General features: G+C 49.8%; 188 protein-coding genes, 22 tRNA genes, 9 rRNA genes, 3 pseudogenes, 1 CRISPR repeat array and 1 riboswitch (1 of these 224 cut by a window edge). Of the genes and pseudogenes, 83 read left to right on the plus strand and 139 right to left on the minus strand.

Annotated elements, in window-relative coordinates:
• Positions 1-10: 10 nt before the first annotated feature.
• The 8 genes from I3X05_RS15280 to nsrR form a co-directional block, all read right to left on the minus strand.
• On the minus strand, positions 11-3,202 hold the full coding sequence (locus I3X05_RS15280; protein WP_045569687.1) for an ExeM/NucH family extracellular endonuclease: 3,192 nt from the start codon (positions 3,200-3,202) through the stop codon (positions 11-13).
• Positions 3,203-3,225: 23 nt separating this feature from the next.
• Positions 3,226-4,314, minus strand: a complete 1,089-nt coding sequence (locus I3X05_RS15285; protein WP_045569686.1) for a hypothetical protein — start codon at positions 4,312-4,314, stop codon at positions 3,226-3,228.
• A gap of 450 nt (positions 4,315-4,764) precedes the next feature.
• Complete coding sequence (ltrA, locus tag I3X05_RS15290; protein WP_193158283.1) at positions 4,765-6,057, minus strand: group II intron reverse transcriptase/maturase; 1,293 nt, start codon at positions 6,055-6,057, stop codon at positions 4,765-4,767.
• Between the two features lie 620 nt (positions 6,058-6,677).
• On the minus strand, positions 6,678-7,694 hold the full coding sequence (gene trpS / locus I3X05_RS15295; RefSeq protein WP_193167230.1) for a tryptophan--tRNA ligase: 1,017 nt from the start codon (positions 7,692-7,694) through the stop codon (positions 6,678-6,680).
• A gap of 135 nt (positions 7,695-7,829) precedes the next feature.
• Positions 7,830-8,516 carry a phosphoglycolate phosphatase gene (locus I3X05_RS15300; RefSeq protein WP_158134668.1) on the minus strand — a complete coding sequence of 229 codons (687 nt, stop codon included), beginning with the start codon at positions 8,514-8,516 and terminating at the stop codon, positions 7,830-7,832.
• Between the two features lie 81 nt (positions 8,517-8,597).
• A complete protein-coding gene (gene rlmB / locus I3X05_RS15305) occupies positions 8,598-9,341 on the minus strand; it encodes a 23S rRNA (guanosine(2251)-2'-O)-methyltransferase RlmB (protein WP_045569683.1) in 744 nt (247 codons plus the stop codon).
• Between the two features lie 39 nt (positions 9,342-9,380).
• On the minus strand, positions 9,381-11,840 hold the full coding sequence (rnr, locus tag I3X05_RS15310; protein WP_193186045.1) for a ribonuclease R: 2,460 nt from the start codon (positions 11,838-11,840) through the stop codon (positions 9,381-9,383).
• Positions 11,841-11,925: 85 nt separating this feature from the next.
• The gene (nsrR, locus tag I3X05_RS15315; protein ID WP_045569681.1) at positions 11,926-12,351 is read right to left on the minus strand and encodes a nitric oxide-sensing transcriptional repressor NsrR; all 426 of its coding nucleotides are present in this window, start codon (positions 12,349-12,351) and stop codon (positions 11,926-11,928) included.
• 146 nt (positions 12,352-12,497) lie between these two features.
• On the opposite strand from nsrR, the gene hmpA reads away from it, so the two are divergent.
• Positions 12,498-13,682, plus strand: coding sequence for an NO-inducible flavohemoprotein (hmpA, locus tag I3X05_RS15320; protein ID WP_337970845.1), 1,185 nt, complete (start codon positions 12,498-12,500; stop codon positions 13,680-13,682).
• 66 nt (positions 13,683-13,748) lie between these two features.
• Here hmpA and ltrA (I3X05_RS15325) read toward each other — a convergent pair whose 3' ends face one another.
• From ltrA (I3X05_RS15325) to I3X05_RS15335, 3 genes are all read right to left on the minus strand, one after another.
• Positions 13,749-15,041: a group II intron reverse transcriptase/maturase gene (gene ltrA, locus I3X05_RS15325; RefSeq protein ID WP_193158283.1), complete on the minus strand. Its 1,293-nt coding sequence runs from the start codon at positions 15,039-15,041 to the stop codon at positions 13,749-13,751.
• Between the two features lie 620 nt (positions 15,042-15,661).
• The gene (gene motX / locus I3X05_RS15330) at positions 15,662-16,297 is read right to left on the minus strand and encodes a flagellar protein MotX (protein WP_045569679.1); all 636 of its coding nucleotides are present in this window, start codon (positions 16,295-16,297) and stop codon (positions 15,662-15,664) included.
• A 235-nt stretch (positions 16,298-16,532) separates the two neighbouring features.
• Positions 16,533-17,831 (minus strand): adenylosuccinate synthase, encoded by a 1,299-nt coding sequence (locus I3X05_RS15335; protein ID WP_045569678.1) that lies wholly within the window; start codon positions 17,829-17,831, stop codon positions 16,533-16,535.
• Positions 17,832-18,006: 175 nt separating this feature from the next.
• Here I3X05_RS15335 and I3X05_RS15340 point away from each other — a divergent pair, with 175 nt between their 5' ends.
• Entirely contained in the window at positions 18,007-18,198 is a 192-nt protein-coding gene (locus I3X05_RS15340; RefSeq protein ID WP_045569677.1) for a DUF2065 domain-containing protein, read from the plus strand.
• 47 nt (positions 18,199-18,245) lie between these two features.
• Here I3X05_RS15340 and hflC read toward each other — a convergent pair whose 3' ends face one another.
• From hflC to tsaE, 8 genes are all read right to left on the minus strand, one after another.
• Positions 18,246-19,226, minus strand: coding sequence for a protease modulator HflC (gene hflC, locus I3X05_RS15345; RefSeq protein ID WP_045569676.1), 981 nt, complete (start codon positions 19,224-19,226; stop codon positions 18,246-18,248).
• A 2-nt stretch (positions 19,227-19,228) separates the two neighbouring features.
• Entirely contained in the window at positions 19,229-20,428 is a 1,200-nt protein-coding gene (gene hflK, locus I3X05_RS15350) for an FtsH protease activity modulator HflK (protein WP_045569675.1), read from the minus strand.
• Between the two features lie 45 nt (positions 20,429-20,473).
• Entirely contained in the window at positions 20,474-21,763 is a 1,290-nt protein-coding gene (gene hflX, locus I3X05_RS15355; RefSeq protein ID WP_045569674.1) for a ribosome rescue GTPase HflX, read from the minus strand.
• Positions 21,764-21,804: 41 nt separating this feature from the next.
• On the minus strand, positions 21,805-22,068 hold the full coding sequence (gene hfq / locus I3X05_RS15360) for an RNA chaperone Hfq (protein WP_039431220.1): 264 nt from the start codon (positions 22,066-22,068) through the stop codon (positions 21,805-21,807).
• Positions 22,069-22,259: 191 nt separating this feature from the next.
• Positions 22,260-23,192 (minus strand): tRNA (adenosine(37)-N6)-dimethylallyltransferase MiaA, encoded by a 933-nt coding sequence (gene miaA, locus I3X05_RS15365; protein ID WP_045569673.1) that lies wholly within the window; start codon positions 23,190-23,192, stop codon positions 22,260-22,262.
• A complete protein-coding gene (gene mutL, locus I3X05_RS15370) occupies positions 23,189-25,168 on the minus strand; it encodes a DNA mismatch repair endonuclease MutL (protein ID WP_045569672.1) in 1,980 nt (659 codons plus the stop codon). The genes miaA and mutL overlap by 4 nt, the downstream gene beginning before the upstream one ends.
• Positions 25,169-25,176: 8 nt before the next feature.
• Positions 25,177-26,868: an N-acetylmuramoyl-L-alanine amidase gene (locus I3X05_RS15375; RefSeq protein ID WP_319024121.1), complete on the minus strand. Its 1,692-nt coding sequence runs from the start codon at positions 26,866-26,868 to the stop codon at positions 25,177-25,179.
• Positions 26,869-26,879: 11 nt separating this feature from the next.
• Positions 26,880-27,344: a tRNA (adenosine(37)-N6)-threonylcarbamoyltransferase complex ATPase subunit type 1 TsaE gene (gene tsaE / locus I3X05_RS15380; protein WP_039436869.1), complete on the minus strand. Its 465-nt coding sequence runs from the start codon at positions 27,342-27,344 to the stop codon at positions 26,880-26,882.
• Between the two features lie 192 nt (positions 27,345-27,536).
• On the opposite strand from tsaE, the gene queG reads away from it, so the two are divergent.
• Positions 27,537-28,658 (plus strand): tRNA epoxyqueuosine(34) reductase QueG, encoded by a 1,122-nt coding sequence (gene queG / locus I3X05_RS15385; protein ID WP_045569670.1) that lies wholly within the window; start codon positions 27,537-27,539, stop codon positions 28,656-28,658.
• A gap of 522 nt (positions 28,659-29,180) precedes the next feature.
• Here the strand turns inward: queG and I3X05_RS15390 are convergent.
• The 10 genes from I3X05_RS15390 to orn form a co-directional block, all read right to left on the minus strand.
• Positions 29,181-29,257, minus strand: a tRNA-Met gene (locus I3X05_RS15390).
• A 42-nt stretch (positions 29,258-29,299) separates the two neighbouring features.
• Positions 29,300-29,395 (minus strand) — tRNA-OTHER (locus I3X05_RS15395).
• A 115-nt stretch (positions 29,396-29,510) separates the two neighbouring features.
• Positions 29,511-29,587, minus strand: a tRNA-Met gene (locus I3X05_RS15400).
• Between the two features lie 176 nt (positions 29,588-29,763).
• Positions 29,764-29,839: transfer RNA gene (locus tag I3X05_RS15405), tRNA-Gly, on the minus strand.
• Positions 29,840-30,078: 239 nt separating this feature from the next.
• Positions 30,079-30,139 (minus strand) — tRNA-OTHER (locus tag I3X05_RS15410).
• A 34-nt stretch (positions 30,140-30,173) separates the two neighbouring features.
• Positions 30,174-30,250 (minus strand) — tRNA-Met (locus I3X05_RS15415).
• A gap of 176 nt (positions 30,251-30,426) precedes the next feature.
• Positions 30,427-30,502 (minus strand) — tRNA-Gly (locus I3X05_RS15420).
• 33 nt (positions 30,503-30,535) lie between these two features.
• Positions 30,536-30,627 (minus strand) — tRNA-Val (locus tag I3X05_RS15425).
• A 35-nt stretch (positions 30,628-30,662) separates the two neighbouring features.
• Positions 30,663-30,738, minus strand: a tRNA-Gly gene (locus I3X05_RS15430).
• Between the two features lie 158 nt (positions 30,739-30,896).
• Entirely contained in the window at positions 30,897-31,442 is a 546-nt protein-coding gene (gene orn / locus I3X05_RS15435) for an oligoribonuclease (RefSeq protein ID WP_045569281.1), read from the minus strand.
• 132 nt (positions 31,443-31,574) lie between these two features.
• Here orn and rsgA point away from each other — a divergent pair, with 132 nt between their 5' ends.
• The 4 genes from rsgA to I3X05_RS15455 all read left to right on the plus strand — a co-directional run bounded on the left by rsgA (position 31,575) and on the right by I3X05_RS15455 (position 36,156).
• Positions 31,575-32,633 (plus strand): small ribosomal subunit biogenesis GTPase RsgA, encoded by a 1,059-nt coding sequence (gene rsgA / locus I3X05_RS15440; RefSeq protein WP_045569282.1) that lies wholly within the window; start codon positions 31,575-31,577, stop codon positions 32,631-32,633.
• A gap of 99 nt (positions 32,634-32,732) precedes the next feature.
• Positions 32,733-33,590 carry an archaetidylserine decarboxylase gene (gene asd, locus I3X05_RS15445; RefSeq protein WP_045569283.1) on the plus strand — a complete coding sequence of 286 codons (858 nt, stop codon included), beginning with the start codon at positions 32,733-32,735 and terminating at the stop codon, positions 33,588-33,590.
• A 181-nt stretch (positions 33,591-33,771) separates the two neighbouring features.
• Positions 33,772-35,187 (plus strand): SLC13 family permease, encoded by a 1,416-nt coding sequence (locus tag I3X05_RS15450; RefSeq protein WP_193157665.1) that lies wholly within the window; start codon positions 33,772-33,774, stop codon positions 35,185-35,187.
• An 81-nt stretch (positions 35,188-35,268) separates the two neighbouring features.
• A complete protein-coding gene (locus I3X05_RS15455) occupies positions 35,269-36,156 on the plus strand; it encodes a DMT family transporter (RefSeq protein WP_045569285.1) in 888 nt (295 codons plus the stop codon).
• A 102-nt stretch (positions 36,157-36,258) separates the two neighbouring features.
• On the opposite strand, the gene gpmM is transcribed toward I3X05_RS15455, so the two are convergent.
• Positions 36,259-37,791 carry a 2,3-bisphosphoglycerate-independent phosphoglycerate mutase gene (gpmM, locus tag I3X05_RS15460; protein WP_045569286.1) on the minus strand — a complete coding sequence of 511 codons (1,533 nt, stop codon included), beginning with the start codon at positions 37,789-37,791 and terminating at the stop codon, positions 36,259-36,261.
• Between the two features lie 430 nt (positions 37,792-38,221).
• Here gpmM and I3X05_RS15465 point away from each other — a divergent pair, with 430 nt between their 5' ends.
• The 5 genes from I3X05_RS15465 to I3X05_RS15485 all read left to right on the plus strand — a co-directional run bounded on the left by I3X05_RS15465 (position 38,222) and on the right by I3X05_RS15485 (position 42,612).
• A complete protein-coding gene (locus tag I3X05_RS15465) occupies positions 38,222-38,656 on the plus strand; it encodes a rhodanese-like domain-containing protein (RefSeq protein ID WP_039431244.1) in 435 nt (144 codons plus the stop codon).
• Between the two features lie 180 nt (positions 38,657-38,836).
• Positions 38,837-39,304, plus strand: coding sequence for a protein-export chaperone SecB (secB, locus tag I3X05_RS15470; protein ID WP_039431246.1), 468 nt, complete (start codon positions 38,837-38,839; stop codon positions 39,302-39,304).
• Positions 39,305-39,524: 220 nt separating this feature from the next.
• A complete protein-coding gene (gene gpsA / locus I3X05_RS15475) occupies positions 39,525-40,562 on the plus strand; it encodes an NAD(P)H-dependent glycerol-3-phosphate dehydrogenase (RefSeq protein ID WP_193157664.1) in 1,038 nt (345 codons plus the stop codon).
• 38 nt (positions 40,563-40,600) lie between these two features.
• The gene (cysE, locus tag I3X05_RS15480; protein ID WP_039431251.1) at positions 40,601-41,422 is read left to right on the plus strand and encodes a serine O-acetyltransferase; all 822 of its coding nucleotides are present in this window, start codon (positions 40,601-40,603) and stop codon (positions 41,420-41,422) included.
• Between the two features lie 62 nt (positions 41,423-41,484).
• Positions 41,485-42,612: a murein hydrolase activator EnvC family protein gene (locus I3X05_RS15485; protein WP_193157663.1), complete on the plus strand. Its 1,128-nt coding sequence runs from the start codon at positions 41,485-41,487 to the stop codon at positions 42,610-42,612.
• A 30-nt stretch (positions 42,613-42,642) separates the two neighbouring features.
• Here I3X05_RS15485 and I3X05_RS15490 read toward each other — a convergent pair whose 3' ends face one another.
• The 4 genes from I3X05_RS15490 to epmA all read right to left on the minus strand — a co-directional run bounded on the left by I3X05_RS15490 (position 42,643) and on the right by epmA (position 45,825).
• A complete protein-coding gene (locus I3X05_RS15490) occupies positions 42,643-43,602 on the minus strand; it encodes an acetyltransferase (RefSeq protein ID WP_045569289.1) in 960 nt (319 codons plus the stop codon).
• 135 nt (positions 43,603-43,737) lie between these two features.
• A complete protein-coding gene (locus I3X05_RS15495) occupies positions 43,738-44,373 on the minus strand; it encodes a TetR/AcrR family transcriptional regulator (RefSeq protein ID WP_039431258.1) in 636 nt (211 codons plus the stop codon).
• Positions 44,374-44,472: 99 nt separating this feature from the next.
• Positions 44,473-44,844: a VanZ family protein gene (locus I3X05_RS15500; RefSeq protein ID WP_045569291.1), complete on the minus strand. Its 372-nt coding sequence runs from the start codon at positions 44,842-44,844 to the stop codon at positions 44,473-44,475.
• Positions 44,845-44,853: 9 nt separating this feature from the next.
• A complete protein-coding gene (gene epmA / locus I3X05_RS15505) occupies positions 44,854-45,825 on the minus strand; it encodes an elongation factor P--(R)-beta-lysine ligase (RefSeq protein WP_045569292.1) in 972 nt (323 codons plus the stop codon).
• Positions 45,826-46,232: 407 nt separating this feature from the next.
• On the opposite strand from epmA, the gene frdA reads away from it, so the two are divergent.
• Genes frdA through frdD form a run of 4 tightly spaced genes read left to right on the plus strand, consistent with a single transcriptional unit; the run spans position 46,233 to position 49,583 of the window.
• Positions 46,233-48,050, plus strand: a complete 1,818-nt coding sequence (frdA, locus tag I3X05_RS15510) for a fumarate reductase (quinol) flavoprotein subunit (RefSeq protein ID WP_045569293.1) — start codon at positions 46,233-46,235, stop codon at positions 48,048-48,050.
• Positions 48,050-48,808 carry a succinate dehydrogenase/fumarate reductase iron-sulfur subunit gene (locus I3X05_RS15515; RefSeq protein ID WP_045569294.1) on the plus strand — a complete coding sequence of 253 codons (759 nt, stop codon included), beginning with the start codon at positions 48,050-48,052 and terminating at the stop codon, positions 48,806-48,808. The genes frdA and I3X05_RS15515 overlap by 1 nt, the downstream gene beginning before the upstream one ends.
• A gap of 1 nt (position 48,809) precedes the next feature.
• Positions 48,810-49,193 carry a fumarate reductase subunit FrdC gene (gene frdC, locus I3X05_RS15520; RefSeq protein WP_045569295.1) on the plus strand — a complete coding sequence of 128 codons (384 nt, stop codon included), beginning with the start codon at positions 48,810-48,812 and terminating at the stop codon, positions 49,191-49,193.
• Positions 49,194-49,205: 12 nt separating this feature from the next.
• Positions 49,206-49,583, plus strand: coding sequence for a fumarate reductase subunit FrdD (gene frdD, locus I3X05_RS15525; RefSeq protein WP_045569296.1), 378 nt, complete (start codon positions 49,206-49,208; stop codon positions 49,581-49,583).
• A gap of 127 nt (positions 49,584-49,710) precedes the next feature.
• Here frdD and efp read toward each other — a convergent pair whose 3' ends face one another.
• On the minus strand, positions 49,711-50,277 hold the full coding sequence (efp, locus tag I3X05_RS15530) for an elongation factor P (RefSeq protein WP_039431277.1): 567 nt from the start codon (positions 50,275-50,277) through the stop codon (positions 49,711-49,713).
• Positions 50,278-50,309: 32 nt separating this feature from the next.
• Between efp and epmB the strand changes: the two genes are divergently transcribed.
• Positions 50,310-51,332 (plus strand): EF-P beta-lysylation protein EpmB, encoded by a 1,023-nt coding sequence (epmB, locus tag I3X05_RS15535; protein WP_337970846.1) that lies wholly within the window; start codon positions 50,310-50,312, stop codon positions 51,330-51,332.
• 77 nt (positions 51,333-51,409) lie between these two features.
• Positions 51,410-51,907, plus strand: a complete 498-nt coding sequence (locus I3X05_RS15540) for an MgtC/SapB family protein (protein ID WP_039431282.1) — start codon at positions 51,410-51,412, stop codon at positions 51,905-51,907.
• Between the two features lie 129 nt (positions 51,908-52,036).
• On the opposite strand, the gene I3X05_RS15545 is transcribed toward I3X05_RS15540, so the two are convergent.
• From I3X05_RS15545 to I3X05_RS15555, 3 genes are all read right to left on the minus strand, one after another.
• Positions 52,037-52,591 (minus strand): VC2662 family protein, encoded by a 555-nt coding sequence (locus tag I3X05_RS15545; RefSeq protein WP_045569298.1) that lies wholly within the window; start codon positions 52,589-52,591, stop codon positions 52,037-52,039.
• A gap of 309 nt (positions 52,592-52,900) precedes the next feature.
• Positions 52,901-54,541 carry a chaperonin GroEL gene (gene groL, locus I3X05_RS15550; RefSeq protein WP_337970847.1) on the minus strand — a complete coding sequence of 547 codons (1,641 nt, stop codon included), beginning with the start codon at positions 54,539-54,541 and terminating at the stop codon, positions 52,901-52,903.
• A gap of 52 nt (positions 54,542-54,593) precedes the next feature.
• Positions 54,594-54,884: a co-chaperone GroES gene (locus I3X05_RS15555; protein WP_039431291.1), complete on the minus strand. Its 291-nt coding sequence runs from the start codon at positions 54,882-54,884 to the stop codon at positions 54,594-54,596.
• A gap of 237 nt (positions 54,885-55,121) precedes the next feature.
• Between I3X05_RS15555 and I3X05_RS15560 the strand changes: the two genes are divergently transcribed.
• Positions 55,122-56,474 (plus strand): MATE family efflux transporter, encoded by a 1,353-nt coding sequence (locus I3X05_RS15560; protein WP_193167241.1) that lies wholly within the window; start codon positions 55,122-55,124, stop codon positions 56,472-56,474.
• Positions 56,475-56,521: 47 nt separating this feature from the next.
• On the opposite strand, the gene pfkA is transcribed toward I3X05_RS15560, so the two are convergent.
• From pfkA to I3X05_RS15575, 3 genes are all read right to left on the minus strand, one after another.
• On the minus strand, positions 56,522-57,484 hold the full coding sequence (pfkA, locus tag I3X05_RS15565; RefSeq protein WP_045569300.1) for a 6-phosphofructokinase: 963 nt from the start codon (positions 57,482-57,484) through the stop codon (positions 56,522-56,524).
• Positions 57,485-57,766: 282 nt separating this feature from the next.
• Positions 57,767-58,678, minus strand: coding sequence for a CDF family cation-efflux transporter FieF (gene fieF, locus I3X05_RS15570; protein WP_045569341.1), 912 nt, complete (start codon positions 58,676-58,678; stop codon positions 57,767-57,769).
• A 97-nt stretch (positions 58,679-58,775) separates the two neighbouring features.
• Complete coding sequence (locus tag I3X05_RS15575) at positions 58,776-59,294, minus strand: CpxP family protein (protein ID WP_193167242.1); 519 nt, start codon at positions 59,292-59,294, stop codon at positions 58,776-58,778.
• Between the two features lie 187 nt (positions 59,295-59,481).
• Between I3X05_RS15575 and I3X05_RS15580 the strand changes: the two genes are divergently transcribed.
• The 3 genes from I3X05_RS15580 (at position 59,482) to trmL (ending at position 62,102) form a co-directional block, all read left to right on the plus strand.
• The gene (locus tag I3X05_RS15580; RefSeq protein WP_045569302.1) at positions 59,482-60,168 is read left to right on the plus strand and encodes a response regulator; all 687 of its coding nucleotides are present in this window, start codon (positions 59,482-59,484) and stop codon (positions 60,166-60,168) included.
• Positions 60,169-60,170: 2 nt separating this feature from the next.
• Positions 60,171-61,559 carry an envelope stress sensor histidine kinase CpxA gene (gene cpxA / locus I3X05_RS15585; protein WP_045569303.1) on the plus strand — a complete coding sequence of 463 codons (1,389 nt, stop codon included), beginning with the start codon at positions 60,171-60,173 and terminating at the stop codon, positions 61,557-61,559.
• A 69-nt stretch (positions 61,560-61,628) separates the two neighbouring features.
• Positions 61,629-62,102 (plus strand): tRNA (uridine(34)/cytosine(34)/5-carboxymethylaminomethyluridine(34)-2'-O)-methyltransferase TrmL, encoded by a 474-nt coding sequence (gene trmL / locus I3X05_RS15590; RefSeq protein WP_045569304.1) that lies wholly within the window; start codon positions 61,629-61,631, stop codon positions 62,100-62,102.
• A gap of 62 nt (positions 62,103-62,164) precedes the next feature.
• On the opposite strand, the gene I3X05_RS15595 is transcribed toward trmL, so the two are convergent.
• Complete coding sequence (locus tag I3X05_RS15595; protein WP_045569305.1) at positions 62,165-62,656, minus strand: FxsA family protein; 492 nt, start codon at positions 62,654-62,656, stop codon at positions 62,165-62,167.
• 303 nt (positions 62,657-62,959) lie between these two features.
• Here I3X05_RS15595 and aspA point away from each other — a divergent pair, with 303 nt between their 5' ends.
• The 4 genes from aspA (at position 62,960) to I3X05_RS15615 (ending at position 68,629) form a co-directional block, all read left to right on the plus strand.
• A complete protein-coding gene (aspA, locus tag I3X05_RS15600; protein WP_045569306.1) occupies positions 62,960-64,411 on the plus strand; it encodes an aspartate ammonia-lyase in 1,452 nt (483 codons plus the stop codon).
• Between the two features lie 144 nt (positions 64,412-64,555).
• A complete protein-coding gene (locus I3X05_RS15605; RefSeq protein WP_045569307.1) occupies positions 64,556-65,869 on the plus strand; it encodes an anaerobic C4-dicarboxylate transporter family protein in 1,314 nt (437 codons plus the stop codon).
• Positions 65,870-66,050: 181 nt separating this feature from the next.
• Entirely contained in the window at positions 66,051-67,811 is a 1,761-nt protein-coding gene (locus I3X05_RS15610) for a protein-disulfide reductase DsbD (RefSeq protein ID WP_413470572.1), read from the plus strand.
• 188 nt (positions 67,812-67,999) lie between these two features.
• On the plus strand, positions 68,000-68,629 hold the full coding sequence (locus I3X05_RS15615) for a response regulator transcription factor (protein ID WP_039431314.1): 630 nt from the start codon (positions 68,000-68,002) through the stop codon (positions 68,627-68,629).
• Between the two features lies 1 nt (position 68,630).
• On the opposite strand, the gene I3X05_RS15620 is transcribed toward I3X05_RS15615, so the two are convergent.
• Positions 68,631-70,376, minus strand: coding sequence for a potassium/proton antiporter (locus tag I3X05_RS15620; RefSeq protein ID WP_193277891.1), 1,746 nt, complete (start codon positions 70,374-70,376; stop codon positions 68,631-68,633).
• Between the two features lie 419 nt (positions 70,377-70,795).
• On the opposite strand from I3X05_RS15620, the gene I3X05_RS15625 reads away from it, so the two are divergent.
• Both I3X05_RS15625 and I3X05_RS15630 read left to right on the plus strand, forming a co-directional pair.
• Complete coding sequence (locus I3X05_RS15625) at positions 70,796-71,062, plus strand: DUF4212 domain-containing protein (RefSeq protein ID WP_039431317.1); 267 nt, start codon at positions 70,796-70,798, stop codon at positions 71,060-71,062.
• 12 nt (positions 71,063-71,074) lie between these two features.
• Positions 71,075-72,778, plus strand: a complete 1,704-nt coding sequence (locus I3X05_RS15630) for a sodium:solute symporter family protein (protein ID WP_045569310.1) — start codon at positions 71,075-71,077, stop codon at positions 72,776-72,778.
• A 107-nt stretch (positions 72,779-72,885) separates the two neighbouring features.
• Here I3X05_RS15630 and I3X05_RS15635 read toward each other — a convergent pair whose 3' ends face one another.
• Together I3X05_RS15635 and I3X05_RS15640 are read right to left on the minus strand one after the other, a co-directional pair.
• Complete coding sequence (locus I3X05_RS15635) at positions 72,886-76,317, minus strand: hybrid sensor histidine kinase/response regulator (RefSeq protein ID WP_045569311.1); 3,432 nt, start codon at positions 76,315-76,317, stop codon at positions 72,886-72,888.
• Between the two features lie 86 nt (positions 76,318-76,403).
• A complete protein-coding gene (locus tag I3X05_RS15640) occupies positions 76,404-77,594 on the minus strand; it encodes a 3-phenylpropionate MFS transporter (RefSeq protein WP_045569312.1) in 1,191 nt (396 codons plus the stop codon).
• A 193-nt stretch (positions 77,595-77,787) separates the two neighbouring features.
• Here I3X05_RS15640 and I3X05_RS15645 point away from each other — a divergent pair, with 193 nt between their 5' ends.
• From I3X05_RS15645 to acs, 3 genes are all read left to right on the plus strand, one after another.
• Entirely contained in the window at positions 77,788-79,614 is a 1,827-nt protein-coding gene (locus tag I3X05_RS15645) for a DUF294 nucleotidyltransferase-like domain-containing protein (protein ID WP_337970848.1), read from the plus strand.
• Positions 79,615-79,653: 39 nt separating this feature from the next.
• Entirely contained in the window at positions 79,654-80,289 is a 636-nt protein-coding gene (locus I3X05_RS15650; RefSeq protein ID WP_193157655.1) for a 3'-5' exonuclease, read from the plus strand.
• A 203-nt stretch (positions 80,290-80,492) separates the two neighbouring features.
• Positions 80,493-82,445 (plus strand): acetate--CoA ligase, encoded by a 1,953-nt coding sequence (gene acs / locus I3X05_RS15655; protein WP_337970849.1) that lies wholly within the window; start codon positions 80,493-80,495, stop codon positions 82,443-82,445.
• A 126-nt stretch (positions 82,446-82,571) separates the two neighbouring features.
• On the opposite strand, the gene I3X05_RS15660 is transcribed toward acs, so the two are convergent.
• The gene (locus I3X05_RS15660; protein ID WP_193157653.1) at positions 82,572-83,615 is read right to left on the minus strand and encodes an alkene reductase; all 1,044 of its coding nucleotides are present in this window, start codon (positions 83,613-83,615) and stop codon (positions 82,572-82,574) included.
• Positions 83,616-83,764: 149 nt separating this feature from the next.
• Between I3X05_RS15660 and I3X05_RS15665 the strand changes: the two genes are divergently transcribed.
• The 7 genes from I3X05_RS15665 (at position 83,765) to fis (ending at position 89,582) form a co-directional block, all read left to right on the plus strand.
• The gene (locus tag I3X05_RS15665; protein ID WP_171816695.1) at positions 83,765-84,343 is read left to right on the plus strand and encodes a TetR/AcrR family transcriptional regulator; all 579 of its coding nucleotides are present in this window, start codon (positions 83,765-83,767) and stop codon (positions 84,341-84,343) included.
• A 382-nt stretch (positions 84,344-84,725) separates the two neighbouring features.
• Positions 84,726-85,175, plus strand: coding sequence for a type II 3-dehydroquinate dehydratase (gene aroQ, locus I3X05_RS15670; RefSeq protein WP_045569317.1), 450 nt, complete (start codon positions 84,726-84,728; stop codon positions 85,173-85,175).
• A 60-nt stretch (positions 85,176-85,235) separates the two neighbouring features.
• The gene (gene accB / locus I3X05_RS15675) at positions 85,236-85,679 is read left to right on the plus strand and encodes an acetyl-CoA carboxylase biotin carboxyl carrier protein (RefSeq protein ID WP_337970850.1); all 444 of its coding nucleotides are present in this window, start codon (positions 85,236-85,238) and stop codon (positions 85,677-85,679) included.
• Positions 85,680-85,691: 12 nt separating this feature from the next.
• Positions 85,692-87,038 (plus strand): acetyl-CoA carboxylase biotin carboxylase subunit, encoded by a 1,347-nt coding sequence (gene accC / locus I3X05_RS15680; RefSeq protein WP_045569319.1) that lies wholly within the window; start codon positions 85,692-85,694, stop codon positions 87,036-87,038.
• A 102-nt stretch (positions 87,039-87,140) separates the two neighbouring features.
• Positions 87,141-88,028 (plus strand): 50S ribosomal protein L11 methyltransferase, encoded by an 888-nt coding sequence (prmA, locus tag I3X05_RS15685; RefSeq protein ID WP_045569343.1) that lies wholly within the window; start codon positions 87,141-87,143, stop codon positions 88,026-88,028.
• Positions 88,029-88,167: 139 nt separating this feature from the next.
• On the plus strand, positions 88,168-89,130 hold the full coding sequence (gene dusB / locus I3X05_RS15690; protein WP_337970851.1) for a tRNA dihydrouridine synthase DusB: 963 nt from the start codon (positions 88,168-88,170) through the stop codon (positions 89,128-89,130).
• A gap of 155 nt (positions 89,131-89,285) precedes the next feature.
• Complete coding sequence (fis, locus tag I3X05_RS15695; RefSeq protein WP_000462885.1) at positions 89,286-89,582, plus strand: DNA-binding transcriptional regulator Fis; 297 nt, start codon at positions 89,286-89,288, stop codon at positions 89,580-89,582.
• A 221-nt stretch (positions 89,583-89,803) separates the two neighbouring features.
• Here fis and I3X05_RS15700 read toward each other — a convergent pair whose 3' ends face one another.
• On the minus strand, positions 89,804-90,490 hold the full coding sequence (locus I3X05_RS15700) for a hypothetical protein (RefSeq protein WP_045569321.1): 687 nt from the start codon (positions 90,488-90,490) through the stop codon (positions 89,804-89,806).
• A gap of 236 nt (positions 90,491-90,726) precedes the next feature.
• Here I3X05_RS15700 and I3X05_RS15705 point away from each other — a divergent pair, with 236 nt between their 5' ends.
• A complete protein-coding gene (locus I3X05_RS15705; protein WP_226971232.1) occupies positions 90,727-91,014 on the plus strand; it encodes a hypothetical protein in 288 nt (95 codons plus the stop codon).
• A gap of 63 nt (positions 91,015-91,077) precedes the next feature.
• Here the strand turns inward: I3X05_RS15705 and I3X05_RS15710 are convergent.
• The 3 genes and pseudogenes from I3X05_RS15710 to I3X05_RS15715 form a co-directional block, all read right to left on the minus strand.
• Positions 91,078-91,422, minus strand: a pseudogene (locus tag I3X05_RS15710) (Fic family protein); the annotation flags it as partial.
• 234 nt (positions 91,423-91,656) lie between these two features.
• Positions 91,657-91,779, minus strand: a complete 123-nt coding sequence (locus tag I3X05_RS23825) for a hypothetical protein (RefSeq protein WP_413470302.1) — start codon at positions 91,777-91,779, stop codon at positions 91,657-91,659.
• On the minus strand, positions 91,772-91,969 hold the full coding sequence (locus I3X05_RS15715; protein WP_226971234.1) for a hypothetical protein: 198 nt from the start codon (positions 91,967-91,969) through the stop codon (positions 91,772-91,774). The genes I3X05_RS23825 and I3X05_RS15715 overlap by 8 nt, the downstream gene beginning before the upstream one ends.
• A 56-nt stretch (positions 91,970-92,025) precedes the next feature.
• Here I3X05_RS15715 and I3X05_RS15720 point away from each other — a divergent pair, with 56 nt between their 5' ends.
• Positions 92,026-93,003, plus strand: a complete 978-nt coding sequence (locus I3X05_RS15720) for a hypothetical protein (RefSeq protein WP_193167252.1) — start codon at positions 92,026-92,028, stop codon at positions 93,001-93,003.
• A 200-nt stretch (positions 93,004-93,203) separates the two neighbouring features.
• The gene (locus tag I3X05_RS15725) at positions 93,204-94,844 is read left to right on the plus strand and encodes a methyl-accepting chemotaxis protein (protein ID WP_045569323.1); all 1,641 of its coding nucleotides are present in this window, start codon (positions 93,204-93,206) and stop codon (positions 94,842-94,844) included.
• 32 nt (positions 94,845-94,876) lie between these two features.
• Here the strand turns inward: I3X05_RS15725 and zntR are convergent, their stop codons facing one another.
• Together zntR and I3X05_RS15735 are read right to left on the minus strand one after the other, a co-directional pair.
• Entirely contained in the window at positions 94,877-95,275 is a 399-nt protein-coding gene (zntR, locus tag I3X05_RS15730) for a Zn(2+)-responsive transcriptional regulator (RefSeq protein ID WP_045569324.1), read from the minus strand.
• A 57-nt stretch (positions 95,276-95,332) separates the two neighbouring features.
• The gene (locus I3X05_RS15735) at positions 95,333-95,560 is read right to left on the minus strand and encodes a hypothetical protein (RefSeq protein ID WP_171816696.1); all 228 of its coding nucleotides are present in this window, start codon (positions 95,558-95,560) and stop codon (positions 95,333-95,335) included.
• Here I3X05_RS15735 and purH point away from each other — a divergent pair.
• Both purH and purD read left to right on the plus strand, forming a co-directional pair.
• A complete protein-coding gene (gene purH, locus I3X05_RS15740) occupies positions 95,559-97,151 on the plus strand; it encodes a bifunctional phosphoribosylaminoimidazolecarboxamide formyltransferase/IMP cyclohydrolase (protein WP_193167254.1) in 1,593 nt (530 codons plus the stop codon). The genes I3X05_RS15735 and purH overlap by 2 nt on opposite strands.
• A gap of 57 nt (positions 97,152-97,208) precedes the next feature.
• The gene (gene purD / locus I3X05_RS15745) at positions 97,209-98,495 is read left to right on the plus strand and encodes a phosphoribosylamine--glycine ligase (RefSeq protein WP_045569326.1); all 1,287 of its coding nucleotides are present in this window, start codon (positions 97,209-97,211) and stop codon (positions 98,493-98,495) included.
• Between the two features lie 48 nt (positions 98,496-98,543).
• On the opposite strand, the gene I3X05_RS15750 is transcribed toward purD, so the two are convergent.
• Together I3X05_RS15750 and I3X05_RS15755 are read right to left on the minus strand one after the other, a co-directional pair.
• Positions 98,544-99,245 carry a DUF1481 domain-containing protein gene (locus tag I3X05_RS15750; RefSeq protein WP_045569327.1) on the minus strand — a complete coding sequence of 234 codons (702 nt, stop codon included), beginning with the start codon at positions 99,243-99,245 and terminating at the stop codon, positions 98,544-98,546.
• Between the two features lie 49 nt (positions 99,246-99,294).
• On the minus strand, positions 99,295-99,567 hold the full coding sequence (locus tag I3X05_RS15755) for an HU family DNA-binding protein (RefSeq protein ID WP_039431495.1): 273 nt from the start codon (positions 99,565-99,567) through the stop codon (positions 99,295-99,297).
• A gap of 263 nt (positions 99,568-99,830) precedes the next feature.
• Between I3X05_RS15755 and I3X05_RS15760 the strand changes: the two genes are divergently transcribed.
• Positions 99,831-100,922 (plus strand): CNNM domain-containing protein, encoded by a 1,092-nt coding sequence (locus I3X05_RS15760; RefSeq protein WP_045569329.1) that lies wholly within the window; start codon positions 99,831-99,833, stop codon positions 100,920-100,922.
• A 45-nt stretch (positions 100,923-100,967) separates the two neighbouring features.
• On the opposite strand, the gene I3X05_RS15765 is transcribed toward I3X05_RS15760, so the two are convergent.
• Positions 100,968-101,555, minus strand: coding sequence for a YjaG family protein (locus I3X05_RS15765; protein WP_045569330.1), 588 nt, complete (start codon positions 101,553-101,555; stop codon positions 100,968-100,970).
• Between the two features lie 65 nt (positions 101,556-101,620).
• Between I3X05_RS15765 and I3X05_RS15770 the strand changes: the two genes are divergently transcribed.
• Positions 101,621-102,547 (plus strand): D-2-hydroxyacid dehydrogenase, encoded by a 927-nt coding sequence (locus I3X05_RS15770; protein ID WP_045569331.1) that lies wholly within the window; start codon positions 101,621-101,623, stop codon positions 102,545-102,547.
• Between the two features lie 3 nt (positions 102,548-102,550).
• Positions 102,551-103,123, plus strand: a complete 573-nt coding sequence (locus I3X05_RS15775) for a uracil-DNA glycosylase family protein (RefSeq protein WP_045569332.1) — start codon at positions 102,551-102,553, stop codon at positions 103,121-103,123.
• A 111-nt stretch (positions 103,124-103,234) separates the two neighbouring features.
• Here the strand turns inward: I3X05_RS15775 and hemE are convergent, their stop codons facing one another.
• Together hemE and nudC are read right to left on the minus strand one after the other, a co-directional pair.
• A complete protein-coding gene (gene hemE / locus I3X05_RS15780; protein ID WP_039431507.1) occupies positions 103,235-104,302 on the minus strand; it encodes a uroporphyrinogen decarboxylase in 1,068 nt (355 codons plus the stop codon).
• A gap of 417 nt (positions 104,303-104,719) precedes the next feature.
• Positions 104,720-105,505, minus strand: coding sequence for an NAD(+) diphosphatase (gene nudC / locus I3X05_RS15785; RefSeq protein ID WP_045569333.1), 786 nt, complete (start codon positions 105,503-105,505; stop codon positions 104,720-104,722).
• Between the two features lie 193 nt (positions 105,506-105,698).
• Between nudC and I3X05_RS15790 the strand changes: the two genes are divergently transcribed.
• Complete coding sequence (locus I3X05_RS15790; protein WP_045569334.1) at positions 105,699-106,193, plus strand: Rsd/AlgQ family anti-sigma factor; 495 nt, start codon at positions 105,699-105,701, stop codon at positions 106,191-106,193.
• An 87-nt stretch (positions 106,194-106,280) separates the two neighbouring features.
• Here the strand turns inward: I3X05_RS15790 and rpoC are convergent, their stop codons facing one another.
• From rpoC to I3X05_RS15855, 13 genes are all read right to left on the minus strand, one after another.
• The gene (rpoC, locus tag I3X05_RS15795; protein ID WP_045569335.1) at positions 106,281-110,483 is read right to left on the minus strand and encodes a DNA-directed RNA polymerase subunit beta'; all 4,203 of its coding nucleotides are present in this window, start codon (positions 110,481-110,483) and stop codon (positions 106,281-106,283) included.
• Positions 110,484-110,556: 73 nt separating this feature from the next.
• Positions 110,557-114,585, minus strand: coding sequence for a DNA-directed RNA polymerase subunit beta (rpoB, locus tag I3X05_RS15800; protein ID WP_045569336.1), 4,029 nt, complete (start codon positions 114,583-114,585; stop codon positions 110,557-110,559).
• A 250-nt stretch (positions 114,586-114,835) separates the two neighbouring features.
• Positions 114,836-115,201, minus strand: coding sequence for a 50S ribosomal protein L7/L12 (gene rplL, locus I3X05_RS15805; protein WP_045569337.1), 366 nt, complete (start codon positions 115,199-115,201; stop codon positions 114,836-114,838).
• 60 nt (positions 115,202-115,261) lie between these two features.
• Positions 115,262-115,750 carry a 50S ribosomal protein L10 gene (rplJ, locus tag I3X05_RS15810; RefSeq protein ID WP_039431520.1) on the minus strand — a complete coding sequence of 163 codons (489 nt, stop codon included), beginning with the start codon at positions 115,748-115,750 and terminating at the stop codon, positions 115,262-115,264.
• Positions 115,751-116,041: 291 nt separating this feature from the next.
• Complete coding sequence (gene rplA / locus I3X05_RS15815) at positions 116,042-116,743, minus strand: 50S ribosomal protein L1 (protein ID WP_045569338.1); 702 nt, start codon at positions 116,741-116,743, stop codon at positions 116,042-116,044.
• Between the two features lie 4 nt (positions 116,744-116,747).
• The gene (gene rplK, locus I3X05_RS15820; protein ID WP_011079197.1) at positions 116,748-117,176 is read right to left on the minus strand and encodes a 50S ribosomal protein L11; all 429 of its coding nucleotides are present in this window, start codon (positions 117,174-117,176) and stop codon (positions 116,748-116,750) included.
• Between the two features lie 145 nt (positions 117,177-117,321).
• The gene (nusG, locus tag I3X05_RS15825; RefSeq protein WP_337970852.1) at positions 117,322-117,870 is read right to left on the minus strand and encodes a transcription termination/antitermination protein NusG; all 549 of its coding nucleotides are present in this window, start codon (positions 117,868-117,870) and stop codon (positions 117,322-117,324) included.
• A gap of 13 nt (positions 117,871-117,883) precedes the next feature.
• Positions 117,884-118,264, minus strand: a complete 381-nt coding sequence (secE, locus tag I3X05_RS15830; protein ID WP_039431528.1) for a preprotein translocase subunit SecE — start codon at positions 118,262-118,264, stop codon at positions 117,884-117,886.
• Between the two features lie 226 nt (positions 118,265-118,490).
• Entirely contained in the window at positions 118,491-119,675 is a 1,185-nt protein-coding gene (tuf, locus tag I3X05_RS15835; RefSeq protein ID WP_337970853.1) for an elongation factor Tu, read from the minus strand.
• A gap of 92 nt (positions 119,676-119,767) precedes the next feature.
• A tRNA-Thr gene (locus I3X05_RS15840) sits at positions 119,768-119,843 on the minus strand.
• Positions 119,844-119,856: 13 nt separating this feature from the next.
• A tRNA-Gly gene (locus tag I3X05_RS15845) sits at positions 119,857-119,931 on the minus strand.
• Positions 119,932-119,966: 35 nt separating this feature from the next.
• A tRNA-Tyr gene (locus I3X05_RS15850) sits at positions 119,967-120,051 on the minus strand.
• A gap of 46 nt (positions 120,052-120,097) precedes the next feature.
• Positions 120,098-120,173, minus strand: a tRNA-Thr gene (locus I3X05_RS15855).
• Between the two features lie 212 nt (positions 120,174-120,385).
• Here I3X05_RS15855 and coaA point away from each other — a divergent pair.
• Positions 120,386-121,309: a type I pantothenate kinase gene (gene coaA, locus I3X05_RS15860; RefSeq protein WP_045570852.1), complete on the plus strand. Its 924-nt coding sequence runs from the start codon at positions 120,386-120,388 to the stop codon at positions 121,307-121,309.
• A gap of 11 nt (positions 121,310-121,320) precedes the next feature.
• On the opposite strand, the gene birA is transcribed toward coaA, so the two are convergent.
• Positions 121,321-122,289: a bifunctional biotin--[acetyl-CoA-carboxylase] ligase/biotin operon repressor BirA gene (gene birA, locus I3X05_RS15865; protein ID WP_045570851.1), complete on the minus strand. Its 969-nt coding sequence runs from the start codon at positions 122,287-122,289 to the stop codon at positions 121,321-121,323.
• Positions 122,286-123,323, minus strand: coding sequence for a UDP-N-acetylmuramate dehydrogenase (murB, locus tag I3X05_RS15870; protein WP_337970854.1), 1,038 nt, complete (start codon positions 123,321-123,323; stop codon positions 122,286-122,288). The genes birA and murB overlap by 4 nt, the downstream gene beginning before the upstream one ends.
• A gap of 37 nt (positions 123,324-123,360) precedes the next feature.
• Here murB and I3X05_RS15875 point away from each other — a divergent pair, with 37 nt between their 5' ends.
• The 5 genes and pseudogenes from I3X05_RS15875 to I3X05_RS15895 all read left to right on the plus strand — a co-directional run bounded on the left by I3X05_RS15875 (position 123,361) and on the right by I3X05_RS15895 (position 127,398).
• Positions 123,361-123,819, plus strand: coding sequence for a GNAT family N-acetyltransferase (locus I3X05_RS15875; RefSeq protein ID WP_226971503.1), 459 nt, complete (start codon positions 123,361-123,363; stop codon positions 123,817-123,819).
• A 96-nt stretch (positions 123,820-123,915) separates the two neighbouring features.
• On the plus strand, positions 123,916-125,256 hold the full coding sequence (gene pssA, locus I3X05_RS15880; protein ID WP_045570849.1) for a CDP-diacylglycerol--serine O-phosphatidyltransferase: 1,341 nt from the start codon (positions 123,916-123,918) through the stop codon (positions 125,254-125,256).
• Between the two features lie 214 nt (positions 125,257-125,470).
• Positions 125,471-125,950: an IS630 family transposase gene (locus I3X05_RS15885; protein WP_193158231.1), complete on the plus strand. Its 480-nt coding sequence runs from the start codon at positions 125,471-125,473 to the stop codon at positions 125,948-125,950.
• Between the two features lie 46 nt (positions 125,951-125,996).
• Complete coding sequence (locus I3X05_RS15890) at positions 125,997-126,311, plus strand: transposase (protein WP_337971199.1); 315 nt, start codon at positions 125,997-125,999, stop codon at positions 126,309-126,311.
• Between the two features lie 49 nt (positions 126,312-126,360).
• Positions 126,361-127,398 (plus strand): annotated as a pseudogene (locus I3X05_RS15895) (IS630 family transposase).
• A gap of 145 nt (positions 127,399-127,543) precedes the next feature.
• Here the strand turns inward: I3X05_RS15895 and I3X05_RS15900 are convergent.
• From I3X05_RS15900 to I3X05_RS15965, 14 genes are all read right to left on the minus strand, one after another.
• Positions 127,544-127,620: transfer RNA gene (locus I3X05_RS15900), tRNA-Trp, on the minus strand.
• 45 nt (positions 127,621-127,665) lie between these two features.
• Positions 127,666-127,742: transfer RNA gene (locus I3X05_RS15905), tRNA-Asp, on the minus strand.
• Positions 127,743-127,817: 75 nt separating this feature from the next.
• Positions 127,818-127,933 (minus strand): 5S ribosomal RNA (gene rrf, locus I3X05_RS15910).
• Between the two features lie 110 nt (positions 127,934-128,043).
• A 23S ribosomal RNA gene (locus I3X05_RS15915) occupies positions 128,044-130,919 on the minus strand.
• 338 nt (positions 130,920-131,257) lie between these two features.
• A tRNA-Val gene (locus tag I3X05_RS15920) sits at positions 131,258-131,333 on the minus strand.
• Positions 131,334-131,396: 63 nt separating this feature from the next.
• Positions 131,397-131,472 (minus strand) — tRNA-Lys (locus tag I3X05_RS15925).
• 1 nt (position 131,473) lies between these two features.
• A tRNA-Glu gene (locus I3X05_RS15930) sits at positions 131,474-131,549 on the minus strand.
• A 103-nt stretch (positions 131,550-131,652) separates the two neighbouring features.
• Positions 131,653-133,207 (minus strand): 16S ribosomal RNA (locus I3X05_RS15935).
• A 332-nt stretch (positions 133,208-133,539) separates the two neighbouring features.
• Positions 133,540-133,655: ribosomal RNA gene (rrf, locus tag I3X05_RS15940) — 5S ribosomal RNA — on the minus strand.
• Between the two features lie 110 nt (positions 133,656-133,765).
• Positions 133,766-136,647 (minus strand): 23S ribosomal RNA (locus tag I3X05_RS15945).
• A gap of 347 nt (positions 136,648-136,994) precedes the next feature.
• Positions 136,995-137,070: transfer RNA gene (locus I3X05_RS15950), tRNA-Val, on the minus strand.
• Between the two features lie 63 nt (positions 137,071-137,133).
• Positions 137,134-137,209, minus strand: a tRNA-Lys gene (locus I3X05_RS15955).
• Between the two features lies 1 nt (position 137,210).
• Positions 137,211-137,286 (minus strand) — tRNA-Glu (locus I3X05_RS15960).
• A 104-nt stretch (positions 137,287-137,390) separates the two neighbouring features.
• A 16S ribosomal RNA gene (locus I3X05_RS15965) occupies positions 137,391-138,944 on the minus strand.
• Together the 16S, 23S and 5S rRNA genes with 8 tRNA genes alongside form the textbook arrangement of a ribosomal RNA operon.
• A gap of 562 nt (positions 138,945-139,506) precedes the next feature.
• Between I3X05_RS15965 and I3X05_RS15970 the strand changes: the two genes are divergently transcribed.
• Positions 139,507-139,959: an RNA recognition motif domain-containing protein gene (locus I3X05_RS15970; protein ID WP_045571802.1), complete on the plus strand. Its 453-nt coding sequence runs from the start codon at positions 139,507-139,509 to the stop codon at positions 139,957-139,959.
• On the opposite strand, the gene murI is transcribed toward I3X05_RS15970, so the two are convergent.
• The 3 genes from murI to I3X05_RS15985 are packed head-to-tail and all read right to left on the minus strand — an operon-like array spanning position 139,913 to position 143,330.
• Positions 139,913-140,770, minus strand: a complete 858-nt coding sequence (gene murI, locus I3X05_RS15975) for a glutamate racemase (RefSeq protein WP_045571803.1) — start codon at positions 140,768-140,770, stop codon at positions 139,913-139,915. The genes I3X05_RS15970 and murI overlap by 47 nt on opposite strands.
• Before the next feature lie 10 nt (positions 140,771-140,780).
• Positions 140,781-141,443: an ATPase gene (locus tag I3X05_RS15980; RefSeq protein WP_045571801.1), complete on the minus strand. Its 663-nt coding sequence runs from the start codon at positions 141,441-141,443 to the stop codon at positions 140,781-140,783.
• A gap of 45 nt (positions 141,444-141,488) precedes the next feature.
• Positions 141,489-143,330: a TonB-dependent receptor domain-containing protein gene (locus I3X05_RS15985; protein ID WP_193167940.1), complete on the minus strand. Its 1,842-nt coding sequence runs from the start codon at positions 143,328-143,330 to the stop codon at positions 141,489-141,491.
• Positions 143,331-143,371: 41 nt separating this feature from the next.
• Positions 143,372-143,568, minus strand: a riboswitch (cobalamin riboswitch).
• 151 nt (positions 143,569-143,719) lie between these two features.
• On the opposite strand from I3X05_RS15985, the gene trmA reads away from it, so the two are divergent.
• Positions 143,720-144,829: a tRNA (uridine(54)-C5)-methyltransferase TrmA gene (gene trmA / locus I3X05_RS15990; protein WP_193167941.1), complete on the plus strand. Its 1,110-nt coding sequence runs from the start codon at positions 143,720-143,722 to the stop codon at positions 144,827-144,829.
• Positions 144,830-144,966: 137 nt separating this feature from the next.
• Positions 144,967-148,117: direct repeats of the CRISPR family, unit length 28 nt; unit sequence TTTCTAAGCTGCCTGTGCGGCAGTGAAC.
• A 155-nt stretch (positions 148,118-148,272) separates the two neighbouring features.
• Here trmA and cas6f read toward each other — a convergent pair.
• The 7 genes from cas6f to I3X05_RS16025 form a co-directional block, all read right to left on the minus strand.
• Positions 148,273-148,911, minus strand: a complete 639-nt coding sequence (cas6f, locus tag I3X05_RS15995; RefSeq protein ID WP_337970855.1) for a type I-F CRISPR-associated endoribonuclease Cas6/Csy4 — start codon at positions 148,909-148,911, stop codon at positions 148,273-148,275.
• 9 nt (positions 148,912-148,920) lie between these two features.
• Positions 148,921-149,964, minus strand: a complete 1,044-nt coding sequence (gene csy3, locus I3X05_RS16000; protein ID WP_337970856.1) for a type I-F CRISPR-associated protein Csy3 — start codon at positions 149,962-149,964, stop codon at positions 148,921-148,923.
• A gap of 11 nt (positions 149,965-149,975) precedes the next feature.
• Positions 149,976-150,863 (minus strand): type I-F CRISPR-associated protein Csy2, encoded by an 888-nt coding sequence (csy2, locus tag I3X05_RS16005; protein ID WP_193158000.1) that lies wholly within the window; start codon positions 150,861-150,863, stop codon positions 149,976-149,978.
• On the minus strand, positions 150,860-152,122 hold the full coding sequence (gene csy1, locus I3X05_RS16010) for a type I-F CRISPR-associated protein Csy1 (RefSeq protein ID WP_193277920.1): 1,263 nt from the start codon (positions 152,120-152,122) through the stop codon (positions 150,860-150,862). The genes csy2 and csy1 overlap by 4 nt, the downstream gene beginning before the upstream one ends.
• 13 nt (positions 152,123-152,135) lie before the next feature.
• Entirely contained in the window at positions 152,136-155,519 is a 3,384-nt protein-coding gene (gene cas3f / locus I3X05_RS16015; RefSeq protein ID WP_193277921.1) for a type I-F CRISPR-associated helicase Cas3f, read from the minus strand.
• Positions 155,516-156,505: a type I-F CRISPR-associated endonuclease Cas1f gene (gene cas1f / locus I3X05_RS16020; RefSeq protein WP_193277922.1), complete on the minus strand. Its 990-nt coding sequence runs from the start codon at positions 156,503-156,505 to the stop codon at positions 155,516-155,518. The genes cas3f and cas1f overlap by 4 nt, the downstream gene beginning before the upstream one ends.
• Positions 156,506-156,619: 114 nt before the next feature.
• Positions 156,620-157,414, minus strand: coding sequence for a WYL domain-containing protein (locus I3X05_RS16025; protein ID WP_193277923.1), 795 nt, complete (start codon positions 157,412-157,414; stop codon positions 156,620-156,622).
• 290 nt (positions 157,415-157,704) lie between these two features.
• On the opposite strand from I3X05_RS16025, the gene I3X05_RS16030 reads away from it, so the two are divergent.
• Entirely contained in the window at positions 157,705-158,508 is an 804-nt protein-coding gene (locus I3X05_RS16030) for a MetQ/NlpA family ABC transporter substrate-binding protein (RefSeq protein WP_045569665.1), read from the plus strand.
• 89 nt (positions 158,509-158,597) lie between these two features.
• Here I3X05_RS16030 and I3X05_RS16035 read toward each other — a convergent pair whose 3' ends face one another.
• Together I3X05_RS16035 and fabR are read right to left on the minus strand one after the other, a co-directional pair.
• Positions 158,598-158,969 carry a YijD family membrane protein gene (locus I3X05_RS16035; RefSeq protein ID WP_193158005.1) on the minus strand — a complete coding sequence of 124 codons (372 nt, stop codon included), beginning with the start codon at positions 158,967-158,969 and terminating at the stop codon, positions 158,598-158,600.
• The gene (gene fabR, locus I3X05_RS16040) at positions 158,969-159,610 is read right to left on the minus strand and encodes an HTH-type transcriptional repressor FabR (protein WP_045569654.1); all 642 of its coding nucleotides are present in this window, start codon (positions 159,608-159,610) and stop codon (positions 158,969-158,971) included. Before fabR ends, I3X05_RS16035 begins: the two co-directional genes overlap by 1 nt.
• A gap of 284 nt (positions 159,611-159,894) precedes the next feature.
• On the opposite strand from fabR, the gene sthA reads away from it, so the two are divergent.
• Entirely contained in the window at positions 159,895-161,295 is a 1,401-nt protein-coding gene (gene sthA / locus I3X05_RS16045) for a Si-specific NAD(P)(+) transhydrogenase (RefSeq protein ID WP_045569653.1), read from the plus strand.
• A 68-nt stretch (positions 161,296-161,363) separates the two neighbouring features.
• Here sthA and I3X05_RS16050 read toward each other — a convergent pair whose 3' ends face one another.
• Positions 161,364-162,176 (minus strand): class I SAM-dependent methyltransferase, encoded by an 813-nt coding sequence (locus I3X05_RS16050; RefSeq protein ID WP_045569652.1) that lies wholly within the window; start codon positions 162,174-162,176, stop codon positions 161,364-161,366.
• Positions 162,177-162,366: 190 nt separating this feature from the next.
• Positions 162,367-162,990 (minus strand): transcriptional repressor LexA, encoded by a 624-nt coding sequence (gene lexA, locus I3X05_RS16055; protein WP_045569651.1) that lies wholly within the window; start codon positions 162,988-162,990, stop codon positions 162,367-162,369.
• A 338-nt stretch (positions 162,991-163,328) separates the two neighbouring features.
• Here lexA and plsB point away from each other — a divergent pair, with 338 nt between their 5' ends.
• On the plus strand, positions 163,329-165,758 hold the full coding sequence (gene plsB, locus I3X05_RS16060) for a glycerol-3-phosphate 1-O-acyltransferase PlsB (RefSeq protein ID WP_193167950.1): 2,430 nt from the start codon (positions 163,329-163,331) through the stop codon (positions 165,756-165,758).
• 57 nt (positions 165,759-165,815) lie between these two features.
• Here the strand turns inward: plsB and ubiA are convergent, their stop codons facing one another.
• Entirely contained in the window at positions 165,816-166,670 is an 855-nt protein-coding gene (ubiA, locus tag I3X05_RS16065) for a 4-hydroxybenzoate octaprenyltransferase (protein WP_045569649.1), read from the minus strand.
• Entirely contained in the window at positions 166,671-167,210 is a 540-nt protein-coding gene (locus tag I3X05_RS16070) for a chorismate lyase (RefSeq protein ID WP_139046279.1), read from the minus strand. It abuts the gene before it with no gap.
• A 161-nt stretch (positions 167,211-167,371) separates the two neighbouring features.
• Here I3X05_RS16070 and I3X05_RS16075 point away from each other — a divergent pair, with 161 nt between their 5' ends.
• Positions 167,372-167,782, plus strand: a complete 411-nt coding sequence (locus I3X05_RS16075) for a flagellar basal body-associated protein FliL (RefSeq protein ID WP_045569647.1) — start codon at positions 167,372-167,374, stop codon at positions 167,780-167,782.
• 33 nt (positions 167,783-167,815) lie between these two features.
• On the opposite strand, the gene glpG is transcribed toward I3X05_RS16075, so the two are convergent.
• The 6 genes from glpG to ftsY all read right to left on the minus strand — a co-directional run bounded on the left by glpG (position 167,816) and on the right by ftsY (position 173,305).
• A complete protein-coding gene (glpG, locus tag I3X05_RS16080; RefSeq protein ID WP_045569646.1) occupies positions 167,816-168,658 on the minus strand; it encodes a rhomboid family intramembrane serine protease GlpG in 843 nt (280 codons plus the stop codon).
• Positions 168,659-168,690: 32 nt separating this feature from the next.
• Positions 168,691-169,011, minus strand: coding sequence for a thiosulfate sulfurtransferase GlpE (gene glpE, locus I3X05_RS16085; protein ID WP_039462054.1), 321 nt, complete (start codon positions 169,009-169,011; stop codon positions 168,691-168,693).
• Positions 169,012-169,412: 401 nt separating this feature from the next.
• The gene (rpoH, locus tag I3X05_RS16090; protein WP_039422105.1) at positions 169,413-170,270 is read right to left on the minus strand and encodes an RNA polymerase sigma factor RpoH; all 858 of its coding nucleotides are present in this window, start codon (positions 170,268-170,270) and stop codon (positions 169,413-169,415) included.
• A gap of 176 nt (positions 170,271-170,446) precedes the next feature.
• The gene (gene ftsX, locus I3X05_RS16095; protein WP_045569645.1) at positions 170,447-171,415 is read right to left on the minus strand and encodes a permease-like cell division protein FtsX; all 969 of its coding nucleotides are present in this window, start codon (positions 171,413-171,415) and stop codon (positions 170,447-170,449) included.
• Positions 171,402-172,079 (minus strand): cell division ATP-binding protein FtsE, encoded by a 678-nt coding sequence (gene ftsE, locus I3X05_RS16100; protein ID WP_045569664.1) that lies wholly within the window; start codon positions 172,077-172,079, stop codon positions 171,402-171,404. Before ftsE ends, ftsX begins: the two co-directional genes overlap by 14 nt.
• 20 nt (positions 172,080-172,099) lie before the next feature.
• Positions 172,100-173,305 carry a signal recognition particle-docking protein FtsY gene (gene ftsY, locus I3X05_RS16105; RefSeq protein WP_045569644.1) on the minus strand — a complete coding sequence of 402 codons (1,206 nt, stop codon included), beginning with the start codon at positions 173,303-173,305 and terminating at the stop codon, positions 172,100-172,102.
• A gap of 210 nt (positions 173,306-173,515) precedes the next feature.
• Here ftsY and rsmD point away from each other — a divergent pair, with 210 nt between their 5' ends.
• Complete coding sequence (rsmD, locus tag I3X05_RS16110) at positions 173,516-174,115, plus strand: 16S rRNA (guanine(966)-N(2))-methyltransferase RsmD (protein WP_039422112.1); 600 nt, start codon at positions 173,516-173,518, stop codon at positions 174,113-174,115.
• Between the two features lie 12 nt (positions 174,116-174,127).
• Positions 174,128-174,394: a DUF1145 domain-containing protein gene (locus I3X05_RS16115; RefSeq protein WP_039422115.1), complete on the plus strand. Its 267-nt coding sequence runs from the start codon at positions 174,128-174,130 to the stop codon at positions 174,392-174,394.
• A gap of 39 nt (positions 174,395-174,433) precedes the next feature.
• Here I3X05_RS16115 and I3X05_RS16120 read toward each other — a convergent pair whose 3' ends face one another.
• From I3X05_RS16120 to I3X05_RS16130, 3 genes are all read right to left on the minus strand, one after another.
• Positions 174,434-175,021 (minus strand): YhgN family NAAT transporter, encoded by a 588-nt coding sequence (locus I3X05_RS16120; RefSeq protein ID WP_039422117.1) that lies wholly within the window; start codon positions 175,019-175,021, stop codon positions 174,434-174,436.
• Between the two features lie 81 nt (positions 175,022-175,102).
• Positions 175,103-175,723 carry a lysoplasmalogenase gene (locus I3X05_RS16125; protein WP_193167965.1) on the minus strand — a complete coding sequence of 207 codons (621 nt, stop codon included), beginning with the start codon at positions 175,721-175,723 and terminating at the stop codon, positions 175,103-175,105.
• A 938-nt stretch (positions 175,724-176,661) separates the two neighbouring features.
• On the minus strand, positions 176,662-177,030 hold the full coding sequence (locus I3X05_RS16130) for a DUF4145 domain-containing protein (RefSeq protein ID WP_193167953.1): 369 nt from the start codon (positions 177,028-177,030) through the stop codon (positions 176,662-176,664).
• Positions 177,031-177,263: 233 nt separating this feature from the next.
• Between I3X05_RS16130 and I3X05_RS16135 the strand changes: the two genes are divergently transcribed.
• On the plus strand, positions 177,264-177,602 hold the full coding sequence (locus tag I3X05_RS16135; RefSeq protein ID WP_193167954.1) for a DUF2500 domain-containing protein: 339 nt from the start codon (positions 177,264-177,266) through the stop codon (positions 177,600-177,602).
• Here the strand turns inward: I3X05_RS16135 and I3X05_RS16140 are convergent.
• From I3X05_RS16140 to rhtB, 3 genes are all read right to left on the minus strand, one after another.
• Complete coding sequence (locus I3X05_RS16140; protein WP_193167955.1) at positions 177,599-178,612, minus strand: acyltransferase; 1,014 nt, start codon at positions 178,610-178,612, stop codon at positions 177,599-177,601. The two genes, I3X05_RS16135 and I3X05_RS16140, sit on opposite strands and share 4 nt — an antisense overlap.
• A 104-nt stretch (positions 178,613-178,716) precedes the next feature.
• Complete coding sequence (locus tag I3X05_RS16145; RefSeq protein ID WP_045569640.1) at positions 178,717-179,940, minus strand: EAL and HDOD domain-containing protein; 1,224 nt, start codon at positions 179,938-179,940, stop codon at positions 178,717-178,719.
• 39 nt (positions 179,941-179,979) lie between these two features.
• Positions 179,980-180,597, minus strand: coding sequence for a homoserine/homoserine lactone efflux protein (rhtB, locus tag I3X05_RS16150; protein ID WP_045569639.1), 618 nt, complete (start codon positions 180,595-180,597; stop codon positions 179,980-179,982).
• Between the two features lie 64 nt (positions 180,598-180,661).
• Between rhtB and I3X05_RS16155 the strand changes: the two genes are divergently transcribed.
• Together I3X05_RS16155 and I3X05_RS16160 are read left to right on the plus strand one after the other, a co-directional pair.
• Positions 180,662-181,639 carry an alpha/beta fold hydrolase gene (locus I3X05_RS16155; RefSeq protein WP_045569638.1) on the plus strand — a complete coding sequence of 326 codons (978 nt, stop codon included), beginning with the start codon at positions 180,662-180,664 and terminating at the stop codon, positions 181,637-181,639.
• Positions 181,640-181,867: 228 nt separating this feature from the next.
• Complete coding sequence (locus tag I3X05_RS16160) at positions 181,868-182,698, plus strand: Cof-type HAD-IIB family hydrolase (RefSeq protein WP_193158007.1); 831 nt, start codon at positions 181,868-181,870, stop codon at positions 182,696-182,698.
• Between the two features lie 32 nt (positions 182,699-182,730).
• On the opposite strand, the pseudogene I3X05_RS16165 reads toward I3X05_RS16160, so the two are convergent.
• Positions 182,731-182,862: pseudogene (locus tag I3X05_RS16165) on the minus strand (EVE domain-containing protein); the annotation flags it as partial.
• Between the two features lie 41 nt (positions 182,863-182,903).
• On the opposite strand from I3X05_RS16165, the gene I3X05_RS16170 reads away from it, so the two are divergent.
• Both I3X05_RS16170 and I3X05_RS16175 read left to right on the plus strand, forming a co-directional pair.
• Positions 182,904-184,451 carry a COG3650 family protein gene (locus tag I3X05_RS16170; protein WP_045569636.1) on the plus strand — a complete coding sequence of 516 codons (1,548 nt, stop codon included), beginning with the start codon at positions 182,904-182,906 and terminating at the stop codon, positions 184,449-184,451.
• Positions 184,451-185,044: a tRNA-uridine aminocarboxypropyltransferase gene (locus I3X05_RS16175; RefSeq protein ID WP_045569635.1), complete on the plus strand. Its 594-nt coding sequence runs from the start codon at positions 184,451-184,453 to the stop codon at positions 185,042-185,044. Before I3X05_RS16170 ends, I3X05_RS16175 begins: the two co-directional genes overlap by 1 nt.
• Before the next feature lie 49 nt (positions 185,045-185,093).
• On the opposite strand, the gene I3X05_RS16180 is transcribed toward I3X05_RS16175, so the two are convergent.
• The 7 genes from I3X05_RS16180 to lptM form a co-directional block, all read right to left on the minus strand.
• Positions 185,094-187,586 (minus strand): bifunctional diguanylate cyclase/phosphodiesterase, encoded by a 2,493-nt coding sequence (locus tag I3X05_RS16180; RefSeq protein ID WP_045569634.1) that lies wholly within the window; start codon positions 187,584-187,586, stop codon positions 185,094-185,096.
• 118 nt (positions 187,587-187,704) lie between these two features.
• The gene (yigB, locus tag I3X05_RS16185) at positions 187,705-188,439 is read right to left on the minus strand and encodes a 5-amino-6-(5-phospho-D-ribitylamino)uracil phosphatase YigB (protein ID WP_045569633.1); all 735 of its coding nucleotides are present in this window, start codon (positions 188,437-188,439) and stop codon (positions 187,705-187,707) included.
• The gene (gene xerC, locus I3X05_RS16190; protein ID WP_045569632.1) at positions 188,436-189,386 is read right to left on the minus strand and encodes a tyrosine recombinase XerC; all 951 of its coding nucleotides are present in this window, start codon (positions 189,384-189,386) and stop codon (positions 188,436-188,438) included. Before xerC ends, yigB begins: the two co-directional genes overlap by 4 nt.
• Entirely contained in the window at positions 189,352-190,056 is a 705-nt protein-coding gene (locus I3X05_RS16195) for a DUF484 family protein (protein WP_045569631.1), read from the minus strand. Before I3X05_RS16195 ends, xerC begins: the two co-directional genes overlap by 35 nt.
• Before the next feature lie 19 nt (positions 190,057-190,075).
• Positions 190,076-190,906 carry a diaminopimelate epimerase gene (gene dapF, locus I3X05_RS16200; RefSeq protein ID WP_045569630.1) on the minus strand — a complete coding sequence of 277 codons (831 nt, stop codon included), beginning with the start codon at positions 190,904-190,906 and terminating at the stop codon, positions 190,076-190,078.
• A gap of 9 nt (positions 190,907-190,915) precedes the next feature.
• Positions 190,916-192,169, minus strand: coding sequence for a diaminopimelate decarboxylase (gene lysA / locus I3X05_RS16205; RefSeq protein ID WP_045569629.1), 1,254 nt, complete (start codon positions 192,167-192,169; stop codon positions 190,916-190,918).
• Between the two features lie 47 nt (positions 192,170-192,216).
• A complete protein-coding gene (lptM, locus tag I3X05_RS23830) occupies positions 192,217-192,333 on the minus strand; it encodes an LPS translocon maturation chaperone LptM (RefSeq protein WP_407701081.1) in 117 nt (38 codons plus the stop codon).
• A gap of 75 nt (positions 192,334-192,408) precedes the next feature.
• On the opposite strand from lptM, the gene cyaY reads away from it, so the two are divergent.
• Complete coding sequence (gene cyaY / locus I3X05_RS16215; protein WP_039437826.1) at positions 192,409-192,726, plus strand: iron donor protein CyaY; 318 nt, start codon at positions 192,409-192,411, stop codon at positions 192,724-192,726.
• A gap of 74 nt (positions 192,727-192,800) precedes the next feature.
• Here the strand turns inward: cyaY and I3X05_RS16220 are convergent, their stop codons facing one another.
• Positions 192,801-195,335, minus strand: a complete 2,535-nt coding sequence (locus tag I3X05_RS16220; protein ID WP_045569628.1) for a class I adenylate cyclase — start codon at positions 195,333-195,335, stop codon at positions 192,801-192,803.
• A gap of 346 nt (positions 195,336-195,681) precedes the next feature.
• On the opposite strand from I3X05_RS16220, the gene hemC reads away from it, so the two are divergent.
• From hemC to I3X05_RS16245, 5 genes are all read left to right on the plus strand, one after another.
• On the plus strand, positions 195,682-196,620 hold the full coding sequence (gene hemC, locus I3X05_RS16225; protein ID WP_045569627.1) for a hydroxymethylbilane synthase: 939 nt from the start codon (positions 195,682-195,684) through the stop codon (positions 196,618-196,620).
• Between the two features lies 1 nt (position 196,621).
• Positions 196,622-197,353, plus strand: coding sequence for a uroporphyrinogen-III synthase (locus I3X05_RS16230; RefSeq protein WP_045569626.1), 732 nt, complete (start codon positions 196,622-196,624; stop codon positions 197,351-197,353).
• A 14-nt stretch (positions 197,354-197,367) separates the two neighbouring features.
• Positions 197,368-198,573 (plus strand): uroporphyrinogen-III C-methyltransferase, encoded by a 1,206-nt coding sequence (locus I3X05_RS16235; RefSeq protein ID WP_045569625.1) that lies wholly within the window; start codon positions 197,368-197,370, stop codon positions 198,571-198,573.
• Positions 198,570-199,751: a heme biosynthesis protein HemY gene (locus I3X05_RS16240; protein WP_045569624.1), complete on the plus strand. Its 1,182-nt coding sequence runs from the start codon at positions 198,570-198,572 to the stop codon at positions 199,749-199,751. The genes I3X05_RS16235 and I3X05_RS16240 overlap by 4 nt, the downstream gene beginning before the upstream one ends.
• A gap of 84 nt (positions 199,752-199,835) precedes the next feature.
• Positions 199,836-200,812, plus strand: a protein-coding gene (locus I3X05_RS16245; protein ID WP_425304488.1) for an IS630 family transposase whose coding sequence is annotated in 2 segments (ribosomal slippage) — positions 199,836-200,241 and positions 200,241-200,812 — 978 coding nt in all. Because the reading frame shifts where the segments join, the coding sequence is not laid out codon by codon here.
• Between the two features lie 82 nt (positions 200,813-200,894).
• Here the strand turns inward: I3X05_RS16245 and I3X05_RS16250 are convergent.
• The 10 genes from I3X05_RS16250 to trxA form a co-directional block, all read right to left on the minus strand.
• Positions 200,895-200,971 (minus strand) — tRNA-Asp (locus I3X05_RS16250).
• A 75-nt stretch (positions 200,972-201,046) separates the two neighbouring features.
• Positions 201,047-201,162 (minus strand): 5S ribosomal RNA (gene rrf, locus I3X05_RS16255).
• Positions 201,163-201,272: 110 nt separating this feature from the next.
• Positions 201,273-204,162: ribosomal RNA gene (locus tag I3X05_RS16260) — 23S ribosomal RNA — on the minus strand.
• Between the two features lie 337 nt (positions 204,163-204,499).
• Positions 204,500-206,057, minus strand: a 16S ribosomal RNA gene (locus tag I3X05_RS16265).
• Between the two features lie 493 nt (positions 206,058-206,550).
• A complete protein-coding gene (gene fre / locus I3X05_RS16270) occupies positions 206,551-207,264 on the minus strand; it encodes an NAD(P)H-flavin reductase (RefSeq protein WP_045569254.1) in 714 nt (237 codons plus the stop codon).
• Between the two features lie 14 nt (positions 207,265-207,278).
• Positions 207,279-207,548: a 2Fe-2S iron-sulfur cluster-binding protein gene (locus tag I3X05_RS16275; RefSeq protein ID WP_045569255.1), complete on the minus strand. Its 270-nt coding sequence runs from the start codon at positions 207,546-207,548 to the stop codon at positions 207,279-207,281.
• On the minus strand, positions 207,545-209,392 hold the full coding sequence (ubiD, locus tag I3X05_RS16280) for a 4-hydroxy-3-polyprenylbenzoate decarboxylase (protein WP_045569256.1): 1,848 nt from the start codon (positions 209,390-209,392) through the stop codon (positions 207,545-207,547). Before ubiD ends, I3X05_RS16275 begins: the two co-directional genes overlap by 4 nt.
• A gap of 88 nt (positions 209,393-209,480) precedes the next feature.
• Positions 209,481-210,473 (minus strand): hypothetical protein, encoded by a 993-nt coding sequence (locus I3X05_RS16285; RefSeq protein WP_045569257.1) that lies wholly within the window; start codon positions 210,471-210,473, stop codon positions 209,481-209,483.
• 100 nt (positions 210,474-210,573) lie between these two features.
• Positions 210,574-211,833 (minus strand): transcription termination factor Rho, encoded by a 1,260-nt coding sequence (gene rho / locus I3X05_RS16290; protein WP_045569258.1) that lies wholly within the window; start codon positions 211,831-211,833, stop codon positions 210,574-210,576.
• Between the two features lie 199 nt (positions 211,834-212,032).
• A complete protein-coding gene (trxA, locus tag I3X05_RS16295) occupies positions 212,033-212,359 on the minus strand; it encodes a thioredoxin TrxA (protein WP_045569259.1) in 327 nt (108 codons plus the stop codon).
• Between the two features lie 112 nt (positions 212,360-212,471).
• Here trxA and rhlB point away from each other — a divergent pair, with 112 nt between their 5' ends.
• Entirely contained in the window at positions 212,472-213,779 is a 1,308-nt protein-coding gene (rhlB, locus tag I3X05_RS16300; protein WP_045569260.1) for an ATP-dependent RNA helicase RhlB, read from the plus strand.
• A 7-nt stretch (positions 213,780-213,786) separates the two neighbouring features.
• Positions 213,787-215,280 carry a guanosine-5'-triphosphate,3'-diphosphate diphosphatase gene (gppA, locus tag I3X05_RS16305; RefSeq protein WP_039439413.1) on the plus strand — a complete coding sequence of 498 codons (1,494 nt, stop codon included), beginning with the start codon at positions 213,787-213,789 and terminating at the stop codon, positions 215,278-215,280.
• A gap of 78 nt (positions 215,281-215,358) precedes the next feature.
• On the opposite strand, the gene I3X05_RS16310 is transcribed toward gppA, so the two are convergent.
• The 3 genes from I3X05_RS16310 to recQ form a co-directional block, all read right to left on the minus strand.
• On the minus strand, positions 215,359-216,030 hold the full coding sequence (locus tag I3X05_RS16310; RefSeq protein WP_039437597.1) for a 7-cyano-7-deazaguanine/7-aminomethyl-7-deazaguanine transporter: 672 nt from the start codon (positions 216,028-216,030) through the stop codon (positions 215,359-215,361).
• A 292-nt stretch (positions 216,031-216,322) separates the two neighbouring features.
• Positions 216,323-216,637 carry a DUF3630 family protein gene (locus tag I3X05_RS16315; RefSeq protein ID WP_039422217.1) on the minus strand — a complete coding sequence of 105 codons (315 nt, stop codon included), beginning with the start codon at positions 216,635-216,637 and terminating at the stop codon, positions 216,323-216,325.
• The gene (gene recQ / locus I3X05_RS16320) at positions 216,630-218,465 is read right to left on the minus strand and encodes an ATP-dependent DNA helicase RecQ (protein ID WP_045569261.1); all 1,836 of its coding nucleotides are present in this window, start codon (positions 218,463-218,465) and stop codon (positions 216,630-216,632) included. The genes I3X05_RS16315 and recQ overlap by 8 nt, the downstream gene beginning before the upstream one ends.
• A gap of 173 nt (positions 218,466-218,638) precedes the next feature.
• Here recQ and rarD point away from each other — a divergent pair, with 173 nt between their 5' ends.
• The 3 genes from rarD (at position 218,639) to I3X05_RS16335 (ending at position 221,173) form a co-directional block, all read left to right on the plus strand.
• Positions 218,639-219,553, plus strand: coding sequence for an EamA family transporter RarD (rarD, locus tag I3X05_RS16325; RefSeq protein WP_193158085.1), 915 nt, complete (start codon positions 218,639-218,641; stop codon positions 219,551-219,553).
• 74 nt (positions 219,554-219,627) lie between these two features.
• Positions 219,628-220,425: a helix-turn-helix transcriptional regulator gene (locus I3X05_RS16330; protein WP_193158084.1), complete on the plus strand. Its 798-nt coding sequence runs from the start codon at positions 219,628-219,630 to the stop codon at positions 220,423-220,425.
• 76 nt (positions 220,426-220,501) lie between these two features.
• Positions 220,502-221,173, plus strand: coding sequence for a LysE family translocator (locus I3X05_RS16335; protein ID WP_045569264.1), 672 nt, complete (start codon positions 220,502-220,504; stop codon positions 221,171-221,173).
• A 690-nt stretch (positions 221,174-221,863) separates the two neighbouring features.
• Here the strand turns inward: I3X05_RS16335 and uvrD are convergent.
• Positions 221,864-224,038 (minus strand): DNA helicase II, encoded by a 2,175-nt coding sequence (gene uvrD / locus I3X05_RS16340; protein ID WP_193168088.1) that lies wholly within the window; start codon positions 224,036-224,038, stop codon positions 221,864-221,866.
• A gap of 260 nt (positions 224,039-224,298) precedes the next feature.
• On the opposite strand from uvrD, the gene I3X05_RS16345 reads away from it, so the two are divergent.
• From I3X05_RS16345 to I3X05_RS16360, 4 genes are all read left to right on the plus strand, one after another.
• A complete protein-coding gene (locus tag I3X05_RS16345) occupies positions 224,299-224,559 on the plus strand; it encodes a DUF2282 domain-containing protein (protein WP_045569266.1) in 261 nt (86 codons plus the stop codon).
• Between the two features lie 79 nt (positions 224,560-224,638).
• The gene (locus I3X05_RS16350) at positions 224,639-225,490 is read left to right on the plus strand and encodes a DUF692 domain-containing protein (protein WP_045569267.1); all 852 of its coding nucleotides are present in this window, start codon (positions 224,639-224,641) and stop codon (positions 225,488-225,490) included.
• Positions 225,487-226,236, plus strand: a complete 750-nt coding sequence (locus tag I3X05_RS16355; protein WP_337970858.1) for a DNA-binding domain-containing protein — start codon at positions 225,487-225,489, stop codon at positions 226,234-226,236. The genes I3X05_RS16350 and I3X05_RS16355 overlap by 4 nt, the downstream gene beginning before the upstream one ends.
• Positions 226,237-226,252: 16 nt before the next feature.
• Complete coding sequence (locus tag I3X05_RS16360; RefSeq protein ID WP_045569269.1) at positions 226,253-226,708, plus strand: DoxX family protein; 456 nt, start codon at positions 226,253-226,255, stop codon at positions 226,706-226,708.
• 52 nt (positions 226,709-226,760) lie between these two features.
• Here I3X05_RS16360 and I3X05_RS16365 read toward each other — a convergent pair whose 3' ends face one another.
• Positions 226,761-227,051 (minus strand): hypothetical protein, encoded by a 291-nt coding sequence (locus I3X05_RS16365; RefSeq protein ID WP_337970859.1) that lies wholly within the window; start codon positions 227,049-227,051, stop codon positions 226,761-226,763.
• Positions 227,052-227,143: 92 nt separating this feature from the next.
• A complete protein-coding gene (locus I3X05_RS16370) occupies positions 227,144-228,310 on the minus strand; it encodes a multidrug effflux MFS transporter (RefSeq protein WP_337971200.1) in 1,167 nt (388 codons plus the stop codon).
• Positions 228,311-228,444: 134 nt separating this feature from the next.
• Between I3X05_RS16370 and I3X05_RS16375 the strand changes: the two genes are divergently transcribed.
• Both I3X05_RS16375 and I3X05_RS16380 read left to right on the plus strand, forming a co-directional pair.
• Positions 228,445-229,386 (plus strand): LysR family transcriptional regulator, encoded by a 942-nt coding sequence (locus tag I3X05_RS16375; protein ID WP_039440471.1) that lies wholly within the window; start codon positions 228,445-228,447, stop codon positions 229,384-229,386.
• A 155-nt stretch (positions 229,387-229,541) separates the two neighbouring features.
• Positions 229,542-230,686, plus strand: the 5' portion of a protein-coding gene (locus I3X05_RS16380) for an aminopeptidase P family protein (RefSeq protein WP_045569271.1). 646 nt of this gene lie beyond the right edge of the window; 1,145 of the gene's 1,791 nt are visible here — the first part of the coding sequence; its start codon is at positions 229,542-229,544; its stop codon lies beyond the right edge, outside the window.

Below are 230,686 nucleotides of genomic sequence, written 5' to 3' on the forward strand. Positions count from 1 at the left end.
TCAGAGCCGATCAACGACGACGGCGTAGCAGGCCTAAGCCAAGGAGTGACAGCAGGGCACCAAAGCCAAAACTACCACCAGAACCGTCGTTCTCTGGATACACTGGCTTCACATTGCTTGAGTCACGTTTAACCACCGACATTTCCAGCGCTTTGCTTTCAACGGTCTCTTGCGCTGCGCTCTTCTCAACCGCATCACGTTTGAGTGTCATGGTGAAGGTGTACTCGCCCGCATTCAGGCCAACCACGTCAAACATCACCGTTTGCGCACCATCATTGCTCAAAGTTACTTTCGGTAGCGCGACGCCTGCAGGGCGAGGCGAGATAGCGATCTCGGCTACATCACCTTTTTTCGCTTTGGCTGACACTGGGAAAGCAATGTCCGCTCGGCCACTTTTCACCGCGACAGTGACTGGGTTCTCACCCGCTTCACCATATTTATAACCAATCACCAGTAGCGCTGGGTCATGGTCTGATGAACGGAACGGCGTTTGAGCATAGAATGGATTGCTCTGTTCACTCGGTTCTTTCTTGTAGTTACCATAATCGTAGAGGTTCGATTCTGGCGCGTTGATGTGCCAATCTTTCGCATCCACTAAGCGATCTTTCATTGATGGCGAAACCAAGAGATGGTCAAGCGAACCAATTTCATTGTTAAACGAGTAACTCCATGAGGTTTCGCCTTGCGCAGTAAACAGATCGACTGCATTCAGGTAGCCATACGTCTTGGTGATGCGAGCACCTTCAGGACCATACTGTGGCTGGCCATCGATGTAGGTATAACCTGCAGCGTACAGCGCTTTGCCCGTTGGGTTACTGGTCAGAACCAACATAGGATCTTCGTGCGCGTAGGAGTTCATATCGCCCAGCAGCACTTTATCACCCGATAGCTTGGCCATCTCTTCGCCCAGATGCACCGCGGCCGCAACACGGACGTTCTCACACGCACCTTGGTAGTCGTCATCGCGAACATCGTCGGTCACTGGGTTGAAATTCGCCCAGTTCTGCCATCCTGCCCAATCTTCATAACAGGTTGAGCCTTTTGATTTCAAATGGTTGATGGCAACGGTCAGTTTCTTACCAGTATTGAGCACGCCAAAGGTCGCAGCAATGGTATTGCGCTGGAAGTTGGCGCCGCTTTCACGGATCTCACCATCTTCACCAACAATCGCGCCCCCTTCAGGGTATTCAATCATCGGTGCATGCTGCTCAGGCATCGAGATAACTTTGCCAAACTGTAGTGACACTTTTGAAGGGCGATAGATAACGCCTGTGGTGATCGCATCACTGCCGATGGTGTCGAGATCATCCAACACTTGGTCGCCATTTTTATCAAAGCCAACAAAGACATAGCGATTATGAATAGAGCGAGCATGATTGCGATCGCCATAATTTTCATAGTCATATTTAGCATTGATGGCTGCTAACAAGGTTTTGATTGCGCCAAAGTCACCAAAACCATTATTTTCCACTTCCATCAGACCGACGATGTCGGCATTCAAGCCATAGATAGCCTCAACAATTTTTGCCTGCTGACGTTCAAATTCCAGCGAGGATTTGGCACCACGGTTATCACCAAACGTGTTATCTGACCCACCGAATGGCGAGTTGAAATAGTTGAGTACGTTTTGCGTTGCCACTTTAATCACAAAGCCGTCAGAACCATTATCGGTATTGATACTTGGCGCAGTCGTACGTGGCGTATTGTGTACAATGTCACTAGTGCTCAACTGATTACTTGGCACTAAACGATACTCGTCGTAACTGTAGGTCATGACACCTTCAAGGTTTTTGACCGTATCGTTAATGCGAATATAGTTTTTCTGTGGGTCGCTATTAAACGCTGGATAATAAGGGATCTCACCGTTCTTTGGCGCAACCGCACTGTCGACAAACAGAGTACGATCTCTGTTTTGATTTAGCTGCATTAGAGATTCGAAACTGCCTGCCACGTGATCTTGGTTCGGGTGGAAGTTCGGACGTTCGTACGCAAGCACCATGTTGTTTCGGTACTGCTTTTTGTCTAGAAGCTCGAAGTCGAAGTTAAAGGCACGTGCGACATGCATGCTTTGATTGCCCTCTTTGGCATCATCCATGTCTTCAACCAGCTTAACCAGCATGCCCTCGTAACGCTCCAGCGTTTTAGCAAAAGATGCACCATCGGACTCAAGACGTTTCATTTCCGCAGGCGCAATCGTAACTTTATTGCTGTCGGTAACGACCCATTCGCCATCCGTTTCCAGTTTAAACTGCGTTTGGCCGAAGTATTCACGTACCTTACCGGTCACCGTGATCTCTTGGCCCACCATATCTGCATTGGCTTTGTTCGAGTAAACAAAAAGACCGTTGGAGGTGGCTGGATTGTTGTCTTCATCGTAGAGGAAGAAACCTTTCGAGATGCCGTTGTTGGCACTGATCAACACATGGCTAACACGTGCGGTCAACTTATAGTTTTCTTCGGTTTCGTAGAACTTATCTTCCTTAAGATCGCTGCCATGTTCTTTCTCAATCAATGGCGAGAACATCCCCGAACCTTGCACTTCAGCAAGAGTGACTTCAGTCGGAGGTGTTGGCGGCGCAGGTGGCTCAACAAACGTTGGCTTACCCAGATCAGCGAAAGTGTCCACCGCTTCAGCAGCCCAGTTCGCTTCCACAAATGCCGCATTCTGCGTCATCGCGGTATTAACGCGTTTGTAGGTAACGTCCGCGCCCCAGTTGTTGCTGTTTTCACCGATGATATCAAGCGGCGCATCTTTGCTACCGATCCAAACCGCTTCACCACCATTGAAGTTCAATGAGTCATATTTGTCTGTCGTCCAGTTACCTGTTTTCAGCAAAATGCCGCCATTTTGCTCGACATAATCCGTGAGTTCCGCAGTTGCATCGCCATTGACAATCACCAGACTCTTACCAGCAGGAATAGTCTTACCGGTCAAAATCGACGTTCCGTTGCCTTTGCCTTGACCATCACCAGAACCCGCTACCAATACCTGGTTCTTATAAGAGCTATAGAAAAGGCCGACAGTGTCGTCAAAGGTGTAATCTGTGCTACCTGTATTGGTCAGCTCAACGGCTGTGTTTTTAGCATAACTACCTGAACCATCGACATATTCCGAAATTAAAATGTGGTTAATATCCGCTAGCGCCGCGCCACTTAATACGCTACTAATCGCACCAGCAAGTAAAGTCATTTTTCTATTCATTTTTCTCATTCCCTCTGACACGATTAGAAGTAAACGCGCGCATACGCATAGGCATCTTGTGCGGCTTCACCTGCGTTTAACTCAAGCGCAATCACACTGGATTTGGTTGGTTTGTAGTTCACGCCAACGGTGCCCCACGTGCGGCTATCACCCCAGCTATACTGGTTCGCATTTAACTTCTGATTGTTTTTTCCCCACTTCTCATACTCTTCAAAGTTATAGGAAGCAGTGAACTCCAAGTTCTTGCTGAAAATGTATTTTGCAGAAGCAAGGTAGCCCTTGTTTTCTTCTGTTTCATATTCATTGTGAATGTAGGTTTTCTTCCCTGTAGTAGTATCTACAGACTGTAAGTCTTTGTTCTGTGCAATATCTTCTTTCTCGAAGAAACCATTGATACCAAGATGGATGGTATCGGTGACAGCAAATCGAGCGCCCAGACCAACTAGGCGTTGCTCGCCGTATTTTGTTGCACCGTCTGAACCACCACGGCCTTCTAGGCCAAGCACGACAGAGAAGCTGTCGTGGAAGAAACCAATATAGCCGTTAACAATATCGCCTAACTCGTCACCAGAAGAAGATTTACCACCATAGGTATAAGAGACACCCGTTTTGAGGTAGGTGAAGAATTGCCCTTCGTACTTGGCCGTGATGTCTTGGTCGCCTGCTTCGCCAGTTTCCACCGTGGTATCAAAGGTCAGGTCACCCCAGTTGTCGTAGTCATCAAACGCCGTATCGGTCAGGCCCACTTCAACGTATTGGCTAAATCGCTGACTTTGAACCACGTCATAGCCGATAAAAAGTTTGTCGATACTCAGCACTAAATCGCCCGAACCACCTGCCCAGTTTTCACGTTCGTAATCGAGCTCTAAACGGTAGTGCATGCGATCGTTTTTGCCGCGAACGCCCATGGTAGCGAATGAGTCGTCGATGAAGCTTTGGTCTTTGAAAAACTCGCCGTATTCAAAATTTGCCCCGATATGACCGCCAACGCCGACTTCACCATATAATTTCAGGTAATCACCATTATCATCCTGATAAATAGTGGCAGCATTCACTGCGGTCGCCATACATAGCGAAGATATCGCTATTGCCACTGCATTTCGTTTTAACATTGCTATTTCCTTGTATCTTAAAATCCAACTTGGAATGATGTTCTGTATGGTAAACAGGGCTCTGTTATTTCATTGATTGGCCAACAGGATATTTATCGGTCAAATTTTAGGCACACAAAGCCGTGCTCGCTTCTTTCGCTGCGAGGAGAGGTTCCGTTTAACCAGATCTTATCTAAACTGGACTAATGTCTCTCTTTTATGCAAAAAGAAAAGAGATAAGCATATTAAATGCGAAATGTTTCACAATTATAAAAGTATTAATACGAAGGGTTTTATACTTTCAACAAATATCGTTGTTAATATAATCAACAATAACTCAACATTTTCAAAGTTAGAGCAAACGCTCAGTTTTGAATTTTCAAATATGATAAAGAGGCGGGATATATTAGCGATAGGTATATTAGTGCGAGCAAGAATCGAGTAGGAGGAGGCCTCACGGCCTCCGTCCTCTCACACCACCGTACAAGCGTGGGTCGCATACGGCGGTTCCGAATACACTTTTAGTGACTCATACCCATCTCTCAATGAGTAAAGCCCCCTCTCCTCGAACCATTTGATTGGCATTGCGTGATTCAACTGGGGCGAGAGTGCTAAGCGCCACCACCCTTTATCTGACATCGCCAGCTTCCACGCATTTCGCTCTGTTACACCTTGTCGTTGTAACCATGTCGCTATGCTGTATCTGCGTTTGCGCTGTTTCAGGCGGTAGCATCTCAACCGACGCCGTATCCATTCGTCTAAGCGCTGCATCGCACTTTGACCTATGGCGAGCTTGAAGTAGTGCTGCCAACCTCGTAGGTATTGGGTTAACTCGGTGAGGATTACCGACAACTCTCGACCTCGATTTCGCTTCGTTATTTTCCGCACTCGCTTCTTCATTTGAGCTTGTGCCGATTTTGATATCTGGAGGGTTCCGTCTATCTTGAAGCTATGGCTTAGGTAAGCTCGCTCCGTCACTCTTGTTGCTGCACTTTTCTCACGATTTACCGTGAGCTTTAGCTTCTGCTCCAAGAACTCCGTTATCGACTCTTTGACTCGATGGGCGGCTTCCTCACTAAGAACGTAGATTTGGCAGTCATCTGCATATCGACAGAACTTATGCCCTCTTCGCTCTAACTCTTTGTCCAGTTCATCTAATACAATATTGGAAAGTAACGGAGATAATGGCCCACCCTGTGGTGTTCCTCGTTGTCTTCGCTCTACTAACCCATCTCGCATTAAGCCTGCCTGTAGATAGGACCTGATGAGCTTTAATACTCGTTTATCACTAATGTCCTTAGATAATCTGTGCATCAGCCTATCATGGTTCACCGTGTCGAAGTATTTGGCTAGATCGATATCCACTACATAACCCCGCCCTTCTCTGATATAGCGGCTTGCTGCCGCAAGCGCATGATGCGCACTGCGGTTCGGCCTGAACCCGTAGCTGCTGTTGGAGAACGTCGGCTCATAGAGCTCTGACAGTACTGATGTGATCGCCTGTTGGACTATCCTATCCAGTACCGTAGGGATACCTAATTGCCTGACGCCACCATTCGGCTTGGGGATTTCTACACCCAGAACTGGTTGAGGTTGGTAGCTTCCGTCCAGAAGACTCTGGCGGAGCGCTTGCCCATTTGAAGCTTGTCGAAGTTTAGAGATGGTCGCTGTGATGTCGAGTCTGTCGACACCTGCGCACCCCTTGTTCTTCTTCACGCGTCGAAGGGCATGGTTCAAATTCGCTGAGGAGCTGATTTGTTCCATCAGCGGAGTGGGGGTCACCAAGACTCGTCCTCCTTTCTACGCCGATCATGCTTGTCATTCTTCGTGACCATGAGCTTTACTTGCGGTATTGCCTATTGGGACGTAGAGATGTTTTCCATCTTGCTATGACTCCACATCATTGAGTAAATAGTGACTGCTTCTTGATATATTCAGTTCTGGCCTTCCTTTGAGTTGTACTTCCTCAAAGTACTATGCCTTCTGCTGACTTCTCATTGCCCATCACACAACATCACTGCTGTGTTGGTCTCATCTGAGACAGGCAATGAGCTCTCCCGAGGTAAGACGTTGCTCTTTCCCTTGGTCATGCCTGATTTACCTATACACACTTCCCGTCGAGGCATTGGGCTATTCTATCTATTGCTAGGTTACCCAAGTTGTACAGGCCTACTATCAGGTTTCTGTTCGTCACAACCAAGTTTTGCCGTTTGCTTCCTTCAGGTTTCACCTCACGGTGAACACCCTTGCATAGGCTAACGGTTCTCGCTCGACTGAGCCCGTAGAGGACTTTCACCTCCTAGATCAACGCCATGCTCGGCGCACAATAATAAAAAAGGCCGCACTGATTGGCGACCTTTTATTATTTGCAAAATATTTCTGATTTATGGACGCGTCACAAAACCCACGGCTTGATAAACTTGTTTCAATGTTTGTGCGGCGCGTGCCGACGCTTTTTCTGCACCTTGACGCATCACTTCATTCATATAAGTGCGATCTTGGCGAATGCGATGGTACTCGGCTTGAATCGGCTCAAGCATCGCCACCAGTGCTTCACCAACGTCTTTCTTAAATGGACCATACATTTCCACGCCTTGGTACTTGGCTTCGATCTCTGCAAAGCTCATCCCTGTGGCTGCTGAGTACAACCCCATCAGATTCGAGATGCCCGCTTTGTTATCCCAATCATGGGCGATGCGTGGCGGCGTTTCGGTATCCGTTTGCGCTTTGTTGATCTTCTTGAGGATCGATTTTGGATCTTCCAGCAGAGTGATCACGTTTTTGCGGTTGTCATCCGATTTCGACATCTTCTTCGTCGCATCCTGCAAGCTCATCACGCGTGCGTTCACGGTTGGAATGTATGGCTCAGGAATAGTGAAAATCGGGTTTTCTGGTGCGTAGATGTTGTTGAAACGAGTGGCAATATCGCGTGCCAGTTCTAGATGTTGCTTCTGATCGCTGCCCACGGGTACTTGGTGCGCACCGTAAAGGAGGATATCTGCCGCCATCAATACTGGGTAGCCAAATAAGCCGACGTTCACATCGTTGGCATAACGGGCAGATTTGTCTTTAAACTGAGTCATGCGGCTCAATTCGCCCATTTGTGTGTAGCAGTTAAGAAGCCAACCAAGCTGAGCATGCTCTGGTACATGGGACTGAACAAATAGCGTGCTCTTCTTCGGATCAACACCAACAGCGAGACAGATAGCCAGAGCGTCCAGAGTCGCCTCATGCAATGCTTTCGGATCTTGTCGAACCGTGATGGCATGAAGATCAACCACGCAATATTGGCAATCATAGTCGTCTTGCATCTGCTGCCATTGACGTAGAGCACCCAAGTAGTTACCGATACTTAGTTCACCTGACGGTTGAACACCACTCAATACAATGGGTTTGCTCATGAAATGCTTCCTTTGACTTCTTAATCTTAAATAAATGAAAAACCGTGCAGACTCGGCGCACGGTTTCCTCAGTGTACTCATTGATGAGTATTTTTCTAGTGGTTTTCACTGCATTGGGCCGAGACGAATCGCACTTCAAGCAGAAACGAGCACCACATCAAGCAGTTGGGCTAAAGAATCCGCGACATAATCAGGGTTGGAGTTGGCTATTGGCTCTCCGTGATTATAGCCATACGTCAAACCAAACGAGGCACAACCAGCATTTTTCGCCGCAAGAATGTCGTTTTTCGAGTCGCCGACCATCAGCATTTGCGCAGCATCCAATTGATGCTTTTCCAGCAGCCAGTTGAGCGCCATCGGGTTGGGCTTGCGCTCAGCAAAAGTATCTCCACCGATCACATCCACAAAATAGTCGGCGATACCGTGTTGCACTAAAACATCAGGAACAAATTTGCTCGGTTTATTGGTAACCAGCGCCATTTTTATGCCCGCACGATGCAGCTCTTGCAGCGTCTCTTTGACCGTCGGGTACAAATGACTCAAGCGATGCCCTGTCTGCTGATAGAAATCGTCAAACAGCTCGCGCGCTTTGCCACGTAGCTCATCACTCAAACTCGGATCAATGGTCAAGTTTTGACTCAGCGCACGACCAATCAAGATATCAGCCCCGTTGCCAACGTAATCGCGCACCTGCACTTCACTCACACTAGGAAAGCCCAAGGCTTGCACCGCTTGATCCGCGGCGACCGCCAGATCAGGCACGCTGTCAAGCAATGTGCCATCAAGATCGAAAGCGATCAGTTGAATGTCTTGTTGAAACATAAAATGGAAACTCTCTAAAAAACGAAGGATGGGCATGCCCATCCTTTCTATATGACCGTTACGGCTACTATACCTGCCTGCTTACTGTGACGCCAGTCTCTGACGCACCGCTTCAAAAAGGCAAATACCTGACGCCACCGATACATTGAGGCTAGAGACACTGCCCGCCATCGGAATTTTGATTAAGTCATCGCACGTTTCCCGGGTCAAGCGGCGCATGCCGTCACCTTCAGCGCCCATGACTATCGCCAACGGGCCAGTCAATTTAGCTTGATAAATATCGTGCGTCGCCTCACCGGCCGTGCCAACAAACCAGATGCCTTTTTCCTGCAGATGACGCATGGTGCGCGCTAAGTTGGTCACGCGAATAAGCGGCACCGTTTCGGCTGCGCCGCACGCCACTTTGCTCACCGTCGCGGTCATTGGCGCTGATTTGTCTTTCGGCACAATCACCGCAGCCACACCAGCCGCGTCCGCATTACGTAGACACGCGCCTAAGTTATGCGGATCGGTCACCCCATCCAACACCAGCAATAGTGGCGTCGTATGCTGAGCTAAAATGTCATCCAGATCGTTTTCGTTCAACTGCTTAGCGGGTTTCACTTTGGCGATAATGCCCTGATGGTTCGCGCCATGCGCTTTGTCATCTAAGGTTTTGCGTGCCATTTGCTGAATGGAAACACCCACCATTTGCAGCTCGCTTAAAATCGGCATCAGGCGATCGTCCTGACGGCCTTTCAGCACATAGGCTTCAATAAAACGTTCTGGCTCACGCGCTAAAACCGCTTTTACCGCGTGAATACCGTAAATAAATTCATTACTCATTGCTTAACCTGTTTACTCGTGTAGAAGACCACTGCCTGCTCACTCAGCCGCTTTTGCGTTGTGCTTGGTTTTCTTTGGCTTACTGTGTGGTTTTTTCTTACGCGCTTTTTTTACTTTCTGCTTTTTGTCTGCCCCTTCAACGGGGGCAGGACGTTTGGTCGGCTCGATCACTGGCTCATGGTGCATGGCTTTGCCAGAGGCCTTAGCGATGCCTTTTTTCTTCGCTTTGGCCTTTTCTTTCGCTTCAGCAACACGTTTTTTCGCGGTTTTCCCTTCGCCGCGTAGCTTACGGCTGGTTTCAACCAATTCAAAGTCAATTTGTCTAGCGTCCAGATTGACCGACAGCACCTTCACTTTCACGGCATCGCCGAGACGATAGATGTGCCCGAAGCTTTCTCCGATCAATCGCTGGCCAATCGGATCAAACTGATAGTAGTCGTTCGCTAACGTCGAAATGTGCACTAAGCCATCGATGTGCAGCTCGGTTAAGCGCACAAAGAAACCAAAACTGGTGACATTGGCAATCACACCGTCGAGTTCATCGCCAACGTGATCTTGCATGTACTCACACTTAAGCCAATCAGCCACCTCGCGAGTCGCATCATCAGCACGGCGTTCAGTCATCGAGCACTGCTCACCGTAGAAATCCATGTCATCGAAAGAGTAGTGATAACCGCCCGTCGGCGTCCAACGGTCCTGATTACGCCCCTCTTCTTTGGCAATCAGGTATTTGATTGCACGATGCAGCAAGAGATCCGGATAGCGGCGGATAGGCGAGGTAAAGTGCGCGTAACGCTTCAGCGCCAAGCCAAAGTGACCCGCGTTGTCGGCATTGTATACCGCCTGCTTCATCGAGCGCAGCAGCATGGTTTGGATCAACTCTTTATCGGCTCGCTCACCGATCTGTTTGACCAGATCAGCGTAATCGGTCGGCGAGGGTTCTAAGCCACCTTTCAGATCAAGCCCTAGCTCGCTGAGAAAGTCGCGGAAACCTTGCAAACGCAGCTCTCCAGGAGATTCGTGAACGCGGTACAGAGCGGGCTCTTTGGCTTTTTCCACCAAAGAGGCCGAAGCGATGTTCGCCATGATCATACACTCTTCGATGATCTTGTGTGCGTCATTGCGAATCACAGGTTCAATGCTTTCTATCTTGCGCTCAGGGTTGAAAATGAACTTGGTTTCCACCGTTTCAAACTCAATCGCACCGCGCTGATCACGAGCCGCTTTGAGCACTTTGTACATCGCATGCAGCTCTTCCAGATGCGGTACTAACGCTGCGTAGCGTTCACGTAACTCCTCATCGCCCTCAAGAATGTCGCTCACCTTGGTGTAGGTCAAACGGGCGTGCGAATTCATCACGGCTTCGTAATGTTTGTACCCTGAGAGTTTGCCGGTGTCGGAAATGGTCATTTCGCACACCATGCAGAGGCGATCGACTTGGGGGTTCAAAGAACACAAGCCATTTGACAGTACTTCCGGCAACATCGGAACAACCTGAGACGGGAAGTAGACGGAGTTACCGCGGTTAATGGCTTCTTTGTCGAGCGCCGTATCTGGACGCACGTAGTAACTCACATCGGCAATCGCTACCCACAAGCGCCAGCCACCGCCTTTTTTCTTCTCGCAGTAAACGGCATCGTCGAAGTCGCGTGCATCTTCACCATCAATGGTAACGAGTGGCAGTTGGCGCAGATCCACGCGCCCAACTTTGGCCTCTTCAGGCACTTCTTCGCCTAAGTTGGCGATTTGCTTTTCCACTTCCTGCGGCCATTCGTGTGGGATCTGGTGGGTGCGAATCGCAATCTGCGTCTCCATGCCCGGCGCCATGTTCTCGCCTAAGACTTCCACTACTTTGCCCATCATGCCACGAGAGCGGGCACCACGGTCGGTGATCTCAATAACGACCACGTTGCCCATACGCGCACCCGCTTTCAGTTCATTCGGGATCAGAATATCTTGGCTAATGCGCGAGTCATCTGGCACCACATAAGAGTAGCCATACTCAAGGAAGAAACGGCCGACGATTTGCGATTGACGCTCTTCAAGAATGCGTACAAGACGACCTTCACGACGCCCTCGCTTGCTGTTGTCGGTCGGTTGCACCAAAACATAATCGCCGTGGATCACGCTACGCATCTGGTGGTGTGGCAGCAAGATGTCATCATCTTTGTTGGTGCTGCCATCCGGCCTTACCCAGCCGTGCCCGTCTTTGTGTCCAATCACGTAACCTTTGATCATTTCCAGCTTTTCAGGCAAGGCATAGCACTGACGACGCGTAAACACCAATTGCCCGTCGCGCTCCATGGCACGCAAGCGGCGTCTTAGCCCTTCGTACTGTTCTTCATCTTTGAGATGCAGCGCTTCAAACAAATCGTTGCGATTCATCGGAACGCCAGCCTGCGCGAGGAATTCAAGAATGAACTCCCTGCTCGGAATGGGATTTTCGTAGTTTTCTGATTCACGATCAGCAAAAGGATCGTTTTGAATTACGTCTGACATAGGCACGCCTATTTAGCAAGGAAGGTATAGCGTTAGTATATCCGAGTCTCTCGATAAGCTACAGAATTGCTTTGAAAAAGAATGGCTACGCTCTAGCAAGAAGAATCATCAGTTCTGCATTATCACTCAATAAATCGTCAATCGTGCATTGATCCAGTTCCGCTAAAAACGCTTGTTTTGCACGCGCCAATCGCTCTTTTAAACGGCATGCAGGGGTGATGTGACAAAACTCGGCTGAACAGTTCACCAGTACCAAAGGTTCTAAGTCTCTCACTACCTCCCCGACCGAGATCGTGCTAGCCGGACGATTGAGACAAATACCGCCGTTTTTTCCTCGCACGGTTTGGATGTAGCCGAGTTGACCAAGACGATTAATCACCTTCACTAGATGGTTTCGAGAAACTGAAAATAGATCAGTTACTTCGGTAATATTAGTCAATTGATTTTCTGGTAAGGAAGCAAGATAAATCAGGGTACGTAAACCGTAATCGGTAAAACTGGTCAGTTGCATTTTGCTCTCCTGTGTTGTTTTGAAAGTCTAAAACTTTTCTTGCGTGAAAGATACATTTGAGATACAACTTTAAACATGCATTGATAATGCAACTTAAAACTTATTACTAATAAAAAACTGCTCACTCTCTTCAAAGGAAGTCCGCTATGCTCAGCGAAAACACCATCCAGATTGTTAAATCCACCGCGCCACTTCTGGCAAAAACGGGTCCTCAATTGACCGCGCATTTCTACCAACGCATGTTTACCCATCACCCCGAGCTCAAAGAAATTTTTAACATGAGTAATCAGCGTAACGGCGATCAGCGAGAAGCTTTGTTTAATGCAATTTGCGCGTATGCCAACAACATCCACAACCTTCCTGCCCTACTAGGATCGGTCGAAAAAATCGCCCACAAGCATTCCAGCTTTCTCATCTCTGCCGAGCAATACCAGATTGTTGGCAGCCACTTGCTTGCCACCATTGATGAACTTTTTTCGCCAGGAGAAGCGGTGCTCGATGCATGGGCCGAAGCATATGGCGTGCTAGCCAATGTCTTTATTGCCCGAGAAGAGCAGATTTATCAGCATAATGAAGCGCAAGAAGGCGGATGGCGTGGAGTACGCGAATTTGAATTGATCGATAAACACTATGAAAGCAGCACCATTTGCAGCTTCGTTTTCAAACCCACCGATGGCTTAAATGTTGCTCGCTATAAACCGGGGCAATACATTGGCATTCATATCCAGCACCCAAGCCTTGAGCATCAAGAGATCCGTCAATACAGTTTATCAAGTGCGCCACAAGAGGGGGTCTATCGTATTTCTGTGAAACGTGAGCCCAGCGGTTTGGTATCCAACTATCTGCACGATACACTGCAAGTAGGCGAAACAGTCAAGCTCACCGCACCTGCGGGGGATTTTTACCTCGACATCACGCCCCAAACTCCAGTCGTGCTTATCTCTGCAGGTGTCGGTCTAACTCCAATGCTTGCTATGCTGGAAAGCTTATCTGAGCATCGAGCGCCGCTTACTTGGGTGCATGCAACGGAAAATGGCCAGCAGCACGCCTTTAAACAACACGCCAAGGCTTTAGTTTCCAAGCTCGAACAAGGACAGACGGCAATTTGGTACAATCAGCCAAGTACCGAAGACCGTCTCGGCGATGATTTCCATTTCACGGGTTTGGTCAATCTTGATGAGATTCGCGACAAGCTACAAGCAGAGCATGCGCAAGTTTACCTTTGTGGACCCATTGGCTTTATGCAATATGCCGCCAAGCAGTTGGTCACGCTTGGTCTCACCAGCGAGCGAATCCATTACGAGTGTTTTGGCCCACATAAAGTGATGTAACTTGGCTAGTTGAACATTAAGACTCAACAGAATCGAGTAGGAGGAGGCCTCACGGCCTCCGTCCTCTCACACCACCGTACAAGCGTGGGTCGCATACGGCGGTTCCGAATACACTTTTAGTGACTCATACCCATCTCTCAATGAGTAAAGCCCCCTCTCCTCGAACCATTTGATTGGCATTGCGTGATTCAACTGGGGCGAGAGTGCTAAGCGCCACCACCCTTTATCTGACATCGCCAGCTTCCACGCATTTCGCTCTGTTACACCTTGTCGTTGTAACCATGTCGCTATGCTGTATCTGCGTTTGCGCTGTTTCAGGCGGTAGCATCTCAACCGACGCCGTATCCATTCGTCTAAGCGCTGCATCGCACTTTGACCTATGGCGAGCTTGAAGTAGTGCTGCCAACCTCGTAGGTATTGGGTTAACTCGGTGAGGATTACCGACAACTCTCGACCTCGATTTCGCTTCGTTATTTTCCGCACTCGCTTCTTCATTTGAGCTTGTGCCGATTTTGATATCTGGAGGGTTCCGTCTATCTTGAAGCTATGGCTTAGGTAAGCTCGCTCCGTCACTCTTGTTGCTGCACTTTTCTCACGATTTACCGTGAGCTTTAGCTTCTGCTCCAAGAACTCCGTTATCGACTCTTTGACTCGATGGGCGGCTTCCTCACTAAGAACGTAGATTTGGCAGTCATCTGCATATCGACAGAACTTATGCCCTCTTCGCTCTAACTCTTTGTCCAGTTCATCTAATACAATATTGGAAAGTAACGGAGATAATGGCCCACCCTGTGGTGTTCCTCGTTGTCTTCGCTCTACTAACCCATCTCGCATTAAGCCTGCCTGTAGATAGGACCTGATGAGCTTTAATACTCGTTTATCACTAATGTCCTTAGATAATCTGTGCATCAGCCTATCATGGTTCACCGTGTCGAAGTATTTGGCTAGATCGATATCCACTACATAACCCCGCCCTTCTCTGATATAGCGGCTTGCTGCCGCAAGCGCATGATGCGCACTGCGGTTCGGCCTGAACCCGTAGCTGCTGTTGGAGAACGTCGGCTCATAGAGCTCTGACAGTACTGATGTGATCGCCTGTTGGACTATCCTATCCAGTACCGTAGGGATACCTAATTGCCTGACGCCACCATTCGGCTTGGGGATTTCTACACCCAGAACTGGTTGAGGTTGGTAGCTTCCGTCCAGAAGACTCTGGCGGAGCGCTTGCCCATTTGAAGCTTGTCGAAGTTTAGAGATGGTCGCTGTGATGTCGAGTCTGTCGACACCTGCGCACCCCTTGTTCTTCTTCACGCGTCGAAGGGCATGGTTCAAATTCGCTGAGGAGCTGATTTGTTCCATCAGCGGAGTGGGGGTCACCAAGACTCGTCCTCCTTTCTACGCCGATCATGCTTGTCATTCTTCGTGACCATGAGCTTTACTTGCGGTATTGCCTATTGGGACGTAGAGATGTTTTCCATCTTGCTATGACTCCACATCATTGAGTAAATAGTGACTGCTTCTTGATATATTCAGTTCTGGCCTTCCTTTGAGTTGTACTTCCTCAAAGTACTATGCCTTCTGCTGACTTCTCATTGCCCATCACACAACATCACTGCTGTGTTGGTCTCATCTGAGACAGGCAATGAGCTCTCCCGAGGTAAGACGTTGCTCTTTCCCTTGGTCATGCCTGATTTACCTATACACACTTCCCGTCGAGGCATTGGGCTATTCTATCTATTGCTAGGTTACCCAAGTTGTACAGGCCTACTATCAGGTTTCTGTTCGTCACAACCAAGTTTTGCCGTTTGCTTCCTTCAGGTTTCACCTCACGGTGAACACCCTTGCATAGGCTAACGGTTCTCGCTCGACTGAGCCCGTAGAGGACTTTCACCTCCTAGATCAACGCCATGCTCGGCGCACAACAACAAAGCCCACTCAGCGAAGTGGGCTTTATTATAAAGAGTGAGAAAATTTGATTGCTACCAGAAGGTGTCGCGCCGCTTGGCTCTGGCAATAATGTTCTCTGGCATGCGCTGCTCCAAACCTTGCCGCAACATTGAGATGCGCTGATGCTGCCTTTGATCCGCCGTGACGGAGTTATATAGCCAGCGATAGGCGTCTTCGTAGTCTAAAGGGCTGCCATAATCACGAAGTAGTAGCTCCGCTAGGTGTATCCGAGCATTTAAATTGCCCATGGCAGCGGCCTCACGTAAGTAAGGAATGGCGCGCTCTTTATCTTGTTGCACCAAAGTTCCACGTGAATAGTAACGACCCAATTGCTCTAGCGCAGCAGGTAAGCCTTGATGCGCGGCATTTTCCATGTAGTAGAGACCGAGTTCGACGTCTTGGTCAACACACACACCCCACGCCAACATATCACCGTACAGAAACTCGTACGCGGGTAAGCTGATCCGTGTAGCACGCGCGACAATATCTTCCACCAGCTGACAATTGTCTGCCCGTACTCGTTCCAGGTGCTTATTCTGCTCAATCAGCTTGATAAGCTCTGCTTCGGTATAGATGGGTACTGGCACCCCGACATCAGCAACACTGGCTTTAGTAAAAGGAGCACTCAACACCAACAGTAGCGAAGCAGCCACCGTTCGTAATTTCATATTCATCACTCTTTAATGTTTATCTGGCAACCAGGATCTCCGGAGGATCTCGCGGGCTTGATAACATTATCGGCACCGTATCGCACAGCTTTAGACAAAAGTTGCCATCCACAGGCAATAGATTGCCACGCCGTGATGACATTTGCACCAGTTAGCTCAAAAAAAGCACAAGACAAACTGTTGGGATAAAAAAACCGACCATCGTGGTCGGTTTCTTATCATTCGTGAGCAAAGATTAAGATTCGAATGGGTGAACCTTAATGATGGTCTCATTGCGATCTGGGCCAGTAGAGATAATGTCTACCGGTACGCCAGTGAGTTCTTCGATACGCTTGATGTAATCGATCGCCGCTTTTGGTAAATCTGCCAGTGATTTAGCGCCAAAAGTACTCTCTGACCAACCCGGCATGGTTTCGTAGAGTGGCGTCGCTTTCTCAAACGCTTCAGCCGCCATTGGAGAGACTTCTAGAATTGAACCATCTTCCATTTGGTAAGCGGTACAAATTTTCAGCTCTTTCAGGCCATCCAGTACATCCAACTTAGTCAGGCAGAAACCAGACACTGAGTTGATTTGAATCGCGCGACGCATCGCAACAGCGTCAAACCAGCCACAACGACGCTTACGACCAGTGGTTGCACCAAACTCATGCCCTTTCACACCTAAGTGCTCACCGACATCGTCAAACAGTTCGGTTGGGAATGGGCCGGCACCAACGCGCGTACAGTAAGCTTTTGCGATACCCAGAATGTAACCTAGGTAACGAGGACCAAAACCAGAGCCTGCAGCCACACCACCAGCAGTGGTGTTAGATGAAGTCACGTAGGGGTAAGTACCGTGGTCGATGTCGAGTAGCGTTCCTTGAGCACCTTCGAACATGATCTTGTCGCCACGCTTACGTGCTGCGTCAAGTTCGTCAGTCACGTCAATCACCATAGACGTAAGCAGCTCAGCATAACCTTTTGCTTGCTCAAGCACTTCATCGTAGCTTACTGGTTCCGCTTTGTAGAAGTTCACGAGTTGGAAGTTATGGTACTCCATCACTTCTTTCAGTTTTTCTGCAAAGGATACCATATCGAACAAGTCACCCACGCGCAGACCGCGGCGAGCCACTTTATCTTCGTACGCTGGACCAATACCACGACCCGTAGTACCAATCGCTTTCTTACCACGCGCAATTTCACGCGCTTGGTCGAGCGCAACGTGGTATTGAAGAATCAGAGGACAAGCTTCAGAAATGAACAGACGTTCGCGAACTGGAATACCACGCTCTTCAAGAGGTTTCATCTCTTTGATGAGCGCTTCAGGTGAAAGCACAACGCCGTTACCGATAACGCATTTAACGTTATTACGCAGAATACCTGATGGGATTAAGTGGAGAACGGTTTTCTCACCGTCGATTACAAGAGTGTGACCAGCATTGTGACCGCCTTGGTAGCGAACCACATACTTTGCATCTTCAGTCAAAAGGTCAACGATTTTGCCTTTACCTTCGTCACCCCATTGGGTGCCCAGAACGACTACGTTATTTGCCATCTTTCCAAATCTGATTGATAGTTAAAAAAGGATTCTAGCACCGAATTACGCGTCTTGCAGTCATTTTTTGTTCACACAGCCAGGGTCCAAAAGAGTGAAAAAACACATGCATACTTTTTCATCACACGCTTCACTGCTACCATGCTCTCTTGCTTCTTAGATGGGTATTTATTCTATGGCAGATTCACTTTGGATCGCATTGGGGCTTGTTTTGATTGTTGAAGGGCTGGGACCTTTGCTCGCACCTCGAGGATGGCGCAGCATGGTGGCACAGCTCAGTGAACAACCCGACCATCAGTTGCGCCGTATTGGCGGTTGCCTAGTGGTTGCAGGGGCTGTGATTGCTTACATGATGAGTCACGGATAAAAAAAGGCTCCAACAACGGGAGCCTTTCGATTTGTGCGGTTTAGCGCTTACTTAGCTTCAACGCCTTTACCACTGTTCATATACTGGAAGAAATCACTCTTCGGATCCAAAACCAGAATATCGTTCTTGGAGCTAAAGGATTTCTCATAGGCTCTTAGAGAGCGTAAGAAACTGAAGAACTCAGGATCTTTGTTGTACGCTTCAGAGTAGATCTTCGCCGCTTTAGCATCAGCATCACCGCGAGTTACGCGAGCCGTTTTATCCGCTTCCGCTAAGATAGTCGCCACTTCAAGTTCAGCTTGAGCGCGAATGACTTCGGCTTTTTCACGACCTTGAGAGCGGTGTTTACGAGCTACTGACTCACGTTCAGCACGCATACGACGATAGATAGACTCACTGATCTCATCTGGGAGGTTGATTTTCTTAATACGGAAATCAACCACTCTCACGCCTAAATCTTTCAGTGCGCCTTTACGCGTATCTTCCAACACATTTTCCATCACTTGGTCACGCTGACCATCGATTTCCAATGCTTGTTTCGCAGCCTCAGTCGTGACGACTTCGTCATCAGCACTTTCCGGCAAGACATCTTTATTACGTGGGCCCGAAACAATTTGTTTGATTTCACGAGAACCGATTTCAGAACGAAGAATGTCTGTCACTTTACGCTCTAACAGTGCTTGTGCCGTCAATGCATTGCCACCACCCGTTGCCAAGTAGTATTGACCAAAGTCTTCAATACGCCATTTGACATAGGTATCGATGATCACATCTTTTTTCTCTGAAGTCACGAAACGGTCAGAGCGGCCATCCATTGTTTGGATGCGCGCATCTAACGTTCTTACTCGATCAAACAGTGGCATTTTAAAATGCAAACCCGGTTCGTAGATTCGAGCAATTTCATTGTTATCTTTCAGAATACGACCGAAACGGACAACAATACCGCGCTCACCTTCAGGGATAACAAACAAGGACATAAGTAGTGACGCAAGGGCAATCACCAACACAGGGATCATTAATTTACGCATGATTAGTATCTCCCTTGACGTGAGCCAGTGTTGCGCGACTGCGTACTCTGCACATCATCACTGTTACTCTGAGACTCTAGTTGAATCTGGTCGTACGCCGCCGAAGACGGATCTTTACGCTTACTCTCTGCTTGACCACTTTGGCTGGTCAGCTTATCAATCGGCAGATAGAGCAGATTGCCACTCGATTGCGAATCAATCAGCACTTTCGATGTGTTTGAGTACACTTCTTCCATCGTATCAAGGTAGAGACGATCACGGGTAACCGCTGGAGCCGCTTGGTACTCAGGGAGCAGTTTTTCAAACTGTGCCACTTGACCCAATGCTTCGTTAACCGTGCGTTCGGTATAACCTTGCGCTTCTTTCTTCAAACGTTCTGCTCGGCCTGTTGCTTTAGGCAGAATTTCGTTCTTATACGCTTCAGACTCACGAATGAAACGCTCTTCATCTTCTCGCGCCGCAATCGCATCATCGAACGCATCTTTCACTTGCTCTGGCGGACGAGCCGACTGGAAGTTGACATCGACAATCATTAAGCCCATATCATAGCTATCAATGATTTGATTCAAGGTCGTTTGGGTACTTTGGCGAATTTGCTGACGGCCACTGGTTAAGATGCTGTCCATCAAAGAATCACCAACCACGGCACGTAACGCTGAGTCGGTTGCTTGGCGTAAGCTATCGTCAGCATTAGTCACACGATACAAGTACTTGTATGGATCAGACACGCGATATTGTACATCCATGCCGACAGTGACCACGTTTTCATCTTTGGTCAACATCAAACCCGATGCACGCAGTGAGCGAATCGCTTGTACGTTAACGGCAGTCACTTCATCAACAAAGCGAGGACGCCAGTTCAAACCTGGATCAACGATACGATCATACTTACCTAAGCGCAGCACGACGCCACGCTCAGCTTCACCAATCGTATAGAAACCAGAAAAGAACCACACTGCAACAGCGATTGCAGCAATGACTCCAAAGCCAATTGCGCTACCACCAGAGAATGAAGGGCCTTTGCCTCCTTTGTTGCCAAACTTGCCACCCAGCTTTTGACTTAGCTTGTTAAACACTTCATCCAAATCCGGCGGCCCTTGGTCTCGGCCCCCCGGACGCTGGCCACCGCGATTATTGTTACCCCAAGGGTCATTATCGCGGCCATTATTGCCGTTGTTATTTCCAGGCTCATTCCACGCCATTAGAAAGCTCCATCATTTGATATGACGTTATACTGTAGCAGTCCTTTAAGTAACGATAAAGTCACGCAAAACTGCCCCTTCTTTTTTTTCAAGTCTAGACCAATCTACTTGCTGCATTCGAATATCGATCAACAAGTTACCATCTTGGTCGTATCCTTCCTGCTGAATACACTTCATTTGGAAAAATATACTGCGAAGTCTTCCTTGATGCTGTGGAGGGATTCGCAACTGATATTCGATGATCTGGGACGCTAACCGTTCGGTGAGCGCCGCGAACAACAAGTCGATGCCCTTTCCTTCCATTGCTGAGACCCAAACAACACGAGGAACACCTTCATCATCACGCTCGATACGTGGATGCTGATCTTCCATGTTGTCGATCTTGTTCATCACGACCAAAGTCGGGATTTCATGTGCATCAATTTCCGTCAACACATCGTGAACAGCTTGAATATTCTCACGAAAACGCTCATCACTGGCATCAACAACATGTAACAAAATGTCAGCTTCTTGCGTCTCTTGCAAGGTGGCTTTAAATGCAGCCACTAAATCATGTGGCAGATGTCGAATAAAGCCAACGGTGTCAGCCAAAATTGCAGGGCCAACATCCATCAAGTCGATTTTACGCAGCGTAGGATCCAACGTGGCAAACAGTTGATCCGCGGCATAAACACCGGCTTCGGTAATGCGGTTAAATAGGGTAGATTTACCCGCGTTGGTGTACCCGACCAATGAAAGGGTGGGTATTTCGGCGCGATTTCGAGCACGACGCCCCTGTTCACGTTGCTTCGATACCTTTTCTAGGCGGCGAAGAATCGCTTTGATCCGCTCACGCAATAAACGGCGGTCTGTTTCTAGCTGGGTTTCACCCGGTCCTCGCAGACCAATACCACCTTTTTGTCTTTCCAGATGCGTCCAACCACGAATTAAGCGAGTAGATATATGTCTCAGTTGAGCCAGTTCGACTTGAAGTTTACCTTCATGGGTTCGTGCTCGTTGAGCGAAGATATCAAGAATTAGGCCTGTGCGATCGATAACACGACACTGGCATAGTCTTTCGAGGTTGCGTTCCTGGGCAGGAGAGAGGGCGTGATTAAAAACCACAATTTCAGCACCAGTCATTTGCACTGCCTGTGCAATCTCCTGAGCCTTGCCCTCTCCGACGTAGTATTTCGGGTGCGGGGAACGTCGACTGCCCGTAATCACTTGCAGTGTCGTTACCCCAGCAGAGGAGACTAGCATTTCGCATTCTGCCAAGTCTTCCCACTCACCTTCTTGCGTGAAGTTGATATGAACAAGTACGGCTCGCTCACCGGATTCATAACGGTCAAACAAGCAATCAACTCCTTAATGTAGTAACACGATCGACGAAAAGATTAATCTTCAGATTTATCTTGTGGACGATCCGATGGGCTACGCTCACCGCTGTGGTGGCTTACTGGACGTGCCGGTACAACGGTAGAGATAGCGTGCTTGTAAACCATTTGGTTAACGGTGTTTTTTAGTAGGATGACAAACTGATCAAATGATTCAATCTGACCTTGTAGTTTGATGCCGTTTACCAAATAGATAGACACTGGAATACGCTCACGACGGAGTGCATTTAGAAATGGGTCTTGTAGAGATTGCCCCTTAGCCATTTTATTTTCCTTATTTAATTTGTAGTTGTAATTATTTAGCTAGTGGTGCACTGCAAAAGAGACTGCCTTTGCATCTGAGCTAAACGAACAAAATAACACTCTAGTTATTAGCCAGTTGTCACTAACGTCGCCAATAACGATCCTTCAGTGAGTGTATTCACGCAAAAACGATCACATTATACACAGCTATCTCAATCAGATGCTATGGCTTCTGAAAGAGTTTCTAATGACTGTTCAATGTCCTCGCTATCTAACCAAGTTAGGCTATCCCAGCTGCGCAGCCAGGTAATCTGTCGCTTGGCCAATTGACGGGTGGCGCAGATGCCGCGATAAATCGCTTCGGCTAGAGTGCCATTCCCGTCTAAATAGTCCCACATCTGCCGATAACCGACACATCGAATAGAAGGAAGATCCGGATGAAGATCCTCGCGTGCGTGCAAGGTTTTCATCTCTTGTTCAAATCCCGCTTCCATCATTTTGTCGAAGCGCAGCTCAATACGACGATGAAGTTCTGCCCTATCCTTAGGAGCTATTGCAAACTGTTTGACTCGAAACGGCAGGCTTTCGCCTTTGGTTTGCGTCAACTCAGTAAGAGTTTTACCTGAAATGCGAAAAACTTCCAATGCCCTAGATAATCTTTGTGGATCATTGGGATGAATTCTCGCCGCCGACACAGGATCGATCTCTTTGAGTTCATCGTGCAATACTGACCAACCTTTAGTCAATGCCTCTTGCTCAATTTGCTGACGTATTTCAGGGTTTGCGGCAGGTAATGGTGATAAACCTTCTAATAACGCCTTAAAATACAACATAGTACCGCCGACCAATAGCGGTATTTTCCCCTGCGCAGCAATCTCGTGCATCGCTTGCAACGCATCTCGGCGAAAATCCGCCGCGGAATAAGATTGCGCCGGATCCAAGATATCGATCAATCGATGCGGCGCTAACTGCTGCTCCCGCTCGTCCGGCTTCGCCGTGCCAATATCCATACCTTTATAGATCAGCGCGGAGTCCACACTGATGATCTCAACTGGATATTTCTGACGTAGGCGGATGGCCAGTTCCGTTTTTCCCGATGCGGTAGGCCCCATTAAAAACAAGGCCAAAGGTAATCTGTCTGTCATGGTTTCAGTTTTGCTATCGTCGCTGAGAAATCGATCTCTGTGAGCAATTTGCCATCTTGCAATGGAAGTAGACCCTGCCAGAGCTGTTCGAGTTCCGAAATAATTTGAATTGCTTCAGAAAGAGTATAGTGACTTTTCACTTTGGTGATGCGCAGAGCGAGCCAATGGGCTAGCGACGAAGCACAACCTTCATTCCTAGCTTCCTGAGCAAATGAAGCTGCGTAAGATAGCAGATCTGGGATCAGAAGTTGTAGGTTTTGTTGCCGAAGCGGCGCAGGGACACCCATCACGAGCAAGGCTCTGTCATTGCGTGGTTTAAACTGAAGGCCAAAACGAGCAAAAGTTTGCTCTAGCTGCGCAGAGGCTGACATCTGCTCTGAGGTCAATTTGAGTGACAGCGGCACCAGCAAGGGTTGAGATTTTAATGCTTGTGCAGTGGTATTGAGCTGACCTAGGCAGCGATAATACTCTGCCCTAGCCAGAGACAGTAGAAAACTACCTGATTTGCTGCCCATCAGCACGTAGACTTGCTCTACAATCGCGACAGCCTTACCCAGCTCACTCGGCGCATGAGATGTCTGCGTTTGCAAAGACTCAACGCGCGTCATTGTCTCTGGAGGAGAAGGCACATCCGGCGTCTGCAATAGATCTTGGTAAGCTTTGACTTGCTGTTTAGAGGGCGTCTCTATGGGATGATATTCTGAGTTACCACGCCCCGATGAGGATGGACGAGATTCTTGCCAAGCCTGACGCGCTGGCGCTTTTTCGCCACGAGTGGGAGGCACAAAAGCTTCGGCAACGCCCGAGGCGGCTTCACTGTCACGCGCCACTTGCTTGCGAGGATAAGCAGGCGACTTATCTATCGCTTGATAAACCGACTCTGGTACTGCATCAACCGCTTCATCGGCCGCGGATTCATTTTCTGGCTCGGCGGGATGATGAAACGCGGAAGCACTTATCTGCGGCGCTTCAATCACGTCACTTTGTGCCAAAGCACTGGCCAGCGCTTGGTAGATGAAGTCATGCACTAAGCGCGCTTGGTGAAAGCGCACTTCATGTTTGGCTGGATGAACATTGACATCGACCTGATGAGGATCCAGTTCAATAAACAGCACATAGGCGGCGAACTGTTCCGGTTTTAAACTGTTTTCGTAGCTCTGACGGATCGCATGGTTAATGAGCTTATCGCGCATCATCCGTCCATTCACATAACAATACTGCAAATCACTTTGCTGGCGCGCGCCCTCTGGCGTGGTGATCCAACCATGAAGTTTTAACCCTTGATGCTCCAGTTCAATCGCCAACATATGGCGAACAAACGCGTTGCCACAAACTGAAGCCAAGCGCTTTTCTGCTTGGCTGGGCGTTTTCGCCGCTCGATACTGCCGAACCACCTTGCCATTGTGACGCAGTGTGATGCTGACATCGAAACGGCTGAGTGCAATACGTTTGAGAAGTTCATCAATATGGGCAAATTCGGTTTTTTCCGTGCGCAGGAATTTGCGCCGCGCAGGGGTGTTAAAAAACAGGTCTAACACTTCAACCGTTGTGCCGATCGGGTGAGCGGTCGGTTGCAGATTTACCTGCATGTCACGCCCTTCCGTATACGCACTCCAAGCTTGCTCTTGGGTTGCCGGACGAGACGTGAGCGTAAGACGTGAGACAGAGCTGATACTCGCCAGCGCTTCACCGCGAAAACCAAGGCTCATGATCGCTTCTAAATCATCTAAAGTATGAATTTTCGATGTCGCATGACGGCTGAGCGCCAGACCCAGTTCGTCTTTGCAAATACCCGAACCGTTATCACGAATTCGAATCAGCTTAGCGCCGCCTTTCTCGATATCGATATCAATGCGAGTCGCCCCGGAGTCGAGGCTATTTTCCACTAACTCTTTCACCACCGAAGCGGGCCTTTCGACCACTTCCCCGGCAGCAATTTGGTTGGCGAGCCTAGCGGGTAATATTTTGATTGCCATACGCCCGCCTACTTGTTGGGAATAATCAATATCTGCCCAACCGCGAGTTCGTCGGCACGCAGATTATTGGCCGAGCGGATACTGGCAACGCTGACATCATACTTGGCCGCGATTTTGCTCAGATACTCGCCGCGCACCACTTTGTGTTTGCGGATCGGCTTGTCTTTTAAACTGACGGTGATTTTTAGCTTCTGCCCAACCCATAAGGTATCGGACTTAAGATTGTTTTCCTTCCGAATATCATCGACACCCACCTTATAGTGCTCGGCAATCTTGCCTAAATACTCACCACGGCCGACAGTATGGGTAATGCGCTCCGTTTCCACTGTATTTGGCTTTTCCGGAATGATCGCCGCGGTCGGCGCGCCATTATCAATGCGTAGCGTCTGCCCAATCGCCAAAGTGGAACTTTTCAGTTTATTGTCCCGCATAATCGCTTGCGTCGTTGTGCCATATTGTTTGGCAATCAGCGACAGCGATTCGCCGCGCTTCACCGTGTGCCAAATCGGTTTCGCATTGGCAGAGAAAACCGTTCCTTCCGGTGGGTTATCTTGCAAGTATTTAATCACCGCTTTAGCAATGGCTTTCGCGAGCTTGTCTTGGTGAGCACGTTGGAACAGCAGTTTCTCTTCGGTCGGATTGGAGATAAATCCCGTTTCGACCAGCACCGATGGGATTTGTGGTGAACGTAGCACCGCTAGGCTGGTATTGATCGGATTTTCGTTGTGCAGCTTTGCTACCTTGCCCATTTCGCCGAGGATCTCAGTAGCAAGCTTGTAACCCTCTTTCTGCGAATGGCTAAATTGCAGATCCAGCAAGGTTTGGTTAACGTTTTTGTCGTTGACGTTCGCAAATGCAGTGCCTGCCCCGCCCAAAATCTCCGACTGTTTCTCGTGGTTTTCGACCCAACGAGCAATCTCAGTATTGGCGCGACGTGTATTGAGAACGAATACCGACCCACCCCGAGGTTGTGGCGAGGTAAACGCATCGGCGTGAATCGAGATAAGGAAGTGAGCCTCGTTTTCGCGCGCAATCGCAACGCGACGGTTTAAATTGACAAAATAGTCGCCAGAGCGAGTGAGCTGGGTTTTGATTCCCGGCACGACGTCGAGCTCTGCCGCGATCTTTTTTGAGATACTTAAAGTGGCATTTTTTTCGTATCGACGTGTTGGGCCAATAGAGCCGGGATCTTCACCGCCGTGTCCCGGATCAATCACAATCAGAATATCTTCCGCTCGATGGACAGATTGAATGTCTTTACTGACGCTGGGTGTCGGTGAGGCCGATGCGTTCGCTGTGCGCTCTTTGTGCGGTAAATCGATCACCAAACGGTGACCATAACCGCCGCCAGGGGTCGGTGCCAACTTAAACAGTTCTGCCTGAGAACGCTTTTTCAGTTCAAACACCAGTCGGTAAGTGCCCGATTCTGGGGGCGAACTTTTACGGATTTTGCTCAATACCGGGCTGTCTGCCACCGTGACTGGCAGTTTTGCGCCCAAACTCGTCTTCTTTAAATCAACCACCAAACGGTCTGGCTTTGTGAGGGAGAAATAACTGAAATCCGCCTCATCCGCCAAATCGATCACCACGCGGGTTTCATCCGGAGAAGGCCAAACCCTGACACTTTGCAGAACGTTAGCAAAAGCCCACGCTGGCAGAAGAAGACAAACCGCTGACAGCCATATCGCAGCGGTTTTGATGCACTTTAAACTCAACTTAACTCCAATTTACTGAGCAGCTCAATGCCATACGGGTTGTTTGCTGTTAGTTGTGCGATGCGAGCTTCACCTTGATAGCGAATATCGATATCTAAATCCGGCTCGGGCAGCAACCCCGCGCCTTTTTCTGGCCATTCGACCAAGCAGACGGCATCGGCGGTAAAGTAGTCGCGAATCCCCATAAACTCCAGCTCTTCAGGATCAGCCAAACGATATAGATCGAAGTGGTACACCTGCCAGTTGGCTAACTGATAGGGTTCAACTAAGGTGTAGGTTGGGCTTTTAACATTGCCCTCATGGCCCAAAGCACGAACAAAACCACGACTGAATGTGGTTTTTCCTGCACCCAAGTCCCCATGCAAATAAATGGTGGTTTGTTGGGAGCAAAGATTGGCAAGCTGTGCGCCAAGATTAATGGTGGCCTGCTCATCTTTAAGTTCGAACTGCTTTACGTGCATGATCATCGGTCTCTGAATCTGGGAACTGACTATATAAAAATCAAAAGAACAGGAATAGTAAACTGTGTCTGTTTTGAGAGACAAGCGCCTAAATGTCATTTCGTGGAAAAATCCTCCGAGATCGCTCACTAAGCTAGAACCTTGGCCGAAGATCCAGTAAGATCCGCGTCCGTTTTTCTTCAGGCAACTCGCATGGACTACCAGCAACTCGCGCAACAGATCAAAATTTGGGGAGCCGAACTCGGTTTTCAAAAAGTCGGGATCTGCGATGTTGATCTGCGTGAACACGAGGCCGAGCTGCAAAAGTGGCTAGATGCAGGCTATCACGGCAGCATGGATTGGATGGCCAGACACGGCATGATGCGTGCTCGCCCCGACGAGTTGCTCCCCGGAACCATCCGAGTGATCAGCGTGCGCATCAACTATCTTCCTCCACAAGCGCAGTTTGCTGCAAATCTGGCTGACAAAACTCAAGCCTACATCAGCCGCTACGCCCTGGGCCGTGACTATCATAAGCTAGTTAGAAAGCAGCTCAGTGAACTCGGCAAACGTATTGAAAATGCGGTCGGTGCCTTCGGTTATCGGCCTTTTGTCGATTCAGCCCCCATTTTGGAGCGACCTTTGGCGCAAAAAGCCGGACTTGGCTGGACTGGAAAACATTCACTGATCTTAGATAAAGAAGCTGGCTCTTGGTTTTTCCTCGGCGAACTGCTGATCGATTTGCCTTTACCTGTCGACGAACCAAGTGACGATGACTGTGGGAAATGTAAAGCGTGTATCACCTCGTGCCCAACCCAAGCCATCGTCGACGACAAAATCGTCGATGCCAGACGCTGTATCTCCTACCTGACCATAGAGTTTTCTGGGGTCATTCCTGAGGAATTTCGCAAAGCAATGGGCAACCGAATTTACGGCTGTGACGATTGTCAGTTAGTTTGCCCTTGGAATCGTGAAGCGGAACTCACCGAGCAGAGCGACTTCCATCGCCGTGACTCGCTACGTCAAGCTGACCTTGTGAATTTGTTTCTATGGGATGAGCCCACCTTTCTGAAAAAGATGGAAGGTTCGGCGATCCGTCGCATTGGTCACTTGCAGTGGCTGAGAAACTTGGCGATAGCCATGGGGAACGCCCCTTATTCACTGAAAATTGTGCAAGCATTACAAGAACGCAAGGGACAAAATGAACTACTGGATGTTCACATCGATTGGGCTCTAGCAGAACAACTGAACCAATCGGCCGATCACTCTACTATCGATATCAAAAACCAAAGGCTAATCCGTATCGTTGAAAAAGGTCTGCCTAGGGACGCATGAGGCGTGGGCAGAGCACAGAAACACAGTGCAATATTTGACCTCCCTCTCAATTTTCCAAAATGTGGAAAAAATCCAGGAGCAACGCATTCTACAGCCTTCTCGGAAAAGTTAAGCACATATCCAATCAATGACTAGGATCAAAAAAAGATGCCATTATGATCCAAATATAACGCATGAATGACTAACCATCACAATAAAAAACAATAAAAAACATATAGTTAACAGAATTAGCCACTAACAGCTTATTAAAGGGGAGAGCAAAGATCCTTTTTTCAGAAGAAAGTCAACTACTGCAGAACATGTTATCAACTAAGTTATCCACAATATAATTTCTGTGGATAAGTCTGTTAGCGAAATAGGGAAATGCCCAGTTTTCTTGAGAAAGCTAGGCTAAATAAGTGACTCAAAAACAAGAGGCAACAAAAAAATATCCGAAAGCGTTTTCCGGATATTTATTTCATTCTTTGGGGTTCATGCTTCTCAGCATTACTAAAGAGCGATGGCTTATAAGCCAGAAGAAATTGGTTGCGGGGGCCGGATTTGAACCGACGACCTTCGGGTTATGAGCCCGACGAGCTACCAAGCTGCTCCACCCCGCGTCCGTATTGTGTCACTGTTAAGCACAGTGAGAGCTTTGAATGTGGTTGCGGGAGCTGGATTTGAACCAACGACCTTCGGGCACGATAAGAGCTACACCCGACGAGCGTGACCTCAACCTGCTCCATCCTAGTGTCGCATTTCATCGTTAAGTACGATAACAATTAACATCTGGAGCGACACACGAGGTTCACTGTTAAGGTTGCGCTCTACCAACTGACAGTGTCGCAATGATTAAATGCGGAGCTTTGAATGTGGTTGCGGGAGCTGGATTTGAACCAACGACCTTCGGGTTATGAGCCCGACGAGCTACCAAGCTGCTCCATCCCGCGTCCGATATTACCGTTAAGCACGATAAGAGCTATACCATTTTACTTAAGAGAAAATGGAGCGACACACGAGGTTCACTTCTTTAAAACAAAAAGGCGTGACCTCAACCTTGGCAAGGTTTGCTCATCAACTGAGTTAGTGTCGCATTTCATCGTTAAGCACGATGACAAATTCAATTTGGAGCGACACACGAGGTTCGAACTCGTGACCTCAACCTTGGCAAGGTTGCGCTCTACCAACTGAGCTAGTGTCGCAATGATTAAATGCCGGAGCACTTAATACAGAATGTGGTTGCGGGAGCTGGATTTGAACCAACGACCTTCTGGCTGCTCCAGTCCGATATTACCGTTAAGCACGATAAGAGCTATACCATTTTACTTAAGAGAAAATCGAGGTTCACTTTAAAACAAAAGGCGTGACCTCAACCTTGGCAAGGTTTGCTCATCAACTGAGTTTGCGCATTTCATCGTTAAGCACGATGACAAATTCAATTTGGAGCGACACACGAGGTTCGAACTCGTGACCTAGTGCTCTACCAACTGAGCTAGTGTCGCAATGATTAAATGCCGGAGCACTTAATACAGAATGTGGTTGCGGGAGCTGGATTTGAACCAACGACCTTCGGGTTATGAGCCCGACGAGCTACCAAGCTGCTCCATCCCGCGTCCGATATTACCGTTAAGCACGATAAGAACTATACCATTTTACTTAAGAGAAAATGGAGCGGCACACGAGGTTCACTTCTTTAAAACAAAAAGGCGTGACCTCAACCTTGGCAAGGTTTGCTCATCAACTGAGTTAGTGTCGCATTTCACCGTTAAGTACGATGACAAATTCAATTTGGAGCGACACACGAGGTTCGAACTCGTGACCTCAACCTTGGCAAGGTTGCGCTCTACCAACTGAGCTAGTGTCGCATTTCATCGTTAAGTACGATGACAACTTCAATTTGGAGCGACACACGAGGTTCCCTTCTTTAAAAACAAAAAGGCGTGACCTCAACCTTGTCAAGGTTGCGCTCTACCAACTGAGCTAGTGTCGCATTTCACCGTTAAGTACGATGACAACTATAAATTCTGGAGCGACACACGAGGTTCGAACTCGTGACCTCAACCTTGGCAAGGTTGCGCTCTACCAACTGAGCTAGTGTCGCATTCACAACGTTTTCCGCTGTTCAGGGCTGCGAATTATAAGAGCATTTCTAAGTGATGCAAGTCCTTTAGTGAAAAAAAACTTAATTTTTTTTTACTCGCTGAAAAAACACCCAAACAAAGCAAAAATTCGCCGCCCAACGAAGAAAGAATCGCCCTATCAGATGTTAAAAATGGTCTGGCGATAGTACTTCAATTCGGCAATCGACTCGCGGATATCATCAAGAGCAAGGTGGGTACCACGCTTTGAAAAACCGGTAAGGATTTCAGGGTTCCAACGCTTCGCCAACTCTTTTAGCGTGCTGACGTCGATGTAACGATAGTGGAAATACTCTTCGAGTTTAGGCATATGGCGGTAAAGAAAACGTCTGTCCTGACCAATACTGTTGCCACAAATTGGCGACACGCCTTGTGGAACCCACTGCTCAAGAAAACGCAGCGTTTGTTCAACTGCTTCCTGCTCCGATACCATGCTGGCACGCACTCGATCAACAAGACCGCTAGCTGTATGTGTATTGGTGCACCACTCATCCATCTTTGCTAACTCTTCATCCGATTGATGAATCGCCAATACTGGTCCTTCCGCTAAAATATTCAGCTCACTATCGGTGACAATAGAGGCGATTTCGATGATTTTATGCGTATCAGGATCTAAACCTGTCATCTCAAGATCGATCCAAATTAAGTTTTGGTCGCTAAAAGACATAGAGGAGTTGCCTATTTGTTTGCTGATAAAACGGGTACTATACCTCAAAATAGTGGCAACAAGATACTTCGACAAAAGCGACAAAACCGTCATACTTGTCGCGTTATCGCTCAATCAATTAAGTAACTTATCGTGGCAAAAAAGAAAAAGCTAACCAAAGGTCAAGTACGTCGGGTACGTGACAATCAACAAAAACGTTTGAATAAACCGTCTGATACTGTGCAGTGGGATGAGACCATGCTCGGCGACAGTAAGCGTGGATTGGTGATCACTCGTTTTGGTCAACACGCTGATATTGAAGATCTGGAAAGCGGTGATATCGAGCGCTGCAATCTGCGTCGTGGTATTGAATCACTGGTGTCGGGAGACAAAGTGATTTGGCGAAAAGGGCTCGAATCGATGGCGGGCATTTCTGGGGTGGTGGAAGCTGTAGAGCCAAGGAGTTCGATTTTAACTCGCCCGGACTATTACGACGGCCTTAAGCCAGTTGCGGCCAACATCGATCAGATGATCATCGTTTCTTCCGTCTTACCGGAGCTTTCGCTCAATATTATCGATCGCTATCTCATAGCGGCAGAAACGCTGCATATCGCCCCAATTTTGGTGCTGAACAAGATTGATCTGCTGCAAGATGAGGATCTCAAGCAATACAAAACTTGGTTAACCGAATACGAAAAGATTGGCTACAAAGTCCTATACGTGAGTAAGCGATCGGGCGAAGGCATTGCCGAACTCGAAGCGCAGCTTGGAGAACGCATCAACATTTTCGTCGGTCAATCGGGAGTGGGTAAATCCAGCTTGGTTAATGCGTTAATCCCAGAGCTGGATGTGGAAGAGGGTGAAGTGTCCGAAATGTCTGGCTTGGGCCAACATACCACCACTGCTGCTCGTTTGTATCACATTCCTTCCGGCGGCGACCTGATTGACTCACCCGGTGTGCGTGAGTTTGGTTTGTGGCACCTCGAAGCCGATGAAGTGACCAACGCTTATATCGAATTTCGCCCCTATCTTGGTGCTTGTAAGTTCCGAGATTGCAAACATGGCGATGACCCAGGCTGCATTCTGCGTGAGGCGGTGGAGAAAGGCGAGATCAGCCCCATTCGTTACGAAAACTACCATCGAATCATTGAAAGCATGGCGGAAAATAAAGCCAATCGACAGTATTCGCGCAACAAAAAAGCGGATCTGTAGTTGTGTAAGATTTCGTCACCACTTGCTGACAAGCGAAATAAATTTCAGTAACATCACGCGCCCGAAACAAGAATCACACAAACATTATCGGTATTTACAATGGATAAGATTAAAGTTGGACTGCAGTACTGGATTCCACAACATGGCCTAACTCGCTTAGTGGGTAAACTGGCATCAGCCAAAGCTGGCGGTCTAACCACAGCGATCATTCGCTGGTTCATCAAGCAATACAATGTGAATATGGCAGAAGCGAAACACGCCGATCCTGCTCACTACAAAACCTTCAACGAATTCTTTGTCCGTGAATTAAAAGATGGCGCGCGCCCCATCACTCAAGGTGATGACATCATCACTCATCCGGCTGACGCTTGTGTTAGCCAGTTTGGCCCGATCACCGATGGTCGTCTAATCCAAGCCAAAGGCCATGATTTTTCGGCGCAAGAGCTGCTTGGCGGCGATGCGGCGCTGGCAGAAGAGTTCAAAGACGGCACTTTCGCCACCTTGTATCTTTCACCACGTGATTATCACCGCGTGCATATGCCTTGTGATGGCACCTTGCGTCAGATGATTTACGTTCCTGGCGATCTCTTCTCGGTAAATCCGCTAACGGCTGAAAACGTTCCGAACCTGTTCGCGCGCAACGAGCGTGTAGTGTGTATTTTCGATACGGCTTTCGGTCCGATGGCTCAAGTGTTGGTCGGCGCTACGATTGTCGGCAGTATCGAGCAAATCTGGGCAGGGACGATTACCCCGCCACGTGGCAACACAGTCCACAAATGGGATTACCCAGCTCAGGGACACAACGCGGTGATCCTGAAAAAAGGTGACGAGATGGGCCGCTTTAAACTGGGTTCAACCGTTATCAACCTGTTTGCCAAAGACGCGATTCGCTTCGATGACTCGATGCATAACGGGGCTCAGACACGCCTCGGCACACCTTATGCGCACAAGCAGTAACCGCTAAACAGTGACTGACGAATCAGCCCTTGCACCCAGCAAGGGCTTTTTTTGTTTTTTTGACAAAAAACAAACCATTGGTGGAAAAACAGCGCAAGTTTAGAAACTTCAACCCGCCTCTAAGACGCAAAATTCACAATCGTTTAACCTGATGCCACCGTAAATTGCTAAGGTGCGATGCATGCCAAAACTGACTTCTGACGTGGTATGGAAACTGCTGATCTGTTTTGCCATACCGATTGGCGTCTTGTGGATGCCGATTGATGCAATCCCAATCGACAATCTCATGCTGATCCAACATCGTTTGCTGGCGATTTTCCTGCTCGCAGCGCTGCTTTGGGTCCTCGAACCCGTCCCCGTGTTTGCGACTTCTATTTTGATCATCGCGCTTGAACTGATCATGATATCCAATAAAGGCTTGCACTTTTTTCGTCGCCCGCCCGAAGGGCATGAGCTAGGTAATCTCATCGCCTATACCGATATTTTTTCTGCCTTCTCGTCGCCGATCATCATCTTGTTTATGGGGGGCTTTGCTCTCGCTATCGCCGCGTCTAAATACGAACTGGACAACAACCTTGCACGCGTATTGCTCAAACCCTTTGGCCACCAGCCCAAATTTATTATGCTGGGCCTGATGCTGATCACCGCGGTTTTTTCTATGTTTATGTCCAACACCGCCACCACTGTGATGATGTTGGCGCTACTTGGGCCGATTGTCGCCTCTGCGCCCAAAGGGGACTTAGGTATCAAAGCGCTCGTGCTCTGTATTCCGATTGCGGCGAACACCGGCGGTATTGCAACCCCCATCGGCACGCCGCCCAACGCTATCGCCTTACAGTATCTGACTGGCGCCAACAGCATCGATTTTCTCAGTTGGATGTCGATGGGCCTGCCTTTTGTGTTGGTGCAACTGACCATTGCTTGGTTTTTGCTGCAAAAACTTTTTCCGTCCAACGAAGCGACCATGACGCTTAAGTTGGATGGCAAATTTAAGCGCAGCTGGCGCGCGATAGTGGTTTACATCACCTTTGCGCTAACCATATTGCTGTGGATGACCACGCAAGTGCACGGCATGAACACCTATGTAGTGGCGATCATTCCTCTCGCCGTCTTCACCTTAACAGGCATTATGGGCAAAGAAGAGCTCAAGCAGATCAACTGGGATGTACTCTGGCTGGTCGCCGGGGGAATTGCTATTGGCATCGGCCTAGATAAAACCGGACTGGCAAAAGCGCTGGCGCATGCCATCGACTATCAATCCCTTTCACCCTTTGCAATTGTCGTCGCGCTGTCGTTGGTCTGTTGGTTAATGGCCAATTTTATGTCCAATACCGCCACCGCCAACTTACTCATGCCGATAGCGGCGGCGATTGGCACGTCAATGAGTAGCCTCTCCTCGGTGGGTGGTTTGCAAGGGTTACTGGTCGTGGTGGCTTTTTCAGCGTCACTCGGGATGATTTTGCCAGTGTCAACGCCGCCCAACTCTCTCGCCTACTCGACGGGTCTGATCGAAAGCAAAGACATGGCCAAAGTGGGGCTGTTAGTCGGTGTGATTGGTTTAGCCATCGTTTATGCTGCGGTGCTGATTTTGGGGTAACAAATTCTTCTGCACGCCTCTTTGCTCCTGGGTGAAGTTAAGGCATATTGGTGATCTTTTCGCTTACGGGATCACCTTTCTATGGGATTTGAATGGCTTGCGCTGGCGGCGGCTCTGCTTTGGGCTGTCGCCAGTTTACTTTCTGTCACGCCTGCACAGCACTTAGGCTCGTTTGCCTACAGCCGCTGGCGAATGGGTTGCACCGCCGTGATCCTCTCCAGCATGGCTTGGTTCACAGGTGGCTGGGCGAGTGTCGGGCAAGAACACCTAGTGCCCATGATTCTCTCAGGGCTGATTGGGATTTTTATCGGTGACACGGCGCTGTTTGCTTGCCTCAATCGCATGGGGCCGCGTCAGGCCGGGCTACTTTTTTCTTGTCACGCAGTGTTCTCTACCATCTTGGGCTACTTTCTGTTTAGCGAAACCCTCTCCACGATGGAGTTTATCGGTTCCAGCTTCGTCTTTTCTGGTGTGGTGCTGGCGATATTTTTTGGCCGACGCGGCAGCCGTCAACACAGTTTAGAAACGATCAAAGGCAGTGTTTGGATTGGTGTGGGCTTGGGTTTAACGGCGGCTTTGTGCCAGGCACTCGGCGGAATTATCGCCAAGCCCGTGATGCAAACGGCCATCGACCCCGTCGCCGCCTCCGCAATTCGAATGATCAGTGCCTTCATCGCTCACAGTGCGCTGCGTTTTAGTGGCGCGAAAATCGCGCGGCCAACGCAAACTATGACTTGGCAAATGTTCTACATTACGGCAATCAATGGCTTTCTCGCCATGGCGGTCGGTATGACGCTGATCCTGTATGCCTTGCGAGAAGGCAATGTGGGTATGGTTGCCCTGCTCTCTTCAACCACGCCAATCATGCTGCTACCAATCTTGTGGATCTACACCAAACAGCGTCCAAACCGTTATGCTTGGCTTGGTGCGATCATCGCCGTGACTGGCACAGGAATTTTGGTTCAGTGACCCTCTGTTGGGCAGAGCCTCACCGACAATAATCACTCATCACAATGCACAGATACAAAAAAGCCTGGATTCGTTCCAGGCTTTTTAACACGTTGCTTAGGGTTACTTCACTAGCACTTGGCCCGACATTTCTGCTGGAATTTCCAGACCCGCTAGAGAGAGCATGGTCGGCGCAAGATCAGACAGTTTACCGCCGTCCTTGAACTCCACCGCTTTGTCACCCACGTAGATAAGTGGTACAGGCAGGCTAGTGTGCGCAGTGTGAATACCGCCCGTTTCTGGGTCCACCATCATTTCAGCGTTACCGTGGTCTGCGGTAATCAGCAGTTGACCGCCCACTTCTTTGATTGCGGCAACCACTTTACCCACACTTTCATCCAGTGCTTCAATCGCTTTTTCAGCCGCTTCGTAGACGCCAGTATGGCCAACCATGTCTGCGTTTGGATAGTTACAGATGATGGTGTCGTATTTGCCAGACTTGATGGCGGCAACCAATTTTTCAGTCAGTTCTGGTGAGCTCATTTCTGGCTGCAGATCGTAGGTCGCCACTTTCGGCGAAGCCACGAGTTGACGCTCTTCACCAGCAAATTCGTTTTCTACGCCACCATTGAAGAAGAACGTCACGTGTGCGTATTTCTCTGTTTCAGAGATACGTAGCTGAGTTTGACCCAGTTTTGACAGCCACTCGCCGTAAGTGTTTTCCAACGAGGCAGGTGGAAACGCCGCCGCTAGCGGAATGTCTGCCGCGTATTGCGTCAACATCACGAAATTAACCGCAGGGAATACATCGCGTTCAAAGCTAGCAAAATCCGTGACGAAAGTACGCGTGATTTGACGCGCACGGTCAGCACGGTAGTTCATGAAGATCACCGCGTCGCCATCTTGCATCGCCGCCGTTTCTTGACCTTCTGCTTTGATTTCCGTTGCTTTAACAAACTCATCGTTTTCGCCACGCGCGTACGCTGCTTCAAGGCCCGCAACCGCTGAATCAACCGTAAACTCGGCTTTCGCTTGCGTTAGCAAATCGTACGCCACTTGTACACGATCCCAGTTGTTGTCACGGTCCATCGCGTAGTAACGCCCTACCAGAGACGCCACTCGGCCTTTGCCCAATTTGGCAAACAGATCTTGGAAACGTTTTAGAGAGCCTTCGGCACTGCGAGGGGGGGTGTCACGTCCATCTAGGAAGCAGTGCAGGTAGATTTTCTCAGCGCCACGCTCAGCCGCCATTTCCACTGCCGCGTAGATGTGATCTTCGTGTGAGTGAACGCCACCAGGAGACATCAGACCCATGATGTGAACCGCTTTACCCGCGCTCACCGCAGCGTCAACCGCTTCAACCAGCGCTGGCGTCTGTTGGAATTCACCGTCGAGAATAGATTTGGTGATGCGAGTCAGATCTTGGTAAACCACGCGGCCAGCGCCGATATTCGTGTGGCCCACTTCTGAGTTACCCATTTGACCGTCAGGCAAGCCCACGTCCATACCAGAAGCAGAGATAAGAGTGTTCGGATTGTTCGCAATCAGCGCGTCCATAACCGGTGTTTTTGCGTTTGCAATTGCGTTGTTTGCAGTTTCTTCACGGTAACCGTAACCGTCAAGAATAACCAGAGCCAAAGGCTTCTTAGCAGACATAGTGATGACCTCGTCAAATTTCAGTAACTTTCGGCACAGGGCTCCAAGCCCTAGCATGCCTTGAAACAAAACTAGCGTAATTTTACTACACTTTTTAAGCTGAACTGTAGGATAAGATCAAATTATGTTCGTGATTTCCTGTTGCAATATTACATTGTCAATGGCGATATCTTTGCAACTTACCCCAAAAAGCCCGCTTTTGCCGATTTGTCAGGCGTCAATACCACTATAATTCACCACCCAACACGACTTTAAAAGTGGATATTACCAATCGATCTAATAGCTTTAGCGGGTGTATTTTTGCAACCATTCCCCTAGAAGAGATCCCAATTATTGGTGAGAAAGTATTAACTGACTCGCCAGTCAAGCGGAACCTCGTTATACTCCTTGCCACTTTTATTGTTAGATTTATGCTTCGAGAACTAGGAACATGCAAGAGTACATCGAGTTTTTTCAGCAGAACATGATTATGTCGCTGGCGTGGGTTGGCATCTTTATCGCTCTGATCATGAGCTTTGTAAAATCAGCCACTGCGGCTTACAAAGTGATCGGTGTGAATGATATGACCACACTGATCAACCGACAAAATGGCGTGGTGGTCGATATCCGCACCAAAGACGAGTTCAAAAAAGGTCATATCACCGACGCAGTTCACATTTTGCCATCAGAAATCAAGGCGGGTAATTTCGCTGGTCTTGAAAACCACAAATCAGACCCAATCATCGTTGTATGCAAGACGGGTCAAACCGCCCAAGAAAGTGCAAACCTACTGGCTAAAGCCGGTTTTGAGAATGTAAACCTGCTCAGAAATGGTTTGATTGCCTGGAGTGAAGCGAACCTGCCCCTGGTACGCAGCAAACGTTAATCACCATCCAATCTTGGCTGACTGACTAAAATCAGCGCAGTCAGCCAAGAAAGATGTGACGTTTGGCACGGAATTAAGGCTTCTTCTAGTCATCATTGTGTGGCTCGGTTAGTCTCAAGGCAGACACATTCAAGGCATATACTGACACGCCTGAATTTACGATTATTGAAGGATTTAAAAATGGCTGAAGCAGCACCGCAAGACAACCAACAACAGTTTGCAATTCAACGTATCTTCCTAAAAGACGTTTCTTTTGAAGCACCTAACTCACCAATGATGTTCCAAAAAGATTGGAACCCAGACGTGAAACTGGATCTCGACACGCAAAGCCGTGAGCTAGGCGAAGGCGTTTATGAAGTGGTTTTACGTCTGACTGTGACAGTGAAAAACGCTGAAGAAACGGCATTCCTATGTGAAGTGCAACAAGGTGGTATTTTCACTGCAGAGAAAATGGAAGCTGGTCAGTTAGCTCATTGCCTAGGCGCATTCTGCCCGAACATTCTCTTCCCATACGCGCGCGAGACCATCTCAAGCTTGGTGGTTAAAGGGACGTTCCCACAACTAAACCTAGCACCCGTTAACTTCGATGCTCTGTTTATGAACTACCTGCAACAGCAAGCGGCCCAACAAGGTGCCACTGAGGAATAAGTCCCTCTTTTTGTGACTTTTCCCGATCAGATTGACTAAAATGCACAGCGCATCTCACACCGATGTTATGTGCATTTTTTGTTTCACCCACAATGGTATGTGGCAACACCACAAACAAAGGCGTGACAACGCTCTTTGAGGGTAAAGTAATTTGTCCAGAGCGGTAACGTTTCACGTTATACTCGCTCCATCTTTCTCCAACCAACCATCAGGCTACAGCATGACACAATCTCAGGTGACTAACGCGTACAACAAAGCGATTTCCATGACGGTGATTGGCGCAGGCTCCTACGGAACCTCTTTGGCGATCTCACTTTCCCGTAACGGAGCAAATGTGATCCTTTGGGGACACGATCCTGAGCACATGGCGACTCTGGAAGCGGATCGCGAAAACCGCGTTTTTCTTCCGGGTATCGAATTTCCACCGAGCCTGATCGTGGAATCGGATCTGCAAAAAGCGGTGCAAGCGAGCCGCGATCTTTTGGTCGTGGTGCCAAGCCACGTGTTTGGTCAAGTGCTCAACAGCCTCCAGCCTTATCTGCGTGCCGATTCACGCATTTGCTGGGCAACCAAAGGCTTAGAGCCTGAAACGGGGCGATTGCTGAAAGATGTGGCGTTTGATGCGCTGGGAGAGAACTACTCTTTGGCGGTACTGTCAGGGCCAACCTTTGCTAAAGAGCTTGCCGCAGGCATGCCGACCGCCATTTCCGTGGCGTCACCTGACGCACAATTTGTTGCCGACCTGCAAGAAAAGATCCATTGCAGCAAAACCTTCCGCGTTTACGCCAACAGTGATTTTACTGGCATGCAACTTGGCGGCGCAGTTAAAAACGTCATTGCCATCGGCGCGGGGATGTCCGATGGTATTGGGTTTGGTGCCAATGCGCGTACGGCCTTGATCACTCGTGGCTTGGCGGAGATGTGTCGCCTCGGCGCCGCACTTGGCGCTCAACCAGAAACCTTTATGGGCATGGCCGGATTGGGCGATCTGGTCTTGACCTGCACCGACAACCAATCGCGTAACCGCCGCTTTGGCTTGGCCTTGGGCCAAGGCAAAGATGTCGATACCGCACAACAAGAGATCGGCCAAGTGGTCGAAGGCTATCGCAACACCAAGGAAGTGTGGATGCTGGCACAACGCATGGGCGTCGAAATGCCGATTGTTGACCAGATCTATCAAGTATTGTATCAAGGAAAGGATGCGCGTCTGGCCGCTCAAGACTTATTGGCGCGCGACAAGAAATCCGAAGGAAAATAATCAGGAAAAGCGCAAGTGGTTTGTGCAAAGAAGGCCCAATGAAACACTGTGAGAAAAAAAACGTCTGGCAGGGGATTGTCAGAGAAGCGCGTCAATTGTCCGAGCAAGAGCCGATGCTGGCCAGCTTTTACCACGCGACCATCATTAAACACGACAGTCTGGGTGCGGCCCTGAGTTATATTCTGGCCAACAAACTCAACACCGCGTCCATGCCAGCGATGGCCGTGCGTGAAGTGGTGGAAGAGGCTTTTGCCGCCGATCCCAACATTACCGATTCTGCGGCGTGTGACATCTGCGCGACAGTCAACCGTGACCCGGCCGTCTCGATGTATTCCATTCCACTACTGTATCTCAAAGGGTATCACGCGCTGCAAGGCTACCGCGTGGCCAACTGGCTTTGGAAGCAGGGCCGCTTCGCCCTTGCCACTTACTTGCAAAACCAAATTTCAGTCGCCTGCCAGGTCGACATCCATCCTGCGGCGCGCATTGGTAAAGGCATCATGCTTGACCACGCAACGGGGATCGTCATTGGTGAAACGGCGGTGGTCGAAGACGACGTTTCTATTTTGCAAGACGTGACGCTTGGCGGTACAGGCAAAGAGTGCGGTGATCGTCACCCGAAAATTCGCGAAGGCGTGATGATTGGCGCTGGAGCCAAAATTCTTGGCAATATCGAAGTGGGCGAAGGAGCGAAAATCGGCTCTTGTTCCGTGGTGTTACAACCCGTTCCGCCACATACAACGGTGGCTGGTGTGCCTGCGCGTATCGTTGGGCGACCTAGAACCGACAAACCGTCATTCGATATGGACCAAGGTTTTAACGGCAAAACGCAAAACTTCATCGATGGTGACGGCATATGATGCACGCCGATAGGGCGATTGGCGCGGCTTTTTAACCCCTTCCAACTCAGGAAAGAACGTACGTGGTAAAACAGAAATCAACTCTTTCAAGCTCCTTGCTGATTTCCCTCGGCGTTCTTCTATTTTCTCCCAGTACAGTTTCTCTGGCGGCCTCCGATTCCGAATTGCAAGGCGTCAAAGGCGAGATCTCACGTCAGCAGAAATCGCTTTCAACCCAAGAAAAACAGTTGGACGATTTACAAAAGTCACTGAAAGAGCAAGAGCTGGGCATTAACCAACTGGAGAAAGAGATCGCCCAGTCGCGTCAGGCGCTCGCCACCTCGCGCGCTAACATTGGGAAATTGGAAGAACGTATCGATGAGTTGGAGACGCAGAAAAAGCGCCAAACCGAACGTTTAGCGGAGCTGCTGCAAACCTACTACGTGACGCAACGTGCCAAGTCGTCCGTTTCACTCCTTAACCAAGGAGTGGAGCAAGACCGCATCAGTCAATATTTTCAACACCTTGCCAAAGCGCGCAGCGAAACTATCTCGCAGTTGGAAACCACCAGCGCTGAGTTAGAGCACAGTAAACAGCAAAAATTGCTAGAACAAGGGCAAATCGAAGCACTGCTCAAACAGCAATCGGCGAAACGCGATCAACTGGCGAAAACCCAGTCACAGCGCAAGAAAACGCTCGGTAGCATCCGGCAAAGCATTGCGGATGACAAAAACTATCTGGCAGAGCTGCAACGAAACGAAACACGCCTGAAAGCGGAAATTGCCAAAGCGGCCAAACGCAACGCCATTCCTATGGACGGCCTTGAGCGGCAAAAAGGCAAGCTGCCTTGGCCGCTGAAAGGGAGTGTGCTGCATAGTTTCGGCACCCGCCAAACCGGGCAGATCAACTGGAAAGGTGTGGTACTTTCGGCCACTTATGGGCAGCAGGTCAAAGCCGTCTACCCGGGAACCGTAGTATTTGCAGAGTACTTGCGCGGCTACGGTTTGGTGGTGCTGCTTGATCACGGCAAAGGTGACATGACGCTGTACGGCTACAACCAAGCCCTGCTGAAAAAAGAGGGAGACAAAGTGACCGCAGGCGAAGTGATCGCACTGGCCGGAGACACGGGCGGGCAAAATCGTCCTTCGCTCTATTTCGAGATCCGCCGCAACAGTGAGGCACAAAACCCGAGACACTGGATGGTGCGCTAATCGCTGTCGCACCTTAGCCGCCTATCCGTTTTATTGGTCGTAATACGCTTGCAACAGTTCGATTAAACGCTCAACCTGATTTTTATCCAAGGCATTAATCCCTGCCGCCGCCGCTCGTCCTCCGCCGGTGGAGAACTGAGCACAAATCTCCCCCGCCCCTTGTTTATTGTTGAGTGGTGCGCGCAGCGATACGGTGTACGAGTCACCCTGATTGTGCGTGAGCACAGCATGCGCGCGGCTGGGCTCTTGATTGGCGAGCCAGTTGCCATACACACCGCTGATGCGACGCGACCACGCACAGTCTGGCAATAAGGTCACCGACACTCGACCGCAACAATAGAGCGGCTCAATCGCTTGTGCCGCGGCCATGTCTTGCTGATACGCGCTTTGCAACTGATAAAAGGCGGAGTTCATATCCGCCAACACATCAAACGGTGAAGCGTAGCGGCTGAGATGTTGGTAAAGGTGGGCGGGATGAAAATGCAGGTCGTCAATCTGCTCACCGTAGCCGTTGTAGTTGATTAAGGTGCCGAGTTCTCGCAGCTGCGCTTGCTGGGTCGGACTAAGCCCCGCCTGTTCTGCCAAGGCATTGGCTTTAACAATCAAATTGTCGCCATACGCCGCAGTGATGGCCCAATGATGAAAGCGCCCAGCGAGCAGACGGTCAATAATCAGCGCGGTACAAGTATCCGCATCAAGATCGATGTGCGCGTATAACGAAGCGTGCTGAGGGATCGGACCAGACTGATGATGATCGGCGTAAAAAACCTCAGCGCCATTCGCCAGAGCACGTTCGAGACCAACACGGTTTTTCTCCATCGAGAGATCGAGCACCGTCAGCGTGTCACCCACTTTCGCCGTCACTTGTTCGAGCAACTGGATATCGCGTTTAACCCCGGTAATCAGCGTCGACGTTGTGGGATGGGCGAAGCGCCATTGCAGCAAAGCAATAATGCCATCAGCATCGCCGTTAAAAATATCGTAGTTCATCCGTCAATAACATCCCTATCCAATTGATTCTCTGGCGTATTGTTACTTCGGCAATATAAAAGTCAAAGACCATAAAGCCATGAGTCATAGCCTATGGTCATATCAGCACTACGTTTTGTACAGAACTTGTGAAAACTAAACGTGCAGAGCGCGAATCCCATCTTCAAGCAGCAGCAACTGTTCCATGCCTTGTTCGGTGGCAACGGGTTTGACCACGGCCAACATCTGCAACATCCCTTGGCGGACAACTTGTTCTGTGATCGCCACTTTCAGCGACATCGCGGACTGATAAGCCAGCCAACTGCTGGCAATCAGATGCAGCGTTCTCACCAATGAGGTCAACTCCGTTTTCTCTAAACTGAGCAGCTCAAGTTCAACAAACTCTTGCATGATCGCCACCAAGTTAGCTTGGAGCTTCTCCTGCACTTGAATGTACTGCTCGTGCAGCTGCTCATCGCGGGAGAGAATTTCTGGCAAATTGGCGTAAAAGAAACGGTATTTCCACATCAAGGTGAAAATGGAGTCCAAGTAGTGCTTCAACAGGGTCAGGCTCTCTTGCTGCCCTTGCACTGGCGCGAATCGCTCAAGTAGCTCCTGCGCGTAGAGGGTGAAAATTTCGCGTACAATTTCTTGTTTATTGCGAAAGTGGTAATAAAGGTTGCCTGGGCTGATTTCAACATGCTCAGCAATGTGATTGGTGGTGATACTCCTTTCCCCATGGCGGTTAAAGAGTTCCAAGGCTCCGTAAACGATCTTCTCACGTGTTTTCATTATTATGTTGTAATCCCTTTCCTAGAAAGATAAGTCGGCGTTGGCGCATCCACCTTTCATACCGAACTGACACGTGCGGCGCGGAAAGAGATCAACGTCCTAGCCGCTTGAGTATATCGATTTCACCGTACGATATCGACAAACGAGGTAGAGCTTATACGTTAGTAAGCCTAGTATAATTCCGCACAGATTGGCCAACAGATCCAACCAGGAAGACTCACGACCAACCAAGCCTTGAACCACCTCTATCCCAGCACTGAAGAGCAGAATGCCTGCCGCCGCGAGGCAGCGGCGTCGCCAAGAGCGAATCAGATAAGCAGCCAAAAGCGAGAAGCAGCAATACGCCGCCATATGCTGCAATTTATCGAGATGAGCCAAGCTACCCCATTGTTGCCAGCTGCTGGATGGACGCAATGACAATACGGCGATAACCGCAGCATACAGCAAAAGTAACGCGCATTTTTTTAGCATGTGGCACGCTCAAGCAATCGGAAAAGGAAAAGCGGTCACTTGATCGATGTGATCGCACCCCAGCGCCAGCATGATCAAACGATCAACCCCGAGCGCCACGCCGGCACACTCTGGCAGGCCAGATTGCAACGCCGCGATCAAATGATAATCAATCGGTTGTTCCGCCAAGCCCATCTCAACACGTTTGCGGTTATCTTGCTCAAATCGGCGTAACTGCTCTTGTGCGTTGTCGAGTTCATGGAAACCGTTCGCCAGTTCGATCCCTTTGAAATAGACCTCAAAACGATCCGCCACGCGCGGATCGCTTGGGTTGATCTTAGCCAGCGCCGCTTGTGAAGCGGGAAAATCGTAGACAAATGCAGGCACTTGCTGGCCAATTTTTCCTTCGACCCCGATGCTAAACAGCAACTGTAGCAAAGTATCGCGATCTTCTTCTGCCTCGGCGATATCACTCAAACCTAACTCAGAGGCGCTGAGTTTGAGCTCAGTCATGCTCGCCTGCAACGGGCAAACCCCTAATACGCGCAGAAACGCTTCTTGGTAGGTCATACGCTCGGCAGGGGCTGTGCTCAATACCAATTGCAACAGCTCGTCCATTTCATCCATCAGCGCGTGGTGGTCAAAGCCGACACGATACCATTCGAGCATGGTGAATTCTGGATTGTGATAACGACCATTCTCTTCATTGCGAAACGCCTTGCCGAGTTGATAAATGCAGCCACTGCCCGCTGCCAGCAGGCGTTTCATATGAAACTCAGGGCTAGTCATGAGAAACAGTGGGCTCCCTTGCGCATAGCCGGGCCCGACAAACTGAGTTTGAAAGGTGTGCAAATGCACATCCGTGACGGTCGCATGACTCATGGCGGGCGTATCCACTTCCAGCACATTACGCTGGGCAAAAAATTGACGAATGCGCGCGATCAGCGCGGCGCGCTGGCGCAATTGCGGGATAGAAGCAGTAGGTTGCCAATCAGTCGACATCTTGGGTTACTCATATGGATAGCTAGGGCATGGAAGTTACCAGCTTTTTGCCCCTTTGCAAGCGCTGGCGAGTAAGGTAACAAGCGCAAAATTTACGTAGTACAACACATAAATCGTGCTAGTTCTTCCCCCTGTATTGAGCAGGAAAATTGTCGGCAACATTCGGTTAACACCTTGTTCCGCAAAGGCTTGAGCCACAAAATCCCTTGGCCGTGATAAGTATCACATAACGTGTAAATTCTATGCTCATATTTGCATTTCCGCTGCAAAAACCTAAATACATCAATTTTTCTCCTGCGCGGCTCTTCTACACTAACCGTACTACTTTTGGGGAATATGGCCCGCCCAGTTTCTCAAGCTCACAATAACAAGCGGATTACCCCGCACTCACACACTGGAGGATAACTGTGCAAACCATTATCACAGATATCGCGGTCATCGGCGCTGGCGGCGCTGGTCTTCGTACTGCTATTGCAGCGGCTGAAGCAAACCCAGATCTGGAAGTCGCACTGATTTCTAAGGTCTACCCAATGCGCTCCCATACGGTCGCCGCAGAAGGTGGCTCAGCAGCAGTTATCAAGGATGAGGATAGCCTGGACAACCACTTCAACGATACCGTTGGCGGTGGTGACTGGCTTTGTGAACAGGATGTTGTTGAATACTTTGTTGCCAATGCAACCCGAGAAATGATCCAGATGGAGCAATGGGGTTGTCCTTGGAGCCGGAAAGAAAACGGGGAAGTCAACGTGCGTCGCTTCGGCGGCATGAAGGTTGAACGGACTTGGTTTGCGGCTGACAAAACGGGTTTCCACATGCTGCACACCCTCTTCCAAACTTCCATGAAGTACTCCAACATCAAGCGCTTTGACGAATATTTTGTGGTCGATCTGCTGGTTGATGAGGGTGAAGTGCAAGGGCTGATTGCTATCCATATGTCGGAAGGCGAACTGGTCACCATCAAAGCCAAATCCGTAGTACTGGCGACGGGTGGTGCGGGTCGCGTTTACCACTGTAACACCAACGGCGGTATTGTAACCGGTGACGGCATGGCGATGGCTTATCGCCACGGTGTGCCGCTGCGTGACATGGAATTTGTGCAATACCACCCAACTGGCCTACCTGGCACGGGCATTCTGATGACCGAAGGCTGCCGAGGTGAAGGCGGTATTATCGTCAATAAAAACGGCTATCGTTACCTGCAAGACTACGGCATGGGCCCGGAAACACCAGTTGGTCAGCCGAAGAACAAATACATGGAGCTTGGCCCACGCGATAAAGTGTCACAAGCGTTCTGGCACGAACAGCAAAAAGGCAACACCATCAAACACCCTCTTGGTGATGTGGTACACCTTGACCTGCGCCACTTAGGTGAAGAGTACCTGCAAGAGCGTCTACCGTTTATTTGTGAACTCGCCAAAGCGTACGTCAACGTCGACCCCGCCAAAGAGCCGATCCCCATTCGTCCAACCGTGCACTACACCATGGGCGGTATCGAGACCGATAAAGAGTGTGAAACCCGAATCAAAGGTCTGTTCGCCGTCGGTGAATGTGCCTCTGTTGGTCTACACGGTGCCAACCGTCTGGGCTCTAACTCGCTGGCCGAGTTCGTGGTGTTTGGCCGCGTCGCTGGGGAAAACGCAGTGAAACGTGCAGGAGAATTCAAAGGCTGGAACGAAGCGTCAATTGCCGAGCAAGTCAAAGCGGTTGAAGCACGCATTGCGGCACTGATGAACCAAGAAGGCGATGAAAACTGGGCAGACATCCGCACGGAAATGGGTCACACCATGGAAGCGGGCTGTGGTATCTACCGTCAAGAAGATTTGATGCAGGCCACCATCGACAAAATCACTGAGCTAAAAGCACGTTACAAACGCATCAGCATCAAAGACAAAGGCAAGGTGTTCAACACCGATCTTCTCTACGCCATCGAAGTCGGTTACGGCCTAGAAGTGGCGGAAGCGATGGTTCACTCTGCGATTTTACGTAAAGAATCTCGCGGTGCTCACCAACGCCTTGACGATGGTTGTACCGAGCGTGACGACGTGAACTTCCTGAAACACTCACTGGCCTTCTACCAAGCTGACAATGCGCCAAGCATCAGCTACAGCGATGTGAAGATCACTAAATCTCAGCCGAAAGCGCGTCTGTATGGCGAAGCGGCAGAGAAAGCCGCCGCTGAAGAAGCCGCCAAAGCCGCCGAGAAAAATGCAGAGGAGCAAGCATAATGTCAGCCAATCGCATTCAAAAAGTAGACATTCTGCGTTACGACCCAGCAACCGACGCAGAACCGTACTTCCAAGCCTTTGAAGTGCCATTTGATGACACTATGTCGGTGCTTGATGCACTCGGTTATGTCAAAGACCACTTGGATAAACACCTTTCCTACCGCTGGTCATGCCGAATGGCGATTTGTGGCTCATGCGGCATCATGGCCAACGGCGTGCCAAAACTGGCATGTAAGAGCTTTTTGCGTGACTACCCAGATGGGGTGAAGATCGAGCCACTCGCCAACTTCCCAATCGAGAAAGACTTGATTGTCGATATGACGCCGTTTATTGAACGTCTTGAAGCAATCAAACCTTACATCATCGGTAATGATCGTAAACCTGAAGATGGCACCAACTTGCAAACTCCAGAACAGATGGCGAGATACAAACAGTTCGCTGGCTGCATCAACTGTGGTTTGTGCTACGCGGCCTGTCCGCAGTTCGGCCTCAATCCTGAGTTTATCGGCCCTGCGGCCTTGACGCTGGCTCACCGCTACAACTTGGACAGCCGTGACAACGGTAAAGCTGAACGTATGAAGCTGATCAACGGTGAAAACGGCGCGTGGGGCTGTACGTTTGTCGGCTACTGCTCAGAAGTGTGTCCAAAACACGTTGACCCAGCGGCAGCGGTTAACCAAGGCAAAGTCGAGTCGTCGATGGACTTTGTTATCGCCATGCTAAAACCTGACGGCACACCAAAGAAAGTGGAGGCTTAGGATGAGTAACCGTAAACCTTATGTTCGCGAAATCAAACGCACTTGGTGGAAGAGTCATCCTTTCTACCGTTTTTACATGCTGCGTGAAGCAACCGTGCTTCCGCTGATCCTTTTCACTCTCTTCCTTACTTTTGGTTTGGGTGCTTTAGTGAAGGGACCAGAGGCATGGCAAACTTGGCTGGCGTTCATGGCCAATCCGCTGGTGATCGCCATCAATATCGTGGCTTTGGCGGGTAGCTTACTGCACGCGCAAACCTTCTTTAGCATGATGCCGCAAGTGATGCCGATCCGTCTCGGTGGCAAATTAGTGGATAAGAAAATCATCGTGTTGGCACAATGGGCCGCCGTGGCCTTGATTTCGCTGATCGTTCTCGTTGTGGTGTAAGGAGCTTTGACTATGAAACCCAATTATTCCGTAAATACCGCACCGAAACGTTCTGATGAGCCAATTTGGTGGAGCCTGTTTGGTGCTGGCGGTACTTGGTTTGCCATGATCACCCCCGTAACAGTGCTCGTTCTGGGTATTCTTGCCCCGCTTGGCATTATCGATGCGCAAGCGTTAAGTTACGAACGCGTAGTCAGTTTCGCCACCAGCATTATCGGTGCCCTGTTTATCATCGGCACCTTAGCACTGCCGATGTGGCATGCGATGCACCGTGTTCACCACGGCATGCATGACTTGAAAATCCACGCTGGTGTGGTGGGCAAAATTGGCTGCTACGCCTTTGCTGGCCTCATTTCAGCCCTCGCGGTGGTGTTTCTTTTCATGCTGTAAGGCTTTTCCAAGCACACCAATCTAAGCAAACAAAAAGCTGGCGATTTCGCGCCAGCTTTTTTTCTGTGCGGCGGGTATAGCTGACAGAAAAAAGGCCGCCGAAGCGACCTTAATCTAAGGTGAAAAATTATTTTACACGGCCAACGTATTCACCACTGCGAGTGTCCACTTTGATCACTTCGCCGATTTGGATGAAGAGCGGAACGCGAACAACCGCACCGGTTGATAGCGTTGCTGGCTTGCCGCCTGTGCCTTGAGTATCGCCTTTCAGGCCAGGATCGGTTTCAGTCACTTCCAATTCAACGAAGTTTGGTGGTGTCACCGCGATTGGGTTACCATTCCACAGAGTCAGCATACAGCTGTTGTTTTCTACCAACCACTTCACACTCTCACCAACCGCTTTCGCATCAGCAGCAATCTGTTCGAAGGTTTGATTGTTCATAAAGTGGTAGAATTCGCCGTCTGAATAGAGATAATCTAGGTCGATATCCATAACGTCTGCGACCTCACAGGTGTCGCCAGACTTAAATGTTTTTTCTAGCACTTTACCAGAAAGAAGTTTACGAATTTTAACACGGTTGAATGCCTGACCTTTACCCGGCTTCACGTATTCGTTTTCTAGAATTACGCAAGGCTCGCTGTCAATCATAAGTTTCAGACCGCCTTTAAATTCATTGGTGCTAACTGTAGCCATTTTTTCCTCTTACGTTCTTAGAGCTAAATTCAATGCCGCATATAATAACCCGAAAAGTCGAAACTGTTGAGCAAAACTGGCTCAAACAGCTAGCGAATGGGATCTCAGATCCGACAAGCTTGTTGCAGATGTTAGAGATCGATCCCACGCCGTGGCAAGCAGGGTTTGCGGCGCGCAAGCTGTTTGCACAGCGCGTTCCCCGCAGCTTTGTCGCCAGAATGGAAAAAGGCAACCCGCACGACCCTTTGCTTAGACAAGTGTTACCACTCAGTGACGAGTTTGAGGTTCACGAAGGCTTTTCTCATGATCCGCTTGAGGAGCAAGATAACGAGATCCCCGGCCTACTGCACAAATACCGCAATCGCGCGCTGATGATTGTCAAAGGGGGCTGTGCGATCAACTGTCGTTACTGTTTTCGCCGTCACTTTCCGTACCAGGAAAACAAAGGCAACAAATTCGCTTGGCAGCGCAGTTTGCAGTACATCGCCGAGCACCAAGAACTCAATGAAGTCATTCTCTCCGGTGGCGATCCACTGATGGCGAAAGACGATGAGATCCAATGGCTGGTTGAACATATTGCCGCGATTCCCCACATTAAGCGGCTGAGAATTCATAGCCGCTTGCCCGTCGTCATTCCAGCGAGAGTGACAGAGGAACTGTGCCAAACACTGGCCCGTACACGTCTGCAAGTGATTTTGGTGACTCACATCAATCACGCCAACGAAATCAACCATGAACTCACCACGCAACTCGCCAAGCTCAAACAGGTTGGCGTGACACTACTTAATCAAAGTGTGCTGCTCAAGGGGGTCAACGACACGGTGGATGAGCAAGTCGCGTTGAGCGAATCGCTGTTTGATGCTGGTATTTTGCCCTACTACTTGCATGTTTTGGACAAGGTGCAAGGAGCGGCTCATTTCTTTGTTGACGACCAACAAGCGAAGCGCATTATTCACGGAGTCATTGCGCGGGTTTCCGGTTACTTAGTGCCGAAATTGACGCGTGAAATTGGCGGCCGGCCAAGTAAAACACCGCTCGATTTGCATTTAGAGTAATTGTCGTTACCAGCAAAAACTTTTGTTCGATCTCATCGCCCCCAATACGCATACTCCGCGAAAATTGAGGGGGTAGCATGCAAGAGACTTTAGACACTTTTCTAAATATAGAACCATTTAGCTGGCCGGCCTTACTGTGCTGCGCGCTCAATGGCGTTCTTATTGGCGCGGAGCGTCAAACACGCGGTAAGCCCGTCGGTATCCGTACGTCGATTCTGATCATTTCTGGTACCTACTTTTTTATGTCGATGGCGGTATACCTCTCTCCCAACACCTTAGATCAAGCGCGCGTGCTTGGGCAGATCATTACTGGCGTTGGCTTTTTGGGCGCTGGGGTGATGATGACGCAAGATGGCAAGATCCACGGCGTCACATCCGCCGCCGTGATTTGGGTGCTGGCTTCTATGGGAATGATGATCGGGCTAGGCTTGATGCACCAGTCAGTGCTGATCACGTTACTCGCCTTGGCAGTGCTACTCGGTGTCGATAAAGCCGAAAACCGCATTCAGGCACTGCGCCGAGGAGTACATCAAAAAATTCAACAGCGCAGAAGCTCTTCCCGCCTGATTAAATAATTTGCGCGCAGCAAGTCATAAGAAACCCCGGATCATGTCCGGGGTTGTTTTTTAGGCTAGTTGTCAACGTTGCCACCGCTCAACGGGAGCGAAGTACTTATTTAACGAAGTAGTTATTTAACGAAGTAGTTACTTCGCGAAGTTGATCAGCGGGAAGCAAGGGAAAAAACCGTTGTCGGCACAGTTAATCAAGCCGATCTGCACGCCTTCAATCTTCGCCGTTTTGTTGAACACACCGACCTGAACGGTTGAGGTGTCAGAGAAGTTCGCCGCGCCCACATCCACCATGGTATTACCTTCGGAGTAGTTGACAAAACTCACGTTGGCCCCTTTCACATCGTTAGTGATGTTCACCGCGCCAATGTTGGCACCAGTAGTTTTTCCGGTATTCCAGTTAAAGAAACCAAGCGATGCACCTGTCATCTCTTGATTCACTTTTGACGCGCCAAACAAACCCAAGTTTACCCCTGTGGTACGATCGGTTTCTGAAAGACCAACCACCGCTACATCAACCCCTTTCAACTCTTCGACCTTACCGTAGAGCGCCGCCAAACGAACACCGGATACGGCATTTTCATCTGGCGCATTGAAGTTATTAAGCGAAGAAAACATCACTGGAGTTGCCGCCATCGCTGTTGTTGAGCTCAGCGCTACCACCGCCATTGCGATTACACTCTTTTTCATTTTTCGTCTCCACTGATCACGACTGATTTACTAAAGGGTAGCTATTCATACCCAGAACGCGATGATTATGAACGACGTTCAATAAAGACAGGTCATTGTATTGTAAAAAATGATATTGCTAGAAAATAGATAGAATAAAGTTAAAAAATCAATTATTTAAGTAATAATCAAGGCTGGGGCGTTCTTTGCATCGTCAATAAAGCGTAAAATCTTCTGCGCTCTGCATCAACTTTGGATGGATTTCAGATAATAAAAAAGCTGAGGATCGCTCCTCAGCTTTTCTCATTTAGGCTTAGTGCCGTGGGATGATTACATCATGCCCATGCCACCCATACCGCCCATGCCACCCATATCTGGCATGCCCGCATCTTTTTGTGGTAGATCGGTTACCATCGCTTCCGTGGTAATCATCAGGCCAGCAACTGAAGCGGCGAACTGCAGCGCAGAACGAGTGACTTTAGTTGGATCTAGGATACCCATTTCCAGCATGTCGCCGTATTCACCCGTTGCCGCGTTGTAGCCGTAAGAACCTTCACCCGCTTTCACGTTATTTGCCACAACCGATTCTTCATCACCCGCGTTTTTGGTGATTTGGCGAATTGGCGCTTCCATCGCACGTAGTGCTACGCGGATACCCACGTTTTGCTCTTCGTTGTCACCTTTCAGGTCAACCAGTTTAGAGGCCACACGAATCAGTGCAACACCACCGCCAGCAACCACGCCTTCTTCAACCGCAGCGCGAGTCGCGTGCAGGGCGTCTTCTACGCGGTCTTTTTTCTCTTTCATTTCCACTTCTGTGGCGGCGCCTACTTTGATAACCGCAACACCGCCCGCTAGCTTAGCAACGCGCTCTTGCAGTTTCTCTTTGTCGTAGTCTGAAGTCGCCTCTTCGATTTGCTGACGAATCTGTACCACGCGACCTTGGATCATCGCTTCTTCACCCATACCATCGATGATGGTGGTGTTTTCTTTGGTGATAGACACGCGTTTCGCTTGACCCAAATCTTCCAGCACCGCTTTTTCCAGCTCTAGGCCAACTTCTTCAGAAATCACCGTACCGCCAGTTAGGATCGCGATGTCTTGTAGCATCGCTTTACGACGGTCGCCGAAGCCAGGCGCTTTAACCGCAGCGACTTTCACGATGCCACGCATGTTGTTCACAACCAGAGTCGCCAACGCTTCACCTTCTACGTCTTCAGCGATGATCAGCAGTGGACGTGATGCTTTGGCAACGGCTTCTAGAGCAGGTAGCAATTCACGGATGTTAGAAATCTTTTTATCAACCAATAGGATGAATGGGCTTTCCAGCTCTACGCTGCCCGCTTCTTGGTTGTTGATGAAGTAAGGAGATAGGTAACCACGGTCAAACTGCATGCCTTCAACCACGTCCAGTTCGTCTTGCAGCGCTTGACCTTCTTCAACCGTGATCACGCCATCGCGACCCACTTTTTCCATCGCTTCGGCGATGATTTTACCCACACTTGAGTCTGAGTTGGCAGAGATAGTGCCCACTTGCTCGATTTCAGTGCTGGTAGAGCAATCTTTAGAAAGAGCTTTCAGCTCGATAACCGCCGCTGCTACCGCTTTGTCGATACCGCGCTTTAGATCCATCGGGTTCATGCCCGCGGCAACGGCTTTTAAGCCTTCGTTGACGATCGACTGTGCCAACACGGTCGCTGTTGTTGTACCGTCACCCGCCACATCGTTCGCTTGTGAAGCCACTTGCTTCACCATTTGTGCGCCCATATTCTGGAACTTGTCTTCCAGCTCGATTTCGCGCGCCACAGACACACCATCTTTGGTGATGGTTGGGGAACCGAACGATTTGTCCAGTACTACGTTACGGCCTTTAGGACCTAAGGTCACTTTTACCGCATCGGCCAGAATGTTGACACCTTCCAGCATTTTTACACGCGCGTCATTACCAAATTTAACGTCTTTAGCAGCCATCTTTATTTTCCTTCTAAATTCTGTTTTTTAGTTCGTTGTGATTCAGAATGAATTATTCAACGATTGCCATGATGTCGTTCTCAGACATGATCAGAACTTCTTTACCGTCGATCTTTTCCGTTTTAGTGCCATAGCTTTCGGCGAAAATCACGGTGTCACCAACTTTTACGTCCAGCGGCTGCACAGAGCCGTTTTCAAGGATGCGGCCTTTGCCAACAGCCAGAACGACGCCGCGAGTTGACTTCTCTGCAGCAGAACCAGTTAAAACGATGCCACCGGCTGACTTAGATTCAACTTGTTGGCGTTCTACGATAACTCGATCATGTAACGGACGAATATTCATCGGTCGTCTCTCCTGAAAAATTCCATGTGTGATTTGATAATTGCCCTAAAGCAGGGCTCTAGGCCTAGTGTTATCTATATAAGGGGTGATCATGATGATCCCAAGGGGCGCGGGTGAAATTTTTGTGATTGAGTTAAAAGTTCACACAGTCCAGCAAAGGATTGCGTCGAAATCCCTGACTCGCTGCTAGCTAGGATTTCTTGTATCCTTGCCATTTTCCACTCAGTGGTCGCTAATATGCTCGATAAACATGGGTTGCTCACCGCCCCTATCGCACTCACACTACGCAAAATGACCATTCCGATGATCTTCGGCATGGTAGCGATCCAGATGTTTAACTTGGTTGACACCTTCTTTGTTTCCTTGCTCGGTACCCAAGCACTCGCAGCGATCAGCTATACCTTTCCGGTGACGTTTGCGGTGAACTGCATCACCATGGGTATCGGCATCGGTCTTTCCACCAGCATTGGCCGTCTACTTGGTCAGGGCGATGCCAACCAAGCCGCGCGTTTCACCAGCCACGGTTTGCTGTTGGCCGTTGCGCTGGTTGCTCTTGCCTCTACGCTTGGCTTTTTCACAGTGGATCCCCTATTTACGTTACTTGGCGCGCAAGAGCAGCTCATCCCGCTGATCGCTCAGTACATGCATGTCTGGTATCTCACCATTCCACTGTTGGTCATTCCGATGGCTGGCAACAGCGCGATTCGCGCCACGGGGGATACCAAAACGCCCGCCAAGATTATGATGCTGGCCGGACTTATCAATGGTGTTCTCGATCCGCTGCTGATCTTTGGTATCGGTCCATTTCCAGAACTCGGCATTCAAGGCGCGGCGATTGCCAGTGCGTTTAGCTGGTTCGGCGCCTTGTGCGGCTCATTCTATGTGTTGATTAAACGAGAAAAGCTGCTTGCGGCGCCTCATTGGCAACGCCTTGGCGAAGATTGGCGGCAAATCCTCAGGGTGGGCACACCTGCCGCGTTATCCAATGCAATGAATCCGCTGTCGGGTGCGGTATTGATGATGATGCTCTCCAGTCACGGTACCGCTGCCGTAGCCGCTTATGGCGCGGCGCAGCGCATTGAGTCGATATTGATTCTGGTGTTGATGGCACTGACGTCGTCCCTGACGCCGTTTATGGCGCAAAACTTAGGGGCGAAAAATCCGCAACGCGCCTTTCAAGGACTGTTTGTCAGCATGCGTTTTTCGGTGCTCTTTCAAGGGCTGGTGTTTTTAATGATGGTACCACTGAGCATTCCTCTGGCCAGTCTCTTTTCGCAGGAACAGAGTGTGCGCGATCTCCTGTGGCACTATTTGTTGGTGGTGCCCGCCAGTTACGGCTTTCTCGGCATTCTTATGATGTTGGTCAGCGCCTTGAACGCCATGCATGAACCACTGAACGCGTTTCGCTGGAGCTTTATGCGTCTGTTCTTCTTTACACTGCCAGCAGCTTGGCTTGGCAGCCAACTCTACTCCATTGAAGGCCTGTTTGTTGGGATTGCGCTGGGTAACTTGGCTGGCGGAATTTGCGGTTATCTGTATGCGTTGAATAAACGCAAAACACATTTACAACTCAGTGAAAACAGCCAATGAAAAGGCCGCGTGATGACGCGGCCTTGTTTTATGGCTTTAAACCCAGCTTAGAACAGCTCTTCGGCTACTTTGAACAAATCATTGCGCACTGGGCGCTTCATGTTCTCAATTGCATCGATGATATCGTGATGCACGAGCTGCTCTTTAACGATACCCACACAGCGACCACCGTGACCTTCCATCAGCAGATGTACAGCGTAGTTACCCATGCGAGAAGCAAGAACGCGGTCAAACGCCGTTGGTTTACCACCACGCTGAATATGACCCAAAACAGTCGCGCGTGTTTCACGCCCAGTACCCGCTTCGATCTCTTTCGCCAGTTGGTTGGCATCCATCATCAGTTCGGTCAGCGCGATGATCGCGTGTTTCTTACCTTTCGAGATACCATCTTTAATGTTGTTGATCAGCTTCTCTTTATCTAAGCCCGTTTCTGGCGTGATGATGTACTCACAACCACCGGCAATCGCTGACATCAGCGTCAAATCACCACAGTGGCGACCCATGATTTCAACAATCGAAATACGCTGGTGAGAAGATGACGTATCACGCAGACGGTCAATCGATTCGATCACCGTGTTCAGCGCGGTTAGGTAACCGATGGTGTAATCCGTGCCCGCGATATCGTTGTCGATTGTGCCTGGCAGACCGATACATGGGTAACCCATTTCCGTCAGCTTCTTCGCACCCATGTACGAACCGTCACCGCCGATCACCACCAGCGCATCAATGCCGTGGGCTTTTAGGTTTTCGATCGCTTTTTCGCGGACAGCCACTTCTCTAAACTCAGGGAAACGCGCCGAACCGAGGAAAGTACCACCACGGTTGATCACATCAGAAACGCTTGAACGATCAAGTGGCTTAATGCGGCCTTCATAGAGACCAAGGTAACCGTCATAGATACCATACACTTCAAGGCCTGCACCCAATGCTGTACGAACCACGCCGCGGATTGCCGCGTTCATACCTGGGGCATCGCCACCACTTGTCAAAACACCGATCTTTTTAATCATGCTCACCCTCGATCTTTGGCAATCAATATTTAATTTTTCTTTATCGTAGCTGGTAACCAGCTACCTAAATAATGGGAAAATCTGTCTGCAATGTTACATTTCCTCTACAGGAATACCAACGAAAACACACAAATTTATGTAACTTTTCTACTTATGTAAGAGTATTACAGTTTTGCAGTAAAACTTTGTTGATTCATATCAGGATCAGGAATCTTAATAGATGTAGATGGAAAGATAGTCAACAACGCCTTTTTTGTCTTCAAGACAAGGCGAATTTTTCGCTTAAGACCACTGCTGTTCAATGTGCTCTTTCTCGCTGCTGACCACCACAGAATAAGGATCTTGATGAATCAACACATCCGAAGCGGGAAACAATTCCAACAGTTTCGCTTCCACTTCATCGGCAATTTGATGCGCTTTGATCAGCGGTAAATGATCATCGAGTTCCAAATGCAACTGGATAAAACGCGTTGGGCCCGACATGCGCGTGCGCAACTGATGCACCCCAAGGACATGCTCGACCGTTAGGCACGCGCAGTTGATCTGCTCCAGTTCTTCGTCGGGCAATTTACGATCGAGCAGTGTTTGCACCGCCTCACTGACCATTTTGAACGCGCTGTAGAGGATAAATAGACCAATGCCGACCGCAAACACCGCATCCGCTTGACCGACACCAAAGTAACTCAGGCCAAGGGCCAACATGATCGCAGCATTCATAAACAGATCGCTTTGATAATGCAGCGAGTCGGCGGCAATTGCCTGACTTCCCGTCGCCTTCACCACGTGTTTTTGAAACGTCACCAAACCAAGTGTCACCACCATGGCAAATAAGCTGACATAAACGCCGTATTCAGGGGAGTTCAACAAGTGAGGGCGGAAAAAGCGATCAACGCCATTTAAGATGAGGAAAACCGCCGAACCGGAAATAAACATCGCTTGTGCCAAAGCGGCTAAGGATTCCGCTTTGCCGTGTCCAAAAGTATGCTCTTCGTCGGCGGGTTGCAACGCATAGCGCACCACCAGCAAATTGACCACGGAGGCGGCGATATCCAACATCGAGTCAATCAGTGAGGCGAGTAAACTGACCGACCCCGTCACCCACCAAGCGGCGATTTTCACCAAAAGAAGAAGGGTCGCGACCGTAGTTGCCGTCCAGGCGGCCATGGTCACTAATCGTGCATATTGCTGTTTCATAATCATTTCAAACTCAACCAACAGACGGCCAGTATAACTCGCGCTTTATTGAATGAATATGAAACAATTAGGGCGACATTGCTGTCGCCCTAAGAGATTAATTATCCGCTTTGTCTGCAAAGCGTTTGTGCATTTTCGCACTGCACTCCTGCATACGCTCATTTTGTAACTCAACAAATTTCGCTTTCTGCTCTGGAGTCAGAACGCTCAGCATCTTGTGCTGTTTCTCTAACATTTGCACACGGCGCTCTGCCTGTTTCGCCGCCATCTCTTTCGCCAGCTCATTGGCCGCATTGGCATCGAATGTGTCGGCTAACACTAACGCTTGCGCTTTAGCATGGTGCGCTTGACGCTCCGCCTGATTGTCAGCGAACTTGCCTTTAGACTGCGCTTTCATCTCTTTACGGCCCGCTTGACGCATCGAGTCCAATTGCTCTTTTTGTGCATCGGTCAGGTTCAACTCACGGAAGATACCGCGATCCATTCCCATGCCACACTCGTCGTCAGGTCCGCCTTTGTGATGGCCTTTACCACCACCGAAAGCAAACGCACTTGCGGTTGCCAAAGTTAAAGGAAGAATCGCCGCAGCCAGTACCAGTTTTTTTACCGTTTTCATAATCTATTCCTTACTCATTCAGTTGTTTCTGAGCTGCTTTCACAGCGCTTGAGTTTAGAATACAAAACCCTGAGTAAAGCGGCGTATAGAGAGCGTAAAGTATCGTAAAGAGCGACATTGCTCCTCATACCTGACGGCCATTTCACAGTAATATTAAGGCAGAACGACGATATGTGAAGGTAATCCTATGGCCAATATTCTGCTGATTGACGACGACACCGAGCTGACCGGTTTGCTGACCGAAGTTCTTTCATACGAAGGATTTAATATCACCGAAGCGAATGATGGCGAAAGTGGCCTTGCGGCACTGACGGCAGAGATCGATCTGATTCTATTGGATGTGATGATGCCCAAACTCAACGGCATCGACACCTTAAAACGCCTGCGTGCACACTGGGAAACCCCGGTCTTGATGCTGACCGCCAAAGGGGAAGAGATTGACCGAGTGCTCGGCCTTGAGCTGGGTGCCGACGACTATTTGCCCAAACCGTTCAGCGACCGCGAGCTGCTGGCACGCATCAAAGCGATTTTACGCCGCACCAGCAACCCCAAAGGCGCGAAAAACGGTGGCGACTGCATTGAGTATCAAGACCTCAAACTCTACCCGGGCAGACAAGAAGCCTATTGCCAAGAGAGCCTACTAGATCTCACCTCAACAGAATTTGCCCTCCTGAGCCATTTTGTGCAGAACCCGGGGGAAACGCTGACCAAAGAGACGCTCAGTTTGGATGTGCTTGGCAAGCGCCTCGCCGCGTTTGATCGCGCCATTGATATGCACGTGTCCAATTTACGCAAAAAGCTTCCCGAGCGAGCCGATGGCAAGTCACGCATCAAAACCTTGCGTGGCCGTGGCTATTTGATGGTTGAGGAATAAGCATGCGTTTGCCCAAGATCACCAGCCTGTATGGGCGCATTTTTGCCATTTTCTGGTTCACCATGTTTTTGGTGTTGATGGCGGTGCTGGCGCTGCCACACCTTGATCCGCGTAAAGCTCATGCGATCCCGCCCGATCATTACGATCGCCTGTTGGAAGCGAAGCAAGAGATCGAACGTGACTTTGCCGATGAACGCGATCTGGGCAAAATTCTCTTTCGTCTCGAACGTCCGGGCGAGCGCCACGGACGCGACAACCGGCCACGCTTTTTCCTCAGCGACACCGACGCCAACATTCTCACCACACTCAAACACAGCGACTTTCAGATCAAAGCGTTGAAAAATTTTGTCACCAGCATGGAGCATCCCGACAAACCACAACAAAAACTCTATGGCCGCTTTATGCTTTCAGGCCCGCTCCCGATTACCTTGGCAGGCAAAGAGTACTTTTTATATGTCGGTCTCAAGTGGAACCAGCCACCACCATTTTTGCTGCGCATGTTTGACCAACCTTTGCAACTGCTCTTAGCGGTCATGCTGGTCAGTACACCGCTGCTACTTTGGCTGGCGTGGGCGCTGAGCCAACCTGCACGGCGATTAGAAAAAGCCGCCCAGCGAGTAGCAAAAGGGGAATTTGTTACCGATCCAACGCTAGAGAAAGGCACCTCCGAATTCCGCCAAGCGGGCGCGAGTTTTAACCAGATGGTGGAAGCGGTCAATCAGATGATTTCGGGGCAACAGCGTTTGCTTTCGGATATCTCTCACGAGCTGCGCTCCCCACTGACTCGCCTGCGCATGGCCAACGCGCTGGCGACCCGCAAGCAGGGGGAAAGTGCCGAGTTGCAGCGCATTGACACCGAGGCGCAGCGATTAGAGCAGATGATTGCCGAACTGTTGGCACTGTCGCGCATGCAAATGAACAGCCATCTCGACCGTGAAGATCAACCCATCAGCAGCTTATGGGAAGAGATCATACAAGATGCGCAATTTGAAGCAGAACAAATGGGCAAAACGCTCAACTACTCACCACTGCCATCACGCACCATTTCGGGCAACCCCAAACTCTTAATGAGCGCGGTGGAAAATCTGATCCGCAATGCGATTTACTACGGAAAGGACTTAGTCCAAGTTGAGATACGCGACCACGGCGAGCAACTGCACATCACGGTGGATGACAATGGCGACGGTGTCCCCGAAACCGAACTCGAGGCGATTTTCCGCCCCTTTTATCGCGTTTCCACCGCTCGCGATCGCCACTCCGGTGGAACAGGGCTCGGGCTGACGATTACCGAAAGCGCCATCCGCCAGCATAGTGGCACGATCAAAGCCAGCCGCAGCCCACTCGGAGGGTTACGCGTCAGCGTCACCTTGCCCTTAAACAAAATCGGCTGAGTCGCTGTTGGACTCGCTCTGGCGAGCGCCTTATACTTGGCTCCACCTTGACTAAACGAACTTGATGGCATGTTTGATATTGCGCTCTACGAACCGGAAATTGCCCCAAATACTGGCAACATTATTCGCCTGTGCGCCAACTGCGGCGCACATTTGCATCTGATTGAACCGTTAGGTTTTGATCTGGAAGAGAAGAAAGTGCGTCGCGCCGGCTTGGATTATCACGATCTCGCCCGCGTGACACGCCATAAAAACTACCAAGCCTTTCTCGATTTTCTTCAGGCACGCGGTGAATATCGTCTCTTCGCCTGCACCACCAAAGGCAGTGACCATCACATTAACGCTCACTATCAACGCGGCGATGTCCTGCTGTTTGGCCCAGAAACACGCGGTTTGCCACAAGAAGTGATAGAAAGTTTGCCGACCAGCCAGCGCATTCGTATTCCGATGATGCCCGAGGCGCGGAGCTTGAATCTGTCGAACGCGGTGGCGATTATTGCCTTCGAAGCGTGGCGACAACTTGGCTTTGAAGGGGCGGTTTAACACGCCGCCAACATACGATAAAAAAGCCGGGCAATCCCGGCTTTTTCTCTATCTCGCTCGATTTATTTCAGCTTCGGTTTGTGCTCGTCATCGTCTTTGCGCTCAAACTCGCCTTCGAACGTTTGTCCGCCTCGCTCAGCATCATGATGACGGTGAGAAAACGTCTCTTGCTCAAAAGAGTGCGACGTAAAGCTGCTTTTGACTACCACTTTACTCATCAATACGCGTGCTAGCGCAGCTCGGGGCGCAGGCAATAACACCACCATTCCCATCGCATCGGTCATAAACCCCGGGGTCAGCAGCAGCACACCCGCCACCGCTAACATCACCCCTTCAACAATCTGCTGCGCGGGCAACTCGCCTTGCTGCAAACGCTGCTGCACCGAAAGTAATGTTTGTAACCCTTGGCTGCGCACCAGATACGCGCCGACAAACGCGGTCAATAACACCAAACCAATCGTCGGCCAGAGCCCTAAAAAGCCACCGACCTGAATAAACAGGCCTATTTCGATGATCGGCACACAGATAAAAAGCAATAAAAGTACAGGAAACACAGGACCTCCTCAGTTTGCTCCAGTGTAATGGCAAATCCGCTGACAACTCAAATTGAAGCTGTAAAAAAGCGTGTTTAGCCAAACCCGCGCGCTGTTCATAACCCATTTATATTTTGCAAAATATTCAGTAAATAAAAGCAAAAATAGTGATCCACTTACTATTTTTATGCGCTGGGAACAGTATCATGTGCTACATAAGTCAGGACGGATTTTACAGCCAAAAATTCTGATGAATGGATTCTGATTGCAGATATGGCTAAATAATATTTTAAATTATCAGAATTATCATCTAAGGATCCTGTTATGGCTACCCTAACTGAAGCGCATCCAGCGCCTACCCAAGCCACTCGCATTGAAGAAGATCTATTAGGTCAACGTCATGTTCCTGCGGATGCGTACTACGGCATCCATACTTTGCGCGCTATCGAAAACTTCAACATCTCCAATGTCACTATTTCGGACGTACCTGAGTTTGTACGTGGCATGGTGATGACCAAAAAAGCCGCCGCACTGGCTAACCGCGAGTTAGGTGCGATTCCAAAGAATGTGGCGGATTACATTATCCAAGCGTGTGACCTGATGCTGGAAACCGGCAAATGCATGGATCAATTCCCATCAGACGTCTTCCAAGGCGGCGCTGGCACATCGGTGAACATGAACACCAACGAAGTGATCGCCAACATTGCGCTTGAGTTGATGGGTAAAGAGAAGGGCAGCTACGACGTGGTGAACCCTAACGATCACGTCAACAAGAGCCAATCCACCAACTGTGCCTACCCAACTGGTTTCCGTATTGCCGTTTACAACAGCATCCATAAATTGATGGAAGCGATTGAATACCTCAAAGGCGCGTTCGAACTGAAATCACAAGAGTTCAGCGGCATTTTGAAAATGGGCCGCACTCAGTTGCAAGACGCGGTGCCGATGACTGTTGGTCAAGAGTTTCACGCTTGGGCGGTGACGCTGAACGAAGAGATCCGCGCGCTGGATTACACCTCCAAACTGCTACTGGAAGTGAACCTAGGTGCAACCGCCATCGGCACTGGCCTAAATACCCCTCCAGGCTACCAAGCGCTTGCGGTGAAACACCTTGCCGCGGTAACTGGCCTTGACGTGGTACCAGCCGAAGATTTGATTGAAGCAACCTCAGACTGTGGTGCTTACGTGATGGCGCACGGCGCACTAAAACGCCTAGCGGTCAAACTGTCTAAGGTGTGTAACGACCTACGTCTGCTCTCTTCTGGCCCTCGCGCGGGTTTGAACGAGCTTAACTTGCCAGAAATGCAAGCAGGCTCTTCCATCATGCCAGCCAAAGTAAACCCAGTGATTCCTGAAGTGGTCAACCAAGTTTGCTTCAAAGTGCTGGGCAACGACAACACGATCTCTTTCGCAGCCGAAGGCGGCCAGCTACAGCTCAACGTCATGGAGCCTGTAATTGGTCAGGCGATGTTCGAATCGATTTCACTGCTGCAAAATGCCTGTGTCAACCTACGTGACAAGTGTATCGATGGCATTACCGTCAACAAAGAGATCTGTGAGAACTACGTATACAACTCTATCGGTATCGTCACTTACCTCAACCCATACATCGGCCACCATGAAGGTGACATCGTGGGTAAGATTTGTGCGGAAACGGGTAAGAGCGTGCGTGAGGTGGTCCTTGAACGCGGTTTGCTCACCTCAGAAGAGTTGGATGACATTTTGTCGGTGCAAAACTTTATGCACCCAACCTATAAAGCGAAACGCTACGAATAAGTAAAAAAAGGCTCTGATTCAGAGCCTTTTTACTTTCTACCGGCAGTAAAAAAGAGAAAGCTTGCGCTGGGTCATGGCAAGAAAAAAACCAACATACCGCCGGATAGAGCCAGTTTATTTTCTATTCATTTCTAGGAGTCTAAGATGTTCTTAATTGAGTTCCTTATCGTATTAGGATGTATCCTAATTGGTGCAAGGATTGGCGGTATCGGCTTAGGTGTAATGGGCGGTATTGGCCTTGCCATTCTCAGCTTTGGTTTTGGCATGCAACCAACCAGCCCCCCCATCGATGTCATGCTAATGATCATGGCGGTTGTGGCAGCAGCTGCTTCAATGCAAGCCGCAGGTGGTTTGGATTACCTGATTAAAATCGCTACCCACATTTTACACCGCAACCCTCGTCACATTACCTTTATCGCACCTTTGGTGACGTACTTTTTCACTATGATGGCGGGTACTGGTCACGTGGCCTATTCTGTACTGCCTGTGATTGCCGAAGTGAGCCGTCGTAGCGGCATCCGTCCAGAGCGCCCACTGAGCATGGCGGTGATTGCCTCCCAGTTTGCCATTGTCGCCAGCCCGATTGCTGCAGCGGTGGTCGCCTTGGTTGCCTTCTTAGAGCCGCAAGGGATCACTCTCACGGACGTGCTGATGATCACCATTCCAAGTACCATTCTCGGTTTGGCGTGCGCTTGTCTGTTCGTTAATAAGATGGGCGTAGAGCTTAAAGACGATCCTGAATATCAGCGCCGTCTGCAAGACCCAGAGTTTCGCGCTGAAATGGAACAAGAAGTATCGGTGGCGGACATTGAAATCACGCCGCAAGCGAAAAAGTCGGTCGCACTATTCTTATTTGGCGCCATCATTGTGGTGGTGATGGGTGCCCTGCCAAGCTTGCGTCCGCAATTTAACGGCTCGCCAATGGGCATGGCGCATACGATTGAAATCGTCATGCTTTCTATTGCCGCTCTGATCATTTTGCTGTGTAAACCCAATGGTAATGCTATCAGCCAAGGTTCCGTATTCCATGCAGGTATGCGTGCCATCGTCGCCATTTTTGGTATCGCTTGGCTGGGTGACACCTTCATTGGCGGTCACGGCGCTATGGTTAAAGAGGCGGTGTCAGGGCTGGTTGAAGTCGCGCCTTGGACATTTGCTTTCGCCCTGTTTGCTCTGTCGGTGATGGTGAACAGCCAAGGTGCTACCACCGCCGTGTTGGTACCCGTGGCGATCACGCTGGGGCTGCCGCCAGCGGTGATCATTGCGGTGTTTGTTGCGGTCAACGGTTACTTCTTTATTCCTAACTACGGCCCAATCATTGCCTCAATTGACTTTGACCGCACAGGCACAACGCGCATCGGCAAGTACATCTTCAACCACAGCTTTATGATCCCTGGCTTACTTAGCATGGTATTCAGCATTGGCTTTGGTCTGCTACTGACCAACATCTTGATGTAATTTGCTGGATATAGAATTTTGGGGAACCTCGGTTCCCCTTTTTCTTCGCCCGACATCACAAAGCCAATGCACGTGAAACTTTCTGCGCGGTTTCAGGGTCTGAGTGAGTTACACTAGCCACAACTTAAGTTTCGATCCCAATATTATGCGCGCATTGTTTACTCTTTTATTGCTGGGTGCCATGACGTTTTCTGCACCCTCGCTTGCTCTGTTTGGCAATAGCCAGAATTCGGGCTTTTCCTCGGGAAGCAGTGAATTTGTCACTGTCGACCAGGCTTTTCCATTTAACTCGTTCCAGCAAGACAATCGCATCACCCTAGACTGGCAAGTGAAAGACGGCTATTACCTCTACCAGCAGCGTCTCTCTTTTAGCGCCGAAAATGTCTCCCTCGGTGAGATTGAGATGGAAAACGGCCAGCCATATCGCGATGAATTTTTTGGCGACGTCAACATCTACACGACGCCGCTGTTTGTCAACATTCCCCTGCAAGACTGGCAAAGCGGAGCAAAACTGATTGTGCAGTATCAAGGCTGCGCCAAAGCTGGCTTTTGCTACCCTCCCGAAACGCGGGTGGTTGAGCTTGAGTCGTTTACTAATGGCCAAGCGCCAGCCGTGAAATCGTCTGCCCAACCTGCGGCCAGCAGCAAGACAGACGCATCCACACTTTCGCCCGCTGCGCCTTTAACCCAACAAGATAAATTGGCTTCTGGCTTAGCAGATAACTGGTGGACACCGCTGCTGTTTTTGGCACTGGGCGTCGGTTTGGCCTTTACTCCTTGCGTTCTGCCCATGTACCCGATCCTCACCAGTATCGTGCTCGGCGGCGGTCAGCTCAGCCAGCGCCGCGCATTCGGCTTGGCACTGAACTATGTGCAAGGGATGGCGCTGACATACACGCTGCTTGGTTTAGTGGTCGCTTCCGCTGGCCTGCAATTTCAGGCGGCGATGCAACACCCCTATGTGCTGATTGGCTTGAGTGTACTCTTTGTTGCCCTCGCTCTGTCGATGTTTGGCCTCTATACCCTGCAACTGCCAAGTCGCGCGCAAACTTGGCTGAATAACCTTAGCAATCAGCAGCAAGGTGGTAGCAGCTTGGGCGTGTTTGCGATGGGGGCGATTTCTGGCTTGGTTTGCTCTCCTTGCACCACTGCGCCGCTCTCCGGAGCGCTGCTGTACGTGGCTCAAAGCGGCGACTTGCTCACGGGTGGGGTGGCATTGTATGCGCTCGCCATGGGCATGGGCATTCCGTTGATCCTGGTCGCGGTATTTGGCAACAAACTCTTGCCGAAAGCCGGCGGCTGGATGGAGCGCGTCAAAACCCTGTTTGGCTTTGTGCTGCTCGCCGCGCCTATTTTCCTTCTGGAACGCATTCTGCCCGAACTGTGGTCGACCGCCTTGTGGTCAGTATTAGGCATCGCCGCGTTTGGCTGGCTTTACCATGTCAAAAACAGCTTAGAGTTTGGTGGCTGGAAGCAAAGTGCGCTGGGCATCATCGCCGTACTCGGTCTACTCGCCTCGGCGCAGCCTGCGTTGCATTATTGGTATGCGCCGCAAAGCGCATCGACGTCCGTAAACGAGGTGCGCTTCACGCGCATCAGCTCCGTGGCCGACTTGCAGCAGCAACTGCAATTGGCCAAACAAGCCGGTAAACCTGTGATGCTCGACTTTTATGCCGACTGGTGTGTGGCGTGTAAAGAGTTTGAGAAATACACTTTTCACGATGTTCAGGTCGCGGCGAAGTTGCAGCAATTTGTCTTGCTACAAGCCGATGTGACGCGCAATCAAGCGCAAGACATTGAGCTGCTGCAACATCTGCAAGTGCTCGGTTTGCCGACCATCGAGTTTTGGGATGCACAGGGAGCCCCTGTTTCAAACGCGCGGCTGACTGGCTTTATGCCAGCCGAACCCTTCTTAGCGCATCTGGACGCGCTTACCCCATAACGCTTTTAAATGCCAGAGAGTCGCCTCTCTGGCGTTTTCCTTTGCCGATTTCTCATTTCTTTTCTCACGTATATGCAAGAAATCTAATAAAAGTCGATTTACATCAGACTTTTAGCGGATAAATATTGTCCAGCAAGGCAAAGCTGACAATAATTCTATTAACGAATTAGTAAAAAGCGCTTAACGTCATGGACTCGACCTACACCATTATCATTGCCGACGATCACCCTCTGTTTCGCAACGCCCTGTTTCAGTCGGTGCATATGGCGGTCAGCGGCGCAAATTTACTTGAAGCCGATTCTCTAGAAGCACTGCTCAATCTACTGGCACGTGAAGAGGAGCCGGATCTGTTGCTACTGGATCTCAAAATGCCGGGCGCCAATGGCATGTCGGGGTTGATCCAACTGCGCGCGGAATACCCGGATTTACCGATTGTGGTGGTCTCTGCTAGCGAGGAGCCGTCCGTGGTAACCCAAGTGAAAAGCCACGGCGCTTTCGGTTTTATTCCCAAGTCGAGTGATATGCGAACTCTGATCGCCGCGCTCAACCAAGTGCTCAATGGCGACCCCTATTTCCCGGAAGGTTTGATCATCAATAACGCCGCGTGTAATGATTTGGCGGAGAAAATCGCCGCGTTGACACCCCAGCAATATAAAGTACTGGGCATGCTCTCTGATGGCTTGCTCAACAAACAGATCGCTTACGAGCTCAACGTTTCTGAAGCGACCATCAAAGCGCACATGACGGCAATTTTCCGCAAACTGGACGTGAAAAACCGCACTCAAGCGGTCATTCTGCTTAAAGAGATGAGCGAGTAATTTACTCGCTCGTTGGCGCTTGACTATCGTCGGTAGGCAGACACAAACCGACTTTCGTCACCTGCCAATCCACTACATCCGCCACCACCCAGCGCAATCCTTGCCACTCAAAATGGTCACCCAATACCGGGGTTGCACCCAAGTGTTCCGTCACTAACTCCTTAAGGGTGGTGTCGCCACTGACGTCGCCCAAATCCAAGCCATAGGCCATCGCCATCTCGGACAGTTTCGCTTCCACATCCAAGAAAAAATCACCGAAGAAGCGGGCAAACGAGGCTCTTTCTGGCGCTTCACTAAACAGTTGACCGAGCGCTTCGAGATCTTTTTCTTGCCCAAGCACACACAAGGTATCGCCCTCTTCGAGTTTGGTGCTGCCCGATGGGTGCAGTAACTGCTGCTGGCGAAATACCGCCGCAATACGTGTCCCTTCAGGTAAAAACAAATTACGCAGTGGCTCGCCAATGCACCATTTGTCTTGTTTCAGTTTGTAGATAAACAACTCCCACTCGCTGGTAGGGAAAATTTCGACGCCTGTGCGCGAAATCGGCTCGGGCTTGGAAGGCAGTTCCACTTTGGCTAGCGCCATGCTTTTGGTTAACGTACCGCCCTGCACAATCAGCGACACCATAACGACGAAAAACGCCAGATTGAAATAAAGCTGCGCGTCCGGCAGCCCCGCCATCATTGGGAAAACCGCCAAGATGATCGGCACCGCGCCTCGCAACCCGACCCAAGAGATGAACCATTTCTCGCGCGCGGTAAAACTCTTAAACGGCAACAACCCAATCCACACCGAGATTGGCCGCGCGAAGAGAATCATACCAAACGCCAGTGCCAGGCCCGGTAAGGCGATGTCCAACAGATTGGACGGCGTCACCAACAGCCCCAACACCAAGAACATGCCGATTTGCGCCAACCAAGTCATGCCATCCAACACGTTGAGAATCGAGTGGCGGCTGCGCGTTGGGCGGTTACCAATCAGTAATCCCACTAAATAAATCGACAAAATACCACTGCCGCCGAGAGCATTCGACAGGGCAAAAATAATCAAACCACCACTGACGGTCAGAATCGAATAAAGCCCTTCCGGTAGCTGACTGCGATTAATCACTTTCCACAGCAGCCAGCCGCCAGAGAGCCCCAGCAGAGCACCAATACCAAACTGCTTAACAAAACTGAGCGCTAAAAATCCAGCGCTGAGGCCGCTCTCGTTACTGCCGAGCACCGCAATCATGGTCACGGTGAGAAACACCGCCATTGGATCGTTGGTACCGGACTCAATCTCCAAGGTTGAACCGACCCGCTCGTTCAAGCTGCGCCCTTTCAATAGCGAAAACACCGCAGCGGCATCGGTCGAACCAACGATCGCACCAACCAAAATGCCTTGCAGTAAATAGAGGTCAAACAGCCACGTTGCCATCAATCCGGTCAATAATGTCGTGATGGCAACCCCAACCGTGGCGAGCGAGACCGAAGGCCAAAAGGCGACCCGAAAACTGGCCACACGGGTACGCATACCACCGTCGAGCAAGATGATGGCCAGCGCTAAGTTACTCACCAGATAGGCGATCGGGTAGTTATCAAATAAAATGCCACCAACGCCGTCTTCACCCGCCAGCATACCGACCGCCAGAAAAACGAGCAGAATTGGAATCCCCAACTTTGAGGAAACCGGGCTTAGGAGCACACTGAGCGCAATAAGCAGTGCACCAATCAGAAAAAAGCCATTGATTGTGTTTGCGTCCACCTTCTCCCTCCCTTTAGTTAAATTGTTGTTATTTTCGGCAAAAGCTACCGTGTTTTGCCCAGCTATTCTGCACGAAAACGTGACTCTTTATCGAAAAGTTTATGTAAACAATTGAGTTTCTTCTGTCTAATTTAGCGTCACTATGTTGCCGTTGCGCGTATACGGCATGAAAATGCACCAGCAAAACTTGCACGGCAAAAACCAATCTAGGTCGATTTCTTAGACCTTTGGCTAAATTAACATCAAGTTAACATCACATTTTCCCGCCGCATCCTGCGCCAATCGACCTTTTGAGCTGATTTATCGTGAAATTTGACCCGACTAAAGTTGCACAGATCTGTTGATTTTTCGCTGCTATCTTAGGAAACGTAACATTACGTTAACACATCTATTCAGACGAGAAACACAAGGAGAAGGCCATGGCGTTCGAATCAACAGAACATGCTCAAGCCTACTGGAAGGAAAACTTGGGAATCATGGGATCACTGCTAGCAGTGTGGTTTTTGGTGTCTTATGGCGCTGGGATTTTATTTGTCGAACCGCTAAATGCGATTCAATTTGGTGGTTTCAAATTAGGATTTTGGTTCGCGCAGCAAGGGTCGATCTACACCTTTGTGGCTCTGATTTTTGTTTATGTGGCACGGATGAACGCCCTAGACAAAAAGTACAACGTACAGGAAGACTAAGAGGTTTAGAAAATGGATATTCAAACTTGGACGTTTATTCTGGTTGGTCTCACCTTCGCCCTGTATATCGGTATCGCTATCTGGGCTCGTGCGGGATCAACCAGTGAATTCTATGTTGCTGGCGGGGGTGTACACCCTGTTGCCAACGGCATGGCAACCGCCGCGGACTGGATGTCAGCCGCATCGTTTATCTCAATGGCAGGGATCATCTCCTTCATCGGCTACGATGGCACCGTTTACCTGATGGGTTGGACGGGTGGCTATGTGCTACTCGCGCTGTGTCTGGCTCCTTACTTGCGCAAGTTCGGTAAATTTACCGTGCCAGATTTTATCGGTGACCGTTACTACTCAAGAACGGCGCGTATGGTCGCGGTATTTTGCGCCATCTTCGTCTCATTTACTTACGTCGCAGGCCAGATGCGTGGCGTGGGCGTGGTATTTGCGCGCTTCCTCGAAGTTGACATCAACGTCGGTATCATCATTGGTATGGGCATCGTCTTCTTCTACGCGGTAATGGGCGGGATGAAAGGCATTACCTATACTCAGGTAGCCCAATACTGCGTATTGATCTTCGCCTTTATGGTACCTGCGATTTTCACCTCACTTATGATGACAGGTAACCCTGTCCCTCAGCTTGGCTTTGGTTCCACCATGGCGGGCAGCGATGAATACCTACTCACCAAACTGGACGGCTTGACTCAGGAACTGGGCTTTACCGCCTATACCGACGGCTCGAAGAGTATGGTTGACGTCTTCTTCATCTGTGCGGCGCTCATGGTCGGTACGGCGGGACTTCCACACGTTATTATTCGCTTCTTTACGGTTCCGAAAGTATCTGATGCACGTATCTCTGCCGGTTGGGCTCTGGTCTTTATCGCGTTCTTATACACCACAGCACCTGCGGTAGCGGCGTTTGCTCGCGTCAACATGATTGACACCATCAACGGCCCAGACATGCAAGGCGTGGCGGCAGCCGATGCACCAAGCTGGTTTAAAAACTGGGAAAACACTGGCCTAGTCAAATGGGAAGATAAGAACGGCGACGGCAAGATGTTCTATGCGGGCGATGCGCGTAACGAAATGACCATCAACCGTGACATCATCGTACTGGCTTCGCCTGAGTTAGCGAAACTGCCAAACTGGGTGGTCGCTCTGTTGGCCGCAGGTGGCTTGGCGGCGGCACTCTCTACCGCAGCGGGTCTACTACTGGTTATCTCAACCTCGATTTCACACGACTTACTGAAGAAAGGCTTTAAGCCGGATATGACCGACAAGCAGGAACTGCGGGCCGCACGGATAGGCGCAGCACTGGCGATTATCGGCGCGGGTTATCTGGGTATCAACCCTCCCGGCTTTGTGGCGCAAGTGGTGGCATTCGCCTTCGGTTTGGCAGCCTCCTCATTCTTCCCGGCCATCATTCTTGGTATCTTCTATAAGAAGATGAACAAAGAAGGCGCGATTGCCGGTATGTTGTCAGGTATTGCGTTTACCGCAGCTTACATCATCTACTTTAAGTTCATCAATCCAGCAGCCAGCACCCCAGACAACTGGTGGTTTGGTATCAGCCCAGAAGGGATCGGTACGCTGGGTATGTGCTTGAACTTTGTGGTTTCTATCGTAGTGAACAAGTTCACCGCCGAAGTACCAAAAGAGGTACAAGATATGGTCGAGTCTATCCGTTATCCAAAAGGGTCTGGTGCCGCGCACGACCACTAATAAGACTCACGAGCTTTATTGTAGGGATTGAGCTCCGTGGAAAAGCAAAGCCGATGCAACTGCATCGGCTTTTTGTTTTAAATTGTTCTAACCGCTGACCAGTTCAATCAGCTAACGCGATTCAACACCGCCCTTAACTTCAGCGGTTTAACGGGTTTGGCGATAAAGCCAAACCCGTTGGCTTTTATCGCTTGCATCATCTCTTCGGTGCGATCAGCACTGATAATGACGCCTTCAAATCGGTTGCCTAAACGCAGTTTGCACTGCTGAAGCACTTCAAGACCGGTTCGCCCATCGTCTAAACGATAATCGGAGAAGATCACCTGCGGAATCCAGCCATTTTCCAATGTTTTAAGGCTGCCAATCAGGTCGGTTGCGGTTTTCACCTCACAGCCCCAACGTGCCAGCAAGTTTTCCATGCCGACCAAAATCTCTTCTTCATTGTCGACACACAGAATGCGTAGATGGCTGAGATCCGCCACCACTGGGCTGGGCTCATTCACCGCGGGCTTTTGTACCTCGCTGGCTTTATCGAGCGTAATGGAAAAGACGCTGCCTTTACCATGCCAAGAACGCATCGAGATTTCATGCCCAAGCACTTGGGCAATCCCTTTGGAAATCGCCAACCCTAAACCGAGCCCTTGATCTGAGCGCACCTGACTACCGCGATTGAACTCTTCAAAGATCTCCTGCTGTTTATCTTCTTCAATGCCCATGCCGTTGTCCCAAACGTCGATCCGCACACGCCCCGCGACGCGGCGCACACCAAGCAGCACTTTGCCGTTGGGGCTGTAGCGAAAGGCGTTGGTCAAAAAGTTTTGCACCACACGGCGCAGCAGTTTGGGGTCCGAGTTGACGGTCAGTGAAGAGGGAACCATGCAAAACTCAATGCCTTGCTGCTTGGCTAAGGCACTGAATTCCGCATTGAGGTTGGCCAGCACATCGTTGATGGCGAAGCCGTGCATGTGAATATCCAGTTTGCCGGACTCTAGCCGCGAGATATCGAGCAAATCACCGATGAGATCTTCCGCCGCCTCCAGCGCACTTTCGATGTGCGAGGCAAGTTTGCGCGTTTCATCTTCTTTCGCCACTTCAGAGAGCGACGAGGCAAACAAACGCGCGGCGTTGAGTGGCTGCATTAAATCATGGCTCACCGCAGCCAAAAAGCGCGACTTAGATTGCGACTCGCGCTCAGAACGTTGCGTTGCGGTCACCAGTTGCTGATTCAATCTCTCTAACTCGCGTGTGCGCAGATGAACGCGCTCTTCCAGCGTTTCATTGGCCTCTTTGAGTGCCTGTTCGGCATGACGAAAAACCGTGATATCGGTAAAGCTCATCACAAACCCGCCACCGGGCATCGGATTGCCCTGCACTTCGATCACCCGTCCATCGGGGCGAATCCGTGATGAGGTATGTCGAGTGCCTTGTTCAAGATGGTAGACCCGACGGCGCACGTGTTCTTCTGGGTCGCCCGGACCGCACAGCCCTTGCTGCGCATTGTGACGAATCACATCGGCAATGGGACGGCCCACTTGGATAAGCCCCGGCGGGAACTCAAACAGTTCCAGATAGCGTTGATTCCACGCCACCAGCCGCAACTGTTTATCCACAACCGCGATCCCTTGCCCAATGTGCTCGATTGCCCCTTGCAGCAGCCCGCGGCTGAAGTCGTAGAGCTCTGACGCCTCATCCACGATGGTGGCGACCTCTTCCAACTGCATGTTTCTCCCTTGCAGTGCCGAAGTGAGGACTAACTTCGCCGATGACGCACCAAAAACCCCAGCCAAAACCCGTTCGGTGTGGCGAATTAAGGTCGACGGCGCTTGCTGATTGGGCAGCAGCACTTCTCGCTGCTGCGACCAATAGTAAGCAAAGGCATTTTTGACTCGAGTGCGACCAACAAAACGCGACGCCAGCATCTCCAGTTCAGCGACCGTGACTCGGCTTTGGTACAAGCTGATATTCTCATTTTCCGGCAGTGGGATACCGATAAATGACGCCGATTGTAAGCGCTCACTTAGGCTTGGCCGCGTGAGCATCGAAACCAATAAATAACAGAAGGCGTTAGCGCTGACGCTGAGGATCATCCCCCAATCCGATGCTTTAACGTCCAGCCCGCTCAGCAGTTCAGGAGGCGTAATTATCCAGATCAACAAGTTACTTTGTGCGTCGCCAGCCAGCATATCGGTCTGAGTCATCAGGGTGATCAGCCACAAAGTGAAGCCGACCGCCAGCCCGACATACACCCCTTTGCGGTTGCCTTGCCGCCAGTACATGCCACCAAGCAGCGCAGGGGCAAACTGGGTGATCGCGGCAAACGAGAGAAAGCCGATAGCCGACAGCGAATGAATCGCATCCAGCGCTTGATAAAAGCCCCAAGCGCCAATCAGCAGCAGAAAAATCAGCGCGCGACGAATGCGCAGCAGCAGGCCGGAAAAGTGGTGGTGATTGCGATTGGACAAACGCATGCGTCTGAGCAGCAGTGGCATGACTAAATCATTGGAGACCATGATCGCCAGCGCGATGGTCGACACAATCACCATGCCACTGGCCGCCGAAGTTCCGCCGAGAAAGGCCAGCAGCGCAATATCGCTGGCACCAAACGCCATCGGCAAACTGATCACATAGGTATCGGCAGAACTGGCCGGCAGCAAACTTTGCCCAGCCCAAGCGATGGGCAAAACAAATATCCCCATCAGAACCAGGTAGAGCGGAAACAACCAACGAGCGGTATGCAGATCTTGCGCGCGCTCGTTTTCCACCACCATGGTGTGAAACTGACGCGGCAGACAGACGATCGCCAGCATCGTCAGTACGGTGTGAATAAGTAGCGTCGCGATATTCGGCGCTTGATAGGTGCTCGTGATCGCACTGGTTAAATCGAAGCTTTCGTGGCGCATCATCAGCCAGACGATAAACACCCCGACGACTAAAAAAGCCAATAGCTTGACCATGGATTCAAACGCAATCGCCATCATCATGCCGCGATGGTGCTCGGTATTGTCGATGTGGCGAGTGCCAAACAGCATGGTAAAAATCGCCAGTGCACCAACCACAAACCAAGAGACGTTGTAATCTTCGTAGCCAAATTGGCTAAAGAGATCGGGGGCGATGATCTCCAGCCCCATAGTGATGCCGCGCAACTGCAGCGCGATATAAGGCAAAATACCGACCACGGCGATCAAGGTGACCACCACCGCAATGCCCTGCGATTTGCCATAACGGGCAGCGATAAAGTCAGCGATGGAGGTAATGTGCTCTCGTTTGGCGATCAGGATCAGCCGAGCAAGGATGCGCCATCCCAAGGTGAAGACCAGAATCGGCGCGATATAAATGGGTAAAAACGACCAAGGGTTGCTGCTGGCTTGGCCAACCGTGCCGTAGAACGTCCACGAAGTACAATAAACCGCGATAGACAAGCTGTAGACCCACGGGCGCCAACGCGCCAGCCATTTTTTCTGCCTATCACCATACCAAGCAATCAAAAATAAAATGCCCAGATATGCCAACGACACGGGAATCACAATCCATCCTTGCATGCGTCATCCTTCCTGATAAAAAACCTCTCCGCTATGGGAGAGGTTTCATTTAACTAAGGATGAGAGATCAACTCAATCTCTTCGCACTAATTCTGTGCTTTCGGCTCGGCTTTCGCCAGATCAATCACATGCGGCTCTTCGCTGACAGGCGTCACTTTAACAAACAGCGCGATAAAGCCCATGGCCGCCATCACCCAGAACACATTCGCGCCCCACTGCTCAAAGCCCCAGCCACTTAACGCCGTCATGGCCGCGATAAAAGCGCCTAACGGCAGGGCATTGTAGAGCGCTTGCAGCGCGACCATTTTGTGCTCTGGCGAGTGTTGAATGTATTGAATGGCCGCAATGTGTGTCATAGCAAACGTCACGCCGTGCAGTAATTGAACGAAAACCAGACCAAGCAGCAAGGTGGTGGAGGCAGTGATCCCCCAGCGCAGCATGACGCCAATCGATGCGGTGACAAACAGCGCACGTAATGACCAACCCGCAAACAGGCGCTTACTCAAAGCAAACACCGCCACTTCGGCCACCACCCCTAAGCTCCACAGATAGCCGATGATCTCTTCGGAATGGCCAGCCTGTTTCCAGTAAATGGCACTAAAGCTGTAGTAAGCCGCGTGGCTCCCTTGGATGAGCGCCGCCAATAGCAAAAAGGTCACGACGGGTTTGTCGGTGAGTAACTCAGTTAACTTCGGCCGCTGGGTGTGATGCTCTTGGCTTGTTACTGGCATCAGCGTCGGTTTGCGCAAGCTAAATAGCAACGAAACAAACACCCCAGCCAACGCGGTGTAAAGGATCATGTCGCTGCCGTAGAGTGCAATCAAATACCCCACCACGGTCGAGCCCGCAATAAACGCGATGGATCCCCACAAGCGCGTGCGGCCGTAATCAAGCATTTTTAAGCGGGCGTAGTAGTTGGCGAGCGCATCAGAGAGCGGTACCGCCGGGCCACAACAGAGGTTGAATAACACGGTCGCCAGCGCCATCAACCAGAAATCACCGCCAGTAAAAAAGTGAAACGCGACAAAAATTAGCGCGGCGAAACTGAGCCAGCGTAACGCTGGCATGATGTGTTCGGCGCGATGCACGCGCGGCGTGATCACCATATTCGCCACACAACGCGTTGCTAAACCAATCCCCACCAGCAAGCCGATATCGGTGGAAGAGACGCCCTGCTCCTTAAACCACAACGACCAAAATGGCAGATAAACACCGTAAGCAAAAAAGAAGCCGAGGAAATATTGAGAAATCCAGCCATAAGGGGATGGGGTAAACATAGTGATAATCCTGAACAATAGCAGTTAAAGAACTGAGTGCGCTGCATTATGACTGGGTATGCACAAGAGAAAAAGGGAATTATCAGCAACCCACCGTTTCCCCGATCGCACCAAAGGATTAGACCAAAGTCGTCTGGAGAGTCAGTGTAAATTTGTCAGACTTACTCTATGCCGCGTGACGATAGAGTGCCCCATGCCTGATAAATTTAATATGCAATCTCCACCGTTTGACCGCCTGAGTGAAGGACAGCAAGCCCTGCTGCGCTCGTCACTGGACGTCGCCTACTATCGAACCCGCGACATTGTTCTGCCTGCCGGGCAGCCGAGCGATTCTCTGCACATTCTCATCAAAGGTGCAGTCGAAGAGCGCTCCGCTGATCATCAGGAAGTGTTCGCCCACTACGCCAACGACGATATGTTTGACGTCCGCGCCCTGTTTGAAGCGACTGTGCGCCACCACTACGTCGCGCTGGAAGATACCCTCTCCTATCTGCTGCCCAAAGCGCTGTTTCTGGAACTTTATAATGAAAATGGTCAGTTCGCGGCCTACTTCGACAGCAACCTCGCCAAACGGCAAGAGTTGATTGAAGCGGCGCAGCAGCAACAAAACTTGGCCGAGTTTATTCTCACCAAAGTCGACAAGGCGATTTACCACCCGGCGATGATTCTTCCGCCCGAGATGCCGATCAATCAGGTCACCAAAACCTTGAAGGAAAACGGCATCGACGCCGCGCTGGTCAAACTGCATGACGATGACCCTCGCTGTCGCCAACAGCCTTCCGCCCACCCGTATGCCATCGTCACCCGCACCAACATGCTCCATTCGGTGATGCTGGAAGACAAACCGCTCGATACTCCGGTAGGCGAGATTGCCACCTTCCCGGTTTGCCATGTGGATAATGGCGATTTTCTGTTTAACGCCATGATCACCATGACGCGCAACCGCATGAAACGCCTGATGGTGTGCGACGGTCACCAAGCGGTTGGTATGCTCGACATGACGCAGATCCTCAGCGCCTTCTCCACTCATTCTCACGTGCTGACCTTAAGCATCGCCCGTGCGTCCAGCGTGGAAGAGTTAGCGCTGGCGTCGAACAAACAGCGCCAATTGGTCGAAAGCTTGCTGAAAAACGGCATTCGCACGCGCTTTATCATGGAGCTGATATCGGCGGTCAACGAACAAATTATTGAGAAAGCGTTTGAGCTAGTCGTGCCTCCGGCGCTACACGACCACTGCTGTCTGATCGTGCTCGGCTCTGAAGGTCGAGGTGAGCAAATCCTCAAGACCGACCAAGATAACGCGCTCATCATCAAAGACGGTCTGGAATGGCAGTTGTGCGGCGAAGTGATGCAGCAGCTCACTCATACTTTGCAACAGCTTGGCTACCCACTTTGCCCGGGCAATGTCATGGTCAATAACCCGAAATGGGTGCGCAGCCAAACACACTGGAAAAAAACCTTGGCGGACTGGGTAAAAGCCGCCAAACCGGAGCAAGTCATGGACATCGCGATCATGGCCGATGCCCACGCCGTTGCCGGCAATAAGAGCCTACTGGCGCCAGTGAAAGCGCACTTGTGTCAATTGATGGCAGATCAAGAGCTGATCCTCACCGAATTCACCCGCCCCGCTCTGAGCTTTTCCGTGCCGCTGACGCTATTTGGCAATGTTAAAGCCGATAAATCAGGGCTCGACATCAAGCAAGGCGGCATTTTCCCGATTGTGCACGGCATTCGCGCTCTAACGCTGGAATACGCCTTGAGCGAAAACAACACCTTCGACCGCATTGACGCCTTGGTCAAACGCAAAGTGCTTGAGCAAACCACCGCCGATAACCTCAGCGAAGCATTGAAGCTGTTTTTTAAATTGCGTCTTGCTCAGCAGTTGTCCGAGCAACACAGCAACAACAAAATCAGTTTGAAACTGCTCGATCGCACCGAGCGTGACTTGCTGCGCCACAGTTTGCACGTGGTGAAAAAGTTTAAGCAGTGGCTGGGTTATCACTATCAAATCAAAGATTAACCACGTGAGGCGCTACGCCAAACGTCTTAGGAAGCGCGCATGAACTGGTTGCAACGCAAATACTGGCACTACAAACTGACAGGCTCGCCCTATCAGTCGCTGTTTTGCGCGCCCGACAGCCGTGAGTTTGTCTCTCTGGATTGCGAGACCACCAGCTTAGACCCGAAGCGCGCTGAGCTGGTCACCATTGCCGCGACGCGCATTATCGACAACCGTATTCTCACCAGTCAGCCGTTTGAAGTACGGCTGCGCGCGCCGCAATCGCTCGACTCGGGTTCAGTGAAAATCCACAAAATTCGCCATCAGGATCTGGTCGATGGCATTAGCGAATGCGAAGCCATCACGCGGCTACTCGACTTTATCGGCAACCGCCCTTTAGTCGGTTACCACATCCGATATGATAAGAAGATCTTAGACCTCGCCTGTCAGCGTCACTTAGGTTTCCCACTGCCTAATCCGTTGGTTGAAGTTAGCCAGATCTACCATGACAAACTGGAAAAGCACCTGCCCAATGGCTACTTTGACCTCAGTTTGGATGCGATCTGCAAGCATCTGGATCTGCCGCTTCAAGACAAGCATGACGCGCTGCAAGATGCCTTTGCGGCGGCGTTGATCTTTGTGCGTTTAACCCATGGCGATCTGCCCAGCTTCTCTTCCTCTTACCTCTCCCCGTAAGTTTGATGCAACGCATACATTCTTAATTTACTCATTTATAAGCAAAATACGCTTTTATCCTAAAGTCTAATTGTCGAAATCGTCGCAGTGATTAACAGTTATAGGCAAATCGAAAGACACCACGGATTTCCGTTCGCGTTCAGTTGCACACTCAATCACAAGTAGCCCTGTTCACGAAAGTTGAAGGCACAAGGAGAGAAACAATGAGTGAAGCCCACATTTATCCGGTTAAAGAGAACATTAAAACTCACACCCACGCGGATAATGAGACCTATCTTGCGATGTACCAACAATCTGTCATCGATCCAGAGGGCTTCTGGAGCGAACACGGCAAAATCGTTGATTGGATCAAGCCTTTTACCAAGGTCAAACAGACCTCTTTTGACACGGGCCACGTTGATATTCGCTGGTTTGAAGATGGCACACTGAACGTTTCCGCTAACTGTATTGACCGCCATCTGGCCAAGCGCGGTGATGAGGTAGCGATTATCTGGGAAGGTGACAACCCAGCCGAAGACAAAACACTGACTTACAAGCAACTGCACCAAGAAGTGTGTCGCTTTTCCAACGCGCTGAAAGAGCAAGGCGTGCGCAAAGGTGACGTGGTGTGTCTCTACATGCCGATGGTGCCGGAAGCGGCGGTGGCGATGCTGGCGTGTACCCGTATCGGCGCCGTGCATACCATCGTCTTTGGCGGCTTCTCACCTGAAGCGCTGGCGGGCCGTATTATCGACTCCGATGCCAAGGTGGTGATTACCGCTGATGAGGGCGTACGCGGCGGCCGCGCCGTGCCCCTGAAAAAGAACGTTGATGAAGCGCTGACCAACCCTGAAGTGAACACCATCAGCAAAGTGATGGTGTTAAAACGCACTGGTGGCAACATTGATTGGCATGAGCACCGCGATGTTTGGTGGCACGAAGCCACCGCAAAAGTCTCTGATGTTTGCCCACCAGAAGAGATGAAAGCCGAAGATCCGCTCTTCATCCTTTACACTTCAGGTTCAACTGGCAAACCAAAAGGCGTACTGCACACCACGGGTGGCTACTTGGTGTACGCGACCATGACCTTTAAATATGTCTTTGACTATCAGCCCGGCGAGGTGTTCTGGTGTACCGCTGACGTGGGCTGGATCACCGGACACACCTATCTGGTTTACGGCCCACTGTCCAACGGGGCGAAAACTATTCTGTTTGAAGGCGTACCAAACTACCCGAAAACCAGCCGCATGAGCGAAGTGGTCGACAAGCACCAAGTCAACATTCTTTATACTGCGCCAACGGCAATTCGCGCGCTGATGGCCAAAGGCAATGAAGCGGTTGAAGGAACAGAGCGTAGCAGCTTGCGCATTATGGGTTCGGTGGGCGAACCGATTAACCCAGAAGCGTGGGAGTGGTACTACAAAACCATCGGCAATGAAAAATCGCCGATTGTCGACACTTGGTGGCAAACCGAAACCGGCGGCATTTTGATCACGCCACTTCCTGGCGCAACGGACCTGAAACCGGGTTCAGCGACGCGCCCATTCTTCGGCGTACAGCCTGCACTGGTCGACAACATCGGCAACGTGATTGAAGAGCAAGCGGCGGAAGGTAACCTCGTTATCCTCGACTCTTGGCCCGGTCAGATGCGCACTGTGTATGGTGACCACGAACGCTTTGAGCAGACCTATTTCTCTACCTTCCGTGGCATGTATTTCACTGGTGACGGCGCGCGTCGCGACGAAGATGGCTACTACTGGATCACAGGCCGTGTGGATGACGTATTGAACGTCTCTGGCCACCGTATGGGCACAGCAGAAATTGAATCGGCACTGGTGGCGCATCCTAAGATTGCTGAAGCAGCGATCGTCGGCATTCCGCACGACATCAAGGGTCAGGCGATTTACGCCTACGTGACGCTCAACGCTGGGGAATACCCATCGGCTGAGCTACACAAAGAGGTGAAAGATTGGGTACGTAAAGAGATCGGCCCGATTGCCACGCCAGATGTGCTGCATTGGACCGATGCGCTACCGAAAACGCGCTCAGGCAAAATCATGCGCCGCATTCTGCGTAAGATCGCCACCGGTGACACCAGTAACTTGGGCGATACCTCAACACTGGCCGATCCAAGTGTGATCGACAAGCTGATCGCCGAGAAAGCCGAGCTGGCCTAATTCTGAGCAGCGAATATAACGCTGCCACAATAAGAGACCTGCGCTAACCACAAAGGCGTGCTTCAATGAAGCACGCCTTTGCATTTTGGCTGTTTTAGGAGCACGGGATTACTTTACACGGGATTGCTAGACCAGCTCCGCCAGCATACTTTCATCATACGCTTTTAGCGTCTCGCCGCTGCGTACTCGTGCCACGTAATCTGGGTTAGCAATGAACGGGCGACCAATCGCCAGCAGTTCAAATAGCCCTTGCTCAATTGCTGACGCACCGGACTGCGCGCTGAAACCACCCGCCGCCATCAAGGTTTTTGAGTAGTGCTGACGCATATACTCCGATACCTTGCCGCCTAGGTGTTCAAACTCAACGCTGTCGTCAAACATCCCTTCATGCAGGTACGCCAACTCACGCGTTTCCAGCTCGGCCAACAAATAGTCAAACACGGCTCGGTCACGCGCATCCGGTTTGATGTGTGCGTAGGCACCCGGTGACAAACGCAGACCAGTGCGATGCCCGCCAATGCGCTCAATAATGGCGTCAATCACCGCCAGAGGAAAACGCGCCATATTTTCGGGCGTCTGGCCAAACTCATCATCACGCAAGTTGGTGTCATAGTGCAGGAACTGATCGAGCAGGTAGCCATTCGCGCCGTGGATTTCCACCCCATCAAAACCCGCCACGATCGCGTTTTCAGCGGCACTGGCGTAATCCTCAACCAACTGCTCAATCTCTTCTTTACTCGCGGCTTTAGGCAGGGTGTACGTTAGATCGCGACGACGCGGCACCGTTCCTTCGTACGCCACCGCCGATGGTGCGAGCACATACTCACCGGCAAAAAAGGCAGGGTGCGCCACACGGCCGGTATGCCAAAGCTGAGCAAAAATCTTACCGCCACGCGCATGCACGGCCTCAGTCACTTTCTTCCAGCCAGCAACTTGCGCATCGCTGAACAGCCCCGGAGTATTGGGGTAACCCTGACCATCCGGGCGAATGATCGTCGCTTCCGAAATGATCAACCCAGCTTCGGCGCGGCGAGCATAGTAAGCGGCCATTTCATCCGTTGGTACAAGCCCCTCTCCCGCCATACAGCGCGTCAGTGGCGCCATCACAATGCGGTTATTCAGGGTAAGGTGTTCATTTAAAACATAAGGTTTGAAGAGTAAATCCGTCATCGGGCGATCCTGCTGTCGAGTGAATGTCGCTATGCTAGATCATTTTTGAACAATCATTCAAGATATATTTTGAACGATCGTTCAAGAATTTTTGTCAGGTTACGATTTTGCGCGTAGAATGCGGCTAAACCCCGAGTGAGAGAATGTGTGTGCGCGTAGCTGAATTTGACCGAGAACAGGTGTTGCGATCCGCGATGTATGAATTTATGTCGAAAGGATTCAATAAGACCAGTATGCAAGATTTGAAAAAAGCCACTGGCCTGCATCCGGGGTCCATCTATTGTGCGTTTGAAAATAAACGCGGTTTATTGCTGGCGGCCTTGGCGCATTATGCCGAGGAGCGAGCGCAAGAGTTCCATGCGATTTTTGCCGCTCACTCCAACGTCATGGACGGACTGCAAAGCTACTTTGCCATGGTGGTTGAAGAGTGTGCCAGTGAGGAGATCAAAGATTGCCTGCTGCAAAAAGCACTGAGTGAGTTGTCCAAACAAGACGATGAAGTGGAGCAAATCATTCGCGATACCCTCAACGCTTGGAAACTCGGCCTGCTCGCACAACTGTGTCAAGCGCAGCAAAACGGGGAGATCAGCGCCGATGCCGACTGCGATTTTCTCGCCGACTATCTGGTGATGGGTATTTATGGCCTGCGCACTTTTGCTCATACCAAACCAGAAAGAACCCTGCTGAGTAAAATGGCGCAGCAACTGCTTTGCACGCTACACGTTTAACGCCTCTATTCTCCCAATCCAAGAGTCTGTCAATCCAAGCTTTGCCAATCCATGAGCGCCCTTCTCCCTCGGCGCTCATCTAGGCGGTTACCTCCCGCGGCCAATTGATTATTTTTCCGCCACTTCATCGGCATTAGCACAGAACCGCGCCGAACCACACGACATACCGCGTTTCAGCGGCGATTTTTTGTTAACCCGGTTACAGAAATCCAAGCTCAACTCGGGAGATTAGACCAGTAATTTGCTGCTAATTGCTATGAATTAGCTATAATCTTGGGCAATCTTGAAAAATTGGCACAGATTTGACAGAAAAACCGTGCCGATTTCTCCTGTTTTTGGGAATATGCGGGTTTCACTCACGATAAAGAAAGATAGCGCCAACATGTCAGCAAAGTTACGAATTCTGGTCTTAAACGGCCCAAATCTTAACCTACTTGGTTTACGCGAGCCTGCCCACTACGGTGCGCAGACACTATCGCAGATCGTCGAAAACTTGATGACATTGGCAAAACAAGCCGATATTGAGCTTGAACATCTGCAATCGAATCGTGAGTACGAACTGATCGAAGCCATTCACGCCGCACACGGCAAGGTGGACTTCATCATCATTAATCCGGCCGCATTGACCCATACCAGTGTCGCACTAAGAGACGCCCTACTCGGCGTCGCGATTCCTTATATTGAAGTGCACCTGTCTAACGTGCATGCACGTGAGCCCTTCCGTCATCACTCCTATTTGTCGGACAAAGCGGTTGGCGTGATCTGCGGTTTAGGCGCACAAGGTTATGAATTTGCTCTGTCGGCAGCCATTGCTAAGCTGCGGGCAAAGTAACCCAAACACTCTGCAGCCCTTGGCGGCTGTCTTACTCACAAGATAAAAGAGAAAGATAAGATGGATATTCGTAAAATCAAAAAACTGATCGAACTGGTTGAAGAATCTGGCATTTCTGAGCTAGAGATCTCTGAAGGTGAAGAATCAGTACGCATCAGCCGTCATGGTCAAATGATGGCTGCGCCTGCACCTATCCACTACGCAGCTGCGCCAGTGGCCGCAGCACCCGTTGCTGAAGCGACGCCAGCTGCAGCACCCGCGGTAAGCGCAGGCCACAAAGTGCTTTCTCCAATGGTAGGCACCTTCTACCGTTCACCAAGTCCAGATTCTAAAGCGTTCATCGAAGTGGGCCAAAGCGTAAAAGCGGGTGACACGCTATGCATCGTTGAAGCGATGAAGATGATGAACCAAATCGAAGCGGATAAATCTGGTGTCGTTACTGCTATCCTTGTTGAAGATGGCCAGCCAGTAGAATTCGACCAGCCACTCGTTGTTATCGAATAAGCGGAGTTCGCTATGTTAGATAAAGTAGTCATCGCGAACCGAGGTGAAATCGCCCTTCGTATTCTTCGCGCATGTAAAGAGCTCGGCATCAAAACCGTTGCCGTGCACTCCACCGCCGATCGCGATCTCAAACACGTGCTACTGGCTGACGAAACCGTCTGTATCGGCCCTGCGAAAGGCATCGACAGCTACCTGAACATTCCGCGTATTATTTCCGCGGCGGAAGTGACTGGCGCGGTTGCCATCCATCCGGGTTACGGTTTCCTGTCAGAAAACGCCGATTTTGCTGAACAAGTAGAACGCAGCGGCTTTATTTTTGTTGGTCCGAAAGCGGAGACTATCCGCATCATGGGTGACAAAGTCTCGGCGATCACCGCGATGAAAAAAGCGGGCGTTCCTTGTGTACCCGGCTCTGACGGCCCACTCGACAACGACGAAGTGAAAAACAAAGCACACGCCAAACGCATCGGTTATCCCGTGATTATCAAAGCCTCTGGTGGTGGCGGCGGTCGTGGTATGCGTGTAGTTCGCAAAGAAGCAGATCTGGTTCAAGCGATCGCAATGACACGTGCTGAAGCCAAAGCCGCCTTCAACAACGACATAGTTTACATGGAGAAATTCCTAGAAAACCCACGCCACGTTGAAGTGCAAGTGATTGCCGATGGTCAAGGCGGCGCGATTCACCTCGGTGAACGTGATTGCTCTATGCAGCGTCGTCACCAAAAAGTGGTGGAAGAAGCACCAGCGCCGGGCATCACAGAAGAAATGCGTAAGTACATCGGTGAACGTTGTACCCGTGCGTGTCTCGAAATCGGCTATCGTGGCGCAGGTACTTTCGAGTTCCTGTACGAAAACGGCGAGTTCTACTTCATCGAAATGAACACTCGTATTCAGGTAGAACACCCAGTGACAGAAATGGTCACCGGTGTTGATCTCATCAAAGAGCAGCTACGTGTTGCCGCTGGCCAACCGCTGTCGTTCACACAGAACGACATCAAGATCCGTGGCCATGCGATTGAGTGTCGTATCAACGCCGAAGATCCTGAGCGCTTCCTGCCGTCACCAGGCAAGATCGAGCGTTTCCACTCGCCAGGCGGCATGGGCGTTCGTTGGGAATCGCACATCTACACGGGTTACACAGTGCCACCGCACTACGACTCGATGATCGGCAAACTCATCACTTACGGTGAGAACCGCGATGTAGCGATTGCACGCATGCGCAATGCTCTCGGTGAAATGATCATTGAAGGCATCAAGACCAATATTTCGCTGCAAGTGAGCATCATGAACGACGAAAACTTCCAACATGGTGGGGCAAACATCCACTACCTTGAGAAGAAGCTCGGACTTCAGCACTAAGTCAGCACTCGAATGATGATGCCCACCTCGGTGGGCATTTTTCGTTTCATCGCAAAGTCTGCTAAACTCTGCGCCAAATTTATACATCGAGAGTACCCACTCATGCCTTGGATTCAAATCAAACTCAATGCGACCAATGAAAACGCTGAGCAAATCGGCGACATGCTTATGGAAGAAACTGGCGCGCTGTCCGTAACCTTCTTGGATGCTCACGATACGCCGGTATTCGAGCCTCTGCCCGGTGAAACTCGCCTATGGGGTGATACAGACGTCCTAGCGCTGTACGATGCCGAAGCGGACACTCAGCTCATCATGTCGCAGATTAGAGCCAGCAAGATGCTGGTCGACGGCTTTGCCTACAAAGTGGAGCAGCTTGAAGACAAAGATTGGGAACGCGAGTGGATGGACAACTTCCACCCCATGAAGTTTGGTGAGCGTCTGTGGATCTGCCCAAGCTGGCGCGACATTCCTGATCCAAGCGCAGTCAACGTGATGCTCGATCCGGGCCTCGCCTTTGGTACGGGGACTCACCCAACCACCGCGTTGTGCCTGCAGTGGCTAGAAAGCCTCGATCTAAGCGGCAAGACAGTAATCGACTTTGGCTGTGGTTCAGGCATCCTCGCGATCGCCGCGATCAAACTCGGCGCAGAAAAAGTCATCGGCATCGACATTGATCCTCAAGCACTACTCGCCTCAAAAGATAACGCTCAGCGCAATGGCGTGGCAGAACAACTTGAGGTTTATCTGCCACAAGATCAACCAGAAGGTCTGCTGGCCGATGTGGTGGTGGCCAACATTTTAGCCGCGCCGCTGCGTGAACTTTCGTCGATCATCACAGGGCTGGTCAAGCCAAATGGACTGTTGGCGATGTCCGGCGTTTTGGACACACAAGCAGAAGATGTGGCGAATCACTATCGTGACGCGTTTCACATTGATCCGATTGTTGAGCAGAGCGAATGGTGTCGCATCTCGGGTCGCAAGCTAGGCTAGATAAGACTTTCAGGGATAATTGTTTGAATTTTATACAAATTACAAAAACAATTACTCAATGCTCAAATATTAGTCTTTTCACGCAGAAAAAAAATGCGTAAAATGCGCGCCCTTGCTGGTATGAAGCTGTGAAGACGTTTTGAAAATCGGAAACCACCAACTTAAGAACAATCTGATCGTCGCCCCCATGGCGGGTGTCACCGACAGACCCTTTCGCGAGTTGTGTTTGCGATACGGAGCGGGAATGGCCGTCAGTGAAATGATGTCCTCCAACCCCGCTTTGTGGAAAACCGCTAAATCACAAAATCGCATGGTGCATGAAGGCGAATCGGGCATTCGCTCAGTACAGATTGCTGGAAGTGATCCACAGCTCATGGCAGATGCTGCGCAATTCAGCGTTGAAAACGGTGCTCAAATCATCGACATCAACATGGGATGCCCAGCAAAAAAAGTGAATAAAAAGCTCGCGGGTTCTGCCCTGCTAAACTACCCAGACATTATCGAACAGATATTGAAAACGGTAGTGAACGCAGTAAAAGTGCCAGTCACTTTAAAAACCCGCACTGGCTGGGATACAGAAAATAAAAACTGTATTCAAATCGCTAAATTAGCCGAAGACTGCGGCATACAAGCGCTTGCTCTGCATGGCAGAACCAAAGCCTGTATGTACAAAGGTGAGGCCGAATACGACAGCATTAGAGCCGTCAAGCAAGCCATCTCAATTCCGGTTATCGCTAACGGTGATATCGATAGTCCGGAGAAGGCAAAGCATGTGCTGGAGTACACCGGCGCTGACGCTCTCATGATCGGCCGCCCTGCCCAGGGTCGACCGTGGATTTTCCAGGAAATCCAACACTATTTGGAAAACGGCACCACGATGCCAGAGCTTCCTATTGCGGAAGTAAAAAGCATCCTGCTTGGTCATGTGAACGCTCTGCATGATTTTTATGGCGAGTATTTAGGTCCGCGTATCGCGCGTAAGCACGTAGGTTGGTACCTAAAAGAGCATGAACAAGCGAGTGAGTTTCGCCGTACCTTCAACGCCATCGACGCTACCGATCTGCAGCTTGAGGCGTTAGAAGGTTACTTTGATTTAGCCTAAATAGTTGGAGTGGCAGCTAGGCGACAAGATAACTCAGCCCTATGAACATAGATCCGCTATTTGATTAGGGTGAGTTAGCGCCGTCAACGACGCTGCAGCTACAAATATGAAGGCTATGACGTTGCATCATAATTAAGAGAAGAGCTAGACCGAATATGTTCGAACAAAATCTGACTTCAGAAGCTTTAACCGTAACTACCGTAACATCACAAGATCAAATCACGCAAAAGCCACTACGTGATTCTGTTAAAGCGTCTCTTAAAAACTACTTGGCTCAATTAAACGGTCAGGAAGTGACTGAACTATACGAACTAGTTCTCGCTGAAGTTGAACAGCCATTACTAGATACCATTATGCAGTACACTCGCGGCAACCAAACGCGCGCAGCAACCATGATGGGCATCAACCGCGGTACTCTTCGCAAGAAATTGAAAAAATACGGCATGAACTAATACCCATTAGTTAACCATTTGAATTTAAAGTCGCTTTTCTTTTGTAGAGAGCGACTTTTTTGTTATATGTACCCCCACATGTACCCCGAGCATTTGCCTAGCTTCCCCTTCATCACCCAAATCTCACTGACAGGATTTTAAAGAACTAACGTTTGGAGTCGGTGTTAACAAACCTCAATGTTGTTCAAGCAAAAATGCTGAAAAACGCAAAATTAGCGACTCTAGTAAATCAGCCTCATCGATTCAAACGCGAGCTGAACATGACCATTGGGGCAGAGATACTGCCTCTCTACATGCCCACAAAGGTTGACCGATTTTTCTTGTAGCTGACCCGTTTCCATTTCTTGATGACAGACAGAGCAGCATACAAGGCCAATATTGTTTGCAATTAAATCATCCGCCAAGTAAGAAAACCTCGACCACATTGGCGGCACATCGACAGGCTCTTGCAGCGACTCATCACGCCTTTGCACCCAAGCCAATATTTTCCCCTCATCATTGCCTTGTAGGTGAGGCGATTGACGCAGCCGCTCAATCAACTGCTTCTCAAGCAAAGCGCTGGGAAAAATGAACTCACCATAGCTCTCATTCGCGCTCCCCTCAGGTACTGGCTTATAGCTAACATAAGCGCCACAAGTTTTCAGTTCCCGATAGGCACGTTCGATTTCTCGATAATAATCGGCACGATTAGCCTTTGGCCTCAGCCAATCAGCCCAATGAGGCCTGCCCTGTTTCACCCAACCCAAAAGCATTAAAGGCCAGATCAAAACCATAAACACAAAATGAAACCAGATGTCGCCTTTGTCCCACTGCCAATCATGCTTATCCAAGTGCCTGACCATCACCCACAGCAAGCCGCACGCCACCAGCGCAGCCCCAAGCCAATAACCCTGTAGTAGCATCAACATTGCATCCCTCTCACTCTTTTTGCAGCCCAGTTTGACATCATGCCTAGCTCCTCGCTAAAAATCGAAGTTCGTCACCAAAGCTACGACTAAGTTTACATTTCGATCTGTGTGTTTGCGCTTGTTTGCTACAATCGCGCGCATATTTATTAGGTTATGAAGTACTATGGTCGAACTACATCAACAAGAGCTAAAAAAGCAGCTTTGGAACATCGCTAACACTTTGCGCGGCAACATGGATGCCGACGATTTACTTTCTGAAGATGGTAGAAGTGGACCTCTTCACAGCGTTAACTTTTGGGAAAGAAGACCGCCAAAAATGCGTAGAAAAAATCTCATATGGTAGCCCCGATGGATTAGAAGTGCTTGTATTCGATGATGACGACATTAAAGACAAAGTGATTTTTAAGTCTCAGTTAGAAGGAGCGAGCAACCTTTATTGCAACGACATCTTTAAGTCTCTATGTGAAGTAAATGGTTTAACCGGTCTACAATTTTCCACCGAACTAACAGACCCTTTCAGCTAATAGAGCAACGCTCTTTTGCCGGACAAAGAAAATGGCTACCAATATGACTGGTAGCCATTAACCTCAAACGCTCCTCTTCCTATAACGCTGCACCTTGCTGGTGGGTTTATCTGGGAGGGTCATTTCGATTAAGCCAGCCTCAAGTGCAGGCTTTAGGTAGCGATCACGAAAGGATTTTCTATCTTTCAGCCCCAACATCGCTTGAATTTCTTCTCTGAGCATTTCCACTTCTAGCAGTTGTTTAACTTGAGGGGTAACTTGGGGGGCATCTTGAGGGGTGGTCGCTTCTGTTTCTTGCAAAGCGTTCAAGATCATCTGCAACATAAAGGAAATGAACGGCTCTGAATCGGCTTTCAGCGTACTGCGATTAATCGCATCATAATAGGCTTGCTGATTTTCATAGATAAAGAAGGATTAACAGATAAACGCCCCAAGCATTCGCTGATTTGCGCCACCAGCGAAAGAATCTGATTGGTAATGGTGTAAGGTGGTTGGTCGCTCATCAAACTCACGCGGTTCTTTTACTGGAAATCATCAACGTCACATTATTTGTTTTGTTCGTCATAATGTCTAAATGTTCGAGCCACATTGTGAGCGCTTCCCTTTTTTCAGGTAAGTACTGGCTACGGTTATAAATCGCCATTACGCCCCCCCCAAGCTGTGCCCTAAAAGTTGCTCGACAACATAAGGCGCAACGCCAAGCTCATTAAGGCGCGTCGCGCGCGTTCGACGAATATCATGCAATGTCCACGCTTCTTTAGTCACTGTCTGCTTTTAGTTGAAGCAACCAAGGTACCAGATCATCAGGAATGGGACGGATAATTTTTTCATCTGTTTTACTGTGCTCTTTTGGCACTGTCCAAAGCAACGTCTCAAAATCCCACTCTTTCCATTTTGAAATCGCTTTACAGTAACCATTGCTTAATGATTGAACACTTTGTACATTGATTCCCAAGCCAATTTATCACTCGATAGCGAAGTTCTGGAGTGAATCAAGCAGGGAGTCGAGAGATGTGGGTGAGAAATGTAATGTTATCGGTTGTGCTCGCGATTTTACTGTACATTTTCTTTGCCCCAACTCATGGCGACTCTTACTTTCAAGAGACTGACCCAACCTCTTCCGATCCCGTCTCCACTTCCCGGCGATCTTCCGAGCTGGCATCTCAAACAGAGACAAAAGCCACTCCACGTCGTAAAAATAGGATAGATTGCACTAAGCCGACTCAGGCAAGTTTCCAAAAGAGCGAGCAAACGCTGCATTACGGCATGTTTTATCTCAACCTTCACGCCGACGAATTGCCAGAGGATTTCGTTCATCAGCTCAAACCGCGCCTGAGATCAATTCAGCATTACTACCAATTACTTTTAGGTAAAGCGTCTCTAAAGGCCGTTGAAGTCGACCTCTACTTATTTAGCGACCTTCAATCTTATCAACAGTTTGCACAAAGCCAAGATCGAAGCCATGAGGCCTTAGGCAGTTATAGCTTGTACGATGGCAAGATAGTGTTCTATTACCGCAATGCGCAACAGGCCATCAATACCTCAATCCACGAAATCGTCCATGCTGTCAATCACCGCACGCTGGGCTATTTGCCCGGTTGGCTGGATGAAGGTTTAGCTGAATTCTTCGCCGGCTTTTGGCAAACAGAATCCGGTCAAATCAACGCCGAGTCAAAAAAGTGGATTGACGGTAAAAACAGACTGCGTTTCACGCCGCTTGGCTTGCCTGAGCTATTCAATCAGGAGACCTACTGGTATCGCGACGCGCAGCGGGAAAATTCGCGCTTATATGGTAGCAGTTGGCTGCTGATTTACTTTTTCTTCGCCGATGAGCACGGGCAACGATTACTTTCAAAAATTATGCAGCAAGAAATGCAAGACCCTTGCGATATTCTCGAAGGCAATGAGATGCTGCAATTTCTTCTTGATGCCGAGCCAAACTTTGAGTTGGATTATCAGCACTGGTTGCGCAGCCAGCTCTCCTATTAACCCCGTGAACGTTCGCCTTCGTCTTTTTTCCTCGCGTCAAAGCACATTTATCTGCAACAACTCATACCGTTGCGCAGTAATTTCTCACTTGGGTCAAATCTCTCCTTTAGTCGCATATACGAAGCCGTTATCACTTTGTTACATTCTAAAGTGAATAAAAATCAAATTATAAAAATATCCACCATCAAGGAGTGATCGCTATGGTCAGTTTCGGCTTGCGTATATTAAACATCAAGCAGCGGCTTTACTTGCTGACTTTGGTTATTTCAACGCTACTTTTAATCCCTTTTGGAGCGTTGCTTTATGACTATCAAGGCGATTTACTCGAAGCTAAACAGGTCAAGACCCGTCATCTGGTCGAATCTGCCACCAGCGTGCTGGCCCATTTTCAGCAGTTGGAAAGCGCAGGTGTACTTTCTCGCAGCGAAGCGCAGACCCAAGCCAAACAAGCCATCAGTGCGTTGCGTTATGAGAAATCTGATTATTTTTGGATTAATAACGAAAAACCAGCCATGGTGATGCATCCAATCAAGCCTCAATTAGATGGCCAAGATCTCAGCACCTTCAAGGACCCGACGGGCAAGGCGCTATTTGTTGAGATGGTATCAGTGGTCAAACAATCCGGTGCAGGCTTTGTCTACTACATGTGGCCAAAGCCGGGCTCTGAGGTGGATGTGGAAAAGCTCTCTTATGTCAGTGAGTTTAAACCGTGGGGCTGGATTATTGGCACAGGGGTATACATTGACGATGTGCAGGCGCTCATCTGGCAGCGGGCGCAATCATCGCTGTTTAAACTGGCAATCGCTTTTGCCCTGATGCTGCTGCTCTCGGGGCTGATTGGCAATAGCATCACCGCGCCTTGCCGCGCGACCAAAGAGGCGCTGGCCGAGATAGCCAAAGGCGACGGCGACCTCACCAAGCAGTTACCCGTTGAAGGACGTGATGAACTCACGCAAATAGCCCAAGAGTTTAATGAATTTACTGGCAAGATCCGCCAAATCGTACACAACATTACTCCGGTGACTCAAGACGTGACGGGTTCTGCCAGCGAACTGACTCAAGTTGCTCAGCACGCGCTGCAGAAAGCGACCATGCAGCAGCGCTCTGTGGATTCGGTCGCTGATGCGATGAAGCAGTTGCAGGCCAGTAACACTGGCGTTGCCGAGTCGGCGCAAGAAGCGGCGCTGGCCGCGCAAAATGCCAGCCAAAAGGGTAAAGAAGGCAGTAATGTGATTAGCAAAGCATCTGACTATATGAACGCCTTATCGTCAACGGTGACACAAACTGAGCAAAACGTGCAAGATTTAGCCAATGAAACGCAAAAAGTTGGCGCTGTACTGGAAGTGATTCGCGGCGTGGCAGAGCAAACCAATCTGCTCGCGCTCAACGCGGCCATTGAGGCGGCTCGAGCAGGCGACCAGGGACGCGGCTTCGCCGTGGTTGCCGACGAAGTGCGCACCTTGGCTACGCGCACCAGCCACAGCACGGATGAAATCCAGCAGATCATCGCCAATTTGCAGCAAAGGGCCAGTGAGGTGTGTAAATCGATGGAACAGACGCAGCGCCAATCACAAGAAACGCAGTTGCAAGCAAGCCAAGCGCAAACCGCACTGCATGAAATTGATCAGCAGATCGCCACCATCCTAGAGCTTAATCGACACATCGCTCAATCGAGCGTAGAACAATCCCACACCACCAACCAAATCAGCGACAGTCTTAGCCAAATCGCCGAGCATAGTGACCAAGCGGCCGCACAAGCCAACCAAGTTGCCGCGGCCAGCGAGCAGTTAATGGCGAGTGGCCATCGGCTACAACAAAGCGTCGCTGCTTTTCGTGCCTAAAAAGCAGATAAAGCCGCTCCTTGATGAGCGGCTTACTCCAACGCAGCCAAAATCGAGCAGTGGCTGGCATCGTCATCCGTATGACCACAACAGGCATCGTTGATTTTCTTCAACGCCTGACGAATTTGGCTTAACTGGGCGATTTTCTCATCGATCAGCGCCAACTTGGCAGAAGTGATCGCTTTCACCTCAGCGCAGCTGTGTTCTGTCGCTTCGAGCTTGATCTCCAACAACTCTTTGATCTCTTCCAAACTCAAGCCCAGCGCTTTCGCTTTGAGAATAAAACCGACCTGTTTTTGGTTCTCTTCGCTGTAGAGACGATAGCCAGACTCACTGCGTCCAGCAGGCAAAATCAGTTGGTTTTTTTCATAAAAACGCAGCGTATCCGTACTCACGCCGCACCGTTTTGCCAACTCACCGATTTGAAACATAACTCTCCTTATTAACTCACTCGTTACTTTTGTCGTCTAAGCAGGCGCTTTTTGCAATTATTTTTGAGATGCCAAACGATTGCGCGAGCTTTTTTGTAATAAATTGGTTAGAATACGCGCCACCAAATGAGGGAGACTGTTTTCTCGATGAAAACAGCAGCAAAGGTCTTTACCAAAACTGGCCAATCTTTTATCTGCAGAGTTTTTCGCTCTGGCGATAAGAACAAGTTCATTTTTGGCAAATATCTTTAGTTTAACTCCGTGAATTTGAGGAAATGGAAGCATGAACAACGCTCGTCCTATTCGCCGCGCTCTGATTAGCGTATCAGACAAAACCGGTATTGTTGAGTTTGCACAAGCACTGGCACAACGTGGTGTTGATATTCTGTCGACCGGTGGCACCGCTCGCTTACTGGCAGAAAAAGGCATCGCTGTCACCGAAGTCTCTGACTACACCGGTTTTCCAGAGATGATGGATGGTCGTGTTAAAACCCTTCACCCAAAAGTTCACGGTGGTGTCCTTGGTCGCCGCGGTCAAGACGATGACGTCATGGCGAAACACGGCATCAAGCCAATCGACATCGTCGTGGTTAACCTCTACCCCTTTGCACAAACGGTCGCGAAAGAAGGCTGTACACTGGCTGACGCAGTAGAGAATATCGACATTGGCGGACCAACCATGGTTCGTTCGGCGGCGAAAAACCACAAAGATGTGACCATCGTGGTCAACGCGCACGATTACGATCGCGTGATTGCCGAGATGGACGCCAACGACAACTCTCTGACGCTCGAAACCCGCTTCGACCTCGCGATTGCAGCCTTTGAGCACACAGCCGCTTACGATGGCATGATCGCCAACTACTTCGGCACTATGGTTGCTTCTTACGGAGAGAACAAGGAAGGCGATGAAGAGAGCAAATTCCCTCGCACCTTCAACCAACAGTTCATCAAGAAACAAGACATGCGCTACGGCGAAAACAGCCACCAAGCAGCGGCGTTTTACGTGGAAGCCAACCCAGAAGAAGCGTCTGTGGCGACGGCTCGCCAAATCCAGGGCAAAGCACTGTCTTACAACAACATCGCCGACACCGACGCGGCCCTTGAGTGTGTGAAAGAGTTTAGCGAGCCTGCTTGTGTGATCGTCAAACACGCTAACCCATGCGGCGTCGCACTCGGTAAAGACATCCTTGAAGCGTACAACCGCGCTTACCAAACTGACCCAACCTCCGCATTCGGCGGCATCATCGCCTTCAACCAAGAGCTCGATGCAGAAACGGCGAGCGCTATCGTTGAGCGCCAATTCGTTGAAGTGATCATTGCTCCTTCCGTTTCTGCACAAGCAATCGAAGTGGTGGCTGCGAAGAAAAACGTTCGTCTGCTTGAGTGCGGCGAATGGTCAAGCAAGACCACGGGCTTTGATGTGAAACGCGTTAACGGCGGCCTGCTGGTACAAGACCGTGACCAAGGCATGGTCAGCCTAGATGACGTTAAAGTGGTGTCAAAACGCCAACCCACAGAAGAAGAGCTGAAAGATGCCCTGTTCTGCTGGAAAGTCGCCAAGTACGTAAAATCAAACGCGATTGTCTACGCCAAAGGTGACATGACCATCGGTGTGGGCGCTGGCCAAATGAGCCGCGTGTATTCAGCGAAAATTGCCGGTATCAAAGCGGCAGACGAAGGCCTTGAAGTGGCTGGCAGCGTCATGGCATCAGACGCTTTCTTCCCCTTCCGCGATGGCATTGATGCCGCGGCCGAAGCTGGCATCAAGTGTGTGATTCAGCCTGGTGGTTCGATGCGTGATGAGGAAGTGATTGCTGCCGCTGACGAACACGGCATGGCGATGATCTTCACGGGTATGCGCCACTTCCGCCACTAATTTCTATCAGAGGTGCCCACCAAGGCACCTCTTTTCGCAAGATTTGAGGATGATGAGATGAATGTATTGATTATTGGCTCAGGTGGTCGTGAACATGCGCTGGGCTGGAAAGTGGCACAAAATCCCAATGTCACCACGGTGTTTGTTGCACCGGGAAATGCGGGAACAGCACTGGAGCCTAAGTTAGAAAACGTCAATATCGCTGTCGAAGACATCGAAGGCTTAGTCGCGTTTGCTCAAGAGAAAGCGATTGAACTCACCATCGTGGGTCCTGAAGTACCACTGGTACTGGGGGTGGTTGATGCGTTTCGTGAAGCAAGTCTGCCTATTTTTGGCCCAACGCAAGCCGCGGCGCAGCTTGAAGGTTCAAAAGCCTTTACCAAGGATTTCTTGGCACGCCATCAAATCCCTACCGCTGCCTACGCCAACTTTACGGAAATCGAACCCGCGCTGGCTTACGTCCGTGAACAAGGCGCACCAATCGTCGTGAAAGCCGATGGCCTTGCCGCAGGCAAAGGGGTGATTGTCGCCATGAGCCTGCAAGAAGCCGAAGACGCGATTCAAGACATGCTGGCAGGCAACGCTTTTGGTGAAGCGGGCAGCCGCGTGGTGATCGAAGAGTTCCTTGATGGCGAAGAAGCCAGCTTTATCGTCATGGTGGATGGCGAAAACGTCCTGCCAATGGCCACCAGCCAAGACCACAAACGCGTCGGCGATCAAGACACAGGTCCAAACACTGGCGGTATGGGCGCGTACTCGCCAGCGCCAGTGGTCACACCAGAGATTCATGACCGGGTTATGCAGGAAGTGATCTATCCAACCGTGCGTGGTATGGCCGCGGAAGGCAACCCATACACCGGCTTCCTCTATGCGGGTTTGATGATCGACAAAGATGGCACACCCAAGGTGATCGAGTACAACTGCCGTTTTGGTGATCCAGAAACGCAGCCAATCATGATGCGCATGCAATCGGATCTGGTTGAACTTTGTCTGGCCGCGATCGAGCAGAAACTCGACCAAGTTGAATCAAAATGGGACCCGCGCGCTTCTATCGGTATCGTCCTCGCTGCGGGCGGTTACCCGGGCGATTATGCCAAAGGCGATGTCATTTCAGGCCTACCGACAGACGAAGTCGAAGGGCAGAAAGTGTTCCACGCCGGCACCACCGACAAAGAGGGCCATGTGGTGACCAATGGTGGCCGCGTATTGTGTGCCACTGCCTTAGGTCACAGTGTCTTTGAAGCGCAGCAACGCGCTTATGCACTGGCCAAACAGATCAGCTGGGATGGCATGTTCCATCGCAACGATATCGGTTATCGTGCGATTGCTCGCGAACAGCAGTAACCGATGAGCTAGACAAATAGACAAAAGGCGCTGAATCAGCGCCTTTTTTTATTTTTGTTCGTCTTCAATCAGCACGGGGCGGGTGACACAATCTCGGTCGTCTTCATCTAACAACAGTAACGTGTCGACTTCCAAACGCTTGGACGATTTTTTCCCGAGGAAGGCAACATAGCTATCGACGCTCGCCAAACGGCTAATCACAAACCCAGGCAACGTTTGGTTAAACTCAAGCGTAGAAAACTCTTCACCCGTACAGGTTTCAAAGGTTTCGCCATCCCAGTAACCTTGGATCAATTCCAAACCATCACGCGACTGCTGCTTGCTTTTTTTCACCAGCACATCGGCTTCCGACTGATAACGTTGCAGTTGATCCGCTTGAATCGGCAGCACCTTGCTGTTGAGGCGAAATTGTTGGTACACCGCTTCGCCATCAACGTTGAAACGAACGTGGATTCGATAAGGCACCAAGCCCAGCTTGCTATCCCGCTGTTCACCTTGTCGAATCAACTCTCTGAGCATACCTTCATCCCAGCGATACTCACTTTGATACCAGCCATATTCACCCACTAAGACAAAATCGGACGCTTTTTGTGGCCCGGAAAGTTTTTCGGTCACCCAATAAAAACTGGTCGCGTCGCCCATCATCTGTCCACCGGTGAATTCGGTAAACTGCTCAAGGGTAGTTCGGGAGGAAGAAGAACAGCCAGCCAGCAGAACGCAAGCGGCACAAGTAAGGAGTAATTTTTTCATCTTATGTTAAAGAATGGCACCGAAGAGGGTTCCTCGGCGCCTCACTGAATTAGTTTACTGATTCTTTCAGTGCTTTGCCTGCAACGAACGCTGGCACGTTTGCTGCTGCGATTTGGATCTCAGCACCCGTTTTTGGGTTACGGCCAGTGCGCGCAGCACGGTGGTTCACTTTGAATGTACCAAAACCAATTAGTTGAACCTGGTCACCCTCTTTCAGAGCGCCTTCTACGCCTTCCAGAGTAGCTTCAAGAGCAGCTTTTGCTTGTGCTTTAGATAGATCTGCTTTCTCTGCGATAAAGTCGATTAATTGGGTCTTGTTCATTAGGTTTCCCTTCTCATAGGTTATCGAATTGGTCTCACTCTAAAGCATAAAGGCCCCATCTGGCAAAGGTTTGTCGCGTTTCTTTCGCTCTAGTGAATTACTTTTAGCCACATTCTGAGTAATAACTCACAAATTGTTACGGATTGATAGCAGAATTCCCTTGGTTTTCCTCTGGGAAGCACCTATTTATAAGGGGTGAATAGGGATCTTGACGTATACTCTCCCTCGTGTCACAACACTCTGTTTTTCTATCAAGGGCAATCATGCTACTGCTTACTATCTACATCTCTATCGCTATCGGTATTTCCTTTATCTGTTCGGTATTGGAGGCGGTGTTACTGAGTATCAGCCCGAGCTATATCGCACAGTTGAAACAGCAGGCGCACCCTGCTGCAGAGCAATTGGCTAAGCTTAAAGCGGATATCGACCGTCCGCTGGCCTCGATCCTCACCCTCAATACCATCGCGCATACCATCGGCGCGGCAACCGCAGGCGCACAGGCCGCCGTGGTGTTTGGCAGTGAGTGGCTTGGCGTGTTTTCCGGCGTGCTGACGTTGGGTATTTTGGTGCTGTCGGAAATCGTGCCCAAAACTATCGGTGCGACTTACTGGCGACAGCTCGCCCCGAGCGCGGCGGCCACACTGCGCTGGATGGTGTGGGCACTCACGCCATTTGTGTGGTTCTCTGAACAGATCACTAAAAGGTTGGCGCGCAATCACGAGATGCCAAAAATGCGTGATGAGCTGTCGGCTATGGCGATCCTCGCGCGTGAAAGTGGCGAGTTTGCGGAAGGTGAGTCGAAGATCCTCAGTAACTTACTAGGCATTCAGAACGTGGCCGTGACGCAGGTGATGACACCTCGCCCGGTGGTATTTCGTGTCGAAGCGACCACCACGATTAATGAGTTTCTTGCCGAACATAGAGAGACCCCCTTCTCTCGCCCGCTGGTATACAGCGAGCAGAAAGACAACATCATCGGTTTTGTGCACCGTTTGGAGCTGTTTAAACTGCAACAAGCAGGGCATGGTGAGAAGCAGTTGGGCGCGGTGATGCGACCCATTCACGTGATTCTCAACAATATGCCACTGCCGAAAGTGTTTGACCAAATGATGGCAAAACGTCTGCAACTGGCCATCGTGGTGGATGAATACGGTACGGTGCAAGGCCTAGTGACACTGGAAGATATTTTCGAGTACTTACTTGGTGAGGAGATCATCGACGAAGCGGACAAAAGCAGCGACATGCAGCAGTTGGCGTATCAGCGCTGGGAGCGCTGGAAAACCAAACACGGCATGATTGAAAGCCGCGATGATGAAGACGAAGAGATCAACCTCGAAAAAATCAAATCGCGTTAAGCAGACAGCAAAAAGGCTCCGATGGAGCCTTTTTTACTTTTCCGCTTACAGTTCGATGCCGATGTTGCTCACAGGCTCGTCTCTGAGCTCTTGGCGTAAATCTTTGATCAGATCGATATCGCGCTCTTGTGCTTCACGCAACGGACGGAAAATCGCCCACTGCACATCCCACTCGGCACAAACTGCTTCATTGGCTTTCTGATTGTCATTGGTGATCGGCTCACTGCCTTGCGCTTGCTCTAAATCCGCCACGGTTTGCACCGACTGCTGGCTAATTTTGATCATCGAATCGAACAGATAGTCGCGATCCAACAAACCATGCAACAAAGTGGATAATGCCTGACACGCATCCATCGCCGGATAAACAACATAAAGATCAAACTCTTCAGCGCTAGGGAACAACTCTTCCAACTTCTCAAGTTGACGCTCAAAATTCACTTTGGCATTTTTCACCGTGAGAATTTCCCATACACTATCTAAAATGTTGCGATAGTTGCGGGGCTCAGCAAAACCAGTGTTGTCACAAAACATGGCGTAGTTGGGGTACATTCGTTCACACAAACACACCATAAAGGTGATTTGTTGCCAAGGTTCCAGTTTTTCTAAACGAACCTGAAGTGGATTTTGTAGCATAGTCACTCAATCATTGCGGAAAAAGACAGCGGAAGTGTACTTGATTCGCCAACGGGAAAAAAGTTATGCATCATTCAGAGCACAAGATTTTCATCCTCACTGAAGAGAACCAGAGCTATCACGACCTGCTCTTGAGCCACTCCCTCCCTGAACTGACGATCACCCAAGACCCTGCCGAGGCGGATATCGTGTTAGCCGCCCCGCCGAAAGTCGCCGATAAGCTCGATCAGTTCCCCAAATTACAATGGCTGCAATCCACCTATGCTGGGGTCAACGCACTGATGCCATCCGGCCTGCGTCGTGACTACACGCTTACCAATGTGCGTGGCATTTTTGGTCCGCTGATCGCGGAATATGTGCTGGGTTATAGCATTGCTCACTGGCGCCACTTGCCGCTCTACGCGCAACAGCAGCAGCAACGCCAGTGGCAACCGCACCTCTACACCTCTTTGCAAGGCAAACGGGTGGTCATTTTGGGCACAGGCAGCATTGGTAACCATCTTGCACACGTCTGCTCTGCGATGAGGCTGCACACCATGGGCATAAACCGCACCGGCATTCCACCGACGGGCAGCCATTTTCATCAGACCTATCACATCAATGAATTGGCCGCAGCATTAACGCAAGCAGACATGGTCGTCAACACGCTGCCTAGCACCGAGCAGACAAAACAGTTACTCAACCAAGCCAGTTTGAGCCACTGCCGCCAAGTCTTGCTGTTTAACGTTGGCCGTGGTGATGTATTGGATAATGCGGCACTGCTGCTGGCACTCAAGAACCGTTGGATTGAGCACGCCTTTTTGGATGTGTTTGAGCAAGAACCGCTGCCAAGCGATCATCCATTTTGGGGGTTAAAACAAATCACCATCACACCACACATTGCAGCCTTGAGTTTTGCAGAGCAAGTGGTAGAGATTTTTTCCGAGAATTACCAACGCTGGATTGAAGGCTACCCACTCAACTACCAAGTCAGCTTCGCCAAGGGCTATTAAGTTTTGGCTCTCGATACTTTATTAAGGCAGATCCGAGCCTGTCAGATTTGTGCAAATGAGCTGTCTTTGGGCGCGAACCCGGTCGTACAAGCTCACTCAGAGGCGAAGATTTTGATCATCGGACAGGCGCCCGGGACCAAAGTGCATCAAACCTCCATACCTTGGAACGATGCCAGCGGCAATCGTTTAAGAGAGTGGCTCGACCTCGACAAAACCACTTTTTATGATCCCAAACAGGTGGCCATTATACCAATGGGGTTTTGCTATCCCGGTCGCGGGCTATCGGGCGATCTTCCGCCACGGAAAGAATGCGCGCCTCTATGGCATGAGGCGCTGCTCAAGCACTTACCCAATATTGAACTGACGCTACTGATTGGCCAGTACGCGCAAAACTACTATTTAGCGGACAAACCCAAAACGCTGACAGAAACGGTTCAACGCTGGCAAGACTGGCTGCCCACCTATCTGCCGCTACCGCATCCGTCACCAAGAAACACCTTGTGGCTGCGCAATAACCCTTGGTTTGAAGAGCAAACCGTGGCCTATATCCGCCAACGCGTACACCAGCTGCTGTGATACAAACGTCTGGTTAAAGAGCTTTAGGCTCATGGCAAACCCAAAACCCTTGCAAGCCCAATCACTGAGCATAAAAAAACCAGCCGAGGCTGGTTTTTTCACATCATCACGTTATTGATGGTAAGGCTTGGAGAGCTCATGCACGGCGTCAACAAACACGCCTGCGTTTTCTGGCGGCACATCGAGATGAATGCCGTGCCCTAAGTTAAATACATGCCCAGTTCCACCTTGGCCAAATCCTTCAAGAATGGTCGCCACTTCTTCACGGATACGATCATGTGGCGCATACAACATGGATGGGTCCATGTTACCTTGCAAGGCCACTTTATCCCCCACGCGCGCTTTGGCATCGGCAATGTTGATGGTCCAGTCAAGACCCACAGCGTCACAACCTGTTGCGGCTATTTGCTCCAACCACATGCCGCCGTTCTTAGTAAACAGGGTGACCGGCACTCGGCGACCGTCATTTTCACGTATCAGCCCATCAACGATTTTATGCATGTACTGCAGCGAGAACAGGTTGTAGTCACGCGGAGTCAACACACCACCCCAAGTGTCAAACACCATCACCGATTGAGCGCCAGCTTTGATCTGTGCATTGAGGTATTCGATAACGCTATCGGCGAGTTTATCGAGCAGCAGGTGCAGCGTTTGCGGCTCGGCGTACATCATCTTTTTGATCTTAGTGAAGGCTTTCGAGCTGCCCCCTTCAACCATGTAGGTTGCCAGTGTCCACGGGCTGCCTGAGAAACCGATCAACGGCACTTCGCCTTGCAGATCTTTGCGGATTTGACGCACGGCGTTCATGACATATTGCAGTTCACCTTCTGGATCAGGCAGACCTATCTTATCCACGTCCGCTTTGCAGGTGATCGGTTTATCGAATACCGGGCCTTCGCCCGCCGAGAAACGTAAACCCAGCCCCATGGCATCTGGAATGGTCAAAATGTCCGAGAAAAGAATGGCCGCATCAAGAGGAAAACGGCGCAGCGGCTGGAGTGTCACTTCTGAGGCCAACTCAGCGTTGCGGCATAAAGACATAAAATCGCCAGCTTGAGCACGAGTCGCGCGATACTCAGGTAAATAGCGACCAGCCTGACGCATCATCCATACTGGGGTGCAATCCACTGGCTGCTTGAGCAAAGCACGTAGATAGCGGTCATTTTTTAATTCAGTCATTCCGTCTTTCCAGTTGTTAGGCTTTCTTATAAGGGCGACATTCTATCACTGATTTGAGAGAAAAAGCGGCATGCTTTGCGTCCTAGATCAAGTTATTAACGTTTAAATCAATGCTTAGTTTGCACCCAACCAGTAACAGTGTTAAAAATTTGTTCGCTAGCGAAAACTACAATTATAAACCGAGCACTCAGTGCTTGGCATCTCATAACGACATCTTACTTACCCCCTCCCTCTCGGAGGGTTTTTTTTATTTAATTTCAATAAATTAAATTCTTACATCCTTGCCAGAAATGGCAAATAGGCCGCCACTTGATCGTCTTTGATTAGGCGATTTTTGCACCGCATCGGCATACTCGCAGAAAAAAACCAAGCTAACGTTGGCGTAATACCCTTCACACCGATTGGAGTTTTCGGCCATCAGATGTCAGCGGCTATATCGAGCAGTGTTTGTTCGATTAAGGCTCTGGCAATCGTGCCAACAGGCGCGACTTCAGGCATAGTGTCTAGTCCAAACCACTGGGCATCACTGAGCTCGGAGTAGTCCGGCTTTATCTCACCACCAGCATAATCAGCGAGAAAAGCCATCATCATACTTGAAGGAAATGCCCAGGGCTGGCTACCAAAGTAACGGATATTAGTCACATCAATCCCGGTCTCTTCTTTCACTTCTCGTGCCACACACTGCTCTAAGGTTTCACCCACTTCAAGGAAACCAGCAATCACAGTGTACATACCATTACGATGTCTTGGATGTTGTGCCAGCAGAATCTCCTGTTGCTTGCGCACCGCGACAATAATGCAGGGAAAAATGCGTGGATAGTGCAAAGTACGACAATCGGCACATTGCATCGCTAACTGATTGTGATTGAGATGGGTACGCCCGCCACACTGCGGACAAAAGCGGAGACTTTGCGTCATGTGGCCGTATTGCATGGCTTTACTCATCAGCAGAAACAAGGCTTCATCGAAGTGAAGGCATTCACGCAATGAGATCATCGGCAAACTCAGTTCGAGCTCTGCTTCATTGAGCCACATGACGTCATGCCCTTGATACGTCCCTACTTTTATTGCCTTATCACTGTCGAGCGCAAACTGGCTGGCTAAGCCAAAAGGTAGAGCCCCATCTACTAGCCAAACTTCGCTGCCCGATACTACACACCAGTAGCATACCCGGTTCTGTTTATTGTCGATGTCAGATAACATTCTCGATCCTCACTGCTTGCAGTTCGTTCATTTTACTGGCAATCTAAATTCATACCAGAGTTTGTTATCACATTGACATCTGGATATAAATTCTAGTAAGGACAATAAGTTGCATCTTCGAGATTGCTATGAAGACTGTGGCTTTACTAGGCAAAGGAAAAAATCACAGGTTCGGTGATCAGATCATGAGGGCATGGTCATGCTAAAAAAATTCAAACAAACGCAAGAACAATGGGGCGGCTCCAGTGAAGTGATTGATCACTGGTTAGAGACCAGACAATCGCTGATTGTGGAGTATTGCAAGCTTGCGGCTTTGCAGCCTTGTACCAGCAAAACGAATGTACTCGAACTCCCAACTCCCGACGAACTGCAGCATTTCTGCCAAGAACTGGTGGATTACATCTCTGAAGGTCATTTTAAAGTCTACGATATGGTGATGAACAAGTGGCGTGCCACCGGCTTTGAAATTACAGAAGAGATCCATGACACTTATGCTCGCATCGTGCTGACCACCGATCCACTGCTCAACTTTACTGATCAATACGCCAGTGTCGACGAAGAAGATACGCTAGACCGATTTGACAAAGATCTCTCTCGCTTGGGTGAAATACTGGAAATGCGTTTTGAAGTTGAAGATCAACTGATCCAGCTCATCGCTGACAGCCTCTCAGTCCCGCCTGGGGCTTGAAGTACAGCCAACGAAAAAACGATTGATTGAACGGTAAAAGCAGCAACAAAAAAGGCACCCGAAGGTGCCTTTTTGATTTCTCAACGATTAATCGTCTGAAGAGAAGCCTGCGTTTAGCAGTGCTGCAAGGTTATCAGTTGCTTGTGCAGCCGATGGACCTTCCTGCGCTTGCGCACGTTTCGCTTGGCGCTCTTGGTGGTACGCAAAACCAGTACCAGCCGGGATCAGACGGCCAACGATTACGTTCTCTTTCAGACCACGCAGATCATCACGCTTACCAGAAACTGCCGCTTCTGTTAGTACGCGAGTGGTTTCTTGGAACGATGCCGCTGAGATAAACGACTCAGTAGCAAGAGATGCTTTGGTAATACCTAGCAGCTCACGCTCGAAACGCGCTTGCTCTTTGCCTTCCGCTTCTAGATTGCGGTTAGCAATCTTCACTTGCGCGTATTCTACTGTCTCACCTGGTAGGAACTCAGAGTCACCAGCATGAGTAATAGTACACTTACGAAGCATCTGACGAACGATGGTTTCGATGTGCTTGTCGTTAATCTTAACGCCTTGCAAACGGTAAACTTCCTGAACTTCATTGGCGATGTACTGCGTCACAGCGTGGATGCCACGTAGACGCAGGATATCGTGTGGCGCTTCTGGACCATCAGCGATAACATCGCCACGTTCCACACGCTCACCTTCAAATACGTTCAGCTGACGGTGCTTAGGAATCATCTCTTCATACGTATCACCACCCTCACGAGTAATGATCAAGCGACGCTTACCTTTGGTTTCTTTACCGTAGCTTACTGTACCTGTGTGTTCAGCAAGAATTGCTGGCTCTTTTGGTCGACGCGCTTCGAACAAGTCAGCAACGCGCGGTAGACCACCGGTGATGTCCTTGTTACCGCCCGATTTCTGAGGAATACGAGCGAGCGTGTCACCGATACCCACTTCGGTGCCATCTTCAATGTTGACGATCGCTTTACCAGGCAGGAAGTACTGCGCCGGCATATCGGTACCCGGGATCACCACATCTTTGCCTTTCTCGTCGACAAGTTTGATCGCTGGACGCATATCTTTACCTGCCGCTGGACGAGCCGCCGCATCGGTCACTTCGCTTGAAGATAGACCAGTCAGATCATCGGTTTGACGTGAAACAGTCACACCATCAATCATGTCAACGAATTGAACACGACCTGCCACTTCAGTGATGATTGGCATGGTGTGCGCTTCCCAGTTCGCGACCGTTTCACCAGCCGTTACTGCATCGCCATCCGCTTTGTTCAGTGTCGAACCGTAAGGCAGTTTGTGTTTCTCTTTGGTACGGCCGAACTCATCCATAATGGTCAGTTCAGATGCACGCGAAGTGATAACCAGTTTGCCCGCTTTGTTCACAACGAACTTCGCATTGTTCAGCTTCACAGAGCCGTTGTTCTTCACTTGGATGCTGTTTTCCGCTGCCGCTGTCGATGCCGCACCACCGATGTGGAACGTACGCATCGTTAGCTGTGTACCCGGTTCACCGATAGACTGAGCGGCGATAACGCCGACGGCTTCGCCTTGGTTCACTAGGTGACCACGCGCTAGGTCACGGCCGTAACACAGTGCACAACAACCGTAGTCTGAATCACAGGTTACCACTGAACGTACTTTGATCTTATCAACTGAGTTTTCGTTGATGATCTGGCACCATTTCTCATCCAACAGCGTATTGCGTGGGATCAGAACTTCTTCTGTGCCTGGCTTAACGATGTCTTCTGCCACCACACGGCCAAGAGCAAGTTCAGTTAGCGCAACTTTAACGTCACCACCCTCGATGTGCGGCATCATTTCAATGCCTTCTGGGGTGCCACAGTCGTGTTCGTAAACCACCACGTCTTGTGCAACGTCAACGAGACGACGAGTTAGGTAACCCGAGTTCGCTGTTTTCAGTGCCGTATCCGCCAGACCCTTACGAGCACCGTGCGTTGAGATAAAGTACTGAAGTACGTTCAGACCTTCTTTAAAGTTTGCCGTGATTGGCGTTTCGATGATTGAACCATCTGGACGCGCCATCAGACCACGCATACCCGCTAGCTGACGAATCTGAGCTGCAGAACCACGAGCGCCCGAGTCCGCCATCATGTAGATGCTGTTGAATGACTCTTGTTGCTCTTCTTCACCATCACGGTTGATGACCGTTTCAGAAGAAAGGTTCTCCATCATCGCTTTCGCAACGCGATCGTTGGTCGATGCCCAAATATCGATCACTTTGTTGTAGCGTTCGCCTGCCGTTACCAGACCAGATTGGTACTGTTCTTGGATTTCGCGTACTTCTTCTTCCGCTTCTGCGATTTCAGTGTACTTAGCAGGTGGCACAACCATATCGTCGATACCAACTGATACGCCAGACAGTGCTGCGTAAGCAAAACCGGTGTACATGATTTGGTCAGCGAAGATTACTGTGTCTTTCAGACCGAGCTTACGGTATGCCTCGTTAAGTAGGTTAGAAATCTGCTTCTTACCTAGCTTTTGGTTAACGATGCTGAACGGTAGGCCTTTCGGTACGATTTGCCACAACATGGCACGGCCGATAGTGGTATCCACCATCTTGGTTTCTGTTGTGCTGTGACCATCTTCGTCTACCACAGTCTCTGTGATACGAACTTTAACGCGCGCATGCAGTGCCGCTGTCTTAGTGCGGTATGCTTTTTCCGCTTCAGCAGGACCGGCTAGGTACATGCCTTCGCCTTTCGCGTTGATCATTTCACGAGTCATGTAGTACAGACCCAATACCACGTCCTGAGAAGGTACGATGATAGGGTCGCCTGACGCTGGCGACAGAATGTTGTTTGTCGACATCATCAGAGTACGAGCTTCAAGCTGTGCCTCTAGCGTTAGAGGTACGTGAACCGCCATTTGGTCACCGTCGAAGTCCGCGTTGTACGCCGCACACACAAGTGGGTGTAGCTGAATCGCTTTACCTTCGATCAGCACTGGTTCGAACGCTTGGATACCAAGACGGTGAAGTGTTGGTGCACGGTTAAGTAGCACTGGGTGTTCACGGATCACTTCGTCTAGGATATCCCAAACCACCGCTTCTTCACGCTCAACCATCTTCTTCGCTGCTTTGATTGTCGTCGCTAGGCCACGAGTCTCAAGCTTGCTGTAGATGAATGGTTTGAATAGCTCAAGTGCCATCTTCTTAGGAAGACCACACTGATGCAGACGCAGGTATGGACCTACTGTGATTACAGAACGGCCAGAGTAGTCTACACGTTTACCTAGTAGGTTCTGACGGAAACGACCCTGTTTACCCTTGATCATATCAGCAAGAGATTTCAGAGGACGCTTGTTCGAACCTGTGATCGCGCGACCGCGACGACCGTTGTCTAGTAGCGCATCAACAGACTCTTGCAGCATACGTTTTTCGTTACGTACGATGATGTCCGGAGCAGCGAGCTCTAGAAGACGCTTCAAACGGTTGTTACGGTTGATCACACGACGGTATAGATCGTTCAGATCAGACGTGGCAAAACGGCCGCCATCTAGCGGTACTAGAGGACGAAGATCCGGCGGCAGAACTGGAAGAACGGTGAGGATCATCCACTCTGGGTTGTTGCCAGATTGCACGAACGCTTCTACTAGCTTCAGGCGCTTAGTTAGCTTCTTACGCTTAGTTTCAGAGTTAGTGGTATCGAGCTCTTCGCGCATCTGCTCAGCTTCGGCGTGCAGATCCATCGAACCTAGTAGGTCCTTGATCGCTTCCGCACCCATCTTAGCCGTGAACTCGTCGCCCCACTCTTCTAGGCGATCCAGATACTCTTCTTCCGTCAGCATTTGACCTTTTTCAAGATCCGTCATGCCCGGTTCAGTCACTACGTACATTTCGAAGTACAGAACGCGTTCGATATCACGTAGTGGGATATCCATCAGCAGACCGATACGAGACGGTAGTGATTTCAGGAACCAGATGTGAGCCACTGGAGAAGCTAGCTCGATGTGGCCCATACGGTCACGACGAACTTTAGTTTGCGTAACTTCAACGCCACACTTCTCACAGATCACGCCACGGTGCTTGAGACGCTTATATTTGCCACAAAGACACTCGTAGTCTTTTACCGGGCCAAAGATACGCGCACAGAACAGACCATCGCGCTCAGGTTTGAACGTACGATAGTTGATCGTTTCAGGTTTTTTCACTTCACCAAAAGACCATGAACGAATCATGTCTGGTGAAGACAGACCGATTTTGATTGCATCAAATTCTTCGGTCTTATGCTGTGCTTTCAGAAAGTTTAATAAGTCTTTCACAATCAGCTCCTGTAAGGAGTTAAAAGTAGCCTGCCTCTCGACAGACTACTTTCTACCAAATAACCCGGAAGGATTACTCTTCGTCTTCTAGCTCGATGTTGATACCCAGCGAGCGGATCTCTTTCAACAGTACGTTGAACGATTCTGGCATGCCAGGTTCCATCGCGTGGTTACCATCTACGATGTTCTTATACATCTTAGTACGGCCGTTCACGTCGTCCGACTTAACGGTTAGCATTTCTTGTAGCGTGTAAGCCGCACCGTATGCTTCCAGTGCCCATACTTCCATCTCACCGAAACGCTGACCACCGAACTGAGCTTTACCACCCAGTGGCTGCTGAGTGACTAGGCTGTACGAACCCGTTGAACGAGCGTGCATCTTGTCATCAACCAAGTGGTTAAGTTTCAGCATGTACATGTAGCCGACAGTAACCGGACGCTCAAATGCATCACCGGTACGGCCATCAAACAGTGTAAGCTGACCAGACTCAGGTAGATCCGCCAGTTTTAGAAGCTCTTTAATTGACTTCTCAGACGCACCATCAAAGACCGGAGTCGCGATCGGTAGACCGCCACGTAGGTTGTGAACCAGAGTACGAACTTCATCATCAGACAGAGAAGCAATGTCTACTTTCTGGCGAGTTTCGCCTAGGTCGTAAACTTTTTGCAGGAATTCGCGGAATTTCGCCAGTTCTTGCTGCTCTTTAACCATCTGGTTGATCTTGTCGCCGATACCTTTCGCAGCCAGACCTAAGTGAACTTCTAGGATCTGACCGATGTTCATACGCGAAGGTACACCCAGTGGGTTCAGTACGATATCAACTGGCTGACCGTTTTCATCGTATGGCATGTCTTCAACAGGGTTGATCTTCGAGATTACACCCTTGTTACCGTGACGACCCGCCATCTTATCACCAGGCTGGATACGACGTTTCACCGCGAGGTAAACTTTCACGATCTTCAGTACGCCAGGCGCTAGGTCATCACCTTGAGTGATCTTACGACGCTTGGTTTCAAACTTCTTATCGAAGTCTGCTTTCAGCTCATCGTACTGCTCTGCAAGTTGCTCAAGCTGAGTTTGCAGTGCGTCATCTTCCAGAGTCAGCTCTAGCCATTTCTTACGTTCAGTACCGTCAAGTTTCGCTTCAGAGTAACCGCCAGAAAGAAGCACGGCTTTCACACGGTTTAGAAGACCGCCTTCCAGAATTTGGAACTCTTCTGTTAGGTCTTTCTTCGCTTCTTTCAACTGCATGTGTTCAATTTCAAGCGCACGCTTATCTTTCTCTACGCCATCGCGAGTGAAGACTTGAACATCAATGATGGTACCTGAAACTGAGTTTGGTACACGCAGTGAAGTATCTTTAACGTCAGACGCTTTTTCACCGAAGATAGCGCGTAGCAGCTTCTCTTCAGGAGTGAGCTGAGTTTCACCTTTCGGCGTCACTTTACCCACAAGGATGTCACCACCCTTCACTTCTGCACCGATATAAACGATACCTGACTCGTCCAGTTTAGACAGAGCCGATTCACCGACGTTTGGAATATCCGCTGTGATCTCTTCAGAACCCAGCTTAGTATCACGCGCCACACAAGTCAGTTCTTGAATGTGGATAGTCGTGAAACGGTCTTCTTGAACAACGCGCTCGGAGACTAAGATCGAGTCTTCGAAGTTGTAACCGTTCCAAGGCATGAACGCGATACGCATGTTCTGACCAAGTGCAAGCTCACCAAGATCGGTCGAAGGACCGTCAGCAAGCACATCACCACGCAGTACTGGCTCACCCGGCATCACACATGGACGCTGGTTGATACAGGTGTTTTGGTTAGAACGGGTATATTTGGTTAGGTTGTAGATATCGATACCCGCTTCACCAGGGATCAATTCTTCTTCGTTAACCTTAACCACGATACGAGAAGCATCAACAGACTGGATAATACCGCCGCGTTTCGCCACCGCGGTTACACCAGAGTCCACTGCTACGTTACGCTCAATACCTGTACCAACCAAAGGCTTGTCTGCTTTCAGTGTTGGTACGGCCTGACGTTGCATGTTCGCACCCATCAAGGCACGGTTCGCATCGTCGTGTTCCAGGAATGGGATCAGCGATGCCGCGATCGATACCACCTGGTTAGTCGCAACGTCCATGTAGTCAACATGTTCGCGTGGGTGTAGACCCGATTCACCTTTCTGACGAGCGGTGATCAGTTCATCGGCGAAAGTACCTTCTTCCGTTAGCGCGGCGTTCGCCTGAGCGATAACGAATTGGCCTTCTTCGATAGCCGATAGGTAATCCACTTCGTCTGTCACGATCCCATCGATAACACGGCGGTATGGGGTTTCAAGGAAACCGTACTCGTTACAACGAGCAAACGCAGACAGCGAGTTGATAAGACCGATGTTCGGACCTTCAGGCGTTTCGATAGGACATAGACGGCCGTAGTGCGTTACGTGTACGTCTCGAACTTCAAAGCCAGCACGCTCACGAGTCAGACCGCCAGGACCCAAGGCAGAAATACGACGCTTGTGCGTGACTTCTGATAGTGGGTTGTTCTGGTCCATAAACTGAGACAGCTGAGAAGAGCCGAAGAACTCTTTCACTGCCGCAGAGATTGGCTTGGCATTGATCAAGTCTTGTGGCATTACCGCATCAAGGTCGCCTAGGCTTAGACGCTCTTTCACTGCACGCTCAACACGAACAAGGCCAACACGGAATTGGTTTTCGGCCATTTCGCCAACGCTACGGATACGACGGTTACCTAGGTGGTCGATATCGTCCACTTCACCGATGCCGTTGCGGATAGCGATAAGCTTTTTCATCACCTCGACGATATCAGTTTCGTCAAGAGTGCCTTGCTCTTGCGCGTCTTCACGACCAATAGAGCTGTTGAACTTCATGCGGCCAACAGTCGACAGGTCGTAACGCTCTTCAGAGAAGAACAGGCTTTCAAATAGGGCTTCTGCCGCTTCTTTCGTTGGTGGCTCACCAGGGCGCATCATGCGGTAGATTTCTACCAGTGCAGAAATACGATCAACCGTGCTGTCAATACGTAGGGTTTCTGACATGAATGGACCGTGGTCAAGATCGTTGGTAAACAGAACTTGCAACGACTTGTGACCTGCTTGCGACAGGTTAGCCAACGCTTCTAGGCTGATTTCTTGGTTCGCCGCAACAATGATCTCGCCAGTCGCTTCATTGATGTAATCTTTTGAAGAAACTTTGCCAACGATGTACTCAACAGGTACTTCGATGTGATCAACGCCATCTTTCTCTAGCTGGCGGATATGACGAGCCGTTACACGACGACCTTTTTCGATGTAAACGTTGCCGTTTGCTTCAATATCAAAAGAAGCCGTTTCACCACGTAGACGTTCTGGAACCAGTTCCATCATCAGCGTCTGATCTTTCACTTCGAAATTCACTTTTTCGAAGAACATGTCCAAGATCTCTGCGGTGGTCTTGCCCAGTGCACGAAGAATGATCGTTGACGGCAACTTACGACGGCGGTCGATACGTACGTACAGGTTGTCCTTAGGATCGAACTCAAAGTCAAGCCATGAACCACGGTAAGGAATGATGCGCGCGTTGTAGAGAACTTTACCTGAAGAGTGAGTCTTACCCTTATCGCTGTCGAAGAACACACCTGGGCTTCGGTGCAGCTGGGATACGATAACTCGCTCGGTACCGTTGATTACGAAGGTACCATTGTCCGTCATGAGTGGGATTTCACCCATGTAGACTTCTTGTTCTTTAATGTCTTTGACAGTACCTGCTGGTGCGTCTTTATCGAAGATCACCAGGCGCAATTTAACGCGCAGTGGTTTTGAATAAGTTACGCCACGAATTTGACATTCTTTAACATCAAAAACTGGCTCACCAAGACGGTAGCTAACGTATTGCAGCTCTGAATTACCGTTGTAACTCTGAATAGGGAATACAGAACGGAAAGCAGCCTCAAGACCGTATTGCCCCTCAGGATCCTGTTCGATAAATTTGTCGAACGAATCGAGCTGGATCGATAGCAGGTATGGAATGTCCAAAACTTGTGGACGAGTACCAAAGTCCTTACGGATGCGCTTTTTCTCGGTATAAGAGTAAACCATGGGGTTCCTCAGCTCGCTGATAAGTGACCCAAACTGTCCGCCCACACCTAGTTACTTAAGGGGGGTAAGGGACAGTGACTAAATGGCTGTTTACTGTAGTGACACTTCATTGCGATTGAATGAAATGTTTTTTGCATGGATATCAGGCGCTTAAACAGCGGGAAAATTCGCCTATACCCTACAGCGCAAAAAGGCCGGTGGTTATTAAACCACCAGCCAATAGCCGTTAGGCTAAGAAATTAAGTAGGAATTACTTAACTTCAACAGCTGCACCAGCTTCTTCAAGCTCTTTCTTCAGTGCTTCTGCTTCTTCTTTAGATACAGCTTCTTTAACAGATGCTGGAGCGCCGTCAACTAGAGCTTTCGCTTCTTTCAGGCCTAGACCAGTTGCGCCACGTACTGCTTTGATCACAGATACTTTGTTTGCGCCAGCAGAAGTTAGGATTACGTTGAATTCAGTTTGCTCTTCAACAGCTGCTGCTGCTGGGCCACCTGCTACAACTGCAGCTGCAGCAGTAACACCGAATTTTTCTTCCATTGCAGAGATCAGTTCAACAACTTGTGTTACAGACATTTCTGCGATAGCGTCTAGGATTTGCTCGTTAGTAATAGACATAACAATTCTCTTTTAAGTCAACAATAAGTTTATTAAGCAACCAGTAAAAAGCAATGCGAATTACGCAGCTTCTTTTTGATCGCGGACAGCAGCGATAGTACGTACCAGCTTGCCAGCAGAAGCTTCTTTCAGACACATCATCAGACGTGCGATTGCTTCGTCGTAAGTTGGTAGTGTTGCTAGTACTTCAGCGTCAGTTAGCGCGCCTTCAAATGCAGCAGCTTTGATCTCGAAGTTTTTGTTCTCTTTAGCGAAGTCTTTGAAAAGACGCGCTGCAGCACCTGGGTGCTCGTTAGAGAACGCGATTAGAGAAGGACCAGTAAAAGTCTCTGTTAGACACTCGTACTGAGTACCTTCAACCGCACGACGTGCTAGTGTGTTACGCACGACTTTCATGTAAACGCCCGCTTCACGAGCTTGTTTACGTAGAGAAGTCATTGCGCCAACTTCAACGCCACGAGAATCAGCTACAACTGCAGAAAGTGCACCAGCGGCTGCTTCGTTGACTTCAGCAACAATTGCTTTTTTGTCTTGAAGATTTAAAGCCATCTTGGATTAACTCCTGGTTGTTGTTACACCACTCACTATTATCACAACAGTGAGAGCTATTGAGGTGCTTTTCCCAGAAGAAAGGTAACTATTTACATAGAGCTTTCTGTCAGTTCGGGCACCATCTACGTAGGACAATTAAGTTTATCTTAAGATAAACACCTACGGTCTTGGACGGAGACTGGGTCTTAATTCAACCAAGTAAAAAATTACTTAAAGAACCAAGCTTCAGCCCCAACCACAAATATTAGGCGCAAAATTATACATAATTTTTGCGCCTAAGCAAATAGATTATGCTTGAGTGCTCAGGCTAGCCTGATCAACAGCAACACCAGCACCCATAGTGGTAGAGATGCTTACTTTCTTCAGGAAAGTACCTTTCGCTGAAGATGGCTTCGCTTTCTTCAGAGCCACTAGAAGTGCTTCTAGGTTCTCTTTGATCTGCTCTGCAGAGAAGTCAGCTTTACCGATAGTAGAGTGGATGATGCCGTTTTTGTCGTTACGGTAACGAACCTGACCTGCTTTCGCGTTCTTAACCGCTTCAGCAACGTTAGGCGTTACAGTACCCACTTTAGGGTTTGGCATTAGACCGCGAGGACCTAGGATAGTACCTAGTTGACCTACAACGCGCATTGCATCTGGAGAAGCAACCACTACGTCAAAGTCCATTACGCCTTTTTTCACTTGCTCAGCAAGATCTTCCATACCAACCAGATCTGCGCCAGCTGCTTTAGCGGCTTCAGCGTTTGCACCTTGTGCAAATACTGCAACGCGGATGTCACGGCCAGTACCGTGTGGAAGTACAGTTGCACCACGTACGTTTTGGTCAGATTTACGAGCGTCGATGCCTAGGTTAACAGCAACGTCTACAGACTCAACAAACTTAGCAGTAGCCAGTTCTTTCAGTAGAGCAACAGCTTCGTTGATGTCGTATTCACGAGTTGCATCAACTTTTTCGCGGATTACGCGCATGCGCTTAGTTAGTTTTGCCATGATATTAACCCTCTACCACTAGGCCCATTGAACGAGCAGTACCTGCGATAGAACGCTTCATCGCTTCGATGTCAGCACCAGTCATGTCAGCCGCTTTCGCTTCTGCAATTTCTTGGATTTGAGCGTCAGTTACAGTGCCCACTTTTTCAGTGTTTGGACGACCTGAACCAGACTTGATACCTGCTGCTTTCTTCAGAAGAACTGCTGCTGGAGAAGTCTTAGTTACGAACGTGAAAGAACGATCGCTGTATACAGTGATAACAACAGGAACAGGAAGACCTTTTTCCATTGATTCTGTTTTCGCGTTAAACGCTTTACAGAATTCCATGATGTTAACACCACGTTGACCTAGTGCAGGACCAACTGGTGGACTTGGGTTTGCCATACCAGCAGCAACTTGCAGCTTGATATAAGCTTCAACTTTCTTAGCCATGATAATACCTAAATATTTGGGTTCAGACGCTGATCGCCGATCAGCTCCCCGTGATTAACAATTCTCTCTACTTCACTTTGAAGTAAAAAGGCGCGAAATTATAGTCATAATTCGCGCCTCAGACAACCCTTAAAAAGGTGTTTTTTTAATCAAGCTTTTCCACTTGACCAAATTCAAGCTCAACCGGTGTCGCACGACCAAAAATCGACACAGAGACTTTTACGCGGCTCTTATCGTAATCCACTTCTTCAACCGTGCCGTTGAAGTCCGCAAACGGACCTTCGTTGACGCGAACCACTTCTCCCACTTCGTACATAGTTCGTGGGCGAGGTGCTTCGCTGGCTTTCTCGAGACGGTTAAGAATGGCGTCTGCCTCTTTATCAGTGATAGGAGCAGGACGATCGGAAGTGCCACCAATGAAGCCCATGACACGCGGCACACTGCGAACCAGGTGCCATGATTCATCATTCATAATCATCTGAACGAGGACGTAGCCCGGGAAGAACTTGCGCTCAGATTTGCGACGCTGACCAGCGCGCATTTCAACGACTTCTTCAGTCGGCACAAGAACTTCACCAAAGTGCTCTTCCATGCCATGCATTTTAATGTACTCACGAAGAGACTGGGCGACACGGCCTTCAAATCCAGAGAAGGCTTGAACCACATACCAGCGTTTTTTAGGAGCTTCACTCATGAATTTAAACCCTCTATACTCCGGTTGCGAAAGCAATTAGACGAACCATAATTCCGTCAATGCCCCACAGTACCAGAGCCATTACAATACTTACGGCTAAAACGATCAAAGTAGTTTGCATGGTTTCCTGACGAGTCGGCCAAACCACCTTGCGAACTTCCATACGGGATTCGCGTGCAAAAGCGATCGCTTCTTTGCCTTTTGACGTTGTTGCAGCAACACCAAGCGCGGCAGCAATCAACACAATTACACCTGCAGCACGGACCACTACAGACATTTCACCATACAGGTAATTACCCACAACAGCGGCAGCAAGCAGTACGAAAGTGATTACCCACTTAAATGTATCCGCTGCACTTGAGCTATCAGGAGTTTCAGCATTATTTGCTTTCATAAAACCAACCTGTCACAAGTCTTACTATAGACGACAACGGCCCCGCTGTTGCAGGGCGAACACCATATCGCTGAATTCAAGCTCAGCGCACTCTTACGACCAAGCAACATTGCTCAATCACAATTCTTCACTCAAGATAACCCTGCCTAAGAAAGCAGCAAAGATTATATTGAGCGTAGAAAAAGGGCATCAAATGATGCCCTTTTTACTACTGGTTCGTCAAATCTTATTCAAAGATTTTCGCAACAACACCAGCACCTACTGTACGGCCGCCTTCACGGATCGCGAAACGTAGACCTTCGTCCATCGCGATTGGTGCGATCAACTCAACAATCATCTTGATGTTGTCGCCTGGCATTACCATTTCTACGCCTTCTGGTAGTTCGATGTTACCAGTTACGTCAGTTGTACGGAAGTAGAACTGTGGACGGTAGCCTTTGAAGAATGGAGTATGACGGCCACCTTCATCTTTAGACAGTACGTATACTTCTGACTCGAACTTAGTGTGTGGAGTGATTGAACCTGGCTTAGCAAGTACTTGGCCACGTTCTACTTCATCACGCTTAGTACCACGTAGTAGCGCACCAACGTTCTCACCCGCACGACCTTCGTCTAGCAGTTTACGGAACATCTCAACACCAGTACAGGTAGTTGTCGTAGTGTCTTTGATACCTACGATAGCAACTTCGTCACCCACTTTCAGGATACCGCGCTCGATACGGCCAGTTACTACTGTACCACGACCTTGGATTGAGAATACGTCTTCGATTGGCATCAGGAACGGCATGTCTACTGCACGCTCTGGCTCTGGGATGTAGTTGTCTAGCGCTTCTGCTAGTTCTACGATTTTCGCTTCCCACTGCTCTTCGCCGTTTAGTGCGCCTAGTGCAGAACCTTGGATAACTGGTAGGTCATCACCTGGGAAGTCGTACTCAGACAGAAGTTCACGAACTTCCATTTCGACTAGCTCTAGAAGCTCTTCATCGTCAACCATGTCACATTTGTTCATGAATACGATGATGTATGGGATACCAACCTGACGGCCTAGTAGGATGTGCTCACGAGTTTGTGGCATTGGGCCATCTGTTGCTGCAACAACTAGGATACCGCCGTCCATCTGTGCTGCACCAGTGATCATGTTTTTAACATAGTCAGCGTGTCCAGGACAGTCTACGTGTGCGTAGTGACGGTTTGGTGTGTCGTACTCTACGTGTGAAGTAGAGATTGTGATACCACGCTCACGCTCTTCTGGTGCGTTATCGATAGATGCGAAGTCACGTGCTTTACCGCCGTAAACTTTAGCAAGAGTTGTACAGATAGCTGCAGTTAGAGTTGTTTTACCGTGGTCAACGTGGCCGATAGTACCAACGTTTACGTGCGGTTTCGTACGTTCAAATTTTTCTTTAGACATGAGTTGTCCCTCTAGGTACGGATTTAGGTGGCTTGAATGACCACGCAACCAATAATGGCGAATTTAGTACTCAAAAGGAAACGCAAGAGTGCTGGTGCTGATAGGCAGAATCGAACTGCCGACCTCATCCTTACCAAGGATGCGCTCTACCGACTGAGCTATATCAGCACTCAAATTAGAGTGGAGCGGGCAGCGGGAATCGAACCCGCATCATCAGCTTGGAAGGCTGAGGTAATAGCCATTATACGATGCCCGCAACACGTAACTCTGAGAGCTATTTCCTTAAGAATATGGTGGAGGGGGACGGATTCGAACCATCGAAGGCGGAGCCGGCAGATTTACAGTCTGCTCCCTTTGGCCACTCGGGAACCCCTCCAAATTTTTATCCATTTTCTTTGCTTGGAGCATACTCCGAGAGAAAATGGTGCCGACTACCGGAATCGAACTGGTGACCTACTGATTACAAGTCAGTTGCTCTACCTACTGAGCTAAGTCGGCATAAGTGGAGCGCATTCTAGTGAATGTTCTCTTCGCTTGCAATAGCTTTCTTGCAAAAAAGCGCCAAAATTTGTTTAAAGGCAATCATTTGCTGCAAAATCATACAGGTCTCGCTTTTTAAACAGCAGTTTTACTATTGTGATTTGCATTCTCGAGTTCATGATGTATTTTGCATCATCTTTTAGGATTCAAATGGACATGGCGAGAAGAGTATGAGCCCATTTATGTCATTCAGTCGCGCGAATTGGTCTGATTTACGCAACTCAGTGCCAATGACACTGTCTGAAGTTGACTTAAAAGCGTTGCAGGGGATCAATGAGAACCTGACAATGCAGGAAGCCGTTGAGGTTTACCTACCGCTGGCTCGTCTACTTAACCTCTATGTCCAAGCAAGGCAGAGTCGTAACTCTGTGCTGCACAATTTCCTCAATAATGAAGAGCATGCCCCACCATTTGTGATCGGCATTGCAGGCAGTGTGGCTGTGGGAAAGAGCACCACCGCCCGTGTGCTACGTGCACTGCTTGCACGTTGGGAAAATCATCCGAAAGTGGAGTTAGTCACCACCGATGGTTTTCTCTACCCGAAAAAGGTACTGGATGAGCGCGGTATTATGCACCGTAAAGGCTTTCCTGAGTCGTATGATATGAAACGCCTTGTCCAGTTCGTCTCGGATGTGAAGGCTGGCAAACCAGACCTAACAGTTCCGGTTTATTCGCATATCACTTATGACATCACTGATGAGTTGAAAAGTATTGATTGTCCAGACGTGTTGATTATTGAAGGGCTCAATGTTTTACAAAGTGGCATGGACTATCCCCATGATCCGCATCGTGTGTTTGTCTCTGACTTTCTCGATTTTTCGATTTACGTCGATGCGCCTTGCGAGATCATTGAGCAGTGGTACATCGAACGCTTTCTTAAGTTCCGTAAAGGTGCGTTCACTGAGCCCGGTTCCTACTTTAGTCACTACACTCAACTCTCTGAACAGCAAGCGATCGCCAAAGCTCAGCAAATTTGGCGTGATATTAATGGGTTGAATCTTCAAGAAAACATTCTACCGACCAAAGAAAGGGCGCAGTTGATCTTACGAAAAGGGCCAAATCACTCAGTCGAAGAAGTGTTGGTGAGGAAATAATAACCTTCTGCTTACTTGTTCACTGGGCGTAGCGATATCTCGCCGCCGAGGTAACTCTGAACCCCATTGGCCGAGCTAAGCAGTACCCCGCCCTGATTGTCGATACCAACCACCTCGCCATACACTTCTCGAGCGCCCATCAGCAACTTGACCTGACGACCGCGAAAGTTATCTAAGCGGTTCCAACGCTCAACAAACCCAGTCATACCACACAATTCGTACTCTTTTAACGCTCGCTGCCAGCTGCACATCAGTGCTAGAGCCAATTGGTTGCGATCTATCGGCGTCGCGCTATCAATCTGGTTTAGTGCTGTCCATGGTTGATCGATGCTGTCTTTACTCTCTTGCATCTGAATGTTCAGCCCCATACCGATCACCAGATGTGCCGCCCCACCCGCTTGACCAGACATTTCAACTAAAATGCCCGCCAGTTTCTTATCCTGATAATAGACATCGTTTGGCCACTTGAGTTTGACACCTTGTATGCCCAACGATTCCAATGCTTCTACCGCAGCAATGCCGACAACTAAGCTCAGCCCCATGGCGGCCGCCATCCCCGCATCCAGTTTCCAATACATAGACATGTAGAGATTGGCACCAAAAGGGGAAAACCACTGTCGACCTCTGCGCCCACGCCCTTTTGACTGATACTCTGCGAGGCAGACATGGCCCGACTCAAGCTCTCCGATACGATTAAGTAGGTACTGATTGGTGGAATCGATCACCGGAATCAGTTCAACGGAAGCCATGCTGTCAGCTTGTAATCGCGCTTCATCAAGCAAATATAACGGCTGTGCAAGCTGATAGCCCCGCCCTTGAATGCGATAAATGTCCAGCCCCCATTCCTGCATACCGTTGATGTGCTTGGCGATGGCCGCTCGCGACATGCCCAATTCTTGCCCGAGCGCTTCACCAGAATGGAAGTCTCCATCCGCCAGCTTACTGAGTAAATGCAGTTTAACGGTGTGTTCTTTTCTCATCGTCTTACCTGTTCTAGTGTGGTTTCTGCATGACGCCCCATAAAACGGACTTCGTGTTCCAGTGCGATTTGATACGTCTCCCAGACCCGATCACACACCAGCCCAGCCAGTGCAATCACATCTTGTGCGCTGCACTCAGCAGCATTAATCAAAACCAGCGCCTGATCGGGATGCACCTGCGCGCCGCCAATCATCACGCCTTTGAGCTGACAATGCTCAATCAGCCAGCCCGCCGCCACTTTCACTTTATCGCCCGCAGGATAGGCGACGATGTTCGGAAACTGTTTCTGTAAATGAGCAAAGTGCTGCGCATCAATGACCGGGTTTTTAAAAAAGCTGCCTGCATTGCCAAACTGTGCTGGATCTGGCAGCTTTTGCATACGCACTTGACAGACAGTGTCATAAATACGCTTAGGCGTCAGCTCATGTGCGGGAATGTTCTGAAGCGGACCATAACTGTTCACGGCCATCCAGTTTTTTTTCAACTTAAGTCCCAAGCCGACAATCACACAGCGTCCATACCACTGATGTTTAAATGTGGAATCTCGGTAGCCGAAGTGACATTCATCCGCAGTCAATCGGCGTGGCGAATAATCCTCAAGCGAAATGATATCGACATAATCACAGACATCTTTTAGCTCGACGCCATAAGCACCAATATTCTGGATCGGCGCCGAACCAGCACAGCCGGGGATCAAGGCTAAATTTTCTAATCCGCCGATACCTTGCTCCACGCACCATTTAACCAACTGCGGCCAATCTTCGCCGCCAGCGACGTACAAATAGTAGTGTTCGTCATCTTGCGTTAGCGTCTTTCCCATCAGGCGATTAATAATGACTACGCCAGCAAAGGGCTGCGTAAACAGCATATTACTGCCCTTTCCTAACACCAGCTTGGGCAATCCAGCCAAAGCGGTATTCGAGTAAATGTCAATTAACTCATCAAGAGATCTCACTTCAACCAAATGATCGCAGTACTGCTCGATGGCGAAGGTGTGGTAAGGCTTTAAAGAAGCATGATGTTGAATTTGCATGAGGTCTTCGTCGTAACTTAAACTGAGGCCATTCTACATGACTTCAACCCAAGACGCAGTCGCCATGGCACACACAATCCGCATTGAACGACTAGACCCCATTAAGCTCCCTTTGGTGAAAAAACTGTACAAGGCATACTATCCCGGTGCAAAAGCCAAAAAAGAAGAACACATTGTTGTCGCTTATAAAGAGAATCAAATAGTTGGATTGGTTCGTTTTAAACCGATAGAAGAATATTTATTACTGACTGGTATGTTAGTCGTCCCTGCGCACAGAGAGCAGGGCGTTGGTCACACGCTTTTGTCTTATTGCCAGGAAAGTATTCTCAAAAATCACTGTTATTGCTTTGCTTACCGGCATTTACCGCCCTTTTATGCGCAGCATGGCTTTAAGACCATTGACGTTGATGCTATCCCTAACTCTCTGAAACACAGGTACCTGCGCTACTGTGAAAGTGGTAAAGATCTCATTCCAATGCAATTCATCGATGATTAAATGCAAACAGCCCTAGCATTTCTGGCAATGAATTTAAGATGTTTGCTAGAATGGCCAACTCGCAATACTGCACATAACTAAGGTAATACACCCCATATGATGACTAGCAGGAATCCGTTTGCCCAGCTTCCGGCAGTCGCTGTAAATGCAGACGCTCTGGAAGTTCTTCACTCGGCAAAAGACTTCAGAATCCGTTTATTGGAGGAAATCGCAAAAGCGACGTCTCGTATTTATCTGGTTGCGCTCTACTTAGAAGACGATGAAGCAGGAAGAGAAATTCTCACCGCGCTTTATGAAGCCAAGCAACGTAACCCCGGCCTTGATATCAATGTTTGTGTTGACTGGCACAGAGCCCAACGTGGATTGATCGGCGCAGAGAAGTCCGAAGGTAATGCGGCACTCTACAAAGCTTATGCGCAAAAATATCAACATAAGATTCCTGTGTATGGCATCCCGGTGCGAGGACGAGAAGTCTTCGGCGTGCTTCACCTAAAAGGATTCGTAATTGATGACACCGTAATCTACAGCGGTGCCAGCCTCAATAATGTCTATTTGCAATATAGCGAACGCTATCGTTTTGATCGTTATCATTTGATTCAAAATGAGATATTAGCTGACAGCATGGTTAATTTTGTACAGCAGCAAATTATCGCACACCCCGCAGTCAACGACCTTTGTTGTAGCAATAAACCCGAAACCAAAGAGATCAAAGCGGCGATACGTCAACTGCGCTCTTCACTGGCTCAAGCCCGATACCATTTTGACAGGCAAGTGGCCGAAAAAGACCAATTTTACATCACACCACTGGTGGGCTTAGGCAAACGCCGCAACTTGCTCAACCAAAATGTCGCCAAACTCATTGAAGCGGCGCAAAACGAAATTTTCATTTGCACCCCTTACTTCAATTTCCCTAAAGAAATTGCGCGAGGGATCAAACGAGCACTCAAGCGCGGTGTTAAAGTCACCATTGTGGTAGGTGATAAAACGGCAAACGATTTTTACATCGCGCCAGACAAAGAGTTTAAGACCATCGGCGGTCTGCCCTATTTATACGAAGTTAACCTACGCAAATTTGCCAAGGCATTTGAAGCACAGATTGCTGCAAGAAATCTCTCGATTCGCCTTTGGAAACATGACGACAACAGCTTCCATCTCAAAGGCATTTGGGTGGATAAACGCTACATGCTACTAACTGGTAATAACTTGAATCCACGCGCTTGGGCTCTAGACCTAGAAAACGGCCTCTTGATTCGTGATGATTACGCACAGTTAACCGATAAATTTGAAGCTGAAATAGAAAATATTTTGCAGCACACCCAACTCGTCTGCACATACAAGCAGTTAGAGAAAGTCGAAGACTATCCACTGGTGGTTCAGAAGCTCGTACGTAAGATCACTCGTATCAAAGCCGATGGTGTATTAAAGAGAATTCTTTAATCATAATTTTCCTACTTCCCTTCTGGCCTTAATCTTGTTAAGGCCATTTTTCATCTTTTAGACAACAACCCTGTCTCTTAGAAAGCCAATACATAAAAGACAAGGCTGATAATACACAGGGCGGACGACTTACCGGGGCCGACATCCACGCTTATACCAATCTAAGTAAAAATGTGATCTAATTGAGGCCATTCAACGATAAAACTTATTCGCTATGGACAGTCTCAATAATATCGACTTTAAAAAGCTCGCAAGCCAGCAGAAATCTATTCGGATGAAAATGAGATTGCTGGTCCTCGCTCATTTCAAAGATGGACACTCTCGCACCCAAATCGCCAAGTTTCTTATGGTGAGCCGAACCAGTGTTAATAAGTGGGTTCACACTTTTCTTGAAGAAGGATTAGAAGGGCTGAAGGAAAAGCCAAGAACGGGACGCCCCCCCCCCTTCTTAACTTTTGAGCAAAGAGAGCAATTGAGCCAATACATAAAAGATAAAGCCAATGATACACAAGGCGGACGACTGACTGGGGCCGACATCCACGCTTATATCGTGAAAGAATTTGGCCAGCACTACCACCCTGATTCTATCTATTACCTGCTCGACCACATGGGCTTTTCATGGATAACTTCCCGCTCAAAACACCCCAAGCAATCTCAAGAAGTCCAAGACGATTTTAAAAAAATTCAAAATTGAAACGATCCTGAAGATCCCAGGACACATCGCTTTAGAGCGTGTTGATATCTGGCTTCAGGATGAAGCCAGATTTGGCCAGCAAAACACCACAACACGGTTCTGGGCAGAGAAAGGAACCCGTCCCAGAGCCGTGAAGCAACAACAATTTGAATATGCGTATCTGTTTGGTTCTGTCTGTCCCGCGAGAGGAATTGGCGAAGCGATGGTTGTTCCTTGGGTTAATAAAGAGATCATGATCGAGCATTTAAAGCAAATATCGGCAATCACTGAAAAAGGGCGTCATGCCGTCATCATTATGGATGGGGCGATTTGGCATACCAATGACATTGCAGAACCGTTTAGCAATGTCATACCAATATAAGTAAAAATGTGATCTAATTGAGGCCATTCAACGATAAAACTTATTCGCTATGGACAGTCTCAATAATATCGACTTTAAAAAGCTCGCAAGCCAGCAGAAATCTATTCAGATGAAAATGAGATTGCTGGCCCTCGCTCATTTCAAAGAGGGACACTCTCGCACCCAAATCGCCAAGTTTCTTATGGTGAGCCGAACCAGTGTTAATAAGTGGGTTCACACTTTTCTTGAAGAAGGATTAGAAGGGCTGAAGGAAAAGCCAAGAACGGGACGCCCCCCCCCTTCTTAACTTTTGAGCAAAGAGAGCAATTGAGCCAATACATAAAAGATAAAGCCAATGATACACAAGGCGGACGACTGACTGGGGCCGACATCCACGCTTATATCGTGAAAGAATTTGGCCAGCACTACCACCCTGATTCTATCTATTACCTGCTCGACCACATGGGCTTTTCATGGATAACTTCCCGCTCAAAACACCCCAAGCAATCTCAAGAAGTCCAAGACGATTTTAAAAAAATTCAAAATTGAAACGATCCTGAAGATCCCAGGACATATCGCTCTAGAGCATGTTGATGTCTGGTTTCAAGATGAAGCCAGATTTGGGCAACAAAACACGACAACACGGTTATGGGCAGAGAAAGGAACACGCCCCCGAGCCGTGAAGCAACAACAATTTGAATATGCGTATCTGTTTGGTTCTGTCTGTCCCGCGAGAGGAATTGGCGAAGCGATGGTCGTTCCTTGGGTTAATAAAGAGATCATGATCGAGCATTTAAAGCAAATATCGGCAATCACTGAAAAAGGGCGTCATGCCGTCATCATTATGGATGGGGCGAGTTGGCATACCAATGACATTGCAGAACCGTTTAGCAATGTCAGTATCATCAAGATCCCGCCCTATTCACCAGAGCTAAACCCGATAGAACAAGTGTGGAGCTGGCTCAGACAACACTCTCTTGCCAATCAGAGTTTTACCGATTATGAGGATATCGTGGAGAAAGTGTGCAAGGCTTGGAATAGATTCTTGGACAGTACAGATAGAGTTAGCAAGATGTGTACAAGAGAGTGGATTAATCTGACCAGTTAATTTTCCAGATTGGTATTATGAGCGTTTCTGATGTATTTCTGATGGGGTTGATAGGTAGGAGATCGGGTAGTATCTATTTTTCATAACGCTAGATAGCAAAAAGTCCCAACCTAAGTTGAGACTTTCTATACCCCGAAAGGAAATATGGCAGGGGTGGAGAGATTCGAACTCCCAACACGCGGATTTGGAATCCGCTGCTCTGCCAATTGGAGCTACACCCCTGCAGATTTGACAAAGCCTTGCAATCTTGCAAGGTCTCTTTATAAATGGCGGAGCGGACGGGACTCGAACCCGCGACCCCCGGCGTGACAGGCCGGTATTCTAACCGACTGAACTACCGCTCCGCTGTCTGGTTAGACGTTTCGTCTACTTTTTTTGTCTTCAGATTTTTCTTAAAAATCTAAAGACAACAAGTTAAAGCCTGGCGATGTTCTACTCTCACATGGGGAGACCCCACACTACCATCGACGCTGTTTCGTTTCACTTCTGAGTTCGGGATGGAATCAGGTGGGTCCAAAACGCTATGGTCGCCAAGCAAATTCTTTCTCTCTATTTCTAGAGAATAATCTGGAAAGCTGTTTAAGTTCTTTTCAACACATTCAATTCGTTCTTGTATCGAGTCCACCAAAACCCTTTGGGTGTTGTATGGTTAAGCCTCACGGGCAATTAGTACAGGTTAGCTCAACGCCTCACAGCGCTTACACACCCTGCCTATCAACGTTCTAGTCTCGAACAACCCTTTAGGATACTTAAAGTATCAGGGAAGACTCATCTCAGGGCTCGCTTCCCGCTTAGATGCTTTCAGCGGTTATCGATTCCGAACTTAGCTACCGGGCAATGCGTCTGGCGACACAACCCGAACACCAGAGGTTCGTCCACTCCGGTCCTCTCGTACTAGGAGCAGCCCCTTCAATCTTCCAACGCCCACGGCAGATAGGGACCGAACTGTCTCACGACGTTCTAAACCCAGCTCGCGTACCACTTTAAATGGCGAACAGCCATACCCTTGGGACCGACTTCAGCCCCAGGATGTGATGAGCCGACATCGAGGTGCCAAACACCGCCGTCGATATGAACTCTTGGGCGGTATCAGCCTGTTATCCCCGGAGTACCTTTTATCCGTTGAGCGATGGCCCTTCCATTCAGAACCACCGGATCACTATGACCTGCTTTCGCACCTGCTCGAACCGTCATTCTCGCAGTTAAGCGGGCTTATGCCATTGCACTAACCTCACGATGTCCAACCGTGATTAGCCCACCTTCGTGCTCCTCCGTTACTCTTTGGGAGGAGACCGCCCCAGTCAAACTACCCACCAGGCACTGTCCGCGACCCCGATAAGGGGCCAACGTTAGAACATCAAACATACAAGGGTGGTATTTCAAGGACGGCTCCAACGCAACTGGCGTCACGTTTTCAAAGCCTCCCACCTATCCTACACATGTAGGGTCAATGTTCAGTGCCAAGCTGTAGTAAAGGTTCACGGGGTCTTTCCGTCTAGCCGCGGGTACACTGCATCTTCACAGCGATTTCAATTTCACTGAGTCTCGGGTGGAGACAGCGTGGCCATCATTACGCCATTCGTGCAGGTCGGAACTTACCCGACAAGGAATTTCGCTACCTTAGGACCGTTATAGTTACGGCCGCCGTTTACCAGGGCTTCGATCAAGAGCTTCGACCGAAGTCTAACCCCATCAATTAACCTTCGGCACCGGGCAGGCGTCACACCGTATACGTCATCTTGCGATTTTGCACAGTGCTGTGTTTTTAATAAACAGTTGCAGCCACCTGGTATCTGCGACTCTCGTCAGCTCCATCCGCGAGGGACTTCACCATCAAGAGCGTACCTTCTCCCGAAGTTACGGTACCATTTTGCCTAGTTCCTTCACCCGAGTTCTCTCAAGCGCCTTGGTATTCTCTACCCGACCACCTGTGTCGGTTTGGGGTACGATTGCTTATAATCTGAAGCTTAGAGGCTTTTCCTGGAAGCAGGGCATCAATGACTTCACTGCCGTAGCAGCTCGACGTCGTGTCTCAGCCTTAAGAGTATCGGATTTACCTAAACACTCAGCCTACGCACTTGAACCAGGACAACCGTCGCCTGGCCCACCTAGCCTTCTCCGTCCCCCATCGCAATTATAAGCAGTACGGGAATATTAACCCGTTTCCCATCGACTACGCCTTTCGGCCTCGCCTTAGGGGTCGACTTACCCTGCCCCGATTAACGTTGGACAGGAACCCTTGGTCTTCCGGCGGGGAGGTTTTTCACCCCCTTGTCGTTACTCATGTCAGCATTCGCACTTCTGATACCTCCAGCATGCTTTACAACACACCTTCAACGGCTTACAGAACGCTCCCCTACCCAATGTGCTAAAGCACATTGCCAGCTTCGGTTTACAGCTTAGCCCCGTTACATCTTCCGCGCAGGCCGACTCGACTAGTGAGCTATTACGCTTTCTTTAAATGATGGCTGCTTCTAAGCCAACATCCTAGCTGTCTAAGCCTTCCCACATCGTTTCCCACTTAGCTGTAATTTGGGACCTTAGCTGGCGGTCTGGGTTGTTTCCCTCTCCACGACGGACGTTAGCACCCGCCGTGTGTCTCCGGATAGTACTTACTGGTATTCGGAGTTTGCAAAGGGTTGGTAAGTCGGGATGACCCCTAGCCTTAACAGTGCTCTACCCCAGTAGTATTCGTCCGAGGCGCTACCTAAATAGCTTTCGGGGAGAACCAGCTATCTCCGAGTTTGATTGGCCTTTCACCCCTAGCCACAAGTCATCCGCTAATTTTTCAACATTAGTCGGTTCGGTCCTCCAGTTGATGTTACTCAACCTTCAACCTGCCCATGGCTAGATCACTCGGTTTCGGGTCTAATGCTAGCAACTATACGCCCAGTTAAGACTCGGTTTCCCTACGGCTCCCCTATGCGGTTAACCTTGCTACTAACATTAAGTCGCTGACCCATTATACAAAGGTACGCAGTCACACCACGAAGGTGCTCCTACTGCTTGTACGTACACGGTTTCAGGTTCTATTTCACTCCCCTCACAGGGGTTCTTTTCGCCTTTCCCTCACGGTACTGGTTCACTATCGGTCAGTCAGGAGTATTTAGCCTTGGAGGATGGTCCCCCATATTCAGACAGGATAACACGTGTCCCGCCCTACTCGATTTCACTGAACATGCGCCTATGACTACGGGACTATCACCCGGTATCGTTGGCCTTTCCAGACCATTCGTCTAACGCATGTAAAGCTTAAGGGCTAATCCAATTTCGCTCGCCGCTACTTTCGGAATCTCGGTTGATTTCTTTTCCTCGGGGTACTTAGATGTTTCAGTTCTCGGTTCGCTTCGCTGCACTATGTATTCATGCAGCGATACTGGCTTATGCCAGTGGGTTTCCCCATTCGGAAATCGGTGACTCAAGTGGCTGTTACTGCCTCATCACCGCTTATCGCAAGTTACTACGTCCTTCATCGCCTCTGACTGCCAAGGCATCCACCGTGTACGCTTAGTCACTTAACCATACAACCCGAAAGGGTCTTTGCGTTAAACAACCAAGGTTCGCTATCTCATTATTTGAATGAGCGAGATAGCATTGATTTGCCGGACTCAATTTTGAATCGTCACTAAACGTGACATTCCCAAGAACACTTGAATGTGTTTGTTGGTGTTTGTCTTAAAGACAAACATTGAGAACTTTACAAACAACAATAAATTGTTGTTTTGTCAGCTTTCCAAATTGTTAAAGAGCAGTGTTATTTCCCGATGAGAAATCCACTTTTTAAAGACTTTCAGCGTCGAAAAACCACCATCCACATTAAGAGGAGGCTTCATTTGGTGACACAAAAACATTTAAAGAGTGGTGGGCGATACCGGGTTCGAACCAGTGACCCCCTGCTTGTAAGGCAGGTGCTCTCCCAACTGAGCTAATCGCCCACAGTTTGTTTGTCTCCGCTTTTGAAAAAGCAGAATCAAAACAGAATTCCCTGTGGAAGGAAATGGTGGGTCGTGCAGGATTCGAACCTGCGACCAATTGATTAAAAGTCAACTGCTCTACCGACTGAGCTAACGACCCGTGGTATCCCGTAGGGGAGTCGAACCCCTGTTACCGCCGTGAAAGGGCGGTGTCCTAGGCCTCTAGACGAACGGGACACTAAGATACTCTAAACTGTCTAAACCATATCAATCTGTGTGGACACTCATCGCGACTTATTTGTTTCCGCTTTAAAAGCAGAAGCAAACTATCCGTATCGTATAAGGAGGTGATCCAGCGCCAGGTTCCCCTAGCGCTACCTTGTTACGACTTCACCCCAGTCATGAACCACACCGTGGTAAACGCCCTCCCCGAAAGGTTAAGCTATCTACTTCTGGTGCAGCCCACTCCCATGGTGTGACGGGCGGTGTGTACAAGGCCGGGAACGTATTCACCGTGGCATTCTGATCCACGATTACTAGCGATTCCGACTTCATGGAGTCGAGTTGCAGACTCCAATCCGGACTACGACGCACTTTTTGGGATTCGCTCACTTTCGCAAGTTGGCCGCCCTCTGTATGCGCCATTGTAGCACGTGTGTAGCCCTACTCGTAAGGGCCATGATGACTTGACGTCGTCCCCACCTTTCCTCCGGTTTATCACCGGCAGTCTCCCTGGAGTTCCCACCATTACGTGCTGGCAAACAAGGATAAGGGTTGCGCTCGTTGCGGGACTTAACCCAACATTTCACAACACGAGCTGACGACAGCCATGCAGCACCTGTCTTACAGTTCCCGAAGGCACTCCCGCGTCTCCGCAGGATTCTGTAGATGTCAAGAGTAGGTAAGGTTCTTCGCGTTGCATCGAATTAAACCACATGCTCCACCGCTTGTGCGGGCCCCCGTCAATTCATTTGAGTTTTAATCTTGCGACCGTACTCCCCAGGCGGTCTACTTAACGCGTTAGCTCCGAAAGCCACGGCTCAAGGCCACAACCTCCAAGTAGACATCGTTTACGGCGTGGACTACCAGGGTATCTAATCCTGTTTGCTCCCCACGCTTTCGCATCTGAGTGTCAGTATCTGTCCAGGGGCCGCCTTCGCCACCGGTATTCCTTCAGATCTCTACGCATTTCACCGCTACACCTGAAATTCTACCCCCTCTACAGTACTCTAGTTTGCCAGTTTCAAATGCAATTCCCAGGTTGAGCCCGGGCTTTCACATCTGACTTAACAAACCACCTGCATGCGCTTTACGCCCAGTAATTCCGATTAACGCTCGCACCCTCCGTATTACCGCGGCTGCTGGCACGGAGTTAGCCGGTGCTTCTTCTGTAGGTAACGTCAAATGACAGTGCTATTAACACTACCACCTTCCTCCCTACTGAAAGTGCTTTACAACCCGAAGGCCTTCTTCACACGCGGCATGGCTGCATCAGGCTTGCGCCCATTGTGCAATATTCCCCACTGCTGCCTCCCGTAGGAGTCTGGACCGTGTCTCAGTTCCAGTGTGGCTGATCATCCTCTCAGACCAGCTAGGGATCGTCGCCTTGGTGAGCCCTTACCTCACCAACTAGCTAATCCCACCTGGGCATATCCTGACGCGAGAGGCCCGAAGGTCCCCCTCTTTGGCCCCTGTTCATTATAAACAAGGGCATCATGCGGTATTAGCCATCGTTTCCAATGGTTATCCCCCACATCAGGGCAATTTCCCAGGCATTACTCACCCGTCCGCCGCTCGCCACCCGAGAAACAAGTTTCTCTGTGCTGCCGCTCGACTTGCATGTGTTAGGCCTGCCGCCAGCGTTCAATCTGAGCCATGATCAAACTCTTCAATTAAAAGTTTTTTGAAGCTTGCGCTTCGGCTCAATGAATACTGATAAGTTTCTAGTCCCTAGAAGCTAGTTCCTAGAAAACTTGAATTGACTGTGCTCGATACCGAAGTATCAAATTGGTCACTCAGTTCATTGATAAATCTTTTGGATTATCATCAACGAGTGCCCACACAGATTGATAGGTTTATATTGTTAAAGAGCTTTGCTTTCAGCACCTTAGCACTTAGGCAGGACGCGTATGATACGCTATTGACTCTGTAAGTCAACATAAAACTCTAAGCTTTTTGCTTAAAACTTTATGGTGACTCGTCTAATTAAAGACAAGTCGAATTCAAAGCCTGGCGATGTTCTACTCTCACATGGGGAGACCCCACACTACCATCGACGCTGTTTCGTTTCACTTCTGAGTTCGGGATGGAGTCAGGTGGGTCCAAAACGCTATGGTCGCCAAGCAAATTCTTTCTCTCTATTTCTAGAGAATAATTCGGAAAGCTGTTTAAGTTTTTTTCAACACATTCAATTCGTTCTTGTATCGAGTCCACCAAAACCCTTTGGGTGTTGTATGGTTAAGCCTCACGGGCAATTAGTACAGGTTAGCTCAACGCCTCACAGCGCTTACACACCCTGCCTATCAACGTTCTAGTCTCGAACAACCCTTTAGGATACTTAAAGTATCAGGGAAGACTCATCTCAGGGCTCGCTTCCCGCTTAGATGCTTTCAGCGGTTATCGATTCCGAACTTAGCTACCGGGCAATGCGTCTGGCGACACAACCCGAACACCAGAGGTTCGTCCACTCCGGTCCTCTCGTACTAGGAGCAGCCCCCTTCAATCTTCCAACGCCCACGGCAGATAGGGACCGAACTGTCTCACGACGTTCTAAACCCAGCTCGCGTACCACTTTAAATGGCGAACAGCCATACCCTTGGGACCGACTTCAGCCCCAGGATGTGATGAGCCGACATCGAGGTGCCAAACACCGCCGTCGATATGAACTCTTGGGCGGTATCAGCCTGTTATCCCCGGAGTACCTTTTATCCGTTGAGCGATGGCCCTTCCATTCAGAACCACGGATCACTATGACCTGCTTTCGCACCTGCTCGAACCGTCATTCTCGCAGTTAAGCGGGCTTATGCCATTGCACTAACCTCACGATGTCCAACCGTGATTAGCCCACCTTCGTGCTCCTCCGTTACTCTTTGGGAGGAGACCGCCCCAGTCAAACTACCCACCAGGCACTGTCCGCGACCCCGATAAGGGGCCAACGTTAGAACATCAAACATACAAGGGTGGTATTTCAAGGACGGCTCCAACGCAACTGGCGTCACGTTTTCAAAGCCTCCCACCTATCCTACACATGTAGGGTCAATGTTCAGTGCCAAGCTGTAGTAAAGGTTCACGGGGTCTTTCCGTCTAGCCGCGGGTACACTGCATCTTCACAGCGATTTCAATTTCACTGAGTCTCGGGTGGAGACAGCGTGGCCATCATTACGCCATTCGTGCAGGTCGGAACTTACCCGACAAGGAATTTCGCTACCTTAGGACCGTTATAGTTACGGCCGCCGTTTACCAGGGCTTCGATCAAGAGCTTCGACCGAAGTCTAACCCCATCAATTAACCTTCGGCACCGGGCAGGCGTCACACCGTATACGTCATCTTGCGATTTTGCACAGTGCTGTGTTTTTAATAAACAGTTGCAGCCACCTGGTATCTGCGACTCTCGTCAGCTCCATCCGCGAGGGACTTCACCATCAAGAGCGTACCTTCTCCCGAAGTTACGGTACCATTTTGCCTAGTTCCTTCACCCGAGTTCTCTCAAGCGCCTTGGTATTCTCTACCCGACCACCTGTGTCGGTTTGGGGTACGATTGCTTATAATCTGAAGCTTAGAGGCTTTTCCTGGAAGCAGGGCATCAATGACTTCACTGCCGTAGCAGCTCGACGTCGTGTCTCAGCCTTAAGAGTATCCGGATTTACCTAAACACTCAGCCTACGCACTTGAACCAGGACAACCGTCGCCTGGCCCACCTAGCCTTCTCCGTCCCCCATCGCAATTATAAGCAGTACGGGAATATTAACCCGTTTCCCATCGACTACGCCTTTCGGCCTCGCCTTAGGGGTCGACTTACCCTGCCCCGATTAACGTTGGACAGGAACCCTTGGTCTTTCCGGCGGGAGGTTTTTCACCCCCTTGTCGTTACTCATGTCAGCATTCGCACTTCTGATACCTCCAGCATGCTTTACAACACACCTTCAACGGCTTACAGAACGCTCCCCTACCCAATGTGCTAAAGCACATTGCCGCAGCTTCGGTTTACAGCTTAGCCCCGTTACATCTTCCGCGCAGGCCGACTCGACTAGTGAGCTATTACGCTTTCTTTAAATGATGGCTGCTTCTAAGCCAACATCCTAGCTGTCTAAGCCTTCCCACATCGTTTCCCACTTAGCTGTAATTTGGGACCTTAGCTGGCGGTCTGGGTTGTTTCCCTCTCCACGACGGACGTTAGCACCCGCCGTGTGTCTCCCGGATAGTACTTACTGGTATTCGGAGTTTGCAAAGGGTTGGTAAGTCGGGATGACCCCCTAGCCTTAACAGTGCTCTACCCCAGTAGTATTCGTCCGAGGCGCTACCTAAATAGCTTTCGGGGAGAACCAGCTATCTCCGAGTTTGATTGGCCTTTCACCCCTAGCCACAAGTCATCCGCTAATTTTTCAACATTAGTCGGTTCGGTCCTCCAGTTGATGTTACTCAACCTTCAACCTGCCCATGGCTAGATCACTCGGTTTCGGGTCTAATGCTAGCAACTATACGCCCAGTTAAGACTCGGTTTCCCTACGGCTCCCCTATGCGGTTAACCTTGCTACTAACATTAAGTCGCTGACCCATTATACAAAGGTACGCAGTCACACCACGAAGGTGCTCCTACTGCTTGTACGTACACGGTTTCAGGTTCTATTTCACTCCCCTCACAGGGGTTCTTTTCGCCTTTCCCTCACGGTACTGGTTCACTATCGGTCAGTCAGGAGTATTTAGCCTTGGAGGATGGTCCCCCATATTCAGACAGGATAACACGTGTCCCGCCCTACTCGATTTCACTGAACATGCGCCTATGACTACGGGACTATCACCCGGTATCGTTGGCCTTTCCAGACCATTCGTCTAACGCATGTAAAGCTTAAGGGCTAATCAATTTCGCTCGCCGCTACTTTCGGAATCTCGGTTGATTTCTTTTCCTCGGGGTACTTAGATGTTTCAGTTCTCCGGTTCGCTTCGCTGCACTATGTATTCATGCAGCGATACTGGCTTATGCCAGTGGGTTTCCCCCATTCGGAAATCGGTGACTCAAGTGGCTGTTACTGCCTCATCACCGCTTATCGCAAGTTACTACGTCCTTCATCGCCTCTGACTGCCAAGGCATCCACCGTGTACGCTTAGTCACTTAACCATACAACCCGAAAGGGTCTTTGCGTTAAACAACCAAGGTTCGCTATCTCATTATTTGAATGAGCGAGATAGCATTGATTTGCCGGACTCAATTTTGAATCGTCACTCAAAGTGACGTTCCCAAGAACACTTGAATGTGTTTGTTGGTGTTTGTCATAAAGACAAACATTGAGAACTTTACAAGCAATCTATCAATAAAGATAAATTACTTTGTCAGCTTTCCAAATTGTTAAAGAGCAGTGTTATTTCCCGATGAGGAATCCACTTTTTAAAGACTTTCATCGTCGAAAAAACCACCATCCACATTAAGAGGAGGCTTCATTTGGTGACACAAAAACATTTAAAGAGTGGTGGGCGATACCGGGTTCGAACCAGTGACCCCCTGCTTGTAAGGCAGGTGCTCTCCCAACTGAGCTAATCGCCCACAGTTTGTTTGTCTCCGCTTTTGAAAAAGCAGAATCAAAACAGAATTCCCTGTGGAAGGAAATGGTGGGTCGTGCAGGATTCGAACCTGCGACCAATTGATTAAAAGTCAACTGCTCTACCGACTGAGCTAACGACCCGTGGTATCCCGTAGGGGAGTCGAACCCCTGTTACCGCCGTGAAAGGGCGGTGTCCTAGGCCTCTAGACGAACGGGACACTAAGATACTCTAAACTGTCTAAACCATATCAATCTGTGTGGACACTCATCGCGACTTATTTGTTTCCGCTTTAAAAAGCAGAAGCAAACTATCCGTATCGTATAAGGAGGTGATCCAGCGCCAGGTTCCCCTAGCGCTACCTTGTTACGACTTCACCCCAGTCATGAACCACACCGTGGTAAACGCCCTCCCGAAAGGTTAAGCTATCTACTTCTGGTGCAGCCCACTCCCATGGTGTGACGGGCGGTGTGTACAAGGCCAGGAACGTATTCACCGTGGCATTCTGATCCACGATTACTAGCGATTCCGACTTCATGGAGTCGAGTTGCAGACTCAATCCGGACTACGACGCACTTTTTGGGATTCGCTCACTTTCGCAAGTTGGCCGCCCTCTGTATGCGCCATTGTAGCACGTGTGTAGCCCTACTCGTAAGGGCCATGATGACTTGACGTCGTCCCCACCTTCCTCCGGTTTATCACCGGCAGTCTCCCTGGAGTTCCCACCATTACGTGCTGGCAAACAAGGATAAGGGTTGCGCTCGTTGCGGGACTTAACCCAACATTTCACAACACGAGCTGACGACAGCCATGCAGCACCTGTCTTACAGTTCCCGAAGGCACTCCCGCGTCTCCGCAGGATTCTGTAGATGTCAAGAGTAGGTAAGGTTCTTCGCGTTGCATCGAATTAAACCACATGCTCCACCGCTTGTGCGGGCCCCGTCAATTCATTTGAGTTTTAATCTTGCGACCGTACTCCCCAGGCGGTCTACTTAACGCGTTAGCTCCGAAAGCCACGGCTCAAGGCCACAACCTCCAAGTAGACATCGTTTACGGCGTGGACTACCAGGGTATCTAATCCTGTTTGCTCCCCACGCTTTCGCATCTGAGTGTCAGTATCTGTCCAGGGGCCGCCTTCGCCACCGGTATTCCTTCAGATCTCTACGCATTTCACCGCTACACCTGAAATTCTACCCCCTCTACAGTACTCTAGTTTGCCAGTTTCAAATGCAATTCCCAGGTTGAGCCGGGGCTTTCACATCTGACTTAACAAACCACCTGCATGCGCTTTACGCCCAGTAATTCCGATTAACGCTCGCACCCTCCGTATTACCGCGGCTGCTGGCACGGAGTTAGCCGGTGCTTCTTCTGTAGGTAACGTCAAATGACAGTGCTATTAACACTACCACCTTCCTCCCTACTGAAAGTGCTTTACAACCCGAAGGCCTTCTTCACACACGCGGCATGGCTGCATCAGGCTTGCGCCCATTGTGCAATATTCCCCACTGCTGCCTCCCGTAGGAGTCTGGACCGTGTCTCAGTTCCAGTGTGGCTGATCATCCTCTCAGACCAGCTAGGGATCGTCGCCTTGGTGAGCCCTTACCTCACCAACTAGCTAATCCCCACCTGGGCATATCCTGACGCGAGAGGCCCGAAGGTCCCCCTCTTTGGCCCCTATTCATTATAAACAAGGGCATCATGCGGTATTAGCCATCGTTTCCAATGGTTATCCCCCACATCAGGGCAATTTCCCAGGCATTACTCACCCGTCCGCCGCTCGCCACCCAAGGAACAAGTTCCTCTGTGCTGCCGCTCGACTTGCATGTGTTAGGCCTGCCGCCAGCGTTCAATCTGAGCCATGATCAAACTCTTCAATTAAAAGTTTTTTGAAGCTTGCGCTTCGGCTCAATGAATACTGATAAGTTTCTAGTCCCTAGAAGCTAGTTCCTAGAAAACTTGAATTGACTGTGCTCGATACCGAAGTATCAAATTGGTCACTCAGTTCATTGATAAATCTTTTGGATTATCATCAACGAGTGCCCACACAGATTGATAGGTTTATATTGTTAAAGAGCTTTTCTAACGATTTTTGGAACAATCCGTCTCATCGTCAGGGGTGCATATCTTACACCGTAACACTTGAGAGTCAAGAAGTTTTTCTTTTTTCTCTCTTCACTAACTCGGCTGTGACTTGCGTCGCACTCCGTGTCGATGAAGCGGCATTATAGGGAGAAGTTTCTCGGGCGCAATACTTTTTTCTATTTTTCGATTTAAACGCTCAAACATTCAGCAAAATGGTGTTTTTTGTCGGTTTTTTCAGCACATTTGAAACCCATCACAGCAATTGGTTGGAAAAACACCAAGCATAAACGTAAGATCTCTGCGTCTATTTTGTTAATAGGCACAACTCTTTTCTCTCTCCATTATGTAGTAAATAGATATGACGTATAAAAAAGCCATTCTGAGCGCAGTTTTAGCCATAGTGGGTGGGCTCATTCTTACGCAGGTCGAAGTTTCTCCTGCGATTAGTTTTGTTCTTGGTGTCGTCTGCACGTTTTTTATTTTCACTTTTCTTAACGACACACCAACACCAAGTAATGATGATCCCGCAATTGCGACCAAAACCCTTTATGTAGGAAATCTACCTTATAAGTCGAACGAAACCGATATTCGTCAACTCTTCGCTCAGCACGGTGAAGTGTATGCTGTGCGTCTGATGAAAGATAAACGGACGGGTAAACGACGAGGGTTTGGTTTTGTTGTTATGGCGAGCACCGACGCGCAACACGCTGTAGATGCTTTAAATGAGAAGGAATACATCCAAAGAACTCTGAAAGTGCGTATCGCTAACGATCCGAAATCTCAGGAAGCGGATACATCTCTATCGGATTAAATCCCATATCCATTACCGAACGGTTCAGCGCTTGCTCTTCCCAGGGCTGCGCTGTACTGAAAATGCGCCACGTTTGGTTGTTTTGCCATGCTTCCAGAGCGGGTAGCAGAGCTTGTACTCTTCTTGCAATCGCCTGACCTGAATCCACCAGCGCGATTTCTTCTCCGAGCACCTGCTGGATCTCTTCTTTTATCAGTGGGAAATGTGTACAGCCTAAGACGGCGACGTCGACTTTATTGCGCATCGGTTGCAAGATGTCGGACAGTTCTTGCAAATCGATCGCTCGACCTCGCAGTTTCTCTTCGGCGATATCAACCAACCGCGTCGACCCAAGCAGTTCCACCTCTTTTTCTTTGACAAAATCACGGATCAAATCATGAGTATATTGCCGAGTCACTGTCGCGGGCGTTGCGATAAGTCCGACCGCACGGCTTGCGAGCAACGACGCAGGCTTAATGGCAGGCACAACGCCAACCACAGGTACGGCTAGCGCAGATCTTAGACTGGGCAGAACGATGGTACTCGCGGTATTACAAGCAATGACCACGAGATCAATCGCAAACTGCTGCGTCATTTTGACCACGAGCGCATTGACCCTAGCAATCAGCGTCTCTTGCGACAGCTCACCATAGGGATAAGCTTCGTTGTCAAAAACGTAGTAGTAGTTCAGCGTCGGTAGTAGGTTTTTTATTTCCTGAAAGACCGATAGACCTCCGACTCCCGAGTCAAAGATGAGTACATTGGGCTGACTAAAACGCTTCACTCGACCATTCCGCTGATTAAAAACGCTCAGATCATACTCTCTCGCCATGATTTGGCAATTAGCGCATCCGATATCTTTGATAGGTGAAGCGGCCATCGCTCTCTTTATCGAGCAGAGTGACTAAGATTTCTTCTCGAAAACAAGGCGCGTTGACCACTAAGGTATGAAACTCACCATTCTCGCCGCACGGATCGATGTGTGCAGGAAGCTCAGTCAGTAGTGACTGGCTATACAAGCGCCCACACCACTGTGATGAAAGGGATTCTCCATCCGTCGTGACAAGGATAGTTTTAATCCCTCGGCTGAGAATTTCGTTAGCCAGCATTCGGCTCGATTCTCCCATCAAAGGAAAGAGACATTGCCAGCCAGCAGGCTCAATGTAGCTGCGTCGATATTCAGCAATACCGTTGCAGAACATATCACCAAACGCCACTGCATCGATTGCTATCCCTGAGGCTTTAAGCCCAGAGACGATAGCGCTTTGATAGATTGGATTGGGAGGAAACACGTCGGGCAGGGCGATTTTGATCAAAGGAAGCCCCATCAGCTCCGCTTGCTTTTCGACAACCTCTAGCGGCGTTGCCTGAAAAGGGACTTCGCTGCCAACGTACGTCGTATAAAGTGCGACCACTTTATAATCGGGATCCTCAAGCAGCCTTAATAAGGTTAAGGTCGAATCCTTACCGGAAGACCAGCTAACCACAACGCGTTTTTTCTTCATGCTTGATTCTCAAAAAAATAAAACCGCCCGAAGGCGGCTTGAATATTAGAAACGGTAATTGACCGTGGCAAACCAGTTTCGGCCTTCACCTAAGTAGTATTTACCACTTGAGCTGTGTGCGGTTTGGTACTCTTTATCAAACAGGTTCGCCACTCTCGCTCCCAAGCTGAGTGCATCTGTTACCTTGTAGTTGGCGCTAATGTCGAGCAGCGTATAGGCCTCCATGGTTTTACCCGTGCTGTCTTTGCGCTCGCCCACATAGTTCGCAACGGCAGAAAGGTCGAAGCGATCCGCAGAATAGGTCGATACCCAACTGAAGTTTTCACGCGCTCTGCGGATCAAAAGACTATCGTCTGATTTGTCACGCGGATCTTTCCATTCTGCAGAAACACGATGCTCAATCACACCCGTCTCGAACAAGGCTTCAATTTCAATGCCTTCAATTTTCGCATTATCAATATTGGAAGGGGTCCAAGCGCCACCTGGGCCTGTCGGTGCCCAGTCGATCATGTCTTCTATCTCGTTACGGTACGCAGAGACATCAATCTGAACGAAAGAGAACGTGCCGCGAACGCCAACCTCGGATGACTTAGACGTTTCTGGCTTTAAGTTTGGATTGCCGCTACCAGGCCAGTAAAGATCGTTAAACGTTGGCGCTTTAAAACCTGTTCCTGTCGAAGCCACAAATTCAAGGTTGTCAGTGGGCGCAACCCCCAGGCCTATATTCCATGTGGTATGGTGGCCAAAAGCACTGTCGTCATCATGGCGAACACTCGCTTCTGCCGTGACGAGGCTGTTGGCAAACTGAGCCGTAACGAACGCGGCTTTGTTGTCTTTTTCAGTCTTACTGTAATTGCTGCTATTGGCACCGCCTTGTCGAGCGTGCTCTTGGTCATAATCGATACCTGCCGCTAGATTAAGCGCCGGTCTCACGGCCCATTGGTTCAGCCAAGAAGCGGAATTTCGGCTTGAGAACAATGCCGTCTTGGCAACCGCACCGCTCGCAGAGCCATCCCATGCTTCGTTATCGCTGCGCGAGACCATCAACTGAGATGCGAAGTGCTGTTTCTGGAAGTTCAGTGAACCGGCAACACTATAAAAATCGGTGTTGCTCTCACTCTTTGCACCTGAAAACTGGTTGGCGTATTCAACGTCTGAGTTCTGTTGATAGCCATTAAACTGGGCAAACCAAACCTCATTGAATTCATGACGAAGCGAACCAAACAACGTTTGCGACTCAAAGCCATGGCTGTCGCTGTTTGGAGCAACCTCATTCACTCGATAGCCATCGCTTTTTTCATCTGAAAAGACAAAAGACGCCTGAGTTGAATCATTGAGCTGCCCCGCTGAACGCCATGCCAATGACGTATGGTCATCGTTTCCGTAACCCAGATTGGCATCGTGCTTGGTGTCACGCTCCGATGGGATAGTTCGGATGTGGATCACCCCGCCAATGGCATCTGACCCATAAATGGCGGCTCGAGGGCCACGCACCACTTCAATTTGCTCAATAGCAAAGGCAGGAATTAATCCTAATGATGCACCACCCGCTGTTGCTGAGTTAATTTTGACACCATCCACGAGTACCAAGGTGTGTTTTGATGAGGTACCGCGTAAAAAAAGGCTGCTGATTTGCCCTTTACCACCTTGGCTATTGACCTCTACCCCAGGGAGTGTTTTCAACACATCCAAAGCGGACGTAACGTTCAGTTTTTCAATCTCCGCCTTAGTGATCACACTCATCGAGGCTAACACTGACGATTCTGGCTGGGCAAAACGGCTCGCCGTCACCACAATAGTGTCATTAGTTTGCACTTCTTGAGCATATGAATAAGAGATAGGGGTAAGCAGCGATGCTACTGAGATCGCCAGAAGAGACTTTTTCATGTTGTAATCCTAAATCGCGTAAATCCCACCAAGCCTCTACATACAAGGCCTAGCTGCTGGCAGGTATTCGGACTCAAGAGCTGTTAACCTACTCACTCGACTTCCCACACGATTCCTAGTGCAGTGTCTTATTAAGCTTTCGTTCTCTATTACCGCTGCGCGTCAGTTCCGGATTCACACCGGATTCCCTTTTCAGCCATCTATACTTCCAGACAGCACCAGCTTGAAGCGCATACTATTAAGTGATTGATTATTTGTCCAGTTAGAAATCGTCTAAGCTCTATTTTTACACAGCCGTAGTTATCAATTTCCCCTTGGCACTGGACAATGCTCGGGGATTGAATAAAATCTGCGCTCTTTATTTTTACGCACCCAAAAGGTAACTATTCATGGCGACTCTTGATGTAAACCCACAGCGCTACCAAGCTCAGTTGGCAGAAAAAGTGCAACGTTTAACCGACATGTTCGCACCTTACCAAGCTCCAGAGCTGGAAGTGTTTGAGTCCCCTGAGCAGCATTACCGCATGCGCGCAGAGTTTCGTGTGTGGCACGAAGGGGACGAGATGTATTACATCATGTTCAATCAAGAGACACGCGAAAAATACCGTGTGGACCAGTTCCCTGCCGCCAGTCGCCTGATCAACGACTTGATGCCCCTGCTTATCGAAGCCATGCAAGGCAATGAATCGCTGCGCCGTAAACTGTTCCAAGTCGATTTTCTTTCCACATTGAGCGGCGAGATTCTGGTTTCTCTGCTTTACCATCGTCAATTGGATGAAGCTTGGATCGAAAACGCCAAAACGCTGAAACAACGCCTAAACGACGAAGGGTTTAACCTCAATCTGATTGGCCGTGCGCGTAAAATGAAGATTGTGCTGGACCGCGATTACGTAGTGGAAAAGCTGGATGTGAACGGCAAGCCTTACCTCTACCAACAAGTGGAAAACAGTTTCACGCAGCCAAACGGCAAAGTCGCGGAAAAAATGCTGGCATGGGCGGTCGACTGTACCCAAGAGAGCCAAGGCGATTTGCTGGAGCTTTACTGCGGCAACGGTAACTTCTCGCTTGCGCTGGCGCAAAACTTTGAACGCGTACTGGCCACAGAGCTGGCAAAACCGTCGGTCGAATCGGCGCAATACAACATTGCCGCCAACAAAATTGAGAACGTGCAGATCATCCGTATGTCAGCGGAAGAGTTTACCGAAGCGATGGAAGGCAAACGCGAGTTTCGCCGCCTGAAAGACCATGGCATCGATCTTAATAGCTATAACTGCGACACCATTTTTGTCGATCCACCGCGCGCAGGTATGGACATCGACACCTGTAAAATGGTGCAAGGCTATGAGCGCATTTTGTACATTTCGTGCAACCCAGAGACCCTGCTCGAGAACCTCGAAATCCTGAGCGAAACCCACACCATTACTCGTTTCGCCCTGTTTGACCAGTTCCCTTACACCCACCATATGGAAGCGGGCGTGATGCTAGAGCGCATTAAATAAGGGCTTTAAGGGGTTTTGATTGTAGCAAAAATTGCTCTAGGTACGGCTTGGGGTACGGGGGCATCTAAAATGCTCGATTGCTATGATTAGATTAGAATTGATGTCAACGCCACCAGCTTTGCTCGTGGCGTTTTTGTTTTTCAAGCTGCCTGTGCGGCAGTGAACCCATTGCTGCCATCCTTGGTGCTGCTGTGTACTTTCTAAGCTGCCTGTGCGGCAGTGAACAGTGATGAAACCTGTACAGAAATCATTAGATTTTTCTAAGCTGCCTGTGCGGCAGTGAACTGGCTGTGAAAGTATTTCAGTTGTCCCATGCTTTTCTAAGCTGCCTGTGCGGCAGTGAACATCAAGGCAAAGAGAGATTAGATTCAACAACTTTTCTAAGCTGCCTGTGCGGCAGTGAACGTTACTTGGTTTGAAGTGAAATGGGGCTATAATTTCTAAGCTGCCTGTGCGGCAGTGAACAGCGCGCGTTCTTGTCTTTGCTTGGTATCCAATTTCTAAGCTGCCTGTGCGGCAGTGAACTTCCGTCATGCGTAGTAAGCCAAGCAACACAATTTCTAAGCTGCCTGTGCGGCAGTGAACAGATGGGCATCACCTTGTCTGCGCTCAAAGATTTTCTAAGCTGCCTGTGCGGCAGTGAACAGAGGCCGTATACATCACAACACCATTGATTATTTCTAAGCTGCCTGTGCGGCAGTGAACACGTCGTGAGTCGCGTATCGCCGGAGACGTTGTTTCTAAGCTGCCTGTGCGGCAGTGAACACTCAGCGATTGCGCGAAAGAAATTTCGTGAATTTCTAAGCTGCCTGTGCGGCAGTGAACTCGAATTCTTCGGGGGCGTTAATCGCTTCAATTTTCTAAGCTGCCTGTGCGGCAGTGAACAAGCGTTAAAATTAACGCAGAAGAATGCGGAATTTCTAAGCTGCCTGTGCGGCAGTGAACAAGAGTATGCAATTGGCGTCGATATTGCCGAATTTCTAAGCTGCCTGTGCGGCAGTGAACCTTGGATGACTTGGGCAAGTACATCTTTGTCATTTCTAAGCTGCCTGTGCGGCAGTGAACGGACGCGTTGTTCCAGTTGCCACCGCGGATCGTTTCTAAGCTGCCTGTGCGGCAGTGAACAAATCTCTGTTTACGACGCACTGCTCCAATTATTTCTAAGCTGCCTGTGCGGCAGTGAACAAATCGATTGTGGGCTGGCGCGTTGAAGAGATTTTCTAAGCTGCCTGTGCGGCAGTGAACTTTTGAGAGAGCTAGGAGAACAAGGAACGCGATTTCTAAGCTGCCTGTGCGGCAGTGAACTTAGTGTTTAGCCTTGGCCTGACGTGCGCAAATTTCTAAGCTGCCTGTGCGGCAGTGAACGGTAAGAACACGAAATAAGTCGTTAAGCAGTTTTTCTAAGCTGCCTGTGCGGCAGTGAACAAACGAGCAAATCGTGATCTGGTTGGTCTCAACTTTCTAAGCTGCCTGTGCGGCAGTGAACTAACCCCCTCAACAGAAAACCATGCTGATGAATTTCTAAGCTGCCTGTGCGGCAGTGAACCGTCGGGTCGGGTCGGCTTCGTCGGGCACATATTTCTAAGCTGCCTGTGCGGCAGTGAACATCAATTCGTATATGCGCAGCCGCTCCATAACTTTTCTAAGCTGCCTGTGCGGCAGTGAACTCCAGCACTCACGTACACAGAACCCACGTAAATTTCTAAGCTGCCTGTGCGGCAGTGAACCAGAGAACGTGACGCCGTTTCCGGTGCAAGGATTTCTAAGCTGCCTGTGCGGCAGTGAACTGAAAGCTCAACACGGCCAAGGTCTGTTACAATTTCTAAGCTGCCTGTGCGGCAGTGAACTGATCGTTCCGACCCTATCACTTCCGATAAGTTTTCTAAGCTGCCTGTGCGGCAGTGAACTAGCCTGGGACTTGAAAGTATGTAGTGCCCACTTTCTAAGCTGCCTGTGCGGCAGTGAACAGCTGCCGACGGCATACCGTGGCGATTTCTACTTTCTAAGCTGCCTGTGCGGCAGTGAACAACTATTCAACGCCTTAGCAAGTGACGCAGGTTTTCTAAGCTGCCTGTGCGGCAGTGAACGTTTCCCCACTCAGCGCATTTCTTGATTGTTCTTTCTAAGCTGCCTGTGCGGCAGTGAACTGATCGTTCCGACCTTATCACTTCCGATAAGTTTTCTAAGCTGCCTGTGCGGCAGTGAACGTCTGGGCTATATGTATCTTGCCGTTGAAATCTTTCTAAGCTGCCTGTGCGGCAGTGAACCTGGACTTTCTATGTCAATAGCAGGGCTGTCATTTCTAAGCTGCCTGTGCGGCAGTAAACTGCCACTTTGAGGAGGTGGCGGAGATGATGGATTTCTAAGCTGCCTGTGCGGCAGTGAACACACGGACATGCTGGAGGCCTTGCAAAATCTTTTTCTAAGCTGCCTGTGCGGCAGTGAACTCGACCTATCAACTCAGGAGTTTGATTCATTTTTTCTAAGCTGCCTGTGCGGCAGTGAACTAGTGTTAAACGTTATTCTAAAGCTGCCAATCTTTCTAAGCTGCCTGTGCGGCAGTGAACATTTTCAACAGACCTTGCATTTCTGCGTACTTTTTCTAAGCTGCCTGTGCGGCAGTGAACTTCAAGTGAAAGAGTGAATTCGACAGGGAAACTTTCTAAGCTGCCTGTGCGGCAGTGAACACTAACACGTCTTTCCAATACATATGGATTGCTTTCTAAGCTGCCTGTGCGGCAGTGAACACAACACGCGATAATCGCAGCACTACGCATTCTTTCTAAGCTGCCTGTGCGGCAGTGAACGTCAGGAAACTGAATCGAGTAAGTAGCATCGATTTCTAAGCTGCCTGTGCGGCAGTGAACAAGAGTCATTGCTTGGGCCGGATGCTGGCCAATTTCTAAGCTGCCTGTGCGGCAGTGAACATACACATCGGTGCCGAGAATGGTTTGGGTGATTTTCTAAGCTGCCTGTGCGGCAGTGAACGAACGACAAAGGCCGAACCGCCGTCATTGATTTTTCTAAGCTGCCTGTGCGGCAGTGAACCAACTATTGTTGGTACGGCTGTTTCTGTTGTTTTTCTAAGCTGCCTGTGCGGCAGTGAACATGCGCTTTCTTTTTGCCAAAGTCGGTGATTTTTTCTAAGCTGCCTGTGCGGCAGTGAACCGAGGTGAATTTCGAGAAAGCTAGGAGAACAATTTCTAAGCTGCCTGTGCGGCAGTGAACCTCGGGCAAGACCAGTCGAATCTGTTCCTGAATTTCTAAGCTGCCTGTGCGGCAGTGAACAATAGAATAAACCGATAAAAATAAGCTGCAACAGAATGTTAGGATAAAAATCATCTTTTTACCTTGTTAAAACCCACCTATTGCAACTATTTGTATTTAAAGCACATTTTTAAAGAGCAAAAATAAAGGGTAAAAACTACCCTTTTTCGTTCAATTTAAAAGTGCGGTACGGTCGCCAATATTGACTGCCCATGCACTTTGCTGCTCAAACCATAGCAATCGAAGCTCCCATCTTGTGATGTGCTTTGCGGCTGCATCTCAATAAACAGCGGGAACTTGCTGTTTTTCTCTGGTGAGCGCTGCTTGGTTTGCTGGCTATGCAAGTAAATAAACGGCAAAGAGCACAATGCTGTCGGCTTGCTTTGTTGCAAATCCGCTAGACATTCCACCAGCGGTTTGCCAGATTTTGCTGCCCATAGTGCGGCTTTTTGCTGCATATCCCGCTCTATTCGTTCGGGCGATTTCACCTGCTTGCGTACAAAGCTTACGTAAGTCACATCGTTTGGTACGGGTTTGACCCCTTTGATGTGCACATAGTCTTCTAACCGAGTTAGCCAGCGGGGGATATCCAACTTTTCCAATGTCGCTGGCTCTTTTGCAAAGAGACGCAACTTACTGCCAAGCGGAAACTTTGCTTGACGATAATCAGGAAAACCGACCGCAACCAGAGATTGATTGCTACCCACTTTGTGCTCCACCAAAGCAATGTGCACTTGTTGAAAGACGTTTTGCCAAAGAAAGCCCAAGGCGATGTCGGCATCTGGCAATAAAGTGATCTCTTGGTAGTAGTTCATCACTGCCACCTATTTGTCACTTTCGCCAAATACACCACCACGCACCAATACTGCCATGACGTAATGCTCATCTTCTTCACGGGGCAAACTTTCACCACGCGCCCATTTATCAAAGAAAGTGTAAAAATCTTGCTTATCTTTCGGGGTGCGGAACGCCTTTCCTAAATTGGTGACAGCGCCATAGGGTTCAATCGCAATGGCTCCTGCACTTTTCTCCTCAGATGCGTAATCTGGGTACCAAGTATCAATGGAACGCAGTGCGTTACCAATTTTTTGTGAGTGCATCGCAGCATGCTCATTAACCGCATACAGGATTTTACTTTTCTTGGTTTTGCTGTTGCCCTTATCGAGCACTAACTCTTCACTTGGGTAAACTTCTTGGGCTTTACCCACCTTCGCGTAGCAGTCAATTTGCAGCATCAAATGATCCGTTTCGCTGGCCAGTGCCTGAGCAATTCTGTCGGCCAAACTATTGATCTGTGAATCGTTATGATCAAAGTGTCGAGTACTGAATTGTTTGGCATTAAAAGTCCACGCCTGCTCAGCCCCTTTGTTTAATGCCCTGACTTGCACTTCAATCTCTTCTGCGCCAACGCGGTTACGCCATAGAAAACGGGCATTGGCAAGGTTGGTGGCATAGCGTTTTGCCAATTCAACACAACCATGTTTGGCAATGTACTGCGCGACCGCAGCACTGTAACTTTGTTTGAACAGCGCATTGTTACACGCCGAAGGTTGGGCAAGCCCCCCTAATACTTTGAGTGTGAAATGTAGCTTCAAAGTATCGTGATCCTGCCCCAACGCACAGGCATCCACTCGCTGTAAATTTGGACTTTCAACTTTTGCATCCAGTTTAGCCGGATCTTTTGTGAAATCACTTACGTTTTTCTTATTGAAGCGATTAGAAATCGTGCCGCGTACCGATTTTTCTTGTAGGGCTAATGGGGTTGCTTGCTCTTTGGTTTCCCACTGACAGCCCAAAAGGTAGCCATCCGATGGCACCAATTTTTTTTCAAATGCGAGTACTGAAGCGGTGTCGTTATTTTTAGCCATGAGGTTGTTCCTTATTGATGTTCGTTGATAGCGTTAACTTGCTGACAAAGGTAAAGATCGTTTTCTAAATCGGGGCGGTATTGCCAAAGGGCGTCATCGAAGTTTTTAATTTTGTGCGCCATGACAAATTCACCCAGTGTGACCACACTTTCGGCAAAGCGATGCGGCACTGATGGATCTCGCTGATTTTTTGCCTCACCTAATGGTGAAATGCCCTGGAAACCAGTGGCAATTGGCACAATCCAGCCACTCGTCTTGCGCTGGCTATGCCAAATAACACTTTGGTCTTCAAGCTGCTCACAATGGTGGTGTACGGTGAGGTAACCCAGCAGCGCATCTATTGCGTCATCACCTTGCTGCATGGCGTCAATCATTAAATCGCGGCGTTCGATCAGCACATAACCAGGCATTAACTGGCGCAGAACTCTGCCAGTATCATCCTCAGTGATCACAGATTTAACTGAGGGCTTCCCAACGGCAAGAACGTCGCCTCCTGCGACTTTCATCGTCGCGATCACTGCTTGCAACTGCTCGGTAAAGTCTGGCTGCTGAACTTGATCTTCATTGCCACTCCACTCAATGACAAGGGACACATCTAAATGACAGCGTGCTTCCTCGATAAATGCCGAGCGTGAACCATCCTTATCAAGTGGATTACCAGTGCCGATAATTGAATGAACAAAGTCACCTTCGCCTTTATGAGTCTGTACATTACAACGGTGGCTCACTACAGCAGCACTATGCAGTATGAGATCGGATATCCCTGCTTGGCTGAGCTTGCGCTCTAAGGCATGCACAAAGCCTAGCCATGACGTCATGGCAGGAAAGCCAATGGTAAACGGGCTTGAAAGTGCATTGGCGTTGTGAATTTTTAGATGCGGAAGAATCAATACATTCATCGCAAGTTCTCCTTATTGCTGGCAACCACCTTTTCAATCGCCAGCAGCTCTTGGTCTGCCAATGTGACGGGACTGGCGATGACTTTGCTGCGGCTGTAATGGTTGATTAAGCCTCGCGCAATGTGGCGAGTAATTTTATTGAGCCACTCATCCTCGTGCTGACGCTGCTCAGTAAACTCTGGATAGAGCCAGATTTGTTGCTCCAAAGGCAACGCACTTGATAATTCACCGGAATAGTCTTCAAGAAACAGGCGCACTTGCCACATTTTTTCAATCACCAAATCAACGTATTGCTGAATGTGGTAGTCGCGCCCATCACGGAGATTGATGTTGTTGTAGTCGGTGAGAAAGAGTCGATGCAGCGCTTCAAGCACTTCTTTGGCTTGCCAAGCGGTAAAACTCTCTTTGAAAAAATCCGTTCTCGGCAGACGAATATCGCGAGGTGTTAACTCCGGTGGAATAGAGGCTAGTAAATGTGCTTTACCTGCGTTTTGGTTATTGAGCACGCTGATATTTTGCGGTTTTGTGCCGCCAAACCCAATCGTGGTGAGACCAAAGATCTCTTGGTAACCCGCAGGGTGAAAGTGATTCGTTTTTTTGCACTCTCTTGCCTCTTTTACCGCATCACCAAATCGAAGTGCATCTAGACGTTTACGTAATTCAAAAAGATGGCCGGAATGGGTTAATAACGACAATAAATGATAGTCCCCATCGGCTATCGGGAAATAAACTTGCTTAATCTTCGAGCTGGAAACAGACGCCTGATCGCTATCGACCATTTTTAAAAAGCCATCACGTAGCGTCTGAAATTCACAGCTTGGTATATCAAGCAACTGACGAGCTAACTCACTTTCTTGCTCAATATGCACTAACAAAGAACGTTGGTCGCTCATCTCTAAGCTGAGAAACTTGTATACATCTAATGCCGCTGCGTTACCGAGTGCATCTGGCTCAACGCTCACATTACCAGAGCGAAGAAAACCATCTATTCTTGGTTTGTTCTTGGCAATAATGGACGATACGTAGCCATTTTTGTTTTTCCGCGCACTCGGATGACTAAAGGTACAAGGATGTGAAGCTACTGAAATTTGCCCCGCCCTTTTGGCTGCATCGGGCAACCAATTGTCTAATAGAAAGTTTTGCTCACACTCCTGTTGTTTTTCCAATACTTCTGTATCAGACATTGCTGCACTGATGTTTTTCTTTAGCCATGCTTCTTTACGCTCAGCAAAAAAGGCGGCTATTGCTGGATCTAACACGCGACTCCCTCCATTATTTAACCTTAACCAACCCTAGTTGGTCGTTGTAGCTATATTGCTGATTACCTTCACGGTAGATAAAACTGATTTCGCCATAGCGCACTGAAGTGGCGAACTCCTGCTCAGGGCTAGGGCTGTATAAACTGACTAACTCACTGTAATCACGCTGTAGCCAGAGCTTCTGTTGCTGCGTTGGTGGAAGCGGCAGGTGTTTAATATTTAACACTTCATCGATTGAAGGCATCCCCTCGTCAGGCAAAGAAAACTCGATGCTGCGCGCTTTTTTGACTAAGTAGATTTGCACTGTGGGTTCACTTTTACGAAAGCGTTTGAAGTATTGCGGCAGTGCGGTCAGCCACCAATAGCCGTGAATATGACCATGCAGATGCTCATGCCAACATGACTGCGGTGAACTGGTGCGTCGGTTACGGTTGTATCTATCCTGACGGCTGATATTGGCTTGCTGTTGTTTGCCAATTTGCTCAGTGCCAAGGGTTTTCGCGGTGGCAAAGTGCTCTAAATCCGCTAAGTTGTTGCGCGGTTCTAGCACTGCTCGCTTTTGAATACGGACAATGGCATTAACCGCTTGCAGCAGCGACTTTTCATCCACCAGCTCAGATAAATCATGAGTGGCGAGCTGGGTGGCGCTGTCTGTTTCATAACCGGGATGATTAAATACTCGTTCATCTTTCCCTTTAAAGCCTTTAACGTTGTATTGCAACAAGCCAATATTGGGCTCTTTAATCTCGCCATCGCGATGCCTGCGTACCCGACCTGCCATTTGAATAATCGAACGAAAAGATGAGGGTTCAATCACCGCCCAGTCAAAGTCATGATCGCGTCCCACTTCTTCAACTGGGGTTGCAACCAGAATAAAAATCAGGTTTTTTGCTTGGCAAGCCGCTAGGTGTTCGCGGATCACTGGATGAGCAAAAGCACTCGGCAGTTCACCCGCTTTCTCTTTGCGTTTCAGAACTTCATCCAAATGCTTTTCTTGCGCATGACGCAGCAACATCACTTGCTGGCTGTGATAAGCCATGCAACGCACTTCGGTATCGGCAGGCCAATCACAGCTGAGTAAATATTGGGTTAACTCGACGCAAGGTTGAATATTGGCCACCCGAACCACGCCAAACGACACCCTGGTTTGGCTTTCTGGTTCTAACGTGTTGTGGTGCTGGTGTTTAGCCAAAATAGCCTGCTTAACTGTCTCGAAGTACTGTTTCTCAAGAGGTTGCTCACCCTGTTTAATACATGGAATGATATTTGCTTTTCGCCTTGAGATTTGTTGTTTTAGTTTATCAACGCGTTTAGACACAAAGCGTTGCTGGAAAGCCTCATAGGTAGCTAAATCAGCATCATCGCTGCCCACCATCTGAACATCAGCGCTAAATTCATCGACATAAACACAATTAACAGTGCTGACTCGATCACGGCTGGCAGCAAAGACTTTCCATCCTTGACGATAGGCATTGTATAAACCCAATGCTAAATCCGGCGGTATGGTGGCAGAGGAAATCATCACTTTGCGCCCCAGCATGCCCGCCAGATGCACTAATCGGCCAATCGCAATCAGATCATCACCGGTAAAGTCGTCAATTTCATCAATAACTAAGTCCGAAGACATTAAACGCAAACAAGGCAGAATATAGCGCCCACCACGCTTGGTTTCGGTCGCGGCCATAATGTGATCGATGGTGCACACCAGCACTGGAGCGTAAAGTAAAGCCCTGTATTTCTGACATTTTCCTTTATCAGTTGAAAGAATGGTGGTCAGTTCTTCTTCGGGTAAAACACCCTGCCAGCGAACTTCATCCAATTCATCTTGCAAACTTTCCAAAGATTCAGAACCATCCGCAGCTTGCTCAGACTCAATATCGTCTTTTTCAACTTGCTTGCCCGATTTGTGTAACTCCGCAATCGCTTTAGAACCAATCAACACCGCCAAGTCGCTATCCTGCAGTTTGAGTCGCTCTTTATATTCGTCTCCAGTTTGCAAAGTGAGTGTGCGCAAACCAAGTGCCAAGATAAATCGTAGGCTTTCACCCTCTTCAGATAACGCCTGCATAATTTTGGCGTTAGCGATAGTTTTGCCACAGCCGGTACTGGCCATGTTCACCACAAAATAGCCTTGGCTTTTATCTTCCGTGTGTTCACGCCACTGATTGATTTTGCGTACCGCTTTGTCTTGCCAACGGAATGCTTTAGGCGTGTTGGCCTTAGGTGCAAGCTCGCCAAGCTCGGTAGCTTTGAGCGGTTCGGTTTCAAAAAACGGCAGTAACTTCACTGTGTTCACCGCGACTTTAGCAACATTCACTAAGTGCTCATCCAGCTTTTGTTTACGTGCTTTGGTGCTGGGATCGGTGTTAGCGTACAGCTCTATCGAGGTTTTCCATTGATGATCATTAGGCTGTGAAGAGTAATAGTGGTCACCTAGCATCAGGCACAACCGAGCATGGTGTAGAATCCCTCGCCAACTACCATCATTGATTGCCTGATCGAGTAAAGGCAGATGATGCAATAGATCCTTGGCACGACGTTTAAGTTCGGCAAGCCAAATCGAGGAATTAGAGAGCAGACCTAACGGAAATTCAAAACATTTCGGCAGCAGTGCGTTGTACTCATCAAAGCGGTTTTCATAACCCCATGCTGGGGTAATTCTGGCAAGTAAATCCGCTAAAGACGAGTTATCAACTTCTCGTTGTCTATCACACAAGTCTTTCTCTTTGGGTAGAGGCAGGCGGTGATGAGAAACGATCAGCCAAGCGATCAAAGCCGCCGCTGTCGGTAATTCGGCAAGGGCTCTCTCTTTTTGTAACACTTTGGTATTAAAGCAAGTTTCATCAATGCCTTGATTAATGAGTGCGTTTAACCAAACCTCATCAAGACGTTCATGATTTTGATTAGAGATCCATTGTTGAAACAGCAAACAAGATATCCACTCATGGCGTAGCGGGTCACCTTTATGCTTGGTTTTAATTTCTGGGTTTAACTTTTCCTGAAAAAGTAAAGAGGCTTTACCCCAATCGTGCAGCAAAGCGGCCATGCCAGTGATCGCCTTAATCAGAGGTAAATATTTCCAATCGTTTTCAAATTCACTGTTCAACAGGTCTTTCTCTGTACTGTTTACTGGCACGTATCCCTCTGCATTAAATTTCTTTTTGTTACCCACCACCCACAAAAACTGGCTGCGCGAACGGGAGCGGATCCAGTGGCAACTAACAGCGGTGCTGCGGCTGGCGGTTTGGCGCAGCATTTTTTTCACCGTAAGTAACCCTTCTTCCGTGATGAGGGTTTGCCAGGTGTTATCGCCAATGCGGTTGGCGAAAGCATCCAGTACACGACGGGTTTTCTTGAGGGCGTTTTTCTCGCATTGGCTAACAAAGGTGACCATCATAATTGGTGTGCCTCCCGCTCTTCTTCCTCTTTGCCTTGCAGTGCGACCTGTTTCACTGTGTCGAACATATAATCGAGCGCTTTGTGTTCGATGAAGGCTTGCAGAATTTGTTGGCGAAACTCTTGTTCGCTGGCGTTCTCTTTGGCGCAAACAAACGCCCACGGCAGCACAATGGCATCTTTGATTAAGTCCGCGACATCAAATACCAAGGCACCACGGCGGGTTTTGCCATGCATGACGGCAAAGCCGTGCGGAATGCCCAGCACCCACAAGCAGCTTGCCGCAAGCCCATAGGCTAAGTAGTTGCCGTGATTGAGAAAATCGTTGGCTTTGTCGGTGCATTTTTTGTCTGGCTGATGTTGGCGCGTAAAGCCTTCTTTGCCTGTGTTATTGGCGGCATACTTGTACAGTGCTTTGGTGAGCTGCGCTTCAGTGAGGAGCAGATCGGCTGGTTTACTCGCGGCTTCAGTACGTTGGTGAAAGGTATCAAGGGATTGCTTTATTACTTCATCTTGTAGATTAAATTTCTCAAGCGTTAATTCTCGGTCTGATCGCCAAACGCGCTGCAAGTAATCAATCCGTGCGTTTTGAAATTGTTTGGCGGCGGCCAAGCGCTTTTCATCATCAAACCAGAATGAGAGCCAGCCTTGTAAGTATTCTGTTGGGCGATATTCGCTCTGCGGCGTGAACCATTCCACCTCGCAAGCCATGTGCAGTGGCGTACCGCCGCCGCCACAAAATCCGACCAATACGCCAGCCTGTGAGAGCATGCGCATGGCGGCTTGAGTAATTGAAGTACCGTTGCCGAGCATGAGTACGGTGGTGTTGGCAATCGGAATGTTGAAGTAAAGGTTTTCTTTGTCGGCTTCGGTCAAGTAGAGCACGCGGCCATCTTTTTGCATCACACGGCAATATTCCAAGTAATACATATTGGCGCGCTTTGAGTGCAGGATGACTTTAAGATCGGAGGGTGAGAGATCGTCCATAACTTGCTCCATGCTTGTCGGTTATGCATCTACTTTATGCATCTGTTTCCTAAGCTCAATCCTGCGCATTTATTCAGGTAAAGTAACTTTACCTAAGCGTGGCTTGGCTGAGTTTTAACGTTCAAATAACCAAGGTTTGACGTCGCGTGGGTTAAGCAAAATCAGTTGTTGGGCTTCTGGCGTGCCTTCGAGATAGTGGGTTTTGACTTGCATCTCTTTGAGTAGGTAATCGACCAATGCTGCGCGCGTGGTTATGCGCAGTTGTCCGTTTTCCATTTGGTAATCGTGGGCGATGACTTCTTTTTGCTCGTCATTTAAGCGTGGATCAGGGGCGAAAATTAAATCCACCTGCGTATTCCAAACCCGATCGTCCTCTTTGGTGCGCTGTGAAGCATCGAGTAACTCAGCATCACCGCGGCAGCGGCTTAAGACCAAATCGCGATAGCCCTGCGATTTTTCACAGTAACCTCGGACATGCCAACGCAAACCCGTTTTAACCAAGGTATGGGGGTGGAAAATTCGCCCTTCCCATTCGGGATTGGACAGTGACACATAGCCAAGCTCAAGGCGTTTTTGCTGACGAATCGCTGCCGTTAGCGCGGCAATCACCTGCGGCGCGACATAACGCTGTGGAACGGAGCAGTGCTCACCCAGCGCGGCATTGAATGATGACTGAGGCGCATAAAACTGACCCGTACTGAACCACTGCAAATAATGCTCAAGCGAGTGTTTGGGGGCTTCAAAGAGATATTGCGCGCTAAATTGATAAGGGCCAGACACCATTTTCTTTAACCGTTCAGGATGTTGCTCTTGGTAGGCTCGGATATCCTGATAGGCTTGTTGGCGGGTAATCGAAAACTGATCGACCAAATCTTTGTTGCGAACATAGCCTTGCCACAAGGCAAGCATTTCTAAAAACCGATGCCGTTCTTGAAGAGTGTGTATGGTCACGCTGAATATGCCTATCGTCTAACAATGCGCATAAGGTAGCATAATCAATCAGATGTGTTCGTGATAATTTCGACATTACACGAGGAACATTGGTCACAGGCCGCTAAAGCGCTATCGCTGTCAAATCAAAGCAGCGCAACAGAGATGCATTAATTAGAACAAAAACAACTAAATAAAGCGCTTGATAAATGTAACGCTCACAGCAAAAATAGAGCTCCAGACGGCCAGATGCCCAGCAATAAATGGAGATGAAGGTGAAAAAGAGAGCATTACAAACATTGGTCATCGCAGCGACGATGCTAGGCTTAACCGCGTGCGGCCAAGAGGAAGCGAGAGTCATCAAAGTGGGGGCAACGGTCGGCCCGCACGCACAAGTCGTTGAAGCCGTTGCCAAAGAAGCAAAAGCGCATGGCTTGAATGTTCAAGTTGTCGAGTTTTCCGATTTTATTACACCCAACGCGGCACTCGCTGACGGAAGTATTGATATAAACAGCTATCAACATTTGCCTTTTCTCACTAACTTCAATCAAAGCCGCAACGCAGACTTAGTGTCCATCGGGCAATCGATTTTGATGCGTATGGGGATTTACTCGGACAGTGTAAAATCCTTGTCCGATTTGCCTCAAAATGCACGCATTGCGATTCCTAACGACCCAACCAACGGAGGACGTGGTTTATTGCTGCTTCAAGAAGCTAAGCTGATTACTCTAAAGGAGAATGTGGGGCATAAAGCCAGTATCAATGACATTGTGGACAACCCCAAAAATTTCAAAATTATCGAAGTGGATGCGGCACAATTGCCCAGAACGTTGAGCGATGTGGATGCCGCTGCGATTACCATGAACTACGTGATGTCTTCAGGGCTAAATCCCAAAGAGAAGGCCATTTATCTAGAACCTAAAGATGCAGCATTGGCAGTCATGGTTATCGCAACCAAAGCGGAAAACAAAGATAACCCTGACTATAAAAAGTTTGTCGAAATCTACCAGTCACAAACGATTCGAGATTACTTAGCCACAACCTTTAATGGCACCATCGAGCCCGCGTTTTAAACGGGGTGGTGAGCGTAAGCGTCCAACTTCTACCTACAATAAAAAACGAGCCGCTTGGCTCGTTTTTTATTCACTGATTTCACCGAATCTTATGCGGCGCGGCGCAGGTAGCCGAGCTTTTTGCCAATCCAAGCCAGTAGCACTAGCGCTACCATGATGGCAAAGAAGTTTGAGCCCGCCTCTGGATATTGCGCTTTAACAAACGCCGAGTGACCAAAGGCGCCAACAAAGAAGCACGCTAGGCCCACTAGCGGAATGTCTTCCGACACTGGATGGTTGAGATACTCTTGGTAAAGCGCTTGAACGGCCAGCACCAAGGCGATCAGCGGAAAAATCGAGAAAGTGACTTCACTCATGGTCAACCAAGAAAGAATGGCGTTGCCACACACTCCCGTTATCAGTGCCAATACGAGGGTTTTCTTTTCAGATCTGCGCGAAAGCGCTTTGTTTTCATTCGACATTATTCTATTTCACCTTTTAATCGGTTACGTTCACGTTCTTTGCGATACCAGTACGCCCCTTTGGCGACCATTCGCAGTTGCATGATCAGACGCTCGGCGAGTTCGTCGCGTTCACGTCGATCTAAATCCAAAGCTTCAGCCCCTGAGCTAAACACTAAGATGACTGACGCTTCTGCCTGAGCAAGCGCTTCATCACGTCTCATCCCGGTGCTGGTGAGGTATTCGGTCAACTCAGCGGCAAAATGTTGTATTTCGCGGGCAACCGCGGCGCGAAACTCCGCGGAAGTGCCTGAGCGCTCTCGCAGTAACAAGCGAAACACGTTCGGGCTGCTCTCAATAAATTCCATAAACGTCTCGACCGACGTTCTGATCACACTGCCCTCTTTCGCGATCCGTTGGCGCGCTTGGCGCATCAGCTGGCGCAGCAGCAATCCGCCTTCATCCACCATGGTCAGGCCAAGCTCGTCCATGTCTTTAAAGTGGCGGTAAAACGAAGTGGGTGCGATGCCCGCCTCTCTGGCCACTTCACGCAAGCTGAGGTTGGAGAAACTGCGATCAGCGCTCAGTTGGCTGAAGGCCGCGTCGATAAGGGAGCGACGAGTTTTCTCTTTTTGCTGCGCGCGGATACCCATTGACTTCATGATGACGTTTGCTCTTGTTCTGTTTTAGTCTCTGGCCGCTAATATAACGCGAATCGCGCGTGCCGATAAGTCATAGACTCTGCACGGCATGCACGTTACTACCGGCAGAGCCGGTTATGCAATCCCTTGTCTTCATTTTGGAGACCTGCAACATGGCATTCGCCCCTTTTGCGGTAATGTGCGTGATCACATCCACTCTCTACCGAGCGCGCTGTTTACCTGCTGGTATAATCAGTTAAAATCTCGCTAAAGCAATGTTACGTAAATATAACAAGGAACAGATCATGGCGCACGCGAATCACTTTGATGTGATAGTTATCGGCAGCGGCCCGGGAGGCGAAGGGGCGGCTATGGGGCTCACCAAAGCAGGGCTGAATGTCGCGGTGGTAGAAAAAGAGAGCAGCGTCGGTGGCGGCTGCACTCACTGGGGCACCATTCCTTCGAAAGCGCTGCGCCATGCGGTAAGCCGAATTATTGAGTTCAACAGCAACCCGCTGTTTTGTGACAACAACACCAGCTTACACGCGACTTTCTCGACCATTCTTGGTCATGCCAAATCGGTGATTGATAAGCAAACACGCCTGCGCCAAGGCTTTTACGACCGCAACCAGTGCCAATTGATCTTCGGCAGCGCAGCGTTTAGCGACAGCCACTCGATGACGGTGACCCAAGCCGATGGCACCCAAGAGATTTATACTGCCGACAAATTTGTCATCGCCACCGGTTCACGCCCTTATCAACCAGTGGATGTCGATTTCAATCACGAACGTATTTATGACAGCGACTCGATCCTGAGCTTAAAGCATGACCCGCGCCACATCATCATTTATGGAGCAGGAGTGATTGGCTGCGAATACGCATCTATCTTTCGTGGGCTTGGGGTGAAAACCGACCTCATCAATACACGCGATCGCTTACTGGCTTTCTTGGACAATGAAGTGTCTGACGCGCTCTCTTACCATTTTTGGAACAGTGGCGTAGTGATTCGCAATGACGAAACCTACGAGCGCATTGAAGGCACGGAAGATGGCGTGATCGTGCATCTGCAATCGGGCAAGAAGATGAAAGCCGATTGCCTGCTGTACGCCAATGGACGTACAGGCAACACCGACAAACTCAACCTTGCGGCGGTTGGGTTGCAAGGTGACTCACGCGGCCAGCTCAAAGTGGACAGTAACTATCAAACGGAAGTGCCGCATGTTTATGCCGTCGGCGATGTGATCGGTTACCCGAGCCTGGCCAGTGCCGCTTACGATCAAGGCCGCTTTGTGGCTCAAGCGATTACCAAAGGCAAAGCCGACAGTATTTTGATTGAAGATATTCCGACCGGCATTTACACCATTCCGGAAATCAGCTCCGTCGGCCGCACCGAGCAAGAGCTGACGGCAGCGAAAGTGCCCTATGAAGTCGGGCGATCTTCGTTTAAACATCTGGCGCGCGCGCAAATTGCGGGCAAAGATATCGGCAGTTTGAAGATTCTTTTCCACCGCGAGACCAAAGAAATTCTCGGCATTCACTGTTTTGGCGAGCGAGCGGCGGAAATTATCCACATCGGCCAAGCGATCATGGAACAGAAAGGTGCCGCGAACACGATCGAATATTTCGTCAACACCACCTTTAACTACCCCACCATGGCCGAAGCCTACCGGGTGGCGGCATTGAACGGTCTCAACCGATTGTTTTAAATTATATTTTTATAAAAAACAGCAGGAACACCCTGCTGTTTTTATATTGGCGGCGCATGTTGCGATCACTACCACTGCAAGTGCACCAACACGGGCGTCAAACGATGTTTGAGTTGCGGAATCTTACTCAACCAACGCTGCCACATTTTCCAGCGCGAGCAAAAACGGTCAAATGGAGAAAAGACGCGGACCCATTGCGCCCAAGGGAGCCACTGTAAAACTTGCTCTGCTGGAGCCGCCAAGCCATGCGCATAAGGCTCGGCGCCCAACGTTTGTCCTAGACGACTCTCGCTCAAATCTCCAGCCAACACGACACACGCCTGCGCCGAGACAAAGTAGCGCCCAAGCGCTTGAATAAAGGTCGCCACTTGCGTCAATGACGCTTCCAACAGCGCCATTTCACACACTACCAGCACCGGGGTTTTATCCGAGAGAGGCAAGCCATCCAGACAGGAGAGATCGTCAACGCTGCCGCACTGCTGCTGATAGCGTTCATTCTTATGGAACAGCCTCTGGCGCCAAAGTAAATGCTCGGTGATATCGAGTTCAACCCAATGACAGCGACCGTTATCCAATCGGTAGAAGCGGGTATCAAGCCCCGCCCCAACATTAATCACCCAACCATCGGGGTGCTGTTGAAGAAACTGGGCGACTTGTTGATCACACAACTGCGCTAAGGTAACGTGTAGCAATTGCTTTTGTGCCACATCACCTGAAAGGCATTCCGGAGCCAACTTACAGCTTAAGCAAGCTTTGGCCGCAATCGGGTCGTAAACGAGGCCATTGTCAATCAGGCTTTCCCGGCTACGCAACCACAGGGGTTGCAACAATCTTGCTGGTACCTGATATCCTTTTTCTACGGGCACTTGAGGGGAAGACATGCCAGAAACCTTCTATTCGATGCACATTCGCGTTGATGATAATCAATCTCAATAACCCTTTCAAGTAATGAGAATAAATCTCATCTAATCTCATGTCATCTAATTTAACGCTATGCGTTTCCGCTGCCGCGAATCATACAAACGCAAGAGCCCGGCGTGTGCCGGGCTCCTCAGTCAATGCAGTCTGGAATTACATCCAATCGGTGTTACGAATAATGCCGACGGCGATCCCTTCGATGGTTAATTGCTGACAACTTAAATCGACTTCGATGGGGGAAAACGACTCATTTTCCGCATGCAGCAAGACTGTCGTGCCTTTGCGCTCCAAGCGTTTCACCGTCACGTCATCGTCGACTCGCGCCACCACCACTTGGCCGTTACGCACGTCTTGGGTTTTATGCACCGCCAGTAGATCGCCATCCATAATGCCGATGTCTTTCATACTTTCGCCATGCACCCGCAGCAGAAAATCGGCCTGAGGTTTAAACATCGCCGGATCGACCTGATAGTGCGCTTCAACGTGTTCTTGCGCTAAAATCGGCTCACCCGCCGCCACTCGGCCAATCAATGGCAAGCCTTGATCTTCATTCGCCGCCTGCTCTGCGAGCAAAATACGAATGCCTCGGGAGGCGCCCGGGACAATTTCTATCACTTGCTTACGCGCAAGCGCTTTGAGATGCTCCTCTGCCGCATTGGCAGAGCGAAAGCCCAGCTCTCGGGCAATTTCAGCACGAGTGGGGGGCATTCCGGTGTCATCAATTTTACTCTTAATCAAGTCGAACACTTGTTGTTGGCGTGGCGTCAACGGCTTCATAGGTCACCTGTCTTTTTATACAGTTCACTGTGAGTATATCCAGTAACGCGGCAAAGTAAAACCCAATTGGTTGTTTTTTAATTTAATGGCAAGCTGAGTTCATGTACAAAGGCGTTAGGTCATTGCTGACATCAACGAAATGACTGGTGAATAATTCAGCGATATTATTCATTGCGCTTTCGCAGTTAGGCTGGTCAATTAAGTTAAAAGGTTTGACCAGTTTCTGGTATTCTTGCTGCGCTTAAAATTATCGCTCAGGCTTATTTCTCCTACCAGACCCATTAGGTAATAGAAATACGTTTGGGTACGTTTGAATTCTATTGAGGCTGTGAACCTATATGTCTTCTGGGCAATCATTTTCACATTCGTTATTAAAGTTGCCGTTATCGGTACTGGTTAAAGGGACGGCCATTCCGTCCAACCCAATCGAAGATCATCAGATTGATATCAACAAGCCGATTGTTTACGCCCTGCCTTTTCGCTCCAGCGTTGATCTGCTCACGTTACAAAAACACGCTATGGAACTCGGTTTGCCCGATCCGCTCACGCCGTTGGAGATTCACGGCAAGTCATTTCAGCGCTATGTGTTTATCTCTTCTCGCCCTACGCTGATGGGCGATGATAACCAAGTGCCGAGCGATTCTATCCAGCTCTTTTCCGATTTGCTGTCGCTGCACAGTGACGACGACGAACTGGACGTGCAAGTGATCCCAACCACAGTGTTGTGGGGGCGAAAGCCGGGTAAAGAAGGCACGAGCAAACCCTACTTACAAGCGATGAACGGACCGCAAAAAGCCATCGCCGTTGCAACCGCAGGGCGGGATTGCTTGGTGCGTTTTAGCCCCGTGGTTTCTTTGCGTTATATGGCGCAATCGCACGGCACCGATAACGCGATCGCTCACAAGCTGGCGCGCGTGGCACGCATCCACTTCTCTCGCCAAAAACTCGCCGCTTCTGGCCCAGATCTTCCACAACGTCAGGTGTTGTTTGCCCGTTTGATGAAATCGCCTGCCATCAAGCGAGTGATCGAAGATGAAGCGAAGAGCAAAAACATCTCGATTGAAAAAGCACGTAAAGAAGCGCAAGAGATCATGGATGAGATCGCCGCCGATTTCTCCTACTCGCTGGTGAAAAAGGGCGACCGCTTACTCGGCTGGCTGTGGAATAAACTCTACCAAGGGTTGAACATCAATAACGCTGCTACGGTGCGCCGCCTAGCGCAAGACGGGCACGAAATCGTCTACGTACCGTGTCACCGCAGCCACATGGATTACCTGCTGCTCTCTTACGTGCTGTACCACGAAGGCATGGTGCCGCCTCATATTGCCGCGGGCATCAATCTCAACTTTTTCCCGGCAGGCCCACTGTTTCGCCGTGGTGGCGCTTTCTTTATTCGCCGCAGCTTTAAAGGCAACAGGCTCTACTCGACGATTTTCCGCGAATATTTGGCCGAGCTGTTTGCCAAGGGGTACTCAGTCGAGTACTTCTCTGAGGGAGGCCGTTCGCGCACTGGTCGTCTGCTACCAGCCAAAACTGGCATGCTGGCGATGACCATTCAAGCCATGCTGCGTGGCCTGAACCGTCCGGTGACTCTGGTGCCCGTTTACATTGGCTATGAGCATGTGATGGAAGTGGCGACGTACGCCAAGGAGTTGCGCGGTAAACAGAAAGAGAAAGAAAACGCCAGCTTGGTGCTGCGCACGCTCAGAAAGCTGCGTAATTTTGGCCAAGGTTATGTCAACTTCGGCGAGCCGATCCCACTGAACCAGTATCTCAACGAACACGCGCCTGAGTGGACCAAAGATATTGACCCGATGGGTGGCAGCAAACCGCAATGGATCAATCCGGTGGTGAACAAGTTGGCCAATAAGATGATGACGCATATCAACGATGCCGCCGCCGCGAACGCATTGACCTTGTGCGCGACCGCACTGCTGGCGTCTCGCCAGCGCGCTTTATCGAAAGATTCGCTTATCAACCAAATTGAAAGCTACCAGCAACTGCTGAAAAACGTGCCGTATTCCAGCAACTGCACCATTCCAAGTGATAGCGCGGAAGCGCTGGTTGAACACGCACTCACCTTGGATAAGTTTGTGATTGAAACGGACAGTATGGGCGACATCATTTCACTGGATCGCAATCAGTCGATTTTGATGACCTACTATCGCAACAACATCATTCACTTGCTGGCTTTGCCTTCGCTGATTGCGCAAATGATCATCCGTCAAGAGAAGCTCAGCGTGGCGCAGATCCAGCATCAAGTCGCGCAGATCTATCCATTCTTAAAAGCGGAGCTGTTCTTAAGTCACGACGAACAGCAGCTCGATGAGTTGGTGCTCAAAATACTCGATGAGCTGATGAATCAGCAGATGATATCGCTGACTGGCGATCGAGTTACGAAAAACCAAGCCAATACTCAAACCTTGGTGCTCCTTGGCCGAACCATCACGGAAACGCTGCAACGCTACTCGATCGCCCTCAATTTGCTGGTTGCTTATCCGGAACTGGGCAAAGCCGACTTGGAGCAGAAGAGCCAAGACATCGCGCAGCGCTTAGGTCGCCTTCATGGCATCAACGCGCCCGAGTTTTTCGACAAAGGGGTGTTTGCTTCTCTGTTTTGCACCTTAAAACAACAGAACTATCTTGACGCCGACGGCAACTGTGAGCAAACCCAGACAGAGCAGTTCGCCTCACTACTCTATGCCCTGCTCTACCCAGAAGTGAAGCTGACCATTGAAGAGAGTATCTTCCAGCTCACCAATCAATAATCGCGTAATAAAAAAGGCATCCCACTCGGATGCCTTTCTTTTTCTCTCATTGTTCATTTACCAGAAGGCGACAAGCAGCCCAAACGCCAATACCATGCCGACGTAGTTGTTATTCAGGAACGCTTTAAAGCACAGATCTCGTTGACGGTGGCGAATCAAATGTTGCTGATAAACAAACAAGGCTCCCGCGGCCAGTATGCTCCAATAGAAACTTTGCCCTAACTGGTAATATTGACCCAGCCACAGCAACATCGCTAAGGTCGCCAGTTGCAACAATCCGATGATCAGTTTGTCAAAACGACCAAATAAAATCGCGGTCGATTTCACCCCAATCAGCAGGTCATCATCGCGATCCACCATCGCATATTGGGTATCGTAAGCGATGGTCCACAGCGCATTAATGGTAAAGAGGAACCACACCATCCAAGGCAATTCGTTGGTTTGCGCCGCCCACGCCATTGGAATCGCCCAGCTAAACGCCAACCCCAGCACCAATTGCGGGAGATGGGTGTAGCGCTTCATAAAGGGATAAACAAACGCCAAAGCAATGCCAACAAAGGAGAGCTGAATGGTCAGCGAGTTCATGGTAAGGACCAACAGAAACGACGTTATCCCCAAGGCCAGAAACAGCAATACCGCCTCTTTTGAGGTCACCTTACCTGCGGGTAATGGGCGCTGTTGGGTGCGCTTGACATGACCATCGACATGGCGGTCAGCAAAATCGTTGATGACACACCCGGCGCTGCGCATCAAGAAAACGCCCGCAGTAAATACCAGTAAAACATCCCAATCTGGTATCCCTTTTGCGGCGAGGAGCAAAGACCACAACATCGGCCAGAACAGTAAAAAAGAGCCAATCGGCCGATCCATTCTCATCAGTTGCCAATACGCTTTGGCTTTTTCTGCCGACATTTACACGCTCTCCTTGGAGTAAATTGGTGCATGGGGTAAAAACAATTCTGCCACCAGCATCGGTTTGTGGTTCATCCATAACCGTGAACGGCGCGCGAGTAAGCGCCCAGATGGGGTTTCAACCCAAGCCACTTGTAGCGCATCGCGCTCAACATTATCCGCGCTGAAGACGGTCAGCCCAAGTGGCAGCTCGCCCAGTGTCGCCAAATCATATGGCTGGTCGCAAAGCGTCGATTGCGGGATCAAAGTACGCCCGAGCACCCAGCGAGCACCGTCACCGGAGAGGATCACTTCTCTCAGTAAACAAGGCTCCTGACTAAGCAACGTTTTTTCTTCTCCCAGCAAGAGCAGCTCATCCATCGCCTGATTGCGCAGCAGTTCAACCGTCAAGCTCTGGCAATGCTGGTTCAAGCGACGCGATAACGAGCCCTGCTCATGCAGCCAATGTTTGGCTTGCTCATTTGGGTAGGCAAAATGTTCGGTAGTTTGCCATCTCGCTTGTGATAATAAAGCAAGATAGGGCGATATCGGCTGATTCATACTAGTATTCAATTGATCGCTTTATGCGTACAATAAAGCAACACATTACGGCAACAACTCACCGTAACGATTGTTATAACTTATGTGACATTTGGACCGCCTATTGTAACAAGACAAAAGCGTTTCGAGTATCGTGATCAGAAGAAAGAAAAGATAGAAATATGTACAAACGTTATATAGTCCAAATAATTCTCGCCCTCAGTGTGCTGGTTTCGCTTCCAGTATTCGCCGAGGAAGAAAAAGCAGGGCCGAAACTGGCTTATTTCACCTTGGAACCGGATCTCACCACCAACTTTTATACCAAAGGGAAAAAGCTCGGTTACGTGCAAGTGCGCATTGATGTCATGGTGATGAGCAGTGAAGACCTCGCTTTGGTCGAGCGTCATCAGCCTCTGATCCGCGATGCTGTGGTGGAAATGCTCGGCCAGCAAACCGAAGAGACGGTCAAATCACTGGCTGGACGAGAAGATCTGCGCAAAAACTTAGTCGCATACTTAAATGAGATTTTGCTGCCAGAAACCGGCAAAACCGTGATTGCCGACCTGCTGTTTACCAAGTATCTCTATCAGTAATCAGCAAAACGGATCACCACGTAAAAAAGCGGCTCAGGCCGCTTTTTGATTTTTTGCTTTAATGGAATCGAGATACGCCAGCGCCATCCCCGCGAGTAAACCAACCAAATGCGCGGTATTGCCAATCGCCATAAAAGGCTGCACGTAACCAAGCACCAACCACACCAACATAAATGCCACGATCGGTTTAGGTAAGGAAAGGCCCTTATGGGGGCAGCGATAGCCGAAAATCCACACATAGCCGACAAGCGCATATACCACGCCAGACAAGCCGCCAAAATTGGCACCATGGACCATAAACTGACCAACACCAGACAGCGCAGCAGAGATAACAAACAGTTGCAATAGCTTGCGCGTGCCAAGTCGCTGCTCAAGATCGCCGCCCAACTGCCACCACCACAAAAGGTTAAAGGCAATATGCAGTACAGAAAAATGCAGCACAGCGTGGCTGACCCAGCGCCATAGCTGCCATTGCTGTTCGGCCACCGCTGGAAAATGCAGCAGAGCAAACACCGCATCCGCTAAGCCGAAGGTTTGCAAAAGATAAATCACACTGCACAGCAGCATAATGGCCAGCGTAAGCGGCCCCGCTTTGGCTTTGACCATCGCACCGAGACTGGGCGAACGGTAGCGAAAACGTGCTTTGCGCGTTTCCGCTACCTGCCACGACGCAGCACTGTATTTACTGTCCAATGGGTTGGCTAAGAAGCGATCGAGCTCCGCTTCAACCTCAAGCAGATACTGCTCATCCATCAACCAGAGGGCAAACATTCCCTCTCCTTCCGGCATCATCTGCAATTCAATTTGCTGCGATGCCATGTAATCGATAAACGCTTGAATCATCCTTGGGTTGTTTAGCGCAACTAATCGCCTCATTGCCAAACCTCTCTGCTTTTACTTTTACGCCACTAGCTGCGCTCTACTGGTAAGTTCGCGCGGTGCCAGGCTTCAAAACCACCATCAACGCTGTAAACCTCTTCAAAACCCTGATTCACGAGATACTGAGCGGCCCCTTGGCTGCTGATACCGTGATAACACATCACCAAAATAGGTTGATCCAGCTCGACCTCATTCATAAAGGAAACCATGCTGTCATTGGTGAGATGGAAAGCGGAATTGGCATGCGCAACGGCAAAAGATTGCGGATCGCGAATATCCACCAAACGGGCTTCTCCGCTCTCCAGCAGAGCTTGCGCACTTTGTACATCAATGTGTTTGAACTGCTCCATTTAATTTCTCTCTGTTCTTGTTGTTCGCTGACGGGATTGTAACCTATCCAGAGGCAAACTTAGACACATAGTTCATCAGGGCTTTTGTTGGAGTGCAAAAATCACTCAACTGTGGATAAAGCTGTGGATTGCGTTGATAAGGTATTTTTTGATCCGAAGATCCACAAGATATAGTAATGATCCTGATCTTCTTGTGCGTAGGATTATAACTATCCCCAAGCTCTAAGCCCGTCTAAACCCTTATTTTGTCCGGCTTGCGAACAGAAGATGAATAATTACCTCACAGAGTTATTCACAGGCCTCGTGACCTTCGTGCGCTACTTTTTGTGCTTTTTTTGATCAAAATAAAAAAGCCGAGATCTCACGATCCCGGCTTTCTCAGAATAAATTTTCCGTTGGTTTTAGATTTCACCAACCGCCATTTTCAGTTTCTTCATGGCATTTTTCTCTAGCTGACGAATACGCTCGGCAGAAACACCATAACGTTCAGCCAGATCTTGTAACGTAGCTTTGTCGTCGTCCAACCAACGAGAACGCACAATATGCTGACTGCGTTCATCCAAACTCGCTAGCGCCAAAGAGAGGCGATTGTTGGTGTGCTCTTCCCAGTTTTGCGCTTCAAGGTTATCCGCAATATCAGAGGATTTATCTTCTAAATAAAGCACTGGCGCTGTCGATACACTGCCGGAATCTTCATCATCAACCGTGAGATCGAATGTCGAATCGACCGCAGCAAGACGAGATTCCATTTCACGCACTTCAGAGGGCTCCACACCCAATTCGCGGGCAACGGTTTCCACTTCACCGTTGTTGAACCAGCCTAAGCGTTTTTTGGATTTGCGCAGATTAAAAAACAGCTTACGTTGTGCTTTGGTGGTGGCAATCTTGACGATCCGCCAGTTACGCAGTACGTACTCGTGGATCTCCGCTTTGATCCAGTGCACCGCAAACGACACCAGTCTCACACCGACTTCTGGGTTGAAGCGTTTAACCGCTTTCATCAAGCCGATGTTGCCCTCTTGTACTAAGTCGGCCATCGGCAAACCGTAACCGGAATACCCACGCGCCACGTGAACAACGAATCTCAGATGAGACAGAATCAGCCCTTTTGCTGCTTCAATCTCGCCTTTGTAATGCAAACGCTCTGCGAGTTCACGCTCTTCGTCCGCACTCAGCATGGGATAGCTGTTTACCGAACGAATATAGCCATCAAGGCTATCTTGCGTTACTAGAGCCATCGGATACGCTTGATTTGTCATTCGATTCCTCATCAATCTCTGATCTGGAGTAAAACATTGCCAGTCGGCGCTGCTATCTTGAACTGATCGTGCCTCAGTTTCAAGCTGGGTTGACCATTATCCATAAACAATCCATCGATACAAGTCAATCAATTTTTTCTTGTCAGGATGAGCGCCGAATATAAGACCAGCATCACTTAAACTGGTTCAATTTCTTTTAAATGTCGCTGTGCGGAAAATCTCGCCGCGACACAGCCAAGAAAGGTTCCGGTCATCAGCAGCAGCAAGGATTCATCCCAACTGAGACCGATCAAACGAAACTGGCTGTCGTACAAGGCGGCCAAATCTTCCACCGCGCCGTTAAGCAGAATAGTAATCAACGCGGTTAAAATCCAGGCAATCACACTGCCTAATAAACCAAACCACATACCGGAATACAGATACGGACGGAGGATAAATCCATCGGTCGCACCAATCAGTTTCATGGTTTGGATCTCTTCTTTGTTGGCAAGCACATTAAAACGCAGCGTGTTGCCGACAATCAAAAATACCGCACCGAGCATCAGAAGTGTCAGGGTAATGACAATGATGCTCGCCAGTGTTTTGATCGCATCGAGACGGGTGAGCCAATCTTCATCTAAACGCACATCGGTCACATCGTCGCTGGCAGCGACAATTTGCGCTAAGCGTTTGACCGCCACCTGCTCTTCGCTACTGGGCGTGATCACTAATACCCCAGGCAAAGCATAGTTATCGAGCAAGCTGAGTGCCTGCTCAAAACCGGAGTACTGGCTTAAATCGGCCAATCCTTGCTGCGGCGAAATGTATTCCACTTTGCCGACATCCTCTTGCGCTTCCAACTCATCTTTGAGGATCATCACTCTCGCTTCTGGTACACCTTGACGCAAGTAAGCACTAACTTGAGCAGGAGATGTCACATGCGATGTCGCCCCTGCGATGTTTTTACCGAGCAGATAAAGACACGCGGGCATGGAAAGCGCTACGGAGATCACCGCTAACGTCAGCAGATTGCCCAAAGGGCGCTGCCAAATTGCGCTCAGCGACACTTTCGCCTGTTTCAGATGGATGGCGAAGAAGCTGTCGGTTTTCGGCCGATGACTTTTAGCTTTGGGGGAAGACTTTTGTATGCGTTTATTCGCGGCCATAATCGTCTACCTCGCTAAGAAAGCCTTGATTGAGCTCAAAGTGACGATATTGAGGACGCGAGTTAACCAAGCTGATGTCGTGAGTGGCGAGCAAAATGGTGACGCCAGCGCGATTAAACTCTTCAAACAGACGCACGACGCGGTTGGACAACTCCGGATCTAAGTTACCCGTCGGTTCGTCGGCCAGCAGCAAGGTTGGCCGATTCACCACCGCGCGGGCGATACCGACACGCTGCTGCTCACCACCGGAAAGCTGGCTCGGCAAACAACGCGCTTTGTCCAATAAATCGGTTTTGTCTAACGCCGCCGAGACACGCCGTTTGATCTCTAGCTCAGAAATGGATTCAATGCGCATCGGCAATGCCACGTTGTCATAGACGCTGCGGTCCATCAATAAACGGTGATCTTGAAAGACAATGCCGATGTTACGGCGCAAAAACGGAATATCGCGATTCGGGATGCGTGTGATGTCGTGGCCATTGAAACTGATACGCCCATCGGTTGGCCTTTCAATGGCACAAATCAGCTTAAGCAAGGTACTTTTACCCGCGCCGGAATGCCCGCCCAGAAAAGCCATTTCTCCACGACGTAAATGAAAATCGACCTTTTGCAGTGCCTGGCGGCCACCACGGTACGCTTTGCTCACCTGCTGAAATCGGATCACCACTTATCCCTCTGTTAGTTTTACTCTTCGCGGCTAAACAGGGCGTCGATGAATTCTTGCGTCTGGAATGGTCGCAAGTCTTCAATGCCTTCACCTACCCCGATATAACGAATAGGGATGCTAAACTGGTCGGCAATGGCAAAAATTACCCCACCTTTGGCTGTGCCGTCGAGTTTGGTTAATGTAATGCCAGTAATGGGCGCCACATCGCTGAACAGCTTGGCCTGACTGATCGCATTTTGACCAGTGCCTGCGTCTAGTGTCAGCATGATCTCATGCGGCGCGGACTCATCGATTTTCTTCATCACACGAACAATTTTACGTAGCTCTTCCATCAAATTGCTCTTGTTCTGTAAACGGCCTGCGGTATCGGCGATCACCACATCGACCCCACGCGCTTTCGCCGCTTCGATCGCATCGTAGATCACCGAAGCGCTGTCGGCTCCGGTGTGCTGGGCAATCACGGGCACATTGTTTCGCTCGCCCCACACTTGCAACTGCTCTACCGCCGCGGCGCGGAAAGTGTCGCCAGCGGCCAACATCACCTTTTTACCTTGGCTTTGGAACTGTTTCGCGAGCTTACCAATCGTGGTGGTTTTACCTACGCCGTTGACGCCGACCATCAGGATCACGTAAGGGGTTTTGCTGCTGTCGATGTGCAATGGCTGTTCCACCTTGGCAAGGATCTCGGCCATCTCTTCTTTGAGTAAACCGTACAGCGCTTCACCGTCACGCAAGTCACTGCGCGATGCTTTCTCTGTCAGGTTTTCAATGATTTTGAGCGTGGTATCCATACCCACATCAGCAATCAAGAGTTGTTCTTCGAGCTCTTCAAACAGCTCATCATCGATTTTTTTGCCTTTGAACAGGCCAAAGAAACCCGCGCCGATATTGGCTTTGGTGCGGCTCAGGCTGCGCTTTAAACGGGCAAAAAAGCTCTCACTGGGTTTTTCCTGCTCTTGCACGCGCTCCACAACGGGTTCAGGGTCAGCGCTAGAAAGCGCTTCGCTCTCTTCTTGCGGCATCTCAAGTGTACTTTCTGCTCTTTCTGCGCTCTCCGCGACACGCTCGGCTGGCTGCGAATCGCTTAAACTTTCTTCAACTAACTGCGGTTCTTGTTCTTCACCGGATTGAGATGGAGTGGCTTGGTGTTGCGTTGCTTTGGTTTGCTCTTCTTCACCAAAACCAAGCCATGATAATAATCCGCGCTTTTTCTTTTCCGTCATCGGGAGATATCCTGATTTTTACTGAATCTCTGCTTTTCTCCAGCACAAGGCACAAAGAAAAGTGAACTCTTCAACCAGTGCACTCTGGGCTATTCCGTTTTTCTCAGCGGAATAGTGGTACACTCTGTCACAATGAAACTCTGGGCTCTATCCAGGCGCTGCGCCTGGAGGATTGGCTATAGTAACACTTAATTAGCGGTCAAAAAATCTATGGTAAGACGTCACCAGCAAAACACATCACAAAATAAGCCATCCGTTGGCTGTGTGCGCATCATCAGTGGCTTATGGCGAGGCCGGAAACTGCCGGTACACGACGCAGAGGGCCTGCGGCCAACCACCGATCGGGTCAAAGAGACGCTGTTCAACTGGCTAGCGCAAGAGATCCCACACGCGCATTGTTTAGATCTGTTTGCTGGCTCCGGTGGGCTCGGGTTTGAAGCAGCCTCACGCCAAGCAAAGCTTGTGACCATGGTGGAACTCAACCCCAAAGCGTTTGCCCAATTGCAACAAAATGTCACGGCGGTCAAAGCCAATAATATCCAGTTGGTCAGTGGTGATGCGTTGCAATTCCTTAAGCAGCAAGGCACACCGCAGCACGTGGTGTTTATTGACCCACCGTTTCGCCAAGGATTACTGCAAGAGACAGTGACACTTTTGGAGCAAAATGGCTGGCTGGCCGAGGACGCGATGATCTATATTGAGGCGGAAAAAGAGTGGCAGGTAGAAAACTTGCCCGCGACCTGGCACTTGCATCGTGAAAAGACCGCTGGTCAGGTCAGTTACCGTCTCTACCAACGACAACCATCGTAAAAGGATTCTGTCATGAAAGCGTTGCTCCTGCTGGCCAAAGCCGCGATTGCCTTTGTCTGGTTTATTTTGATTTTCAACATCTTCGCGCCCTTTCCGGGCAATGCGGCGATTGTTCTGTACATCATGGCCGCCTTTCTGTTCATTATGCACGGCTTACAAATGGCGATTTTCATCGGCGCATTCGGCGATAAAATCGCCATGACTCGTTGGGACAAATATTCAATTTTGCTGTTTGGCATCTTCGCCCTGCTCGATATTCGCCGTAAATACATGATGTAAAAAAATGCCGCTGAATGTCAGCGGCATTTTTTATTCCATTTACATTCCCATGTAACTTTTGACCCCGTTGAGAAACATCTGGGTGGAAATCATCACCAGCAGCAGCCCCATCAAACGCTCCACCGCTTTGAGGCCGCGTTCACCGAGAATGCGGTGGAAGAAGCCGTAGAACATCAAAATGATAAAGGTGGCAAACCACGCCAAGGCGACCGCCGCCGACAGCTCCGCCAAATTGTTCGGATGCTGAGTAGACAACAGCAAGAGCGCAGCAATCACCGACGGCCCAGCGATCATCGGGATGGCCATCGGCACAATGAAGGGCTCTTCACCTGCCGCAAGTCCGGTGATACTGCCTGCGCTGGGGAAAATCATTTTAATCGCGATGATGAATAAGATGATTCCTCCTGAAATGCTCAGCGTTTCCGGTTCGACATGGAGAAAATTGAGAATACTCTGCCCGGCAAAAAGGAACAGCATCAGGATCATCAGAGCGAAGAGTAACTCTCGAATCAGTACCTTACGGCGTCTTTTAGGATCGATATGTTTTAAAATGGACAAGACAATCGGCAAATTGCCCAAAGGGTCCATGATCAGAAACAGCATGGTGGCTGCGGCAAGAATGTCCATCAGAGATCTCTAAGTACAACAATGGCGTCAGTATAGCAGTACAATACTGGCTTGACGATGCACTCAACGAGCAGAGAAGCGCTAGTAGATGATAGAAGCGACGATCAGTGCGTGGGCAAGAAAGTAGCTGCCCGACACCCAAACATAGGCGCGTTTCATCGGCTTGCGATAGCCGTGAATGGCATAAGCCAGCGCCGAGTAGATCATCACCAACGCGCCACCAAAACCCACCGCATTGGCCAGCGAAGCACTTTGCAGCCATACTTCCCCAGCCGCCCAAGCCATTTGCACCAACATAATCCCCATGATGACCACGGGAAAGACCAGTGAATCGAGTTGAGGTAGCAGCAGAAAGAAGGCGACGATACTGGCCGCGAGCAACAGGGCAAGCAACCACCAAACAATATCGCCATTGAGTTGCACCCAAAACGATTTGCTGTAGCAAAGTTGCGCCAGTAGAAAACCAGTAAAGTAAAAGGTTTTCCTTGCACGTAGGGTATGTAACACATCGGCAACAATAGAGATCATAAGACCAGCAGCAACCCAGTAGGAGTATCCCTGCTTCGGCCCTTGGGTGACAACTAAAACGCAGAGCAGTGCCAACGTTAGCACTTTAAACACCAAGGTCTGAGTCTGGCTCGATTGACGCGCACCCAATACGGATGTCACTCCCGATAAGCCTATTGCCAGCCAACTCCACATCTGCATTACCCTTTCATTTTCAACGCGGCTAGTCTAGGTAGCAGAAACTGTATGTAAAGCAGTAAACCACGAAAGTTGGATCTTGATAGCGAATAACGACCTACTGGCAAAACAGAAGAGCAAGTGAATCCGTTTATTCCGCCTGACAGAGAAAAGCGTTTTGTTTTGCCATCCCCAACGAGAACGCCAAAACATCCGTAGGAAAAACTAGAAAAGCAAACGTTACTTACCCTTAGACAGGCCATCAACTCTAATAGAGAACGAAAAAAGGAATAAAAATCACATTTTTCACTTAATAAAATAGTAATCTAATAAAAATATAATCAATAATTTCATTAAGTTATCAATACAAACCCCATCAAATATAAATCAAACCCATCATAAAATATCTTAGAGTCCATTATTAACAACAAAATTCTCAAATGGTGGTAAAACCCACCAGCAAAAGTGGTTGACTTTTAAGAACCTCGAAATCGAAAGAAAAAAACATAGCAACAACCCCACAAAAACCCAGATACCAAGCCAAAGCCAATAAATACGGAAAAATGAAAATTGACCAACATCAGCAAAATTATTACCTATTAAATTACAATGACTTAATAAACAAAAAGCATGTCAATGGCGAACAAGAACAACAATGAATCAATCAAAAAACAATGTTTTATTAAGGAAAATCACCAAATAAACGCAACTAAAGTTATTTTTTTGCAAGAGTAACGTCAGATACTTGATCAACGAAAGAAAAGGATGCTATATTGATTACATAAAGTTCATCAACAAATGTCTGGAGGTAGTGTTGTGATGTCTTCTTCTCAAAAACAAGGACTGGTAATGATCGCAGTTATCGTTGGGCTAATGACGCTACCAATGATGTACTAAGATTGATTTCCAAAAAAACGGGATGCCTCAGCATCCCGTTTTTTTATTCTATTTACTTCTTATTTCAGGTGCTGACTGAGCACATCCCAATTGGCGTAGTAAAAAGCCATCGCACCAGCCGTTATCAGCAACATTAATAGGATAGCAACGCGCCAAATAAACCGACCACTACGCGGTGTCAGTTCACGCTCACACTCATCACAGGCGGTGAAAAAGCCTTGTTTATCATCCAATTGGTACTGATCCTCATGCACCACTTTATTCCTGATTGTGGCAATAAAGCGCAGTTTGGCGATCACATCATGCGGCAATCGCTCTTCACAGCTGGTGATCAACTGATGCAACCCCTTCCCTTGCGCATGGTATTGGTTACGCAGCAATGTTTCCAATCTTCGGGTACGAGTAACTACGTTTTCAATGTCTGACATCGTGCCCTCCTTATCGAGGTGTTTGCTTTAAAAAGATTCTGCTAGAAAACCATCCACTTTTCGAGCCAGCTTTGACCATTTTTCCTCGGTTGGTCGACTCCATCGAGCACAAAACGTGAAGTCCGCCGAGTTTTTGTTATGCCTTTTTCATCAGATCACGAATCGGCCACACTCAAACGCTGATAATTCAGGGAGTTCGGTAGAATAAGGCTCCCATTATTCTGGAGGTTACCATGCCTGTTTCTCTGTTTCTGGCGCTCATCGCGCTTATTGCTCTTGGCGCTTGGCTGTTTATCCATTTTTTCCATAAACACATTCAAGGCAGAGATGCGCCCGAACAGAGTGTGCAAGTCACCGTGCTGGATAAACAGGTGATTCCCATCACTGACGCCGAGCCCGGAGAAGAGGACCAAGAGTATTGGATCTACGTGCAACGGGGCGCTTTCGGGCCAAAACGGGAATTTCAAGTGGGTATTCACTACTACCACGCCCTCAATCCCGGAGACAAAGGGACGCTGACCTATCAAGGCGACAAATTTCTTCACTTTGCCCTGCAACGCAAAAAAGACTAAGGCAACAGCCAGCGCGTTTTCGCGGAAAGAGAAAAGAGATAACTGAGCGTCAACGCGCCCGCCCCGCTCAATACGATCCACAACGGGATCACCCACGCAGGATTTCCTTGATGCCAACCGAATGCTTTCATCGGCCAGAGGAAAATCGGATGTAGCAGGTAGATCCCCAAACTGTGACGGCTAACCAAACCAATCGCGCGCCACCAGCCGCTGGGTAACTTGGCCGCAACATAGCGACACAAAGCGAAAACCATCGCTGCCGCCAACACCACATTGAGCGTCTTATACGACAGCCAACGCCCGACGCTGTACTGACCCGCTTCAAGGCTATTGGAAATCAACATCGTCGCAGTCAGCACGAGGGCGGTCAAGCCAAGTAAGCTGAGCCACAGCACCGTGTTTCCCGAGTTCGGCAAACGATGAAACAGCAGATAACCCAGAGGCAAATAGCCGGAATAGAGCCAAAGTTCATGGCTCCAAATTCCATCGATGCCAAGCAAATAGAGTGCGGTCGTGAGCAGCCACACACTGGTATAAGCATACAATACGCGCTCTTGTCCCTGCATGACCAACCACTGGAAAATAGGGATGAGAAAATAGAGGGGAATAAAGTAGTAGAAAAAGCCAAGGTGGTAGTAGGTCGCATGCTGGGGACTGTGCGCCAATACGTCCTGAACCTGCTGCGCGTCAAAACCGCTGGCACTCCAACCGCTGAGATAGGCATAAAACAGTGACCAAACCACGAAGGGCAACAGCACTTTTCCCAAACGACGTTTGATGTAGTAAGACGCATCAAAAGGGCGAGTATCACTGAGCATCAAGGCACCGGTAATCAAAATAAACACCGGCACCGCCCAGCGGGTAACACTGTTGATGCTGACCGCCGTCGCCCAGTGTGAAAATGGAATGGCCCCCAACAGCTCGCGGTAAGGTGCCAGTACATGGATGGCAATCACCGCCACGGCCGCAACACAGCGGAGTAGATCAAAAAATAGCACTCTTTCGCGCATCACTTTTTCCTTGATTGTTTTCACAGCGAAAATATAGCAACAAAAAAGCTGACAAGTTCAGCGAACGAGTCAGCTTTTGGTCAGAACTCCGCTAAGGTTGGCGGCTATATCTGTGATAGTTCCTGCGACCAGCGCTGCGCTTCAATCAATTCGTATTTAACCTCGTCCATCGACAACCCCAACTTATCGGAGATCTGTTCAATGCCACTCCAGTCGGCTTGCTCGAAACACTCTTCCAATGCGATGAGGTCTCCATAAGCGCCTTCGCGGTGCAGTAGCGCTTGTTTCACCACATCACTGAGCGGCAGGCTCCCCACCAGCGTGTCGACCGAGAGATCCATCATCGCATCCAAAATCGACAGCAAACCGATCATGAATCCTTGTTCGTGATGACGACTGAACGGGTGACGACGCGACATCAACTCACAAAACTGGGCACGCTGCAGCGAAAGATTAAACAGTTCACGCGGCTTGCGGGCCGAAATGTACGAAGCGACCACTAAAGAGACAAATATTTTCAGCTTATCCTGACCAAGATAAATCAATGCCTGGCGAAATGAGGCAATCTTCACTTCCAAGCGGGTCGATTGGGTATTGACGAATTTCAACAGCTTGTAGGAGAGCGTGACATCTTGGCTGATGATTTTCTCGATCCGATCGAAATCTGGCTCCGACTGACACACCTCGCGAAACAGATCCAACGCCACCGCATGCTCTGGGCTGACGTACTTGGTTTCGATCATCTCAGGTTTACTGAAAAAATAACCCTGAAAGAACTTAAAACCCGCCTCTTTGGCTTGCTCAAACTCCTGCGCGCTTTCGACTTTTTCCGCTAAGAAATGGTACTTCACCCGACGCGCTTGATGCTCACGCACCAACTCGCAGGCATTATCGAGCCCCAGCGCAATCACATCCAGTTTAACAATGTGTACAAAAGGCAGAAAACGGCGCCATTCCGGCATCAAAGTGAAATCATCAAGCGCGATCACGTAACCTTCACGGTGCAATTCACGAATCGCGTCAAGCAGTTCGTCGGTCGGCTGGCAGGTTTCCAACACTTCCACCACCACTTTGTTTTTGGGCAAACTCAGTGGCAAACGACGGATCAAGCTTTGGTAAGGGAAATTGATAAAACAGCGTGAGGATTGGATCACCGGATTGATACCGATGGAGAGAAAGTTCTCCACAATCAGACGATAGGTCGCGCGGTTCGAAGCAATATGGGTGGGATAGGCGTTGTTTTCGCCATCACGAAACAGCAGTTCATACCCCAAAGTATGCTTTTTGCGATTAAAAATAGGTTGCCGCGCGACGTAAGTGGATTTCATCTGCTTATAAATTCTTATGCTAGCACTGATTGATTTTAGTTATGTTTTTGCTGCCGCTAATAATGCACCACAACCCATAAACATTGAACCAAATAGTTTGTTTATTTTGCCCATCACCCGCTCAGAGCGAATAAAACGCCCCATTTGCGCCGCTAGCGAGGTATAACCGAGCATCACCAGTGAGTCGATCAGCACCGTTGTCAGACCTAGTACGGCGAGCTGCGTCACTTGATCGCGACTCGGATCGATAAACTGGGGAAACAGTGCGACCAAAAAGACGATCGATTTCGGATTGGTCAAATTAACCAACACCGCTTTATGCAGCAATGACCAAGCCGAGATCGCCCCTTGCTGCTGCACGGTTGCGAGCCCAGAGGTATCGCGCCATTTTTGAATGCCAAGCCAGACCAGATAAACGGCGCCTACCCATTTAATCACGGTAAACGCGGTGGCCGACTGCGCAACCAGCGCACCAATCCCCGCTCCAACGAGAACAATATGGATCGACAAGCCAATTTGCAGACCCGCAATGGAAGCGAGAGATTTGCGCGTGCCGTAGCTAAGCCCGTTGCTGATCGAGTTCACCGTACCGGAACCTGGGGCGAGGCTGAACACGATAGCCGTAAGCACATAGGCGAGCCAGACATGTGTATCCATTGCAATTCTCCGTTAATTCTCTGATCATACTCGGCTAGAAACGTAGCATTCAGGTAGTTTGTTAATGGCTAATAACCCTTCTCTTCCCTCTTATACTCAAGAGAACTTGTTTGAGCAAGCAATAGCTGGTCCGATTGCTGCCCTGTGGCAGCAGCGCCAAGAGGGGTATTTCAAGAGCAGCGACAAAACCAAATTGTACTGGTGCAAACTGACCGACCCAAAGCACAGCAAAGCGGTGCTGCTGGTGAATGGTCGAATTGAGTCATCGTGGAAATATCAGGAGTTGCTGTTCGATTTCTATCGCCAAGGCTATGACGTCTACAGTTACGATCATCGCGGCCAAGGGCTGTCGGATCGCCTAGTGCAAGATTCGGATATCGGCCACGTGTATGAGTTCGATGATTATGTGCGCGATCTCGCCAGCGTTGTGCAACATTTTGCGCTAGAAGGCTATCGGCAACGCCATATGATCTCGCACTCGATGGGCGGCGCTATCGCCACTCGCTACCTACAAACCTACCCACACCATCCGTTTGATAAATTGGTGCTCAGCGCGCCGATGTTTGGCATCAACCTGCCGTGGTATCTCAGCCCTATTGCCATCGCCGTCAGCCAGATCCTTACCGCGGTGTATCCCACGCCCACTTACGCGCCTGGCCACCAGCCTTATTACGCCAAACCATTTGAAGACAACCCGCTCAGCCAAAGTAAAGCGCGTTACCACTGGTTTCGCCAACTCTATACTGACAAACCTGAGCTGCAAGTGGGCGGACCGAGCACGCGCTGGGTTTGGCAGGGATTAATGGCAACCAAACAGTGTCTACAAATGACTCGCCAGCTCAAGATCCCGGTGTTACTGCTGCAAGCGGGTAACGACCGTATTGTCAGTAATCAGGCGCAAAATCAGTTCTATAAAAAGCTGTGCAAAACCAATAAGAACAGCCAAATGATCACCATTGACGGCGCGCAACATGAACTGCTGTTTGAACAAGATCTGTATCGTAATCAGGCGTTAGATGCGCTGTTTCGCTTTCTGCAATAGAGCAAGCGGATGTATGCGGCGCAAGACATAAAGAGGAAAGGAACAAAACAGGATTTACCCTCTTTTTCTTCCACATTTTCCCCTACACTGTGGCCATTCCCCCTTGTTGCACGGGCCAGTTGACCGTTTGGTTGACCACGCCCAGTGCAACACCCAATCCTGTATCGCACGCTCTGCGCTGGTGGATTGGCCCAGTTTCCTTCGCCTTTGCTGATATAAGAGAGTTTCATGACTACGCGCTTACCTTGTAGAGAGATCACCCAAATTGTCGCTTCTGATTTAGACGGCACCTTACTGGCACCCAACCACCAGTTGAGCGAGTTTGCCAAACAGACGCTGAAAGCCCTGCATGACCAAGGCTACACGTTCGTTTTTGCCACCGGTCGCCACCACGTGGATGTGGCGGGCATCCGCGCCCAGACGGGCATTCCTGCGTACATGATCACCTCAAACGGCGCGCGCGTGCACGATCAACAAGACCAATTGATGTACAGCAACAACGTGCCAGCCGAACTGGTGCAACCGATCATCGATATCGTCAAAAACGATCCGACGCTGTTTGTGCACATCTATCAAGATGACCACTGGTTGATGGACCGAGACGATGAAACGCTGCGTCACTTCCACGAAGATTCGGGCTTTACCTATCAGTTGTTCGACATCGACCAAGCGCCCACCGATGGCATTGCCAAGATTTTTTTCACTCACCCAGCGCAAGACCACGAGCATTTGGTGATGTTTGAAAACGAACTGCGCGCCGCCTTTGGTGAGAAGCTCAACATCGCCTTTTCCACCCCTTGGTGTTTGGAAGTGATGGCGAAAGAGGTCTCGAAAGGGGATGCATTACAAGTGGTGGCACAGTCGCTGGGTCTTGGTTTGCAAAACTGCATTGCGTTTGGCGACGGGATGAATGATGTTGAAATGCTGTCGATGGCGGGCAAAGGCTTGGTGATGGCAACCTCACACGAGAAAGTAAAACGGGCACTGCCAGACAATGAAGTGATCGGCAGCAATGCAGACGATGCCGTCGCCCACTACTTACAGCAACACTTGCTCTAAATCGCACATTGGGGCAGGTCTATCCTGCCCGTTTCTTTCAGCGCCGCGATGGCCGGGTTTCTTGCTTGATAATTGCGTACTCCTTCCCAACATGAGATGTTTTGTACGCGCAAGGTGTCGATGGAAAAGGTGTCCGGTTCAGTTTTACACAACCAATATGCCATAATGGGGTCCAAGCAGATTTCGATACGCAAAAAGGTATACCATGAAGGCGCTGAAAAACCCAGCCACACTCTCGCTGCTGATGCTACTGCAAGCTTGTTCCAGCTCTGATAACGTCGCTATAGAATCTGCCCCGCCCCCTGAGGCCAGTTTAAACCAGCCCGACAGCGTGGTGGCGCAGCCTTTTCTCTTATCTGGCACTGCGGTGGTGGGCCACGAGACGCAATACCTCACGCCCTGTGGCGGCAACCAGCAATATTGGCTACAGCTCTCGGCGCAGCAGCGCCAGCAAGTGATGTCTCTCAATCAGACGCCTTATCAAACCCTTTACGGTGAGTTCATCGGCCATTTGGAAAGCACTACCGCTGAAGGCTTTGCCGCCGAATACGATGCTCGTTTTGTGGTGGAACAAATCAACTACGTCGATGCCACTCGCCAGCAGCAATGCGACCACGCCAAGCGTCCTACCCGAGCGTTTGGCAACCAGCCCGATTGGTCGCTGAGTTTTAACCGCGACAACCTGACGTTCACGCAAGCGGGCACGCCGACTCGGGTGCTCGACATTGAACGCAGCCAGTTGAGCCCACGTAAACGCGACTATCAACTGAGTTCAGGCCGCCTATTACTGACCGAAAACCTGTGCCGCGATGCAAAAAACAACGCCTTGTATGGCTGGAAAGCCACCCTCACACAAGACAAAACCACCTTCAATGGCTGCGCGACCACTTCCAATGTCGATGCTACGGCCAGTTGGAGCGGCCTATACACGGCGACCTCAACCCAATCGGCCGGGTTTTCTGTCCATCTGGAATTAAAGGCCGACCATAGCGCGCAAACCCGCTATCTCTACGCCGACCAAGAGCGCCCGCTCCTAGAACATGGCTACTGGCAGCAGTTGAATCCCAATCAAATTCAAGTGGTGATGACCCGTCACCAAGGGCAAAAACTGATCACCGAACGCATTTTTACTCGCACAGGATCACAGCTCAAAGCGGAACAAGAAAAGGTCGGCAGCGTGGTTTACCCTATTGCTCAAGGTGGGCTGGTACTTTACCCCGCGAAAGCGTCCTCAAACGCCTCTGTCGAACCTGACACTGAGCAACAAGTGGCGTTACCAAGCAGTGGCGACATCAACGCCAGCGCCGACTACAACGCTAAAGTGGACAGTGCCGTGCGCGAGTACTTTCGCTTGCACAAAACCGACCCGAAAAATAACCAATATCGCTGGCTCACCTACGATCTGAACGGCGATGGTCAGCCTGAGCTGCTTACTCAGCTCGACTGGTGCGGCTCTGGCGGTTGTACCTTACTGATTTTTGAAAATCACGCCAACCAGTGGCGCTTTAACAGCCGTATCACGTTAGTGCGCAGCCCTATCTATCTTGGCACGCAGCGCACCGCAGGCTGGCAAGATCTTATTTTTGAGATAAACGGCGGCGGCGCAGCATCAGGCAAACACCGGATGCAATACAACGGCCTTAGTTACCCACTCAACCCAAGTTTGGCACCAGAGGCGAGTGCGGCGCAGATAAGCGGCGTCAAACTGTTTGCCGATGGCATCAGCCCGGTGCGAGATGGGGTGCGCTTGTGATGGCGCAACCTTGCCCGCATTGCGGCTTTCTCCACCAGTGCGTGTGCGGAGATATTCCACAGATAGAGAGCTCGCTGCGTTTCGTTTTGCTCCAGCACCCAAATGAGCCAGCGCGTTTGAGCAACAGCGGCAAACTGTTGCACTGGTTTGGACTTAAGGTCGAACGCATGATTTGGCAACGCCAAACGCCACCACCACAGTGGCAGGCGCTGATGGAAGACCCGGACCTCTACCCCGTGTTGCTCTACCCGCATCCACAAGCGCAAACCTTGCCTCAGGTACAACAAAGCAGCGCGGATCAGCAGCGTCAAAGCGTGTTTGTGATTTTGGATGGCACTTGGCAGGAGGCGAGGAAAATGCTCAATAAGAGCGAATGGCTGGCGCAACTGCTCTGTTTGAGCATCAGCAGCCGGGCGGAATCGGCTTACCAATTGCGCCGCAACCAGCAACCGGGCAATTTGTGCACCATGGAGATCGCCGCCGAGCTTTTAGCGCAAAGTGGCGAGGTAACACAGGCGCAGCAGATGCAGCAGTTTTTGCAGCACTATTTGCAGGTTTTCCACGCGGACCGAAGTGGCCACTCATTCAAGTGAGGAAAGCACAACAGCCAGGCCAGCCAGCCTTGCTGTCGCCGTCAAGTACTTAAAACAGCCGTTGCGGCTCACCTAAGAAATAGCCCTGCAAGTAATCCACCCCCATGTCCTGCACTATCTGGCAAACCTGCTGGTTGTGAACAAATTCCGCCACGGTTTTTGCATTCAACACTTGGCACAATCGCACCAGTTGGTTGGCAATTTTGCGCTGCTTCTCATCTTGATCAATATTGCGGATCAAGCTGCCATCGAGCTTAATGATTTCCGGTTCCAACTTGATGATTTCGTCAATATTAGAGTAACCAGAGCCAAAATCATCGACGATGATGCGCGCCCCCAAGCGACGAAAGTGACTACACACTTCGATCATCCGCCCGTAATCTTTAATTTGCTCCGACTCCAACACTTCCAGACCAATGCGGCTGGGATCGTTGAGCTGGCTAATCGAAGCTTCAAGCAGCAAGAGGGTTTTGTCGCTGAGCAAATCTTGTGGCGACAAGTTGATCGAAAACGCCTCCTGCTTATCTTGCATGTAGTCGAGAGTGCTTTGGATCATATGTCGGCTTAAACGAGTGTAGAGATGGGTGCCCGTGATAATGGGGAGAAACTGCCCCGGCAACACAATACGCCCGTCGTTTTCCACAATGCGCACCAAACACTCTTTGGCTGAAGGCGTTTTGCCATCGGCGTGAAAAATCGGCTGCGCATAGGTCACGATGTTTTGCTGCAAGATGGCACGGCTGACACAACCCAGCCAGCCCAACTGTTCGCGGCGCGCCTCTTCACTGACTTGCACTTCTTTAGCGTCACAAATGTGGGTGTTGTTACGCACCCCAACCCGACGTGCTTCAATTGCTTTGAGCAAGAGTTCATCACCGCTGGCATTGGGGAAATCACGCCGGCTCGCCAAACCGCCACAGAGTGAAATGGAGAGATAGTCGACGTGTTCAAGCCCGGAGGGTTCAAAATTGGTTTGTTCAATCAGATCAGCGAATCGGGTGAAGAGCTGTTTGATGGTTTCACCGCACAGCCCGGCGCGAAAGACAAACGCCCACTCGCCCACCCCTATGCTGTAGATATGCAGATTCGCCCCTTTGCCAAGGCGCTTGCGCAGCCGCGTGGTAAAGTGAGCCGACAACATCTGCAACAACTCATCACCGACTTGATAACCGTATTTCTCATTGATGTGGTTAAAATTGAGCAACTTGAGGGTCAGGAGATGCTCGTCCGCTTGAATATCATTGAGATACTCTTTAAGTGCAATACGATTGGGTAGACCCGTGCGGCTGTCGCGGCGATAGCTCTCTTGCAAACGCATCGCCTGACGCTCAAGCTGGTACTCCATATGCGCATTCATGTTATCCAGATCAGCGATGGCACTGCGGATCAAACAGAACAGCGGTGAAATGCTGCTGCTGATCTCATTGGAGGGCAAGTGAAAACGCGTCACTTCGTCGCTTTCACGCAGCGCCAAATAGGTCAGGCTATGATGCAAAATCTCCAGCGAGGCGCCTTCACTGTACACCTCTCCCATGCAATAACTGCCATTGGTGGTGGCCAGTTCATTGAAGGCACTCACCTCCTCGGCACCATCAATAAAATCGAGCCGCGAAGCGCAGTTGTAGATAAACACCGATTCTGGCTGATGCATCGCCAACTCCATAACGCCATGCTTTAACTGTTCCAGCGTCAAAGAGGGGTGGTTGTAACAAAAGCGAACCTCATCGCCTACTTGCCAGTCACGGTCAAACGTCATGCTGCCATCGGCATGGATATCGCACACCGAACACACTTCTTTCTTGTTGTTCACTTCGCGATAAAGCGGGAAATTGATGAGCTGATTCAAAGAGATGTCACGATTGTCTGCCAGATAGTGCTTGTACACATCATAGGCCGACTGGTTACCCAGCGCGATTAATCGTCGCCCTTGCGCCGCTGTCACCTTGTGATACATCCCGACCGGGTTCCACTCCGAATAGGCGCGCGTCCATACTTTCAGCGCGTCACCGTGCAGCGCGACCGCCACCGCCGCGTTGTGATACACCTTCTCTTGATGCAGCACCCAGCAGCCATCTTCGGTTGCTTGAGCCAAACCACCAGCCACCGGAGGGCAAGCTTCTTCACAGCGAAATGCGCTATAGATCGGATAGTCGACCCGCTGCACTTGCACGGCAAAACTGACCACTGCGCAACTGGCAGGAGTGAGATTGAGCGCATGACGGAAATCGTAACTGTCGAGATCGGGCGCACCGCTATAGGGTTGCACGGCGGAGGTAAGTTGCGTATGCGTAAACTGACTAATGACGATCAAACAGCCGTGATGAAGAATTTCACCAGCATTGATCATGTGGCGAGTGCTGTGTCCGATGATTTCAGCACGCGGCAACTTCATGCGAAGAGAGCGGGCATAAGCTTCGGTCACCGACGCTGACTGAGCAGAAAAAAGCTGAATCAAATAGGGGCTATCGACTTGCCAATCATAGCCTTGTATCTGTTCTTGTAACTGCTCGAGATCATCCGCCCAGAGAGAGAAAGTCTGCATACGCGAGTGAGTCCTGACGTTGTGGCTTAGTAAAGAAACTAAGATTATGTTCTATTTATGAGAAATCTAATCTACGTATCTTTATTGGGCTTTGCCAGCTTTGCTCGTTATCAGCTTGTTAAGATTGAGAGTGTGCTTGCAAAAGCGGCAGCAATTGACGCAATTCTCGGATCTCAAGATGGGGCAGGCTTCGCGCTTTCGCATTGCGGTACAAGCTTCTATGGGTGGTGTTGATCCAACACGACATAAATCCGTGCTGATTGGCGGCAGCGACGTCTTTGATCAGATGATCGCCCACATGCAGAATGTGCGCTGGGGAACATGGCAACATCGACTGCGCGAGCAGAAACAGATCCGCTGCGGGTTTCGCTGCGCCATCTGGCCCCGCTTGCAATACCGCCTTAAAGTAAACATCAAGGCCAAGCACTTTGGTATCGACGTTGCCATTGGTGATAGCCACCAGCGGAAACTCACCAGCCAAGGCACTCAGTACCTGATGCGTTTGTGGCGGCACGGTTAAACGGCTGCGCCAACTGAGCGCCACTGCCACCCCTTCTTTGGCCGCCTGTCGCGCTTCTGCGGGCGCGTAACCCAATTGCAAGAACGCCGTTTGCAACTGTTTTTCTCGCCATAATGTCACATCGTGGCATACCGCTGGGTGCTTGCGGCTGACCGCGGCTTTGATCTCTTGCCATTGCTCCGCACGAAAACGCTGTGTTTGCGGGTGTTCACGGTGCAACCAGCTCAACACTTCCGCTTCCATGCGCGCCACCACTGGACGGTTGTCGTACAAGGTGTCGTCCAAATCGAACGTCAGTGCTTTTATCGGTGCCAGTGAGCGATAGAATTTCATTGTTCTTCCTCTTTGCGTTGCGCTGATTTTTTCCGCGCTCTGGGGTGAGCTTGGTCATACACATCCGCTAAATGCTGAAAGTCCAAGTGGGTATAGATCTGCGTGGTGGAGATGTTTTCGTGCCCCAGCAGCTCTTGCACCGCGCGCAAGTTATTGCTCGATTCCAACATGTGCGTGGCAAAAGAGTGGCGCAGTTTATGCGGAGTAATGTGGCTTGCCACCGCCTGCTTTTGTCCCCATTGTGCCATGCGCTTTTGCACACTGCGATGGGAAATGCGCGCGCCCAACTTAGAGACAAACAGCGCATTTTCACCCGGCGCGGCTAAGCCACTGCGAATTCTTAGCCACTTGCCGACCCATTGCACCGCCATGCCCGCAAACGGCACTTTACGCTCTTTGTCACCTTTACCGATCACGCGAATTTCGCCGCTGCGCAAATGCACATCTCGCACATTGATACTCACCAGTTCCGCCAAACGCAATCCCGCGCCATACATGAGCTCCATCATGGCGCGATCGCGAATCGACAGCGGATCATCTTCATTCACTTCGAGCAGTTGATTGACTTCATCGACATCGAGATTTTTCGGTAGCGGGCGTTTTTTCCTCGGTGCAGAGACCCCTTTGGCGGGGTTGGCGACGATTTCCCCGCGCAAAATGAGAAAATCAAAAAAACTGCGTAACGAAGAGAGACGCGTGGCCAAGCTGCTGGCTTTCATGCCTTCACGCATCCCTTTGCCCGCTAACTGGCGAACCCAACTGGCATCGACGTCATGCCACGCCTTGACGTTCATCTCCGCCAGATGCTGCGCCATGGTTTGCAACTGCTGTTTGTAGTTGCGCTGCGTGTGCAAACTCAGCCCTTTCTCGCTGCGCAGAAATTCGTAGAAGCGATCCAGTGGCTTTTGCAGGCTACTTGGCAGAGGAGTGCTGGGCGTTGTCGTCATCGTAGCTTTGCCATAGCAGGGTTTGTGCAAGGTGGGCAACCACCAAAGAGAGATGGCGCAAGAACAAGGTATCCATATCGGGTTGGAAATGGCCGCCATCTTCACTAGAGAAAGCCAGCACGCCGAGTGTCTGCTTTTTCACCAAAGGCAAAATCACGTAGGAACCCATTTCTGGCACGTGCATATCACCAAACAGCGCCTCGCGATCCACTTTACGCAAACGACCCAAGTAGGCCTCTTTGCCATTGAGATGTGTGGTGGCAAAGCGCTGATAGTGCTCTTTGCTCAGTTGCGCGCTGGCATCACATTGGCTAAACAGGCGCACATAAGCGCACAAGCCAAGTTGTTGCGCTTTCTGCTCAATGGCACTGATCACTTGCTTGAAATCGGTGCACTTTAGGATTGTGCCTTGCAGATCCATAAACTGATAAAAAGTCCGATCGTTGCTGGCCGCCAATGACATCAGGCCAGTGATCTCTTCTTCCAGCTCTTCAATGCGCTGACGTTGACGATTCAGTTGCAGATGCACTAACGGCACGGCGCCCAAATCCGGATGCGGCAGCGACAAGCGATCCACCAGCTCAGGACGTTGCATAAAAAAATCTGGGTGATCTTTCAGATACTCGGCCACCACTTCTGCGCTCAGTGTATCTGCTTCTATATACGACAAAAAATTTCCCCTCGTTCCATCAGCAAGAGAGCTGTCCGTCAAAGACGTGCGTTGCAGGCCCGGTCATGTACAACGGCTTGCCAGGGCCTTGCCATTGAATGTGCAGCTCGCCGCCGGGCAACTTGACCGTCACACTTTCATCGAGTAAGCCCTGCACAATGCCCACTGCGACCGCACCGCACGCGCCGCTGCCGCAGGCTTGGGTTTCCCCTGCGCCGCGTTCATACACACGTAGGCGGATCTGGTTGCGATTGACCACCTGCATAAAGCCAGCGTTAACGCGCTCTGGAAAACGTTCATGCGATTCCAAAAGCGGACCTAAGGTTTCCACTTCAGCGGTATCGACATCATCCACCACGGTCACGACGTGCGGATTGCCCATGCTCACGGCACCGCAAAACAGCGTTTTCTCGCCAACACGCATGATGTAGGTTTTCTCTTTCTGCTGGGCGCGAAATGGAATTTTGCTCGGTTCAAATTCCGGCACGCCCATATTGACGGTGATCTGGTCATCGTCTTCCACGTCGAGAATCATTTTGCCTTTCTTGGTGCTGACGCTGATGCTGTATTTGTTGGTCAGCCCTTTCATGCGCACAAAACGGGCGAAACAGCGCGCGCCATTGCCACACTGCTCGACCTCACTGCCATCGGCATTAAAAATACGATAGTGGAAATCCGTTTCGGGATCATAGGGCGCCTCGACCACCAGCAGTTGATCGAAACCAACGCCCGTGTGACGATCCGCCAAGCGGCGGATTAGTTCTTGCGAGAAGTAAACGTTTTGGGTAATGCAATCGACCACCATAAAGTCGTTACCCAAACCGTGCATTTTGGAAAAGTGGAAATGCATAAAAGCTGGTTACTCCGGAAGAATGTGTTCAAGTTCCCACAAGCTGCGCAGCTCTTCACGCTGACGCACAAGGAAACTTTGCGTGCCATCAACCATGATTTCTGCGGCGCGAGCACGAGTATTGTAGTTCGAGGACATCACAAAGCCGTAAGCACCGGCGCTGCGCACCGCCAGCAGGTCATTTTCGGCCAGCACTAGTGAGCGGTCTTTACCGAGGAAATCACCGGTTTCACAAATCGGCCCCACCAGATCATACGTCACCGCTTCGCCGCTGCGTGGCTTCACCGGCACGATATCCTGCCACGCTTGGTAAAGCGCCGGGCGCATCAAATCGTTCATCGCAGCATCAATGATGGCGAAGTTTTTGTGCTCGGTATGTTTGAGAAATTCCACTTTGGTCAGCAGTACACCCGCATTCGCCGCAATGGCTCGGCCGGGCTCGAAAATCAGCTCCAGATCTTGATGGTTTTCCAGACGGCCCAGCAGCGCTTTCGCATACTCTGACGGCTGCGGCGGTAGCTCATTACGATAAACCACACCCAGACCGCCACCGACATCCAGATGGCGGATGGTGATGCCTTGCTCTTTAAGGGAGTCGATCAGCGCCAACAGACGGTCCGTGGCATCGATGAACGGCGCGAGTGCCGTCAACTGAGAGCCAATGTGGCAATCAATCCCCTGCACATTGAGGTTCTCCAGGCTTTGCGCAAACTGATAAACCGCCGGTGCGCGGTCAAACGCGATACCAAATTTGTTGTCGCGTAGGCCAGTCGAAATATAAGGATGGGTTTGAGCATCAACATCGGGGTTAATGCGCAGTGAAATCGGTGCTTTCACGCCCAGCTCACCGGCTACCTTGTTCAAGCGCTCCAGCTCAGGCTCGGACTCCACATTGAAACATTTGATGTTCAGTTCCAGCGCGCGACGCATCTCAGCTTCGGTTTTACCCACGCCAGAAAACACCACTTTACGCGGATCGCCGCCAGCGGCAATCACACGCTCCAGCTCACCGCCAGAGACAATATCAAAGCCGGAACCAAGACGCGCCAATACATTGAGTACACCAAGATTGGAGTTGGCTTTTACCGCGTAGCAAACCAGATGAGGATGGTTTTCAACAGACTGATCAAAGGCTTTCCAGTGGCGCTCTAATGTGGCACGTGAATAGACGTACAGTGGCGTACCATATTGCTGCGCCAGTTGAGACAGCGGAACGCCTTCGGCCCACAGTTGGCCATCATCCTGATAATTGAAATAGTCCAAAATTCGCTTCCCTTTTTAATGGTCGACTGCTTTATCTGCTTTCATGCCTACTGCGACTGTTCACTCGGCGGAGTGTCGTCAGGGATATAGAGGGAGCCCGACTGCCCACACCCAGCCAGCAAGGCCACACTGAGGGTAAGCAACACAGTAAGTAATTTTTTCATTTTGCATATCGTGATTATTGATTCAATGCCCCCTATAATCGCACCACACTCAGGAAAAGCAATAGGATAGATAAGATGAACAATACTGAATTTCATCAACTGGTGGATGCCGAGTTGCAACTTATTGAAGAAGCGATTGATGATTCAGGCGCGGACATCGATTTCGAAACCACCGGCAATGTGATGACGTTGGAGTTTGATGACCGCAGCCAGATCATCATTAACCGCCAAGAGCCGATGCAGGAAATTTGGCTGGCGTCAAAATCTGGCGGCTTCCACTTTAAATATCAGCAAGATAAGTGGATTTGCTCTAAAACTGGCATGGAGTTCTCGCAGATGGTCAAACAAGAATGCGAGAAGCACGCAGGCGAAACGATCGACTGGGTACAATAAAAAGTCAAAGAGCACCACGTGGGTGCTCTTTCTATATTGGCCGCTAACTCTATTAGCCGCTGAATCGCCTCGGCTTAAATATTGACGACTTTCGACATCTTGGATGGAGTACAGGCGTCGTTGCGATAAGGCACGATGTAAGATTGTGCCCCCTCTTCTTGTGGGTGCACAATCTGATAGTACTGGGGCAAGTTAAAGTTGATGAACTTGGACGCGACCTGTTGGTCGTCTTTGACCGAGGTGTAGAAGCTGTTGACGCTGGCGATCATCTCATCTTTTGAGCCGCTAAACTGGTGATACACTTCCACCTGATTCGACTCATCCAACACATAAATATTGAAGCCTTTGTCGGTATCTTCAAAGAAGAACTGGATCAAGCCTTCGCTGGCAAATCCATCGACGATTTCTGGCAACTGGTAGTCCGCTTCGCGATCCAGCATCAGCAGAGGTGAGCCTTTCAGCTTGTTGGTCGAGATGCTGCGGTAAAAATCAACCGAGTTTTCCAATTTTTGTACCGACACACCACGACGCTCAAAGAACAACCCGTAGGTTTGCGCGCCTAAACGAATCGCTTTGAAGCGGCGGCGTTTTTCCTGCTCAACCGGTTTTAAGCGTAAATCAATACACTCAGCCAGAAGCTGGTACACCATGTTGCGCATCACGCCACGCATGTTTTTGCTGTAGCAGAAAACATCCACCGACTCGGGCGGAATCGCGTCTTGGTGCATTTTCCCCAGCACGGTTTTCAGCGCATCCAACATTGCGGTTTCGCCTTTGAAGTGCAAAGTACGCACTTCGTGCCAAGAGTTGCGGTAAACCAGATCGACACTGCCAACCAAACTGCGCTGCTGCGTACCGAAACTGAAAATATCGGCGTTTTTCAGATCCACTTTTAGGGAGCGCCCCGACAGCTCGGCAGTGGGGTCACTTTCAAAGTTGATGAACATCGCCAGTTGGCTGATCTCGCATGGGCTGGCCAACGCTTGCATGGTCGGGCGACGTTTGCGCAGCGAGAAGGTGTTGCGCAAGTCGCTGACCATTTGATAGAACTTGTCGATGTCGATCTGCGCATCTCGCACCACCGCATGTAAACGAGTCGATTCGGTGATCAGGCCATTAAAAAACGCCCACGCAACCAATTTACTCAAGTACTCGTGGTGCTCCAAATACGGCTGACCGAGAATGCGGTGCGCCACCAGCGGCTGCTTGTACAAATACCAGCCGGCTTTATTGGTCCGCCCTTCGCGCACTTCAATAAAACTGAGGTCCGCTTCATGTAAGTCCGGCGAAATCTGCGGATTGAGCAGGGTCACTTTGCCCGGCAACACTTCAAAGGCGGCGTACAGCTTACGCGCTAAAATGCTGATATCTTGTGGGCTGATGGCCGAGGTAATGTCGTTACGCCGCGCGAACTGGATCAAATTACGGTAACTTTGCATCAAGGCATCCAGCAGCGCGTGGTGCACCACTTTCACCTGTTCCACTTTCCAGTTTCGGCGATTATCGAGCTCGGCGATCACCTCAGGTGACCACTGCCACTGGGTCGTCAGTTGACGCAGCGCTTCGCGTCGCCAAGCGACCGAACCAACGCCGGGATCACGAGAAAGCTTTTCATGAGTTTTCAGATAGAAACAGCGCCGAACCAGATCCAAACGGGTGGCATCTTTGATGCGCTCCAAATAACGCGTCACCTTCTCCAGCATCAAGTAATACGCATCCATACCGTAGAGATCCGGCTCATGGGCAAAAAAGCGTCGTTTGGTATCAATGCTGAGTAGCTGGGTGTGTGGGTATTCCCACGAGTAAGCTTCCAGCAAGATCGCTTTCAACACCGATTTGTATGGCGAGTCGATACTCTTGTACAACTGCCACAAATTGGAGCCGAAATACTCCTCTGCCGGAATACAGCTCAACTGACCAAAATCGATCCACTGGTTGCAGTTGATGTAGCCACCACGGCAAAGCTGATCGACGTACTCGTCATAACACTCTTCCATTTCCGGCGGCACTATTTGCCACAACAAGCGTCGTCCGGCGATACGCACTGCAGAGCGATAAAATTCGTCGAGCAATAACATGTGCTGAGACGAGCCGCAGTTGTCGCCTGTCATCTGCTCCGAGCGGTTGGAGCGAAAACGCTGCTCATCCATCAAGAAAAAGTTCGCCTCAACCCCGTGCATCTGCGCCCAATCGGTGATGAGTAGGCACTTGTTGGTGAGACTTTCCCTTTCTTCATGGCTCATGAGGCTTGAGACACACACCCAGATGTCGAGATCGCTGGAGGTGCTTTGCCCAATCGACGAGGTGCTTCCCATGGTATACAAGCCGAGAATTTTGGCTTTTTTCGCCACTGGCAAAGGGCAACCTAAGGTGAGTTCGGTATCGTCAATAAACTGCTGTTGTACATCGTTGAACTCCTGACCGTCGATGCCATAAGGCACATCGGCGTCAAAATAGCCCGGAATCGCTGGATGATTGAAATGAAGTAAAGCGGGAATGAGATGAAAGACTCGCTGGCTTTGCAAATCCATAAGCGCCAGCGCACGCTCAACACGTTGCTGGTTAAGTGTATCTAATCGCTGGATTAATTTTTCGGTATAAGCCTGCAAGGGAGTTCCTTGGTTTCAGTATCAAGACACGTCTGTATAACTTTTATGCCATCCTGGCAGAAAAACGTGATCAATTTAACACTTCTAAGCGTATTGGTAAAGATGTAACCCGTCAATCCCAAACCAATACGAACCTTTGTCGCACGCCCTTTTCAAGGCGCCTAAGTGTCGCTTGTAACGCTGACTACGAATACTGGCGGCGCAGTCAAATGAGAATTGAGTCACACTATTTCAGTACGCTTGTGCAATTAGTTAACCATACCAACAGTTACACTAACTAACAGTAATACTTTAGCAGTGAGGATGATAGGATTGGGGCAAAATTGACAATGAAACTGGGAAGATCATGACACACTCAACTCCGATTCGCATCGCAACCCGAAAAAGTCCTCTTGCGCTTTGGCAGGCTCACTATGTCAAAGAAGCGCTGCAACAGGCTCATCCCGGCCTTGAAGTGGAACTGGTGACCATGGTCACCAAAGGTGATGTGATTCTCGATACGCCTTTGGCAAAAGTCGGTGGTAAGGGGTTGTTCGTCAAAGAATTGGAAGTGGCGATGCTGGAAGGGCGCGCGGATCTGGCGGTACATTCGATGAAGGACGTGCCCGTCGATTTTCCACCAGGGCTCGGACTGGTCACCATTTGTGAGCGCGAAGATCCACGCGATGCGTTTGTCTCTAACCATTATGAAAACATTGAACAACTGCCACAAGGCGCGGTTGTCGGTACCTGCAGCCTACGCCGTCAGTGCCAACTCAAAGCGTATCGTCCAGATTTAGTCATCAAAGAGCTACGCGGCAACGTCGGCACACGCTTAAGTAAACTTGACGCGGGCGAGTATGACGCAATTATCCTCGCCGCGGCAGGTCTTAAACGCCTCGAACTGCAAGAGCGCATTCGTAGCTTTATCGAGCCAGAACAATCTCTCCCTGCGGTTGGCCAAGGCGCCGTTGGCATTGAGTGCCGCACCGATGACGAGAGAATGCTCGAACTGCTAGCGCCGCTGAATCACGTCGAAACGGCGGATCGCGTCAAGTGCGAGCGAGCAATGAATCTGACCCTACAAGGCGGCTGCCAAGTGCCGATTGGCAGCTACGCGCTGCTTGAGGGCGATCAGATTTGGCTGCGTGCTCTTGTCGGTGAACCCGATGGCTCCCACATTGTACGCGGCGAAATTCGCGGCCCACGCACCGACGCAGAAGCACTAGGCGTGCAACTTGCGCAGCAACTTCTCAGCCAAGGCGCCGACGACATTCTTGCTCGCCTTTATCAAGATCACGAATAACATGACGGTTCTGGTCACGCGGCCAGCCGAACAAGGGCTGGCTCTCTGCTCCTTGCTCAATGATGGTGGAGTCTCCACACTCCATCATCCTCTCATTCGTATCGTCGCCAACCCCAGCGTCGACACACTCCTTTCTCAACTGCGCGACAGCGACATTGTTATCGCCGTCAGCCAACACGCGGTGCAGTTCGCCCAGCAATGGCTTGCCGAACATCAAGCAAACTGGCCGCAGAACACGCGATATCTTGCCGTTGGTCAAAAAACCGCACACTATTTAAGCAAAGTCACGGGGCAAGACGTAAACTACCCGACGGTCAGTGATAGTGAGCACTTAATCCAACTTCCGGAGCTCAACCGGATCGCAGGGAAGCGTGTGTTGATTTTGCGCGGCAACGGGGGCAGAGAGCTCATCCGAGAGTCTCTTGCCTCGCTTGGCGCCGATGTTGATTATTGTGAGACGTACCAGAGAGAATTTATCCCCTTTGATCCGCTAAGCTGTGTGGCATCTTGGCAAACGCAAAAAGTCGATACTCTCATCGTCACCAGTTCTGAACAGTTGGAATACCTCAACCGCATGATGAACAGCCAAGCACAGCACTGGCTGCATCAACAACACCTGTTGGTACCCAGCGAACGCATTGCTACCATTGCACACTCTTTAGGCTTCGCCAGAGTGACCAACGTTGGAAGTGCTGCAAACATGGAATTACTGGCTGCTCTCCAGCCTAAGTAACACAGGATAACCTCATGACAAGTAAAAAAAATAACGAGCAAACCACGCCTGAAGAAATGACGTCTACCCCAACCACCAACGACATTTCGCCCAATAACGATACGTCTGCTTCGGCCGAGATCGTCAACGACGTCAGCCCAGTATCCTCTGACACAGAGAAAACACCACACAGTAACACTCAGCCAGAGCAAAAGCGCGGCAGCAAACTGAGCATCATCGCGATTGTGATTGCCCTGCTTGGTACTGGCGGGCTCGCTTATCAAATGCAGCAGCAGAGTAGCCACTACCAAGCGCAGATCGCCGCACTGCAAAATCAGCTGCAACAAACTCAGTCATCCTTGACTCAGCAGATGAGTCAAGTCAAAACGGACACCGCGCAGCAGGCCAGCAGCACACTCCACAAAGCAGAAGTGGAGCTTGCGCAACAGCAAAAAAGCATTGAGAGCCTTCAGCTGGCCATGGCGGATGTGAAAGGGCGCCGTCCAAACGACTGGCTGCTGGCGGAAGCGGATTACTTGGTCAAACTGGCCGGACGCAAGCTGTTTCTTGAGCGTGACGCAACGAGCGCCACTCATCTGATGGAAAGCGCTGATCAACGTATCGCCACGCTAAACGACCCGAGCTTGGTCCCACTGCGTAAAGCAATGGCAAGCGACATTACCAAACTAAAAACCATCCCAATCATTGATCGTGATGGCTTAGTACTGCGTCTAACCGCTTTGCAGCAACAAGTCGATCAGCTGCCACTGGCCAATGCCATTCTCCCAGAAGCCAAAGCGGTAGAAAAAACCGAGGTCTCCGAGGACATCAGTAACTGGCAAGACAACTTGCTCACCTCGTTGAAAGACTTCTCAGAAAACTTCATTACCTTTCGTACCCGCGACGGCAATGTGATTCCTCTGCTCTCACCTGAGCAGCATTTTTATCTCAAAGAGAACATAAAAGCCAAGCTGGAAACGGCGATCAAAGCCGTCTATCTCGAGCAAGGTGAGCTTTACACCATCGCATTGACGACCGCAGAAAGCTGGTCTGAATCTTTCTTTAACCCTGACGACAATGCCGTAAAAGAGTTTAACCGCAGTCTAAAACAACTCAGCCAGCAGAATGTTCAGGTGACGTATCCCGTGAAACTGGAGACACAAACTCAACTCGCGGATGTGATTCGTGAACGCCTTCGCCGAGATGTCACTACACTAACCAGCACGGAGGAAAAACAATGATTCGTATGATTTTTCTTTTCGTCGTGCTCGGCGCAGGATTGTTTGCTGGTACACAATTTTCCGGCCAACAAGGTTATGTGTTGATCTCGGTAGCCAACAGCACCATAGAGATGAGTGTAACGACGTTGGTTATCTTTATCGTCGCGACTCTGGCAGGATTGTTCGCTTTGGAGTACCTCGCCAAAAAAGTGATTTATACCAGCTTCACCACTTGGAACTGGTTTAGTGTACGCAAAATGCGCCGCTCACGTCGTTACACCAATGAAGGCATCATTAAGCTGCTGGAAGGGGATTGGAAAGGGGCTGAGAAAAAAGTGACACGCTGGGCTAATCATCACGATATGCCGCTGTTGTGCTACTTGGTTGCATCCGAAGCGGCTGACGGCCAAGGAGACAAAGTCAAACGTGATCAATACCTTGCTCTTGCCGCCCAACAAGAAAACGCCCATTTGGCGGTGGAACTGACCAGAGCAAAACAATGGGTTCGTGAGGGCGAGTTTACCCAGGCGTTTGACACACTGCAATCGCTCAAAAGCAGCCACCCTAACAATCCGATTGTCATGGATTTGCTGAAAACCACTTATCTAGAACTGAAACGGTGGCAACCCCTACTCGATTTGCTGCCAAGCTTGCATAAGTCCGGTCATATCAGCCAAGAAGAGATGGAACGGGTCAGTTTACAAGCTCATTGCGGCCAGCTTATTGATATTGCAACACAGGAAGGCAGTGAAGGGCTCATCGCGCATTGGAATGGGCTGAGCAAGAAACTTAAGCAGGAGGAGACGCTCATCGCCTGTTTTGTACAACAGCTGATCGCTCGTAAAGCCGATCACGAAGCGTTGACCGTGCTTAAAGAAGCACTGAAGAAAGCAGCCTCTAGCAAGCTGTATGCGCTATTGCCTGAACTTAATCTCTCCGATAGCCACCCAGTGATTGTACTGCTTGAGGAAGCGACAAAACGCGACAATAGCAACGCAGAAGCACACAGCGCTTTGGCCCAACTCTACTTACGTGAAAAGAAATGGGCATTGGCACAGACACACTTTGAACAAGCGCTTAACGTTCGTTCCAGTGTCTCTGACTACGCTTACTTAGCAGAAGCCCTAGAAAAGCAAGACCTCAATAAAGCAGCTCATGAGGTTTCACGCAAAGCACTCACCCTTGTGCAGAATGGTTGAACTGCAGAGACAAAGACGAAACCGGCTTTATCGCCGGTTTTTTTATGTCATTTGCAACCACAACTCTTATACCAATCCATTCAAATGAAAATGAGATTACTGGCTCTTGCTCATTTCAAAGATGGGCATTCTCGCACCCAAATCGCCAAGTTTCTTATGGTAAGCCGTACCAGTGTCAACAAGTGGGTTCAAACCTTCCTTCAAGAAGGGCTAGAGGGACTTAAGGAAAAGCCAAGAACAGGAAGACCTCCCTTCTTAACCCCTGAGCAAAAAGAGCGACTAAGCCAATACATAAAAGACAAGGCTGATAATATACAGGGCGGACGACTGACTGGGGCCGACATCCACGCTTATATCGCGAAAGAATTTGGCCAGCACTACCACCCTGACTCTATCTATTACCTGCTCGACCACATGGGCTTGTCATGGATAACTTCCCGCTCAAAACACCCCAAGCAATCTCAAGAAGTCCAAGACGATTTTAAAAAAAATTCAAAATTGAAACGATCCTGAAGATCCCAGGACATATCGCTCTAGAGCATGTTGATGTCTGGTTTCAAGATGAAGCCAGATTTGGGCAACAAAACACGACAACACGGTTATGGGCAGAGAAAGGAACACGCCCCCGAGCCGTGAAGCAACAACAATTTGAATATGCGTATCTGTTTGGTTCTGTCTGTCCCGCGAGAGGAATTGGCGAAGCGATGGTCGTTCCTTGGGTTAATAAAGAGATCATGATCGAGCATTTAAAGCAAATATCGGCTGTCACAGAGAAAGGGCGTCATGCCTTCATCATTATGGATGGGGCGAGTTGGCATACCAATGACATTGCAGAACCGTTTAGCAATGTCAGTATCATCAAGCTCCCGCCCTATTCACCAGAGCTAAACCCGATAGAACAAGTGTGGAGCTGGCTCAGACAACACCATCTTGCCAATCAGAGTTTTACCGATTATGAGGATATCGTGGAGAAAGTGTGCAAGGCTTGGAATCGATTCTTGGACAGTACAGATAGAGTTAGCAAGATGTGTACAAGAGAGTGGATTAATCTGACCAGTTAATTTTCCAGATTGGTATAATTTTCCAGATTGGTATTAGATACGACAAAGCCCTAGCACTTCTGCTAGGGCTTTGTCTGAAAAGTGGCGGAGCGGACGGGACTCGAACCCGCGACCCCCGGCGTGACAGGCCGGTATTCTAACCGACTGAACTACCGCTCCGCTGTCTGGTTAGACGTTTCGTCTACTTTTTTTGTCTTCAGATTTTTCTTAAAAATCTAAAGACAACAAGTTAAAGCCTGGCGATGTTCTACTCTCACATGGGGAGACCCCACACTACCATCGACGCTGTTTCGTTTCACTTCTGAGTTCGGGATGGAGTCAGGTGGGTCCAAAACGCTATGGTCGCCAAGCAAATTCTTTCTCTCTATTTCTAGAGAATAATTCGGAAAGCTGTTTTCAGTTCTTAACACACTCAAGTTTCGTTCTTGCTTTGAGTCCACCAAAACCCTTTGGGTGTTGTATGGTTAAGCCTCACGGGCAATTAGTACAGGTTAGCTCAACGCCTCACAGCGCTTACACACCCTGCCTATCAACGTTCTAGTCTCGAACAACCCTTTAGGATACTTAAAGTATCAGGGAAGACTCATCTCAGGGCTCGCTTCCCGCTTAGATGCTTTCAGCGGTTATCGATTCCGAACTTAGCTACCGGGCAATGCGTCTGGCGACACAACCCGAACACCAGAGGTTCGTCCACTCCGGTCCTCTCGTACTAGGAGCAGCCCCCTTCAATCTTCCAACGCCCACGGCAGATAGGGACCGAACTGTCTCACGACGTTCTAAACCCAGCTCGCGTACCACTTTAAATGGCGAACAGCCATACCCTTGGGACCGACTTCAGCCCCAGGATGTGATGAGCCGACATCGAGGTGCCAAACACCGCCGTCGATATGAACTCTTGGGCGGTATCAGCCTGTTATCCCCGGAGTACCTTTTATCCGTTGAGCGATGGCCCTTCCATTCAGAACCACCGGATCACTATGACCTGCTTTCGCACCTGCTCGAACCGTCATTCTCGCAGTTAAGCGGGCTTATGCCATTGCACTAACCTCACGATGTCCAACCGTGATTAGCCCACCTTCGTGCTCCTCCGTTACTCTTTGGGAGGAGACCGCCCCAGTCAAACTACCCACCAGGCACTGTCCGCGACCCCGATGAGGGGCCAACGTTAGAACATCAAACATACAAGGGTGGTATTTCAAGGACGGCTCCAACGCAACTGGCGTCACGTTTTCAAAGCCTCCCACCTATCCTACACATGTAGGGTCAATGTTCAGTGCCAAGCTGTAGTAAAGGTTCACGGGGTCTTTCCGTCTAGCCGCGGGTACACTGCATCTTCACAGCGATTTCAATTTCACTGAGTCTCGGGTGGAGACAGCGTGGCCATCATTACGCCATTCGTGCAGGTCGGAACTTACCCGACAAGGAATTTCGCTACCTTAGGACCGTTATAGTTACGGCCGCCGTTTACCGGGGCTTCGATCAAGAGCTTCGACCGAAGTCTAACCCCATCAATTAACCTTCCGGCACCGGGCAGGCGTCACACCGTATACGTCATCTTGCGATTTTGCACAGTGCTGTGTTTTTAATAAACAGTTGCAGCCACCTGGTATCTGCGACTCTCGTCAGCTCCATCCGCGAGGGACTTCACCATCAAGAGCGTACCTTCTCCCGAAGTTACGGTACCATTTTGCCTAGTTCCTTCACCCGAGTTCTCTCAAGCGCCTTGGTATTCTCTACCCGACCACCTGTGTCGGTTTGGGGTACGATTGCTTATAATCTGAAGCTTAGAGGCTTTTCCTGGAAGCAGGGCATCAATGACTTCACTGCCGTAGCAGCTCGACGTCGTGTCTCAGCCTTAAGAGTATCCGGATTTACCTAAACACTCAGCCTACGCACTTGAACCAGGACAACCGTCGCCTGGCCCACCTAGCCTTCTCCGTCCCCCCATCGCAATTATAAGCAGTACGGGAATATTAACCCGTTTCCCATCGACTACGCCTTTCGGCCTCGCCTTAGGGGTCGACTTACCCTGCCCCGATTAACGTTGGACAGGAACCCTTGGTCTTCCGGCGGGGAGGTTTTTCACCCCCCTTGTCGTTACTCATGTCAGCATTCGCACTTCTGATACCTCCAGCATGCTTTACAACACACCTTCAACGGCTTACAGAACGCTCCCCTACCCAATGTGCTAAAGCACATTGCCGCAGCTTCGGTTTACAGCTTAGCCCCGTTACATCTTCCGCGCAGGCCGACTCGACTAGTGAGCTATTACGCTTTCTTTAAATGATGGCTGCTTCTAAGCCAACATCCTAGCTGTCTAAGCCTTCCCACATCGTTTCCCACTTAGCTGTAATTTGGGACCTTAGCTGGCGGTCTGGGTTGTTTCCCTCTCCACGACGGACGTTAGCACCCGCCGTGTGTCTCCCGGATAGTACTTACTGGTATTCGGAGTTTGCAAAGGGTTGGTAAGTCGGGATGACCCCCTAGCCTTAACAGTGCTCTACCCCCAGTAGTATTCGTCCGAGGCGCTACCTAAATAGCTTTCGGGGAGAACCAGCTATCTCCGAGTTTGATTGGCCTTTCACCCCTAGCCACAAGTCATCCGCTAATTTTTCAACATTAGTCGGTTCGGTCCTCCAGTTGATGTTACTCAACCTTCAACCTGCCCATGGCTAGATCACTCGGTTTCGGGTCTAATGCTAGCAACTATACGCCCAGTTAAGACTCGGTTTCCCTACGGCTCCCCTATGCGGTTAACCTTGCTACTAACATTAAGTCGCTGACCCATTATACAAAAGGTACGCAGTCACACCACGAAGGTGCTCCTACTGCTTGTACGTACACGGTTTCAGGTTCTATTTCACTCCCCTCACAGGGGTTCTTTTCGCCTTTCCCTCACGGTACTGGTTCACTATCGGTCAGTCAGGAGTATTTAGCCTTGGAGGATGGTCCCCCCATATTCAGACAGGATAACACGTGTCCCGCCCTACTCGATTTCACTGAACATGCGCCTATGACTACGGGACTATCACCCGGTATCGTTGGCCTTTCCAGACCATTCGTCTAACGCATGTAAAGCTTAAGGGCTAATCCAATTTCGCTCGCCGCTACTTTCGGAATCTCGGTTGATTTCTTTTCCTCGGGGTACTTAGATGTTTCAGTTCTCCCGGTTCGCTTCGCTGCACTATGTATTCATGCAGCGATACTGGCTTATGCCAGTGGGTTTCCCCATTCGGAAATCGGTGACTCAAGTGGCTGTTACTGCCTCATCACCGCTTATCGCAAGTTACTACGTCCTTCATCGCCTCTGACTGCCAAGGCATCCACCGTGTACGCTTAGTCACTTAACCATACAACCCGAAAGGGTCTTTGCGTTAAACAACCAAGGTTCGCTATCTCATTATTTGAATGAGCGAGATAGCATTGATTTGCCGGACTCAATTTTGAATCGTCACTAAACGTGACATTCCCAAGAACACTTGAATGTGTTTGTTGGTGTTTGTCTTAAAGACAAACATTGAGAACTTTACAAACAACAATAAATTGTTGTTTTGTCAGCTTTCCAAATTGTTAAAGAGCAATAATAGCTCGAAGCTTTCGCTTCAAAACCATCAATCTGTGTGAACACTCATCGCGACTTATTTGTTTCCGCTTTAAAAAAAGCAGAAGCAAACTATCCGTATCGTATAAGGAGGTGATCCAGCGCCAGGTTCCCCTAGCGCTACCTTGTTACGACTTCACCCCAGTCATGAACCACAAAGTGGTGAGCGTCCTCCCGAAGGTTAAACTACCCACTTCTTTTGCAGCCCACTCCCATGGTGTGACGGGCGGTGTGTACAAGGCCCGGGAACGTATTCACCGTGGCATTCTGATCCACGATTACTAGCGATTCCGACTTCATGGAGTCGAGTTGCAGACTCCAATCCGGACTACGACGCACTTTTTGGGATTCGCTCACTTTCGCAAGTTGGCCGCCCTCTGTATGCGCCATTGTAGCACGTGTGTAGCCCTACTCGTAAGGGCCATGATGACTTGACGTCGTCCCCACCTTCCTCCGGTTTATCACCGGCAGTCTCCCTGGAGTTCCCACCATTACGTGCTGGCAAACAAGGATAAGGGTTGCGCTCGTTGCGGGACTTAACCCAACATTTCACAACACGAGCTGACGACAGCCATGCAGCACCTGTCTTACAGTTCCCGAAGGCACTCCCGCGTCTCCGCAGGATTCTGTAGATGTCAAGAGTAGGTAAGGTTCTTCGCGTTGCATCGAATTAAACCACATGCTCCACCGCTTGTGCGGGCCCCCGTCAATTCATTTGAGTTTTAATCTTGCGACCGTACTCCCCAGGCGGTCTACTTAACGCGTTAGCTCCGAAAGCCACGGCTCAAGGCCACAACCTCCAAGTAGACATCGTTTACGGCGTGGACTACCAGGGTATCTAATCCTGTTTGCTCCCCACGCTTTCGCATCTGAGTGTCAGTATCTGTCCAGGGGGCCGCCTTCGCCACCGGTATTCCTTCAGATCTCTACGCATTTCACCGCTACACCTGAAATTCTACCCCCCTCTACAGTACTCTAGTTTGCCAGTTTCAAATGCAATTCCCAGGTTGAGCCCGGGGCTTTCACATCTGACTTAACAAACCACCTGCATGCGCTTTACGCCCAGTAATTCCGATTAACGCTCGCACCCTCCGTATTACCGCGGCTGCTGGCACGGAGTTAGCCGGTGCTTCTTCTGTAGGTAACGTCAAATGACAGTGCTATTAACACTACCACCTTCCTCCCTACTGAAAGTGCTTTACAACCCGAAGGCCTTCTTCACACACGCGGCATGGCTGCATCAGGCTTGCGCCCATTGTGCAATATTCCCCACTGCTGCCTCCCGTAGGAGTCTGGACCGTGTCTCAGTTCCAGTGTGGCTGATCATCCTCTCAGACCAGCTAGGGATCGTCGCCTTGGTGAGCCCTTACCTCACCAACTAGCTAATCCCACCTGGGCATATCCTGACGCGAGAGGCCCGAAGGTCCCCCTCTTTGGCCCCTGTTCATTATAAACAAGGGCATCATGCGGTATTAGCCATCGTTTCCAATGGTTATCCCCCACATCAGGGCAATTTCCCAGGCATTACTCACCCGTCCGCCGCTCGCCACCCGAGAAACAAGTTTCTCTGTGCTGCCGCTCGACTTGCATGTGTTAGGCCTGCCGCCAGCGTTCAATCTGAGCCATGATCAAACTCTTCAATTAAAAGTTTTTTGAAGCTTGCGCTTCGGCTCAATGAATACTGATAAGTTTCTAGTCCCTAGAAGCTAGTTCCTAGAAAACTTGAATTGACTGTGCTCGATACCGAAGTATCAAATTGGTCACTCAGTTCATTGATAAATCTTTTGGATTATCATCAACGAGTGCCCACACAGATTGATAGGTTTATATTGTTAAAGAGCTTGCTTTTTGAGAAGCTTTTCTCTCGAAGCGGAGGTGCATTCTAGCGAGTTAATTTGAAGAGTCAAACACTTTTTCAAATTTCTTTTTTTAGAAGCTTTACCCTCTTACTGCACTGCTGAAGCCTTGTGGCGTCTGCCGTGTCAGTGGATGCGCATTATAGGCAGAACGTTTCTACGTGCAACTCTTTTTTTGCAAATAAATTCCAAAACAAGCCTGCTCGCTGCTTTATTGAGCAAACCTCACTAAAGAGGGCTAAAAAACCCTCTATTAACTCTGTAATTGTGGCGATACTCGATCAGATAAATGCGTAAGCATCAGCAAACATGCGCTCTCTGATCGCTTTTTTCTGCTGAGTAAACTGCTCTCTTGCTGCTCCAGCCATTTCAAATCGACCCGCAATGTAGATATCAAATTCCTGTAAGGATTCAAAATCGCTAGTTACCGCTTGAAGGACATTACCCACTTTCCCTTGCCAGTAAGCATCAACATCTTCTATAACAGGGACAAAATGGACGTGCCGGTGTTTTGCGGCAATGTCGTTTAGCTCACTTTTTGCGTACAATTGCGACTCATCGCGCGCGCCCCAATAAAGGTAGATAGTGCTTTGACGGTTTTGTGCAATACAATGGTCTAATATCGAACGCACGTAACTAAAACCAGTCCCACCCGCAATCAGAAGAAGCGGACGCTCGCTCTCTTCTTTTAACCAAGCGTCTCCGTGCGGCGCGTCAATATCAATTGATGATCCTGTTACCAACGCGTTTTTCATCGCTTCGACCACTTCAAGTGCATAAGCATTATGTTCCGCTGCACCAATATGAAGTTCAAGTTCACCTTCATGACGGCATGGACTACTTGCGATCGAAAACGGACGCTTATCTTTCTCGCCCATGACCACCATTAAATATTGACCCGCCTTAAATGCCACTGGTGTTTCAGGATGAAGCAGGATTTGATAGGTATTACTCGCCAACGGCTTAATTGACTTAACTTTGCATTGAATGGTCATGATGTTCCTCTTGCTTACTCTTCAAAAGTAAGCACTAAATTACTTTCTGCGTAGGCTTGGCAAGGAAAAATCCAGCCTTGCTGCTGCTCTTTATTGGTTAGCATGGGTTCGAGGTGATAACTCACCTCACCCGAGAGTTTTCGGCACATGCACATTGCGCAAGCGCCGATTTGGCAACGATGCGGGAAGCGAATATTATTGTTGAGCGCCGCTTCCAACACCGTTTCACCTTCCAACACGATGAATGTGACGTTCATTGGCAGAAGGTGGACTTGATGGCTCATAGAATACCTAACTCGTGCCAAATCGCATCGATTTTAGCCACAAGTTGCGGATCTTTTTTAATCGGGCTGCCCCACTCTCGTACAACCTCTGGGGCAAATTTGTTGGTCGCATCCAGCCCCAATTTCGAGGAGCCAGAGCACTTAATTTGCGCCGTGTCTCTGAGTGGATCCATACGTGTGGTTACCGCCCAAATGATGTCGCGCCAATCTTGAACATTAACGTCATCATCACACAAGATAATAAACTTGATATCTGCATAGGGAACAAAGAAATCCCACAGATGTTTCAGCAACGTTTGAGACTGACCAGCTCGCTCTTTTTTCATCGACGCAATAACAAATTGATGGTTAGCACTAGGAGGAAGATAAAGGTCAACGATTTCTGGGTGCTGTTGTTTCAGCGCCAATAAGTCGCATTCAGCCATCGCGTGGCTTTCTCGCTCCAGTACTGGCGTTCGCGTGGCCAGTTCAGCCGGCCACTTTATCGTTGCATCCAGCCCCATTTTTGACCCCAGACCGACCACTGGCGAAGCAAAGTCGAGTGAATCAATCGGTGTGTTATCGATCATCAAGGTATCTCGCACAGGGTCCATATGTTCAGTCATCGCTTTGACGACCTCATTCCAATCGCGTGCGTTAACCGATTCGTCGCACACTATCACGAACTTGGTATACATAAACTGACGCAGGAAAGACCACACTCCCATCATCACCCGCTTAGCATGCCCCGGATACTGCTTTTTCATCGTCACCACGGCCATGCGATACGAGCAGCCTTCGGGCGGTAGATAGAAATCTTCAATCTCTGGAAACTGCTTTTGTAAGATCGGCACAAACACTTCATTGAGTGCCACACCGAGCACAGCAGGCTCATCGGGTGGACGCCCAGTGTAAGTGCTGTGATAGATAGGATCGCGACGCATGGTGATGTGCGTAATGGTAAAGACGTGATGCTGCTCTTTTTCGTTGTAGTAGCCCGTATGATCGCCGTATGGACCTTCATCGGCAAATTCATTCGGGTCAATGTAGCCTTCCAGAACAATTTCCGCACTGGCAGGCACTTCCAAGTCATTACTGATCGATTGGACCACTTCGGTTTTACTGCCACGCAACAGGCCCGCGAAAGCGTACTCTGATAGAGTGTCTGGTACTGGCGTCACCGCGCCAAGAATCGTCGCTGGATCAGCACCAAACGCCACCGACACAGGAAAAGGTTGGCCTGGGTTTGCCTCCATCCAATCACGCAGATCCAAGGCACCACCACGATGAGCAAGCCAGCGCATGATGATTTTGTTCTTAGCGATTTTCTGCTGCCGATAAATGCCCAGATTTTGCCGCTTTTTGTATGGACCTCGAGTGACAGTGAGCCCCCAAGTGAGTAAGGGCGCGACATCTTCAGCCCAGCAACTCATGACTGGGATCTTGTCTAGGTCAACCTCATCTCCCTGCCAAACTATCTCTTGGCACGGCGCTTTACGCAGCTTTTTGGCTGGCATATTGAGCACTTGCTTGAACAGTGGGATCTTACCAAGTGCATCTTTAAAGCCGCGCGGCGGTTCAGGCTCTTTGAGGTAAGCCAGCAATTTCCCAACTTCACGTAGCTCTTTTACCTCGCTTCGCCCCATGCCCATGGCGACACGCTCTGGCGTACCAAACAGATTGGTGAGCACAGGAACACGATAGCCAATCGGGTTTTCAAACAGCAGTGCAGGCCCCGCCGCACGCAGCGTGCGATCGCTGATTTCTGTCATTTCATAGGCGGGGTCGACAGGGTGGGTAATGCGCTTCAGTTGACCATGTCGTTCAAGATGGTCAAGAAATTCACGTAAATCCTTAAAACTCATAGGTCTTTTGCGTAAAGTGATTAAACTTGCCGCAGTATAACAAATCGTATTCCGCTGCGAGGTGATTTTATTACTCTTTTCGCCTTGGCTACTGCAACGCCTGTAAAATCAACCCACGCTTTATGCGGTTGTTGCCTGCTATCACCTCTTCCAGCCAACTTGAGTGTCCTTGTTTCGCTAGCTCTCTCGCCACTAAAGGCGCGTCGTCTGGCAGAGCCATTCTGGTAATCAAAAACTGTTTCACTTCAGCAGTTAAAGGGTTGGCTTTGGTGAGTAAGGTGATCGCCTGCGCTTTCAAGCTGGGATTTTGCGTTGAAGACATGATTTGCCGCCAAGAAAAGTCATCGCCCACCGAGGCGAGGCGCTCTAATTCATTCTGACTGACGTGATCCGCCTTCATACGCCATAAAAGATTGTACACTTCGGCTTCTTCACTGACTTGAGCAAGACGAACCACCACGGGAGAAGGGGGCAGCCAAGTGGTCAACGGCGTGGCGGTCAATTGCTTTACCAAACCGTCTAACGCCTCCGGTGATAAGCTATCCAACTCTCGGATCAACAGCGCTTCTCGCATTTGCACTACGGGTTGCGACCCCGTCAACCAAGTTTGCAACTGCAATTCACCGCGCTCGGCGGCGAGAATGAAATCCAATGTGGTTTGATCCTGTTTCCAACGTTTCAACAAGCGATTAGCAACAGCGGGATAATTGAAAGCAGGAACGGTAAACTCATAGCCATCACCTTTTTCAACCACTTGGTAGCTCGGGATCATTTTGATTTGAGATTCAACAAAAATCGCCATTCTGGGCGTTAAAATAACGTCTTGCTTCTCCAGTTTATCGAGCAAAAGAAAACGGGCGGCTTCTTGTTGGGGCAGAGCTAAACGCTCCAATGCGAACTTCAGTTCGTGGGTTTGATCTCGAGCGACATACTCTAGCAGTTCAGCGACTTTACTGTGAACTTGTTCGTCCTGAAGCCACTGCTGTGCGGTCTCTGTCTGCATTTCCTGAGCAGACACATGTACAGGACCGAAAAGAAGTGACGTACTCAGGAGTAGCGAAGACAACATTCCTTGTTGCATGTTAACCTCCCGATAACATTTTCATCCATTCTGAAGAGTTCTCGGTGGAATTGCAAACAAAAACGCCACTGCGGACAGTGGCGTTTTTATTGTCAACCAATTACTGGCGACGCATGGCGTCAAAGAACTCGTCGTTAGTTTTGGTCATCGCCAACTTGTCGATCAAGAATTCCATCGCGTCAGACTCGCCCATCGGATGAACAATCTTGCGCAGAATCCACATTTTCTGCAGTTCATCGCTCTTGGTCAGGAGTTCTTCACGACGAGTACCTGAGCGGTTGAAATCAATCGCAGGGAAGACTCGCTTCTCAGCAATCTTACGGTTAAGGTGCAGTTCCATGTTACCTGTACCTTTAAACTCTTCGTAGATCACTTCGTCCATCTTAGAACCCGTATCCACTAGCGCCGTTGCGATAATGGTCAGGCTACCGCCTTCTTCCACATTACGTGCCGCACCGAAGAAACGCTTAGGACGATGCAGCGCGTTCGCATCCACACCACCAGTGAGTACTTTACCCGAAGAAGGCACAACGGTGTTGTATGCACGCGCAAGACGAGTAATCGAATCCAGCAGAATCACTACATCTTTCTTGTGTTCCACCAAGCGTTTCGCTTTTTCGATGACCATCTCAGCCACTTGCACGTGACGAGAAGCTGGCTCATCAAACGTCGAAGCCACCACCTCGCCTTTTACTAGGCGCTGCATTTCGGTTACTTCTTCTGGACGCTCATCAATCAGCAGCACCATCAACACACATTCAGGGTGGTTGTAAGTAATGCTCTGTGCGATGTTTTGTAGCAGCATGGTTTTGCCCGCTTTTGGCGGTGCCACAATCAAACCACGCTGACCTTTACCAATCGGCGATGCCAAATCGAGAACACGAGCGGTGATATCTTCTGTCGAGCCATTACCGCGCTCCATCACCATACGCTCATTGGCGTGCAGAGGAGTTAAGTTTTCAAACAGGATTTTATTACGTGCGTTGTCTGGTCGATCATCGTTAACCGTGTTGACTTTCAGCAAGGCAAAATAACGTTCGCCATCTTTTGGTGGACGAATTTTGCCTGCGATCGAATCGCCCGTGCGCAAGTTAAAACGACGAATCTGGCTTGGTGATACATAAATATCATCCGGACCCGCCAAGTACGAACTGTCTGCACTACGTAGGAAACCAAATCCGTCTTGCAGAATTTCCAGAACCCCATCGCCAAAAATATCTTCGCCACTTTTTGCGTGTGCTTTTAGGATTGCGAAGATGATGTCTTGTTTACGTAAACGTGCCAGGTTTTCCAGACCTAAGCTTTCGCCAAGCTTAACCAGGTCGGATACCGGGATGTTTTTCAATTCGGTAAGATTCATGGTGGTGGATTCTTGTTTAGTCAAAATAAGATCTATTTTCTAGTTAAGATGGATTTGGTCTCAGGATCGACCAAGAAGAGAAAGTTGTTTAATTAACGTGCGATAAATTAGCACTAAAAATAATCCTAGTCCAGAGTTTGAAAAAAACAAAACCGTGCATTTGAGATTCTGCACGGTTTCGTTTCTAACCACTTATGGATTATAGGTTTGCATCCAAGAACTCTTTCAATTGAGTTTTCGATAGCGCACCCACTTTTGTCGCTGCCACGCTGCCGTCTTTGAACAACAGCAGGGTTGGAATACCGCGAATGCCGAATTTAGGTGGTGTGCCTGCATTATGGTCGATATTTAGTTTACCGATAGTGAGTTTGCCTTCGTACTCTTCAGCAACTTCGTCCAGAATCGGCGCAATCATCTTACAAGGACCACACCATTCTGCCCAAAAGTCTACCAGTACCGGGCCTGCAGCCTTAAGAACGTCATTTTCAAAACCTTCGTCAGTCAGCTGCAAAATCTTATCACTCATCTTCCACTCCAATGTGTTTTTTTGAAACTGGTTGGGTGATAACCAGTAATTTGATGGTCTATTGGAATGTATTTGCTTTCTTAATGCAAGCTTTAGCTGATATTCTATAGCGATGAAAAAGACGCATATCACAGAGCAAAAGTTCGCCGACTTCGGGTTGCATCCGCAAGTTATTGAAGGATTGGACAAAAAAGGGTTTGAGTTTTGTACCCCGATCCAAGCCTTGGCGCTGCCGGTACTGCTCTCCGGCCAAGACATCGCAGGCCAGGCCCAAACTGGGACTGGTAAAACGCTCGCGTTTCTTACTGCTACCTTTAACCATCTCCTGACTACGCCAGCACATGAAGGCCGTCAGCCAACCCAGCCGCGTGCGATTATCATGGCGCCAACGCGTGAACTGGCTATCCAGATTTACAACGATGCCGAACCTTTGATCGCCAGCACAGGGATCAAAGCGGCACTAGCTTACGGCGGCGAAAGCTACGATAAGCAACTCGCAAAACTGCAAGACGGCGTGGATGTGTTGATCGGCACGACAGGCCGTATTATTGACTTCTACAAACAGCGCGTATTCGGCTTAAACAACATTCAAGCCGTGGTGTTGGATGAAGCAGATCGCATGTTCGATCTTGGCTTTATTAAAGACATCCGTTTCTTGTTCCGCCGTATGCCAGCACCACAAGAACGTTTGAACATGTTGTTCTCTGCGACACTCTCTTACCGCGTGCAAGAGCTGGCATTTGAGCACATGCACAATCCTGCGCATGTGGTGGTGGAACCGGCACAAAAAACAGGTCATCGCATTCAAGAAGAGCTGTTCTATCCTTCTAATGAAGACAAAATGGCCCTGCTACAAACGCTGATTGAAGAAGAATGGCCAGATCGTGCGATCGTCTTTGCCAACACCAAGCATCGCTGTGAATCGATTTGGGCTCATCTGGCGGGCGACAACCACCGTGTTGGCCTACTGACTGGTGATGTACCACAGAAGAAACGCGAAAAAATTCTTGAGCAATTTACCCAAGGCGCGGTAGACATTCTGGTCGCCACCGATGTCGCGGCACGTGGCTTACACATCCCACAAGTCACGCACGTGTTTAACTACGATCTGCCTGACGATTGCGAAGACTACGTTCACCGTATTGGCCGTACAGGCCGTGCTGGCGAGAGTGGTCATTCGATTAGCTTTGCTTGTGAAGAGTACGCGATTAACCTGCCAGCGATTGAAGAGTACATTGAACACGCGATACCGGTTTCTGAATATGACCACGACGCGCTGATCAAAGATCTCCCAGCGCCCGTTCGCACCCCATCAGCGCGTTCGCAACAGCGCCGAACCAACACCAGCGGCGCACGTTCTGGAGACAGAAAGTCAAACAACCGCCGTCCGCGCGGACCTCGCCAACCAAGGGAAGCCTAAACCGTTTATGAGCCAGACAGGAACATCACCGCTCTATGCCGCCATCGACCTCGGGTCGAACAGTTTTCATATGCTCGTTGTGCGTCATATCGATGGCAGCGTTCAGACTATGGCCAAAATCAAGCGCAAAGTTCGCCTTGCTGCGGGCCTAGATGAACACCATGCGCTCAGCATGGAAGCGATGCAGCGTGGATGGGACTGCCTGAGCCTGTTTGCAGAAAGGCTGCAAGATATTCCGGCAGAGAACATTCGCATTGTCGGCACAGCGACCCTGCGAACGGCAACCAATGTGGATCTCTTCTTACAAAAGGCTAACCAGATCCTCGGCCATCCGATTGAAGTGATCAGCGGCGAAGAAGAAGCAGCGACGATCTACAAAGGCGTCGCGCACACCTCTGGCGGCAGTGGTCGCCGCCTAGTGGTGGACATCGGTGGCGCAAGTACCGAGCTGATTATTGGCGAAGGCTTTGAAGCCAAAGCGCTAACTAGTCTGCGCATGGGTTGCGTGACGTGGTTGGAAAACTTCTTTAAAGACCGCCAGCTCAATGCGCGCAACTTTGACAACGCCATTGAAGGTGCAAAACAAATCCTCAAACCGGTGCTTGCGCAGTACAAAGAGCTGGGCTGGGATGTGTGTGTCGGCGCGTCCGGCACTGTCCAAGCGCTACAAGAGATCATGTTGGCGCAGGGCATGGACGAAGTGATTACTCACGCCAAGCTCAAGCGTCTACAAAAGCAAGCCATGCTCGCCGACCATCTCGAAGAGCTGGAAATTGAAGGGCTCACTTTAGAACGTGCTTTAGTCTTTCCTAGCGGTTTATCGATTCTAATTGCGGTTTTTGAACTGCTAGAGATCGATGCCATGACACTGGCTGGCGGCGCGCTGCGTGAAGGGCTCGCCTACGAAATGATGGAAGAGCTCCGTCAAGACGACATCCGCTCTCGCACCATTGCCAGCATACAAACTCGCTATCAACTCGACAGTCAATATGGTCAACAAGTAGCGTCTCTCGCTCTGCGCTTGCTAGAACAAGCTGGCGGCGAGGAGTGGATAGCCGAGCCTCAAGGCAAAGTGTTGCTAGAAACCACCGCGAAGTTGCACGAAATCGGTTTGACCATCGATTACAAGAAAGGCGGTGAGCACAGCGCTTACTTGCTGCAGCACCTTGATTTGCCGGGTTTTACTCGCGCACAGAAATTCTTTATCGGTGAACTAGCAAGACGCTATCGAGATCAGCTTACGTCACTCCCTGAACAGCATGCCCTATCCGGCAACAGCGCCAAACGCGTGCTGCGCTTGCTGCGCCTCGCGGTGTTGCTGTCGCATCGTCGCCGTCCTGAGCTGGAACCTCAAATCACACTCATCGCCGAAAACGACAAACTCACGCTGCAAATCAGCGCTGGCTGGTTAGCGCAAAACCCGCTGACGGCAGCAGAACTGGAAACCGAAGCCAATCGCCAGACTGACATCGGTTGGCCAATGGTGATTGAAGCGAACTAATGCTTTGAATCGACATTGAACAGCAAAAAGCCCAAGTTGTTATCACTTGGGCTTTTTCTTTGCACTTGACTCTTTCTCTTAGCGCGAGCTTTGCGCCAAAGTAAATTGCGGATTCACCGCCGTGAGTTTCTTGGTCAAATAGTTGAGTAGCACGCCATACATGGGCACAAAGAGTCCCAAACTGATCACCAATTTAAAACCGTAATCCACCAGCGCGATTTCCGTCCAGTGCTCCGCCATAAACGGATCGGGGCTTTGGTAAAAAGCAATGGCAAAAAAGGCGATGGTATCGAGCGCGTTACCAAACAAAGTGGAACAAGTTGGCGCAACCCACCACTGCTTCATTTGACGCAGACGGTTAAACACATGCACATCCATGATCTGTCCAAGCAGGTAAGCCATAAAGCTGGCGATAGCGATACGCGCCACAAACAGATTAAACTCACTCAGATGGGAAAAGCCTTGAAACTGCCCCTCAAAAAACAGCACCGAAAGCACGTAAGAGACCGCCAGTGCAGGCAACATCACTAAGAAAATGATTCTTCTTGCCAAAGCTGCGCCAAACACACGTACCGTAAGATCGGTTGCAAGGAAGATAAATGGGAACGTAAAAGCGCCCCAAGTGGTGTGTAAACCAAAGACGGTAAAGGGCAATTGCACCAAATAGTTACTGGAAGCAATGATGATTAAATGGAATAAAACCAGATAGATAAGGGCGTTGCGCTGCTGCGCAGGGGTAAAGTGACTCATGCGATACCTTTTTAGTTTGGTTTGGGGGCGAGGGAACCCAAATCGAATGCATCAGAAAACTGACACGATTCTTACCAACAATGTTATAGAAAATAGGAAACTGGCCGCTAATGCAGCGGCGGGCGATTATACCTTAATCAGTTTTTCACACAAGCCACGAAAAACAGGCAATCGTTTAAGCGCGATAAATTTTCCGGCATCCATAAAAAAGGGGGTTTCATGTGAAACATCCTATTCAAAAATAAGCCTTTTCTTTTATCTGCGCTTTTATCTGCGCATGAAGGAGATGCAACTAAAATTGTTGGCGAAACAGTTGCGCCAGAAAATCCATCTCCTCACGGCTCTCTGCAACGCTTAAGGATTCAAACCACACCGCTTCACTGTAATGCTCAGCTTTCAGAAACAAGTGCCGCCCTTCAAAGTCAATCAGCCAGCTATGGATGTCACCGTCCCACTGCGTCTCCAATACTTGAGCCGAAAGTAATTTGACTAAACGTTCGCCCAGTTGAGGAAACGTATCAAGATTAAAGCTCGGCGTGGTGATCAGCAAACGCCCCTCTTCGGCCAGATAATCGGCTAATCCAAATTCCTTGTGCGTCTCAACCATAATTCGTGATGTGCTCCTGAATTAAATCTAAAAACGGATCGGCGTATTTTTCCAACTTGCGCTGCCCCACCCCACTCACCGCCAACATTTCGCCATACGAGGTCGGCAATATTTCGGCCATATCGATCAAGGTCGCATCACTGAACACCACGTAAGGAGGCAGGCCTTCTTCATCGGCGATCGATTTACGCAGTTTGCGCAGTTTGGCGAACAGTTTCTTATCGTAATGTTTGTTGGAGAGCTTATCGGCTTTGGCGCTGCGCACGGTGGTATCCAAACGCGGCACCGCCAACTCAAGCGCAACATCCCCGCGTAGCAACGGACGCGCCTCTTCCGTCAGTTGTAGCGTCGAGTTGCGAGTGATGTTTTGCAGCAGCAGCCCTTTGTGGATCAACTGACGAAAAATACTGACCCAATAATCATGACTGTGATCGCGCCCAAGGCCATAGGTGGTGATTTTGTCGTGGCCATTTTCTCGAATGCGGATGTTTTGCATCCCGCGCAGCACTTCCACCACATAACCCATACCGAAGCTTTGGTTAACGCGGTACACACAGGAAAGTGCTTTGCGCGCCTCTTCGGTGGCATCAAAATGTTTCGGTGGATCAAGGCAAATGTCGCAGTTGCCGCACGGCTTGTCGCGATACTCACCAAAGTAGTTAAGCAGTACCTGACGACGGCACGTCTGCGCTTCGGCAAACGCACTCATGGCATTCAGCTTGTGGCTCTCCACCTGCTTTTGTGGCCCGTCATCTTTCTCATCCAACATGCGCCGCAGCCAAGTAATGTCGGCCGGATCGTAGAGCATCATCGCTTCGGCTGGCAGGCCATCACGTCCTGCTCGCCCAGTTTCCTGATAGTAGGATTCAATGTTGCGCGGGATGTCAAAATGGACCACAAACCGCACGTTGGGCTTGTTGATCCCCATACCAAACGCGACCGTGGCTACGACGATCTGAATATCATCACGCTGAAACGCTTCTTGGACATAGGCACGCTCATCGGCGTCCATACCGGCGTGATAACCCGCCGCACGGATATGGTTGTTGCACAGCTTCTCGGTCAGCATCTCCACTTTTTTACGGCTGCCACAGTAGATAATGCCGCAGTTGCCTTTTTGCGTTTCCAAATAGCGGATCACTTGCGAAACGGGTTTGTGTTTTTCGACCAAATCGTAGCGAATGTTGGGGCGGTCAAAGCTACCCAGATAAACGTGCGGTTGCTTAAGGTGCAAACGGCTAAGAATATCACTGCGCGTAGCGTCATCGGCGGTGGCAGTGAGCGCCATAAACGGCACTTGGGCAAAGCGTTGCTTTAACTGGCCAAGCGCCGCGTATTCCGGACGAAAGTCATGCCCCCACTGGGAAATACAGTGCGCCTCATCCACCGCAATCATCGCCAACGGCAAATTTTCCAGCCGTTCCATAAAATCGCGCATCAGCACCCGTTCCGGTGAGGTATACACCAGCTTCAACTCGCCAGCGTGCATGCGGTTATACACGCTGAGCAAATCCTCGCGTGTCATGGTTGAGTTAACGCACTCTGCCGCCACGCCGTTGGCTTTGAGTTGATCCACTTGGTCTTTCATCAGTGAGATCAGCGGGGAAATCACTAAAGTGATGCCCGGCAGCACCAACGCTGGGATCTGGTAACAGAGCGATTTACCGCCACCGGTCGGCATGATCACGAGGCTATCTTGCCCGTTGAGCGCGGCGTCAATCACCTGCTGCTGGCCGACACGGAAGGTCTGATAGCCAAACACCGCTTGCAAGACACTTTGCGGCGTCGTTGGCAATTCGGCAGGGTCAGCAAGCAGCGTGGAAGTCATGGATATACTCAGTTAGTTTTGCAAAGAGGTGCACGTCCAGCACAAGGCTGGGAGCGTTAATGAGGGCATATTGTAAAGGGGTTTGATGGTGAATAAAACCGCAAAATACTAGGTGATTGCTTAGCCCGCTCGTATACTGGCCCATCCTTTGAAACAACGACAGTGAAGGCGAAATGACAATAGAAGAACAACAACGCGTACGCCAAGGTGTGCTTCTGGCCATCGGCGCTTATACCATGTGGGGCATTGCACCCATCTATTTCAAATCGATCTCGTCCGTTTCGGCGCTGGAGATCCTCAGTCACCGCGTGGTTTGGTCTTTCTTCTTATTGGCTGCCTTACTGCATTTTGGGCGCAACTGGCGTGCCGTCAGCGCCGTGATCACCAATAAAAGCAAAATGCTTTATCTGGTTTCAACCGCTATTTTGGTCGGGGTCAACTGGCTGATTTTCATCTGGGCGGTCAATGCCAACCACATGCTTGACGCAAGCTTGGGCTATTACATCAACCCGCTTTTCAACGTCTTGCTCGGGATGATTTTTCTCGGTGAGCGGCTGCGCAAATTGCAGTGGTTCGCTGTCGCGCTTGCTGCCTGCGGGGTACTGGTGCAGTTGGTGATGTTTGGCTCTGTGCCTATCGTCGCCATAGCGCTCGCCATGAGTTTCGGCGTGTATGGCCTACTGCGTAAAAAAGTCAGCGTTGACGCGCAAACGGGCTTGTTTATCGAAACCTTGGTCATGCTGCCAGCAGCGGCCATCTATTTGCTGTTTATTGCCTCTACCTCGACGTCAAACCTACTGGACAACCCAGCCAGTCTGAACATCCTCTTGGTCGCGGCAGGCGTAGTCACCACCTTACCCCTACTCTGCTTTACCGGTGCGGCAACGCGACTCAAGCTCTCTACTTTGGGGTTTTTCCAATACATTGGCCCAAGCTTGATGTTTTTGCTCGCCGTACTGATTTATGGCGAAGCATTTACCTCCGACAAAGCCATCACCTTCGCCTTTATCTGGGGAGCGTTGCTGCTCTTTAGCTTTGATGGGCTGCGCAACAACCGTAACGTTAGGCGTGCTGCCACCGCGCAGTGATCGTTTTTTACAAGACAAGCCCCTAATTCGTCGATAAGCTTGGTCGCAAACTGACCAAGCTTTTTTTTCAATTGATGGAACAGATCCACTACATTCCGACTCATCATGAGCAACTCAGCCTGATCGATGCGAAATATCAGAAGTTTGCCTTCTCGCGGCATTACCATCTGGATTTCCATATCGGGCTGATTACCCATGGCGAGCAGAAATTCCAGCATCAAGGTTCTCACCATCACGTCGGCCACGGTCAAATCGTGATCATGCCACCGGATGAGCTGCACGATGGGGAAGCCAAACTAGAGAGCGGCTATCAAGTCAATGTGTTTGCGATCGAGCCACACCTGTTAAGTGATCTCGCCGATCTTAAGCAAAACGGTCAAATTATCGGCTTTAATCAGTTGATCATCTCCGATCCTGCGATTTTCTTACAATTACGCAACCTACATAGCTTGCTGCGTGAAGAAAAGCTCAGTGTGCTAACCAAAGATTGCCTTCCTTTTGAAGGGTTTAACTCGCTTTTTGATCGTTATGGATCGTTGAGCAGGCAAAAAGTGGTACCGCTTGGCCAGAAATCGATGAGCAGTTTAAAAGAGTATTTGATGACGCATCTTGACCAAGCGGTGCGTTTAGACACACTCGCCGCGCTTTGTCAGCTCTCTCCGACGCAATTCCAGCGCCAATTTAAGGCGCAAATGGGCATTACTCCCTATGCGTGGTTTAGCCGCCTGCGTTTGGAGCAGGCGATGAAACTGCTGCACGCCGGGTACTCGGCCACCGATGTTGCTCATCAAATTGGCTATTACGATCAAGCGCATTTCACTAAAGCTTTCAAACACACCTATGGCGTAACTCCAGCGCAAATTTCTCGCTAAGCTGTCGATAATTTACAAGCGCGCGGCTGCTGCGTCAGAGACAATCCGTCTCACGATGTATTGATTGAGATCTTTTATGAATGAACTAACCGTATTACTCACCTTAGCCAGTGTGCACTTTGTCGCTTTAATGAGCCCAGGGCCGGATGTCGCCTTGGTGGTACAAAACGCTTCCCGTTACGGCCGTCAAACCGGGCTGTTTATTGCTTTGGGTCTGTCGGTTGGCATCTTGCTGCATTCGCTGCTGAGCCTGACCGGGGTCAGCTATCTGGTCCACCAGCAGCCTTTGCTTTATACCCTGTTGCAGCTCTTGGGCGGCAGCTATCTGCTCTATCTCGGTATCGGCGCACTGCGCGCAGTGCTAAGCCACAAAGCGGCTTGCAACGGCGAACCCACACGCGCCGCAGCAACATTGCAGCTCAATAACCAACGCCAAGCTTTTCTCAAAGGCTTTGCCACCAATATCCTCAATCCTAAAGCGCTGGTGTTTTTTGTCAGCTTACTCTCCAGCTTGATCCCCAGCAGCATGTCGCTCAGCGGCAAAGCGATGGCGATCGGTATCTTGTTCAGCCTGTCTTTGGCTTGGTTTACCAGTCTCGCTTGGGCACTTTCGGGTTCGCGGGTACAAAAACATTTGCAGCAAGCAAGCGTCTATATCGATGGAATTTGTGGCGTGCTGTTCTGCTTAATCGGCAGCGGAATCTTGTACCGCAGCGTCTCAAGTTGGTTAACGCACAGTTTGGCATAGCGTTTTGCTCGCTCACTTGTAAGAGATCTCTCACAAGTGAGTAAGCCAACGTCGAAAGCTGCGTGCGACAAGGTAATAAAAGTCAAGATAACTCATTGATAATTAATTATTTGCGCAATTATTATTCAATCAATAAAACCATAAAAACGCCAAAACACGCCTTGTTGCCAGAGTGAATCACGCTAATATGGACCCTGTCGGAAGGATGCTGACACGGAACAGGAAATCACCAAGGATTCGGTGGTCTTCAGGAAGGAGACACGGTTACTCAGGATGAGCAATCGGCACGGACAGCAAACTGGACATTGAACGGACGCAAGCGTAACTAGGATGGTTACGACTAAGGATGGCAATGGACACCTCTGGAAGAGGAAGGACTTTACATCAGGATGATGTCAGGGACACCGCTCAGGGAACAAGTGATGGATACCAACGAGGATTGTTGGTCGACCAGGATAGGGTCAAGGACACCGCTAGGATGGCGACGTAAGGACTAAGCTGACGGATTCGGCATACTATCAAGGATTTGATGCAGGGAGCACTTTCGTAGCTGGATTGCTGCAAGTAAGACTATAACCCCGGTGGGCATACGCTCCCGGGGTTTTTCTTTGCTTGCCATGTTAATCCAATTCATTCATAAAAAAACGGCGCGTTTTGCGCCGTTTGTCATTGAAGCCAATTGATGGGCAATCACATTTTTTCCAGTTTCGCGTAAGCGGTCACTAACCACTTGATCCCTTCACCATTAAAAGCGACTTGTACTCGGCCTTGCGCGCCACTGCCTTCGAAGTTGATGATAGTGCCTTCGCCAAACTTAGGATGACGCACGCGCGAGCCGAGTGAGAATCCGGTTTCGTTGAAGTTGTCCTTCACCGCCGCTTGGCTAAAACGGCCACTGCTGGCCGGACGGCTCACTTGCGCTTTCATGCGCACTTCATCTAAGCAAGTTTCCGGGAGCTCACGAATAAAGCGTGACGGTTTGTGATACTTATCTTGGCCGTATAAGCGGCGCATTTCGGCGTAGGTGATGTAGAGTTTTTGCATCGCACGCGTCATACCGACGTAGCACAAACGCCGCTCCTCTTCCAAACGCCCGGCTTCTTCGGCAGACATTTGACTGGGGAACATGCCCTCTTCCACCCCGACCATAAACACCAGCGGGAACTCCAATCCTTTGGCGCTGTGCAGGGTCATCAGTTGTACCGCGTCTTCAAAATCGTCCGCTTGGCCTTCCCCCGCTTCTAACGCTGCGTGGGTAAGAAAGGCGGTCAGCAGACTCATCTCTTGTGCTTCTTCCGGCTTTTCAAACTGACGCGTCGCTGTCACCAGCTCTTCCAAGTTCTCAATACGCGCTTTGGATTTTTCGCCTTTTTCCTGCTCATACATGCTGTACAGACCCGACGATTTGATTACATGGTCAGTTTGCACGTGCAGCGGCATCTCAAAGCTGTCATCTTCCAAGGCATTAATCAGCTCGATGAAACGCCCCAAAGCGGTTGCGGCGCGACCAGTGAGCACTCGCTCTTCAATCAGGCCGATACTCGCTTCCCACAGGGTACAACCGCGATCACGCGCCGCGAAGCGCACCGTTTCCAGCGTTTTATCCCCCAAGCCGCGGGTCGGGGTGTTGACCACCCGCTCAAACGCTGCGTCGTCATTACGATTGGCAATTAAACGCAAGTAGCTCAGGGCATCTTTGATCTCTTGGCGTTCGAAGAAGCGCATGCCGCCGTAAATGCGATATGGCAGACCCGCTTGAATCAACGCCTCTTCCAGCACCCGCGACTGGGCGTTATTGCGATACAGCATCGCCGCATCGTTGAGCGCACCGCCTTTGTCTTGCCACTCTTTGATTTTGCTCACCGCAAAACGCGCTTCGTCCAGCTCGTTGTATGCAGAATAGATCGAGATGGGTTCGCCTTGCACGCCATCGGTCCACAGCTTTTTGCCCAATCGCTCGGTGTTATTGGCAATCAGTGCGTTCGACGCGTCGAGAATGGTTTTAGTCGAACGGTAGTTTTGCTCAAGGCGGATGGTGTTAACACTTGGAAATTCGAGCGTGAACTTCTCAATATTCTCCACTTTTGCCCCGCGCCAACCGTAGATAGATTGATCGTCGTCACCCACGATCATCACATGGCACTCAGGCCCGGCCATCATGCGCAGCCAAGCGTATTGAATGTTGTTGGTATCTTGAAACTCGTCGACCAAAATGTGCTTAAAGCGCGCTTGGTAATGTTCACGAATGTGTTTTTTCTCACGCAGTAGCTCGTGGGCGCGCAGCAAAATTTCCGCAAAGTCGACCAAACCCGCACGGTCGCACGCTTCTTGATAAGTGGCATAAAGCTGCAAATAGGTTTTGGTCACCGGATCATGGTAAGCATCGATGTGCGCTGCACGTAGCCCTTCATCTTTCTTGCCGTTGATCCACCAAGCCACCTGACGCGCTGGCCACTGCTTCTCATCTAAGTTTTGCGCTTTGATCAGTCGCTTTAGCAAACGCTGCTGGTCGTCACTATCGATGATCTGGAAATCTTCCGGCAACTTGGCATCGAGATAGTGGGCACGCAAGATGCGATGACAGATACCGTGAAAGGTGCCGTTCCACATACCCGAGGCACTGCCCATCATCAACTCTTCAATACGGCCGCGCATTTCCGCCGCCGCTTTGTTGGTGAAGGTGACTGACATGATCGAAAACGGCGACGCTTGCTCCACCGACATCAACCAAGCGATGCGGTGCACCAGAACGCGGGTTTTGCCACTGCCGGCACCTGCGAGGACAAGTAGATTTTCAAGTGGCGCGGCAACGGCTTCACGCTGTTTGTCGTTCAGGCCATCGAGTAAAAGTGAAGGATCCATCATGATAAGAGCTACTGGTTATTTATACAGAAACGCCGATTATAACCTAACCAGTTTGCCATTTCAGACAAAATTCACTTTTGAGCAAGCCAAAGCTTATGTCTATTTTTTCAGATAGTTAGTATGTTTTTTCTGGATCTTTTAAAAAATAGTATTTTTTCCTGAAAGTTTTTTCACCACGTCGCTGTCCTTTTAACCATGCAAGTCATGGCAAGCGTCAGGCTTGTGTCACTAAGTACAATAATCAGTCTAAGGAACACATCATGAAAAATTCAAATCTCGCCGTTACTGCCGTTGTCACTGGTTTGCTCGCAATGGGAGGATCGCTTCTGACCGCCGCGCCAGCAATGGCAGCGGAAAAAGAGAAATGCTACGGCGTGGCCAAAGCAGGCAAAAATGACTGCGCGACTAAATCCAGCTCGTGTGCTGGCACCGCAAAACAAGATAACCAGAAAGATGCGTTTGTCGTATTGCCAAAAGGCCTGTGTGACAAACTTGCTGGCGGCAGCACTAAAGCCTCTTAATCCAAACGCACCTCATTAGAAAGGAGCTCGGCACTCAACCCCAGCTCCTCTTTCCCCTAGCAAGCAAATGGAGCAGACAATGGCAAATACTTACCATGACGATGTTGGGGTGGGTTTGCGGCTTGCGCATCTTGACTATTTTTACCAGCAACGACCGCCGCTTTCTTGGCTGGAGATACACAGCGAGAATTACTTTCACCCACACACGCTAGAGCGGAAAAAACTCAACCAACTGGCCAACGATTATCAACTGGGCTGTCATGGAATCGGTTTATCTCTCGGCTCGGTGGATGGCATCGACTCCTCGCATCTACAACGTTTGAAAGCCTTGGTGGATGATTTACAACCGCGCTTTGTTTCTGACCATCTCAGTTGGAGCGAACACGGCGGGCACTATTTTAATGATCTGCTGCCACTGCCTTACACTGAAGAAGCTCTCGAGGTGTTTTGCCGCAATGTGCTAAGGGTTCAGGAGTATCTTGGGCGCGCCATCTTGGTGGAGAATCCGTCCAGTTACGTTCGCTATCAGCACTCGACCATCAGCGAGTGGCAATTTCTCGCCGAAGTGCAGCGCCGTACCGACTGTCGTTTACTGCTCGATCTCAATAACGTGTATGTTTCGGCGTACAACCACGGGTTCGACTGCCAAGAATATCTCGCCGCGCTTCCGGCCGATTGTGTCGACGAAATTCATTTGGCTGGCTTTACCATCAAGTCGCTACCACAAGGCGAAATATGGATAGATACCCACAGCCAACCCGTTTCACCGGCTGTCTGGCAACTTTATCAAGCGTGGATTGCCAAGCATGGTCGACGCCACACCTTAATTGAGTGGGATCTCGATTTGCCCGCGCCCGACGTGCTGCTAGGCGAAGCGCGCAAAGCAAGCGACCTGCTCTTTCAGTCATGCCTTGCAAAGGAGGCATCATGAGACTGGCCGACTTACAGCAACGTTTCGCCCGCGCTCTACACTATCAAGCATCAGGGGAGACGTGTGACATCGTCAGCGATCAGTTCACTGCCGATGAGCGGATGCAGATCTATCGCAACAACTTCGTCATCGGTTTAAGCGAGTTGCTGGAACTGAGCTACCCGAAAACCCGCTTGTTGCTCGGCGAAGCCTGCTTTGCCCAAATTGCGCGGCAACATGTACTGCGCGTGCCCTTAACCCAAGCCGATGTGTCGAACTATGGCGAAGGGTTCGAGTCAACCTTAGCGCAATTTCCACAGGTGATTGAACAGGTCCCTTACTGCCGTGAGTTTGCCCGTTTTGAATGGACCATCGAACTTTGCCAGTTGCAATGGCAAGAGGCGCGAAAACCTTCGCAGGCACAACCTTTAGACGCGCTCGCGCAGATTGATCCTGCGCGCCATGGCGAGGTGCGTTTTCATCTGGCCGTTGGTGCCGCTTGTTTTGCCGCCGATTACGCGCTGTTCTCGCTGCACCAAGCGATTCACGAGCAGTGCTTTGACGATTTGCACATCGAGCAAGCGCAAGCTGGCGTCATTCAGGTATTTGCAGATCGCTCCTATCAGTGCATGCCGTTAACACCCGCCGCGTTTGCGCTGCTCACGCAATTACAGCAAAAAGCGTTAGCAGCGATAGATGCCGAGTTACTGGCCGAGTTAAACGCCTTGGTTGAACTTGGCGTCATCAGCCATTTTTCACTGCCATAAAGAAAAAGGAAAAGTTATGAGTTCGAAGTTAGCTGGCCTGCTTGCCCGCTACGATAGCGCCACAGCTGCGATGCAAACCGCTTTGCTGCCGTTTTTGTTGCTGGGGCTACGCCTTAGCGTTGCTTGGGTATTTTTCCGCTCCGGTCTAAGCAAAATCGCCAACTGGGACAGCACACTTTACCTCTTTGAATTGGAATATCAGGTGCCGCTGATTCACTGGCAATTGGCCGCTTATCTCGCCACAGCAGGAGAACTGTTGCTGCCTGTCTTACTTGCCGTTGGCTTGTTGACGCGAGTCGTAGCGAGTGCGCTGTTTGTCATCAACGCAGTGGCGGTGCTCTCTTATCCACTGCTGTGGGAACAAGGGTTTTATGACCACCAGCTATGGGGGTTGATGATTTTAGTGTTGATGATTTGGGGCGCTGGCCCCTTCTCCGCCGATCAACTGGTGCGGCGCACGCTGACTCATTAACATAACCAGTGAATAAAAAAATCCCCGCTACAAACTGGCGGGGATTTTTTTATCAAAACGACTTGTTGTTCAGGTAGGAAAGCAGCTCATCGGCGGAGATGCCTTGTTTGGCTAGCTCTTTCGCCATCGTTTCTACCTGCTCTCCTTTACGAGATTCGATAACCTTTTGAAACTGATAGACGATGTCTCTGAGAACAGGCAGAGGAACTTGTTTCGCCGCACTGCGAATTCGCTCTTCGCTTTGATTGCCTAGCTCATTGAGTAATTTGCCAAACATGATTTTCTCTGGAGACTCTTCCATCTGTTCAAGAATACGAGCCATTTCATAAGTGGTTAACGACATTACCTGTAAATTCCGTTAAGTGTCGGGGAAAATGTGAACGACAAATATACACGGGTTCGAATAGCAGTAAAACTCTATTTTTGCCCGTCAGCTCAAGCAGCTGCTGCTTGTGTATGCCAACTTTTACCTACTTTTGAAAAGAGAATAAACAGTGCAGGCAATAACAACCACATTTGCAGCGCAATCATATTAGACGCCTCTAACTCAAAACGCTGCATGGTACCTACTAAAAATCCTGAGCCACTCATCTGGAACAGACCCAATAGCGCGGCCGCGGTTCCCGCCTTGTCACCAAACGGCTCCAGCGCTTTACCAGCCGCAGCGCCTAAGATCCAAGCGAACCCGACCGAAGAGAGGAAGATTGGTAGCATGAAGGCGAAGGGTGTGCCACTACTCGCCATCAGCACCATGACAAAGCCAGCCAGACCGAGTGTCATTACACCGACCACTAGGGTGTTGTGCGTGCCCCATTTATCCATAAATTTCGGTGCCAGCAAACACGCGGCAATGTTAATCACGGCATTCACACCAAACCAGAAAGTAAACTGGTTCATGCTCAGGCCCATGCCTTCCATCAACACCACTGGCGCTGACGTCACATAAGCCAAAATCACCGCCATCGCCAACAAACACAAGGTGGCATGGAAAACAAACGACGGTGTACGCAGCACCGCCCAGTAACGGCTCAATTTAAACACCGCTTGTTTTTCCGTAGCAGGGTTGGTTTCACGCATGTTGAAAAACATCATGGTGCCCACCACCAGCGCGAAACCAGCCATAAAACTGAAGTTAGCACGCCAGCCAAATTGCTGAGTGAGCCAACTGCCGAGAATGGGCGCAAGCGCCGGAATAAAACAGATCGCGCCATTGAGGTAGCTGATCATTTTGCCGCTTTTTTGCGGACCAAAGATATCGCGAACTGTCGCAAAGGCTGCTACCGATGTTGCACACGCACCTAAGCCTTGTAGCAAACGAGATACCAACATCCACTCGATATTTTGCGCGCTCCACGCCAATAAAGCGCTCAACGCGTAGATGGTGATACCTCCCAATGCAACAGTTCGCCGTCCGAGTTTATCTGCCAGCGGGCCAGCGAATAACTGTCCGACCCCCATAGCAAACAAAAACCAGGTAATGGTGTCTTGCGCCAGTGCATGCTCTACGGAAAAGGCATTGGAAATAAGCGGTAAAGCGGGCAGATAGATATCAATGGCCAAGGGGCTAAACAGCACCAACAAGGTCAACAATGCCATCTGCATCTTCGTAGTTTGACTCTGCACAGACACAAAACACTCCAAATTGAACAAGAACTTTTGCTGAAGTTTATCCACATCGTGATATGAATAGAAATGATATATAATCATCGCTGATATTCTCATAAGGAAACTCTAGAATGAATATTGAGAAACTGTCGCGTTTGGATCTCAATCTGCTGGTGTGCCTTAAAGTGCTGTTTGACGAGCTAAATGTGACTAGAGCCGCGCATCGGCTCTGCTTAAGCCAATCGGCGGTGAGTAAATCCTTGGCCAAACTGCGCGAGCAGTTTGACGATCCGCTGTTTGTCCGCCACTCGCACGGTTTAACACCGACTGCACGTGCGCTGTTCCTGCGTCCAAAGCTCGAACTGCTGATCAACCAGTTAGAGATGCTCACCTTGCCAGAGCAGTTTCATCCTGACAGCAGCGAATACCGTTTTCGCATCGCCGCAGTGGAAAGTGTTTACCCGCTGATCTTGCCCCATTTTCTGCCGTCGATTTTCCACCAAGCACCGAATGTCACCATCAGTACCCACTCTTGGTCAGATCAGACCTTTAAAATGTTGCAGCGCGGCGAACTCGATCTCGGTATCACAGGCAAAGATATCGACATCAACGACGCCAAACTGACCATGCTGCCACCAGCGGATATTCGCGAACAAGAGATTTACCGCGACAATCAGATGTGTGTGGTGCGTAAAAACCACCCCGCCCTAAAGCAAGGCTGGAGCCTTGAAAGCTACCTTTCACTGCGTCACGTGCAGGTACGCTGTGACGGCAACGAGCGTTGGTTGCTCGACTACCGCTTGGCGGATATTGGCCGAGAACGTGACATTGCTATCACCGTCCCAGACTTTAATAGCGCAGCCAATCTCTGCTCTTACACCGATTTCGTCTTCACCGCGCCGAGCCACTTCGTCCATCTCGCGGCCAAGCAACTTGATCTGCAAGTGCTGCCGCTACCCATCGAATTCCCCCCAATGGCGTATACCTTATTCTGGCATCGTGATAGAGAAAACGACCCTGCACTGAGCTGGCTGCGCAATATGATCACGCAGAAGACGCTGCACCTTAGGTAAAAATTTCGCCATTTATTTGCGTGCTTGGGATAAAATGAGTAGCTTAACAGCCGATAGTCCTCCGGGCTCATCGATGGTCTGTGGTCCTTACACGGAAGGTAAGGCGCTGCTCCCAACCTGAGCAAACGGAGCCACAATAAAAGGAAAGACAACAGATGCATAATGCTACTCACGAGCGTGTTGCCGCCATTCGTCAATGGTTAGTGCAACACCACATCGACGCCCTACTCGTTCCACACGAAGATGAATATCTGGGCGAATACGTCCCTGCGCACAACGAACGCTTACACTGGTTGACCGGGTTCACCGGCTCTGCTGGCGCAGCCCTGATCACACAAGAAAAAGCAGCGATGTTTGTTGACGGTCGCTACACAGTGCAAGTGACCAAACAAGTCCCTGCTGAGCTCTTTGAATATCGCCACCTGATTGAAGAACCGGCGCTCGATTGGCTCAAAACAAACTTGCCGCGTGGTGCATCGGTGGCGATCGATCCTCGCATGCACAATGCTACTTGGCTCAGCAACGCGCAAAGCAAACTGGCGGATGTGTTGCAGCTAAAGATATTGGACGCCAACCCGATCGATCAGCTATGGCACGATCGCCCAGCCCCTATCGTTTCTGAGGTAAGATTGATGCCAACCGAAGCGGTCGGCCAGTCTTGTGCTAGTAAGCGTGAGGAAATTGGCCAGCTTGTCAGCCAAAGCGGTGCTGACAGTGCGGTGATTACCGCGCTCGATTCCATTTGCTGGTTACTCAATGTGCGCGGTCTTGATGTCTCTCGTCTGCCTGTTTTGCTTTCACACACGATTTTGCATCACGATGGCAGCGTCGACTACTTTCTCGATCCTGCTCGCTTACCCAGCGAGTTTGCCTCACATGTTGGCCAAGGTGTCACTGTCTATCACCCAGAGCAACTCGCGGATCGCCTACAAGCGTTGAGCGGGAAAAAAGTGCTGGTTGACCCCGCAACCAGCAACGCTTGGTTCAAGTTGGTGCTACAAAATGCGGGCGCAGAGGTAATCAGTGCCGCCGATCCTTGCTTGATGCCAAAAGCGGCGAAAAACGCCGTTGAGATTGCTGGCATGAAAGCGTGTCATGTTCGTGATGGTGTGGCAATGTCTAAGTTCCTTTGTTGGCTGGACGCAGAAGTCGCTGCGGGTCACCTGCATGATGAAGCAACACTGGCCGACAAGCTGGAAGCGATTCGCCGCCAAGATCCGACCCTGAAAGACCTCAGCTTTGACACGATTTCAGCGGCGGGCAGCAATGCTGCCATGTGCCACTACAATCATGAAAACCA

Source organism: Vibrio navarrensis (assembly GCF_015767675.1).
In the GTDB taxonomy this organism is placed as follows: domain Bacteria; phylum Pseudomonadota; class Gammaproteobacteria; order Enterobacterales; family Vibrionaceae; genus Vibrio.

Excerpts from the sequence above, each read along its gene's own strand:
- I3X05_RS15300 (WP_158134668.1), bottom strand. The coding sequence starts at position 8,516 with ATGTTTCAACAAGACATTCAACTGATCGCTTTCGATCTTGATGGCACA.
- I3X05_RS15495 (WP_039431258.1), bottom strand. The coding sequence starts at position 44,373 with ATGAAAACACGTGAGAAGATCGTTTACGGAGCCTTGGAACTCTTTAAC.
- fre (WP_045569254.1), bottom strand. The coding sequence starts at position 207,264 with ATGACCATTCAATGCAAAGTTAAGTCAATTAAGCCGTTGGCGAGTAAT.
- I3X05_RS15750 (WP_045569327.1), bottom strand. The coding sequence starts at position 99,245 with ATGAAAAAATTACTCCTTACTTGTGCCGCTTGCGTTCTGCTGGCTGGC.
- tuf (WP_337970853.1), bottom strand. The coding sequence starts at position 119,675 with ATGTCTAAAGAAAAATTTGAACGTACGAAACCGCACGTAAACGTTGGT.
- I3X05_RS16145 (WP_045569640.1), bottom strand. The coding sequence starts at position 179,940 with ATGAAATCCACTTACGTCGCGCGGCAACCTATTTTTAATCGCAAAAAG.
- I3X05_RS16335 (WP_045569264.1), top strand. The coding sequence starts at position 220,502 with ATGAATGAACTAACCGTATTACTCACCTTAGCCAGTGTGCACTTTGTC.
- birA (WP_045570851.1), bottom strand. The coding sequence starts at position 122,289 with ATGAGAAAAGAACACACCGTTAAACTGCATTTACTCAGTAAGCTGGCG.
- I3X05_RS15980 (WP_045571801.1), bottom strand. The coding sequence starts at position 141,443 with ATGAAGAAAAAACGCGTTGTGGTTAGCTGGTCTTCCGGTAAGGATTCG.
- I3X05_RS16030 (WP_045569665.1), top strand. The coding sequence starts at position 157,705 with ATGAAGGTGAAAAAGAGAGCATTACAAACATTGGTCATCGCAGCGACG.
- I3X05_RS16155 (WP_045569638.1), top strand. The coding sequence starts at position 180,662 with ATGGCTAATAACCCTTCTCTTCCCTCTTATACTCAAGAGAACTTGTTT.
- I3X05_RS16125 (WP_193167965.1), bottom strand. The coding sequence starts at position 175,723 with ATGTGGAGTTGGCTGGCAATAGGCTTATCGGGAGTGACATCCGTATTG.
- accB (WP_337970850.1), top strand. The coding sequence starts at position 85,236 with ATGGATATTCGTAAAATCAAAAAACTGATCGAACTGGTTGAAGAATCT.
- asd (WP_045569283.1), top strand. The coding sequence starts at position 32,733 with ATGGATAAGATTAAAGTTGGACTGCAGTACTGGATTCCACAACATGGC.
- rlmB (WP_045569683.1), bottom strand. The coding sequence starts at position 9,341 with ATGAGTAATGAATTTATTTACGGTATTCACGCGGTAAAAGCGGTTTTA.
- I3X05_RS16235 (WP_045569625.1), top strand. The coding sequence starts at position 197,368 with ATGACAAGTAAAAAAAATAACGAGCAAACCACGCCTGAAGAAATGACG.
- I3X05_RS15605 (WP_045569307.1), top strand. The coding sequence starts at position 64,556 with ATGTTCTTAATTGAGTTCCTTATCGTATTAGGATGTATCCTAATTGGT.
- plsB (WP_193167950.1), top strand. The coding sequence starts at position 163,329 with ATGTCTTCTGGGCAATCATTTTCACATTCGTTATTAAAGTTGCCGTTA.
- cas3f (WP_193277921.1), bottom strand. The coding sequence starts at position 155,519 with ATGATGGTCACCTTTGTTAGCCAATGCGAGAAAAACGCCCTCAAGAAA.
- I3X05_RS16035 (WP_193158005.1), bottom strand. The coding sequence starts at position 158,969 with ATGTCGAATGAAAACAAAGCGCTTTCGCGCAGATCTGAAAAGAAAACC.
- I3X05_RS15545 (WP_045569298.1), bottom strand. The coding sequence starts at position 52,591 with ATGAAAAAGAGTGTAATCGCAATGGCGGTGGTAGCGCTGAGCTCAACA.
- fabR (WP_045569654.1), bottom strand. The coding sequence starts at position 159,610 with ATGAAGTCAATGGGTATCCGCGCGCAGCAAAAAGAGAAAACTCGTCGC.
- ftsY (WP_045569644.1), bottom strand. The coding sequence starts at position 173,305 with ATGACGGAAAAGAAAAAGCGCGGATTATTATCATGGCTTGGTTTTGGT.
- nudC (WP_045569333.1), bottom strand. The coding sequence starts at position 105,505 with ATGTTATCTGACATCGACAATAAACAGAACCGGGTATGCTACTGGTGT.
- I3X05_RS16160 (WP_193158007.1), top strand. The coding sequence starts at position 181,868 with ATGACTACGCGCTTACCTTGTAGAGAGATCACCCAAATTGTCGCTTCT.
- cysE (WP_039431251.1), top strand. The coding sequence starts at position 40,601 with ATGAAACACTGTGAGAAAAAAAACGTCTGGCAGGGGATTGTCAGAGAA.
- frdD (WP_045569296.1), top strand. The coding sequence starts at position 49,206 with ATGAAACCCAATTATTCCGTAAATACCGCACCGAAACGTTCTGATGAG.
- csy2 (WP_193158000.1), bottom strand. The coding sequence starts at position 150,863 with ATGAATGTATTGATTCTTCCGCATCTAAAAATTCACAACGCCAATGCA.
- hemE (WP_039431507.1), bottom strand. The coding sequence starts at position 104,302 with ATGACTGAATTAAAAAATGACCGCTATCTACGTGCTTTGCTCAAGCAG.
- nusG (WP_337970852.1), bottom strand. The coding sequence starts at position 117,870 with ATGAGTGAAGCTCCTAAAAAACGCTGGTATGTGGTTCAAGCCTTCTCT.
- I3X05_RS15645 (WP_337970848.1), top strand. The coding sequence starts at position 77,788 with ATGCCTGATAAATTTAATATGCAATCTCCACCGTTTGACCGCCTGAGT.
- trmA (WP_193167941.1), top strand. The coding sequence starts at position 143,720 with ATGGCGACTCTTGATGTAAACCCACAGCGCTACCAAGCTCAGTTGGCA.
- xerC (WP_045569632.1), bottom strand. The coding sequence starts at position 189,386 with ATGACGACAACGCCCAGCACTCCTCTGCCAAGTAGCCTGCAAAAGCCA.
- ftsX (WP_045569645.1), bottom strand. The coding sequence starts at position 171,415 with ATGGCCGCGAATAAACGCATACAAAAGTCTTCCCCCAAAGCTAAAAGT.
- I3X05_RS16130 (WP_193167953.1), bottom strand. The coding sequence starts at position 177,030 with ATGTCAGACATTGAAAACGTAGTTACTCGTACCCGAAGATTGGAAACA.
- I3X05_RS16350 (WP_045569267.1), top strand. The coding sequence starts at position 224,639 with ATGGCAAATACTTACCATGACGATGTTGGGGTGGGTTTGCGGCTTGCG.
- rsmD (WP_039422112.1), top strand. The coding sequence starts at position 173,516 with ATGGTAAGACGTCACCAGCAAAACACATCACAAAATAAGCCATCCGTT.
- I3X05_RS15970 (WP_045571802.1), top strand. The coding sequence starts at position 139,507 with ATGACGTATAAAAAAGCCATTCTGAGCGCAGTTTTAGCCATAGTGGGT.
- frdC (WP_045569295.1), top strand. The coding sequence starts at position 48,810 with ATGAGTAACCGTAAACCTTATGTTCGCGAAATCAAACGCACTTGGTGG.
- I3X05_RS16180 (WP_045569634.1), bottom strand. The coding sequence starts at position 187,586 with ATGCAGACTTTCTCTCTCTGGGCGGATGATCTCGAGCAGTTACAAGAA.
- glpE (WP_039462054.1), bottom strand. The coding sequence starts at position 169,011 with ATGGAGCAGTTCAAACACATTGATGTACAAAGTGCGCAAGCTCTGCTG.
- I3X05_RS15580 (WP_045569302.1), top strand. The coding sequence starts at position 59,482 with ATGGCCAATATTCTGCTGATTGACGACGACACCGAGCTGACCGGTTTG.
- secE (WP_039431528.1), bottom strand. The coding sequence starts at position 118,264 with ATGAAAGCAAATAATGCTGAAACTCCTGATAGCTCAAGTGCAGCGGAT.
- orn (WP_045569281.1), bottom strand. The coding sequence starts at position 31,442 with ATGTCTTTTAGCGACCAAAACTTAATTTGGATCGATCTTGAGATGACA.
- ltrA (WP_193158283.1), bottom strand. The coding sequence starts at position 6,057 with ATGGAACAAATCAGCTCCTCAGCGAATTTGAACCATGCCCTTCGACGC.
- purD (WP_045569326.1), top strand. The coding sequence starts at position 97,209 with ATGAATGTATTGATTATTGGCTCAGGTGGTCGTGAACATGCGCTGGGC.
- cas6f (WP_337970855.1), bottom strand. The coding sequence starts at position 148,911 with ATGAACTACTACCAAGAGATCACTTTATTGCCAGATGCCGACATCGCC.
- prmA (WP_045569343.1), top strand. The coding sequence starts at position 87,141 with ATGCCTTGGATTCAAATCAAACTCAATGCGACCAATGAAAACGCTGAG.
- I3X05_RS15280 (WP_045569687.1), bottom strand. The coding sequence starts at position 3,202 with ATGAATAGAAAAATGACTTTACTTGCTGGTGCGATTAGTAGCGTATTA.
- I3X05_RS15755 (WP_039431495.1), bottom strand. The coding sequence starts at position 99,567 with ATGAACAAGACCCAATTAATCGACTTTATCGCAGAGAAAGCAGATCTA.
- yigB (WP_045569633.1), bottom strand. The coding sequence starts at position 188,439 with ATGAAATTCTATCGCTCACTGGCACCGATAAAAGCACTGACGTTCGAT.
- I3X05_RS15650 (WP_193157655.1), top strand. The coding sequence starts at position 79,654 with ATGAACTGGTTGCAACGCAAATACTGGCACTACAAACTGACAGGCTCG.
- I3X05_RS16120 (WP_039422117.1), bottom strand. The coding sequence starts at position 175,021 with ATGGACATTCTTGCCGCAGCCACCATGCTGTTTCTGATCATGGACCCT.
- I3X05_RS15720 (WP_193167252.1), top strand. The coding sequence starts at position 92,026 with ATGTGGGTGAGAAATGTAATGTTATCGGTTGTGCTCGCGATTTTACTG.
- I3X05_RS16140 (WP_193167955.1), bottom strand. The coding sequence starts at position 178,612 with ATGCGCGAAAGAGTGCTATTTTTTGATCTACTCCGCTGTGTTGCGGCC.
- I3X05_RS16115 (WP_039422115.1), top strand. The coding sequence starts at position 174,128 with ATGAAAGCGTTGCTCCTGCTGGCCAAAGCCGCGATTGCCTTTGTCTGG.
- aroQ (WP_045569317.1), top strand. The coding sequence starts at position 84,726 with ATGTCAGCAAAGTTACGAATTCTGGTCTTAAACGGCCCAAATCTTAAC.
- I3X05_RS15515 (WP_045569294.1), top strand. The coding sequence starts at position 48,050 with ATGTCAGCCAATCGCATTCAAAAAGTAGACATTCTGCGTTACGACCCA.
- hmpA (WP_337970845.1), top strand. The coding sequence starts at position 12,498 with ATGCTCAGCGAAAACACCATCCAGATTGTTAAATCCACCGCGCCACTT.
- I3X05_RS16275 (WP_045569255.1), bottom strand. The coding sequence starts at position 207,548 with ATGAGCCATCAAGTCCACCTTCTGCCAATGAACGTCACATTCATCGTG.
- groL (WP_337970847.1), bottom strand. The coding sequence starts at position 54,541 with ATGGCTGCTAAAGACGTTAAATTTGGTAATGACGCGCGTGTAAAAATG.
- aspA (WP_045569306.1), top strand. The coding sequence starts at position 62,960 with ATGGCTACCCTAACTGAAGCGCATCCAGCGCCTACCCAAGCCACTCGC.
- I3X05_RS15500 (WP_045569291.1), bottom strand. The coding sequence starts at position 44,844 with ATGCTAAAAAAATGCGCGTTACTTTTGCTGTATGCTGCGGTTATCGCC.
- I3X05_RS16025 (WP_193277923.1), bottom strand. The coding sequence starts at position 157,414 with ATGCTTGCCTTGTGGCAAGGCTATGTTCGCAACAAAGATTTGGTCGAT.
- I3X05_RS15575 (WP_193167242.1), bottom strand. The coding sequence starts at position 59,294 with ATGAAAACGGTAAAAAAACTGGTACTGGCTGCGGCGATTCTTCCTTTA.
- I3X05_RS15885 (WP_193158231.1), top strand. The coding sequence starts at position 125,471 with ATGGACAGTCTCAATAATATCGACTTTAAAAAGCTCGCAAGCCAGCAG.
- ltrA (WP_193158283.1), bottom strand. The coding sequence starts at position 15,041 with ATGGAACAAATCAGCTCCTCAGCGAATTTGAACCATGCCCTTCGACGC.
- I3X05_RS15340 (WP_045569677.1), top strand. The coding sequence starts at position 18,007 with ATGGCAGATTCACTTTGGATCGCATTGGGGCTTGTTTTGATTGTTGAA.
- I3X05_RS15700 (WP_045569321.1), bottom strand. The coding sequence starts at position 90,490 with ATGTTGATGCTACTACAGGGTTATTGGCTTGGGGCTGCGCTGGTGGCG.
- coaA (WP_045570852.1), top strand. The coding sequence starts at position 120,386 with ATGAGCCCATTTATGTCATTCAGTCGCGCGAATTGGTCTGATTTACGC.
- I3X05_RS15760 (WP_045569329.1), top strand. The coding sequence starts at position 99,831 with ATGCTACTGCTTACTATCTACATCTCTATCGCTATCGGTATTTCCTTT.
- hfq (WP_039431220.1), bottom strand. The coding sequence starts at position 22,068 with ATGGCTAAGGGGCAATCTCTACAAGACCCATTTCTAAATGCACTCCGT.
- rplA (WP_045569338.1), bottom strand. The coding sequence starts at position 116,743 with ATGGCAAAACTAACTAAGCGCATGCGCGTAATCCGCGAAAAAGTTGAT.
- ubiA (WP_045569649.1), bottom strand. The coding sequence starts at position 166,670 with ATGTCGGCAGAAAAAGCCAAAGCGTATTGGCAACTGATGAGAATGGAT.
- murI (WP_045571803.1), bottom strand. The coding sequence starts at position 140,770 with ATGGCGAGAGAGTATGATCTGAGCGTTTTTAATCAGCGGAATGGTCGA.
- I3X05_RS16315 (WP_039422217.1), bottom strand. The coding sequence starts at position 216,637 with ATGGTTGAGACGCACAAGGAATTTGGATTAGCCGATTATCTGGCCGAA.
- rarD (WP_193158085.1), top strand. The coding sequence starts at position 218,639 with ATGACAATAGAAGAACAACAACGCGTACGCCAAGGTGTGCTTCTGGCC.
- motX (WP_045569679.1), bottom strand. The coding sequence starts at position 16,297 with ATGAAATTACGAACGGTGGCTGCTTCGCTACTGTTGGTGTTGAGTGCT.
- I3X05_RS16230 (WP_045569626.1), top strand. The coding sequence starts at position 196,622 with ATGACGGTTCTGGTCACGCGGCCAGCCGAACAAGGGCTGGCTCTCTGC.
- efp (WP_039431277.1), bottom strand. The coding sequence starts at position 50,277 with ATGGCTACAGTTAGCACCAATGAATTTAAAGGCGGTCTGAAACTTATG.
- epmA (WP_045569292.1), bottom strand. The coding sequence starts at position 45,825 with ATGTCGACTGATTGGCAACCTACTGCTTCTATCCCGCAATTGCGCCAG.
- mutL (WP_045569672.1), bottom strand. The coding sequence starts at position 25,168 with ATGGCAATCAAAATATTACCCGCTAGGCTCGCCAACCAAATTGCTGCC.
- I3X05_RS16285 (WP_045569257.1), bottom strand. The coding sequence starts at position 210,473 with ATGCAACAAGGAATGTTGTCTTCGCTACTCCTGAGTACGTCACTTCTT.
- I3X05_RS16075 (WP_045569647.1), top strand. The coding sequence starts at position 167,372 with ATGTACAAACGTTATATAGTCCAAATAATTCTCGCCCTCAGTGTGCTG.
- secB (WP_039431246.1), top strand. The coding sequence starts at position 38,837 with ATGGCTGAAGCAGCACCGCAAGACAACCAACAACAGTTTGCAATTCAA.
- pfkA (WP_045569300.1), bottom strand. The coding sequence starts at position 57,484 with ATGATTAAAAAGATCGGTGTTTTGACAAGTGGTGGCGATGCCCCAGGT.
- I3X05_RS15455 (WP_045569285.1), top strand. The coding sequence starts at position 35,269 with ATGGGATTTGAATGGCTTGCGCTGGCGGCGGCTCTGCTTTGGGCTGTC.
- I3X05_RS15625 (WP_039431317.1), top strand. The coding sequence starts at position 70,796 with ATGGCGTTCGAATCAACAGAACATGCTCAAGCCTACTGGAAGGAAAAC.
- I3X05_RS16330 (WP_193158084.1), top strand. The coding sequence starts at position 219,628 with ATGGAACAGATCCACTACATTCCGACTCATCATGAGCAACTCAGCCTG.
- I3X05_RS16070 (WP_139046279.1), bottom strand. The coding sequence starts at position 167,210 with ATGAATCAGCCGATATCGCCCTATCTTGCTTTATTATCACAAGCGAGA.
- I3X05_RS15640 (WP_045569312.1), bottom strand. The coding sequence starts at position 77,594 with ATGTTTACCCCATCCCCTTATGGCTGGATTTCTCAATATTTCCTCGGC.
- I3X05_RS15465 (WP_039431244.1), top strand. The coding sequence starts at position 38,222 with ATGCAAGAGTACATCGAGTTTTTTCAGCAGAACATGATTATGTCGCTG.
- gpsA (WP_193157664.1), top strand. The coding sequence starts at position 39,525 with ATGACACAATCTCAGGTGACTAACGCGTACAACAAAGCGATTTCCATG.
- miaA (WP_045569673.1), bottom strand. The coding sequence starts at position 23,192 with ATGACAGACAGATTACCTTTGGCCTTGTTTTTAATGGGGCCTACCGCA.
- I3X05_RS16310 (WP_039437597.1), bottom strand. The coding sequence starts at position 216,030 with ATGAGTCACTTTACCCCTGCGCAGCAGCGCAACGCCCTTATCTATCTG.
- zntR (WP_045569324.1), bottom strand. The coding sequence starts at position 95,275 with ATGTTTCAAATCGGTGAGTTGGCAAAACGGTGCGGCGTGAGTACGGAT.
- I3X05_RS15705 (WP_226971232.1), top strand. The coding sequence starts at position 90,727 with ATGCCGACGATTTACTTTCTGAAGATGGTAGAAGTGGACCTCTTCACA.
- I3X05_RS15765 (WP_045569330.1), bottom strand. The coding sequence starts at position 101,555 with ATGCTACAAAATCCACTTCAGGTTCGTTTAGAAAAACTGGAACCTTGG.
- I3X05_RS16360 (WP_045569269.1), top strand. The coding sequence starts at position 226,253 with ATGAGTTCGAAGTTAGCTGGCCTGCTTGCCCGCTACGATAGCGCCACA.
- I3X05_RS16050 (WP_045569652.1), bottom strand. The coding sequence starts at position 162,176 with ATGTCTTCCCCTCAAGTGCCCGTAGAAAAAGGATATCAGGTACCAGCA.
- hemC (WP_045569627.1), top strand. The coding sequence starts at position 195,682 with ATGACACACTCAACTCCGATTCGCATCGCAACCCGAAAAAGTCCTCTT.
- pssA (WP_045570849.1), top strand. The coding sequence starts at position 123,916 with ATGATGACTAGCAGGAATCCGTTTGCCCAGCTTCCGGCAGTCGCTGTA.
- hflC (WP_045569676.1), bottom strand. The coding sequence starts at position 19,226 with ATGCGTAAATTAATGATCCCTGTGTTGGTGATTGCCCTTGCGTCACTA.
- I3X05_RS15335 (WP_045569678.1), bottom strand. The coding sequence starts at position 17,831 with ATGGCAAATAACGTAGTCGTTCTGGGCACCCAATGGGGTGACGAAGGT.
- I3X05_RS15560 (WP_193167241.1), top strand. The coding sequence starts at position 55,122 with ATGCTCGATAAACATGGGTTGCTCACCGCCCCTATCGCACTCACACTA.
- rpoB (WP_045569336.1), bottom strand. The coding sequence starts at position 114,585 with ATGGTTTACTCTTATACCGAGAAAAAGCGCATCCGTAAGGACTTTGGT.
- rho (WP_045569258.1), bottom strand. The coding sequence starts at position 211,833 with ATGAATCTTACCGAATTGAAAAACATCCCGGTATCCGACCTGGTTAAG.
- I3X05_RS16345 (WP_045569266.1), top strand. The coding sequence starts at position 224,299 with ATGAAAAATTCAAATCTCGCCGTTACTGCCGTTGTCACTGGTTTGCTC.
- I3X05_RS16170 (WP_045569636.1), top strand. The coding sequence starts at position 182,904 with ATGAAGGCGCTGAAAAACCCAGCCACACTCTCGCTGCTGATGCTACTG.
- cyaY (WP_039437826.1), top strand. The coding sequence starts at position 192,409 with ATGAACAATACTGAATTTCATCAACTGGTGGATGCCGAGTTGCAACTT.
- hflK (WP_045569675.1), bottom strand. The coding sequence starts at position 20,428 with ATGGCGTGGAATGAGCCTGGAAATAACAACGGCAATAATGGCCGCGAT.
- fis (WP_000462885.1), top strand. The coding sequence starts at position 89,286 with ATGTTCGAACAAAATCTGACTTCAGAAGCTTTAACCGTAACTACCGTA.
- cas1f (WP_193277922.1), bottom strand. The coding sequence starts at position 156,505 with ATGGACGATCTCTCACCCTCCGATCTTAAAGTCATCCTGCACTCAAAG.
- queG (WP_045569670.1), top strand. The coding sequence starts at position 27,537 with ATGGACTACCAGCAACTCGCGCAACAGATCAAAATTTGGGGAGCCGAA.
- gpmM (WP_045569286.1), bottom strand. The coding sequence starts at position 37,791 with ATGTCTGCTAAGAAGCCTTTGGCTCTGGTTATTCTTGACGGTTACGGT.
- epmB (WP_337970846.1), top strand. The coding sequence starts at position 50,310 with ATGCCGCATATAATAACCCGAAAAGTCGAAACTGTTGAGCAAAACTGG.
- I3X05_RS16355 (WP_337970858.1), top strand. The coding sequence starts at position 225,487 with ATGAGACTGGCCGACTTACAGCAACGTTTCGCCCGCGCTCTACACTAT.
- I3X05_RS16375 (WP_039440471.1), top strand. The coding sequence starts at position 228,445 with ATGAATATTGAGAAACTGTCGCGTTTGGATCTCAATCTGCTGGTGTGC.
- lptM (WP_407701081.1), bottom strand. The coding sequence starts at position 192,333 with ATGAAAAAATTACTTACTGTGTTGCTTACCCTCAGTGTGGCCTTGCTG.
- nsrR (WP_045569681.1), bottom strand. The coding sequence starts at position 12,351 with ATGCAACTGACCAGTTTTACCGATTACGGTTTACGTACCCTGATTTAT.
- glpG (WP_045569646.1), bottom strand. The coding sequence starts at position 168,658 with ATGAGGCGATTAGTTGCGCTAAACAACCCAAGGATGATTCAAGCGTTT.
- rhtB (WP_045569639.1), bottom strand. The coding sequence starts at position 180,597 with ATGGATACACATGTCTGGCTCGCCTATGTGCTTACGGCTATCGTGTTC.
- I3X05_RS15985 (WP_193167940.1), bottom strand. The coding sequence starts at position 143,330 with ATGAAAAAGTCTCTTCTGGCGATCTCAGTAGCATCGCTGCTTACCCCT.
- rhlB (WP_045569260.1), top strand. The coding sequence starts at position 212,472 with ATGAAAAAGACGCATATCACAGAGCAAAAGTTCGCCGACTTCGGGTTG.
- trxA (WP_045569259.1), bottom strand. The coding sequence starts at position 212,359 with ATGAGTGATAAGATTTTGCAGCTGACTGACGAAGGTTTTGAAAATGAC.
- cpxA (WP_045569303.1), top strand. The coding sequence starts at position 60,171 with ATGCGTTTGCCCAAGATCACCAGCCTGTATGGGCGCATTTTTGCCATT.
- I3X05_RS16370 (WP_337971200.1), bottom strand. The coding sequence starts at position 228,310 with ATGCAGATGGCATTGTTGACCTTGTTGGTGCTGTTTAGCCCCTTGGCC.
- murB (WP_337970854.1), bottom strand. The coding sequence starts at position 123,323 with ATGCAAATTCAACATCATGCTTCTTTAAAGCCTTACCACACCTTCGCC.
- rplJ (WP_039431520.1), bottom strand. The coding sequence starts at position 115,750 with ATGGCTTTAAATCTTCAAGACAAAAAAGCAATTGTTGCTGAAGTCAAC.
- I3X05_RS15490 (WP_045569289.1), bottom strand. The coding sequence starts at position 43,602 with ATGAACTACGATATTTTTAACGGCGATGCTGATGGCATTATTGCTTTG.
- I3X05_RS15770 (WP_045569331.1), top strand. The coding sequence starts at position 101,621 with ATGCATCATTCAGAGCACAAGATTTTCATCCTCACTGAAGAGAACCAG.
- rpoH (WP_039422105.1), bottom strand. The coding sequence starts at position 170,270 with ATGACAAATCAAGCGTATCCGATGGCTCTAGTAACGCAAGATAGCCTT.
- rplK (WP_011079197.1), bottom strand. The coding sequence starts at position 117,176 with ATGGCTAAGAAAGTTGAAGCTTATATCAAGCTGCAAGTTGCTGCTGGT.
- fieF (WP_045569341.1), bottom strand. The coding sequence starts at position 58,678 with ATGAAACAGCAATATGCACGATTAGTGACCATGGCCGCCTGGACGGCA.
- trmL (WP_045569304.1), top strand. The coding sequence starts at position 61,629 with ATGTTTGATATTGCGCTCTACGAACCGGAAATTGCCCCAAATACTGGC.
- I3X05_RS15875 (WP_226971503.1), top strand. The coding sequence starts at position 123,361 with ATGACTTCAACCCAAGACGCAGTCGCCATGGCACACACAATCCGCATT.
- I3X05_RS15540 (WP_039431282.1), top strand. The coding sequence starts at position 51,410 with ATGCAAGAGACTTTAGACACTTTTCTAAATATAGAACCATTTAGCTGG.
- I3X05_RS15725 (WP_045569323.1), top strand. The coding sequence starts at position 93,204 with ATGGTCAGTTTCGGCTTGCGTATATTAAACATCAAGCAGCGGCTTTAC.
- gppA (WP_039439413.1), top strand. The coding sequence starts at position 213,787 with ATGAGCCAGACAGGAACATCACCGCTCTATGCCGCCATCGACCTCGGG.
- tsaE (WP_039436869.1), bottom strand. The coding sequence starts at position 27,344 with ATGCACGTAAAGCAGTTCGAACTTAAAGATGAGCAGGCCACCATTAAT.
- uvrD (WP_193168088.1), bottom strand. The coding sequence starts at position 224,038 with ATGATGGATCCTTCACTTTTACTCGATGGCCTGAACGACAAACAGCGT.
- I3X05_RS15615 (WP_039431314.1), top strand. The coding sequence starts at position 68,000 with ATGGACTCGACCTACACCATTATCATTGCCGACGATCACCCTCTGTTT.
- I3X05_RS16135 (WP_193167954.1), top strand. The coding sequence starts at position 177,264 with ATGCCTGTTTCTCTGTTTCTGGCGCTCATCGCGCTTATTGCTCTTGGC.
- accC (WP_045569319.1), top strand. The coding sequence starts at position 85,692 with ATGTTAGATAAAGTAGTCATCGCGAACCGAGGTGAAATCGCCCTTCGT.
- I3X05_RS15555 (WP_039431291.1), bottom strand. The coding sequence starts at position 54,884 with ATGAATATTCGTCCGTTACATGATCGAGTTATCGTAGAACGCCAACAA.
- I3X05_RS15790 (WP_045569334.1), top strand. The coding sequence starts at position 105,699 with ATGGTCATGCTAAAAAAATTCAAACAAACGCAAGAACAATGGGGCGGC.
- I3X05_RS16365 (WP_337970859.1), bottom strand. The coding sequence starts at position 227,051 with ATGTCGTTAACCACTTATGAAATGGCTCGTATTCTTGAACAGATGGAA.
- recQ (WP_045569261.1), bottom strand. The coding sequence starts at position 218,465 with ATGACTTCCACGCTGCTTGCTGACCCTGCCGAATTGCCAACGACGCCG.
- I3X05_RS15660 (WP_193157653.1), bottom strand. The coding sequence starts at position 83,615 with ATGACGGATTTACTCTTCAAACCTTATGTTTTAAATGAACACCTTACC.
- I3X05_RS15635 (WP_045569311.1), bottom strand. The coding sequence starts at position 76,317 with ATGCAAGGATGGATTGTGATTCCCGTGTCGTTGGCATATCTGGGCATT.
- acs (WP_337970849.1), top strand. The coding sequence starts at position 80,493 with ATGAGTGAAGCCCACATTTATCCGGTTAAAGAGAACATTAAAACTCAC.
- lexA (WP_045569651.1), bottom strand. The coding sequence starts at position 162,990 with ATGAAGCCGTTGACGCCACGCCAACAACAAGTGTTCGACTTGATTAAG.
- I3X05_RS15450 (WP_193157665.1), top strand. The coding sequence starts at position 33,772 with ATGCCAAAACTGACTTCTGACGTGGTATGGAAACTGCTGATCTGTTTT.
- I3X05_RS15285 (WP_045569686.1), bottom strand. The coding sequence starts at position 4,314 with ATGTTAAAACGAAATGCAGTGGCAATAGCGATATCTTCGCTATGTATG.
- ubiD (WP_045569256.1), bottom strand. The coding sequence starts at position 209,392 with ATGAGTTTTAAGGATTTACGTGAATTTCTTGACCATCTTGAACGACAT.
- rnr (WP_193186045.1), bottom strand. The coding sequence starts at position 11,840 with ATGTCAGACGTAATTCAAAACGATCCTTTTGCTGATCGTGAATCAGAA.
- I3X05_RS15735 (WP_171816696.1), bottom strand. The coding sequence starts at position 95,560 with ATGCTTCCATTTCCTCAAATTCACGGAGTTAAACTAAAGATATTTGCC.
- trpS (WP_193167230.1), bottom strand. The coding sequence starts at position 7,694 with ATGAGCAAACCCATTGTATTGAGTGGTGTTCAACCGTCAGGTGAACTA.
- dapF (WP_045569630.1), bottom strand. The coding sequence starts at position 190,906 with ATGCATTTCCACTTTTCCAAAATGCACGGTTTGGGTAACGACTTTATG.
- I3X05_RS15610 (WP_413470572.1), top strand. The coding sequence starts at position 66,051 with ATGACGTTTTCTGCACCCTCGCTTGCTCTGTTTGGCAATAGCCAGAAT.
- I3X05_RS16175 (WP_045569635.1), top strand. The coding sequence starts at position 184,451 with ATGGCGCAACCTTGCCCGCATTGCGGCTTTCTCCACCAGTGCGTGTGC.
- I3X05_RS15630 (WP_045569310.1), top strand. The coding sequence starts at position 71,075 with ATGGATATTCAAACTTGGACGTTTATTCTGGTTGGTCTCACCTTCGCC.
- csy3 (WP_337970856.1), bottom strand. The coding sequence starts at position 149,964 with ATGGCTAAAAATAACGACACCGCTTCAGTACTCGCATTTGAAAAAAAA.
- sthA (WP_045569653.1), top strand. The coding sequence starts at position 159,895 with ATGGCGCACGCGAATCACTTTGATGTGATAGTTATCGGCAGCGGCCCG.
- rplL (WP_045569337.1), bottom strand. The coding sequence starts at position 115,201 with ATGTCTATTACTAACGAGCAAATCCTAGACGCTATCGCAGAAATGTCT.
- purH (WP_193167254.1), top strand. The coding sequence starts at position 95,559 with ATGAACAACGCTCGTCCTATTCGCCGCGCTCTGATTAGCGTATCAGAC.
- I3X05_RS16240 (WP_045569624.1), top strand. The coding sequence starts at position 198,570 with ATGATTCGTATGATTTTTCTTTTCGTCGTGCTCGGCGCAGGATTGTTT.